The sequence below is a fragment of the Pseudomonas sp. R37(2017) genome (assembly GCF_002113375.1).
In the GTDB taxonomy this organism is placed as follows: domain Bacteria; phylum Pseudomonadota; class Gammaproteobacteria; order Pseudomonadales; family Pseudomonadaceae; genus Aquipseudomonas.
Genome location: NZ_NEHO01000008.1, coordinates 99,805 through 299,733, shown reverse-complemented (window position 1 = coordinate 299,733; position 199,929 = coordinate 99,805). Strand labels below are relative to the sequence as shown.

At 59.7% G+C, this 199,929-nt stretch carries 190 protein-coding genes, 5 tRNA genes and 2 riboswitches (1 of these 197 only partly in view); of the genes, 85 read left to right on the top strand and 110 right to left on the bottom strand.

Annotation, left to right across the window (positions count from 1 at the left end; genetic code table 11):
• Positions 1 to 192: 192 nt before the first annotated feature.
• A complete protein-coding gene (locus CAG47_RS15990; protein ID WP_085725820.1) occupies positions 193 to 1,314 on the bottom strand; it encodes a sugar diacid recognition domain-containing protein in 1,122 nt (373 codons plus the stop codon).
• A gap of 170 nt (positions 1,315 to 1,484) precedes the next feature.
• On the opposite strand from CAG47_RS15990, the gene CAG47_RS15985 reads away from it, so the two are divergent.
• The 3 genes from CAG47_RS15985 to rarD all read left to right on the top strand — a co-directional run bounded on the left by CAG47_RS15985 (position 1,485) and on the right by rarD (position 5,087).
• Positions 1,485 to 2,795, top strand: a complete 1,311-nt coding sequence (locus CAG47_RS15985; RefSeq protein ID WP_085725819.1) for an MFS transporter — start codon at positions 1,485 to 1,487, stop codon at positions 2,793 to 2,795.
• Between the two features lie 198 nt (positions 2,796 to 2,993).
• Positions 2,994 to 4,007, top strand: a complete 1,014-nt coding sequence (locus tag CAG47_RS15980; RefSeq protein WP_085725818.1) for an aldo/keto reductase — start codon at positions 2,994 to 2,996, stop codon at positions 4,005 to 4,007.
• A gap of 198 nt (positions 4,008 to 4,205) precedes the next feature.
• Positions 4,206 to 5,087 carry an EamA family transporter RarD gene (gene rarD / locus CAG47_RS15975; RefSeq protein WP_085725817.1) on the top strand — a complete coding sequence of 294 codons (882 nt, stop codon included), beginning with the start codon at positions 4,206 to 4,208 and terminating at the stop codon, positions 5,085 to 5,087.
• A gap of 142 nt (positions 5,088 to 5,229) precedes the next feature.
• On the opposite strand, the gene hppD is transcribed toward rarD, so the two are convergent.
• Together hppD and CAG47_RS15965 are read right to left on the bottom strand one after the other, a co-directional pair.
• Positions 5,230 to 6,306, bottom strand: a complete 1,077-nt coding sequence (hppD, locus tag CAG47_RS15970; protein WP_085725816.1) for a 4-hydroxyphenylpyruvate dioxygenase — start codon at positions 6,304 to 6,306, stop codon at positions 5,230 to 5,232.
• 263 nt (positions 6,307 to 6,569) lie between these two features.
• Positions 6,570 to 7,514 (bottom strand): DMT family transporter, encoded by a 945-nt coding sequence (locus tag CAG47_RS15965; RefSeq protein WP_085725815.1) that lies wholly within the window; start codon positions 7,512 to 7,514, stop codon positions 6,570 to 6,572.
• A 77-nt stretch (positions 7,515 to 7,591) separates the two neighbouring features.
• Between CAG47_RS15965 and CAG47_RS15960 the strand changes: the two genes are divergently transcribed.
• The 3 genes from CAG47_RS15960 to CAG47_RS15950 all read left to right on the top strand — a co-directional run bounded on the left by CAG47_RS15960 (position 7,592) and on the right by CAG47_RS15950 (position 10,708).
• On the top strand, positions 7,592 to 8,464 hold the full coding sequence (locus CAG47_RS15960; RefSeq protein WP_085725814.1) for a LysR family transcriptional regulator: 873 nt from the start codon (positions 7,592 to 7,594) through the stop codon (positions 8,462 to 8,464).
• A gap of 112 nt (positions 8,465 to 8,576) precedes the next feature.
• Positions 8,577 to 10,109, top strand: a complete 1,533-nt coding sequence (locus CAG47_RS15955) for an EAL domain-containing protein (protein ID WP_085725813.1) — start codon at positions 8,577 to 8,579, stop codon at positions 10,107 to 10,109.
• 233 nt (positions 10,110 to 10,342) lie between these two features.
• The gene (locus CAG47_RS15950; RefSeq protein WP_085725812.1) at positions 10,343 to 10,708 is read left to right on the top strand and encodes a histone-like nucleoid-structuring protein, MvaT/MvaU family; all 366 of its coding nucleotides are present in this window, start codon (positions 10,343 to 10,345) and stop codon (positions 10,706 to 10,708) included.
• Between the two features lie 162 nt (positions 10,709 to 10,870).
• Here the strand turns inward: CAG47_RS15950 and CAG47_RS15945 are convergent, their stop codons facing one another.
• Complete coding sequence (locus CAG47_RS15945) at positions 10,871 to 11,389, bottom strand: DUF4946 domain-containing protein (RefSeq protein ID WP_085725811.1); 519 nt, start codon at positions 11,387 to 11,389, stop codon at positions 10,871 to 10,873.
• Positions 11,390 to 11,533: 144 nt separating this feature from the next.
• On the opposite strand from CAG47_RS15945, the gene gloA reads away from it, so the two are divergent.
• Positions 11,534 to 12,055 (top strand): lactoylglutathione lyase, encoded by a 522-nt coding sequence (gene gloA, locus CAG47_RS15940; protein WP_085725810.1) that lies wholly within the window; start codon positions 11,534 to 11,536, stop codon positions 12,053 to 12,055.
• A gap of 110 nt (positions 12,056 to 12,165) precedes the next feature.
• On the opposite strand, the gene ahpF is transcribed toward gloA, so the two are convergent.
• The 3 genes from ahpF to CAG47_RS15925 all read right to left on the bottom strand — a co-directional run bounded on the left by ahpF (position 12,166) and on the right by CAG47_RS15925 (position 15,501).
• Positions 12,166 to 13,728 carry an alkyl hydroperoxide reductase subunit F gene (ahpF, locus tag CAG47_RS15935; protein ID WP_085725809.1) on the bottom strand — a complete coding sequence of 521 codons (1,563 nt, stop codon included), beginning with the start codon at positions 13,726 to 13,728 and terminating at the stop codon, positions 12,166 to 12,168.
• A 139-nt stretch (positions 13,729 to 13,867) separates the two neighbouring features.
• Positions 13,868 to 14,431 carry an alkyl hydroperoxide reductase subunit C gene (gene ahpC, locus CAG47_RS15930; protein ID WP_085725808.1) on the bottom strand — a complete coding sequence of 188 codons (564 nt, stop codon included), beginning with the start codon at positions 14,429 to 14,431 and terminating at the stop codon, positions 13,868 to 13,870.
• Between the two features lie 134 nt (positions 14,432 to 14,565).
• Positions 14,566 to 15,501, bottom strand: coding sequence for a site-specific integrase (locus CAG47_RS15925; RefSeq protein ID WP_143515864.1), 936 nt, complete (start codon positions 15,499 to 15,501; stop codon positions 14,566 to 14,568).
• Positions 15,502 to 15,679: 178 nt separating this feature from the next.
• Between CAG47_RS15925 and CAG47_RS15920 the strand changes: the two genes are divergently transcribed.
• Positions 15,680 to 16,690 carry a DNA-binding protein gene (locus CAG47_RS15920; RefSeq protein ID WP_085725806.1) on the top strand — a complete coding sequence of 337 codons (1,011 nt, stop codon included), beginning with the start codon at positions 15,680 to 15,682 and terminating at the stop codon, positions 16,688 to 16,690.
• Here the strand turns inward: CAG47_RS15920 and gorA are convergent.
• Entirely contained in the window at positions 16,687 to 18,045 is a 1,359-nt protein-coding gene (gorA, locus tag CAG47_RS15915) for a glutathione-disulfide reductase (protein WP_085725805.1), read from the bottom strand. The two genes, CAG47_RS15920 and gorA, sit on opposite strands and share 4 nt — an antisense overlap.
• A gap of 130 nt (positions 18,046 to 18,175) precedes the next feature.
• Positions 18,176 to 19,015: a UTP--glucose-1-phosphate uridylyltransferase GalU gene (galU, locus tag CAG47_RS15910; protein WP_007975949.1), complete on the bottom strand. Its 840-nt coding sequence runs from the start codon at positions 19,013 to 19,015 to the stop codon at positions 18,176 to 18,178.
• A 289-nt stretch (positions 19,016 to 19,304) separates the two neighbouring features.
• Between galU and CAG47_RS15905 the strand changes: the two genes are divergently transcribed.
• On the top strand, positions 19,305 to 19,493 hold the full coding sequence (locus tag CAG47_RS15905) for a hypothetical protein (RefSeq protein WP_085725804.1): 189 nt from the start codon (positions 19,305 to 19,307) through the stop codon (positions 19,491 to 19,493).
• Positions 19,494 to 19,705: 212 nt separating this feature from the next.
• Here CAG47_RS15905 and CAG47_RS15900 read toward each other — a convergent pair whose 3' ends face one another.
• Complete coding sequence (locus tag CAG47_RS15900) at positions 19,706 to 19,936, bottom strand: hypothetical protein (protein ID WP_085725803.1); 231 nt, start codon at positions 19,934 to 19,936, stop codon at positions 19,706 to 19,708.
• A 73-nt stretch (positions 19,937 to 20,009) separates the two neighbouring features.
• Positions 20,010 to 20,366 carry a hypothetical protein gene (locus CAG47_RS15895; RefSeq protein ID WP_085725802.1) on the bottom strand — a complete coding sequence of 119 codons (357 nt, stop codon included), beginning with the start codon at positions 20,364 to 20,366 and terminating at the stop codon, positions 20,010 to 20,012.
• Between the two features lie 201 nt (positions 20,367 to 20,567).
• Here CAG47_RS15895 and CAG47_RS15890 point away from each other — a divergent pair, with 201 nt between their 5' ends.
• The 11 genes from CAG47_RS15890 (at position 20,568) to CAG47_RS15845 (ending at position 28,363) form a co-directional block, all read left to right on the top strand.
• A complete protein-coding gene (locus CAG47_RS15890) occupies positions 20,568 to 20,870 on the top strand; it encodes a DUF1883 domain-containing protein (protein ID WP_085725801.1) in 303 nt (100 codons plus the stop codon).
• A gap of 37 nt (positions 20,871 to 20,907) precedes the next feature.
• A complete protein-coding gene (locus tag CAG47_RS28735) occupies positions 20,908 to 21,075 on the top strand; it encodes a hypothetical protein (RefSeq protein WP_165798673.1) in 168 nt (55 codons plus the stop codon).
• 117 nt (positions 21,076 to 21,192) lie between these two features.
• The gene (locus CAG47_RS15885) at positions 21,193 to 21,897 is read left to right on the top strand and encodes a 2OG-Fe(II) oxygenase (protein WP_085725800.1); all 705 of its coding nucleotides are present in this window, start codon (positions 21,193 to 21,195) and stop codon (positions 21,895 to 21,897) included.
• Entirely contained in the window at positions 21,887 to 22,567 is a 681-nt protein-coding gene (gene alkB / locus CAG47_RS15880; protein ID WP_085725799.1) for a DNA oxidative demethylase AlkB, read from the top strand. Before CAG47_RS15885 ends, alkB begins: the two co-directional genes overlap by 11 nt.
• Before the next feature lie 87 nt (positions 22,568 to 22,654).
• Positions 22,655 to 23,719, top strand: a complete 1,065-nt coding sequence (ada, locus tag CAG47_RS15875) for a bifunctional DNA-binding transcriptional regulator/O6-methylguanine-DNA methyltransferase Ada (protein ID WP_085725798.1) — start codon at positions 22,655 to 22,657, stop codon at positions 23,717 to 23,719.
• Positions 23,720 to 23,874: 155 nt separating this feature from the next.
• Positions 23,875 to 24,942: a nitronate monooxygenase family protein gene (locus CAG47_RS15870; RefSeq protein WP_085725797.1), complete on the top strand. Its 1,068-nt coding sequence runs from the start codon at positions 23,875 to 23,877 to the stop codon at positions 24,940 to 24,942.
• Between the two features lie 125 nt (positions 24,943 to 25,067).
• A complete protein-coding gene (gene modA, locus CAG47_RS15865) occupies positions 25,068 to 25,835 on the top strand; it encodes a molybdate ABC transporter substrate-binding protein (RefSeq protein ID WP_085725796.1) in 768 nt (255 codons plus the stop codon).
• Positions 25,836 to 26,516, top strand: coding sequence for a molybdate ABC transporter permease subunit (gene modB, locus CAG47_RS15860; RefSeq protein ID WP_085725795.1), 681 nt, complete (start codon positions 25,836 to 25,838; stop codon positions 26,514 to 26,516).
• Between the two features lie 3 nt (positions 26,517 to 26,519).
• Positions 26,520 to 27,599, top strand: coding sequence for a molybdenum ABC transporter ATP-binding protein (gene modC / locus CAG47_RS15855; protein ID WP_085725794.1), 1,080 nt, complete (start codon positions 26,520 to 26,522; stop codon positions 27,597 to 27,599).
• Between the two features lie 181 nt (positions 27,600 to 27,780).
• Positions 27,781 to 28,002 (top strand): hypothetical protein, encoded by a 222-nt coding sequence (locus CAG47_RS15850; protein WP_085725793.1) that lies wholly within the window; start codon positions 27,781 to 27,783, stop codon positions 28,000 to 28,002.
• A gap of 130 nt (positions 28,003 to 28,132) precedes the next feature.
• Positions 28,133 to 28,363, top strand: coding sequence for a hypothetical protein (locus tag CAG47_RS15845; protein WP_085725792.1), 231 nt, complete (start codon positions 28,133 to 28,135; stop codon positions 28,361 to 28,363).
• Between the two features lie 246 nt (positions 28,364 to 28,609).
• Here CAG47_RS15845 and CAG47_RS15840 read toward each other — a convergent pair whose 3' ends face one another.
• Complete coding sequence (locus tag CAG47_RS15840) at positions 28,610 to 29,275, bottom strand: TetR/AcrR family transcriptional regulator (RefSeq protein WP_085725791.1); 666 nt, start codon at positions 29,273 to 29,275, stop codon at positions 28,610 to 28,612.
• A gap of 178 nt (positions 29,276 to 29,453) precedes the next feature.
• Between CAG47_RS15840 and CAG47_RS15835 the strand changes: the two genes are divergently transcribed.
• Together CAG47_RS15835 and CAG47_RS15830 are read left to right on the top strand one after the other, a co-directional pair.
• On the top strand, positions 29,454 to 30,296 hold the full coding sequence (locus CAG47_RS15835) for an NAD(P)H-binding protein (protein WP_085725790.1): 843 nt from the start codon (positions 29,454 to 29,456) through the stop codon (positions 30,294 to 30,296).
• 92 nt (positions 30,297 to 30,388) lie between these two features.
• Entirely contained in the window at positions 30,389 to 30,583 is a 195-nt protein-coding gene (locus CAG47_RS15830) for a hypothetical protein (protein WP_085725789.1), read from the top strand.
• Between the two features lie 110 nt (positions 30,584 to 30,693).
• Here the strand turns inward: CAG47_RS15830 and CAG47_RS15825 are convergent, their stop codons facing one another.
• Both CAG47_RS15825 and otnI read right to left on the bottom strand, forming a co-directional pair.
• A complete protein-coding gene (locus CAG47_RS15825; protein WP_085725788.1) occupies positions 30,694 to 31,299 on the bottom strand; it encodes a hypothetical protein in 606 nt (201 codons plus the stop codon).
• A 228-nt stretch (positions 31,300 to 31,527) separates the two neighbouring features.
• Entirely contained in the window at positions 31,528 to 32,316 is a 789-nt protein-coding gene (otnI, locus tag CAG47_RS15820) for a 2-oxo-tetronate isomerase (RefSeq protein WP_085725787.1), read from the bottom strand.
• Between the two features lie 595 nt (positions 32,317 to 32,911).
• Here otnI and CAG47_RS28590 point away from each other — a divergent pair.
• Positions 32,912 to 33,061 (top strand): hypothetical protein, encoded by a 150-nt coding sequence (locus CAG47_RS28590; RefSeq protein WP_158091319.1) that lies wholly within the window; start codon positions 32,912 to 32,914, stop codon positions 33,059 to 33,061.
• A 169-nt stretch (positions 33,062 to 33,230) separates the two neighbouring features.
• On the opposite strand, the gene CAG47_RS28585 is transcribed toward CAG47_RS28590, so the two are convergent.
• The 4 genes from CAG47_RS28585 to CAG47_RS15805 form a co-directional block, all read right to left on the bottom strand.
• Positions 33,231 to 33,308: transfer RNA gene (locus CAG47_RS28585), tRNA-OTHER, on the bottom strand.
• A gap of 164 nt (positions 33,309 to 33,472) precedes the next feature.
• Positions 33,473 to 33,700: a hypothetical protein gene (locus CAG47_RS15815; protein WP_085725786.1), complete on the bottom strand. Its 228-nt coding sequence runs from the start codon at positions 33,698 to 33,700 to the stop codon at positions 33,473 to 33,475.
• A gap of 36 nt (positions 33,701 to 33,736) precedes the next feature.
• Complete coding sequence (locus tag CAG47_RS15810) at positions 33,737 to 34,741, bottom strand: NAD(P)-dependent alcohol dehydrogenase (RefSeq protein ID WP_085725785.1); 1,005 nt, start codon at positions 34,739 to 34,741, stop codon at positions 33,737 to 33,739.
• Positions 34,742 to 35,001: 260 nt separating this feature from the next.
• Positions 35,002 to 35,991, bottom strand: a complete 990-nt coding sequence (locus tag CAG47_RS15805) for an oxidoreductase (RefSeq protein ID WP_085725784.1) — start codon at positions 35,989 to 35,991, stop codon at positions 35,002 to 35,004.
• A 492-nt stretch (positions 35,992 to 36,483) separates the two neighbouring features.
• Between CAG47_RS15805 and CAG47_RS15800 the strand changes: the two genes are divergently transcribed.
• Together CAG47_RS15800 and CAG47_RS15795 are read left to right on the top strand one after the other, a co-directional pair.
• Positions 36,484 to 37,491, top strand: a complete 1,008-nt coding sequence (locus CAG47_RS15800) for an AraC family transcriptional regulator (RefSeq protein ID WP_143515863.1) — start codon at positions 36,484 to 36,486, stop codon at positions 37,489 to 37,491.
• A 184-nt stretch (positions 37,492 to 37,675) separates the two neighbouring features.
• Positions 37,676 to 37,885 carry a hypothetical protein gene (locus CAG47_RS15795; RefSeq protein WP_085725782.1) on the top strand — a complete coding sequence of 70 codons (210 nt, stop codon included), beginning with the start codon at positions 37,676 to 37,678 and terminating at the stop codon, positions 37,883 to 37,885.
• Positions 37,886 to 37,992: 107 nt separating this feature from the next.
• Here CAG47_RS15795 and arsJ read toward each other — a convergent pair whose 3' ends face one another.
• From arsJ to CAG47_RS15780, 3 genes are read right to left on the bottom strand one after another with little or no spacing between them, the layout of a single operon-like run.
• Entirely contained in the window at positions 37,993 to 39,213 is a 1,221-nt protein-coding gene (arsJ, locus tag CAG47_RS15790) for an organoarsenical effux MFS transporter ArsJ (RefSeq protein WP_085725781.1), read from the bottom strand.
• A 19-nt stretch (positions 39,214 to 39,232) separates the two neighbouring features.
• The gene (locus tag CAG47_RS15785) at positions 39,233 to 40,237 is read right to left on the bottom strand and encodes an ArsJ-associated glyceraldehyde-3-phosphate dehydrogenase (protein WP_085725780.1); all 1,005 of its coding nucleotides are present in this window, start codon (positions 40,235 to 40,237) and stop codon (positions 39,233 to 39,235) included.
• A 52-nt stretch (positions 40,238 to 40,289) separates the two neighbouring features.
• Positions 40,290 to 40,646 (bottom strand): metalloregulator ArsR/SmtB family transcription factor, encoded by a 357-nt coding sequence (locus CAG47_RS15780; RefSeq protein WP_085725779.1) that lies wholly within the window; start codon positions 40,644 to 40,646, stop codon positions 40,290 to 40,292.
• A 563-nt stretch (positions 40,647 to 41,209) separates the two neighbouring features.
• Between CAG47_RS15780 and CAG47_RS15775 the strand changes: the two genes are divergently transcribed.
• The 5 genes from CAG47_RS15775 to CAG47_RS15750 all read left to right on the top strand — a co-directional run bounded on the left by CAG47_RS15775 (position 41,210) and on the right by CAG47_RS15750 (position 46,315).
• On the top strand, positions 41,210 to 41,419 hold the full coding sequence (locus tag CAG47_RS15775) for a hypothetical protein (protein ID WP_085725778.1): 210 nt from the start codon (positions 41,210 to 41,212) through the stop codon (positions 41,417 to 41,419).
• Positions 41,420 to 41,724: 305 nt separating this feature from the next.
• A complete protein-coding gene (locus CAG47_RS15770; protein WP_085725777.1) occupies positions 41,725 to 42,741 on the top strand; it encodes a hypothetical protein in 1,017 nt (338 codons plus the stop codon).
• A gap of 113 nt (positions 42,742 to 42,854) precedes the next feature.
• Entirely contained in the window at positions 42,855 to 43,334 is a 480-nt protein-coding gene (locus CAG47_RS15765; protein WP_143515862.1) for a hypothetical protein, read from the top strand.
• Between the two features lie 468 nt (positions 43,335 to 43,802).
• Positions 43,803 to 44,441 (top strand): hypothetical protein, encoded by a 639-nt coding sequence (locus CAG47_RS15755; protein ID WP_085725774.1) that lies wholly within the window; start codon positions 43,803 to 43,805, stop codon positions 44,439 to 44,441.
• A complete protein-coding gene (locus tag CAG47_RS15750; RefSeq protein WP_085725773.1) occupies positions 44,438 to 46,315 on the top strand; it encodes a caspase family protein in 1,878 nt (625 codons plus the stop codon). The genes CAG47_RS15755 and CAG47_RS15750 overlap by 4 nt, the downstream gene beginning before the upstream one ends.
• A gap of 125 nt (positions 46,316 to 46,440) precedes the next feature.
• Here the strand turns inward: CAG47_RS15750 and CAG47_RS15745 are convergent, their stop codons facing one another.
• The 28 genes from CAG47_RS15745 to CAG47_RS15615 all read right to left on the bottom strand — a co-directional run bounded on the left by CAG47_RS15745 (position 46,441) and on the right by CAG47_RS15615 (position 69,579).
• Positions 46,441 to 46,968, bottom strand: a complete 528-nt coding sequence (locus CAG47_RS15745; protein ID WP_085725772.1) for a hypothetical protein — start codon at positions 46,966 to 46,968, stop codon at positions 46,441 to 46,443.
• Positions 46,969 to 47,390: 422 nt separating this feature from the next.
• Positions 47,391 to 48,185: a DNA adenine methylase gene (locus tag CAG47_RS15740; RefSeq protein ID WP_085725771.1), complete on the bottom strand. Its 795-nt coding sequence runs from the start codon at positions 48,183 to 48,185 to the stop codon at positions 47,391 to 47,393.
• A 200-nt stretch (positions 48,186 to 48,385) separates the two neighbouring features.
• Complete coding sequence (locus tag CAG47_RS15735; protein ID WP_085725770.1) at positions 48,386 to 49,420, bottom strand: phage late control D family protein; 1,035 nt, start codon at positions 49,418 to 49,420, stop codon at positions 48,386 to 48,388.
• A gap of 52 nt (positions 49,421 to 49,472) precedes the next feature.
• Positions 49,473 to 49,679, bottom strand: a complete 207-nt coding sequence (locus tag CAG47_RS15730) for a tail protein X (protein WP_085725826.1) — start codon at positions 49,677 to 49,679, stop codon at positions 49,473 to 49,475.
• Positions 49,654 to 50,511 carry a phage tail protein gene (locus CAG47_RS15725; protein ID WP_085725769.1) on the bottom strand — a complete coding sequence of 286 codons (858 nt, stop codon included), beginning with the start codon at positions 50,509 to 50,511 and terminating at the stop codon, positions 49,654 to 49,656. The genes CAG47_RS15730 and CAG47_RS15725 overlap by 26 nt, the downstream gene beginning before the upstream one ends.
• Before the next feature lie 9 nt (positions 50,512 to 50,520).
• Positions 50,521 to 52,863, bottom strand: a complete 2,343-nt coding sequence (locus tag CAG47_RS15720) for a phage tail tape measure protein (RefSeq protein WP_085725768.1) — start codon at positions 52,861 to 52,863, stop codon at positions 50,521 to 50,523.
• Positions 52,864 to 52,892: 29 nt separating this feature from the next.
• Positions 52,893 to 53,018 carry a hypothetical protein gene (locus CAG47_RS29015; RefSeq protein WP_256577455.1) on the bottom strand — a complete coding sequence of 42 codons (126 nt, stop codon included), beginning with the start codon at positions 53,016 to 53,018 and terminating at the stop codon, positions 52,893 to 52,895.
• A complete protein-coding gene (locus tag CAG47_RS15715; RefSeq protein WP_085725767.1) occupies positions 53,005 to 53,313 on the bottom strand; it encodes a phage tail assembly protein in 309 nt (102 codons plus the stop codon). Before CAG47_RS15715 ends, CAG47_RS29015 begins: the two co-directional genes overlap by 14 nt.
• Positions 53,314 to 53,324: 11 nt before the next feature.
• Positions 53,325 to 53,828 (bottom strand): phage major tail tube protein, encoded by a 504-nt coding sequence (locus CAG47_RS15710; protein WP_085725766.1) that lies wholly within the window; start codon positions 53,826 to 53,828, stop codon positions 53,325 to 53,327.
• Positions 53,829 to 53,840: 12 nt separating this feature from the next.
• Positions 53,841 to 55,004, bottom strand: coding sequence for a phage tail sheath family protein (locus CAG47_RS15705; protein WP_085725765.1), 1,164 nt, complete (start codon positions 55,002 to 55,004; stop codon positions 53,841 to 53,843).
• A gap of 102 nt (positions 55,005 to 55,106) precedes the next feature.
• Positions 55,107 to 55,694, bottom strand: coding sequence for a hypothetical protein (locus tag CAG47_RS15700; protein ID WP_085725764.1), 588 nt, complete (start codon positions 55,692 to 55,694; stop codon positions 55,107 to 55,109).
• Positions 55,694 to 57,928: a phage tail protein gene (locus tag CAG47_RS28830; protein WP_085725763.1), complete on the bottom strand. Its 2,235-nt coding sequence runs from the start codon at positions 57,926 to 57,928 to the stop codon at positions 55,694 to 55,696. The genes CAG47_RS15700 and CAG47_RS28830 overlap by 1 nt, the downstream gene beginning before the upstream one ends.
• A complete protein-coding gene (locus CAG47_RS15690) occupies positions 57,921 to 58,532 on the bottom strand; it encodes a phage tail protein I (RefSeq protein WP_085725762.1) in 612 nt (203 codons plus the stop codon). Before CAG47_RS15690 ends, CAG47_RS28830 begins: the two co-directional genes overlap by 8 nt.
• 1 nt (position 58,533) lies before the next feature.
• Positions 58,534 to 59,412, bottom strand: coding sequence for a baseplate J/gp47 family protein (locus CAG47_RS15685; RefSeq protein ID WP_085725761.1), 879 nt, complete (start codon positions 59,410 to 59,412; stop codon positions 58,534 to 58,536).
• Positions 59,409 to 59,735, bottom strand: a complete 327-nt coding sequence (locus CAG47_RS15680; RefSeq protein ID WP_043302559.1) for a GPW/gp25 family protein — start codon at positions 59,733 to 59,735, stop codon at positions 59,409 to 59,411. The genes CAG47_RS15685 and CAG47_RS15680 overlap by 4 nt, the downstream gene beginning before the upstream one ends.
• A 4-nt stretch (positions 59,736 to 59,739) precedes the next feature.
• The gene (locus tag CAG47_RS15675; RefSeq protein WP_085725760.1) at positions 59,740 to 59,961 is read right to left on the bottom strand and encodes a hypothetical protein; all 222 of its coding nucleotides are present in this window, start codon (positions 59,959 to 59,961) and stop codon (positions 59,740 to 59,742) included.
• A 57-nt stretch (positions 59,962 to 60,018) separates the two neighbouring features.
• Positions 60,019 to 60,579 (bottom strand): phage baseplate assembly protein V, encoded by a 561-nt coding sequence (locus CAG47_RS15670; protein WP_085725759.1) that lies wholly within the window; start codon positions 60,577 to 60,579, stop codon positions 60,019 to 60,021.
• On the bottom strand, positions 60,546 to 61,109 hold the full coding sequence (locus CAG47_RS15665; protein WP_085725758.1) for a hypothetical protein: 564 nt from the start codon (positions 61,107 to 61,109) through the stop codon (positions 60,546 to 60,548). Before CAG47_RS15665 ends, CAG47_RS15670 begins: the two co-directional genes overlap by 34 nt.
• Positions 61,102 to 61,737, bottom strand: coding sequence for a phage tail protein (locus tag CAG47_RS15660; protein WP_085725757.1), 636 nt, complete (start codon positions 61,735 to 61,737; stop codon positions 61,102 to 61,104). Before CAG47_RS15660 ends, CAG47_RS15665 begins: the two co-directional genes overlap by 8 nt.
• Positions 61,734 to 62,048, bottom strand: a complete 315-nt coding sequence (locus CAG47_RS15655; RefSeq protein ID WP_085725756.1) for a hypothetical protein — start codon at positions 62,046 to 62,048, stop codon at positions 61,734 to 61,736. Before CAG47_RS15655 ends, CAG47_RS15660 begins: the two co-directional genes overlap by 4 nt.
• A gap of 2 nt (positions 62,049 to 62,050) precedes the next feature.
• Positions 62,051 to 63,046, bottom strand: coding sequence for a major capsid protein (locus tag CAG47_RS15650; protein ID WP_085725755.1), 996 nt, complete (start codon positions 63,044 to 63,046; stop codon positions 62,051 to 62,053).
• Positions 63,047 to 63,110: 64 nt separating this feature from the next.
• Positions 63,111 to 63,455, bottom strand: coding sequence for a head decoration protein (locus tag CAG47_RS15645; RefSeq protein WP_085725754.1), 345 nt, complete (start codon positions 63,453 to 63,455; stop codon positions 63,111 to 63,113).
• Positions 63,452 to 64,603, bottom strand: coding sequence for a head maturation protease, ClpP-related (locus CAG47_RS15640; RefSeq protein ID WP_085725753.1), 1,152 nt, complete (start codon positions 64,601 to 64,603; stop codon positions 63,452 to 63,454). Before CAG47_RS15640 ends, CAG47_RS15645 begins: the two co-directional genes overlap by 4 nt.
• Complete coding sequence (locus tag CAG47_RS15635) at positions 64,600 to 66,084, bottom strand: phage portal protein (RefSeq protein WP_085725752.1); 1,485 nt, start codon at positions 66,082 to 66,084, stop codon at positions 64,600 to 64,602. The genes CAG47_RS15640 and CAG47_RS15635 overlap by 4 nt, the downstream gene beginning before the upstream one ends.
• Positions 66,084 to 66,290 (bottom strand): phage head-tail joining protein, encoded by a 207-nt coding sequence (locus CAG47_RS15630; protein ID WP_027923826.1) that lies wholly within the window; start codon positions 66,288 to 66,290, stop codon positions 66,084 to 66,086. Before CAG47_RS15630 ends, CAG47_RS15635 begins: the two co-directional genes overlap by 1 nt.
• Positions 66,291 to 66,343: 53 nt before the next feature.
• Entirely contained in the window at positions 66,344 to 68,353 is a 2,010-nt protein-coding gene (locus CAG47_RS15625) for a phage terminase large subunit family protein (RefSeq protein ID WP_085725751.1), read from the bottom strand.
• Positions 68,354 to 68,357: 4 nt separating this feature from the next.
• Positions 68,358 to 68,915, bottom strand: a complete 558-nt coding sequence (locus CAG47_RS15620; protein ID WP_085725750.1) for a terminase small subunit — start codon at positions 68,913 to 68,915, stop codon at positions 68,358 to 68,360.
• A 325-nt stretch (positions 68,916 to 69,240) separates the two neighbouring features.
• Positions 69,241 to 69,579, bottom strand: a complete 339-nt coding sequence (locus tag CAG47_RS15615) for a hypothetical protein (RefSeq protein ID WP_085725749.1) — start codon at positions 69,577 to 69,579, stop codon at positions 69,241 to 69,243.
• 250 nt (positions 69,580 to 69,829) lie between these two features.
• Between CAG47_RS15615 and CAG47_RS15610 the strand changes: the two genes are divergently transcribed.
• The gene (locus tag CAG47_RS15610) at positions 69,830 to 70,084 is read left to right on the top strand and encodes a hypothetical protein (RefSeq protein WP_085725748.1); all 255 of its coding nucleotides are present in this window, start codon (positions 69,830 to 69,832) and stop codon (positions 70,082 to 70,084) included.
• Between the two features lie 52 nt (positions 70,085 to 70,136).
• Here the strand turns inward: CAG47_RS15610 and CAG47_RS15605 are convergent, their stop codons facing one another.
• The 12 genes from CAG47_RS15605 to CAG47_RS15555 all read right to left on the bottom strand — a co-directional run bounded on the left by CAG47_RS15605 (position 70,137) and on the right by CAG47_RS15555 (position 77,454).
• Positions 70,137 to 70,583 (bottom strand): DUF1737 domain-containing protein, encoded by a 447-nt coding sequence (locus CAG47_RS15605; protein WP_085725747.1) that lies wholly within the window; start codon positions 70,581 to 70,583, stop codon positions 70,137 to 70,139.
• Between the two features lie 128 nt (positions 70,584 to 70,711).
• On the bottom strand, positions 70,712 to 71,038 hold the full coding sequence (locus CAG47_RS15600) for a phage holin, lambda family (RefSeq protein WP_371917215.1): 327 nt from the start codon (positions 71,036 to 71,038) through the stop codon (positions 70,712 to 70,714).
• The gene (locus CAG47_RS29375; protein WP_371917214.1) at positions 70,993 to 71,097 is read right to left on the bottom strand and encodes a hypothetical protein; all 105 of its coding nucleotides are present in this window, start codon (positions 71,095 to 71,097) and stop codon (positions 70,993 to 70,995) included. The genes CAG47_RS15600 and CAG47_RS29375 overlap by 46 nt, the downstream gene beginning before the upstream one ends.
• A 999-nt stretch (positions 71,098 to 72,096) precedes the next feature.
• Positions 72,097 to 72,690 (bottom strand): hypothetical protein, encoded by a 594-nt coding sequence (locus tag CAG47_RS15595; RefSeq protein ID WP_371917213.1) that lies wholly within the window; start codon positions 72,688 to 72,690, stop codon positions 72,097 to 72,099.
• Between the two features lie 30 nt (positions 72,691 to 72,720).
• Positions 72,721 to 73,041, bottom strand: coding sequence for a hypothetical protein (locus CAG47_RS15590; RefSeq protein ID WP_085725745.1), 321 nt, complete (start codon positions 73,039 to 73,041; stop codon positions 72,721 to 72,723).
• Positions 73,013 to 74,341 (bottom strand): site-specific integrase, encoded by a 1,329-nt coding sequence (locus CAG47_RS15585; protein ID WP_085725744.1) that lies wholly within the window; start codon positions 74,339 to 74,341, stop codon positions 73,013 to 73,015. Before CAG47_RS15585 ends, CAG47_RS15590 begins: the two co-directional genes overlap by 29 nt.
• Positions 74,338 to 74,547, bottom strand: a complete 210-nt coding sequence (locus CAG47_RS15580; RefSeq protein ID WP_085725824.1) for a hypothetical protein — start codon at positions 74,545 to 74,547, stop codon at positions 74,338 to 74,340. Before CAG47_RS15580 ends, CAG47_RS15585 begins: the two co-directional genes overlap by 4 nt.
• A 29-nt stretch (positions 74,548 to 74,576) precedes the next feature.
• On the bottom strand, positions 74,577 to 75,077 hold the full coding sequence (locus CAG47_RS15575) for a hypothetical protein (RefSeq protein ID WP_085725743.1): 501 nt from the start codon (positions 75,075 to 75,077) through the stop codon (positions 74,577 to 74,579).
• Positions 75,077 to 75,859 (bottom strand): ATP-binding protein, encoded by a 783-nt coding sequence (locus CAG47_RS15570; RefSeq protein WP_085725742.1) that lies wholly within the window; start codon positions 75,857 to 75,859, stop codon positions 75,077 to 75,079. The genes CAG47_RS15575 and CAG47_RS15570 overlap by 1 nt, the downstream gene beginning before the upstream one ends.
• Complete coding sequence (locus tag CAG47_RS29010; RefSeq protein ID WP_085725741.1) at positions 75,840 to 76,694, bottom strand: hypothetical protein; 855 nt, start codon at positions 76,692 to 76,694, stop codon at positions 75,840 to 75,842. The genes CAG47_RS15570 and CAG47_RS29010 overlap by 20 nt, the downstream gene beginning before the upstream one ends.
• Before the next feature lies 1 nt (position 76,695).
• Entirely contained in the window at positions 76,696 to 77,193 is a 498-nt protein-coding gene (locus CAG47_RS15560; protein ID WP_085725740.1) for a YmfL family putative regulatory protein, read from the bottom strand.
• A 3-nt stretch (positions 77,194 to 77,196) separates the two neighbouring features.
• A complete protein-coding gene (locus tag CAG47_RS15555; protein WP_085725739.1) occupies positions 77,197 to 77,454 on the bottom strand; it encodes a Cro/CI family transcriptional regulator in 258 nt (85 codons plus the stop codon).
• Positions 77,455 to 77,526: 72 nt separating this feature from the next.
• On the opposite strand from CAG47_RS15555, the gene CAG47_RS15550 reads away from it, so the two are divergent.
• From CAG47_RS15550 to CAG47_RS15515, 8 genes are all read left to right on the top strand, one after another.
• Complete coding sequence (locus CAG47_RS15550) at positions 77,527 to 78,315, top strand: LexA family transcriptional regulator (RefSeq protein WP_085725738.1); 789 nt, start codon at positions 77,527 to 77,529, stop codon at positions 78,313 to 78,315.
• Positions 78,316 to 78,461: 146 nt separating this feature from the next.
• Complete coding sequence (locus CAG47_RS15545; RefSeq protein WP_085725737.1) at positions 78,462 to 78,710, top strand: DUF1654 domain-containing protein; 249 nt, start codon at positions 78,462 to 78,464, stop codon at positions 78,708 to 78,710.
• Between the two features lie 393 nt (positions 78,711 to 79,103).
• Complete coding sequence (gene csrA / locus CAG47_RS15540; protein WP_085725736.1) at positions 79,104 to 79,304, top strand: carbon storage regulator CsrA; 201 nt, start codon at positions 79,104 to 79,106, stop codon at positions 79,302 to 79,304.
• 149 nt (positions 79,305 to 79,453) lie between these two features.
• Positions 79,454 to 79,726 carry a hypothetical protein gene (locus CAG47_RS15535; protein ID WP_085725735.1) on the top strand — a complete coding sequence of 91 codons (273 nt, stop codon included), beginning with the start codon at positions 79,454 to 79,456 and terminating at the stop codon, positions 79,724 to 79,726.
• Positions 79,723 to 80,184 (top strand): hypothetical protein, encoded by a 462-nt coding sequence (locus CAG47_RS15530; protein WP_085725734.1) that lies wholly within the window; start codon positions 79,723 to 79,725, stop codon positions 80,182 to 80,184. Before CAG47_RS15535 ends, CAG47_RS15530 begins: the two co-directional genes overlap by 4 nt.
• 442 nt (positions 80,185 to 80,626) lie before the next feature.
• Entirely contained in the window at positions 80,627 to 80,905 is a 279-nt protein-coding gene (locus CAG47_RS15525; protein ID WP_085725733.1) for a hypothetical protein, read from the top strand.
• Between the two features lie 43 nt (positions 80,906 to 80,948).
• On the top strand, positions 80,949 to 81,155 hold the full coding sequence (locus CAG47_RS15520) for a DUF4224 domain-containing protein (RefSeq protein WP_085725732.1): 207 nt from the start codon (positions 80,949 to 80,951) through the stop codon (positions 81,153 to 81,155).
• 1 nt (position 81,156) lies between these two features.
• Positions 81,157 to 82,188, top strand: coding sequence for a tyrosine-type recombinase/integrase (locus CAG47_RS15515; protein ID WP_085725731.1), 1,032 nt, complete (start codon positions 81,157 to 81,159; stop codon positions 82,186 to 82,188).
• A gap of 82 nt (positions 82,189 to 82,270) precedes the next feature.
• Here the strand turns inward: CAG47_RS15515 and CAG47_RS15510 are convergent.
• The 6 genes from CAG47_RS15510 to uvrY all read right to left on the bottom strand — a co-directional run bounded on the left by CAG47_RS15510 (position 82,271) and on the right by uvrY (position 85,873).
• Positions 82,271 to 82,357, bottom strand: a tRNA-Leu gene (locus CAG47_RS15510).
• Positions 82,358 to 82,552: 195 nt separating this feature from the next.
• Positions 82,553 to 82,626: transfer RNA gene (locus CAG47_RS15505), tRNA-Cys, on the bottom strand.
• A 47-nt stretch (positions 82,627 to 82,673) separates the two neighbouring features.
• Positions 82,674 to 82,749, bottom strand: a tRNA-Gly gene (locus CAG47_RS15500).
• A gap of 63 nt (positions 82,750 to 82,812) precedes the next feature.
• Entirely contained in the window at positions 82,813 to 83,373 is a 561-nt protein-coding gene (pgsA, locus tag CAG47_RS15495; RefSeq protein ID WP_007992985.1) for a CDP-diacylglycerol--glycerol-3-phosphate 3-phosphatidyltransferase, read from the bottom strand.
• Between the two features lie 32 nt (positions 83,374 to 83,405).
• Complete coding sequence (uvrC, locus tag CAG47_RS15490) at positions 83,406 to 85,229, bottom strand: excinuclease ABC subunit UvrC (protein ID WP_085725730.1); 1,824 nt, start codon at positions 85,227 to 85,229, stop codon at positions 83,406 to 83,408.
• A 2-nt stretch (positions 85,230 to 85,231) separates the two neighbouring features.
• On the bottom strand, positions 85,232 to 85,873 hold the full coding sequence (gene uvrY, locus CAG47_RS15485; protein ID WP_008015884.1) for a UvrY/SirA/GacA family response regulator transcription factor: 642 nt from the start codon (positions 85,871 to 85,873) through the stop codon (positions 85,232 to 85,234).
• A gap of 732 nt (positions 85,874 to 86,605) precedes the next feature.
• Between uvrY and CAG47_RS15480 the strand changes: the two genes are divergently transcribed.
• The 13 genes from CAG47_RS15480 to CAG47_RS15420 all read left to right on the top strand — a co-directional run bounded on the left by CAG47_RS15480 (position 86,606) and on the right by CAG47_RS15420 (position 104,108).
• On the top strand, positions 86,606 to 87,685 hold the full coding sequence (locus tag CAG47_RS15480; protein ID WP_085725729.1) for a 3-deoxy-7-phosphoheptulonate synthase: 1,080 nt from the start codon (positions 86,606 to 86,608) through the stop codon (positions 87,683 to 87,685).
• Positions 87,686 to 88,063: 378 nt separating this feature from the next.
• Positions 88,064 to 88,945 carry a triacylglycerol lipase gene (locus CAG47_RS15475; RefSeq protein WP_085725823.1) on the top strand — a complete coding sequence of 294 codons (882 nt, stop codon included), beginning with the start codon at positions 88,064 to 88,066 and terminating at the stop codon, positions 88,943 to 88,945.
• Positions 88,946 to 89,051: 106 nt separating this feature from the next.
• On the top strand, positions 89,052 to 89,333 hold the full coding sequence (locus CAG47_RS15470; protein ID WP_007984657.1) for a peptidylprolyl isomerase: 282 nt from the start codon (positions 89,052 to 89,054) through the stop codon (positions 89,331 to 89,333).
• Positions 89,334 to 89,468: 135 nt separating this feature from the next.
• On the top strand, positions 89,469 to 91,337 hold the full coding sequence (locus CAG47_RS15465; RefSeq protein WP_085725728.1) for an extracellular solute-binding protein: 1,869 nt from the start codon (positions 89,469 to 89,471) through the stop codon (positions 91,335 to 91,337).
• Entirely contained in the window at positions 91,337 to 92,398 is a 1,062-nt protein-coding gene (locus tag CAG47_RS15460) for a microcin C ABC transporter permease YejB (RefSeq protein ID WP_085725727.1), read from the top strand. The genes CAG47_RS15465 and CAG47_RS15460 overlap by 1 nt, the downstream gene beginning before the upstream one ends.
• Positions 92,398 to 93,420, top strand: coding sequence for an ABC transporter permease (locus CAG47_RS15455; protein ID WP_085725726.1), 1,023 nt, complete (start codon positions 92,398 to 92,400; stop codon positions 93,418 to 93,420). Before CAG47_RS15460 ends, CAG47_RS15455 begins: the two co-directional genes overlap by 1 nt.
• A gap of 19 nt (positions 93,421 to 93,439) precedes the next feature.
• Complete coding sequence (locus CAG47_RS15450) at positions 93,440 to 95,017, top strand: ABC transporter ATP-binding protein (protein ID WP_085725725.1); 1,578 nt, start codon at positions 93,440 to 93,442, stop codon at positions 95,015 to 95,017.
• 134 nt (positions 95,018 to 95,151) lie between these two features.
• Entirely contained in the window at positions 95,152 to 96,567 is a 1,416-nt protein-coding gene (locus CAG47_RS15445; protein ID WP_085725724.1) for a sigma-54-dependent Fis family transcriptional regulator, read from the top strand.
• A 286-nt stretch (positions 96,568 to 96,853) separates the two neighbouring features.
• Complete coding sequence (locus CAG47_RS15440; RefSeq protein WP_085725723.1) at positions 96,854 to 98,245, top strand: GntP family permease; 1,392 nt, start codon at positions 96,854 to 96,856, stop codon at positions 98,243 to 98,245.
• 7 nt (positions 98,246 to 98,252) lie between these two features.
• Positions 98,253 to 99,026: a 3-hydroxybutyrate dehydrogenase gene (locus CAG47_RS15435; RefSeq protein WP_085725722.1), complete on the top strand. Its 774-nt coding sequence runs from the start codon at positions 98,253 to 98,255 to the stop codon at positions 99,024 to 99,026.
• 102 nt (positions 99,027 to 99,128) lie between these two features.
• Positions 99,129 to 101,084, top strand: coding sequence for an acetoacetate--CoA ligase (locus CAG47_RS15430; RefSeq protein WP_085725721.1), 1,956 nt, complete (start codon positions 99,129 to 99,131; stop codon positions 101,082 to 101,084).
• 134 nt (positions 101,085 to 101,218) lie between these two features.
• Positions 101,219 to 103,756: a PAS domain S-box protein gene (locus tag CAG47_RS15425; protein WP_085725720.1), complete on the top strand. Its 2,538-nt coding sequence runs from the start codon at positions 101,219 to 101,221 to the stop codon at positions 103,754 to 103,756.
• A 76-nt stretch (positions 103,757 to 103,832) separates the two neighbouring features.
• Positions 103,833 to 104,108: a peptidylprolyl isomerase gene (locus CAG47_RS15420; RefSeq protein ID WP_007898282.1), complete on the top strand. Its 276-nt coding sequence runs from the start codon at positions 103,833 to 103,835 to the stop codon at positions 104,106 to 104,108.
• 166 nt (positions 104,109 to 104,274) lie between these two features.
• Here CAG47_RS15420 and CAG47_RS15415 read toward each other — a convergent pair whose 3' ends face one another.
• The 8 genes from CAG47_RS15415 to CAG47_RS15380 all read right to left on the bottom strand — a co-directional run bounded on the left by CAG47_RS15415 (position 104,275) and on the right by CAG47_RS15380 (position 110,987).
• Positions 104,275 to 105,210, bottom strand: coding sequence for a sugar kinase (locus CAG47_RS15415; RefSeq protein WP_085725719.1), 936 nt, complete (start codon positions 105,208 to 105,210; stop codon positions 104,275 to 104,277).
• 139 nt (positions 105,211 to 105,349) lie between these two features.
• Positions 105,350 to 106,567, bottom strand: coding sequence for an amino acid deaminase (locus CAG47_RS15410; RefSeq protein WP_085725718.1), 1,218 nt, complete (start codon positions 106,565 to 106,567; stop codon positions 105,350 to 105,352).
• A 39-nt stretch (positions 106,568 to 106,606) separates the two neighbouring features.
• Complete coding sequence (locus CAG47_RS15405; protein ID WP_085725717.1) at positions 106,607 to 107,371, bottom strand: IclR family transcriptional regulator; 765 nt, start codon at positions 107,369 to 107,371, stop codon at positions 106,607 to 106,609.
• Between the two features lie 171 nt (positions 107,372 to 107,542).
• Positions 107,543 to 107,932, bottom strand: coding sequence for a RidA family protein (locus tag CAG47_RS15400; RefSeq protein WP_085725716.1), 390 nt, complete (start codon positions 107,930 to 107,932; stop codon positions 107,543 to 107,545).
• A gap of 30 nt (positions 107,933 to 107,962) precedes the next feature.
• A complete protein-coding gene (locus tag CAG47_RS15395; protein WP_085725715.1) occupies positions 107,963 to 108,757 on the bottom strand; it encodes an amino acid ABC transporter ATP-binding protein in 795 nt (264 codons plus the stop codon).
• Entirely contained in the window at positions 108,754 to 109,416 is a 663-nt protein-coding gene (locus CAG47_RS15390) for an amino acid ABC transporter permease (protein WP_085725714.1), read from the bottom strand. Before CAG47_RS15390 ends, CAG47_RS15395 begins: the two co-directional genes overlap by 4 nt.
• Positions 109,417 to 109,424: 8 nt before the next feature.
• A complete protein-coding gene (locus CAG47_RS15385; RefSeq protein ID WP_085725713.1) occupies positions 109,425 to 110,087 on the bottom strand; it encodes an amino acid ABC transporter permease in 663 nt (220 codons plus the stop codon).
• 51 nt (positions 110,088 to 110,138) lie between these two features.
• Positions 110,139 to 110,987 carry a transporter substrate-binding domain-containing protein gene (locus tag CAG47_RS15380; RefSeq protein ID WP_085725712.1) on the bottom strand — a complete coding sequence of 283 codons (849 nt, stop codon included), beginning with the start codon at positions 110,985 to 110,987 and terminating at the stop codon, positions 110,139 to 110,141.
• 501 nt (positions 110,988 to 111,488) lie between these two features.
• Here CAG47_RS15380 and wecB point away from each other — a divergent pair.
• The 5 genes from wecB to CAG47_RS15355 are packed head-to-tail and all read left to right on the top strand — an operon-like array spanning position 111,489 to position 119,919.
• Positions 111,489 to 112,643: a non-hydrolyzing UDP-N-acetylglucosamine 2-epimerase gene (gene wecB / locus CAG47_RS15375; protein WP_085725711.1), complete on the top strand. Its 1,155-nt coding sequence runs from the start codon at positions 111,489 to 111,491 to the stop codon at positions 112,641 to 112,643.
• Positions 112,640 to 114,814: a cyclic di-3',5'-guanylate-activated glycosyltransferase NrfB gene (gene nrfB / locus CAG47_RS15370; RefSeq protein ID WP_085725710.1), complete on the top strand. Its 2,175-nt coding sequence runs from the start codon at positions 112,640 to 112,642 to the stop codon at positions 114,812 to 114,814. Before wecB ends, nrfB begins: the two co-directional genes overlap by 4 nt.
• Positions 114,811 to 117,975, top strand: a complete 3,165-nt coding sequence (locus CAG47_RS15365; protein WP_085725709.1) for a hypothetical protein — start codon at positions 114,811 to 114,813, stop codon at positions 117,973 to 117,975. Before nrfB ends, CAG47_RS15365 begins: the two co-directional genes overlap by 4 nt.
• A complete protein-coding gene (locus CAG47_RS15360) occupies positions 117,975 to 118,853 on the top strand; it encodes a DUF4434 family protein (protein WP_085725708.1) in 879 nt (292 codons plus the stop codon). Before CAG47_RS15365 ends, CAG47_RS15360 begins: the two co-directional genes overlap by 1 nt.
• Positions 118,837 to 119,919 carry a diguanylate cyclase gene (locus tag CAG47_RS15355; protein ID WP_085725707.1) on the top strand — a complete coding sequence of 361 codons (1,083 nt, stop codon included), beginning with the start codon at positions 118,837 to 118,839 and terminating at the stop codon, positions 119,917 to 119,919. The genes CAG47_RS15360 and CAG47_RS15355 overlap by 17 nt, the downstream gene beginning before the upstream one ends.
• A gap of 47 nt (positions 119,920 to 119,966) precedes the next feature.
• Here CAG47_RS15355 and CAG47_RS15350 read toward each other — a convergent pair whose 3' ends face one another.
• Positions 119,967 to 120,371, bottom strand: a complete 405-nt coding sequence (locus tag CAG47_RS15350) for a MerR family transcriptional regulator (protein ID WP_085725706.1) — start codon at positions 120,369 to 120,371, stop codon at positions 119,967 to 119,969.
• A gap of 76 nt (positions 120,372 to 120,447) precedes the next feature.
• Between CAG47_RS15350 and CAG47_RS15345 the strand changes: the two genes are divergently transcribed.
• Positions 120,448 to 121,671, top strand: coding sequence for an NADH:flavin oxidoreductase/NADH oxidase family protein (locus CAG47_RS15345; protein ID WP_085725705.1), 1,224 nt, complete (start codon positions 120,448 to 120,450; stop codon positions 121,669 to 121,671).
• Between the two features lie 128 nt (positions 121,672 to 121,799).
• Here the strand turns inward: CAG47_RS15345 and CAG47_RS15340 are convergent, their stop codons facing one another.
• The 4 genes from CAG47_RS15340 to cobW form a co-directional block, all read right to left on the bottom strand.
• A complete protein-coding gene (locus CAG47_RS15340) occupies positions 121,800 to 122,345 on the bottom strand; it encodes a VWA domain-containing protein (RefSeq protein WP_177408999.1) in 546 nt (181 codons plus the stop codon).
• Positions 122,346 to 122,464: 119 nt separating this feature from the next.
• The gene (locus CAG47_RS15335) at positions 122,465 to 123,472 is read right to left on the bottom strand and encodes an ATP-binding protein (RefSeq protein ID WP_085725703.1); all 1,008 of its coding nucleotides are present in this window, start codon (positions 123,470 to 123,472) and stop codon (positions 122,465 to 122,467) included.
• A 151-nt stretch (positions 123,473 to 123,623) separates the two neighbouring features.
• Positions 123,624 to 127,466 carry a cobaltochelatase subunit CobN gene (gene cobN / locus CAG47_RS15330; protein WP_085725702.1) on the bottom strand — a complete coding sequence of 1,281 codons (3,843 nt, stop codon included), beginning with the start codon at positions 127,464 to 127,466 and terminating at the stop codon, positions 123,624 to 123,626.
• Between the two features lie 3 nt (positions 127,467 to 127,469).
• The gene (gene cobW / locus CAG47_RS15325; RefSeq protein ID WP_085725701.1) at positions 127,470 to 128,537 is read right to left on the bottom strand and encodes a cobalamin biosynthesis protein CobW; all 1,068 of its coding nucleotides are present in this window, start codon (positions 128,535 to 128,537) and stop codon (positions 127,470 to 127,472) included.
• Between the two features lie 101 nt (positions 128,538 to 128,638).
• Positions 128,639 to 128,857, bottom strand: a riboswitch (cobalamin riboswitch).
• Positions 128,858 to 129,036: 179 nt separating this feature from the next.
• Positions 129,037 to 129,263: riboswitch (cobalamin riboswitch) on the top strand.
• Between the two features lie 120 nt (positions 129,264 to 129,383).
• Here cobW and CAG47_RS15320 point away from each other — a divergent pair.
• The 4 genes from CAG47_RS15320 (at position 129,384) to cobM (ending at position 131,536) form a co-directional block, all read left to right on the top strand.
• Positions 129,384 to 129,575, top strand: a complete 192-nt coding sequence (locus CAG47_RS15320; RefSeq protein ID WP_085725700.1) for a CbtB-domain containing protein — start codon at positions 129,384 to 129,386, stop codon at positions 129,573 to 129,575.
• Between the two features lie 11 nt (positions 129,576 to 129,586).
• Positions 129,587 to 130,294, top strand: coding sequence for a CbtA family protein (locus tag CAG47_RS15315; protein ID WP_085725699.1), 708 nt, complete (start codon positions 129,587 to 129,589; stop codon positions 130,292 to 130,294).
• A complete protein-coding gene (locus CAG47_RS15310) occupies positions 130,291 to 130,704 on the top strand; it encodes a cobalamin biosynthesis protein (protein WP_085725698.1) in 414 nt (137 codons plus the stop codon). The genes CAG47_RS15315 and CAG47_RS15310 overlap by 4 nt, the downstream gene beginning before the upstream one ends.
• Positions 130,705 to 130,789: 85 nt before the next feature.
• On the top strand, positions 130,790 to 131,536 hold the full coding sequence (cobM, locus tag CAG47_RS15305; protein ID WP_085725697.1) for a precorrin-4 C(11)-methyltransferase: 747 nt from the start codon (positions 130,790 to 130,792) through the stop codon (positions 131,534 to 131,536).
• 138 nt (positions 131,537 to 131,674) lie between these two features.
• Here the strand turns inward: cobM and nfuA are convergent, their stop codons facing one another.
• The gene (gene nfuA / locus CAG47_RS15300) at positions 131,675 to 132,259 is read right to left on the bottom strand and encodes a Fe-S biogenesis protein NfuA (protein ID WP_053154301.1); all 585 of its coding nucleotides are present in this window, start codon (positions 132,257 to 132,259) and stop codon (positions 131,675 to 131,677) included.
• Positions 132,260 to 132,459: 200 nt separating this feature from the next.
• A complete protein-coding gene (locus CAG47_RS15295; RefSeq protein ID WP_085725696.1) occupies positions 132,460 to 134,769 on the bottom strand; it encodes a fatty acid cis/trans isomerase in 2,310 nt (769 codons plus the stop codon).
• 156 nt (positions 134,770 to 134,925) lie between these two features.
• Between CAG47_RS15295 and metH the strand changes: the two genes are divergently transcribed.
• Positions 134,926 to 138,636 carry a methionine synthase gene (gene metH, locus CAG47_RS15290; RefSeq protein WP_085725695.1) on the top strand — a complete coding sequence of 1,237 codons (3,711 nt, stop codon included), beginning with the start codon at positions 134,926 to 134,928 and terminating at the stop codon, positions 138,634 to 138,636.
• A gap of 58 nt (positions 138,637 to 138,694) precedes the next feature.
• Here the strand turns inward: metH and CAG47_RS15285 are convergent, their stop codons facing one another.
• Positions 138,695 to 145,273, bottom strand: coding sequence for an NEL-type E3 ubiquitin ligase domain-containing protein (locus CAG47_RS15285; RefSeq protein ID WP_085725694.1), 6,579 nt, complete (start codon positions 145,271 to 145,273; stop codon positions 138,695 to 138,697).
• A gap of 173 nt (positions 145,274 to 145,446) precedes the next feature.
• Between CAG47_RS15285 and CAG47_RS15280 the strand changes: the two genes are divergently transcribed.
• Positions 145,447 to 145,662, top strand: a complete 216-nt coding sequence (locus CAG47_RS15280) for a DUF2970 domain-containing protein (protein WP_085725693.1) — start codon at positions 145,447 to 145,449, stop codon at positions 145,660 to 145,662.
• A 122-nt stretch (positions 145,663 to 145,784) separates the two neighbouring features.
• On the opposite strand, the gene CAG47_RS15275 is transcribed toward CAG47_RS15280, so the two are convergent.
• Positions 145,785 to 146,870 carry an ABC transporter substrate-binding protein gene (locus CAG47_RS15275; protein ID WP_085725692.1) on the bottom strand — a complete coding sequence of 362 codons (1,086 nt, stop codon included), beginning with the start codon at positions 146,868 to 146,870 and terminating at the stop codon, positions 145,785 to 145,787.
• 522 nt (positions 146,871 to 147,392) lie between these two features.
• Here CAG47_RS15275 and CAG47_RS15270 point away from each other — a divergent pair.
• Together CAG47_RS15270 and CAG47_RS15265 are read left to right on the top strand one after the other, a co-directional pair.
• Positions 147,393 to 149,051, top strand: coding sequence for a nitrite/sulfite reductase (locus CAG47_RS15270; protein WP_085725691.1), 1,659 nt, complete (start codon positions 147,393 to 147,395; stop codon positions 149,049 to 149,051).
• Entirely contained in the window at positions 149,035 to 149,529 is a 495-nt protein-coding gene (locus CAG47_RS15265; protein WP_085725690.1) for a DUF934 domain-containing protein, read from the top strand. Before CAG47_RS15270 ends, CAG47_RS15265 begins: the two co-directional genes overlap by 17 nt.
• A gap of 47 nt (positions 149,530 to 149,576) precedes the next feature.
• Here CAG47_RS15265 and CAG47_RS15260 read toward each other — a convergent pair whose 3' ends face one another.
• Positions 149,577 to 153,440 (bottom strand): dermonecrotic toxin domain-containing protein, encoded by a 3,864-nt coding sequence (locus tag CAG47_RS15260; protein WP_085725689.1) that lies wholly within the window; start codon positions 153,438 to 153,440, stop codon positions 149,577 to 149,579.
• Between the two features lie 203 nt (positions 153,441 to 153,643).
• Positions 153,644 to 154,666 (bottom strand): protease SohB, encoded by a 1,023-nt coding sequence (sohB, locus tag CAG47_RS15255; protein ID WP_085725688.1) that lies wholly within the window; start codon positions 154,664 to 154,666, stop codon positions 153,644 to 153,646.
• A 201-nt stretch (positions 154,667 to 154,867) separates the two neighbouring features.
• On the opposite strand from sohB, the gene CAG47_RS15250 reads away from it, so the two are divergent.
• The 5 genes from CAG47_RS15250 (at position 154,868) to CAG47_RS15230 (ending at position 159,413) form a co-directional block, all read left to right on the top strand.
• On the top strand, positions 154,868 to 155,578 hold the full coding sequence (locus CAG47_RS15250; protein WP_085725687.1) for a histidine phosphatase family protein: 711 nt from the start codon (positions 154,868 to 154,870) through the stop codon (positions 155,576 to 155,578).
• Positions 155,579 to 155,642: 64 nt separating this feature from the next.
• Positions 155,643 to 155,957, top strand: coding sequence for an SCP2 sterol-binding domain-containing protein (locus tag CAG47_RS15245; RefSeq protein ID WP_085725686.1), 315 nt, complete (start codon positions 155,643 to 155,645; stop codon positions 155,955 to 155,957).
• A gap of 264 nt (positions 155,958 to 156,221) precedes the next feature.
• Positions 156,222 to 157,085, top strand: coding sequence for a LysR family transcriptional regulator (locus CAG47_RS15240; protein WP_085725685.1), 864 nt, complete (start codon positions 156,222 to 156,224; stop codon positions 157,083 to 157,085).
• Between the two features lie 106 nt (positions 157,086 to 157,191).
• Positions 157,192 to 158,337 carry an SRPBCC family protein gene (locus CAG47_RS15235; protein ID WP_085725684.1) on the top strand — a complete coding sequence of 382 codons (1,146 nt, stop codon included), beginning with the start codon at positions 157,192 to 157,194 and terminating at the stop codon, positions 158,335 to 158,337.
• Positions 158,334 to 159,413, top strand: coding sequence for an SMP-30/gluconolactonase/LRE family protein (locus CAG47_RS15230; protein ID WP_085725683.1), 1,080 nt, complete (start codon positions 158,334 to 158,336; stop codon positions 159,411 to 159,413). Before CAG47_RS15235 ends, CAG47_RS15230 begins: the two co-directional genes overlap by 4 nt.
• A 169-nt stretch (positions 159,414 to 159,582) precedes the next feature.
• Here the strand turns inward: CAG47_RS15230 and CAG47_RS15225 are convergent, their stop codons facing one another.
• The 3 genes from CAG47_RS15225 to CAG47_RS15210 all read right to left on the bottom strand — a co-directional run bounded on the left by CAG47_RS15225 (position 159,583) and on the right by CAG47_RS15210 (position 163,010).
• Positions 159,583 to 159,810 (bottom strand): DUF465 domain-containing protein, encoded by a 228-nt coding sequence (locus CAG47_RS15225; RefSeq protein WP_085725682.1) that lies wholly within the window; start codon positions 159,808 to 159,810, stop codon positions 159,583 to 159,585.
• Positions 159,811 to 159,983: 173 nt separating this feature from the next.
• Positions 159,984 to 162,095, bottom strand: coding sequence for a PAS domain-containing sensor histidine kinase (locus CAG47_RS15220; protein ID WP_085725681.1), 2,112 nt, complete (start codon positions 162,093 to 162,095; stop codon positions 159,984 to 159,986).
• Positions 162,096 to 162,320: 225 nt separating this feature from the next.
• Positions 162,321 to 163,010: a GntR family transcriptional regulator gene (locus CAG47_RS15210; RefSeq protein ID WP_007973313.1), complete on the bottom strand. Its 690-nt coding sequence runs from the start codon at positions 163,008 to 163,010 to the stop codon at positions 162,321 to 162,323.
• Between the two features lie 140 nt (positions 163,011 to 163,150).
• On the opposite strand from CAG47_RS15210, the gene CAG47_RS15205 reads away from it, so the two are divergent.
• The 7 genes from CAG47_RS15205 (at position 163,151) to CAG47_RS15175 (ending at position 170,503) form a co-directional block, all read left to right on the top strand.
• On the top strand, positions 163,151 to 164,236 hold the full coding sequence (locus tag CAG47_RS15205; protein WP_085725679.1) for an ABC transporter ATP-binding protein: 1,086 nt from the start codon (positions 163,151 to 163,153) through the stop codon (positions 164,234 to 164,236).
• 1 nt (position 164,237) lies between these two features.
• Positions 164,238 to 165,155: an ABC transporter permease gene (locus tag CAG47_RS15200; protein WP_085725678.1), complete on the top strand. Its 918-nt coding sequence runs from the start codon at positions 164,238 to 164,240 to the stop codon at positions 165,153 to 165,155.
• On the top strand, positions 165,152 to 165,940 hold the full coding sequence (locus tag CAG47_RS15195; protein ID WP_085725677.1) for an ABC transporter permease: 789 nt from the start codon (positions 165,152 to 165,154) through the stop codon (positions 165,938 to 165,940). Before CAG47_RS15200 ends, CAG47_RS15195 begins: the two co-directional genes overlap by 4 nt.
• Before the next feature lie 17 nt (positions 165,941 to 165,957).
• Positions 165,958 to 167,025: an extracellular solute-binding protein gene (locus CAG47_RS15190; RefSeq protein WP_085725676.1), complete on the top strand. Its 1,068-nt coding sequence runs from the start codon at positions 165,958 to 165,960 to the stop codon at positions 167,023 to 167,025.
• Positions 167,026 to 167,153: 128 nt separating this feature from the next.
• Complete coding sequence (locus tag CAG47_RS15185; protein ID WP_085725675.1) at positions 167,154 to 168,350, top strand: amidohydrolase family protein; 1,197 nt, start codon at positions 167,154 to 167,156, stop codon at positions 168,348 to 168,350.
• On the top strand, positions 168,347 to 169,834 hold the full coding sequence (locus tag CAG47_RS15180; protein WP_085725674.1) for an amidohydrolase family protein: 1,488 nt from the start codon (positions 168,347 to 168,349) through the stop codon (positions 169,832 to 169,834). Before CAG47_RS15185 ends, CAG47_RS15180 begins: the two co-directional genes overlap by 4 nt.
• A gap of 12 nt (positions 169,835 to 169,846) precedes the next feature.
• A complete protein-coding gene (locus CAG47_RS15175) occupies positions 169,847 to 170,503 on the top strand; it encodes a flavin reductase family protein (RefSeq protein WP_085725673.1) in 657 nt (218 codons plus the stop codon).
• A gap of 150 nt (positions 170,504 to 170,653) precedes the next feature.
• On the opposite strand, the gene CAG47_RS15170 is transcribed toward CAG47_RS15175, so the two are convergent.
• The 4 genes from CAG47_RS15170 to lexA are packed head-to-tail and all read right to left on the bottom strand — an operon-like array spanning position 170,654 to position 176,385.
• Entirely contained in the window at positions 170,654 to 173,752 is a 3,099-nt protein-coding gene (locus tag CAG47_RS15170; RefSeq protein WP_177408998.1) for an error-prone DNA polymerase, read from the bottom strand.
• Positions 173,728 to 175,143: a DNA polymerase Y family protein gene (locus CAG47_RS15165; protein WP_085725671.1), complete on the bottom strand. Its 1,416-nt coding sequence runs from the start codon at positions 175,141 to 175,143 to the stop codon at positions 173,728 to 173,730. The genes CAG47_RS15170 and CAG47_RS15165 overlap by 25 nt, the downstream gene beginning before the upstream one ends.
• A gap of 7 nt (positions 175,144 to 175,150) precedes the next feature.
• On the bottom strand, positions 175,151 to 175,768 hold the full coding sequence (gene imuA, locus CAG47_RS15160; RefSeq protein WP_085725670.1) for a translesion DNA synthesis-associated protein ImuA: 618 nt from the start codon (positions 175,766 to 175,768) through the stop codon (positions 175,151 to 175,153).
• Positions 175,768 to 176,385 carry a transcriptional repressor LexA gene (gene lexA, locus CAG47_RS15155; protein ID WP_085725669.1) on the bottom strand — a complete coding sequence of 206 codons (618 nt, stop codon included), beginning with the start codon at positions 176,383 to 176,385 and terminating at the stop codon, positions 175,768 to 175,770. Before lexA ends, imuA begins: the two co-directional genes overlap by 1 nt.
• 1,252 nt (positions 176,386 to 177,637) lie before the next feature.
• Here lexA and CAG47_RS15145 point away from each other — a divergent pair.
• Positions 177,638 to 178,357: an AAA family ATPase gene (locus CAG47_RS15145; RefSeq protein ID WP_085725667.1), complete on the top strand. Its 720-nt coding sequence runs from the start codon at positions 177,638 to 177,640 to the stop codon at positions 178,355 to 178,357.
• 68 nt (positions 178,358 to 178,425) lie between these two features.
• Here CAG47_RS15145 and CAG47_RS15140 read toward each other — a convergent pair whose 3' ends face one another.
• The 11 genes from CAG47_RS15140 to CAG47_RS15090 all read right to left on the bottom strand — a co-directional run bounded on the left by CAG47_RS15140 (position 178,426) and on the right by CAG47_RS15090 (position 189,163).
• Complete coding sequence (locus CAG47_RS15140) at positions 178,426 to 178,704, bottom strand: DUF971 domain-containing protein (protein WP_085725666.1); 279 nt, start codon at positions 178,702 to 178,704, stop codon at positions 178,426 to 178,428.
• On the bottom strand, positions 178,701 to 179,663 hold the full coding sequence (locus tag CAG47_RS15135) for a HEAT repeat domain-containing protein (RefSeq protein ID WP_085725665.1): 963 nt from the start codon (positions 179,661 to 179,663) through the stop codon (positions 178,701 to 178,703). The genes CAG47_RS15140 and CAG47_RS15135 overlap by 4 nt, the downstream gene beginning before the upstream one ends.
• A complete protein-coding gene (locus CAG47_RS15130; protein ID WP_085725664.1) occupies positions 179,660 to 180,508 on the bottom strand; it encodes an ABC transporter ATP-binding protein in 849 nt (282 codons plus the stop codon). Before CAG47_RS15130 ends, CAG47_RS15135 begins: the two co-directional genes overlap by 4 nt.
• Positions 180,508 to 181,290 (bottom strand): ABC transporter permease, encoded by a 783-nt coding sequence (locus CAG47_RS15125; protein ID WP_085725663.1) that lies wholly within the window; start codon positions 181,288 to 181,290, stop codon positions 180,508 to 180,510. The genes CAG47_RS15130 and CAG47_RS15125 overlap by 1 nt, the downstream gene beginning before the upstream one ends.
• 126 nt (positions 181,291 to 181,416) lie before the next feature.
• A complete protein-coding gene (locus tag CAG47_RS15120; protein ID WP_177408996.1) occupies positions 181,417 to 182,841 on the bottom strand; it encodes an ABC transporter substrate-binding protein in 1,425 nt (474 codons plus the stop codon).
• A 221-nt stretch (positions 182,842 to 183,062) separates the two neighbouring features.
• Complete coding sequence (locus tag CAG47_RS15115) at positions 183,063 to 183,308, bottom strand: ferredoxin family protein (protein ID WP_085725661.1); 246 nt, start codon at positions 183,306 to 183,308, stop codon at positions 183,063 to 183,065.
• Between the two features lie 26 nt (positions 183,309 to 183,334).
• Positions 183,335 to 185,065 carry a fumarate reductase/succinate dehydrogenase flavoprotein subunit gene (locus CAG47_RS15110; RefSeq protein ID WP_085725660.1) on the bottom strand — a complete coding sequence of 577 codons (1,731 nt, stop codon included), beginning with the start codon at positions 185,063 to 185,065 and terminating at the stop codon, positions 183,335 to 183,337.
• Positions 185,062 to 185,814: a GntR family transcriptional regulator gene (locus CAG47_RS15105; protein WP_085725659.1), complete on the bottom strand. Its 753-nt coding sequence runs from the start codon at positions 185,812 to 185,814 to the stop codon at positions 185,062 to 185,064. Before CAG47_RS15105 ends, CAG47_RS15110 begins: the two co-directional genes overlap by 4 nt.
• Positions 185,815 to 186,016: 202 nt before the next feature.
• The gene (locus tag CAG47_RS15100) at positions 186,017 to 186,985 is read right to left on the bottom strand and encodes a Gfo/Idh/MocA family protein (RefSeq protein ID WP_085725658.1); all 969 of its coding nucleotides are present in this window, start codon (positions 186,983 to 186,985) and stop codon (positions 186,017 to 186,019) included.
• A gap of 16 nt (positions 186,986 to 187,001) precedes the next feature.
• Positions 187,002 to 187,889 carry a Dyp-type peroxidase gene (locus CAG47_RS15095; protein WP_085725657.1) on the bottom strand — a complete coding sequence of 296 codons (888 nt, stop codon included), beginning with the start codon at positions 187,887 to 187,889 and terminating at the stop codon, positions 187,002 to 187,004.
• A 233-nt stretch (positions 187,890 to 188,122) separates the two neighbouring features.
• Entirely contained in the window at positions 188,123 to 189,163 is a 1,041-nt protein-coding gene (locus CAG47_RS15090) for an AraC family transcriptional regulator (RefSeq protein ID WP_085725656.1), read from the bottom strand.
• Between the two features lie 208 nt (positions 189,164 to 189,371).
• Here CAG47_RS15090 and CAG47_RS15085 point away from each other — a divergent pair, with 208 nt between their 5' ends.
• Positions 189,372 to 190,319, top strand: a complete 948-nt coding sequence (locus tag CAG47_RS15085) for a transporter (protein ID WP_085725655.1) — start codon at positions 189,372 to 189,374, stop codon at positions 190,317 to 190,319.
• A gap of 97 nt (positions 190,320 to 190,416) precedes the next feature.
• Here the strand turns inward: CAG47_RS15085 and CAG47_RS15080 are convergent, their stop codons facing one another.
• The 3 genes from CAG47_RS15080 to CAG47_RS15070 form a co-directional block, all read right to left on the bottom strand.
• On the bottom strand, positions 190,417 to 191,625 hold the full coding sequence (locus tag CAG47_RS15080) for a DSD1 family PLP-dependent enzyme (RefSeq protein WP_177409002.1): 1,209 nt from the start codon (positions 191,623 to 191,625) through the stop codon (positions 190,417 to 190,419).
• A 74-nt stretch (positions 191,626 to 191,699) separates the two neighbouring features.
• Positions 191,700 to 193,094, bottom strand: a complete 1,395-nt coding sequence (locus tag CAG47_RS15075; protein WP_085725653.1) for a D-arabinono-1,4-lactone oxidase — start codon at positions 193,092 to 193,094, stop codon at positions 191,700 to 191,702.
• Between the two features lie 21 nt (positions 193,095 to 193,115).
• Positions 193,116 to 193,502: a cytochrome c5 family protein gene (locus CAG47_RS15070; RefSeq protein WP_085725652.1), complete on the bottom strand. Its 387-nt coding sequence runs from the start codon at positions 193,500 to 193,502 to the stop codon at positions 193,116 to 193,118.
• 265 nt (positions 193,503 to 193,767) lie between these two features.
• Here CAG47_RS15070 and CAG47_RS15065 point away from each other — a divergent pair, with 265 nt between their 5' ends.
• Both CAG47_RS15065 and CAG47_RS15060 read left to right on the top strand, forming a co-directional pair.
• The gene (locus tag CAG47_RS15065) at positions 193,768 to 195,393 is read left to right on the top strand and encodes an NADP-dependent glyceraldehyde-3-phosphate dehydrogenase (protein WP_085725651.1); all 1,626 of its coding nucleotides are present in this window, start codon (positions 193,768 to 193,770) and stop codon (positions 195,391 to 195,393) included.
• A gap of 44 nt (positions 195,394 to 195,437) precedes the next feature.
• Positions 195,438 to 196,478, top strand: coding sequence for an FUSC family protein (locus tag CAG47_RS15060; RefSeq protein ID WP_085725822.1), 1,041 nt, complete (start codon positions 195,438 to 195,440; stop codon positions 196,476 to 196,478).
• 15 nt (positions 196,479 to 196,493) lie between these two features.
• On the opposite strand, the gene CAG47_RS15055 is transcribed toward CAG47_RS15060, so the two are convergent.
• Positions 196,494 to 197,387 carry a DMT family transporter gene (locus CAG47_RS15055; protein ID WP_085725650.1) on the bottom strand — a complete coding sequence of 298 codons (894 nt, stop codon included), beginning with the start codon at positions 197,385 to 197,387 and terminating at the stop codon, positions 196,494 to 196,496.
• A 136-nt stretch (positions 197,388 to 197,523) separates the two neighbouring features.
• Between CAG47_RS15055 and CAG47_RS15050 the strand changes: the two genes are divergently transcribed.
• Together CAG47_RS15050 and CAG47_RS15045 are read left to right on the top strand one after the other, a co-directional pair.
• Positions 197,524 to 197,961 (top strand): Lrp/AsnC family transcriptional regulator, encoded by a 438-nt coding sequence (locus CAG47_RS15050; RefSeq protein ID WP_085725649.1) that lies wholly within the window; start codon positions 197,524 to 197,526, stop codon positions 197,959 to 197,961.
• 56 nt (positions 197,962 to 198,017) lie between these two features.
• Positions 198,018 to 198,347 (top strand): YceK/YidQ family lipoprotein, encoded by a 330-nt coding sequence (locus CAG47_RS15045; protein WP_085725648.1) that lies wholly within the window; start codon positions 198,018 to 198,020, stop codon positions 198,345 to 198,347.
• Positions 198,348 to 198,407: 60 nt separating this feature from the next.
• Here CAG47_RS15045 and CAG47_RS15040 read toward each other — a convergent pair whose 3' ends face one another.
• Positions 198,408 to 199,079 (bottom strand): Bax inhibitor-1/YccA family protein, encoded by a 672-nt coding sequence (locus CAG47_RS15040; RefSeq protein WP_085725647.1) that lies wholly within the window; start codon positions 199,077 to 199,079, stop codon positions 198,408 to 198,410.
• A gap of 124 nt (positions 199,080 to 199,203) precedes the next feature.
• Between CAG47_RS15040 and CAG47_RS15035 the strand changes: the two genes are divergently transcribed.
• Positions 199,204 to 199,291 (top strand) — tRNA-Ser (locus CAG47_RS15035).
• A gap of 103 nt (positions 199,292 to 199,394) precedes the next feature.
• Here CAG47_RS15035 and CAG47_RS15030 read toward each other — a convergent pair.
• On the bottom strand, positions 199,395 to 199,929 hold the 3' portion of the coding sequence (locus tag CAG47_RS15030; protein ID WP_085725646.1) for an FAD:protein FMN transferase. Its footprint extends 479 nt past the window's final position; the window shows 535 of its 1,014 coding nt (coding positions 480-1,014); the start codon falls outside the window, past its right edge; it ends in the stop codon at positions 199,395 to 199,397.

The following is a 199,929-nucleotide window of genomic DNA, read 5'->3' as shown; positions in this document are numbered from 1 at the left end:
CAGGCTCCACAGCTACAACAACTACCTGTCGCCAATAGCCATGGAGCAGCAGGCGGCTTGATCACCGTAATCGGTGTCCGGAAAAACTTGACCAGAACAGCCTGCTCGCGAAAGCGGTGTGTCAGTCAGTATGGATGTCGCCGACACGCCGCCATCGCGAGCAGGCTCGCTCCTACAAGGGGAGTTTGTCGCTCACGAAATTGAGTCTGACTCCGGCAGCAGTTGCACACCGAGATACAACGCGAGCATGCCGTCCAGCCGCAACGGATCAACCCCGCTGAGTTCGGCAATCCGCTCCATGCGGTAACGCAGGCTGTTGCGATGAATTCCCAGTGCATCGGCGCAAGCCTGGCTCTGGCCGTCGTGCTCGCACCAACTGCGCAGGGTCGCCAGCAACTGGCCGTTACTGTCCTTGGCGATGACCTTGCGCAGCGGCGTGAGCAATTCGTCGAGGGCGTCGTCGTTGCGGTGACGCCAGAGCATGACCGGCAGCCGGTAGCGGTTCAGCGTCAGCAATCGGGAACGCGGCAGCACCTCGCGCCCGTAGGCCAGCAAGTCACCGACCCGGCGATAGCAGCGCCGCAACCCTGCCAGCCCGTCGGCTTGCCCACCCACGGCGATGCGCAGGATGTTCCAGCCCAGGCCATCGAGCTTGTCCAGCAAGCGCTCGTTCTCCAGCGACTGGCTGGCCGGCCGACACCAGAGCAACGAGGTTTTGGCCGAGCTCACGCACCAACTGTCGGGGTGACGGCTGGTCAACCAGGCGCTGAGTGCCTCGACGGTTTGCCCCGGTGCGTGTTCCTGGCCCAGTTCGAACAGGTACGGCACCCGGGTCATTTGGGGCTTGAGGCCCAACTGGGCGGCTTCATCGACCAGTCGCGGAGAATCCCCGGCTTCGCTGAGCAGCAGCGCCAGCAGATCATCGCAGCGCTGGCGCCGCCATTGCTGTTCGGCCTGCTGGTTGCGTTGGCCCACCAGCATTTCGGCGGTCATTCGCACCAGTTCGGCATAGGTACGCAGTTGCTCGGGTTCGCCGGTGATCCCCAGTACGCCGATCAGGCGCTGGTCCAGCAGCAATGGCAGGTTGATACCCGGCTGCACACCCTTGAGATGAATCGCCGTCTGCGCATCGATCTCCACCACCCGGCCATTGGCCAGGACCAGTTGCGCGCCTTCATGTCGGGTGTTGACCCGCTCCGGTTCACCGCTGCCCAGGATCAGGCCCTGGCTGTCCATGACGTTGACGTTATACGGCAGAATGGCCATCGCCCGGTCGACGATGTCCTGGGCCAGGTCGTGATCGAGTTCGAACATGCAAGTGATCCTTGAAGACGGTAATGAAACGGGTTGTTCACCCGCACAGGCCTTGGTGACAAACCCTGTGCTCAGGCACAAAGACAGCCACCCTGAGGGTGGTCGAGACTCTCTGGGCGATCAACGTTACCCTTTGCATCGCAAAAAATCATAATAAAGAGAGAGCCGCCATGACACAGAGCGCCGTAGCGTCCGAGGCCATCGCTGACGACAAAAACGCCGTCTACAAGCGCATCACCCTGCGTTTGATCCCCTTCATTTTCATCTGCTACCTGTTCAACTACCTCGACCGGGTAAACGTCGGGTTCGCCAAACTGCAGATGCTCGACGCGCTGAAGTTCAGCGAAACCGTCTACGGCCTCGGTGCCGGCATCTTCTTCATCGGTTACGTGTTGTGCGGCGTGCCAAGCAACCTGGCGCTGACCAGGTTCGGCCCGCGGCGCTGGATCGCGCTGATGATGATCACCTGGGGCACGCTATCGACCTGCCTGCTGTTCGTCACCACCCCGACCGAGTTCTATACCCTGCGCCTGTTCACCGGCGCCGCCGAAGCCGGGTTCTTCCCGGGCGTGGTGTTGTATCTCTCGCAGTGGTTCCCGACCTTCCGCCGTGGCCGCATCATGGCGTTGTTCATGTCGGCGATCCCGGTGTCCGGCCTGCTCGGCAGCCCGTTCTCCGGCTGGATTCTCAACCACTTCGCCGCAGGCCAGGGTGGTCTCGCTGGCTGGCAGTGGATGTTCCTGCTGCAAGGCATTCCGACCGTTGCCCTCGGCGCCCTGGCTTATTTCCTGCTCAGCGACGGTTACGCCAACGCCAAGTGGCTGACGCCGTTCGAGCGTTCGGTGCTGGAAGCCGACCACGCCTTCGACCTGGCCAACAAACCGAAAACCACGACCGATTCGCTGCTGGCGGTGTTCAAGAACCCGGCGATCTGGGCCTTCGGCCTGATCTACTTCTGCATCCAGAGTGGCGTATACGCGATCAACTTCTGGTTGCCATCGATCATCAAGAACCTGGGCTTCAGCGACAATCTGGTGATCGGCTGGCTCAGTGCGATTCCGTACCTGCTGGCCGCGGTGTTCATGCTGGTCGTCGGCCGCTCGGCGGACCTGCGCAAGGAACGACGCTGGCATCTGGTGGTGCCGATGTTGATGGGGGCACTGGGGCTGCTGATCGCGGTGAACTTCGCCGCCAATCCGGCCATCGCGATTCTTGGTTTGACCATCGCCACCATGGGTGCCCTCACCGGCCTGCCGATGTTCTGGCCGGTGCCGACCGCAATGCTCAGTGCCGGCGCCGCCGCGGGCGGCCTGGCGCTGATCAACTCCATGGGGCAGATGGCCGGTTTTCTCAGCCCGTACCTGGTGGGTTGGGTCAAGGACAGCACCGGTTCGACCGATGCCGCGCTGTACCTGTTGGCGGGCGTGATTGTCTGCGGCAGCTTGCTGGCATTGCGCATGACCCGGACCCTGCGCGCCTGATCACCACCCGTTTCCCCTGTAGGAGCGAGCATGCTCGCGATAACGGAATATCAGCCAACATCCGTGTTGAATGTGAAACCGCTATCGCGAGCAGGCTCGCTCCTACAGTTGATTCGAGTGTGTTCGAGATTTGCGTTTGCTCCCGGCCGTAGTTCTGGTATCTGATTGAGCCTTTCCCACTGGTAAAAGGATTTGCTCATGAGCTATCGCACGCTGGGTCATTCGGGTCTGCAGGTGTCCACCTTGACCCTGGGCACCATGATGTTCGGCGAACAGACCAGTACCGACGATTCCCTGCGAATCATCGACAAGGCCTGGGACCAGGGCATCAATTTCATCGACACCGCCGACGTCTACACCAATGGCCGTTCCGAGGAGATCGTCGGCGAGGCCATCGCCAGCCGCCGTCATGAATGGGTGCTGGCCACCAAGGTCGGCTTCGGTCCCGTGGACGGTGTCCCCAACCGCAGCGGCCTGAACCGCAAGCACCTGTTCAACGGTCTCGACGCCAGCCTGACGCGCCTGGGCAGCGACTATATCGACATCTACTACCTGCACCGCGAAGACCACAACACGCCGCTTGAAGTCACGGTATCCGCCATCGGCGACATGATCCGCCAGGGTAAAATCCGCTATTGGGGCCTGTCGAACTACCGTGGCTGGCGTATCGCCGAAGTCATCCGCGTGGCCGACAAACTGGGCATTGACCGGCCGGTGATCAGCCAGCCGCTGTATAACATCGTCAACCGCCAGGCTGAAACCGAGCAGATCACGGCTGCGCAAAACTACGGTCTGGGCGTAGTGCCCTACAGCCCGCTGGCACGCGGGGTGCTCAGCGGCAAGTACGCGCCGGATGTGAAGCCGGACGCCAACAGCCGTGCCGGGCGCCAGGACAAACGCATCCTGGAAACCGAATGGCGCGTCGAGTCCCTGCGCATCGCCCAGCAAATCCAGCAATACACCCGGCAACGCGGCGTTGGCATCGTCGAGTTCGCGATTGCCTGGGTGCTGAACAACAGCGCCGTGACCTCGGCCATTGTCGGGCCGCGTACCGAAGTGCAATGGGACGCCTACACTAAGGCGCAGGCGGTGCAGATCACGGCCGAGGACGAGGCGTTCATCGATTCGCTGGTGACGCCGGGGCATGCGTCGACACCGGGGTTCAATGATGTGAGCCATTTCGTGTCCGGCCGTAAACCGCGCAACACCTGAAAAATACAAAACAACTGTAGGAGCGAACCTGTTCGCGATAGCGCTACTACATTCAACAGAGATGTTGACTGGAAGATCGCTATCGCGAACAGGTTCGCTCCTACAGGGTCCATGTTGATCGATTGGTCAGTGTTCATCTGAAAAACCACGTATCCTCTGCGCCCGTTTCACTCTCACTCAAATTCACGCGAGGACAGCTTGTCTAAAGGTATCGCTCTATCGGTTTCAGCCTCGGTGCTGTTTGCCGTCATGTATTACTACACGTCGCTGCTCACCCCCTTGAGCGGCGTGGAAATCTTTGGTTGGCGCATGCTGTTGACCGTGCCATGCATGACCGTGTTCATGGTGTGGTCCGGGGAATGGAAACGCGTGCTGGAGATCGTTCAGCGCGCCATTGCCAACCCGAAACTGATGGGCGCGCTGATCGCCTCCTCTTTCCTGCTCGCCGTGCAACTGTGGCTATTCATGTGGGCGCCGCTGAACGGCTACAGCCTGGATGTGTCCCTGGGTTATTTCCTGCTGCCACTGACCATGGTTCTGACCGGGCGGATCGTTTATGGCGAGCGCCTGTCCTACCTGCAAAAAATCGCCGTAGTGTTCGCCTGCCTGGGCGTGATCAACGAGATGTATCAGGTCGGTGGTTTTTCCTGGGCGACCTTGCTGGTCTGTATTGGTTATCCAGCGTACTTTGTCGTTCGCAAACGGCTGGCGACGGACAACCTCGGTGGCTTGTGGCTGGACATGGCATTGACGCTGCCGGTGGCGTTCTGGTTCGTTCAGAGCGGCGCGCAAGGTTTTGGCGTGTTTGACCAGCATCCATGGTTGTCGCTATTGATCCCGCTGCTCGGCGTGATCAGCGCGTCGGCGCTGGTGGTCTACATCATTGCCAGTCGCCTGTTGCCTTTCAGCCTGTTCGGCTTGTTGAGCTACGTCGAACCGGTGCTGCTGCTGGGGGTGGCGTTGCTGCTGGGAGAAAGCATCAAGGCCGGCGAATGGCTGACCTACATCCCGATCTGGATGGCTGTGCTGGTGCTGGTGTTTGAAGGGTTCAAGCATCTGGTTCGGCAGCGCAGGCCTTAAGACCACGCAAAAACAAATGCGGGAGCGACGGTGTGGCGATCCGATTTGCTCGCGATGGCGGTGTTTCAGTCAACATTAATGTTGAATGTACGACCGCTATCGCGAGCATGCTCGCTCCTACAGTGACTGCATCGGCAAGGATTTAGTCAGTGGAGAGAACACCACGACGCACCTGGTCACGCTCGATGGATTCGAACAGCGCCTTGAAGTTGCCTTCGCCGAAACCGTCGTCGCCCTTGCGCTGGATGAACTCGAAGAACACCGGCCCCATCAGGGTTTCCGAGAAGATCTGCAGCAACAGGCGCTTGTCGCCCGCCTCGGAAGAACCGTCCAGCAAGATACCCCGTGCCTGCAATTCGCCCACCGGCTCGCCGTGGTTCGGCAAACGGCCTTCGAGCATTTCGTAGTAGGTGTCCGGCGGCGCGGTCATGAAACGCATGCCGATGCTTTTCAGGTGATCCCAGGTCTTGAGCAGGTCATCGGACAGGAAGGCAACGTGCTGGATGCCCTCGCCGTTGAACTGCATCAGGAACTCTTCGATCTGCCCTGCACCCTTGGACGATTCTTCGTTCAACGGGATGCGGATCATGCCATCGGGTGCGGTCATGGCCTTGGAAGTCAGGCCGGTGTACTCGCCCTTGATGTCGAAGTAGCGGATTTCGCGGAAGTTGAACAACTTCTCGTAGAAGTTGGCCCAGTAGGCCATGCGACCGCGATACACGTTGTGGGTCAGGTGATCGATGATCTTCAGGCCGGCACCGACCGGGTGGCGGTCAACGCCTTCGATGAATACGAAGTCGATGTCATAGATCGAGCTGCCTTCACCGAAACGGTCGATCAGGTACAGCGGCGCACCACCGATGCCTTTGATCGCTGGCAGGTTCAGTTCCATCGGGCCGGTTTCGATGTGGATCGGCTGGGCGCCGAGTTCCAGGGCACGCTTGTAGGCTTTTTGCGAATCCTTGACGCGGAATGCCATACCGCACACCGACGAACCGTGCTCGGCGGCAAAGTACGAGGCCACGCTGTGGGGTTCGTTGTTGAGGATCAGGTTGATCGCGCCCTGGCGATACAGGTGTACGTCCTTGGAACGGTGGGTTGCCACCTTGGTGAAGCCCATGATCTCGAAGATCGGCTCCAGGGTATTCGGGGTCGGCGATGCGAACTCGATGAATTCAAAGCCCATCAGGCCCATCGGGTTTTCGTATAGATCTGCCATGGTTGGCGCCTCATCATGCTTTTGGAATTAACAGCTGAAATTGACAAATGTCAGTTGCTGGCAATGCTGAGACCGGTGGGTGGCGCACAGGATATGCCCCGCACACTGCGGGCGAGAAAGACACCGTAGATCAGTTGAAACCCGAATATCTTCATTATCGACCCAAGGCTCTTGCGGGCGAGGCTTCTGCTGCCAGAAGACGATTATTATTGTATGCGTAACCTGATTCTACACAGCGTAAATCAGTTTGTCCGCCTTCTGTATCAAATCCCCTTTTTCCCCGCTCGCGCAAGGGGTTTATTGCACAGGAAAATCCCCGCCAGAATCAGCCCGCCACCCAGGCACATGGCCAGTGTCAGCGGCTCATCCAGCAACAGCGCCCCAAAGATCACCGCCGTCAACGGGTTCAAGGCAATGAACACCCCGGATCGCGTCGCGCCAATCCTGCGGATACCTTCGTAGTAGCCAATGTACGCCAGCGCCGAACCCAGCACGCCCAGGTACAAAAGGCTCAACCATTGTTGCGCCCCCAACTGGGCGATCGCAGCAACGCTCACCTCATCGCGCACGATGCAACTCATCCAAAGCATGACGGTGCCCAGCAGGACCGAATACGTCACTGTTTGTACCGGCCCGAGGGTCTGGTTCAGCTCTCTGGAAAACAGCGAATAGACACCCCAGCCGAGAACGCAACCGAAAATCAGCAGATCTCCGAGCCAGGCGTCGGCCCCGCCAGTCAACAACTGCGGGTTGCGGCTGACGATCACCATGCTCGCACCCGCTATACAAACCGCAATGCCGCCTACTTTGGCCCGGCTCAGACGCTCCTTGAACAGCAGCCAGGAAGCGAGGCCGATCACAGCCGGATTCAGCGCGACGATTAAAGAGGCCCGCGAAGCGTTGATGTAGTGCAGGCCATAAAAGAAGCACAGGTTGTAGAAAAAGATCCCGAAAAAGCCGAGCAACAGCAATTGCCGCCATTGCCGGGGGCTGGGCCAGACCAGCGTTATCCGCGCCATGCGTAAAAACACCAGCAACGCCACGCTGGCCAGCAGAAACCGCAGGCTGGCCGCCAGCAGTGGACTGAGATTGCCGGCCAGATAGCGCCCGGCAACAAAGGTGCCGCCCCACACCATGGTGACCGCCGCCAGTTTCAGGTACACCGGCAAATCGGAGGGTTTTGACAGGCTTGGCTCACAGATCGTCATTAGATTCCGGACCGTATATCGGAGAGATGACCTATGATTCTGCTAATACTTAGTCATCGTAAAATGAGCAAACACTCATGACCCTCACTCAACTGGAGATTTTCTCCCTCGTCGCCGAGCTCCACGGTTTCACAGCCGCGGCCAATCGCCTGGGTATTTCCCAATCGGCGGTATCCCATGCCTTGAAGTCCCTGGAGCAGGAGTTGGGTGTCGAGTTGCTCCTGCGGCATCAATCCCGGATCGAGTTGAGCGACATTGGCCAGCAGTTGTTACTGCGCGCCCGTGCGATGCTGGGCCTGGCCAACACCCTGCGCCAGGAAGCGGCCGATGCGAGAGGCATGAAACGCGGCACGCTGCGTATCGGCTCCTTCGGCCCGACTTCATCGATCAAATTGTTGCCGTTGATTCTGCAGCAGTACCGCGCCGCCCATCCCGCCATCGAAGTGCATATCGACGAAGGCCCCGACCGTCAGGTACTGCAGTGGCTGGAGGAGCGACGGATCGACATCGGCTTTGTGGTGTTGCCCGAGGAGCGTTTCGACACGGTTGCGCTGATCGAAGACCAGATGGTCGCGTTGCTGCCCGCCGGACATCCGTTGGCCAGTTACGACAGGCTGAGCCTGAAAGATCTGTGCCACACCCCGTTTGTACTGACCGAAGCCGGCTCGTCGGAACTGGTTTCGCGCCTGTTCACCGCTGCCCGCCTGACGCCCAACATCCGCTATCGCTGCTCGCAGTTGATGAGCACCCTGGATGTCGTGGCTCGTGGCGATGGGGTGACGGTGGTTGCCGAAGGTTCATTGCCCACTCAAATTGACAGTCGCTGCGTGAAAAAACCGCTGTCGCCGGCGGTGTTACGCCAGGTTGGCCTGGCGGTACTCGATCGACGCCAGGCATCGCCGGCGACCCTGGCCTTTATCAAGGTGGCCGAAAGTCTCGACCTGCGTTGAGCGGCGTAACCGCCAAGGGCCGACTATCATGGCCCATAGTCGAACTCTTCATGGGAGGCGTATTGCCCTGCCAGCCTTTGAGAGCCTTACCTCTTCGTGACAGGATTCGCGAATGCCGCTCAAAGCCATAACCCGCAATCGCCGCAGAAGAAATGCGGTCACCCTGATCAGTGGGTTGCTCCCGGTGCTCCTGGGGGCCGCCATTCTTTACATGCAGGCAGGGCGTGCACTCAAACACGACACCAAACAAACCGCCGAAGAAGGTGTTCGCCAGTTCGACTTGATGCTCGACAACACCGCCCAGGCCGCTCATGAACTTTTGCCGCTGGCTGGCCAGAGTTGCAGCGACGTCAAGCTGGCACTGCGCGAGCAAGTCACACGCCGCCCATTCGTACGCTCAACCAATCTGGTGTGGGACAACAACCTTTATTGCAGCTCGTTGTTCGGCGACTATCAGGAGAAGGTCAATCCGGGTGATTACACCCAGGGTGCCTTGTGGCTCATGAATGGCAACCCGGTAACACCCAATACCGCTTTGCTGGTGTACCGGCTGAGTGAAGACAAAAAAGGCGCGCTGACGACCCTCGACGGTTATCACTTGAGCAATGTCCTGCGCCTGATCGGCCGCAAGACTTTGCTGTTGCTGCAGGTTGGCCCGGGCTGGATGTCCACCGATGGCAAGGTTCACACCGGCACTGCGCCTATACTACCCGTTGCGCAGAGCCGCTTGACCTCCGGACGCTATGCTTTTGCCGTACAAGCCGGTTTCCCGAAAGGCGAAACCTGGCGATACATGAGCAGCGAGTATCCACCACTGTTCAGCTTGCTGATTTTCTTTGGGGTGATTGCCGGGTCAATCGGTCATTTCGTGCAAAAACGCGCCTCGGCACCTACCCAGGAAATGCAACGGGCACTGGAAGCCGCAGAGTTCATTCCTTATTTCCAACCGGTCGTGCATGGCGACAGTAAAAGCTGGTCCGGTGCTGAAGTGTTGATGCGCTGGAATCATCCGAAGGAAGGCCTGGTCCGTCCGGACCTGTTCATTCCGTTTGCCGAGCACTCGGGGCTGATCGTGCCGATGACCCGCTCGCTGATGAAACAGACCGCCGCCCTGCTCGGACCGCAATCCGCCAGGTTCAGCAAACCGTTTCACATTGGCCTGAACATCACCGCCAGCCATTGCCGAGACCTGGAGTTGGTCAGGGATTGCCGCGAGTTTCTCGCTGCGTTTGAACCGGACTCGATCCATCTGGTTCTGGAACTGACCGAGCGCGAACTGATCGAGCCCACGGCCATCACCCTGCAACTGTTCGAGCAACTTCGCGAACTGGGCGTGAAAATCGCCATCGACGATTTCGGTACAGGTCATTCAAGCCTTGGTTACCTGCGGCAGTTCAATGTTGACTTCCTGAAAATAGACCAGAGTTTTGTCGCCATGATCGGTATCGACACACTCTCCAGCCACATCCTCGACAGCATCATCGAGCTGGCAGTCAAGCTCGACCTCGCACTGGTGGCCGAAGGTGTCGAAACCCACGAGCAAAGTGATTACCTGAGCGCTCATCAGGTCAACTTCCTGCAGGGCTATCTGTTCGGCAAGCCCATGCCGGCTGCGGAGTTCATTAGTGCATTAAGCGACCATTAAATCGGGGGTTTAATCGATAAAACAACGACAGCAGGCACCAATATGAATCAAAAAACTACTGCCGTTACATGAAAAAAAAGACAGGATTTACTCTTGGCCAATTAACTACTACAATTTTTCATGCCTGTGCTAAATTGGCGGGTGAGCCACTATCACCGAGTCGCTTCAAGGCTCTTGGCTTATAGCTTTGTTTGCGGTTGGTATCAACCAAACACACTATTGGAGTAAAGATATTGTCCAGACTCGCTGAATTCCGTGCCGCCGAAAAGGCCCTTCAAGAACAGCTCAAGCAGTTGGAATCCCTGAAGAACGATGCCGGGCTCAAGAAAGAAATCGAATTCGAAGAGAAGCTCCAGGGCTTGATGAAAACCTATGGCAAGAGCCTGCGCGACATCATCGCCATTCTCGATCCAAATCCGGCAAAATCCGGCCTGCTGCAGGCGACCGCACCTAAAACCCGCCGCGCCCGCGTGGTCAAGGTTTACCAGAACCCGCACACCGGCGAGCTGATTGAAACCAAAGGCGGCAATCACCGCGGCCTGAAAGCCTGGAAAGAACAGTACGGCGCAGCCACCGTTGATTCCTGGCTGCGTGGCTAACTCTCGCGGCGACAAAAAAAGCCCTGCCGATGCAGGGCTTTTTCATGGGCCATCTAAACTCGAAAGCAGACACCGGACTACTACCTTACCACCTCAACTTTGTGCTTAATCCATTTGGATATCTAAAATTTTCTTCATGCATCAAAAAAGCACTGCCGCTTACTAAAGTTTCAAGCTGTTACGGACAACCTCTATTTCCTCCTGGCTCGCCTTATAAGCCTCGGCCTGCCCTGCGTAGGAAAGAACATAGGCCTTATCGGCATCCACCGCAGCCACCAATGTTTGAGAAAGCACATGCCTGCCGTTTTGCGTGACGGTGCAGGTTGTTTCCAACGCGGACAATCGACTCAAAGTAGTCGAATGAATTCGCGTGCAGACGCTTTGATACCCACCCTGAAAGAAGTCTTTTTGTACCGACTTGCGCATTTCCAGCAATACGCCTTCGAGGTTTACCTGATGATCGCTTTGTACCGGGCTCATGGTCAGCTCCATTACCAGGAGCGGCGATCCATTTCGGTCATTTTTCACCGCCCGCTGGCGGCTGACTCCCGACGCAGAGTCAGGCAGGGCTTCGATCTGCCAGCCTTGCGGCCAGGTCAGCACCGGCGCATCGGCGCGAGCAAAGCCAACCAGCGAAAGCACGCCGAGCAGGATGAATAGCATTTTACGGAGTCGAATCATTGCAATGAGCACTCACGGATCAAGCCGTAAAGTCTGGGCCCAGGCCGGCCGTCAGGCAATAGCCGACTGTTTCGGTTTGGTGATGTCCGATCCCTTGCGTATCATTGGCGTCATTCGTTAGCCCACATTTTTCCTGGAGGGCCCATGAGCCTGCACGAATTGAACACCTTCCCCGGCGTCACCGCCCAACCGGACACCGCGACGCAGAAGTTCGTCTTCAACCACACCATGCTGCGGGTCAAGGACATTACCAAGTCCCTGGATTTCTACACACGCATCCTCGGTTTTACGCTGGTGGAAAAACGCGACTTCCCGGAAGCCGAGTTCAGCCTGTATTTCCTGGCGCTGGTCGACAAAAACCAGATCCCGGCCGACGCCGCCGCGCGCACCGAATGGATGAAGTCCATCCCCGGCATCCTCGAACTGACCCACAACCACGGCACCGAGAACGACGCGAATTTCGCCTACCACAATGGCAACACCGATCCGCGCGGTTTTGGCCACATCTGCATCTCGGTGCCGGACATCGTCGCCGCCTGCGAGCGTTTTGAAGCACTGGGCTGCGATTTCCAGAAGCGCCTGAGCGATGGTCGGATGAAGAGCCTGGCGTTCATCAAGGACCCGGATGCTTACTGGGTCGAGATCATTCAGCCAACTCCACTCTAAGCTTCACCGCAAATCCCCTGTGGGAGCGGGCTTGCTCCCACATTTGTAATGTGCAAGACACAAAAAACCCCATGATCATTCATGGGGTTTTGTGTTTTCGGCGCCTGGACTCATGCCGGAGCCGAAGTACGGATCAAGTGATCGAAGGCGCTGAGAGAGGCTTTGGCGCCCTCGCCCACTGCGATCACGATCTGCTTGTACGGCACAGTGGTCACATCGCCGGCGGCGAACACACCCGGCACCGATGTTTCACCGCGAGCATCGACGATGATCTCGCCACGGGGCGACAACTCGATGGTGCCTTTGAGCCAGTCGGTGTTGGGCAGCAAACCGATCTGCACAAAGATCCCTTCCAGCTCCACACTGCGCAACTCGTCACTCTGACGGTCCTTGTAGCGCAGGCCGTTGACCTTCTGCCCATCACCGGTGACTTCAGTGGTTTGCGCACTGGTGATCACGGTGACATTCGGCAGGCTGTGCAACTTGCGCTGCAATACCGCATCGGCGCGCAACTGTACATCGAACTCCAGCAAGGTGACGTGGGACACGATACCGGCCAGGTCGATGGCTGCTTCGACGCCGGAATTACCGCCGCCAATGACCGCCACGCGCTTGCCCTTGAACAGCGGGCCGTCGCAGTGCGGGCAGTAGGCAACACCTTTGTTGCGGTATTGCTGTTCGCCCGGGACGTTCATTTCCCGCCACCGCGCACCGGTCGCCAGAATCACGGTTTTGGCTTTGAGCGATGCGCCGCTGGCGAACTGAATCTGGTGCAGCTCGCCATTCTTGCCGGGCACCAATTTGTCGGCGCGTTGCAGGTTCATGATGTCCACGTCGTACTGCTTGACGTGTTCTTCCAGGGCCACGGCCAGTTTCGGCCCTTCGGTTTCCTGCACCGAGATAAAGTTCTCGATAGCCATGGTATCCAGCACCTGCCCACCAAAACGCTCGGCCGCGACACCGGTGCGAATGCCTTTACGGGCCGCGTAGATTGCCGCCGAAGCACCGGCCGGGCCACCACCGACCACCAGCACGTCAAAGGCATCCTTGGCGCTGATTTTCTCGGCCTGGCGCTCGATGCCGCTGGTGTCGATTTTGGCGAGGATTTCTTCCAGACCCATGCGGCCCTGGCCAAAGTTCACACCATTGAGGTAGATGCTGGGTACCGCCATGATCTGGCGCTCATCGACTTCGGCCTGGAACAGCGCACCGTCAATGGCGACGTGGCGAATGTTCGGGTTCAACACCGCCATCAGGTTCAGTGCCTGGACCACATCCGGGCAGTTCTGGCACGACAGCGAGAAGTAGGTTTCGAAGCTGAACTCGCCTTTGAGCGAGCGGATCTGTTCGATCACTTCAACGCTGGCTTTCGACGGATGACCGCCGACTTGCAGCAAGGCCAGTACCAGGGACGTGAATTCGTGCCCCATCGGGATGCCGGCAAAACGCAGGCTGATATCGGCCCCGGGTCGATTGATCGAAAACGATGGCTTGCGTGCATCATCACCGTTATCGAGCAACGTAATCTGGGTGGAAAGACCGGCAACGTCTTTCAACAGTTCGAGCATTTCCTGGGATTTCGCACCGTCGTCGAGGGAAGCAACGATCTCGATCGGCTGAGTGACCCGTTCCAGGTACGATTTCAACTGGGCTTTAAGATTGGTGTCCAACATACGGGCGATTTCCTTTTTGCTGTTTCGTATAAAGCAGGCATAAAAAAACGCCCGAGCGAATCTCGCCCGGGCGTTTTTATTGGGCGGTGCAGCTTACTGAGTAGGTGCGGTAGTCCGCCCTGAGGAGCGTGTCACTGACTTAGATCTTGCCGACTAGGTCCAGGGACGGCGCCAGAGTGGCCTCGCCTTCTTTCCACTTGGCTGGGCAAACCTGACCCGGGTGAGCGGCGACGTATTGGGCAGCCTTGATCTTGCGCAGCAGCTCGGAAGCGTCACGACCTACACCGCCATCGTTCAGTTCAACGATCTTGATCTGGCCTTCAGGGTTGATCACGAAAGTGCCACGGTCAGCCAGGCCAGCTTCTTCGATCAGCACGTCGAAGTTGCGGGAGATCACGTGGGTCGGGTCGCCGATCATGGTGTACTGGATCTTGCCGATGGCTGGCGAAGTGTTGTGCCAGGCCGCGTGGGCAAAGTGAGTGTCGGTGGAAACGCTGTAGATCTCGACGCCCAGCTTCTGGAACGCGTCGTAGTTGTCAGCCAGGTCTTCCAGTTCGGTCGGGCAGACGAAGGTGAAGTCGGCCGGGTAGAAGAACACCACCGACCACTTGCCTTTCAGGTCAGCGTCCGAGACTTTTACGAAGTCGCCATTTTTGAATGCGTCAGCTTTGAACGGTTTAACTTGGCTGTTGATGATAGGCATCGTTGACTCTCCGTCAGGGGTTAAGAAGTTGATGGAAAGAACTTTACCCACTCGACGAACGGAAGGCTCATTGGCAAACCTGATGCTGCTGATTGGCTTTTGCTATTAGTCAGCCGTATTAATAGAAGAAAACGTTATCTCACGGACTTTTCTGTGATGCGCGCCATCCCGAGAAACGGACTGGCCTCGATGTAGCGCATGGCTGACTTCATGTCCTTCCAGCCCACATAACTCATCAGGGACTTCAAATCCCAGCCGCTCTGGTGAGCCCAGGTCGCAAAGCCACGCCGCAGGGAGTGGCTGGTGTAAAGCTCGCCGGCGATACCCGCCCGCACCAACGCCTGGCGCAATAGCGGAATCACACTGTTGGCGTGCAACCCCTCCTCACCCAGATGTCCCCAGCGATCGATGCTACGGAACACCGGCCCGCGCACCAATGCCGCCTCGGTGATCCAGTCGATATATGCCTTCACCGGACACAAGCGCTGCAAGGCCGGCGTCTGATAGGTCTTGCCGAGGTTATCGCGATCACTCTTGCTGCGCGGCAGATAGAGACTGATGCCGGAACCGGCGCTGGCCTGCACGTGTTCCACCTGAAGCCGGCACAACTCATCACTGCGAAAGCCGCGCCAGAAGCCCAGCAGGATCAACGCCATGTCGCGCCTGGCCCGCAGCAAACCCGGCTGGTCGCCTTCGGCCCTGGCGGTTTGCACTTCTTGCTCCAGGTAACTGACCACCTGCTCCAGATGCTGAAGTTGCAGCGGTTCGGCCTGTTTTTCCTGGACCGGATGCAGCGCGCGGATGCCCTTGAACACCTTGCGCACCACCGGTGCCTTGGTGGGATCGGCAAAGCCCTGGCTGTTGTGCCACTGCGCCAACGCCGAAAGGCGCAACTTGAGCGTATTGATCGACAGCACCCCGGCATGCGCCACCAGATAACGCGCCACGCTGTCACTGGTGGCCGGCAGAAACCCGCCCCATGTCACCTCAAAGTGTTCGATGGCCGCGCGATAGCTGCGACGAGTGTTGTCGCGCGTTGCAGCCTGCAGGTAACGATCCAGCTCGGTCATGGGGTCAACTCTTGAATTCATACCGTTTTGCCGGGTCAAAAACCGGTATTGGGTTCATCACACGGGGTAATACCAGTATATCCCGTGCTATAAACATTCAGTATTTAACTTTCAAAGTTGGATGGTACAATGTGTATTTACGTGGTACGTACCACATCATCAGAACCCGGGAGAACTCATGGCACGCGGCGGTGTAAATAAAGCGGTGGTTCAAGCCGCCCGGTTGGCGATCCTTGCTCGCGGCGAAAACCCCAGTATCGATGCCGTACGGATCGAGATGGGCAATACCGGTTCGAAAACCACGATTCATCGCTATCTCAAAGAGCTCGATGACAGGAACGAACCGGCCGAAGCGCCGGCGGAGCCGATAGACGACGAACTGATCGCGCTGGTGGCGCGGCTCGCACAAAGACTCAAGGAGCAGGCGCAAGAACCTATCGACCAGGCGCGCTCGCAGTACGAAGAACAACGCAAGACCCTGGAAAACCAGCTCGGCGAAGCGCAGGAGGCCAATAGCGAACTGCACCAGCAATACGAATTCCAGAGCCTTGCGCTGACTCAGGAGTCCGAAGCCCTGCAGGAAACCCGCGCCAGCTTGCAATCAGAGCAAACCCGCAACGCCGGACTGAACCAGGCGCTGGCCGATTTCGAACTACGCCTGAAAGACAAGGACGAGCAGATCCGCTCCCTTGAAGAAAAACACCTGCACACCCGTGACGCGCTGGAACACTACCGCAATGCGGTCAAGGAACAACGCGAGCAGGAATTGACTCGCCATGAAAGCCAGGTGCAACAGATACAGATGGAGCTGCGCCAGGCACAACAAAGCGCGCTGGTACGCCAGGACGAAATCACCCAGCTGCATCGCGACAATGAACGTCTGCTGACCGAAAACCGCGGTACGCTGCGCGAGTTGAGCCTGCTGCAAGAACAGCTCAAGCAAAGCAATACCCGCCAGGATCAGTTGCTGGAACAGGCCAGCCGCGTCGACAGCGAGCGCACCCTCCTCCAGGAACGCCTGCGCGTCGCCCTGCTGGAAAGCCAGGCACTCAAACAGAATGCCGATGAACTGTCGCAGATCAACAAGTCCCTGGAGCTGGATTTGGCCAAAGCCCGCACGGATCTGGAAGAACGCGTACGTCTGGCCGCGACCCTTGCGGCAGCGGCAGACGCAGCGAAGAAGGATTAACCGGCGACCGGCGTACGCAGGGTGACGAACTCTTCGGCGGCCGTCGGGTGCACCCCGATGGTTTCGTCGAAGTCGCGCTTGGTGGCGCCGGCCTTCAAGGCAATCGCCAACCCCTGGACGATCTCACCGGCATCCGGCCCGACCATGTGGCAGCCCAATACTTTGTCAGTTTGGGCGTCCACCACCAGCTTCATCAGCGTGCGCTCCTGGCATTCCGTCAGGGTCAGCTTCATCGGCCGGAAGCGGCTTTCGAATATCTGCACATCGTGGCCGGCTTCGCGAGCCTGCTCTTCAGTCAAGCCGACGGTGCCAATGTTTGGCAGGCTGAACACCGCAGTCGGGATCATCCTGTAATCCACCGGACGATACTGCTCCGGCTTGAACAGGCGTCGCGCCACCGCCATGCCTTCTGCCAGGGCAACCGGTGTCAGCTGAACGCGACCGATCACATCGCCCAGCGCCAGGATCGACGGCTCGGCGGTTTGATACAGCTCATCGACCTCGACGAAGCCCTTCTTGTCAAGCTTGACCCCAGTGTTCTCCAGCCCGAGATTGTCCAGCATCGGACGACGCCCCGTGGCGTAGAACACGCAATCGGCTTCCAACTGACGACCATCCTTGAGCGTGACTTTCAAGCTGCCATCGGCCTGCTTGTCGATGCGCTCGATGTCCGCATTGAATTGCAGGTTCATCCCGCGCTTGGTCAATTCTTCCTGCAAATGCTTGCGCACAGAACCGTCAAACCCGCGCAGGAACAGTTCGCCGCGGTACAGCAGTGTGGTTTCGGCGCCCAGGCCGTGGAAGATCCCGGCGAACTCCACCGCAATGTAGCCGCCACCCACGACCAAAACCCGCTTGGGCAGCTCTTTAAGGAAGAACGCCTGATTGGAACTGATGGCATGTTCGCGCCCCGGGATTTCCGGAATCTGCGGCCAGCCACCAGTGGCGATCAGAATATTTTTGGCGCTATAGCGCTCGCCATTGATCTCGACCTGATGCGGATCGACGATCTTCGCGTGCCCTTCATGCAGGGTCACGCCGCTGTTGACCAGCAAGTTGCGATAAATGCCATTGAGGCGATTGATCTCGCGGTCCTTGTTGGCGATCAAAGTCGCCCAGTCGAACTGCGCTTCATCCAGGCTCCAGCCAAAACCGGATGCCTGCTCGAAGTCTTCGGCGAAGTGGGCACCGTAGACCAGCAATTTTTTCGGCACGCAGCCGACGTTCACACAGGTGCCGCCCAGGTAGCGGCTCTCGGCCACAGCCACTTTCGCGCCGAACCCTGCGGCAAAGCGCGCAGCCCGTACACCGCCGGAACCGGCGCCAATCACATAAAGGTCAAAATCGTAGGCCATCTTCAATCTCCTCGGCAGGCCAACAGCATACCCTCAGACATTTGTGGGGCAAGCGCTGCAGTCGATATGGGGCCTGAAAATGAAAAAGCCACCCGAAGGTGGCCTTTCAAAACAATCAGGTCGCCAGCTATCAGTAAGCCTTGCCCGTCTTGTAGAAGTTCTCGAAGCAGAAGTTGGTCGCGTCGATGTAGCCTTCGGCGCCACCGCAGTCGAAACGCTTGCCCTTGAACTTGTAGGCAATCACGCAACCATCCTGCGCCTGTTTCATCAGGGCGTCGGTGATCTGGATCTCGCCACCTTTGCCTGGCTCGGTTTGCTCGATCAGGCTGAAGATGTCCGGCGTCATGATGTAACGGCCGATGATCGCCAGGTTCGATGGGGCATCTTCCGGCTTTGGCTTCTCGACCATGTTGCGCACGCGGTACAGGTCGTCACCAATCAGGTCGCCGGCAATCACGCCGTATTTGCTGGTTTCCTGCGGGTCTACTTCCATGATCGCGACGATGGTGCAGCGATACTGTTTGTACAGCTTGACCATCTGCTTGAGTACGCCGTCACCTTCCAGGTTGACGCACAGGTCATCCGCCAACACCACGGCGAACGGCTCGTCGCCGATCAGCGGACGGCCGGTCAGGATCGCATGGCCCAAACCTTTCATTTCAGTCTGGCGAGTGTAAGAGAACGAGCACTCGTCCAGCAGGCGGCGGATGCCGACCAGGTATTTCTCCTTGTCGGTGCCCTTGATCTGGTTCTCCAGTTCGTAGCTGATGTCGAAGTGGTCTTCCAGGGCGCGCTTGCCGCGACCGGTAACGATGGAGATTTCGTTCAAGCCGGCATCCAGTGCTTCTTCGACGCCGTACTGGATCAGTGGCTTGTTCACCACCGGCAGCATTTCTTTGGGCATGGCTTTAGTCGCTGGCAGGAAGCGAGTACCGTAACCGGCTGCTGGGAACAAGCATTTCTTGATCATAAAAGTCCTTGAAAGGGCTGTGTGTACGAGTTTCGGCGCAGTCTAATCAGGCGGCGTGCACCTTACAATGCCCCGCGCTGGCTAACCGATGTCAACATAGAGAAATATTCTTGCCGATAGTTCCCTGCGCGGTTGCACGGGTCACTTCGAAACCTCTTAGGCATAGCAGAAAGCTGTGTAATTGCACGGTTTTCGCTGCCCGCGGTGCCCCCACCTTACGCCCGTCGACACCTGTCGCGTGCGTTTGCCGGTATCATGGCGCGATTGAACCAGACAACGAGGCAAATAGATGTCCCAAGCAAAAAGCGTCAATGGATTCCTGATCAACAAGGTGAAAGACGGTCAATGGTGGGTGGCCAGTGTCGCCGGTGAAAACATCGCCGGACCTTTCCCTACCGAAGCCCTGGCGACCGAGGTGGCCTCGGTGCTGGAGCTTGAGCACCCGGAGCCCAAGCGACGCGGCAAGGACAAGAACTGATCGACGTCCGATGCGAGATGCGCGTAATGCTGCTCAGTCAAGGTCTTGAGCCAGGCCTGAGATGTTACCTATTCCTGTAGGAGCGAGCATGCTCGCGATGGAGGCTCAGACACCGCTGGCATCCAGACAGCCCACGTTATCGTTGACGACCATCGCGAGCATGCCGCAAGCGGGCACTCGCTCCTACAAGAGAGCGCCGCGGTTGCAACGCCTTACATATGGATTTCGGCGAATTTGATCCCAAGCCCGCGCACGGTGTCGATGAGGTCATCGAGGCGACTGAAGGACTCGACTTCATCATTGTCATCCACCAGGAAATAGCTGCGCCCGGCGCTCTTCTTGAAGAACACGATCCATTCCCCTCGCTCCGCCGGATTCTGAATCACATGGGTGGCAGAGATCAGTCCCTCTGCATGGCGTTCCCGGACCTGCTCACGCTTCATTGTTCGACTCCAGAAATAGCGATGCCGCCAAAGCCAGGCTTTGGCGGCATCGGTGCTGATGGTCGATAGTCTATCAGCCGGAAATGCACTCGGTGGCAGCCTTCTGTATATCCTTTGGGCGCACCGGGACATTGGACATGCTCTCGTGCAGCTTGATGCTGCTGCCGCCAGAACGCTCTTCGATGTCGAAAACGGCAGACGGCCCCGAGGAGTACTTGAGCGGCACAATCACACGCAAGCCATCCTTGTGCGGCTCGATTTGCAAGGCGCCACGACTGTCAGCCAGTTTTTCGCTGAGGCATTGCGCATATTCATGGGGTTTTTTGCCAGAAATCACGTTCATGGTCGGCAGCGACTCATTGATTTCAGAGACGTTCGCACAACCACTCACCAGCATCGCCAGGGAAAGACCCCACAAACCCCACTTCATATAAAACCTCCGATAAAGAGGCTCGGACAACGCAGATGCGTTTTTTCTCCGAGGCAAACTGCTTTATCGCTCATCAAATGTGAAATTAGCGTTTTTAATTGTCAAAGTGGCCGGATAATAAGGCCTGCGGACTGATAAACTGCGCCAATCGCCCATGCTATCGTTTTGATTTTGTAGAAAAAGCCCTTCTGGAGGCGCCTCATGAAATTTATCCATCAGCGCGAGCACCTCAATGAAGACGATATTGTCGTCATTCAATGCTCCCAAATGTGCAACATCCGCTTGATGAACGACGCCAACTTCCGCAGCTTCAAGAATGGCGGACGTCACACCTATCACGGCGGTGCCTTCGACACGTTTCCAGCCCGCATCACCGCGCCCAGCACCGGTTTCTGGAACATCACGATCGACACTGTGAGTCGCCGCGCCATCAGCGTGACCCGCAAACCCAACCTGACTCACTCGATCAAAATCATTCGCCGCTCCAGCTCCAAACTCAGCTGAACAACGAATCCGAAACACAAGACAGGCAGATACAACCGTGGCCCAAACGACCAAGTACGTCATCAAATACAAACTCAACGGTGAGCGCCGCTTCGAGTTCGCCCAGCTTGAAAACGGTACCGCAGAAGAAGCCAAGGCGGCGCTGGATGCCATTCATGGAAAAGACGACGTCATCAGCGAAATCAGCGTCAGCAAAGCGCTGTAACGCGATTCGGAGCGACAATGGACGTCGGCTCCCGTTCGCAATTCGACCGCAAGCAGCGGAGTGCCTGCGTCATCCTTGCCTTCCAGACTGGCCACCTCGACATCAAGAGGCCCGGCAATGAGCGAACACTATCTGGACAGGCTGGACTGGCTCCAGCTGGAACAACAACTTGACCAGGACGGTTACGCCGTCATCCCGTCACTGCTGAGCCACAAGGCTTGTGCGCAAATCAGCGCCTTGTACCCCCGTAACGAGCCCTTTCGCTCGCACGTGGTGATGGCTCGCCACGGGTTCGGCCGGGGCGAATACAAGTATTTCAACTACCCGTTGCCGGAACTTGTGGCTCGCCTGCGCAGCGCGCTCTACCCAAGACTGGTGCCCATCGCCAATCGCTGGCATGAGCAGATGGGGTTGCCAGACCGTTTTCCCGAATCCCATCCAAGCTTCCTCGAACGCTGCCATGCCGCCGGTCAGAACCGCCCTACGCCGTTGTTGCTGCAATACGGTCCGCAGGACTACAACTGCCTGCATCAGGATCTGTATGGTGAGCACGTTTTCCCGCTGCAAGTGGCGATTCTTCTGTCGGAACCCGAAGAAGACTTCACCGGCGGCGAGTTTGTCATGACTGAACAACGCCCGCGCATGCAGTCACGCCCGATGGTCATCGGCCTGAACAAAGGTGACGGACTGATCTTTGCCGTCAACCAACGACCGGTCAAAGGGACTCGCGGTTACTACCGCGTGACCCTGCGTCACGGCGTGAGTCGCCTGCACAGTGGCAAACGGCATACCCTTGGAATCATCTTTCACGATGCATCATGACCCCATGAATCCGCTGACTCTCGATCTGTTTGCCAATGCAGAACCCGAGCAACAACCCAGGCGCGAGCAGATCGGCGAACAGTCCTGGGTACTCAGAGGCTTTGCCCTGCCCTGGCTGGATCGTTTGCTGCCCGCCCTGGAGGCGGTGCTGGTGGCCGCGCCGTTTCGGCAGATGGTCACGCCCGGCGGCTTTACCATGTCGGTCGCCCTGAGCAGTTGCGGCACATTCGGCTGGACCACCGACCGCAGCGGTTATCGATACACTCGCCACGATCCGCAGACCGGCCACCCCTGGCCCGTGATGCCCGAGGTGTTTTTCCAACTGGCGCAAGCGGCAGCGCAGGCTGCGGGCTTCAGCGACTTTGTGCCTGACTCCTGCCTGATCAACCGCTACATTCCCGGGGCGAAAATGTCATTGCACCAGGACAAGGACGAGCATTCCTACGCAGCACCCATCGTTTCGGTCTCCCTGGGCTTGCCGGCGATGTTCCTGTTCGGCGGTTTTGCACGCGGCGACAAAAGCCAGCGCGTTCCCCTGCTGCATGGCGACATCGTGGTCTGGGGTGGTGTGGATCGCCTGCGTTATCACGGCGTGTTGCCGATCAAGGACGGGCAGCACCCGAGACTGGGCGAGCAGCGCATCAACTTTACCTTCCGTACCGCCGGATAGAGGCCGCGAATTTGACCGCAAGCGCCGGAGTGTGTGGCAATGGCCCCTTGGTTAATGTGCAGGCAACCCCTTAATGGACGTGACGCCATGACAACCCAATCGACCAGGACCACCACTGAAAACGATCCGCGCTGGGCCGCCGTGGTCGCACGCGACCCAAAGGCTGACGGGCAGTTTGTGTATGCCGTGAAGACCACAGGCATCTACTGTAATCCCAGCAGTCTCGCGCGCCTGCCCAAACCACAGAATGTCGAGTTCTTCGACAGCGCCGAACAGGCCCGGGCCGCGGGCTATCGTCCAAGCAAGCGCGCGGCAAGGGACCAGAGCGAACTCGCCGCGCAACATGCCGCCACCGTGGCCGCTGCCTGCCGACAGATCGAAAGCGCCGAAACGCTGCCGTCCCTCGGCGAATTGGCCGAAACGGCGGGACTGAGCAGCTTTCACTTCCATCGCGTGTTCAAAGCCGTCACCGGCCTGACGCCCAAGGGCTACGCCGATGCACATCGCTCTCGCAAGGTGCGCGAGCGACTGGCGGACGGCGGCTCGGTGACCGATGCCCTGTATGACGCCGGTTTCAACTCCAACAGCCGATTTTATGAAGCGGCAGACCAACTGCTGGGAATGAAGCCCGGGGATTACCGCGCCGCCGGGCAAAACAATGACATTCGATTTGCCATTGGCCAGTGCTCGCTGGGTGCGATTCTGGTGGCACAGAGTGATCGTGGAGTTTGTGCGATCCTGCTGGGCGATGATCCGCACCAACTGGTCTGTGACCTGCAAGACAAGTTCCGGCGCGCGAACTTGATTGGTGCCGATCATGAATTCGAGCAATTGATTGCCAGGGTCGTCGGCTTTATCGAGGCGCCGGCCATTGGCCTGGACCTGCCACTGGACGTGCGCGGCACCGCATTTCAAGAACGGGTCTGGCAAGCGCTGCGAGAGATTCCAGTCGGCAGCACGGCGAGCTACGCCGATATCGCCCTGCGCATCGGCTCGCCCAAAGCCGTTCGCGCCGTGGCCCAGGCCTGCGGCGCGAACAGCCTGGCCGTGGCGATCCCGTGCCATCGCGTGGTACGCAGCGATGGCAATCTTTCGGGCTATCGCTGGGGTGTCGAGCGCAAACGCCAGTTGCTGGAGCGTGAGTCGTCGTAGTCAGCGATTCCCATGCCCGCGCAACAGCAGTGGAGGCTTCCAGCGACGCTGCCACCACTGGCAAGCGGAAATGACGACTGGCCTTGCGCCAGTCGTTGCGTTACAAATCCTGTTCTACCGTCCCTGCCCTGTTTCAACGTCGGAGAACACAGCACATGAACCAATGGCCAGATACCCGCATTCTTGACCTGCTCGGGATCGAACTGCCGATCATTCAGGGGCCGATGGCCGGTGCCACAAACTCGGCCATGGTGATTGCAGCCTGCAATGCAGGCGGCCTGGGTTCGATGCCGGCGGCGATGCTCAGCACCGATCAACTGCGCGAAGAACTGAAGACCATCCGCCAACACACCCAGCGCCCGATCAACGTCAATTTTTTCTGCCATCAACCTCCAGCTCCCGACGAGCAACGCGCGCAGGACTGGAAAAACCTGCTGCAACCCTACTACCAGGAACTGGGCGCCGATTTCGATGCGCCAACCCCCGTGTCCAACCGGGCGCCGTTCGATAATGCGGCCTGTGAAGTGGTCGAAGCGTTCCGCCCTGAAGTCGTGAGTTTTCACTTCGGCCTGCCGGAAAAATCCCTGCTCGACCGGGTCAAGGCCACCGGTGCGAAAGTGCTGTCCTCAGCCACCAACGTCGAAGAAGCCATGTGGCTGGAGCAGCATGGCTGTGATGCAATCATTGCCATGGGTTTTGAGGCCGGCGGCCATCGCGGGATGTTTCTCAGCGATGACCTGAGTAGCCAGGTGGGGACGTTCGCCCTGGTGCCGCAAGTCGTCGATGCAGTGAAAGTGCCGGTGATTGCCGCTGGCGGCATCGCTGACGCCCGAGGCGTCGCCGCAGCCTTCATGCTCGGTGCTTCGGCGGTACAGGTGGGTACGGCATACCTGTTCACGCCAGAAGCCAGGGTCAGCCCGTCCCATCACAAAGCGCTGCGTACCGCGAAGGAAAGCGAGACGGCGGTCACCAACGTCTTCACCGGTCGCCCGGCCCGGGGCATCCTCAATCGGGTGATGCGCGAACTGGGACCGATGAGCGCCAAGGCCCCGGCCTTCCCCCTGGCCGGAGGCGCGCTGATGCCGCTGCGGGCGAAAGGTGAAGCCGACTTCAGCAACCTTTGGGCCGGCCAGGCATTTACCCTTGGCGTCGAATTGAGCACCGAGGCGCTGACTCGACAACTGGCTGAGGAAGGGCTGGCGAGACTTCTGCGTCGCTCCTGAGCATCGCCCGCACTGAAATTGTATACAATTTCACGAGCAGACATTCCGTTCAAAGGCAATTCGCTATATATTTCCGTACATAACGATTCACCCCCAGTTGCAATTGCCTTTGACGGAGCCGTTTCATGACCATTCGTGCCTCACGTTTTGCCCCTTCCTGCCTGGCGAGCCTTCTCGCCGTATTCGCCTTCGGCTCAGCCCAGGCGGACGAAGTCCAGGTGGCGGTCGCCGCCAACTTCACCGCCCCCATCCAGGCGATCGCCGCTGATTTCGAAAAAGACACCGGGCATAAACTGGTGACCTCCTTTGGTGCCACCGGCCAGTTCTACACCCAGATCAAAAACGGCGCGCCGTTCGAAGTGTTCCTCTCGGCGGACGACAGCACCCCGAAAAAACTTGAAGCCGAAGGTGACACCGTCAAGGGGTCGCGCTTCACCTACGCGGTCGGCACCCTGGCGCTGTGGTCGGCCAAAGAGGGCTACGTCGATGCCAAGGGCGATGTGCTGAAGAAGAACGAGTACCAGCACCTGTCCATCGCCAACCCGAAAGCCGCGCCTTACGGCCTGGCGGCTACCCAGGTGCTGGCCAAAGAAGGTCTGACCGACAAGGTCAAGGACAAGATCGTGGAAGGCCAGAACATCACCCAGGCCTACCAGTTCGTCTCCACCGGCAACGCCGAGCTGGGCTTTGTCGCCCTGTCGCAGATCTACAAGGACGGCAAGATCACCAACGGTTCGGCCTGGATCGTTCCCGCCAGCCTGCACGACCCAATCAAACAGGACGCGGTAATTCTCAACAAGGGCAAGGACAACCCGGCCGCCAAGGCATTGGTTGACTACCTCAAGGGGCCGAAAGCGGCCGCAGTCATCAAGTCCTACGGTTACGAAATCTAAATGTCGCTATCGAGTGCCGATTTTTCCGCCATTTGGCTGACCCTGAAACTGGCGTCCCTGACGACCGTCATCCTGCTGATTGTCGGCACTCCGATTGCGTTGTGGCTCTCGCGCACCCGCTCCTGGTTGCGCGGGCCGGTCGGGGCGATTGTCGCCCTGCCCCTGGTGCTGCCACCGACGGTGATTGGCTTTTATCTGTTGCTCGCCCTCGGCCCCCACGGATATATCGGCCAGCTCACCCAATCGCTCGGCCTTGGCACCCTCACTTTCAGTTTTGCAGGGCTGGTCATCGGTTCGGTGCTGTATTCGATGCCGTTTGTGGTCCAGCCACTGCAAAACGCTTTTTCCGCGATTGGCACGCGTCCGCTCGAAGTGGCCGCGACGCTGCGGGCCAACCCCTGGGACACCTTTTTCAGCGTGATGCTGCCCCTCGCTCGCCCGGGTTTCATTACTGCGGCCATTCTCGGTTTCGCCCATACCGTCGGCGAGTTCGGTGTGGTACTGATGATCGGCGGCAACATTCCCGAGAAGACCCGCGTGGTATCGGTGCAGATCTACGATCACGTCGAAGCCATGGAATACGCCCAGGCCCATTGGCTGGCCGGGGCGATGCTGGTGTTCTCGTTTGTCGTCTTGCTGGCGCTGTATTCCAGCCGAAAAACCAAAGCCGGCTGGAGCTGACCGATGATTCAAATGCGCCTGAAATTGCACTACCCGGGCTTTGCCCTAGACGTCGACCTGCAACTGCCGGGCCGTGGCGTCACCGCACTTTACGGTCATTCCGGCTCGGGCAAGACCACTTGCCTGCGCTGCATCGCCGGCCTGGAGCGGGCCGATCAAGGCTTTATCCAGGTCAACGATGAAGTCTGGCTGGACAGTGAAAACAAGGTCTTCGTCGCACCGCACAAGCGCGCACTGGGCTACGTGTTCCAGGAAGCCAGCCTGTTTCCCCATCTGTCGGTACTGGCCAATCTGGAGTTCGGCCTCAAGCGCATTGCAAAGACGCAGCGTCGGGTCGACATGGCCCACGCCACCGAACTGCTGGGCATCAGTCATTTGCTGGACCGGCAACCACAACACCTTTCGGGCGGTGAGCGACAGCGCGTCGGTATTGCCCGCGCCTTGCTCACCAGCCCGAAACTGCTGTTGATGGACGAGCCGCTGGCGGCGCTGGATGCCCAACGCAAAAATGAAATCCTGCCCTACTTGCAGCGCCTGCACGACGAACTCGACATCCCGGTGCTGTACGTCAGCCACTCCCAGGATGAAGTCGCGCGGCTGGCCGACCATATCGTGTTGCTCAGCAACGGCAAGGCACTGGCCAGCGGCCCGATCGGCCAGACCCTGGCGCGCCTCGATTTGCCCTTGGCGATGGGGGATGACGCCGGCGTGGTGATCGAAGGCCACGTCAGCGCCTATGACGCCGACTACCAACTGCTCAGCCTGCAATTACCCGGCACCCACCTCGACATTCGCGTGCCTCATACACCAATGGATACAGGCCAGGCATTGCGTTGCAAGGTCCAGGCGCGGGACGTGAGCCTGAGCCTGGACAGTGTCGGACAAAGCAGCATTCTCAATCGCCTGCCGGTCACCGTGATCAGTGAAATGAGCGCGGACAATGCCGCTCACGTATTGATTCGCCTGGACGCCGCAGGCTCGCCGCTGTTGGCGCGGATCACGCGCTATTCTCGCGACCAGCTCAACGTCCACCCTGGCCAGCAGCTCTGGGCACAAATCAAAGCGGTCGCGGTGCTGGCGTAAATCCGCCGGCCCTGTGCCACAAGTGTTGTATCCACCCGGGCGGGCCGAGGAAGTCGGGCTGGCGATCTTCCTTGAACGAATGGCGGCAGCGCCTGAACCGACGAATTGACCTGCCTGTTTTTTGCACGATTACCAATGGCTTCTATAGTTGATCTGAACAGGATTCAGCTGCGGAGACGCCATGGAAGACATTTTTGTCGTGAAGCGTTGCAACAAGATCATCATCCATGGTCGCCGCGAAGGTGAGAAAGAGCACCTTCCACCCGAAGCCGCAGTCTGGTACCGCATCGCCGATACCCGTACCCAAGGCTTCATCGGTGACGGCTACGATGTTGAAGAAGACGCACAGCGTGTTTGCCGGCAGTTGAACGCCAAATCACAAGTGACAGCCCGACAAAGCTGAGGACCTGTCAGCGCTTTTCAACAGGTCTATACTGATATGGCTGAAGGATCAGCGACCCCAACGGCAGAAAGCTCGCTCCAGGCGGGCTTTTTGTTGCCACACCCAGGTTTCTTGAACGGAGGTGTCTCCCATGTCCGAAAAAGAGTCCATCACCACCCTGCTCACCTTGCTGGATTCCCGTCAGGTCCGCCTGGCTGCTGCCTGCAAGGAAATCGCCGACTGGGTCGATCATCAAGGCGGACACCCCACCGCCCTCAGAATTCGTGATCGCCTGAACGACATCGAAAAGGATACGCCGCTGATCCGGCATACGCTGTCGTCTCTGCAACCTGTCGACCGGCCTCTGCCTCGGTTCAGATGATCCGTCACGGATTTACACTGCGAGGAAAGGTCCGATTCGGGCAGCATGACCGGAGACGGTGACGTTTCCGGACGTTTGCTTGCCTGTCAGGATTTCACCCTCACTCCCAACCCGGCCTGGCGCCGGGATTTTTGTTGGGCAAAAACCAACCGAACGTCACCGCTCACACGCCACGACAGAAGCGCTCCGATGGTTACTCATTTCAAACTCAACGGGCACCTGGCCTGCGGCAGGAGTGAACATTGGTTACCGCTGGTCGGCGTCCTTGCGCACGGGCTGCATGATTTCACGCAGGGACATACGCTTGAAAGCCTCGACCAGTGCTCGCCCTTCCTGGGGGGCGCAAGTGACCGCCAGGCGCATGGTCGCCTCACCCAGGTGCCAGATCAGAAACGCCGACTCCTGAACCTGTTGTTGATCGAGGTCGGGGTATACACGAAGCATTGCCTGGGCCAGCAGTGCTCCGGCCACCCGGCTCTCCACCAGCTCCAATTGCATTAACTGCTTGTCGGCCTGCATACCGGACCAGATGTCACGCATCACCGGTGTCGCCATCACGATCTCGTAATACAGATCGAGCAATTGCAGATAGGCTGCCTGCAAGCCTTGGGCATCCTGCACAGCTTCCATCGCCTCCGTAATGCAACGACGGCTTTCCGCGTTGTAGCGTTCGGCCAGCGTGCGAATAACGGAACTCTTGTCAGGAAAATACTGATAAAGGGAGCCGATCGAGATCCCGCAGCACTCGGCAATTTCACTCATTTTCAGTTGGTCGCTGCCCTTGTCCGCAATCAATCGAGTCGCCGCGGTCAGAATCCGCTCCTGACGTTCGCGACTGCGTTGTTGCGTGGGTTTGCGTCGAACGGCCTCTACAACAGGCTGTTCAAGGGCTTCAAGGGTCTTCTTGTGCACGAGTGAATTTCCCGCTCAATAACGTGACATGTACTCACCTTAGCATCGCCACTCCTCGCCCCCAATAACAGATGCCGTACGTCGGGGAGTTCGATTGAGCAGGTTGACGACAAAACATGAGGATCTATCATCTTTCAAACATGAGCATCACTCACATTAACTGATGGAGATGAACGCGATGAAAACCGATCAACCAATCACGCTGGTCCTCGGCGCCACGGGCAAAACCGGACGCAGAATCACCCAACGACTCGAGGCTGCCGGCCTGCCCGTTCGCCGAGGCTCCCGTGACGCCAATCCGCCTTTCGACTGGGAAGATCGATCCACCTGGGACGCGGTGATAGAGGGTGTTGATGCGGTCTACATTTCGTTCCAGCCTGATCTCGCCGTGCCTGGCGCCCTGCAAACCATCCAGGCGTTCACCGACCTGGCGGTGAAAAGCGGAGTGCGCAAACTGGTGCTGCTATCCGGACGCGGTGAGATCGAAGCGCAACAGGCCGAACGTGTTGTCCAGGACAGCGGGCTTGACTGGACGATTCTGCGGGCCAGTTGGTTTTGCCAGAACTTCAGCGAGGCACACTTTCTTGAGCCCATTGTGCAGGGCGAACTCGCGCTCCCCGTCGGCAATGTCGCCGAGCCCTTTGTCGATGCGGAGGACATTGCCGAGTGTGCCGTCGCAGCCCTGACCCAACCCGGACACACCCACCAGCTCTATGAGTTGACCGGCCCCCGGGCATTGACCTTTGCCGAAGCTGTCACCGAGATCGCCCACTCCACCCAGCGCAAGATCGATTTTGTGGCGGTACCGGCGGACGCCTACCGACAGGCAATGGAACAGGAACAACTTCCCGCGGAGTTGATCGATCTGGTGATGTATCTGTTCACGACCGTGCTCGACGGTCGCAACACATCCGTGGCCAATGGCGTACAACGGGCATTGGGGCGGCCGGCGCGCGACTTCAGCGACTACGTGCAGCGCACTGTGGCTGCGGGTACCTGGGAAAATGGTCGTCCGACGTAAAGCATTGGCGACAACAGGCTTCGTCGACTAGGGTCTCTTGCGTATCGAACTGTGGCGCCTTCATTGGCTGGAGCCTGATCAAGGAGGACCCCATGTCACTCAATCGTAGTGCCGAACAAACCTACCGCCAGTGGTCGACCCCGATCCTGCTGGAACTCAAGGAAAGAGAGCATGAAATGGATCCGTCAGACCGCCAGGCGTTGCAAAACGTACTGCTGGAAAGACGACTGATCAACACCGGCAATCCAACCGGCAGCGAGCGCCGCAAGACTGACCCGGCGTCCTGAAAACATCCGGTGACCACGATCAAGATGGAAGTAATGGTGCAGAAACCAACAAGGGTTTGCCTGGCTTTCGCTGGCAAACCCTTGTTTGCGAAGATCGCTCGACTGTCGCACTAAAACCAGCCACTACGTTCGTCTTCCAGTTCCTGGCGACACTGCTTGAGTTGAGCGTTGTAAATCTCCGATTGCTTTTGTACCTTCTGGGCAACCTGCATCAACCACGGTTTGCTGCGATAGGTATTGCGGCTGAAGCCGCCACGTCCCTCGTGGTAAGCCAGATACTGATTGTAAGTGTCCCATTTGGAGATTCCGAGCTGACGCTGGGTGCCAGTGGTGTACCAACCGATGAACATGATCGCGTCGTCGAAATTGTCACGCGAACCACCGTTGCCAGTATTGCCCTTGTACTCACTCCACACCGGATCTTGGGCCTGCGCATAACCGTAAGCCGAGCTGACTCGTCCCCAAGGGATCACCCAGAGCAGGTAGTCACGGGGCGGCAGTGCATCCGCCACGAAACTGCTTTCCTGCTTCATGATCGCCATGGCCACATGCAGAGGTGTCCCATACTCACTCTGCATTTGCACCGAGTCCTCGTACCAGTCGGGATACTCACGGTAAATGTTGCAAAGATTGCCTTGGTCTTTTGGCGGCATGGTCGTGCAACCCGTTAAAAACACAAACAACAAAGCCAACAGCAAAACCTGTCCTTGTTTCATTCCTTACTCTCAAAAATAACGGCATAAGGCACCCACCGTTTACTGCAAGGAGCCTGAGTCATGCAGGTGCAGGCAAAAACGTCAGAAGACATCCAGCTTGATCGCGTCACCCTTATCGAAAGGCTTCTTTGTAAGTCACTGTTTCACGGCGCCCTGACGCAAGTCTTGATCCGGGATTGAATGCTCACACCTGAACATGCCACCCTCGCACTGCCGCGGCGGCCTCCTCTACAGCACCCGCGCCTTCCAGTCGCGCAACCACTGCAAGCCGGAAGACGTATTTCCCCGCGGCCGATACTCGCACCCTACCCAGCCGTCATAACCCAATTGGTCCATCAGCTCGAACAGATAGGGATAATTGACTTCCCCCAGGTCCGGCTCATGCCGATCCGGCACGCCAGCGATCTGGATATGGCCGATACCGTCGAAGTCACGACGCAGCTTGGTCGCCAGGTCGCCCTCGACGATTTGGCAGTGGTAGCAGTCGAACTGAACCTTCAGGTTACTGGCGCCCACCTCCTTGCAAATGGCGTGGGCCTGATCCTGGCGGTTGAGGAAAAAACCCGGCATGTCTCGCGTATTGATCGGTTCGAGCAATACGGTGACGCCTGCCTTGGCCGCCCGGGCGGCAGCGTAGGCGAGGTTCTCCAGGTACACGGCATGATGCCGCTGGCGATCGCGTTCCGACGGTAACAACCCGGCCATCACATGGATGCGTGAATTGCCCAGTACGCTGGCGTACTCCAGGGCACGATCAAAACCGCTGCGGAATTCACTCTCCCGGCCCGGCAACGACACTGTACCCCGCTCTCCCGCCGCCCAATCACCGGGCGGCGCATTGAACAGTGCCTGCACCAGGCCGTTGTCGCTCAAGCGTTGCCTGAGTTCTTCAGCGCTGTAGTCATAGGGAAACAGATACTCCACCGCTTCGAAACCGTCAGAGGCAGCGGCGGCGAAGCGATCCAGAAACTCATGTTCCGGGTAGAGCATGCTGAGGTTGGCAGCAAAACGAGGCATGGTAGCTCCTGAGACAACAGGTTGGACAAAGGGCCGGATCAGCAGGGTAATACAGAAACCCAAGGTGCCAAGCAAGGCGGCCAACAGCAGCGAATCGAGGAACGGGGCATCCCTTCAGCGAAAGACCGCTATCGATTGAAGCGGCCCTTCTCGACCCCGGAAAATCCACGCCATCCATGGGCAAGCAGTTGCTACCAAAAGCGGGTGAAACAGGGTCGCTACACCCTCCATAAATGGGGAACTACACCCACCCAACCAGGTATCTACCAGCAAATTTGAGGAATATTCCCCCGCTCAACCTTTCTCTTGCTTGAAACCCTCGGAAACAGCCAGTTAATTAATTGGACATTTTCCCTGCCCTACCGAAATGGCTCATTAGTTGCACCACCTCTTGTGCCCCCCAACAGCTGTCGCCCCGGACATCATGGAGACAGCTGGACTCGCCAGGTTCGGCATGACGCGAGAGGTGAAAAATGAAACACACTACACCACCATGCAGTTCCGTCGCCTTGCCGCCCAGATCAAGCCCGCCCTGTGCTTTGCCTGATGTACGCCTTCCGGATCTATTCGATATTCCACGCAAAAGCGAGAATTGATGATGGCTTCCTCTGAAAGAGCAATTGCGCGAGTCACCAAATGGCCGCTGGCCCACTATAAACAACTCGCTGAGTTGAGCCTGTTGTTTTTTGGGTTGCTGATTATGCTGGTGTTGTCCGCTGCAGTAGCAATGGAGTGGACCCTGTGAGCAGTGCTCTGGAGAGCCTGATTAAAGTAGATAAAGGATGTTATCGACCGGGTTACAGCCAGGAAGTCCGGACTGAAGGTCCGGTCCACTCACGTGGTCGTCCAATAATTGCGGACCAGAAACGAACAAGGGTTTGCCTAGCTTTCGCCCGCAAACCCTTGAATTTAGATGGTGCCCGAAGCCGGAATCGAACCGGCACGCCCTTACGAGCGGGGGATTTTAAGTCCCAAAGGAAAATCAATCAGGCTGCGCTCTCCAATAGTTTTTCCGGGTCGCAATCACCACTATTTGACTGCCATGCAGCCCAATGTTTTCGCATACTCTTCAGAAATTGCGGACCAGAAAAACCACCTATTTCAAATGTCAAAGTACGCACTCTGCCCGAACCGATTTACACCGCAGGTATGCCGATTACGCATACTTCACCACCCCCAGCAGGAGCAAAGCGCGATCGCGGTGGGCGCGTAATACGGAGGAGTGATCACCTCGCTGAGGCGCTTCGGCACTGGTCCGTTCCAGCCAATCGGCTATGCGGCCCACCTGCAGCAACGGCAGCGGCTCGGCCGCCGAGGCTTCGCGGCGGTAATGGAGCAGCCGCAAAGGCGGACGACCGTCGCGATCGATCCCGTGTTCGGCCATCCTCCATATCCATGGCCGGAGCTTCACTTCGCGTCGTTATGGGGCGACCTCGATCACGACCTTGCCGAACACTCCCTCTCGCTGCGCCGCATAGGCCTTGGCCGCATCCTCGAAGGCGAAACGCGCACCGACCGGCGGCCGGATGCCATGCTCCTCAATGAAAGCGCGCAGCCGCTCGTAGGCCGCCGCACTGCCGACCAAGGTGCCGCGGATCGTTAGGGTGCGCGCCATGAAGTACATCGGGTTCGGCGGCCCATCCTGGCTCATCAGGCCCATGACGGCGATCTCGCCGCCCGGGCGCAGCGCCGCCATGGCGCGGTTGATCTCTCCGATGGGATCGATCACCTTGTCCACGCCACCCAGGCGCCGGAACACGTCATCGCCCCAGTCCGGCACGGCGCGGTGGTCGATCACCTCCGCCACCCCCATCTCCCGCAGCCTCGCCCGCTTGGCCTCGCTGCTCGACGTGCCGAACACTTCCGCCCCGGCAGCGCGTGCGAGCAGCAGCGCGAACAGCGCCACGCCCCCCGTGCCCGGCGCCATGAGTCGGGTGCCAGGACCGACCGGCTTGCCGTCGAACACTGCGCTCCAAGCTGTGAGGCCCGCGCAGGGCAGTGTCGCCGCCTCGGCCCAATCGAGCCCGGCCGGTGCCCGTGCGATGCGCGTCGCAGGTAGCACAATGTATTCGGCCAGGACGCCCTGTTCGCCGCCCGCACCGAGGCCGAAGGTCAGATCGAGCGGGGGCGTACCATCAATCCAGCCGCGTGAATAGAGCGTGACGGCGGCGTCGCCAATCGCCCAGCCCTCCACGCCTTCTCCGAGCGCGTCGACCTCGCCGCTCGCATCGGCAAGCGGCACGAGATCGGCATCGGGCCGCCAGCCGGGTGCCCCGTCCAGCACGAAGAGGTCGCGATAGTTGAGCGACACCGCGCGCACCCGCAGGCGGACTTCGCCGGGGCCAGGTTCGGGAAGGGTAGCATCGGTCTCCAGTCGGAGGGCTTCAATGCCTAGTTTGGAAGCGGGTAAGAGCCAGCGATGCATGAGCTTGTTCTCCTGTTGATGGATTTGCAGTCGCACGCCATCACGGCGACTTGTTCACGGGCCAGCCAAGAATTATTCACGGGCCAGCCAAGAAGCGAATTAAAAGTGTGTCAGCGGCACATCGAACAGGATGATGCAACTGTCGCTGTGTCAAAATAATTGGCGACCGACCTGGGCGCCAATCCGGTACTGGTGTGCAAGCTGCTGGCGCCCATCTTCAGGGCTCATCTTTTTTTCCCTTTTGCAAGGCTTCCGGGGCATCAACCCAGCGAAACACCCGTTAGTTTTTCGCTCAACGACCAGAGCTTGCGCGCAGCAGCGAGGTCGGTAGCCCAACGGCGGACGCCGGACGGGAGTGAGCCCGAACCGGCGACGGTGGCCTCGTCGTCGGAAATCAGGGCCGCAAAGTCGCAGTCTTCGCAATAAATACCACCTACGTCGTTCAGTAGAGGACTCGTCGCCGCCCAGATCGAGGTAGCTGCGCCTTGCTCTGTGTTTTTCATGCCACGGTTGAGGTCGACAATAGGGCGCCCCTGATCATCCAGACCGCCGGAACGCTGCAGCTCCTCACGGCTCATGTGTCGAGTCAGGTCGGTGATGATGAGGCCCGGGTGGACGGAGTACGCGTGTACGCCATGCGACGCGCCCAGTTCGTCCAGCGCCAGCGCGAAGAGCGCATTGGCCGTCTTGGACTGGCCGTACGCCACCCAGCGATCGTACTCGCGGCGCTCGAAGTTCCAGTCGTCGAAGTCAACCTGCGCAGAGTGATGACCCACCGAAGACAGCGAGACGACACGGGCACCCTGGGCACGCTTGAGTGCCTGCCAGAGGCGGGCTGCAAGCTGGAAATGCCCCAAGTGATTAGTCGCAAACTGCATCTCGTAGCCACGGGCGTCGCGCGCGAGCGGGCAGGCCATGATACCCGCGCTGTTGATCAGCAGATGGAGAGGAGCACCCGAGGTAAGGAAGGTTGATGCAAACCCGTCGATGGAAGCCGGGTCAGCGAGATCCATGACGACGAGCTCGACTTTCAAGCCGTCCAGGTTGGCCTTGGCCTTCGACATGTCACGCGTGGGGACAATGACTCGTGCTCCTGCACTGAGCAGCGCGCGGGTCGTTTCCACTCCGATGCCGGAATAGCCGCCCGTCACGATGGCGGTCTTGCCGGACAAATCGATACCGGCAATGACGTCATGGGCCGTTGAGGCGGCGCCAAAGCCGGAGTGGAGCGGGGACTGAGGATGAGGCATTTGTGGCACTCCTGGGGTGGATCCGTCGATCTTAGGTAGTCAGGCCTGGATGACGCCTGTCAACGCAACACGCAATAGATGCTCAAACATCTTGTGTCGCATGCTATGTGCTCGGCGGCTTTCGAGCTTGGCGCTTTCGGCCTAGCGGATTTCGTCTTTGTCTGTTGCTTCATTATGGTCAGCTCTCGAAGGAATGTTACGTAACGCGCTCTAACGGACACGACGAGACCGAATGTTTCATCGCATGCTCCTGACGGACTGCGGTGGTGCTCACTATAAGAAATATGCCACGACAACGATCTAGCAATTCGCGCCAGTCTCAATACGAAATGCGCCAGTCGAACCCGGGCGACTCGAATGACCAGGAGTGACGCCGTTTGCAGCCCTTGTGGCGCACTTTGAATTATTCAAAGTCCCCAAGCTCTCTATACTCGGTGTGTAGTTTGAATGGGGAGGTATGGCGCCCCGTTGAATGACGATGGAGTAGTAACCGTGCAAAACAATACCTTTCCAGTAGATATCGGCTGGCAGGCTATATTGAAGGACTTAGGCCTCCAGCCCGGTCATGTGTTGCGAAGGGCCGGGCTTCCTGACGATTTGCTTTCCCGTGGAGGACATGGGCTCTTTACCGAAGACTATTTCCGTTTCTGGCGCGCTTTGGAGGCCGAGGCAGGTGATGTCATGTTTCCCTTGCGCATCGTCGAAGCCCTCTCCGCCGAGTCTTTCGATCCCCCCCTATTCGCAGCGCTGTGCAGCGCCAATCTAATGCAGGCGGTACAGCGCATCGCTAAGTACAAGCAACTCGTTGCTCCCATGAGCCTGGAGGTGGACGTGAGTAAGGCGGGCGAACTGACGGTGGCACCTCGTTGGCTGTCGGCCCAAGCTGATGTGCCGTATTCGCTACAAGTGGCCGAGATCGCATTTTTCTTGCGACTGGCCCGACTCGCGACCCGCGAGCCCGTCAAGGCGCATCGGGTGGAGCTTCCGCAACTCCCGCCCAGCGCTTACGCCCGACGTTACGAGACCTTCTTCGGCGCACCCGTGCAACTCGGAGCAAGCCCAAGTATCACGTTCGCCGCTGTGGATGCCTTACTTCCATTTCTGACTGTCAACGAAGGCATGTGGCGTGTGTTCGAGCCTGATCTTGTCCGCCGACTCAGCGAGCTCGATGCGACGGCGACGACAGCGGAGCGCGTGCGTGCCGTTCTGCTGGAACTGCTGCCCAGCAACGCCGCCACCATCGAGAAGACCGCTGAACGCTTGGGCTTGAGCAAGCGCACGTTGCAGCGTCGCCTTGAAGACGAGGGGGAAAGTTTTCGTGCTGTGGTCAATGCTACGCGGGAGAGTCTAGCCCGCCATTACCTGGGGCACACCACAATGTCCAGCGGGGAGATCGCCTTTCTCCTCGGCTTCGAAGATCCCAATTCTTTCTATCGTGCATTCCAGGACTGGACTGGGCAGACCCCAGACAGAGCCCGTCATGCCATGTGCCGGAATTGAGGAGAAGCACACCTTGTCCACGTTTGTCGATCAATGAAAAGTGCTGCTGGCCGGTTGAATCCACAGCCACTACCGGCTCTTCTTTTGTGATCTGGGGAAGTCGACCTTTTCTAACAAAAGGGAGTTAACAAGTCTCCCTCTCACCCTTCGACTGATATGCTGAATGCTTCACGGAGGATTCGCGATGCCTAACTCAGACCTGCTCCCTTTCCTGCTGTTCAAGATCAACGAAAATCAACTTGCGCTGGAGGCCGCCATCATGGAGCTGACGCTTTGGGTTGAGCAAAGAGGATCAGCGGAGGTGGGCGGCAATGTTCGCAGTGCCCTGCAAACGATCGGCAATAATGAAGATTTTCTCAAAAAAAGCCTCGCAGTGCTCATGGCGCCGGAATGAGTACACAGGGCACCAATCTGCCAATAACTGCCTGAAAGGACTAGCAATGAACGACCAGAAATGGACATTGGACAGTGTTGGTAAAAGCACTGCGTATGTCATGCAACTCACATGACCTGCGAATGCCCAGGCAACGCTACGGAAATCGATGCAGCCAAGAGGACGAAGACGGTAGAAATCCACAGGCAGGCCTCCAGTCCATATGCCTGGAATACCCAGCCGGACAGCAGCGTTCCAATCAACCGGCCCAGGGCGTTGGACATGTAGTAGAACCCCACATCCAGCGACACGCCGTCTTCCTTGGCATAGCTGACGATCAGGTAGCTGTGCAGCGAGGAATTCACCGCGAACAGCACGCCGAAGAGCATCAGTCCGCCGAGCAACACGATCTGGGCTGACCAGCCTGTCGCGAGGCCGATGGCAATGGCGGCGGGTAACATCGCCAACAGACTGGCCCAGACAAACGCCGCACGCCCATCCGGGACATGGCCACGCTGCTTGCCGGTGATGGCCGGCGCGAGTGACTGGACTATGCCGTAGCCGATGATCCAGGCGGCAAGGAAACCACCCACCAGCCAGAAGTCCCAGCCGAACACCGTACTCAGGTACACCGGCAGCGCCACCACGAACCAGACGTCCCTCGCGCCGAAGAGGAACAACCGCGCGGCGGAGAGGATGTTGATCGCTTGGCTCTTGGACAGGATGTCTCGGAACTTCGGCTTGGCCTTGGCCTTGCCCAGATCTTTTTTCAGCATGACGAGACTGCCGATCCAGATCAGCGCGAGTACCGCCGCCATCGCAGCGACCGCCCCCTTGAATCCCAGAAGAGCCAGCAGAGCACCACCGAGGAAGAAGCCGACGCCCTTCAAGGCGTTCTTCGAGCCGGTGAGGATGGCCACCCATTGGTACAAGGTGCCCTGCTGGCTGTTCGGCACCAGGAGCTTGATCGAACTCTTGGCGCTCATCTTGTTGAGATCCTTGGCGATGCCCGACAGTGCTTGCGCACCCATCACCCACGGGATGGTCAGCCAGGGCGCCGGCACAGCCAGCATCAGCAAGGCTATGACCTGCATGCCCAGACCGAGATTCATGGTGCGGTTCAACCCCAGGTGCGCGCCCAGGTAACCACCCACCAGGTTGGTGATGACACCGAAGATTTCGTAGAACAGGAACAACGCGGCGATCTGCAACGGCGTGTAGCCCAACGTGTGGAAATGCAGCACCACCAGCATGCGCAAGGCGCCATCGGTGAGGGTGAAGGCCCAGTAGTTGCCGGTGACCAACAGGTACTGGCGGATTTCCGGGGAAAGGGCTGACAACGCACGCATGATCGCTACTCGCTCCCGTTCAGCCGGCCAGGCCGACCAGGCGGGCCAGTTCGACGGTGCGGTTGGCGTAGCCCCACTCGTTGTCGTACCAGGCGTAGAGCTTCACCTGGGTGCCATTGACCACCAGCGTCGACAGCGCATCAATGATCGCGGAGCGCGGATCGGTGCGGTAATCGATGGACACCAGCGGGCGCTCCTCAAAACCAAGGATGCCTTTCAGCTCGTTCTCGGCAGCCGACTTGAGCCACTGATTGACCTCCTCGATGCTGGTCGCGCGTTCCACTTCGAACACACAATCAGTCAGCGAGGCGTTGGCCAGTGGCACGCGCACAGCGTGACCATTCAGGCGACCGCGCAACTCGGGGAAGATTTCCGCGATGGCCGTGGCTGAGCCGGTCGTGGTTGGGATCAGGCTCATACCCGAGGCACGGGCACGGCGCAAATCCTTGTGTGGCTGGTCGAGGATGCTCTGGGTATTGGTCAGGTCGTGGATGGTGGTGATGGAGCCGTGGCGGATACCGAGCTTCTCGTGGATCACCTTGACCACCGGTGCCAGGCAGTTGGTGGTGCAGGACGCAGCGGTGACGATGCGATGCTCCGTCGCATTGAATAGGTGCTGATTGACACCCATGACCACGTTCAGTGCGCCCTTTTCCTTCACCGGAGCACTGACCACTACCCGCTTCACGCCGTGGTCGAGGTAGGCCTGGAGCACGGCCACGGTCTTCATTTTGCCGCTGGCCTCGATCACCAGATCGCAGTCCGACCAGTCGGTGTCGGCGATGGTCTGGCTGGCGGTGACACGAATACGCTTGCCGCCTATCACTACGCAGTCACTTTCGGCACCGGCTTCGTGGTGCCAGCGTCCATGCACCGAGTCGAAGTTCAACAGGTGGGCGTGGGTCGAGGCGTCACCTGCCGGGTCATTGATCCGGACGAACTCGAACTCCGGCCAGTCCCAGGCAGCGCGCAGCGCCAAGCGACCGATACGACCGAAGCCATTGATACCAATTTTGATACTCATGTTCGTGTTCTCAGATAGCTGTTGAGAGAAAGGAGAAGTTCCTGGCAGATGCTCAGCAGCAGGCGGCTACCCGCTCCGGGCGATCACCCATGGCGTTCAGGCGTCTGGTTTCGGGGGCCAACCACTGCTGGTTGGCGTCCAGCGCAGTACTCAGTACGCGGCGTACCCAGTCCGGGAGATCAGGGTGCAAGCGGTAATACACCCATTGGCCCTGGCGTCGATCCGCCAGCAACCCGCTCGTGCGCAACTGCGCGAGGTGGCGTGAAATCTTTGGCTGGCTTTCATCCAGGGCACAGGTCAGCTCGCAAACGCATAGTTCCTCTTCGCGGGTGATCAAGAGCATCAGGCGCAAACGGGTGTCGTCTGCCAGGCATTTGAATACGATGGTGGGGTTCATTTGGTCAGCCATTGCGGCCTCTGCGTTGGCATTTACTCTGCTGCGCCGCAGGTGGTCAGCAGTCATAACTACAGGAGGCGTGTTCGAAGCCCTGCCTCCTCAGTACATATGGAATACTGTATATGCGAATTTTCATATGTAAAGCAAGCATTGGAAGGTGAGGCAAGCAGCAATGGGCTGAGATAATGGCTTGATCGAAGCCCTACCTCAGGGCATCAGCTCCAATGTTCGAGGAGGAAATATTCGTTGCCCCAACGGCCACGTCTGGCCGATTTCTGTCTTTGGCCAACGACAGCTATGGGCCGACTCAGCGCTTCGCGAGGGCAACAAACGACCAATAGCGCCACGTTTGCCGCTAGCACCCCATATTGGGGACCTGATTTACCTAACATATTGTTTTAAAAGGATTAATACCTCTATTTAGGGTGGCAAAAAATCCACTTTTTTGTGATTTCGCAAACGATAATCCGCGGCTTCCAGCGGAGGTTTTGCGCACAACCATCCTCTCGCCCTGCTCCCTTGCCCGCCCTGATCAAGACCCGCTGCTACGCTGAAATCTCTACGGAGGATTCGCGATGCAAAATTCAGATCTACTCCCTTCCCTGCTCTTCAAGATCAACGAAAACCAGCTCGCCTTGGAAGCCGCCATCATGGAGCTGTCGAATTGGGTCGAGCAGCGCGGATCGGCTGACGTCGCCGACAACGTGCGCGGAGCCCTGGAAGCACTCGATAAGAATGAAGAGTTCATCAAAATGACGCTCGCGGTGATGATGGCGCCGGAATGACTGCAACCAATAGCGGCCGTTGGCGAGTGCCTGTTTCCGCCCCAAAGCCGACGCTTGACACCGCTCCAAATCCCCCCATCCTACCAGTCGCGACACCAGAAAGCGTTCGCCCCCTATCTGCCTTCGACGCCGAAGGCACCTTCGAATCCAGTCAAAGGCGATATGCGCCAACGTCGCCGTCGCCGTCGCCGTCGCCGAAGAGTCCTTGATGACTTAAGGCCCCGTCAGGGGCATTTTTTTGATTGTGGTAAATGTACTGAAAGCCAGCGATGATGGCGTGTCGCCAACATCACAAGAACACTGCAATGTCGGACCGTTTCCTGCTGTATATCGATATCCTCGGCTTTACCGAAATGGTGGCCAAAGACCCGCGCAAGGTGGCTCGTGTCTACTCGATCCTTGACACGTTGAACGTCCACAAGCACAACAGTTTCACAACGATTGTCTTTTCCGACACCATCCTGGTCTATAACAACGACGCACCCACCAACGATTACGACCGGAAGTATCTGGTCATGTATCTGACGGAGTTCGCGGAGGACCTTCATGACCGCTTGATCGGACAAGACATCTATTTCCGGGCAACGTTGGTCGCGGGGGAGTTCTTCCACTACGAACTGGACCATGTCGACTGCTTTTACGGAAGCGCGTTGATCAAGGCTCACAAGGCAGAGAAGGACATCCCCTCGCTTGGTCTATTCATGGACAACGAGTGTGTCAAGTTCAATCAGACCTTCCACCTGACCCGGTTCAACGATGAGTTTTCCTTTGTCTATCTGAATCAGCATCTGGAATACCTCAACAAACACGCTTTCGGCGTATTTCCAACAGTGTTTAACCCTCCCGTTGGCGATGTGGCTCCGGACGTATTCGGCCAGATCAAGTTTCTCCAGCACATCCATGACCAGATGCGCTCGCACCCCCTGCCCCACGTCAGAAGTAAGTTTCTGACGGCTTGGGACTTTCATAAGAAACGCTACCCGCAAATGCTGCGAGTCCTTGAGGACAATCAGTTCAAGGCTGACTCCCTTGGCGCCAGCAGCGACTGGTTGGATCTGGAAAGAGTGCACAACCAAAATGTTGCCTACTTTAAGCGAATCGGCAGTGGTACTCAGCTTTCCATGACCATTACTGGCACTGCCAAGAAAGCCGCCAAGCGATTGGCCAAGATTGTCGTATCGAAGCCTACTACTGCAGCTAAGCCACGAGTAGCCAGATCCTCAGTGGTCAAAAGCCAGCAAAAAAAATTAGCTCCAGTGACAGTAACGTCAAAGCCAAAACCGAAATCCGTAGCAAAGAAACCTTCACCATCCAAGCCCTAATGACTGCGGTGGTTTGATTTCCCGCCAGCATCCATTGGTCTGCACCGGATCTCGTGGAGGAGTCCATTGCCGGACGCTGGGAGGACGGAGGAGTTATGTGCGGAAGTGAAACCATGAGCGCGCTGAACCAGATGCGTAATTTTAGTAGGCAAAAAAAGATCTTTCCCCTATTTTGCACAGGAAGAAATATGAAGTTCATTGGTAAGTTTGGCGAGTACCTTGTTCTAACGCGCCTGCTTGAGAACGAAATTGAAGCATACCCCGCGATTAAAGTTAATCAAGATAGCTACGATATAACCGCGATCTCGGCGTCGGGACGAATCGTAAGAATTCAGGTCAAAGCTACCGAATTGCACAACAAGAGCACGAATAACACCATCGGATCGCTCGCGCGTGAGTTCGATTTTTTGGTTGTTGTTGTAGTCCACGGTGAACGAACAGCCGATTGCTACATCCTCACGCATGCCGAGGCCCAAGCGCTTCGCGGCACATCCAAGCAACTTGGAATCAGTCGCCTGGAGAAGCAGGCTTCGGTTGTAAAAAGCGAAATGGCTCAACACAAAGAGCAATGGAATCGAATCCGAGACGCTTGAATAGGCCCTATGCCCAATAGCCGCTTCTGGCCGATTCTGTTGAAAAAGTCGCTTTGCCGAAACGGTCTCATCGTTGATCGGTGAAAACGCTTTTTTTGCACGTTCCTGCGTGAAATCGGAGTGAGGAAGCCTCTGCTCAAAGTTAAGATTTCAATCTCACGCACGTACTTTTCTGCCGAGGAAACCGTGGCCGACTTTTTCAACAGAATCGGCCGTATGCATACCCTGGCGAGGGTCTATATTGGGTCGATTGCAGCCCTTCGTGATGGGCAGCAATGGCCAAAAGTGGACGTTCGACTATCTTGACAGCCTGCACATGTGCACAGCAAACAGAGCTGATCCTAAATTTGCTCTGCACTCAAAAATGTCAACGGAGGCGGAGTCTTGACCACCCACATGGCAGTCATGTGTGGACACGGCGGACTTTGCCACCTATCTTCACTAGACTGAATAGAACGGTGACGGAGTATGGAAGATCGTAACTCGTTTGTTGATTATTTTGTAGATCCTGAGTTCGTAGACAAATTCAATGAGTCTCTGCGAAAACTTCTCCATACACTTCAGCAACATGCAATGGCAAAATATGTTTCCCCTGAAAGCGCGCAACGTATTAAGCATGGAGCTACATTCAGCAACCCTGCTGCTCCTCAGGTATACAATGGTGGAATTGAAACCCACTCCACTCTATTTGAGATTGCGCTTGAGAGCATAATTTCCCATGACATAACAGTTCTAGAGAAGTGTTTCAACAGATTCCAAGAGGACATGGATGCACAGTTTGCTCGCATGATCTATGCCTCAATATCGAAAGTTTGTGATCAAACTGGTAACGTCGTAGATGCGACAAAATCTGGCTCCCTCCAGCAAGCCTTCTTGGAAATGCTTGAAAAAATCGAGTTCAGTGCTGATAAGACAGGAGAAGTGAAACTCCCAGAGATCCACCTTGGAACCGATGCGTTTAATGAGTTCGCAAGGACAATGCAAGAAAGCACTCCAGAGTATAACGAACTGGTCGAAGATATTAAGGAAAGAAAAATAACCGAAGCTTTGGAGAGAGAGATTGAGCGAAAAGCAAAGTTCGTGCGTTACGGAGAAAGTGAGCAATGAGGATCCTGCTTGCAATAGGATGTAACGAATACGAGCATTTAACGCCCCTAGACTCAGCAGAGGATGATGCAAAAAGAATATTTGATGCACTTGTGAAACCTGAAGTTGGTCAATTCGACTGCGACCACTCGCTATTTCTGCCGTCTCCGACTATTGAGGAAGTAAGATCGGCATTAAAAAAAACGCTTTTTGACAATCCACAAATAGAGAATTTCACATTTTTTTTTGCAGGGCATGGAGGCGTGAGTTCTGGAAGCTTCCATATGTGGCTCCGAGATACAAGTCCAAAAGTACAATCCATGACAGCCCTGTCTTTGAGTGAATTATTTAGATTCCTCAATGAAACTTCGCCAAAGCAAAGTAATATAATTATAGATGCTTGCCAGAGTGGCGGGCTCATATCAGACCTCGGAGTCCTATTAAAACCTGAACTCATTGGCGATGCTGGCACACCTGCTTTAACCCTGGTTGCCACCTCGGCAAAAAATCAAACTTCAGGCGAGACGCGCGCTGGGGGAATTGGTACGAATGCAATTCTCGATTGTATTGAAGGCAGAGACTTTGTTCAAGATAGCGCGAGCGTTTTGGATCTAGTCGAAATAGGTAGACGTATATCAAAAAAACTAGAAGCTTATGGGCAAAATGCAATCGTCTGGGGTCTGAACCTGTATGGACCTCCAAGCTTCTGCCGTAACCCGAGGTTTGAAACTGACCCGAATACATCCCTACGCAGCTTAATACACCACTGGCCCGCTGATCTCGATAATGCAATACGGGATAACTACAACAATATATGGAATGTATATGGCGTACTTGACAGGCAGTGGAATGCGCCGCAATTCATTTCCCTTGTCAATTCTGTATTAAATCCATGCCGCCAAAACGATTGGGTATTAGTTGGCTGCGCTGAACGGTTAGCTGTGACTTTTTCTGCAAAAGCTGTGCAAGCTAAAGATGTTTATCGGTCGCCATTAGTTACTGCAGGAATAGCGACTTGTTTGCTTCCCAGTCTAGGAACACCTGCAGTTGATGCAGGCGCCACACTCCTAATTAATAAGCTTGTTGATGATTTGCTAGCCGTCCACGAGTCCTTAATTAATTCATTAAAAGCAAACAAATACTGTTTACTACCAAGCGAGGGTGGAGGTTTTGTTGAGCTGTACCAATTACCTCTTCGTATCTCAAAGATTTTAGGATGGGCTGGAGCGACGTATCTTTGTGCGCCAGAATCACTCCAGGAAAAGGCAGGACTTCAATTTTCTGAGCTTCTAAAGCTTATACTTGAAAACTATTCTGGCTCCGTGGTTGCTTTGAGTGACGCTCAAGCATCTCACTGGGAGGTGTCTCTGGCCGTGGCCAAAGCGCTTAATCTCAATGATGAAGCCGAACAGGTTATAGGATTGCTATTTAATTCAGTTGTTAGCTGTAAAGGTAAGCTCTCAAGATACGACATGCCACCTGAAAAAGCTCTAAGCTACTTACTTTCCAGGGAGTATGAAAATTTTAAGAATAACTATGACCTAGTTGAGAGGCCAATTGAAACACTGGCCGTCCTATTGCGCGCAGCGAAGATTTTCAAACTTGAGGATGTTCTCGATGAAGATCTGTGGCAACTCGATGGTTTGAATTTCTCCTGTTATCAGCCAGCCACCTATGTTAATTACTCCTTGATGGTAATGGAGGGTGGTTCTAATGAAGGATGGCAAATAGGTTTTGACGTTTTTCGTATTGAAGACTTCATAAAGTCTTGGACGATATCGTGGCAAACTGGCGAGAAATTGGTTTACCAGCTTTCAATTATTGGATCATTACTGCTTGAAGATCGGGTTCCTTGGTTCTGTCTCGACTCTTTTCTTGCTAAGAATGCAAACTAAATCTTAACTAGTGCACGAGCATATGTGATACCCCCTATTGACAGAGCGTCATTCGTATTCGAATAGGTCAATGGGGGCATTCGGCTTGGCCGTAACCGCAGGAGCAAAACTCTAGTCTATCGCTATCAATGAATAGCATCACCGCGAAAATCGACGAAGTGAGCAAGTAGGCGCTGTGCTAATCCAATCTTTACCAATTCCTCTTTTTTATATCCCATCGAGCGCATCAGCTCGTTGTGACAAATGCTATTGAGTACGTGCAACACGGGCGGCTCACCTGCCTCAATGCTGAGGCGGTCTGTCATTATCGCCAAGAGACAATCTTCAGTAGGTGGCACAAGCATGCGTTTCTCTAATTCGACATACTGGCGTACGAAATCCGAATGAGCACGAGCCCGTTGTGCACTGCCGACCACCAAGTTAATGGAGGCCAGAACAGTAACGACCGCAGAAGACGCCAATGCAAGCACCTTCGCATTAGTATCCAGTATTCCGTAGACGGCAGTTGACCCGAATATCACAGAGAACATATTAGACAATTGGTCAAGGCGCTCGAAGAATGCCCTGCGGCGAAGATGGTAACGAATGGATCGACGAATGCCGAACAGCTGGTTATGCCACCGTAGTGAAAGCTCTTCAGCTGTTTGGGTCATCGCCTTTACCCCTTGCCAGGTCGTGGCTTTGGTGGCTCAAGTGTATCAAAGACGGCAGTACGATCCCGTTTCTCGAACGACTCGTTACTATCTCTATATACCTTCCCAGAATCTGGACGTGGGCCTCTGTTGCTGCTTTCGCTTTTCTCTCGACCTTTGTCCTTCGGTTTTTCTGCCATATCTCCCCCGTAATAGAGCATTTCTGAAATTCTTTCATTATGGCGACGAAAATACCACCCGCCTTCGTTCGGATCATGAACTATGTTTTCGGCAAACGACAACCACATTTTTTAATTCTGACTCATATTTGCCGGTAAGCATTGCATGTGATGCAAATCGCCCCCGTTTTTGTCATTACGAAGTGTCCGCTTTGGCCGATTTCTGCCAGTCACGACGGGTAGCAGACGACTCAGGCTGTCACGTCAAAATAGTCCTCCCAACGCTACCGGCTCCCAGTTCATGATCACCAGTTCGCCACTGACCTCGGCCTTGCCCTGCCGCTGGTTGGTCGTGGTGTAACGAATATCCAGCGTCTCAAAGTGAAAGCCTTCGAACACCCTGCGGATATCGGGGTGGTCGTTGATACTGACCATCACCCTGCCCTTGCAGCGGCGCATGAAGTCGGCCATGCGTTCGTAGTTTTCGAACGGAAAATCCACACCATAGCCCGCGGTCTGCCAGTACGGCGGATCCATGTAGTGGAAGGTATGGGCACGGTCGTAGCGTTCGGCACACTCCAGCCAGGGGAGGTTTTCGACATAGGTGCCAGACAGGCGTTGCCAGGCGGCCGAAAGGTTTTCTTCGATGCGCAACAGGTTGATGGCCGGGGCGGTGGTCGCGGTACCGAAGGTCTGCCCGGAGACCTTGCCGGCGAAGGCATGGTGCTGCAGGTAGAAAAATCGGGCGGCGCGCTGGATATCGGTGAGGGTTTCCGGTCGGGTCATTTTCTGCCACTCGAACACCTGCCGCGAACTGAGCGCCCATTTGAACTGGCGCACAAACTCTTCGAGGTGGTTCTGCACCACGCGGTACAGGGTCACCAGGTCACCGTTGATATCATTGAGCACTTCCACCGGTGCGGCTTGGGGCCGCATAAAATACAGCGCGGCGCCGCCAGCAAACACTTCGACGTAGCATTCATGCGGTGGAAACAGCGGAATAAGGCGATTGGCCAGACGGCGTTTGCCGCCCATCCAAGGGATGATGGGTGAAGACATGGATAGCAAGACCTTTACTGTATAAATAAACAGGTGCTAGGCTCGCTCCGCTTTGTGCACAGAGCAGGAGCCTTGGCGGGACTTGCAGGGACAATCTGCGGGGACGGTGGCCAGGCTGGATGTTGACGCATCCAGTCTGGCCGCTCCTTTTACTTTGATTTTTGAAACTCTGGCACGGGACGACTCACGCGCCCGGGCAATCAATTCGGCACTTCAAGTACAACGTTCTGCGGCTTACCCGAGGCCTTGGCCTTGCCTTCCTTTCCGCCATTGCACTCCACCGACACCGTCCACCCGGATGGGGTGAAGGTGTGATCGACCGACTCCACCAGGTATTCACCATCGAGCCCGCGCTTGAAGCCTTGCGCCTGGATCATGATTTCGGCAAACAGGTCGGTCCGGCCCGGTAGATCGAGACGCACCGAGGCAGTCGAACGATTAAACGCGGCCAAACGTGCCTTCGCGGCCTCGTCGGCCGCCGTCCGGTCCGGGTAGAGATGGCGGTCGGTGTGCACCGGCGGCAGGCCTTCCGGCACGTTGGGGTTGTCCAGGTGCGAGACCAATAGTTCGCCGCTGGCCGGGTCCTGGTACTGGGTGCTGACGCCCTGATGGGTGCTGCGATCGCTCAAGCGAAACTGCCAGCGGGTCACGTCACTACGCTGCAGGGTGATGACCGCCAAGGCCTTGCCACTCGCGCTCTGCCCACCCTGTCGCGGCAGGACCAGCAGTTTGCCGTCGGCCACCTTGGCGGTGCAGTCGTGCTTTTTGGCCAGCCGGGTGATGAAATTGAAGTCTGATTCATTCAATTGGTCCATGCGTGGTACCCGGGTGTCGACCGGGCACGATGGCTGCCAGCCATTGCGCGCTGCCACGTCACCGACAATCTGCGCCAGGCTGACGTCCTCCCAACTGCCGCTACGCGTGGTCTTGCCGCTGCCACGCATGTCGCTGGCCTTGCCGCTGATCACCAGCGTGTCCGGCGGGCCGGAAACCGTCACCTCGTCGACGGTGTAACGACCCATGCGCGTCAGGTCGGCGCCGGAATAGCCCAAGTAGATCTCGATACTGGCACCACGGGCAGGCAGCGACACCGCGCCGTCACGGTCATCAATGCGCAACTCGAACGAATCGGAGGCCATGCCGGGCCGATCGGATAGCTGCAGCGACACCAGTCGATCATTGATCAAGGTGGTGATGTCGGCACCGTCGGCGACGATACGGAAAAGTGGTTGCATGTCGACACCTCAGACAAGAAAAAGCCCGCACGCGGCGGGCTTGGTACGGGGATCAGTCCCACAGCGAAATCACACTGTCGGTCTCCACCACCAGCTCCGGCAGCGTGATCAGCAGGCCGGCCCGGAACGGCTGTGGTTCATCGGCCAGACCCTGATTGGCCGCTAGCACCGCCTCGACGCTGCGGTTCAGATGGCCGTAATAGTGGTGGCACAGGCTGTCGAGCAGATCCCCGTCAGCCGTTCTGCAGGTCATCGCCATACCGGACAAACTCCAATGAAAAGCCCTGCTTGCGCGGGATCGCCCCGGGCAGCAACGCGCTTTGTTCCTCGTCGATAGTGGTCAGGCACCAGTTGCCCAGCACCTCGCCATAACCCGTGGTGAGGTTCAGCGGCAGCAACTTGGCACCGATGCTGCGCAGCCTATCCAGCTGCTTCAGCCCACCTTTGAAGCTCGGGTAGATCGCGCCCTTGATGGTGATTTTCTCCTCACCCAGCCCCACCGCCTGTTGTGCCGGACGCCGGGTCAGGCGTTCCTGCGCGGCCCAGCGAAACGCCGTCTGCCGGCGCAGTTCGTCGAAGGCTGCGGTGTCCAGGTTGAAGTAGTACGGCCGCTCATTGGTCTTCAGCGGGTAGAGGATCAGCAGGTGCGGGAACGGCTTCACCGCATCGGGAATCGGTGTCATGTCGCTGGCAAACCATTCGGTGGGGAAGATGTTGCCTAATGTGGCATTGGCCTTGCCGGCGACCTTGTTGAACGCCGCGCCAAAGCGGCCGATCTGCTCAGTCAGGGCGGAAAAGTGCTCATCAAACTGGGCCAGGGCGCGCTGGGTCTGGTTGTAGTAGCTGGCCACCTTGCCGATCTTGGCCTGCGCCGAGTTGATCGCATCCTGCAGACGCCGGGTCTTGTCGCTCAGGTCCTCGCTGAGAAAGGGCAGACCTTCCAGTGCATCGGCCGCCCCGCTGATTTCATTGAGCGCGCCATTCATGGGCCCAGTCATTGACTCCAGGTCAGTGCGCCCGGCTTCACCGGCGTCGACCATGTACTTCAGCCCGCCCTGCAGGTGCTGCAGGTAGGTCTTTTCATCCGCCATCACACTTCCTCAGCCTACATGGGGCGCATCAAACAACTGACGGTCACGCGCCTCCCGGGCGAAGTCGTCAAACTGGCGCCGCAGGTACGGCATCATTTCCTGGACGAACTGGGCCGGGTCTTTCACATCGCCCTGCACCTGAAAAACCGGTGCCGGCGCGAAGGTAAATTGCTGATCAACCTTCGGCCATTCCGGTGTTTTGGCCGCCGTGGTCGTCATCAATGCCGCCGCCGTGACCGGTACGGTGGGAGCGCTGTCCATCGAGCGCACAACCGCGCCAACACCTTGGCCGGCGGCCATGGGTAAGATGCCGAGCGGTGCTTTAGGTACGACTGGTGTATCCGGCCCGCCAAACAAGGCCTTGCCCATGGTCGCGCCCACGTCACCACCGCCCCACGCGCCGAGCGCGCCACCGATCATTCCGCCAATTGCGGTTCCGAGCAGTGGGATGATCGAACCGATGGCCGCACCGGCCGCTGCACCTGCCAAGCCACCGGCCAGGCTACCCGCCGCCTCGCCGTAGCCTTCGGCCTTCTCATCGCGCGTGGTGGCGTTCTGGTAGGTGTCCAGCACTTGGATGCCGGCACCGACCACCGCAAGCGCCCCGCCCACTTTCATGCCACCGGACGGTCGATTGGCAGGGCCTTTTCTCCTTCGACCTGAATCGTAATCCAGCCCGTCGTCATCGCCGTCATTCGCGTTAGTCACGAACACCCGCTGCACGATGTTGGACCGGTCGCCGGCCGAACCGCGGGCGATGTTCACCAGCCCCCGGCCGATCTTCAGCGCAGCCCAAGCCTTGCCCAACACCAACGCACCGGCAGTCAGTGCCGCCAGGCCCAGCACCACCTTGGGCGTTTCCTCGGACAACGCGGTCAAGCCCCGTGCTGCCGTACCGATACCGGTGGCCAGCGCATCCGTTGCCGGCCGCAGGGCATCGCCGATCGCGCGCAGCGCATCGTTGAACGCCTGACCGGTTTCAGCCCAGCGTTGTGCTGACGACTCACGGCGCTCGCGCAGGTTTTTGTCGAGAATGTCCTTGCGCTGGCCGTTGGGGTCCGCGGCGTCTTTTTTCAGGTCCGCGTAGAGTTTCTTGTTCTGGGTGTACGCCATCAGCGCGGTTTTGACCTGCATGTCGGCAAACAGATCGCCGGTGCGCAGAGTGGCGGCCAGGGCATCGGCCATCGCTTGCGCCTTGGCTGGATCCGTCTCTTGGCTGATCTGGGTCAGGCCCTGCTCCAGCTGCTTGGCCTTTTTCGGGTCGGTCTTTTCCACATAGCGGCGGGCCAGTTCGAAACTGGCTTCGAAGGTCGACAAGCCCTTGGCAATGGCGGCGTTCATCGAGCCCTGATAATCGATCCCGGCATCGGCATAACCTTTGACGGTCTCCCCCGAACCGATTTTCGCAACCCAGTTTTTCAGGTTGTTGGCCGCCTCATCGGCGCTGCCGGCGCTCTTGATCTGCACTTGCAGCATGGCGCCCAGCTGGGTCACCGCTTCCTGGCCGGTGATGCCGCTGCTGGCCATCTGCGCCAACAGTTCCGGAAACCACTTGGCCATGTCGGCCGCCTCGAAGCTGCCTTGCTGGCCCAGCAGCGCGACCGATGCCAGGGCCTGTTCCATGCTCTTGGGGTCAGTGAGCTTGGCGTTGTTTTGCATCGCCAAAATCATTTTCGCGGTGTCGGTGCCCGACGCGCCCTGCCCGACCGCAAACTTGGCAGCCACCGGGGCATACTTCAGTGCCTGGGCCAACTCCATGCCGCCGCCGACCAACTGGTTCACCAAGTCGGCCACCTGGGTATTGGCCATGCCGGTGTCTTTGGAGGTCTGCACGATGTCGCGGGCGGTGTTCACTTCCTGCTGGGTATTCGCGGTACCGGACTTGATCGCGATGTCGCGAATGATCGCCTGAAAATCCGCGCTGACCTTGGTCGGTACAGCGGCCAGGGTGGTACCGGCCACCGCCGTGCCGAATCCGCTGCGCAGGCTCTCTTGTCCTTCCTGCACCTGTTCTATACCACGGGCCTTGAACTCGGCACTGCGCACCACCTTGCCCAGCGCCAGGTACTCCTGACGCAGGCGCCCGACTTCAATCCCCTGCTTGCGCAGACTGTTGGTGTTAGTCTCCAGTTTGCGCAGCAAGGCATCGGCATTGGCCGCCCCGCTGTCGTGGGCTTTCTTCCATTCATCGCGCAGGCGTATGGTCTCGCCGATAACTTTCTGCAGCCCCTTGGCACGGGTGGTTTGCACCTCGAGCTTTTTCATTTCGCCGCTGACGTTCTTGAAGGCGGCGCCGAGCGAAGAATCGACGGCACCGCCAATCACCAGCCCGAGCGAGAGTTTGTTCGCCATGCTTATCACCTACATGCGACGGCGTGGGCTCAATCCGTGAGCCACCAGACCATCTCGGAAAACGACAGCCCCTGAATCTCGGCCGCCGAAAAATTCAGCTCGACGGCCAGACGTTTGGCCAGGGCTTTTTGCAACTTGGGGTTAAACCCCGTCATCTGCTCCCAGACGAAAATAGGCGGTCTGCAGACGACGGTAATCACGCATCAGCAGCCCCTCCAGATCCGCGCGGCCGATGCTCGCCAGGCTGCAGAACAAGACCATCTCCTGCTCTTCTTCGTTGCTGCCGCCCTGCAGGGTGGCGGCGCGCATCTCGCGCACCGTCGGCTCGCGCAGGGTCAGTTTGTCGACCTTGATGCCGTTGGCCTCGCTCGGTTTGGACAAAATGACGGTGGCGATGCCATCGCCCAGTTGCAGCCACTTGGGCAGGGCGTTGTCTTTTGCGTTACTCATGGTGGTATTCCTTACATGCCCAGGGCAGACCGCACGGCGGCCAGTTGATCGGTGCCATCGATGACGCGGATCGAGTTGAGGGGATCGATTTCAAACATCACGCTGCCGTCGATTTCCAGCTTGTAATAGGTCACGGCGACGGCGTACTTGAACTCGCCTTTTTCACCCGGTTTCCAGTCCCCCGGGTCGACTTCCTTGAGGCTGCCGCGCAGGGTGGCGACCACCGACTTGACCACACCTTTCTGACCCTTGAAGGCACCGCGGAACGAGGCGTTGAACCCGGTCAGGTCGGACTGGCCAAAGAACTTCAGCACCTCGCGGCGCACGCCGTTGGTGAGGAAGCTGGCTTCCAGCTTCTCCATACCCATGTCGAGTTCGACCGCCGCGTCCATGCCGCCGGCACGGTATTCGTCGGTCTTGAGCGTCAGTTTGGGCAGGGTCAGGCTCGGCACATCGCCTTGCAGGCTGATGCCGTCAACGAACAGGTTGGTGTTGTAGAGCACTTCCGGAATCATGAAACAGCCTCCTTAGGCAGCGGTGTCCAGCACTTCAGTGATCCACTGATCGGTCACCTCCACGCGAAAGTTCGGGTTTTCGGCCGGCGGCACATCGGTGAACCGGATGTTCCAGTACACCTTGCCGTCGCTGAGTTCGCTGGAGGTGTTCAGCTCTTCGTCGGCGTAGACCTCGAAGTTGATGATCGCGCCCTGGTTCTTCAGGTCGCGCATGAACGCCTGCAGGCCTTCGGTCACGTCCTTGACGTAGGTCGCGGTGATCGAGCGGTCGACGGCCCACTTGTGCGCGTAGAGGATGGCGTCCATGACGATGTCCAACGTGCGCACGCGGGTGACGAACTTCCATTTCGGGTCGCTGGACAGCGTGCGGTTGCCCCACAGCCGGTAGCCGTCGTCGCGAATAATCGTGGTGATGTTGGCATTGTTCAGCACGTTGGCCCGGCAGGACGCATCGCCGTCGAGAAATTCGATCGGCCGCGTGGTGCCGGTGACGCCGACAAACTCCTTGTTCGACGGCGAGGCCCAGAAACCGTAGGTGGCATCGGTCCAGGCAAACAGGCCGGCGGTCCAGGCCGACGCCGGTGCGTTGACCGTGGCACTGGCCCCGGTGTCCCAGAACTGCACGCCGGGGTCGACCATGTAGGCGTGTTTGCTGCCGAAATTGCCGGCATAGGCGATCGCGGCTTCGTCGGTGGTGTTGGGCCCGTCGATGATGGCCATGGCCCGCATTTTGTCGCCCAAGGCGACCAACTCAGTGGCCACCGCCAGCGTCGCCGAATACCCCGGCGTCACCAACAACCGCGGCTGGGCGTTGAACTTGCTTTTGCCGTTGAGCAACGCCTGCATGCCAGTCCGGCTGCCGTCGGCCCAGACGCCGCCGATGATCGCCGACAGTTGTTCTGCTTCATCCTCAAGCACCGGCACACCGACGGCGACAATCACCGCTTTGGACCGCTTGAAAATGGCCTTGCAGTCCTGGGTAATCGCCGCGTCCGGGCCCCAGGCGGCGACCGCTTCGCTTTCGCGGGTGATCAGCAATAGTTCGTTGGCGGCGGCTGTGGCCGGCGGACCCACGGTGAAGGTGTTGCACAGGCCGATGATCGACGCGGACGGGGTGGCGATGTGGCGTGCCCCGGTATCCACCAAGGTCACGGTGACGCCGTGAAAGAAACTCATAGAGTGATGCTCCAGAAACGAAAATGCCTCGCATAAGCGAGGCCGTGGGGATGTGCGGTGACGTGCAGCATGGAAAAGAAAACGCCCCGGCAATGCGGGGCGTCAGGATGCGGTGCGGGTCTGCCCGTCCGGCTTTAGTGGCCGTTTATCACTGTCTGGAAAGTCTGGCGAAGTGGGCCAGTCCCGCAGTTCATTGCGGTAGGTGCGCCAGGCGGATTCCGTGCTGATCGCGCCCAGGTAAGCATCCTGATGCTTGTCGACCTCTCGGCCCGCCAACCGCAGTTCGCTTTCGATCCACGTCTGTTCTTGCTGGCTTTGAAGCTCGAGGTCCAGAGCAGCATCCAGCACCCAATCGAGACCACCCCAGACATAGGCCGCGCTCGGGCGCGGCAAGGTGGTCAGCTCGGGGGGCAACTCACCCGGCATCGAGTGTTCAACTTCGACGCCATCGGCCGTCTGATACGCCGGCCCACGATAGTCGGGCACCACCACCCACGCGCCATCTGTCCAGACGACCACCTCGCCGTCACCGGCTTCGGGCGGTTCCTCTAACGTGGAGCCCGCCGGCAGACCGCAGCCGGCAGTGACATAGGTTGCGTGTCGGCCGAGGTATTCCGCCGTAGTTTCACTGAAGGTGTAGACGTCGATCCACCCGCTTTCATCAAAAAAACCATCCACCAAAATTGGCATCAATACATCCTGCAAATGTAGTTAAACGCAACGTTTCTAGGCCGAGTTTCAGCACCACCAGCCGCAGCGGTTGCTGATGTTCCGTAGGTGGGGGCAGCAACACCGCCGCCATCCAAGACGTTACTTCCGGCGCCGACGGTCGTTAAAGAGTGAGCGTGCGATTCAAGCATTGCTTCTTGCCAGGAGAGCAACGTTCGACCCGGATCGGTACCGCGCCACGCATCCCAACCGCGAATCCATTCGCCGCGCAAATCTGGCAGGACGCCGGTGGGATACACGGCCAGCAAGGCTGGGTACCACTCGACATTGAATGGCTGACCCGTCATCGCCACGCAGTTTTCGGGAGGCGTTTGGGTTGGCCATGGAAACGGCACGCCGACAGGAACGGCAAAGATGGAAGCAGGATCAAAATTGCTTTCGGTCCAGATCTTCCCGAAGTCGGACGCATCAACCTGTAAACCCACGTCGCTCGAGGCGGGTCGATAACCAATGTAAACCTTGTTCGACTCCTGACCCGCCCCCCCGCCTTGCTGCACGGGGGTGAAGCCCAACGCAGGTTGATACGCAGCGGGGTTAAAGTTGTTACTGTCCCAACCGGTTCCCCACTCACTGAATACGTATCCCTCTGGGGTCTGAACACCGCCACGGGCATAGGTTGTACCGTTGTTGTAGCTGGTGATTTGTTGCCAGAGGGTGTCTTGACTGACCGCCACCAGCATGGGGGAGAATTGACCGCCAGGTGGAACGTTCGGTCCGCTGTTCACCCGGTAAATACCCACGGTGGTGATTGTGTTTAGATCGGTGCCGTCGGGAAGGACAATCCCCCCGTGACCGATACCATAAGCCCCCGTGAGCAATACACGGCCTGGCGTGTCATCTTGGGGGGAGGTTTGTTTAACCAGATTGGTTGAGTCCCAGATGCTTTCCCATTCGCCCCAAACACCGGCAGTCAAAGCCCGACGGTGTAGGGTGTGGTCGGCATTCCCATAAATCTCCTGGAAGGCGTATTGACCGGGTGTGATCGCCGAGACGCGCACCCAACCCTCATAGACTCCGCCTCCCGGCCCACCCGTGCCATTGCTGATGAAATAGAGGGCCGTCTCCGCGTTCAAGCCACCGATGTCCACATCACTGACCGCATAGGCGGGCCCGCCCCAGCCGAACGCTCCGACCTTCATCAGCGCATCAGGCGTTGCATCGTGCAGATCGACCTGCACAGCAGCGGTCGCGGCGGTGCCCAGCCCGAGGTTATTCCGAGCCTCGACCACATCCGCCACATCACCCAGGTTTTCACTCACCGCCAGGGCATCGGTGATGCCGTATCCGGCCAGGGTGGTCGGGTTGGTGCCAGCGATCACACGCCCAAGGGCATCGACGGTGACACTGCGAAACGTACCAATACCGACTCCACTGCCGCCCGCGATCATCTCGAACTGCAAACCGGTGGTGCCCAAGGTGATCGGCGCGTCGGTGATCAACTGCCAAAGGCTGTCGCCGTTGGTGGTGCCCTCTTCCACATGGATAAACAGCCCCGGGGTCACTTCCAGGCTGTTGTCGGCATCGACCGCCCGCGTCCAGCCGTCGGCGCTGACGACATAGAGACCGTTGTCCTGGGTTTCTGTCTGGGCGGTCACCAGCACCCGATCACCAACGACGACAGTCACGTCATCGATGGTCTGCACATTGCTCAGGGCGATGGCGGCGGTCGCCGCCACCCGCGCTGACTGTTTGTGATCGAGCTTGGCCAGCGCATCACTGATCGCCAGGTCGACGTATTCACGCGTAGCCAGCACCACGGCCGGGTCGATCTTCAACACGATGTTCGCCGAGCTGCTGACGATGAAGTTCATCCGCACCACTTGGGTCTTGCCACTGCCCTGGTCCAGCAACGGTTTATAGCTCGGCGCGCAGTTGGCCACCGCTACCAGATCGCCGTCGACATCGTACAGGCCGATCTCGCGAATCCATTCGCCGCCGACTTCAGGCGGAATGATCTGCTCGGTGATGACGGTGTTGGGGTTGGCCGGATCGACGCGGATCTGGTTGATCGGCGCCCGGCGCCATTCGTTGATCAACTGGGTCTGCAGGCGATCGGGAATCGGGTCAGTGCCGTTGGCATCACCCAGGCCCATCTCGGTGAACATCCAGTCCAGGCCCATGGCGATGGCATTGGCGTGCTTGGCTTCACCGACCGCCGTGAGGATGGCAAAAAACTGACTGGTCTTATCAATCATAGGGATAAACGTCCAAAGTATCGGTTTCATCGACGCAAAGCGCCGGGCCAAAAGAGCCGGTCACGTCGATGTCTTGTGGGGCCGGCGGGTACACGTCGATCTCTTCGCCCTCTTGCACGCACACGGCAATGCCCAGCACGCCCTCAGTCTGCAGGCTGAGCGCCAGGTTGGACATGTGCCGACTGACCGGGCGGGCGTCGTCAATCAACCACGCCAGTTCCTCATACAGTTCCTCGGTGATGCCGGCGTCGTTCAGCCCCACCTCGAGGGCGAAGGTACCGGGCACGCCTTCCGGCACGGTGTCGAACCACTCGACCACGTCGATCAGGTAGCCCAAAGGCTCGACCACCCGCCGCAACGACCCGATGGTGCCTTTGCGCGCATGCACGTCGTACGCCGAACGGATTGCCGTGCGCTTGGCCTCCTGCGTCCAGTTGTTGTTCCAGCGGTCCACCGACCAGGCCGACGCCAGATACGGCAACAGGTGTTCCGGGCAGGTGTCGGCGTTGTACAAACTGCGCAGCGGAATCAGCGTGTTTTCGTAGTTGGCCGCTTCCACGGCCAGCTCCAGCGGTGTGCTGTTGAGCGGTAGCTGACTGCTCATGTCAGGCCCCCAGCGTCACGCTGTAGCCGGTGCAGTACGCCGCCTCGGCCTTGCTTGGTCTGATGTCGGTCCAGCCCAGCAGCTCGACCCGGGCGATGCCGGGGACGTGCAACTGCGCATCGACGCCTGAACGCGCCACTTCCAGCCCCAAGCGGCGGCGCGGGTTGATCCACTCGCTCAGGCGTTTCTCACTTTCGGCCAGATAGGCTTCGTTTTCTGGGCCCGGTGCCTGCGGATACAGCACCGCTTCAATGCGGTAATCGATGACCACGGCGCTCTGCACCGTGAGCCGGTCGGCCACGGGCCGCACGTCCTCGTCATTCAGGTGCAGGCGGACCTGTTCGAGCAATTCCGGTGAAGCGGCGCCACTGCCTTCAAGGCTGAGCACGGTGACCACCACCACGGCCGGCGACGGACTTTCCGCTGTGGCATCGGCCACCAACCCGGAAGCGTTGCGCGCATGCAGGATGTAGCTGTTGCGCGGTCCCGCCGTGGTCAGCCCCTCATACGACAGCTGCACCCGCTCACGCAGGGCATCGTCCTCTTCGAGCACCTGCGGCGTCGGTGGCACCGTGCTCGGGTCTCCGGCCTGAATCACCAGGCGTTGCAGGTTGACGTTGGCGGCCAAGTGATCGAGGTCGGCGCGTTCGGCGTGGGCCAACAGCAAGGCCTTGCCCGCGTCGTTGACCCGCGCCCGGTTCTGCAAGGCGCCATACGCGGCCTGCTCGATCAGCTTGAGCACCGGGTCGCTTTCCAGCTCTGCGCTCCAGTTTTCGCCCATGCTCAGGCGGAAGGCTTCCAGCTTCTCCTGGTAAACCTCCTCAAAGTCGAGGTCCTCCAGCACTTGCGGCGGCGGCAGGGCCGCCAGTTCCATGGTCATGCGGACACCTCCAAAGTCACGTCGCTGCCCAGGTACTGCCCGGTCAGTTCAAAGGTGATACGCCCGTCGAGGATGGCCACGGCGCGCACCCGGCCCAGTTTCAGGCGCGGCTCCCAACGTCCGAGCGTGCTTGCCACTTCCGCCTGCACGGCACTTTTCCAGCCGTCATTCACCGGCAAGTCGACAAAGCGCCGCAGCTTGCTGCCGTACTCTGGGCGCATGCGCCGGCTGCCCAGCGGCGTCGACAAAATGTCTTCGATGGACTGGCGCAGGTGATCGAGGCCGGAAATGAGTTGGCCGGTGCGGCGGTCCAGTCCGATCATGGGATCAGCCCTCGACCGCGACAAAATCCTTGCGGCCGTGCAAATACTCGAGCGCGACCGTGTCATCCGAAGCCACCGCGACCTGGCCCTTTTCCACTTTCAAGGTGCGCTCGGCCTCCAGCAGGATCAGCACCCGCGAGGTGTACAGGGTGTCGCGAAAGATGCTCAGCGTGGCCGGAGCGGGTGCATCCGTGGCGGCGGGAGCGGCCTTGGTATTACTCGTCATGCTTTTTCTCCAGACATGAAAAAGCCCGCGCGCGGCGGGCTGAAGGTGAATGTTCACTCAATGCGAGTGGTTGCTGCTGTTCCCCCCGGTGTCCATGATCGTGCCGGCGCCGCTGATGTCGCCGGATACGCTCAGCGCACCGTCGATAGCCACCTCACCCGTCAGGGTGATCTGGCTGGCGATCACCTGGACCTGATCCGGTGTCACTTCGAACGACGCCCCGCCGACACGGATCGTCGCCTGGGTGCCGTTGGGCAGGTCAATGCTGTAGCTGCCGGCTTGCCAGTCGTAAACCAGTGAGCCGCCATCGTCGAAGTACCACGCCTCGACGTGATCGCGGTTGTCCGGTGGTGCCCCGGCGTTGCCATACAGCCCCGGGATAAAGGTGCCCATGGCCGGGTCCCCACTGGGGCTGAACAACACACCCTGCTCCCCCGTGCTCGGCGCCCGCCAATGGCGGGCCTTGCCGGCCGCGAGGCTGTGCCAACGCACCCAGGCACTGACCCAGGTGCCAGCCTTGACCCGCACCCGGCCGGCCAACAGATCGATTCCGACCACCACGCAGGGCAGCAGCATCGCGGCAATCATCCGGTCGTGTTCGGCGCTGGCGTATCCCATGCCAGATCCTCCGGCTGAAAGTAGTGATCTTCATTGCCGGTACCGGTGCAGCCATCGACGTTCAGGTACAGGGAACCGGGCGGCTCGACAGGCCATAACCATTCAACCTCACCGAGGTAAATCTGTTGGGTCCACTCCACCATCCACACGGTGTAGCCATCCAGCTCCGGCTTGGTCCAGTCCTGACGCGACGCCACAAACTGCGCCTGCTCGACGTTGTCCAGCCCCCAGGTTTGTGCTCTCAATAGAATGGCAAGTTGCGCTGCCAACTGCGCACCCAGTTGCTGGTGACGGGCCAACTCGGGCGCCACAATGACCCGCGCTTCAAAGCGAAGGACCAGCACCGTTTCACCGGTACCGATGTCTTGCCCGGGTTCAAACTCCACCGGTTCCAGAAAGACCGCCGGCAGTGCCACCCGGTCCTGAATGTCCGGACAGGTCGCGACAAAGCGCACCGTCGGCAGCGCTTGACGGATGTGCTCCTCGATGGCCGCATACAACGCATCCAGGGAAAAGGCAGGATCAGACACGGGCGTTCCCCTTCAGGTATTTATGCAGCTCAAAGTTCATCTCTTGCCTGAACACGACCAACAGACGTTCGTCGGCCTTGTTGGCCCAGGTGTAAAACGGACCCTCAACGTCTTCGAGTGAGACCTTGGCCTTGGCCAGTGGAAAACGGTTGTCGTGTTCCGCGATCCAGCCCGAGCTCGTGCCACCGCCCGCGGACACGCTGCTGCCGGGATAATCGTCCGAGTTGAAATGTTTGCTGGAGGTGCGGATCCAGATGTCCGCCTTGTTACCATACACACGCTTGTAAAAGGCACCCTGGTAACGCCGACCCGCCACCGAGACACCGGCCTTGCCCTGCCGGGGATTGCCAATCCGGCTGGCCTCCATCGGGTTGGTGCCGAACCAGAGTTTGCCCAACTGCCCCTGGCTTTTAATGGGATAGCTGCGCAGGCGCTGGCGCACTGCCCGCACAGCAATCCGCTCCTGCTTGCTGACATCGCGCGCCATGTGCGTGGCCAGCCAGCCCAACGTCTTGTTGATCGCCCGCCGTTGCGCTGCGGCAGCGGCCTTGGGCATCACCTTGGCCAGCTGATTAAAAGCCTGCAGATCGTCTGCGGAGAACTGCAGAGAAACCGGCACGGCACTCATGCTTTCAATCTCAAGGCCAACGCCACCAGACCATCTCCCGCCGGTTCCAGGTGAATCAGGGTGTACTCGCCACCACCGTCCAGGGCTGGCAAATCGATGAGCACCGTCTGCGTTTTTTCCACGCCCGCGGCGTCGGCCACGCGAATGTGAAAGCACGGCTCGCGCAGACCGGTGTTCAAGCGCCCAACCTTGGGTTGCAACCAAGGCGCCGAGAACATGCCCAGCACGCGACGGCCTTCGATGAAGCCGACATCGGCCAGGGTGTCGAACACCACGCTGTCGATCACCTCGACCAGGTCTCGAAAGGCCATGATCAGAGCGTCAGCAGGATCTGCGCCCGGGGACGCGTGCACAGATGCAACGGGTTGGACTGCGCTTCACCGGCCATGCCCTTGTTGAACGGCAATGGCTCCATCTTGCTGTAATACGGCAGGCCTTGGGTGTTTGCCGTTTCCATGTAGTCCGCCGGAGCAAAGCAGGAGATGTACAGATCCGGCACGCCTTCGGGAATCAACAGTGCTGTATCGTCATGAATAAACGACACGCCAGCGATGCGCCCGCGGTAGCGCTCCCAGACGATGCCGCCCAGCTCGAAGCTGTCCCGCGCATCACCACGCAATTCCGCGGCCTGGATCGTATTGAGGTAGGTTTCCTCAACCGATTTGTGCGTGATCAGCTTGTTCCAGAAGTTCTTGCCACAGAAAGCCCGCGCGCCCGAGCTGGTGACGCTACCCAGTTCATCGTCCTGCATGTCCAGCGCTTCGGCGCACTTGACCCGGATTTTGGTGGCCGAGTCGTTCAGGCCCATGGACAGCCTTTGTTGTTGCACACCAAACGCCTGATAAATGTTCAGCAGGACCGTCGAGCCGTCCGCATCCAGCACCAGGCCGTTCAGCGCGCCCATGCGTTGAAATTCATGGGTGGCGTCGAGTTGGCGCTTGGCTTTGCTCAGGCGCGTGTTGACCACGCCCTGCACGGCCTGCAGTTCGGTCGTCGTACCAAAGGCACGAATGCCCTGAATCTCGTCGGCCTTGATGGTGAAACGCTGCGGCAGGTGCACGGTGTTGAACGGGATCATTTGCCGCTTGCTGGCACCCACGACCAGACCTGAGGTACCGCGCTCACCTGCCGGCACCAGGGCCAGGGTGTTGCCGTCCTTTTCGATCTGCACGGTCAGGGTGCTGATGCCTTCCTCGCGAAACAAGCCCAGGCTGCTGATGCGACCCGGCAGGTACTCCTGCTCGTTGATCGCCGCGGTCAGCGAAGACACGGAAAAAACATCGTCGTTAAAAATGCCAATGTCGGCCATGAAGGGACTCTCCAGAAAAGCAAAACCCCGCACAAGGCGGGGTTGGGATAAAGGGGGGCTGGACTTAGCGGGCAATCACAAATTGAGCCGCCAAGGCGGCTTCCGCGTCAGCGTCGAAACCCGTCAAATGCACCTCGCTGACCTCGGCCAGCCGCACCACGGCACTGGCACGACGCTCTTCGGTCGATTCGCCCAGCGGCCCGTAGAGGATGCAGGCCGCCACTTCGGTACCGTCGGTGGCGGCGGGATCGTAGGGCGCAAACTCATTGGTCGCCGTGACCAGCCCCAGCACCTGGCCGGCATTCAGTGCGGCACCGGCGGCCACCAGAATGGATTCACGAGAGATATTCCCGGCCCCTTCGGAGAGCAGAAACTCGCCAGCGTGTAGCGTTTCGTACTTTACGGTCATGCGCGTGCTCCTTTGGCACTGTTGGATTGCCCCGCATGGGCGGCCTGACGGGCTGCCCAGATCGAAGATGGATTTGGTTGTTTCGCCTGCACCTTCGGTGCTGGGTCATCGTTGAGGGGCACGCTGTTGTCGATTTCAAAACCGTTGCCGCTGCTGACGATCTTGTCGAACAACCGTGCGCGCACCGAGGATTCATCAAGCCCGGCCGCCACAAACTCGGCGCAGAGCTCAGGCAGGCGTGCCGCCACACAAAGATCATTCACCGCCTTGACGCGAGTGAGTGCCGCCTGGACGGTGGCGGCATCCTTGAGCGCGGTGGACTGAATCAGCGGCTCGATCAGGTTACTGATTCCCGCCTGGGTACAACCCTGAGTGATCTGGAGTGCCAACTGGGCGGCATCCACCACAGGCGGAATAGGCGCATCGTCAAGCTTCGGTTCTGGCTCCGGTTCGGCGGGCTCATCCAGCTGCGCCAGCAATTCAGCTGGGGTGTGCTGGTAACGCTGCATCACCCCGCCCTGGCCCAGACAGGCTTTGACCTGAACGCCGTCACCCACTTCATCGGCCAGCCCCAGAGCCACCGCTTCACTGGCGGTCAGCCAGGTTTCCGCGGCCACCATATCGCGCAACTCTGCCTCATCGATGGTGGGTGCCTTGGCCTTATAGGCCGCGATGATCGCCTCCATGGTTTGGTCGAGGACATCGGCCACCTTGCGAAAGCTGTCGGCATCGCCGGCCGCATAGGTCCACGGGTTGTGGATCATCAACATCGCATTGGAGGCGATCACCACCTTGTGGGCACCGCACACGGCAACACTGGCCGCGCTCGCCGCCAAGGCATCGACACGTGCCGTGCACCGTTCGCCCAGCCGCGACAAGGTGTTGTGCATGGCCAATCCGTCGAACAGGTCACCACCGATGCTGTTGAATGCCGCGATCACCGGCGACACGCCGTCATCGACGGCGCGCAGATCCTGCATGAACTGACTGGCGGTAATGCCCCAGGTGCCGATCTCGCCATACACAAAGACTTCGATCACCCGCTCGGCGGCTTCGCCGCTGGCGTGTACGGCGTACCAGCTTTTGTCCTGCACCGGCACCTGCTGGCCGGCCTTGTTGTAAATGCGCGGAGGCGTGTTCTTGCTCATGCTTGCTCCTTGTCGTCGAGCGCCTGAAGCAGTTCGACGAGCGTGCTGTAATTAAGACCTTTGCCCCGAGCCCGCTCGGCATCGGCGGCGTTTTCTTCGTCCACCGTTTCCGCGTCATAGCCAGTACGCAGGACCATTTCGCTACGCGAGGCAAAGCCGGCGTTAACTTCCATCGTGCGTGACTGAACATCCTGAACCGGATGGATATAGGCCCAGCCTTGTGGCACCCAGCGCGTACGCAGGTACTCGCGGCGCCGCTGGGCATAGTCCGGCAACAGCACGGAGCCACTGAGCACCGCCATGTCCATCCACGCGGCCCGTACCGGGCGGCACAACTGGTGCACATACACACCGAATTGCAGCTGCTCCAATCGACGCCGGAACTCGGTGAGCACCACCCGCAACGCGCGGTCATTCACTTCGCGCATGTCGCCGGTGAGGATCTCGTACGGCATCCCGGCGCCGGCCGCCGCGGCCATCAATTGCTGACGCATAAAGTCGGGATAGTTGTTGCCGGCATCCGGCGGCGTGGAAAACTCGACCTCCTCGCCCGGCAACAACTCCTGCATGGTCCCGGGTTCCAACGCGACCATGGGCGTGAAACCATCCGAGGCGAGGTTCAGCGGCGCACCGGTCACCGGATCCACCGGGGTCTGGATGTCATCCGGAGACGGCTTCTTGATGAAGCCGGCGAACAGGTTGGCCACCTCCTGGCGGAACAACACCGCATCGTCGTAGTTGTCCAGGCTGCGCAGGCGCTTGAGCACCGGCGACAATCGCGGCAGACCGCGCAACTGCCCCGGCTCGACCGGTTCAAAAATGTGCAGCACCTGACTGGCCGGGACGCGTACCAGCTGGTTGTAGCCACTGTTCAAGGAGGAGGCATCGCCGGGGTGCGAGCGGTACATCCAGTAGGCGACCCGACGGCTGTCCGGACTGAACTCGATGCCGGCGCGGATGATGTTGCCGTTACGGGCCGTTTCGAACTTGTCGTGCGGCACGAACTCCGGCGCCAGTACCTGGAGTTGCAGCGGCACCACCAACCCCTCATCGAGGCTGCGCGGGCGCAGGCGGACAAAACATTCGCCGGCCGTTTCTACCGTTCGGGCGATCAGGGCCTGCTGCCCATAAAAGTCGGTCAGACCATCGGCGTCGGATTCTTCGACCCAATCGGACCAAAGCTCCTGAAGCAGATGCCGGAGCTCGTCGTCCTGGGTTTTCGGCCGCGGCGTGATGCCGGTACCGATCAGGTTGCTGACCCGTTTGTCGATGATGTTGAAGGCGTACGGGTCGTTACGCACCGCCGCCCGGGAGCGCGAACGCAGGTTGCGCAATGCCGGGATGGCAATGCTGTTGAAACCGGCGTCGGGCGCATCCCAGCTGGCAGAGCGGCGCCCTTCGGCAGCCCCTTCATAACTGGCCTTGATGTTCGACGGAATCAAGAAGCCGCCGCGACCCAGGGTAGGAAATGGATGCGCCATTACAATCCCTTGCCTCCATGGTAAAGCCGCACGATGCGCGACCGCGGACCGGCTGCCGCGATCAGCGAGCTACGAATTTCGTCGCGTGCCCTGAGCAATTCGTCGATGTCGCGGTACTCGACGTTGCGATCGGCGTAGCGCACGATCTTTTCGCCGCGCGCGATTGCCTTCTCGACCGCATCGAGTTGCTGTTGGGTAAAGGCCATGGGGATCGCTCTAAAGTAAAAAGACAACGTGGATAGCAGCTGCGCGTTTTCACTCAGCGTCGTTTTTTGAGGTAGCCGCTGCTGGAACTTCGACGCTGCGGGGGCCGTGCAATTGGCAGCGGTGCTGCTGCCGGCTTGGCCGGTGGTGGTACGGGATCAGCCACTTGCTGCTGGGGTGTCGCGGGGTTGCTGATACGCTCGGCCGACACGGCTTTTTCGCCCGAAGGCGTTGCCTGAAACAGGGCATTTCTCACCCGCTCCCAGTCGTGCTCCTTGTAGCGGTTCAACCCCAGGTAATGCGCCATCGCCAGGCTGTACACCATCAAGTCGAGGGCTTCGTTGCGCTCAGCCTTGCCCTTGACCCACTCGATTTTTTTGTAGCCTTTGACGTAGCGAGTCACCTTGCGCTCGGCGACGCACTGAGCGAAAAAATCATCTGGCAGGTCGTTGGCAAAGTGCAGCGCACCCGGACCGTCCTCCACCGGATAACGGTTATAGATCCAGTCCTTGGCGGTGTCGGTACCGACGAACCAGAGCTCGACGCCCTTGCGTTCAGTCAGGCCTTTCCAGGTGACATCCATCATCGATGGTCGCTGGGCGATCACCGGACGACCCGGCTTGCTCGCGCCCTTGACCGCAAAGATGTTGCGCCAGCGCCGCAGCCGGCAGAACTGGTACACCTCGTCGGTGTGGTTGCCGCCGGAGTCGATGCCGGCCGCCCGGATCGTCAGTTCCGCGCCACACGGATGCGGGTAACGCGCCTTGAGTTTGTCATCGAGCACCGACCAGGTGCGGTCGTCGGAGGGGTCGCCCCAGATCACCTGATAGTCGATGATCCAGCGCTCCATGCCGGCGCCCCACCCGACCACCATAAACTCCAGCCGGTTGGCTTGTACGTCGACCGAGGCCGTGAGCATCAACACGGCGGACGGCATGGAACCCAGCCCATAAGTTTCCAAACGGGCCCGCGCCATCAGGACATCGGCTTTGGTTTGCTCCTGGGCACTGTCCCAGACCTTGGCCAGACGGGTGTTGTAGAACACCTGCATGGGTTCCAAGTCACCGCGCGACATGGCCAGTTTGGCCTTCTCGAACTGCTTGGCCAATGCGGCCCAACCGGTCCAGCCCGGTGGCGAATACAGGGCATTGAGGTTGAAACCCACGGTTTCGCCGTCGCCCTGGGCATGGGCACGCCACTCGCCCTTGGCCAACATCTCGCCCTTGTGGTGTTCCTCGATCAGCACGTCACAGTCAGGCCCGGCACACTCGTAGTGCACCCGCTGATAATCCGTCGAGTAAAGCAGGCGCTCCCATTCCAGGACTTGCATGTGCCCGCAATTCGGACATGGCACGTAGTAAAAGCGCTGGTCGCTGGTCTCGAACAGATCGGCAATGCGCGAAGCGCCCCGGATCGTTGGCGAGCTGGAAAAGTAGAACTTGGCGTTACGGCCAAAGGTGCTGCCCCGGGTTTCAGCCAGCTCAATCGGGTCGCCCTCCTCGCCAACGTCCACCACCCAGCGATCGACTTCATCGCCATAGATGTATCGGGCCGATAACTCCGACAGGTTCGCTGCCGAACCGGCGGTGGTGACATACAGCGAACCACCTTCGAACTCTTTGGTGTCCATGGTGTTGCGCGCATCGCGCGAACGGGTGGCTGCCACTCGCTCGCGTAATTCCGGCGTCGCCTTGATGGTCTTGCCGATGCGCGACGACACCCGCTTGGCCAGACCGAGGCTGGGCAGCAAGGTCAAGATGTTCGACGGCGCCATATGGATCAGGCCGCCGATCCAGTTCAAGGCAATCTGGGTCTTCATCAACTGCGAGGCGACCATGGTCACCACACGTTTGCACGGGTGAGCCGGTGACAGGCAACGCATCGGTTCGCGGGCATACGGGGTACGTGCCGTGCGGTACTGGCCGGGTTCGGCGGCGCCGGCATCGCGTGGGATACGCATGTACTCGTCGGCCCACTGATCGATCCAGAGATCCGGGTCCGGTTGAAGCCCACGGAAATGCGCCTCGCGGTACACCACCGCACCGTTCGGGATCTCTGAGGGCATAGGTTTAGCTCGGGGTGATGGCGTGCTCTAGATCCGCCATAGACACTCGTTCCGCGTCTTCCAGTGCTTGCCGAATGGCCGCCGTCAGGAGCCTCTCGATTTGCCAGGGGTCGGTCATTCCTGCCATTTCCGGGGCCAGGCGCGGCGGTAATCCCAGCAACTGATCCCGCACCAGGCGGCCAGCACTGTAGGCCGCATTTTCGACCGCCTTTCGCTCGACGAGTGCACCCTGCTGGGTATGAAAGTTGGTCTGCTCTTGCAAAGCCAAATAGTGTTCCCGCATCGCGCGGGCCTTCTGAAAATCCGGGGCCAGTTCGACCTGTAGCGCCGCACTCTCTTCGCCTGCGTTGGGGGCGTCGCGCTGAAGTCGCAGCTGCTGGTGTCGAGCAACGACGCCGGCTTTACTCGGATCGCTCGTCATCGCCAGGAGCTGATCGCTGGCGTCCACGTCAATCAACCCGGTGTCGTTCAAAACCAGCCGTTCATTTTGGACCAATTTACTGATGTGCTGCCTCGACCAGCCCTTCAGTTCGCCGTATTCCTTGCGAGTTAACAAAGTCATACACCCTCACCTGTTTAATTCCAGTCAGCGCGTCAACCCTGTCAACTTAGTTGACAGGCTTTCCGAGCGTTTATCCGGGAGCTTTATTGGGACGGTCTGAACAGAGCCGATCAGGCGCCGCGACCAGGCGTAGCGGGCCTGTGATGAAAAATGATGGGGGGGATAACCCCAAATGTTGACTGCTCGAAATCAAGCATTCGTTGTCAACCTGTCAACCTGTGTCAACTAACTTTCAAACCCTGCCGCTAGCGCTTTTGCGCGAGTCTTATGCCCCGTGTTCCTTGGAAGTTTCCAGGGTCCCCGGCCACTGCCAAATGGCGTCGCTTCACAGCCGCGCCAGCAAAGCGACCGCAGTTCCAATGCCCAGCAGGAGCCCAAGCGCCAGTCCGGCTGCAAAGGGCCAGACAGCTGAACTGAGTTTGAGGTTTGCAGCTTCAGCGGGAGCGAACAACTCTGCTGGCTGACCCGGCATCAGACCATCGCTCAGGGTGTGTTCTCGCACCAGATCAGAACGAACCAAAAAGCCACGGTCAGAACTACGGCCGACCATTTGCTCGTCTTTGTGCAAGACCAACTCCCCCCCGTAATACACAAAGCTGTCAGCTTCAATGCAAACTGGGGCATAACGATCAGGAAGGTATACAGCGAACGTGGATTTGCTCATTGACTCACCTCATTGAGACAAAAAAGGCCCACCGTATAGGTGAGCCCAGAGAATATTGGCAAAGGCAGCGGCTGAGGTTTGGCACCTCATTGGCTGGAGTTTTGGCGTATTGAACCCGCGTCCCCTGTCTACCGGCATGCATAAATTGCCCGTCCTAGACGCATAAACTGGATATAAAAATCGAATCCCCCGTGATACCAAGACCTATTAGAAGGTTTCGCCCAGATACCTTCACGACGAGGGCAAGGAAATGCTAGTAGACATCTACCGTGATCAATCGCATGAAAAATATCTGATCGTTAAACACGATAAAGACATTACGAAGATCACGGCCGCAGATGCTGAGTTTCTGAATGATCTGAATCATTGGCGTCGCATTGATACCGACGTCGAAAACTTACCTACAGGCCTCCACACATACGAGGTGCTCATAGCAATGGAAGCTCGTGGTTATTACGCAGCCAGACGCAATGTGACCGTTCACGAAATAGAGATTTCTGACTAACTCGCAACATGCATTTCCCGAAGGAAAGATCGGGAGATGCCACAACCAAATCTTATGCAGATATCGCAGCAATCTGGCGGGCAATCTCGTCATGAATCAGTTTGGCTGACCAGGTATGCGCGATAACGTCGGTGCCGGCTTCCAGCATCGCGGCATCACCTTCGACGGGAATGGCAGGCAGATCAGTCAGATCGTTGTAGCTACCGGAGAAGTCCGAAGTTCCACTGCCTGTAGCTGCACGGGCAGCGGCAGCATCGACACTCACCAGCACGGCCTTACCGACATCCGAGGCGTCCGTAATGCTGTCCGAGGTGATATCGCCTGGAGTACCACCGACATTGCTCGATCCCTTCACCACAGCCTGAAGCACTTGAAAGCCTTCAGTGATGGAGACAGGACTTCCGTAAGGCTGCCAGCCATCGGCAATGGCTTGTGTCAGCTTGGCCGTCAACTCATCGGGAGTATTGGCGACGACGGTTTCGTATTGGGTGTAAGCCATTCTCTAAGTCTCACGATCGAATGATTGAGCGGCAAGCGGCTGGCATGCACGCGATTCACCACAATGGATAAAGCCCGTGGTGGCATAGGCCAGCAGGAGCACAAGAGGCAGCATCCAGGAGCGGCGCTTCATGGCGCCGAATCCGATTTAGGAAATTTGAAGTCGGCGAACCGATCAGCCAGATCGGCAATCTTCTTCACGCCAAGAAAACCGATGAACACCCCGGCCGCCGTGGCGAAGTTCTGCGGTAAACCGAAGTACTCCAGCAGCGGAATCAAACCAATGGTTATCAGGGTGCAGAGCGACGCCTCAAGCAAAGCCTGACGCCGAGTACCGCCGCCGTAGATGATGCGCAACGCACCGACGATGGCCGACAACGCACCGGCATAGATCGTTGGGGAATGCTGACTCAGCCAAGCGAGCACAAGTAGCCAAGTATCTGGTTTATCGGGCATGTTCCGCATCTCGGTTTCCTCCCTCGCGGGGAGCGGTATAGGTCCGGCTCCCGCAGCACTCCCAGCTCGGAGCGATGGGTGTGGCGGAGCCGAAAACGAAAAAGCCCCGCACGTTGGCGAGGCTCTGAATAGGTGCGCAGTTAACATGCGCAATGTATAAATCCAGTTTTCAACTTTATCGAAAGAGCCAAACAGCAATGCATGGACGACTTTTATCAGCAGTTATGCTGACCGTTCTTACCAATCTTTCGGGCGCGAGCGAAGATTTCCCCCCAGACAAAACTGGCTTCATGTGGGGGTTGATTTATGGAATGGCCAAAGTAGAGTGCGGCACTCTCCCTGACGACCTTGAAGCAGACTATTCAAAGTCTATCCGATTGCTTTCAGAGGCCAGTTCTACATTTGCCCCAACCTACCAAGAAGGCTTAATCAGCGGACAACGGAAACCCGATCCGAAAGTACGGCCACCGGTTTCAGCGGAAACACTGGAAGCTAGGTGCAATCAAGATCAGCACAACCTAAGGATGGCAGTGATGGTAGCCAGGGGCTGGTTTAGAGACGTTTGGTGAAATGGCTTGTCGCCCCTCATTGCGCCGCCTGTAGCTTTTCACTGCATCGTTGATCCTGCTTTGCGCCACCCTGCAAGCAATAATGGTGCAAGGTGCGTAGCCCGCCATCTTCACTCTTGAATAGGGGGATCAGCTCGTAGCTCCTGCATCGTGAGCAAACCCAACTTTCTGGGATTGCCACACATCCAGCAGGAACAGACCTTCCCATGGTTGGCAAAAAGCCCGGCGTTTTTCTCGCTGGTTGACCAGCATTCAAAAGCACGCTGCTTTGCATAAAAGCGAGACTTAATGCGCCGTGTATCGTGTCGGCGTTGTGCTCTGGACATAACTTTCTCCGTAGCCAAAGCCGACAAAGCCCCGGCAGATTTCTCTGGCGGGGCTTCTAAAATTTCGGTCAAGTTCGCCAAAGGCGAAACTCTAAATGTGGTGAAACAATACCTTCAGCCGAACATTTGGTCAATACGTATTTGGCGCACCCAGGCTTAACATTCACGCCGCCTCTTTCATCACGGTGATGCATCGAGAAACCGGCACCAACGCCTGCTTGTCCAAATCGTTGCACGCATCGAAACACTGTGCGACGAACCCCTCCCATTCCCGACCCCAGTTCTCAGACGGAAGCTTCACGCCGTGCTCAGCGAAAATCCAACCACGGAAAGCCTCCGAGGTTGGCAGCGGGTCGATGCCTTCGCTCTGTCCACCCTGGTGTATGCGGCGGTACCGGAACAACACCGTCGAAGCGACGTAGCGCGCCTTGATGAACTTCTTCGTCATCATCTTCGGCCCCATGACGTACGCAGCCATAAATAGGGCCTCTTCAGCCTCTTCCTTGTCATCGTCCGTGGCGAGAGGGCTGTACATATGGTTGCCGAAAGCCTTGAGGCCGGCCGGCAATGTGCAGATCGCGTGCTGGATGTGAGCCGACAGCGCCTGGTGCATAGCGTGCCGGCTATTCACGGACTTCTCGGTTTTCTGCACCGAGCAACCCAGCAGGCCGATCTGCTCTACGTGTGCGCCTTGACTATCCCATGGGGTGTACAAGGCATCGTGCCACGCCAAGCGTGCGCTATTCAGTTTCATCATTACGCGATCCCCCAATCAAAACGACAGCAATCAGTCGCCGGTGAAATTCGATCCGCCGGCACCGCGACGGTTGTTCTGTTGGTAGTACTCGGCCGGGCCAGGTATCGACACCCCCTGCTGGAGCACTTCAATTTCGTGCTGAGCCTGCTGCAATTTGAAGCTCAATTGGGTCACCAACTCGTCCGAAGAAAGCACCAACCTGCTACCCCGAATAACCCAACCTGAACCGTTGCAAGCAGTACAAATCAATTCATAAAACAGCCCCTTCACTACCGCTTTGCCCTTACAGGTCGGGCAAGGCTCTAGCTCGATCCGCTGTCTCTTAAAGCCAAGCCCCTGCCCTTTCTGCATGTTTTAAATCCTCTCCTATGGTTGTTTCTTGAAAGGCATCGCAGGCCTTGTTCTGTAAGGCCTCCAGAGCTTTACCGGAATCTCCGGATCTAACACCGGTCAACATATGAATCTGGTCAAATCCCTTCGTATCTAGATGCGCATGCCACTGCTCTAGGGCATCGCGCTTGCGGCCCATCACATCTGATTGGATGTACACCTTCACGTTGTGGCCCATCGCGTGGTTGATCAGCAACTCACCGATCAGGTGGTCAACGCCGAGGTCTGCCCAACCGGTACGGGCCAACTTGCGCAGGTCGTGACTGGTCCACTCACCCTGCCCCAACCGGGTGAACACCGCACTGGCCTGCCCTTCACTGAGTGTTTTGCCATTGCGCGCTGGGAACAGAAACTGACCGTCGTACCCTTTGATCAGTTGACTTTCGCGGTAGCGGATCAGAATCCCGCGCATCTGGTCCGTCAGCGGCAGATGATGCTCGACGCCAGTCTTGGTGTTCTCGGCAGGGATGAACCACTCGCGCTCAGCCAAACTGATATGTGACCAGCGTGTCTGCCGGGTCTCGCCAATGCGCGTGCCGTGACAAAGCATCATCAGCGCCAACATGGCGTCGGCCGGAGCGGTCAACAGGACGTGGCACAATTGCTCCAGCAGCTGCTGCAACTGAACGCCCCTCAACCGGGACGGCTTAGCTCCGACCTTAGCCTTGCTGAAGTCGCTGAACTTGATCCCGGCCATTGGGTTACTGCTGATAAAACCGAGCTTGAACGCTTGGCGCATCGCCTGGACCAGAAGCTTGAACACCAACTGTACATATCCAGTGGAGTAGCTTTCCTGCAACGGCCAGACCAGCTCGCCGTCGAGTGTGACTTTGTTGAGGTCGCTGAGAGGTAGATCTCCCAGACGCGGCAGCAAATGACGCTTGATGGCCGAGGCAGAGGTACTCTTCCGTTTGCTGGACAGGCTGCGATCACGGGCCATACGTTCGGCATACCATTCCAACAACTCGCCGGTGGTGACCCACTTGGACAGCGTCGAACCTTCATTGGCAGCCACCCGCAGACGCAGCGCCGGCAGTGCCGTGACCACTTGTTTGGTGCTCAAATCAGGGAAGCCGCCGATACGGTGCCAGGTGCGCTTGTTAAGTAGGTACCAGGAACCGCGGGAGCGATTTTTCGCAAAGCGAAAGTGCAATGCTGGGTGACTGGCATCGCGCAGATCGCGGACGTGCAATTTCTTGGCGTTGCGCTCGATCTCGGCGTCCGACAGCTTCACCGTAAGGGTTTTGATCAGGGCCGTCATTGTCGGGCACCGGTAGGATTTTCCAAGTCAACGACTTGAAAAGTGGAAGGCCACATCCAGGCGCCGTAGCGTTTGGCCATTGCCTGGTCAACGAACAGCGCCAATGCGTGATCGGGAGTGCTGCCCAGGTCCATCTTGAACGAGCAACAGAACACGGCAAACCGATAGTTTGCCGGATCTGGTATAGCCAAGCGGCGATCGAGCATCTCCAGCCTGATCCCCATGCGCTTGCCCATTAGCCCCCCTTCAGCAGAGATTGCAGCAGCTTGAATTTGTCGAGTGCTTCAGCGTTGACCTCGCGCTCGGCCTCAACCGAAAGCGCCACTTCCTCAATACGCGCGGCGAGCTTTTTCAAGCGCTGGCCGAACTCCTCTGCGAAGCTGATTACCTCGCCAGAGAGCACCGCCAATGTATCCAGAGCGCTACCCTCAGGTTTCACGGTGGTAGCCACGGCCGGCTTGGTATCTTTCGACATGATCTGTTCTCTTGAGGGCGTTATGGTGATGGCGGTGCGTTGGAAGTGGCCGTTAACGGGTTCGCGAATCAGACCTGCGTCCTTCAACTCGCCCAAGCCGCGACGGACCGCCGGGAACTGGGCACCCGTGGTTTCGGCAACCATCAACGTATTGAAAATATCGTGGGCACTCCAACGCTCCTGGATTGGCACGACTTGGAACACTTTGCGGGCGAGCGACGATTGCCCAGCGAGCATGTTTTGTTGCTTGGCGGCGTTCATCAGAAGCCCTCCTTACCGCGTTGAGATTCCCACTCGAATGCCACACCAATGCAGCCGTTTTCTCGGATGCGGTCGACACAGCGTGCCCCAAGGGCGTCGTTCAGTTCGGTGGGAGACAGGTTGCTGACGATGATCGTCGGACGGCATTGCTCGTAACGACCGTTGATGATGCTGAATAGGGTGGCCATCTCGAACTCGCTCTGCTTGGTCGTGCCGACTTCATCGAGCACCAGCAGGTCCGCGCCAATCACCTCACGCAAGATGTGCGCCTCGGACTCGCCTGAGCGCTCATTGAACGTCGCTCGGATCTCGCTGATGAGCGTGCCCACCGTGCGGTAAACCGCCTTGACCATGCATTCGTTGATCAGGTGATTGGCCGCGGCAATGGCCAGGTGGGTTTTGCCCGTGCCGACCTTCCCCAACAGCAGCATGCAGCGACCTTCACGGCGATGCTTTGAAAAGTTGTCGACGTAGTCGGTGCACGCATCGAGGGCAATCTGCTGGGCCGGATTCGACACGACGAAATCGGCAAAGGTCTTTTGTGCGAAACGCTTCGGAATCCGGGCGGTTGATTGCTGAACTATCCGAAACTGACTGCGCTTGCGCTCGAGCTCTTGCATGTCACGTTTGTTGCTGGCGCAGAGGGGGCAGCCAGACAGACCGCCGGCCTTGAGGATGACCGCCTCATACTCGCCATGATCCAAGCAGTTCGCTGGTTGACGGCCGATGACGCCGAATTTGCGGTCCATGTAAGCGCCGAAGTTAGAGACGGAAAGTGCCATTGGCGTTCTCCTTGGTGCCGGCCTTGTAATCGCGAGTGTCGAAGCCGGAGTGGCGATTGGCTGGAAGTGGATGTGCGGGGTGGGCCGTTTTGTCGGGGAAGATCCCCGTCCATCCGTTGCTGATCGAAAGGGCCAGCACCGAATCGGGGGCCGGATGGTTCGCCAAGGCCTTGGCTTGTTGTTCGCAGCTCTTGGCGGTGAGGGGTTTGTGGATTTCCTTGCGGTGCTGACACCAGTCAGCCCAAACCTCGACGCTGACGTTTTCCGGCTTGGCGGTCAGCGGGTCGAACTTTGGCGATTTGCCTGGCGCGTTAGCGCCCTGCTTCTCCTGATGACTGGTTACCTGATTGGTACCCTGATTACTGGTACCCTGATTTGTCGGAAATTTTTCCGATCCTCCTCGGATTTTTTTCCGACCCTGTTCGGATATTTTTCCGACCTTGCTCGGAGATTTTTCCGAGGTAGATCGGATTTTTTTCCGACCCTCAACCACATCAGAGGTCGGATATTTTTCCGACCCGTCCAGTTTGCGATTCCACTCTTTGGCCTTCTCGGTCAAACGAAACAAACTGATGTTTGCCGTGTGGGAGAGTTCGATCAGCCCAGCAGTCTCGAGCCCCTTGAGAAGTCGATACGCGGTATCTGGCTTGTCGGTGAGCAGGGGCAATTCCTCCACGATCTTTGCTTTGCTCAAGGCAAAGAAAATTCCGTTATCGGTCTTGATGGGTTTGGCCCAGCTAGGACACTCGTAGACAAACGAAAACAGCAGCGCCTGCTGGGAGTTCAACCCCCACTCCAGCGCTTTCACTTGGTTGATAGCGATCGTGAATTGCATATCAACGCTTCCCGCTTGACTGTCGGGTTGGGCGCTTCGATTTGTGCAACTCGATCAGTGCGGTCACCTCTTCGTGCCGGGCAGCCAAGTGCTTTGCGTGCAAGGCCAGAATCTCTGTGGCTTCCGCTGCAGTGATTTCACCGTCCTCCAACGCCAGGGCAAGAAACTGGTCAACCCGGCCGCGTTTCACGGAAGTACGCAAAGAGCGCTGGTGCATGTCTACGTTGTCCAGATCACCAACGTCAGGCAGGCGAACAAATACGCCCCCGTACATCGCGCAGATGTAGTCCGGTAGGAATGTGGTTTTGGCTTCAGTCTCAAGCGTGCAGACCTCATCGTCGGTGAGGGGCTTGACGCCTGCCGATTCGTAAATCCGGTTTTTGAAGCGCTTGAGATTCTCTTCGCCAAGAAAGTCAGAGGCGTATGCAAGCCCGCCAGGGAATGCATTGGCAGAGGCAATGACTGCTTTGCGACGGGTGTCTAGCACAGGCGATTTCATCGTCTAGTTTTCTCTCGGCGCCGCTGCGCTCAAAGTAGGCTCATAAGATGGGCGGCACCCGCGACGCGACCTTTTCGCGCTTTGAACCGGGAACGGCCTAAGCTCCTCAGCGGTAAAAGAACCATCTGCGTGTTCCGTAACTAAAACGTTCCTCCCTGCCTGCAGCGCTTTATTTATTGAACTTTGGGTCATGCCTAAAAAAATTCCGGCCTTGGTCTGCCCCTTCTCGGTAGCAAACTGGCTGAGGGTGAATTGACGCACTGTCCGGTCTCCGGTGGTGTATCTGAAGCAACAATATCTCCCATGGAGCTATTTTAATCAACTCCAAAGGAGATGGATAAGTATCTCCACCGGGAATACTCTTCGAAAATGAAAAACGACAGACGACCATTACTTGAGTGGGAAAAGACGGAGTGCGCCGCATTAAAAGCGGAGCTAGCTTCCTATAACGCGCGCGCGCCTAAAGGCGAGAAGCTGACTCAGGAAGAGATCGCACTCTCCGTAGGCATGAGCCAAGGCACGCTTAGCAGTCACTTGAACGGTAACCGTGCCCTCAATAAGGAAATGGCAGCTGAGATAGCTAAAATGCTCGGCATTCCCGTAGAGAGATTCAGCCCACGGATCGCAAGAGAAATCTCCGATTTGGCGATTGCAGCCAATGCTGTGCCACCAGTCGAATCATTGCAGTCAAACGTCGAGCCAGGCCCGCCGATCACCAGCGCTCCTCGTCGAATCGATATTGTTGGAACGGCGCAACTCGGTCACGAAGGCTACTGGACAAGCCTTGATCAGGCTGCTGGCTGGGTTGAGACCTATTCCAGGGATGAGGACGCCTATGCACTTCGGCTTAAGGGTGACTCAATGGCTCCGGCAATTCGTAGTGGCTGGATCGCAGTCTGCGAGCCCAATCATCGCCTGGTACCAGGTGAGTATGTAATGATCACTACGACTGATGGCCAAAGCATGGTCAAAGAACTTCTCTTTGAGACCGATGAAGAGGTCAGCCTCATGTCGATAAATACGGCATACGGTGAACGTCTTACGATCGCTCGGCCTGATATCGAGAATATTCATTACGTAGGAGCGATCCTTGCCCCCAGTAAAGTCCTGGGCAGGATCTAAATCTGATCCGATCAATTTGACGCCCCCCTTCCCCCCTAAGCCCGCAAATGTGGGCTTTTTATTAAATGATTGTTTTTAATCATTAATATTTAGCGTTAGCAAGGCAAACCGATCACTGTTTATCCATACACGAATGGAGCAGTGCTATGCCAAGACCACAAAACAAACCGACGTTGCCGGACTCATTTGAGCTTCTCTGTCTCCGCATCCACAAAATCATCCGCACCCCATCCGCCCAGAAACGAAAGACAGCTGTCATTCGTAAAAACGCAGATGAATGCCCACAAGATTGGAAGCGGCTCCTTGAGGACATAGCCGATACCGAAGACGTGACGTTGAGCCCAGAAGAAGGAGACGCCGTTCGAGTCTCCTGGAGGCTGCTAGCCAATATCTGATCACCATAAAAACTCGCGGAATGCGGGTTTTTTTATAGCCATCGGAATAATTATCTCCAACGGAGTTGACTTAATTAGCTCCTAGGGAGATATTTGAGTCGTCGCCACGAAACAAACCGCGACGCGGGTCTCCCGCCGCTCTTTAACAGTCAGCACAACAAACAACAGAACGCATTGCCTCTACCGGCGACCGGCGAGCAGACAGACCCGAAAGCGTGCCCACGACAGGAACAATCTGTGCGACTGCTCGATGGTGAAACGCCGAAACAGTGTGAATGACCCGGCAAGCAATGCGCGCCGCCCCTCCGACGGCAATAGAACGGACAGCATCACTGCTGCACCTTGGCGATAGGGTGCATCGGGATGTAACCCACACACACAAGGAAATGGACAATGCTGATTTTGACTCGCAAAGAAGGCGAAAGCATCAACATAGGCAACAACATCACGATCACAGTGCTGGGTGTTAGCGGCAAACAGGTACGTATCGGAACTAGCGCACCAAAGGATGTCCAGGTACATCGAGAAGAAATCACGCAGCGCATTCAGGCGGGTTCGTCGAAGCCCGCGATGGCGGCACCTGCGATCACTTAAGCAGGTCTTTGCGCGGCAAATAATGGCCCGGTTCCGATCGGGCTTTTTTACGCCTGCCTGTTATCAATCAGCACCCTCCCCTGACCAATTGCCAGCAGCAAGTGGTCGGAGTGCTGATGAATTCACCTAACCGACTCCGAGGGATAACCATGCATCCATCATTTCAAGAGCGCGCCGAAGAAGTCGGTGAATTGCTGCAACGAACAAAGGCCGCCCGCTCCGGGTTCTACAGTCGTATTGATCGACGAGCCCCAGCCAAACCGGTGCGCTACCAAATCGCTGGCGGAAGCTTCGGCATGTATCAGATTAAAGACCTCACCACCGGTAAGACTCATGCTTTCCGTAACGATTACAAGGCCGCTCACGACCTTGCCATGCAGTTTGAAGCCAAGGCCAATCGCCAGATTACGGTGGCGCTATGAAAAAGCGAAAGTCCAACAACATGCACAGGCGGATAGAGCGGACGAGCCGAGCACTGCTTAACGCCAATCACGTCGCGGTGGTCCACATCGACCCCAGCGGGCGTCAAGGGATGATCAACAGGAAGACCTGCAAGAGCATCCCGCCAGGACAGCGCATGGCCGAAGCAGTCTGCGACATTGCTCACCGCTGGACGATCTATGTCAGCGTCCAGTGTCGTGACCAGCGCGGCCACCGATACACCAAATCGATAGAAGTCGCACCTCAAGGCAACTATCTGGCTGCGCACCTCGAAGACGTGATCGAGGACACCTACAAAGCCCTGTCCGCCGAGAGCAATCCGAATCATCGAGTCGCGTCGGGCTGGATCGCCATTCCCGCCGAAATATCGCTGACTGAAGAACAGGCTGCACGAATGTTCGACGCCGTGGGTGTCTGGAATCAGCAGAGCGCAGCATGAGAAGCATCAGCAACCAGGTACGCCAGCGCCGACGACAGACATGGCTTGATCTACCGGCCCACAGAATTGAGGAGGCTGACCATGGCAGTAGATCAGAAAACCCGCTCAGCGAAGACTGCGGCGAAGAGAAAGAGCCCACCCCGCCGGTTGCCCGAGGGAAGGGAGCAGCATGCGAACGTCGCTCCCCCCAGCGGGGTGAACTACTAGACATTAACTCACGCACCAAAATATTGCATCCCAGCCTCAAACTCTCGCCGGTGCGGAGCCACGGCATTGAAGTGAAGGTCCACCCCGCCAGTCGCTTCAGGGGAGAGTGCGTGTAACGCAACTGGCGAGGTGAACCAATAAACCGTAGCTCACCCGTTCAGCTCGCCTGACGCCTCTCATCTGATTTCACAATCCACCTACCAGCCTGCCGGTAAACGTCGGGCGAGGAATCCTTATGACCAAAGAAAACCTGTACGACGAACAAATCAGCCCGCTGGTCCAAAAGATCATCGCGATCTGCCAAGAGCATGAGATCGCTCTACTGCTTTCCGCTCAGCTTGAGGACGAGGATAAGCGAGAGCTGTTCTGCACCACCATCCTCCCTGGCACTGATGAGGTGTCGTGCGAGAAGTTTGTCCAAGCGTTGAACATCATCCGGCCGCCAAGTGGACCTGTCATGTATCTCACCACCACTCATACCAATAGTAGCCAAACGCTAACCGCCATCATCTGACCCACCCCCACCCACTGCCACCACACACGGCATGGAGCAGCCCATGAACATCCAGTTTCTTTCCCACGAGGAGGTTTGCGAGCTCACGGGCGCGCGGACCAAGGCAGGACAAATCCTCAACCTGAAGAAAAACGGCGTCAGGCACACCATCAAGGTGAATGGCTGGCCAAGCGTCACCGCCATAGCCGTAACAGCGGTCGGAATATTTGAAGCGGAAAAACCAGAATGGAAACCACGCAAGGCTAGCTGACATGGGACGACGACCAAGTAAACCAGGCTCAATTGCCCGTCTGCGAGAGCGGAAAAAAGCCAGCGGCCGGATTTTCTATTACTACGAGATAGGCGGAAAGGACCGGAAAGAGATCGCACTGGGTAGCGATTACGGCCTTGCGATCATGGAATACGCCAAACTTGAGCGTGAACGCACAGCGACTGCCTTAGTCGCCAAAGTGATCACGTTCAGGTATGTGGCCGAAAAATACATGATCGACGTTGTGCCAACGAAAAAGCCGGCCACACAGAAGGACAATATCAGGGAGCTTAAGAACTTGATGTCGTTTTTCGATGATCCGCCAGCCCCCCTCGAAACAATCCAGCCACTGCACGTCCGCCAGTACCTGACATGGCGCAAGGCCGCACCGGTTCGCGCTAACCGCGAAAAGGCCCTGCTCAGCGCGATCTGGAACTTCGCCAGGGACGTTGGATATACGGCTCTGGCCAACCCATGTGCCGGGATTAAGGGCAACAAGGAAACAGGTAGAGACATCTACATCGAGGACGCGCTGTACAAACGAGTGTATGAGAAGGCAGATAGCGGCCTTCAGGATGCAATGGATCTTGCCTACCTCACCGGTCAGCGGGTCACAGACACACGCTTAATGGACGAACGAGATGTTCGCGATGGGCAAATCTGGGTGCTGCAGGGGAAAACAAACGCCAAACGGCGGATTGAGATCACAGGAGAACTTAAGGTTTTGATTGATCGAATCATGTCCCGAAAGTCAGAACATAAGGTCCGCTCAACGCGGCTGATCGTTACAGAGGATGGCACACCAATGTCGGTGGCAATGCTGCGAGGGAGATTTGACTTGGCCAGGGAAGCGGCTGGTGTTGCGAAGTCCGAGTTTCAAATGCGTGATTTACGCGCCAAAGCCGGTACGGACAAGGCGGAATCAAGCGGCGACATCTTGCAGGCCAGAGATCAACTTGGGCATACGACCGTAGTTATGACCGAGCAGTACATCCGCAACCGAATTGGCAAAAAAGTCTCGCCAACTAAGTGAATTGCGAACCAAATCTAAAATTGCGAACCGAAAACAAACAAGGGTTTGCATCAGCTTTCGCCCGCAAACCCTTGATTTTAAATGGTGCCCGAAGCCGGAATCGAACCGGCACGCCCTTACGAGCGGGGGATTTTAAGTCCCATGCGTCTACCAGTTTCGCCATTCGGGCGGTAGCGCGGTGAAGCGTCCAGTTTTTGCCAAACAACGGTCTGGCAGTTCTGACGCTTGTGCAGCAGAGGTGGAAATATATACATCCCGCCCCGGTGAAGCAAGTTCGCAAATAGCCTTTTCAAGGCTGAATTTTGCAGGCTGCTGAAAATAAAAAAGCTCCGTAAATCATGGATCTACGGAGCTTGTTTATTAGTGGAGGCCGAGGTCGGAATCGAACCGGCGTAGGCGGATTTGCAATCCGCTGCATAACCATTTTGCTACTCGGCCTCAAAACATTTGACATCTAGTAGCGCGACATCAAATGCGTACAAACTTGGAGCGGGAAACGAGACTCGAACTCGCGACCCCGACCTTGGCAAGGTCGTGCTCTACCAACTGAGCTATTCCCGCGTCTTGGTGTGGCGCATTCTATAGAATCCAGAAGCCCCGTCAACCCTTTGATTCAAAAAAGTTTTATTTCTTTTCAACGTCAGTCTTCAGATGTGGCCAGGCGGCCCGCAGGTACTGGACCATCGACCACAAAGTCAGGCCAGCCGACACCATCAGCAACGTATAACCCAGCAAGACCCAGAAGCTGAAGTCCTTGGGGTTGGCCAGCAGGATCACCAGCGCCAGCATTTGCGCGGCGGTTTTCCATTTGCCCAGGTTCGAAACGGCAACGTGGGCACGAGCGCCCAGTTCGGCCATCCACTCGCGCAGTGCCGAGACGACAATCTCACGACCGATGATCACGGCAGCAGGCAGCGTGAGCCAGAGGTTGCCGTGTTCTTGCACCAACAGTACCAATGCAACCGCAACCATCAGCTTGTCGGCAACCGGATCGAGGAATGCCCCGAACGGTGTGCTCTGCTCCAGACGGCGGGCCAGGTACCCGTCCAGCCAGTCAGTAGCGGCTGCGAACGCGAAGACCGAGGCGGAGGCCAGGTAACTCCATTGGTAAGGCAGGTAGAACAGCAAAATGAAGATCGGTATGAGCAGAACGCGTAGAACGGTAATCAGATTAGGGATATTCATCGGCACAACTGGCTACGAGGTGAGGGGGCATTCTACTCGCTGTGCAGATTTGCATAAATCAACTCTGCGAGCTTTTTACTGATCCCGGGGGCTTTGGCAATTTCTTCGATGCTTGCACGAGACAGCTCCTGCAATCCACCAAAATGTTTCAACAAATCCCGCCGACGTGTCGGGCCGACGCCAGCGACGCCTTCCAGTGTAGACGTCCGACGGGTTTTTCCACGCCGGGCGCGGTGCCCGGTGATGGCAAATCGGTGGGCCTCGTCGCGAATCTGCTGGATCAGGTGCAGCGCGGGGGAATCGCCGCGCAACGTGAATTCATGTGCAGCGTCGTTCAGGTACAGGGTTTCGAAACCGGCCTTGCGCGTCGCGCCTTTTGCCACGCCCAACAGAATCAGGTCAGGCACAGCCAGTTCATCGAGCACGTCGCGAGCCATGGACAACTGGCCTTTACCGCCGTCCACCAGCAGGATATCCGGCAGCTTGCCCTCCCCGTCCTTCAGTTTGCTGAAGCGTCGGGTCAACGCCTGATGCATCGCCGCGTAATCATCGCCGGCCGTAACGCCTTCGATGTTGTACCGGCGGTAATCGGACTTGATCGGACCTTCCGGGCCGAACACCACACAGGACGCCACCGTCGCCTCCCCACTGGAATGACTGATGTCGTAGCACTCAAGTCGTTGAGGGGGCTCGTCCAGTTTCAGCACTTCGGCCAATGCATCGAAGCGTGCCGTAATGTGCTGACGATTCGCCAGGCGCGCACTCAGTGCCTGCTCGGCATTGGTCACCGCCAATTGCTGCCATCGCGCCCGTGTACCACGCACGCGATAGCTGATGGTCAACTCACGGCCGCGCAACTCGTCGATGGCGGCGATCAGTGTTGGAAAGTCATCGTGGACCACATTGACGATCAGCTCGCTCGGCAGGTCGCGCTCGGGACTGCTGATGAAGTACTGGCCGAGAAATGCGGCCATGACTTCAGAAACGTCTTCTTCAATACCAACCTGAGGGAAGAAATTCTTGCTTCCCAATACCCGCCCGCCCCGCACGCTGATCAGGTGAACACAGGCACCACCCGGGTTGACGAAGGCGGCAATGACATCGACGTCCCCGGTCCCGCCTTCCATGCTCTGTTGATCCTGAACCCGACGCAACAGCGCAATCTGGTCCCGCAACTCGGCTGCTCGTTCGAACTCGAGATTGATCGCCGCCTCTTCCATCCCGGCGGACAACTCGTCAGTCAGCGCGTTGCTGCGCCCCTCGAGAAACATCACCGAATGGCGCACATCCTCGGCATACACCTGGGGCTCCACCAGCCCGACACAGGGCGCCTTGCAGCGTTTGATCTGGTATTGCAGGCAGGGACGGGTGCGGTTCTTGTAATAACTGTCTTCGCATTGCCGAACGAAAAAGGTCTTTTGCAACAGGCTCAGGCTTTCGCGAATCGCACCGGCGCTCGGGTAAGGCCCGAAATACTTGCCCTTGGCCTTTTTCGCTCCGCGATGAATGCTCAGGCGCGGAAACTCTCCGTCGGAGAGAAAGACGTAGGGGTAGGATTTATCGTCGCGCAGCAGGATGTTGTAGGGCGGGCGCCATTCCTTGATCAGCGTCTGCTCAAGCAGCAAGGCTTCGGTTTCGTTGGCCGTGATCGTCGTTTCGACCTGGGCGATACGCGCTACCAGCGCGGCGGTCTTGGGTGCCAGCCCGGTCTTGCGAAAGTAACTCGACAGGCGATTCTTGAGATTTTTCGCCTTGCCGACGTAAAGCAGACGCGCTTCGCTGTCGAACATGCGGTACACGCCGGGGCGCCCGCTAACGGTCGACAGAAAGGCGCTCGGATCAAAGGTTTCGGTCATTTTCAGAGACTGGCGTCGACCATGCCATGACGAACCGCCAACAGAGTCAACTCGACATCACTGCTGATCGAAAGTTTTTCGAAGATGCGGTAACGGTAGGTGTTCACGGTTTTCGGGGACAGGCACAATTTATCGGAAATGATCTGTACTTTCTGGCAGCCAACAATCATCAGCGCGATCTGGATTTCCCGCTCCGACAAGGCATCGAAAGGTGAGTCGTTGGTGGGCTGGAAGGACTTGATCGCCAGCTGCTGGGCAATTTGCGGACTGATATAGCGCTGCCCGGCGAACACCAGGCGAATGGCCTGGACCATTTCCGGCAAACCCGCTCCCTTGGTCAGGTAGCCTGCAGCCCCAGCCTGCAACAGCCGTGTAGGAAACGGATCTTCTTCACACACGGTCACCGCGACGACCTTGATATCCGGATGACTGCGCAATAACTTGCGAGTGGCCTCAAGACCACCGATACCTGGCATCTTGACGTCCATCAACACCACATCGGGTTTCAGCTCACGCGCCTTGAGCAGGGATTCCTCACCCGACTCTGCCTGGCCGACTACTTGCAGGCCATCGATGTCAGCCAGCATTCGTGTAATGCCTGTACGAACGAGATCATGGTCATCGACTACTAGCACCCTAATCAAGCAGACACCTCGCGATATGGTCTTATTGGGTTGCCAGACACCTTAGCAAAAAGCATCTGGCAGACCTAGCGGAAAGCGTCAGATTAAAAGTTTCAATTCATCTTGAAAGGCTTGTTTCAAGCGTGTTTCAGCAATCCCGGCCGGGGAGTGTCACAACGTTCAGGGCACTCAAGCGATAGTAAGCAGCATCGTTGGCCGATAGCATTTTCTGATTGAATCTGCGTGCCGCCCTCTAGTAAGCTCGGCTCATCCATCGGAGACAGACCATGTTGAACGCCCTCTTGCAGCTTCATACCGCCAGCGCCCTGCGCTCGGTTGCGGCTGTCCGGGCTAATGACGGTTGTGCTCCGGTCAGCTTTTATTTTGGGTATTGGTTTAGCCACTGGCGCGCCTGATACCCACACGGCGCCCACTTTGAACGGGTCGCCACCAGAGATTTCTCAACCCCCGGTCGGCCTCCCGACCGGGGGTTTTGTTTTTTCAGCGCCTGCAATTTTAGCGACACGCCAGACATCAAGAGGATTCAGAACATGAACTACGCCACTTATTACCGTTACGACAGTTTTACCGCCTGGCGATTTACCAGCCTCCGCTCGGGACAGCCTGCCGCCTCCGATCGGTCACCCACAGGTGGCAAGCACACACACGCAGCCAATTTGGCCAATTGTCGAACACCCCAGTAGGGCCGAGCGCGCGGGCATGAACCCGCCACCCGCCCAGGAAACCTTGAATATGAACTCGTCCGTCTCTGCACTGCCGCTGTCCAGCTTGAGCCCTGCCAATGAAGCGCTGACCCTGCGTCTGCCCAGCTCATTGCAACTCAAACAGCAATTGCCCCTCAGCAACGCCCTGACCCAGCAAGTCGCCGCCCACCGCCAGGCGGTCCGCGCGATCCTCAACGGTGAAGACTCCCGTCTGCTGGTCATCGTCGGTCCATGCTCGATACACGATCCGAAATCAGCCCTCGAATACGCCGGCAACCTTGCCCGCCTCGCCGCTGACGTCAGCGATGAAATGTTGCTGGTGATGCGCGCCTATGTCGAAAAACCCCGCACTACAGTTGGCTGGAAAGGCCTGGCCTACGACCCGCATCTGGATGGCAGCGATGACATGGCCGCCGGCCTGACATTGTCCCGCGAGCTGATGCGCGAAATGCTCCGCATGGGCTTGCCGGTTGCCACTGAACTGCTGCAACCGATGGCGGCCGGCTACTTCGATGATCTGTTGAGCTGGGTGGCCATTGGCGCTCGGACCACGGAGTCGCAAATCCATCGGGAAATGGCCAGCGGCCTGGGCATGCCTGTAGGGTTCAAGAACGGGACTGACGGCGGTGTCGCTGTCGCCAGTGATGCCATGCGTTCCGCGGCCCACCCCCATCGTCATTTCGGCGTCGATAGCCAGGGACATCCTGCGATCATTCAAACCCCAGGTAATGCGGACACTCACCTGGTATTGCGCGGCGGCCATCGCGGGCCGAACTACGACAGCGCCAGCGTCGCCCAAGTGAACAGCGACCTGACCAGGCTCAGGATTCCAGGTCGCATCATGGTCGATTGCAGTCACGCCAACAGCGGCAAAGACCCGTTGCGCCAGCCAGCCGTATTCAACGATGTACTTGAACAGCGTCTGCAAGGTGATCGCTCGCTGATCGGCATGATGATCGAGAGCCATTTGTTCGAGGGTTGCCAACCGTTGAGTTCGTCATTGCAATACGGTGTATCAGTGACCGATGGCTGCCTCGGATGGGTCGGAACAGAACAACTGTTGCTTGAAGCGGCAGATCGGCTGCGAGCGCAAGGCAACGCCCAATAGCCGGCATTATCCGGCCACCCTCCAGCCTTCCCGGGAAGTCTGGAGGGTAAAAGGAAATCGGAACCCCTACACTCAGCTGAAAATGACGCAATGGCATAGGCCAGGCACAGCGGATGCTACAGCCGTGATGTCGGCCTTTCACTCCGGCTTACTGGGAAAATCGATATATACGAAGTAGGTCCTTGCTCTGCAGCAATCGGATCGCCGTGAATTCCTCAAACTATTCCGACTAAAGCCTCTTCCACTTTTTAGCATTCACACTCGTTCTATTTCGCTTTCCGCAAGCTCCGACGGACTTTTCATACATCACGCCAACCTCGAGTGTTTTAGAGTGAAGCGCCATGCAGTCCCAACGAACTTCGGTGCAAAGGTATGAACATGCAAAGGAATGCAAGCACTCGTTTCCCGATATTGCTGGTCCACGGCCTTTTCGGCTTCAAGAGAATCGGCAAGTTCGAGCTCTTTCACGACATCAGGCAGGCGCTGAGGAACGCCGGAGCAAGGGTATTCGTTCCCTACTTGTCCGCCACCCATGACAACGAGGTTCGCGGTGACGAATTACTCACGCAGATCGAACGGGTACTGGAAGGAACCGGTGCACGCAAAGTCAACCTCATAGGCCATAGCCAAGGCGCACTGACCGCACGCTATGCTGCAGCGATTGCGCCAAAAAACGTGGCGTCGGTGACTTCCGTCAGCGGACCGAACCATGGCTCGGAACTGGCCGATTTCCTGCGCAAGGCATTGACACCGGGCAGCCTGCCGGAACAGGTTGGCGAGACAGTGATAACCCTCTTCGCCGACCTCCTCGCGACTTTAAGCGACAATCAATTCCAGCCACAGAACGCCATAGCGACCCTCAATGCACTGACCACCGACAGCGTAGGCACATTCAATGACAAATACCCGCAAGGATTGCCCAGCACCTGGGGTGGCAAGGGGCGTGAACGGGTCAACGGTGTTCGCTACTACTCGTGGAGCGGCGTGCTGCAGTCGAATGTTCTCGAAAAAGGGTGCAATACACTCGATCCGCTCCACGCCTTCTGTCAGGCGCTTTCTGGCTATTTCGTCACGGAAAGCGAGCAGAACGACGGGTTGGTCGGCCGCTTCAGTTCCCATCTGGGCACGGTAATACATTCCGACTACAAGCTGGATCATCTGGACACCATTGGCCAACCGACCGGCCAGTTGCGCACAGGTGTCGACCCGATTGAACTCTATGTCCAGCATGCCGAGCGCTTGAGAATCGCCGGCCTTTGAGGTGCCACTTGCCGGAGGCTCGCGTGGAACGGAACTTTGAGGAGAAATAGCGCACTGAATCCGGTAGGCTCTGCACTTTATCGAATATTGGAAGGAGTATTTTCCCATGGCTAAAGCCACTGCCCGTCACATCCTTGTTGCCTCGGAAGCCAAGTGCAACGAACTCAAGGCCCAAATCGAGGCTGGCGCCGATTTCGCCGAAGTTGCCAAGGCAAACTCCACCTGCCCTTCGAGCCGCCAGGGCGGTGATCTGGGTTCGTTCGGTCCGGGCCAGATGGTCAAGGAATTCGACACCGTGGTCTTCAGCGCGCCGATCAACGTGGTCCAGGGTCCGGTAAAGACCCAGTTCGGCTACCACCTGCTGGAAGTGACCAGCCGCCAGGACTGATCGACCCTTGCGCTACTCTCACAACGGCCCGCCTTTTGGTGGGCCGTTGTGTTTGCGATGCGTAATTCGGCTGGCGAGGGACGCGCCGCTAGCGTACAAATTGTCGTTAACGACCACCCGGCTCTAAGGCTGACAATGCGACTGGCTTTCCCTACCTTGTTGTTCACGGCCGTGGCCCTGCTGATGGGCACCACCGGCGCGAATGCTGAACCGCGGCATGCATTGACCGTTTACGGCGAACCGGCCAAGTACCCTGCCGGCTTCAGTCATTTTGCCTACACCAACCCGCTGGCGCCCAAGGGCGGTACGATGCGGCGCTCGGCGATCGAAATTGGTCAGTTCGACCATGTTTTGCCTTACATCGACAAAGGCATCGGCGTCACACAGATCGACGGCCTGCTCTATTCGCCGCTGGCCCAGCGTTCACTGGACGAGCCGTACACCGTCTACGGTCTGGTGGCAGAGAAGATGGAGCGTCCCGAGGACGGCCTGTCCCTGCGCTTTTACCTCAACCCAAAGGCGCGTTTTGCCGATGGCACACCCATAACGGCCGAAGACGTACGCTACACCTTCGACCTGCTGATGACCCAGGGCAGCCTGCGCTACCGCACCCAGTTCGCCGACGTCAAAGGCGTCGAAGTGGAATCGCCACTGACCGTGCGCTTTGATTTCAGGAACAACGAAAACCGCACCCTGCCCCTGGATATCGCGACCCTGCCGGTGTTTCCCGAGCACTGGTGGAAGAGCCGCGATTTCGCTGGCGGCGGCGGCTATGAAGCGCCCTTGGGCAGCGGTCCCTATAAAGTCGGCAAGATCGATTCCGGGCGCAGCATCACCTTCGAGCGCAACCCCGACTGGTGGGGCAAGGATCTGCCGGTCAGCCGTGGCCTGTACAACTTCGATCATTTCAGCATCGAGTACTTCGGCGATACCGACGTGGCGCGCCAGGTCCTGCGCGGTGGCGCCTATGACTACAATCGTGAATTTTCCGCCACGGCCTATTCCATCGGTTACGACAGTCCGGCCCTGAGCGATGGTCGCCTGCAAAAGGCCCACCTCGCCACCGAGGCACCGCAATCCGCCCAGGGTTTTGTGTTCAATCTGCAAAAACCCATGTTCCAGGACCGCCGCGTGCGCCAGGCGCTGGCGATGCTGTGGGACTTCGAGTGGAGCAACCGGCAGATGATGCGTGACATGTACATCCGCCAGCAGAGCTTTTTTTCCAATACCGATCTCGCGGCCCGGCAATTGCCGGACAGGGATGAACTGGCAATTCTCGAACCGTTGCGCGGGCAGATTCCCGACGAAGTCTTCACCACAGTGTTCGAAGCGCCGAAGACCGATGGCAGCGGCGTGATCCGCGACAAGCAACTGCAAGCCCTGGAACTGCTCGAGCAGGCCGGCTGGAAACCCGATGGCGACCAACTGGTCAATGCCGAAGGTGAGCCGTTGAGCTTCACTTTCCTGGTCAGTCAAAACGGCATGGACCGCTTGCTGCTGCCCTATAAACGCACGTTGAAACAGATCGGCATCGACCTCAACATCCGCCGCATCGACTCGTCCCAGTACGTCAATCGCCTGATGAGCCGTGACTACGACATGATCGTCACCGGCTACCCGGTCACCACTTCTCCAGGGAACGAACTGCTCAATTACTTCGGTTCGGCGGCGGCCACCGATCCAGGCTCCAACAACTACATGGTGTTGAAAAACCCGGCAGTGGACACCCTGATCACCGGATTGATCCGCGCCAATACCCAGGCCGACATGCTGCATTACGCCCATGCCCTGGACCGGGTCCTGCAATGGAACTACTACTGGATTCCCAACTATTACCCGCCGGGCACCTCGACGGTGTGGTGGAACCGCTTCGGCATCCCGAACGTGCAGGCGAGCAATGACGAAGCCATCGAGAGCTGGTGGGAGATGAGCACCACGCCATTGACCAACCAACAGATGACGGCCGAGCGTATCAGCCGTAGCAAACCCGGAGGGCCGCACTGATGTGGGCTTACATACTGCGGCGACTGCTGCTGATCATTCCGACGCTGGTGATCATTCTTCTGGTCAACTTCGTCATCGTCCAGGCTGCACCGGGCGGGCCGGTCGAACAGGCCATCGCGCACTTGCAGGGCATTAGCGGCGCCACGGTTGGCGGCGGCACCAGCGAAGCCGTGAGTGGCAAGTCCAGGGCCAGTCGCGGGCTCGATCCGCAACTGATCAAGGACATTGAAAAACAGTACGGTTTCGACAAGCCGGCACACGAGCGCCTCTGGCTGATGCTCACCAGCTACGCCCGCCTGGACTTCGGCAAGAGTTTTTTCCGCGGCGCCACCGTCACCGACCTGATCCTGGAAAAAATGCCGGTGACCATTTCCCTCGGGCTCTGGGCGACGCTGATCACCTATCTGGTGTCGATTCCCCTGGGCATCCGCAAGGCGGTGCACCATGGCAGCCATTTCGACATCTGGAGCAGCACCGCGATCATCATCGGTTATGCCATGCCCGCGTTCCTGTTTGCGATGTTCCTGATCGTGATCTTTGCCGGTGGCACTTCGCTGAACTGGTTCCCGGTTCGCGGACTGGTCTCGGACAACTTCGACTCGCTGTCGACCCTCGGCAAGGTTGCCGACTACTTCTGGCATCTGGTGTTACCGGTGACCGCGCTGGTAATCGGCGGATTCGCCACGCTGACCATCCTGACCAAGAACTCATTCCTCAATGAAATCACCCGCCAGTACGTGGTCACTGCCCGGGCCAAGGGTTTGAGTGAACGAAGGGTGCTCTATGGGCACGTGTTCCGCAATGCCATGCTGCTGGTGGTGTCGGGCATTCCCCAGGCGTTCATCAGCGTGTTTTTTGCCGGCTCGCTGCTGATCGAAGTGATCTTCTCCCTCGACGGCCTGGGCCGCATGAGCTACGAAGCGGCGGTATCCCGGGACTATCCGGTGGTGTTCGGCTCGTTGTTCATTTTCACCCTGTTTGGCCTTTTGATAAAACTGGTCGGCGACCTCTGCTACACCCTGGTCGACCCGCGTATCGACTTCGCCGCGAGGAACGCCTGATGTTCAAGCTTTCGCCGTTGGCGCGTCGCCGCTTTGCGCGCTTCAAGAAAAACCGCCGGGGCTGGTGGTCGCTCTGGCTGTTTATCGGCCTGTTCCTGATGACCCTGGGCGGTGAGTTGATCGCCAACGACAAACCGCTGATGGTGAGCTATCAGGGTCAGTGGTACTTCCCGGTTTTCAAGCGTCATACCGAACAGGAGTTCGGCGGGCAACTGCCGTTCCAGGCCGACTACCGCAGCGACTATGTGCAGAAGCTGATCAAGCAGGACGGTGGCTGGCTGCTGTTTCCGCCGATCCCGTTCAGTGACGACACGCCCAACTACGACCTGAACAAACCCGCCCCCAGTCCGCCCTCCAGTGTCAATTGGCTGGGCACTGACGACCAGGCACGGGACGTTCTGGCCCGGGTGATCTTCGGCGCCCGGGTGTCGATCCTGTTTGCCTTGATGCTGACGTTTGTCAGTGCCCTCATCGGTATCGCCGCCGGAGCCCTGCAAGGCTATTACGGCGGCTGGGTGGACTTGCTCGGCCAGCGCCTGCTGGAGGTGTGGTCCGGATTGCCGGTGCTGTACCTGCTGATCATCCTGTCGGGCTTCGTCGAGCCGAATTTCTGGTGGCTGCTGGGGATCATGGCGCTGTTTTCATGGCTGGCCCTGGTGGATGTGGTGCGTGCCGAGTTCCTGCGCGGGCGTAACCTGGAATACGTCAAGGCCGCGCGCGCGCTGGGCCTGACCGACCGCAAAGTCATCGTGCGGCACATCCTGCCCAACGCCATGAACGCGACCTTGAGCTATTTGCCCTTCATTCTCACCGGGGCGATTTCCACCCTGACGGCGCTGGATTTCCTCGGTTTCGGCATGCCCGCGGGCAGCGCTTCTCTGGGCGAACTGATCGACCAGGGCAAGCAGAACCTGCAAGCGCCGTGGCTGGGCCTGACAGCGTTTTTCACCCTGGCGCTGATTCTTTCTTTATTGGTATTCATTGGCGAAGCGTTGCGCGACGCTTTTGATCCCCGATCTTGATCCTGAGGCGGATGTTGATATGACCAACCTGATCGAAATCCGTGACCTCAGCGTGGCCTTCAATGGCCAGACAGCGGTGCGCAATCTGTGCCTGGACATCCACCCCGGCGAATGCCTGGCGCTGGTGGGCGAGTCGGGCTCGGGAAAGTCGGTGACGGCGCACTCGATCCTGCAATTGCTGCCGCCAACCGATACCGAGACAACGGGCAGCATTCGCTATCGAGGCCAGGAACTGGTGGGGGCGGATATCGGCAAGTTGCGCCAATTGCGCGGTAATCGCATCGCGATGATCTTCCAGGAGCCGATGACCTCCCTGAACCCGCTGCACTCCATCGAAAAACAGATCGGTGAAACCTTGCTGGTGCACAAGGGCCTGGCGGGCAAGGCGGCGCAAGCGCGCATCCTCGAATTGCTGCACCTGGTGGGCATCCAGAAACCCGAGGAGCGGCTCAAGGCCTACCCCCACCAGTTGTCCGGCGGCCAACGCCAGAGGGTGATGATCGCCATGGCCCTGGCCTGCGAGCCGGAGTTGCTGATCGCCGACGAACCGACCACCGCGCTGGATGTGACGGTGCAGCGCAAGATCCTGCTATTGCTCAAATCCCTGCAACAGCGGCTGGGCATGTCGCTGCTGCTGATCAGCCACGACCTCAATCTGGTGCGCAGCATCGCCCAGCGCGTGTGCGTGATGAAGGCCGGGGAAATCGTCGAGCAGGCGCCTTGCGAAATCCTTTTTACCGAACCCAGGCACCCCTACAGCTGTGTATTGCTGCACGCCGAACCCGAGGGCGAAGCCTTGCCCCGGGACGAGCGCGAAAACGTACTGGAGGTGGACAACCTGCAGGTACGGTTTCCCGTCAGTGGCGGCCTGTTTCAGCGCAAGACCTGGCTGCACGCCGTCAATGGCATCAGCCTGAACATTCAGCGCGGCAAGACCCTGGGCATTGTTGGCGAATCGGGTTCGGGCAAGTCCACCCTTGGCCAGGCCATCCTGCGCTTGCTCGACTCCGAAGGCAGCATCCGCTTTCAAGGCCAGTCGCTGGACGGCCTGACGCAGAAACAGCTTCAGCCTTGGCGCAAGAAAATGCAGGTCGTGTTCCAGGACCCCTTCGGCAGCCTCAGCCCGCGGATGTCGGTGGCGCAGATCATCAGCGAAGGGCTGGAGGTGCACAGCCAGTTGAGCACTGAAGAGTGCAACGCCGAAGTGATACGGGCACTGAGCGAAGTGGGCCTCGACCCGCAAAGTCGTGATCGCTATCCCCACGAGTTCTCCGGTGGCCAGCGCCAGCGCATTGCCATTGCCCGGGCGCTGGTGTTGAAGCCGGCACTGATCCTGCTCGACGAACCGACTTCGGCGCTGGACCGCACGGTACAAAAACAGGTAGTCGCCCTGCTCCGCCAGCTTCAGGAAAAACACGGCTTGACCTACCTTTTCATCAGCCATGACCTGGCGGTGGTGCGCGCCCTGGCCCACGACATGATCGTGATCAAGGATGGCAAGGTAGTGGAACGCGGCGCCAGCCATGAGGTGTTCGATTCACCGCAGCACCCGTACACCAAGGAGCTGTTGGCGGCAGCGTTGCTTGGGCAGGCATAATCCATGACCGAGGTGCGGCCTTCGCGAGCAGGCTCGCTCCCACAGGAGGTTTGTGAACGACACAGATCAACTGTGGGAGCGAGCCTGCTCGCGAAGGGGCCTGCACAGGCAAAACACAATCAGGATCAACCCCCATGAACACCACCGAAAGCCTCAAGGACTACCAGCGCGTTCGTTTGCTGGCGATCCGCTCTTTGTTCGAGATCATCGAGCAATCGAGCGAGGGCACGGTGATCGTCGACCGCGATGCCAACATCGTCTGGATGAACGAGCGATATGCCCGGCGCTTCGGCCTGCCATCGGCTGAAGTCGCAATTGGCAAGCCCTGCGAAAGCGTGATCCCCGGCAGCCTGCTGCGTGAAGTGGTGCGCACCGGCCGGCCGATTCTGCTGGATATGCAAGACACCTCCAAAGAGCCGCTGGTGGTCATGCGCCTGCCGATTCACGATGACGCCGGCGTGGTGATCGGTGCCATCGGTTTCGCCCTGTTCGACGAATTGCGCAGCCTGTCACCGATGCTCAAGCGCTACATGAGCATGCAGGAAGAACTGGCCTCCACCCGCTCGCTGTTGCGGGCACGACAGACCAAATACAACTTCGCCCATTTCATCGGCACCAGCGCCGCCAGCCTGGAAGTCAAACGCCGCGCCCGGCGCAGTGCGAGTACCGAATCACCGGTGCTGTTGCTTGGCGAAACCGGCACCGGCAAGGAATTGCTGGCCCAGGCGATCCACAATGCCTCGCCCCGTGCGCACAAGGCGTTTGTCAGCATCAACAGCGCGGCGATTCCCGAATCGCTGCTGGAGGCCGAATTTTTCGGCACCGTCCCTGGCGCGTTTACCGGAGCCGACCGCAAGGGCCGCGCCGGTAAACTGCAGATCGCCCAGGGCGGCACGCTGTTCCTCGATGAAATCGGCGACATGCCGCTGCCCCTGCAAAGCAAATTGTTGCGGGTGTTGCAGGAAAAAGAATTCGAGCCAGTGGGCTCCAACGACGTGATCCAGAGCGATGTGCGGGTAATCGCCGCGACCTCTACGGACCTCGAAGCCGCGATCAAACGCGGCGAATTCCGCGCCGACCTTTACTACCGGCTCAACGTTTTGCCGATTCAGGTACCGCCGCTGCGCGAGCGCCTGGATGACGTGCCGGCACTCACTGAAGCCATTCTCGAAGAGCTGCGCAGCCAGCATGAACTGCACCACGAAGCCCTGGAGTTATTGGGGCAACATGCCTGGCCGGGAAACATCCGCGAACTGCGCAATGTGCTGGAACGGGCGGCACTGCTCAGTGACGACTTGCGCCTGACGGTGGCGGACATCCGCGCAGCGATTGGTACGTTCACCCCGGTGGAGCGCGTGACACCCTTGACCATCGAACCGATTGCCCACGAGACCTTCAGCGCGGCGCGGGAGCGCTTTGACCGGCAACTGATCGAAACCACCCTCGCGCAATGCGGGGGCAAGGTGATCGATGCCGCGGCGCGGTTGGGGCTTGGTCGATCGACGTTGTACAAGAAGATGGTGGCGCTGGGGATAGCGGAGTCTCAATAAAGAGACATGCATCTCCATTGCTGGACAGACAATCGCGAGCGTGCTCGCTCCTACAGTAAATGCAGTTCTACTGACCAACTCGGTCAACTGTGGGAGCGGGCTTGCCCGCGAAGAGGCCAGCACTCCACACACAAGTCTCAATTCGAAGACAAAAACATCCGAAAATCTCCCCTACATTGAAATATATCCTTATATTTCAACAACTTAACAAGATGGCACAAAACTCGCTAAACGCCTCTCCTGCAACGTTTCACCCTACAAAAATAACAACTCCAGGAGACACACCATGAGTGTGATCATTGCCTTGGCAGCCCTCGCGCTGCTGATGCTGGCGGCCTACCGTGGCTACAGCGTTATCCTTTTTGCCCCGATCGCCGCCCTCGGTGCGGTCCTGTTGACCGACCCGTCTGCTGTCGCCCCTGCTTTCACCGGGGTGTTCATGGAAAAAATGGTCGGCTTCATCAAGCTGTATTTCCCGGTGTTCCTGCTTGGCGCGGTGTTCGGCAAGTTGATCGAACTGTCCGGCTTCTCGCGCTCCATCGTCGCAGCGGCGATTCGCCTGCTCGGCACCCGCCAGGCGATGCTGGTGATCGTGCTGGTCTGCGCCCTGCTGACCTACGGTGGTGTCTCGCTGTTCGTGGTGGTGTTCGCGGTCTATCCGTTTGCCGCCGAGATGTTCCGCCAGAGCAACATCCCCAAGCGCCTGATCCCGGCGACCATTGCCCTGGGCGCGTTCTCGTTCACCATGGACGCCCTGCCCGGTACGCCACAAATCCAGAACATCATTCCCAGCACCTTCTTCAACACCACCGCTTGGGCGGCGCCGTGGCTGGGGGTGATCGGCACGATCTTCGTGTTCTGCGCCGGCATGCTGTTTCTCCAGCGTCAGCGCAACAAGGCACTGCGCGCCGGTGAAGGTTACGGCTCCGACCTGCGCAACGAACCGGAAACCGCCGCAGATCTCAAGCTGCCGAACCCTTGGCTGGCGCTGTCGCCCCTGTTGGCGGTGGGCATCATGAACCTGCTGTTCACCCATTGGATTCCGCAGGTGTATGGCAAGACCCACAGCCTTGCGCTGCCGGGCATGGCCGCGCCGGTGACGACCGAAATCGCCAAGCTCACGGCGATCTGGGCGGTACAGGCGGCCCTGCTGGTCGGCATCCTCATGGTCCTGGTGTTTGGCTTCCAGGCGATTCGCAGCAAACTCGCCGAAGGCAGCAAAACCGCGGTCAGCGGTGCGCTGCTGGCAGCGATGAACACTGCCTCGGAATACGGTTTCGGCGCGGTGATCGCATCGCTGCCCGGCTTTCTGGTATTGGCCGACTGGCTCAAGAGCATTCCCAACCCACTGGTCAACGAAGCGATTACCGTGACCCTGCTGGCCGGCATCACCGGCTCCGCTTCGGGCGGCATGAGCATCGCGCTGGCAGCGATGTCCGAGCAGTTCATCAGCGCCGCCCATGCAGCAAACATTCCGCTGGAAGTGCTGCACCGGGTCGCCGCCATGGCCAGCGGCGGCATGGACACCCTGCCGCACAACGGCGCGGTGATTACCCTGCTGGCGGTGACCGGGCTGACCCACCGCGAAGCCTATAAAGACATTTTCTGTATTACGCTGATCAAGACCCTGGCCGTTTTCGTGGTGATCGGCACCTTCTACGCCACTGGCATTGTGTGAGGTATTCATGACGACTCTATCGGGCAAGACCGCACTGGTCACCGGCTCCACCAGCGGCATCGGCCTGGGGATCGCCCTCAGCCTGGCCAAGGCCGGGGCCAACCTGATCCTCAATGGCTTTGGCGATGCGTCCAGGGTCATCGCCGAGGTGCAGCAGTTCGGCGGCAAGGTCGGTCATCACCCGGCCGACGTCAGCGATCCGGCACAGATCGCCGACATGATCGCCTACGCCGAGCGCGAGTTCGGCGGCATCGACATTCTGGTCAACAACGCCGGCATTCAACATGTGGCGGCGGTGGATGAGTTCCCGGTGGAACGCTGGGATTCGATCATTGCCATCAACCTGTCGTCGGTGTTCCACAGCACCCGATTGAGCCTGCCAGGCATGCGCGCAAAGGGCTGGGGTCGGGTGATCAACATTGCCTCGGTGCATGGCCTGGTCGGTTCGGTGGGCAAGTCAGCCTATGTCGCGGCCAAGCACGGGGTGATTGGTTTGACCAAAGTGGTCGCACTGGAAACCGCGACCACCCAGATCACCTGCAATGCGATCTGCCCAGGCTGGGTATTGACGCCGCTGGTGCAAAAACAGATCGATGATCGCGCCGCCAGCGGCATTGATCCGCAGCAGGCTCAACGGGACCTGCTCGCTGAAAAGCAGCCTTCGCTGGAGTTCGTGACGCCGCCGCAACTGGGTGAGCTGGTGCTGTTCCTGTGCAGCGAAGCTGGCAGCCAGGTGCGTGGTGCGGCATGGAATGTCGATGGCGGGTGGCTGGCGCAGTAATATCGTTCATCGCGAGCAAGCTCGCTCCCACAAGGAAATGCGATCCCCTGTAGGAGCGAGCATGCTCGCGAATGGATCTAAAGACATAAGAAGAGGCAAACCATGTCCGACATCCTCTGGCAACCCGACCCCAAGCGCATTGGCAAGACCCGCATGGAGGCCTTCCGGCGCTTCATCAACCAGCGCTACCACCTCAAGATCGACGACTACCCGGCCCTGCACCAATGGTCCATCGATCAGCGCGCGGATTTCTGGCAGGCCATTGTCGATTTTTTCGACATCCGCTTCCACGAACAACCCGACGCAGTGCTGCTCGAAGGTCCGCAGATGCCCAGCGCCCAGTGGTTCCCCGGCGCAACGCTGAACTTTGCCGAACACCTGCTACAGCGCCGCGATGATGCTATCGCCGTGGTAGCCATCGGCGAAAACGGTCAGCGTGAACATTTGACCTGGGCCGAACTCGCGGAACATGTCGCCGGCTTTCAAAACAGCCTGAAAGCGGCCGGTGTCGGGGTTGGCGACCGGGTCGCCGCGTGCATGCCCAACACCTGGCAAACCCTGGTGGCCATGCTCGCCACCACCAGCCTTGGCGCTGTGTGGTCTTGTTCCTCGCCGGACTTCGGCACTCAAGGGGTGGTTGACCGTTTCGGCCAGATCGAGCCGAAAGTGCTGGTGACTTGCGCCGGTTATCACTATGCCGGCAAGGCGATCGACCAGACCGCCAAGGTCAACGAAATCCTCGAACGGCTGCCGTCGTTGCAGCAGTTGATCGTGGTCCCGTATGCGCGACCTAGGGCACACATCGTAGACTTCCACACCCAGGCCAACGTGACGCTGTGGGACGATTTCTACGAAACCGGCGGCGAACCGGATTTCGTCCCGGTACCCTTCGCCCACCCGCTGTACATCCTCTACTCCAGCGGCACCACCGGCGTGCCCAAATGCATCATCCACAGCACTGGCGGCGTACTCCTGCAACACGTCAAGGAGCACGGCCTGCATGGCGATCTGGGACCCGGTGAACGGCTGTTCTACTACACCACCTGCGGCTGGATGATGTGGAACTGGCTGGTATCGGCATTGGCGGTGGGCAGTGCGGTGGTGCTGTACGACGGCTCGCCGTTCCAGCCCGACCCGCAGCGCCTGATCGACCTGATCGACGATGAGGGCATCAGTGTCTTCGGCACCAGCCCGAAATTTCTCGCGACCCTGGAAAGCAGCGGTATCAAGCCACGCGAGAGCCATGACCTGAGCAGCCTCAAGACGCTGCTCTGCACCGGCTCGGCGCTGTCACCGCAGAGTTACGACTTTGTCTATCGCGACTTCAAGGCCGACGTGTGCCTGGCCTCGATGTCCGGTGGCACCGACATCGTCTCGTGCTTCGTCAACGGCAACCCGATGACATCGGTCAGGCGTGGCGAAATCATGGGCAAGAGCCTGGGCATGGCCGTCGAAGTGTGGAATGACGAAGGCCAACCGGTCATTGGCGAAAAGGGCGAGCTGGTTTGTACCCGGCACTTCCCGGCGATGCCTGTCGGTCTGTGGAACGACCCCGATGGCGACAAGCTGCGCAAATCCTATTTCAGCCTGTTCCCCGGCGTCTGGGCTCAGGGCGACTATGCCGAACAGTTGCCCCATGGCGGGATGATGATCCATGGCCGCTCCGATGCCGTGCTCAACCCTGGCGGCGTACGCATCGGTACGGCGGAAATCTATCGCCAGGTGGAAAAGATTCCACAGGTGCTCGACAGCGTGGCCATCGGTCAGCAATGGCAGGATGATGTACGAGTGGTGCTGTTCGTACGCTTGCGCGAGGGCCTCGAACTGGACGAGGCGCTGCAACAGCAGATCCGCCAGACCATTCGAACCAACACCACGCCGCGTCATGTACCGGCGAAGATTGTCGCGGTGACGGACATTCCCCGGACCATCAGCGGCAAGGTCGTCGAGCTGGCGGTACGCAATATGGTGCATGGGCTGAAGGTAAAGAACACCGATGCACTGGCCAATCCCGAAGCGCTGGAGCAGTACCGAGACAGGCCCGAACTGCTGGATTGAAACAAGGTCACCTGTAGGAGCGAGCACGCTCGCGATAGCGGGTTCTGAACCGCTCGCGCCTGCGAATCAACCCGGGCCTTTCACCTGTGCAAGAATAGACGCCAGCTAAAGCGAATCAGGCTCAGGACTCCCAGATGAACGCTACACCCACCGCCAGCGAAGCCCAGGCCTTGATCGCCCGGATCGACTGGGCAAACAGCCCGCTGGGCGCGGCCAGCACCTGGCCACAGAGCCTGCGAACCGCCGTGGACATCGTGATTCACTCACCGATGCCGATGTTGCTGCTGTGGGGCCCTGACCTGACGCAGATCTACAACGACGGCTTCGCCCTGCTCGCCGGAAACAAACACCCGCACGCTTTCGGCCAACCGGCACACCTGATCTGGCCAGAGTTGAAAAACTTTACCGATCCGATATACAGCGCCGTCCTGCAGGGTCAGGTACGGACCTACACCGAGCAGCGTTTTACCTTGCAACGTGAGGGTCGCGAATCCGACTTCTGGCTCGACCTGACCTACAGCCCGATTCGCAACGAAGCTGCCGAAGTGGCCGGGATCCTGGTCACCGCCATCGAAACCAACGAGCGTAGGCGCATCGCCCTCGAACTCGAACAGCGTTCGGCGGCCAGCCTCAAGGCCCATCGCGAAAGCGAGGAGCGCCTGCAACTGGCCCTTGCCGCCACCGATGCGGTCGGCACCTGGGACTGGGACATCAGCGAAGACCGTTTCATCGCCGATGCGCATTTTGCCCAACTGCACGGCATCGAGCCGGACATGGCCAGCCAGTTGCCGATCAGCGAGTACCTGCACGGCGTACACCCCGAAGACCGCGCCCTGATCGCCCGCAGCATCAAGCACTGCATCACCCATGGCAGCGAATACGCCGAGGAGTATCGCCTGCTGCAATCCGATGGCCAGATGCGCTGGGTGTTTGCCCGCGGCCGCTGCTACAAGGATCACCACGGCCGACCAATGCGCTTCCTCGGTGCCGCCCTGGACCTGACCGAGCGCAAGCGCACCGAGCAGGCCCTGCGCCAGAGCCAGACCGAGTTGCAACTGATCATCAACGCCATGCCGGTACTGATCAGCTATGTCGATCGCGAAGAGCGTTTTCGCCTGAACAATGCGGCGTACCTCGACTGGTACGGGCTGACTCCGCAAGAGCTTTACGGGCGAACCATACTTGAAGTGCTTGGCGAGGAAGCCTATGCGTTGCGCGCGCCGTACATCACTGAGGCACTGTCCGGCCGGCCTTGCTCTTTCAGCATCAGCACGCCACACCGCGACGGGAGCCTGCGCCAGGCCTTGATGAATTACCTGCCACGCCATGGCCCGGACGGTGCGGTGAACGGTTTCTACATCTTCGTGATCGACGAGACCGAACGCAAAGAGACCGAAGAAGCTCTGCGCAACCTCAATGAAACCCTTGAGGAACGGGTTGCCGCGCGCACCCGGCAATTGGCCGAGGCCAACGAACGTTTGCAAAACGAGATGTTCGAGCGTGAGCGTGCCGAGGACGCCTTGCGCCACGCCCAGAAAATGGAGGCCGTCGGTCAGCTTACCGGCGGCATCGCCCATGACTTCAACAACATGCTCACCGGCATCATCGGCAGCCTCGACCTGATGCAACGCTACATCGCCGACGGACGCGTCAACGAGATCGGCCGATTCACCGAGGCGGCGGTGTCCTCGGCCAATCGCGCCGCCGCCCTTACCCATCGCTTGCTGGCGTTCTCCCGACGCCAATCGCTCAACCGCAAGCCGCTGAACCCCAACGAGTTGATTCATTCGCTCGAAGACCTGTTCAGTCGTACCAAGGGCGACCACATCACACTCAAACTGCAACTGGCCGAGAACGTCTGGCGAGTCAGCACTGATGTCAGCCAGCTGGAAAACGCCCTGCTCAACCTGGTGATCAACGCCCGTGACGCCATGCCCAATGGCGGCGAGTTACAGATCGAAACCGCCAACGTGTACCTCGACGGCAGCGACATCACGATCCTGGAGCCGATCAAGGCCGGCGACTATGTGATGATTGCGGTGAGTGACAACGGCACCGGCATGACGCCCCTGGTGCTGGCCAAGGCCTTCGACCCATTCTTCACCACCAAGCCCATCGGCCAGGGCACCGGCTTGGGCCTATCGATGATTTACGGGTTCGCCCAGCAAACGGGGGGGCACGTCAGCCTGTTCAGCCTGCCCGGACGGGGCACCAGCGTACGCTTGTACCTGCCGCGCCTGCATTCGACCGAGCTGGACAACGTCCTGTCACCTGTCGTCGGCGACGCACCGGCGGCGATTGCCGGCGAAACCGTGATGCTGGTCGAAGACGATGCCGCGGTGCGCATGCTGGTACTGGACCTGCTCAAGGAGCTCGGTTATCGCGCCCATGAAGCCGAAGATGCCAAGGGCGCCCTGCCGGTGCTGGAATCAGACCTGCGGGTGGACCTGCTGGTAACCGACGTGGGGTTGCCGGGCATGAATGGGCGGCAACTGGCGGAAATCGCCCGCCAGCACCGTCCCGAACTGAAAGTGCTGTTCATGACCGGTTACGCGCAAATCGCCGCCGAGCGCCAGGGTTTCCTCGAAGAAGGCATGGACATGGTGGCCAAACCGTTTTCAATCGACCTGCTGGCCAACAAGATTCGCACGATGATCGGCCAACCGAACTGAGTTGAGGCATAATCGCGCCCCCGCCGACACCCACATGGCCCCTCACATAGCCACCCCCGTTGCAAGGTACCGCCACATGAAAGCTCAAGCCCGCCATATTCTGGTGAAAACCTCGGAAGAAGCCGAGCAGCTCAAACAACGCATCGCCAAGGGCGAAGCGTTCGATGTGCTGGCCAAGAAGTATTCGACCTGCCCCTCGGGCAAGCGCGGCGGCGACCTCGGCGAAGTGCGCCCGGGGCAGATGGTCGGCGTGATCGATGCGGTGATCTTCAAGAAACCGCTGCGGGTCGTGCATGGACCGATCAAGAGCAAGTTCGGCTATCACCTGGTGCAGGTGTTTTACCGGGATTGAGTGGCTGACCAGGCCACTGTGGCGAGGGGGCTTGCCCCCGTTCGAGTGCGCAGCACTCGTGAGATAGCTGCACTTGGCATCTGGTCGACAGGGTCTGTGGCTGCTTCGCAGCCCAACGGGGGCGAGCCCCCTCGCCACAAAAGCTCCCTCGCCACAGTGAGTGCATTCAATTTCTGGGAATCAACGCTCCCGGCACCTGAATCACCCTGCTCGCCAACCGATGCCCGGCCTCGGCGGCTTGCGCAGGGTCGCCGCCCTTGAGTCGCGCAGCCAGATATGCCGCACTGAACGAATCCCCCGCCGCCGTGGTGTCCACCACCCGCTCGACCTTCTGCGCCGGCACCTCGAATGACTCGCCATCACAACGAATCAGGCACGCTTGCGCGCCGCGCTTGAGCACCACTTCCGGCGTACCGATCTGCTCATACGCGGCAAACACCGCCTCACAGTCGGAGTAACCGAACAACGCCTGTTCGTCATCCACCGTCAGCAGTGCCATGTCGACATGCGGCAGTACCCTGCGATACGCCGCTTGTGCGTCCTCGACTGACGCCCACAGCCGTGGTCGGTAGTTGTTGTCGAACACGATTCGGGCATCGCGCTGGCGGGCTTCGATCAGGGTCTCCAGCAGTTTTTCCCGGCCTTGCGCACCGAGCACCGCCAGGGTGATGCCGCTGAAATACAGCACGTCGTAATCCGGCAACGCCGCGAGGATCGGCGCCGCGGCTGGCGTAGTGAAGCAATCGCGTACCGCCGCTTCATTGCGCCAGTACAGAAAACGCCGCTCGCCGGCCGCGTCAGTCTGGATGCAATACAAACCCGGCAGACGCCCGGGCAGGCGCTGAACCATGCCCAGCCCGATGTTTTCCGCCGCCCAGCTCTGGCACATGGCGTCACTGAAACTGTCATCGCCCAGGGCGGTGACGTAGTCCACGGAACCCTCCTTGCCCAGTTCACGGGACAGATACACGGCCGTATTGAGGGTGTCGCCACCGAAGTTTTGTTGCAGGCTGCCGTCCGCGCGATGCTGCAACTCGATCATGCATTCGCCGATCAGGGCGATGCGCGGGGCGTTGGGGCCGAGGGTGTTGATGGTGTTCATTGTTGTGGGGTCTCTGGCGATTCTTTGTTGTCCGGGCGGCCGCCTTCGCGAGCAGGCTCGCTCCCACAATGGATCTTCGGTGTACACAAAACCCTGTGGGAGCGAGCCTGCTCGCGAAGGCAGCGCTGCGGTTCCGGACCTAGAAACAGGTTTCCATGGTCTCGATGACGTTCAGGTGCTCATCCACCAGACAGCCGACACGCCACTTGTCGAACGTCAGGCACGGGTGCGACGTGCCGAACGAAATGATGTCGCCCACCCGCAGATCAACCCCCGGCGCCACGTTCATGAACGCATGCTGGTCCATCACGGCGGTCACCTTGCATGCACTGACATCATCGCCACTGGCCGGCACCACGCCAGCCTTGTAACGCCGCAACGGCACGGGCAGACCGGCGTCGTAGGCCACGTCGCGCTTGCCCAGGGCGATCACCGCGAACCCGGGCTCCGGCAACGACTGCACGTGCGCCCATACTTCAAGCGCCGGACGCAGGCCTTCGTGCAGGTCGCTGCGGCGGTCGAGTACACAGCACTGTGCTTCCTTGTAGATGCCATGGTCATGGGCCACGTAACTGCCGGGACGCAACACGCTGAGGAAACGCCCGGAGGCGTTCTGCGCCTCGAAGGATTCGGCGATCAGGTCATACCAGGCCGACCCCGACGCGGTGATGATCGGTTTGGCAATGGTGAACGCGCCGGCGTCCTGCAACTGCACCGCCAGGCGTACCAGCGATGCGGCGAAATCGCGGATGCCGGTCACGGCGTGATCGCCATGGATCACGCCCTCGTAGCCTTCGATCCCGGTCAGGGCCAGCGCCGGTTGCGCGGCGATGGCCTTGGCCAGGTCGAGTACTTCCTGTTCGCTGCGGCAACCGCATCGACCACCGACCACGCCATATTCGATCATCACGTTCAGGCGCACGCCACGGGAGGCAAAATAGGCGCCGAGGTCGGCAACGTTGTCCGGGTGATCGACCATGCAATAGAAGTCGAACGTCGGATCGGCCAACAGGTCGGCGATCAGCGCCATGTTCGGCGTGCCGACCAACTGGTTGGCCATCAGCACCCTGCGCACGCCATGGGCGTAGGCCGCACGGGTTTGTGTGGCGCTGGCCAGGGTGATGCCCCAGGCACCGGCGTCCAGTTGGCGACGGAACAACGCCGGGGTCATGCTGGTCTTGCCATGGGGCGCCAGTTCCGCGCCGCTGTCGCTGACGAAGGCCTGCATCCAGCGGATATTGTGCTCCAGCGCTTCACGGTGCAGTACCAGCGCCGGCAGGCTGACGTCACGCACCAGACTGGCGCCGGCCTGAGCGGCACCTTTGTCCACGTTGGCGGTAGTGGGGGCAGAAGACATGGTCGAACTCCTCATTCACGCGGCCGCGGGTAGCCGCGGTTATTCGTTGATGCGACGGGCCAGGCTGTTGGCGCTGTCGATCAGCACCCGGCGGTAGTCGTGGTAATTTTTCTTCGCATCCGCCCGTGGGGCGACGATGCACAGTGTCGCGATGGCCACGCCGTTGGGGTCTTTGACCGGCGCGGCGAAGCAATGGGTAAAGGTGTCGGCGACGCTATCGAATGAGAAGAATCCATCGATACCGGCCTGGCGGATTTCCTTGAGAAACTGTTCCAGCGGCAAATGTTCACCGTCTGGCAGGATGAAGTCGTCAGGGTCGATCAGATCGACGATTTGCTGGTCGCTCAGATGCGCCAGCAACAGGCGGCCCGAAGCGGTCCAGGGGATGGGCGCGTTTTCGCCGATGTCCGAGGAAATACGAAAATGCCGCTCCCCCTCCTTCATCAGCGCGACGGTGTACTTGCGCCCGTTGAGCAGGCACATCTGCGCGGTTTCGTGGGTCTGGCTGACGATGTCCTGCAGGGCGTGGTCGGCCTCGCGGGTAAGGTCGAAATGGCGCAAGTGGGCCTGGCCGAGAAAGTACAACTGACGACCGAGGTAGACGTGACCGTCCTTGCCCACCGGCTCCAGGATCCGCCGTTCCAGCAGCGAGGCCACCAGTTCGTAGACCGTGGATTTGGGACTGCCGATGCCGTTGGCGATGTCGTTAGGGCGCAGGGGCTGGCCGATCTCCTTGAGGAAATCGAGGATATCGAACGCCCGGTCCAGACCGCGTGCCCGGCGCTTGATGGTGTCTTCGGTCATTTCAGTGGTTCCCATTCCAGATGTCGGGAGTTTACCGAGCATGGCGGCTTGACCGACAGGCCGCCATCGCGAGCAAGCTCGCTCCCACAGGTTCTGTGTGCTGCAACAGATTGCCGACACACCATCAATACCTGTGGGAGCGTGGCTTGCCCGCGATGGGCGCGACTCGGTTCAAGCCTTTTTCTTGTACGCAATGCAGTCGATCTCGACCTTGCAGTCGACCATCATGTTCGCCTGCACGCAAGCACGGGCCGGGGCGTGTTCTGGCTTGAAGTACTCGGAGAAGACCTTGTTGAAACTCGTGAAATCCCGCGGATCCTCCAGCCACACGCCTGCACGCACCACATCTTCCAGGCCATAACCGGCCTCCTCGAGAATCGCGATCAGGTTCTTCATGGTCTGGTGGGTCTGTTCGACGATGCCACCCGTAATGATCTCGCCATCCACCGCCGGCACCTGCCCGGAAACATGCAGCCAGCCGTCGGCTTCAACGGCCCGGGCGAAAGGGCGAGGCTGGCCGCCAGCGGCGGTGCTGCCGGTGCCGTAACGAGTAATGCTCATGAGTGTTTCTCCTGATTGAAAATTGAAGGCTCAAAAACGCGTGCTCTTGAGAAATTCCGCCAGACGCGGCGATTGCGGGCGCTCGAACAATTCCTTGGGGGGCCCCTGCTCTTCGATACGTCCCTGATTCATGAATACGATCTTGTCGGAAACCTCGAAGGCAAAGCGCATTTCGTGGGTCACCAGCAGCATGGTCATGCCGTCTTCGGCCAGGCCCTTGATCACGTTCAACACTTCACCCACCAGTTCCGGGTCCAGCGCCGAGGTCACTTCGTCGAACAGCATCAGGCTCGGGTTCATCGCAATCGCGCGGGCAATCGCCACGCGCTGCTGCTGACCGCCGGACAACTGACCGGGAAAGTGATCGCGCCGTGCCAGCAGGCCGACGCGTTCCAGCCATTTCTCGGCCAGGGCCACGGCCTCGTCCTTGTGCAGCTTCTTGACCTTGAGCAGACCCAGGGTGACGTTCTGCAACGCGGTCAGGTGCGGGAACAGGTTGAACTGCTGGAACGCCATGCCCGTCATGGCGCGATGGCGTGCGATGACCTTTTCCGGGTGGCGAATGCGTTTGCCGTTGACCTCGTCATAACCGATGGATTCGCCGTCAAGCAGGATTTGCCCGCCCTGGAACTCTTCGAGCATGTTCACGCAGCGCAGCAGCGTGGTCTTGCCCGAGCCGCTGGAACCGATCAGCGTGACCACATTGCCACGCTGCATGCTCAGGTCGACCCCCTTGAGCACTTCGAGCTGGTCGTAACGCTTGTGCAGGCCGCGAATGTCCAGCAGGGGTTGGCCGTTTTGTGCATTGGTTTGAGTCTGAGTCATGGCAAAGCCACCCGCTTTTCAATGTGCCGGCCGAATATTTCGATGCCGTAGTTGATGACGAAAAACAGAAATCCGGCGAACAGGTAAAACTCCAGGGTCATGAAAGTCCGGGCGATGATCTGCTGGGTGCTGAGCAGCAACTCCGCCACGCCGATCACCGACAACAGGGTCGAAGCCTTGACGATCTCGGTGGACGAGTTGACCCAGGTCGGCAGGATCTGCCGCAATGCCTGGGGCAACAGCACATAACCCAGCGCCTGATAGAACGTCAGGCCGATGGCCTTGCTCGCTTCCATCTGCCCACGCGGCAATGCCTGTAAGGCACCGCGCACGATCTCGGCGACGTGGGAGCCGCAGAACAGTGTCAGCCCCAACGCACCGGCCTGGAACGCGCTGATCTGCCAGCCGAGCGCCGGCGCCATGTAAAAGCACGCCAGCACCAGCACGAACACCGGCGTACCACGGATCACATCGACATAAAAACGAAACGGCGCGCGCATCCAGAATGTGCCGTAGGTCAGCACCAGTCCGGTGACGACGCCAACCAGCGTGCCGAGCAAAATTGCCAGCACCGACACCTGGACACTGGTCAGAAAGCCTTGCCACAGCACTTCCCGCACCACCCACAACTCGTGCAACCAACTGGGGGATTCGTACATGGGGCCTCCTATCGGCGAATCGCCAGACGCTGTTCGAGGTAACGCAGCATCATGGCAATGAGGTAACAGGCCGCGACATACAACGCGGTGGTCACCAGCCAGGTTTCAATCACCCGGTAGCTCTCGACATTGATCTTGCGCGCGTAATACGTCAGCTCCGGTACGGCAATCGCGGCCGCCAGCGAGGTGTCCTTGAACAACGAAATGAAGTTGTTCGACAGGGCCGGCAACACATTGCGCAGCATCACCGGCACGGTGACGTAGGCCTTGACCTGCCACTCGCCCAGGCCAATGGCCAGGCCGGCTTCACGCTGGCCCTTGGGAATGCTCAGCAGACCGCCACGGAACACTTCGGTCAGGTAAGCCCCGGCGTACAGCGACAGGGTGATGATGAACGAGGGGATCTTGTCCAGACGGATCCCCAGGCTCGGCAACGCAAAGTAGATCAACAGAATCAACACCAGGATCGGCGTGTTACGAATCACCGTGACATACACCGACGCCAGTACCCGCAATGCGCGGTGCCTGGACAGCAAGGCAAATGCCATCATCAGGCCGATCACGCAGCCGAAGGCGATCGACACCAGGGCCAGTTCAAGACCCAGGCCGAGCCCCGCCAGCAAGGTGTCGAAATCGCGCCACACGGCGGCAAAGTTCAACTGATAGTTCATGGTCAGCAGTACCTTGAGCGGGGCGCATTCGAGCGCCCCGCTCTCACGGGATCATTTGAATTCGACAGGAAAACCGATGGCCGGGGTAGGCAGTTCTACGCCGAACCACTGCTTGAACGATGCCGCGTAAGTCGGGAACTCGACTCCGGTCATGGCTTCATGCAGGGTGGTGTTGACGAAGTTCAGCCAGTCCTGATCACCACGCTTGACCGCACACGCATAGGTTTGCGGGCTCCAGGCGTAGGCCGGGCTGCGATAGCGGCCAGGGTTCTGCACCATCAGGTATTTCACCGAAGACTGGTCAGTGGCCGCCGCGTCGGCACGGCCGGAATTCACGGCCTGGTACATCAGGTCCACGCTGTCGTACTGATCGACCTTGGCCTTAGGCAGCGCCTGGTGCACCAGCTCTTCGGCATAGACGTTTTGCAGCACCGCTACCGTCAGGCCATCACCGGCGGCGTTCATGTCATCGATTTCCTTGTACTTGCTGTTCGCCGGCAGCAGCAGGCCGACACCTTCGCGGTAATACGGCAGGGTAAACGCCACTTGCTGGGCGCGGCTGGCGGTCACGGTGATGAACTGGCAACTGATATCGACCTTGTCGGTCAGCAGGTTCGGAATCCGCGCATCGGACGACTGCACTACGTACTCAACCTTGCTCGGATCGTTGAACAACCCCTTGGCGATGATGTGCCCGATATCGATATCAAAGCCCTGCAACTTGCCGTCAGCGCCCTGGAAGTGCCACGGCGCATTGGTGCTGCCGGTGCCCACAATCAGTTTCCCGCGGGCCAGAACGCTGTCGAGCTTACTGTCCGCCGCCTGGGCCACGCCCATGGCAGCGGCTGAAGCTGCGAAAAGAAAAACACATGCTTTGAACAAGGATGGTCGGCGATGCATGGCAAGCACTCCAGATGATGTGTATTCCGCTATACCGGAATTTGGTATGTAACAACGGAATAGACAGCAGAAAGTGTGCCACAGGATGGAGAGCGTTCCCAGAGCATTTGAAAAATGAACACAATCAACAAGATGGCAATTCGCTGGAGCATCAGCGTTACCCATCGCCCCGACAGCAAGCGCTACCGTTGGCTACAGGAGACGGGTATTCGGGCCCCAATCATGTGCACGGTCGCGGCAGTTGCCCCGTTACCTGAACGCCTTTGCTTAAAGGTTTCACCTCCAATCCGCCAATGTGCCATCTGTCAGGGAATTTTTTTGGCAAATGGCCAACCTATCGCCTTTATCGACGGTCACCACCGCGCGGGTGATCGGCGTCCGGGCAGCCCGGAACCGGATTGGACAACCCCGGATTCGACTGCTTTCATTCAAGTTCACGATGGAATGAACGACTGCTGCCGACGCTTTGCGCCAGCCTTTCTCGATGCTCCAGGAGGGTTAATGTCTTTTAAGGTCATGATGGTATTCGGTACACGCCCGGAGGCCATCAAGATGGCTCCACTGGCGCGGGTCCTGCGCAACTGGCCCGGAATCGAACTGAACATCTGCTCCACCGGCCAGCACCGGGAAATGCTCAAACAAGTGCTCGACTCGTTCGAATTGACGGTCGACGAAGACTTGCAGGTGATGACTCAGGGCCAGACCCTCAACGGTCTCTCGGAACAACTGCTGGGCAAACTCGACAAAGTCTACGAGCGGGTGCAGCCGGATATCGTGCTGGTGCACGGCGACACCACCACCAGTTTCATTGCCGCCCTCGCCGCGTTCAATCGCCAGTTGCCCATCGGCCATGTCGAAGCCGGGTTGCGTACCGGCAACTTGCGCGCCCCCTGGCCGGAAGAAGCCAACCGGCACCTGACCGGCGTCATCGCCGACCTGCATTTCGCTCCGACCACCAAGAGCGAAGACAACCTGCTACGCGAAGGTGTGCCCAAGGCCAACATCGAGGTGACGGGCAATACCGTGATCGACGCCCTGGTATGGATGCGCGACCACCAGCAACAGACCCAATGGCATCCGGCCGCCGACTCGCCGCTGGCCGTACTCGATGAAAACCGGCGCATGGTGCTGATTACCGGGCACCGGCGGGAAAATTTCGGCGGTGGCTTCCGCAACATCTGCCTGGCGCTGGCCACCCTCGCCGAGCGCTACCCCGATGTGCAGTTCGTTTACCCGGTGCACCTCAATCCGCAGGTGCAAAACGCGGTCTACAGCGTGCTCTCGGACAAACCCAACATCTATCTGGTGGCCCCGCAGGACTACCAGCATTTCGTCTGGCTGATGGGGCGCGCGCACTTCATCCTCAGCGACTCCGGCGGCATCCAGGAGGAGGCGCCGGCCATTGGCAAGCCGCTGCTGGTACTGCGTGATGTCACCGAGCGGCCGTCGGTGCTCGAAGGCGGGACGGTGCTGCTGGTGGGCACCGATACCGACCGGATCGTCAAGCAGGCCAGCCTGTTGTTCGATGATGACGCTACGTTCCAGCGCATGAGCCGCATTCACAGCCCCTATGGCGACGGGCACGCCAGCGAGCGGATCGCCAATCGTCTCGGAGCCTGGCTCAAACATCGCGCGACATCGGGAAAAACCGTATGAGCCTGGGCTTGGTCGATTTTTTTGCCTATGTGCTGTTCGGACTCAAATACCTTGCGATTTTCCTGGCCCTGCTGATGTTCATACTCGGGCTCGATGACCTGTTCATCGACCTGGTGTACTGGACCCGCAAACTGATCCGCCGCTGGCGGATCTATGAAAAATTCGAGCGCGCCGATGAAGAGCGGCTCTACACCATCGGCGAAAAGCCCCTGGCGATCATGGTGCCGGCGTGGAATGAAGTCGGTGTGGTCGGCGAAATGGCACGCCTGGCCGCCTCGACCCTCGATTACGAGAACTACCAGATTTTCGTCGGCACCTACCCCAACGACGCCGAGACCCAGGCCGACGTCGATGCGGTGTGCCTACATTACCCCAACGTGCACAAAGTGGTGTGCGCGCGCCCTGGCCCGACCAGCAAGGCCGACTGCCTGAACAACGTGATCGACGCCATCCTGCGCTTTGAAAACGATGCAAAGATCCAGTTCGCCGGCTTCATCCTGCACGATGCCGAGGACGTGATTTCGCCCATGGAGTTGCGCCTGTTCAACTATTTGCTGCCGGCCAAGGACCTGATCCAGATTCCGGTCTACCCCTACGCACCAGAATGGAAAGGCTTCACCGCCGGGCACTATGTCGACGAGTTCGCCGAGAACCACGGCAAGGACGTCATCGTACGTGAAGCGCTGACCGGGCAGGTGCCCAGCGCCGGGGTCGGCACCTGTTTCAGCCGCAAGGCGATCAGTGCCCTGCTCGAGGACGGCGACGGTATCGCCTTCGACGTGCAGAGCCTCACCGAAGACTACGACATCGGTTTTCGCCTCAAGCAAAAAGGCATGAAGTGCATCTTTGCCCGCTATTCGGTGACCGACCCGAAACTGGCGCTCGAACAGCCTTGGGTGTTCGGCATGAACCGTGCCTTCTCCCAGGTCATCTGCGTGCGCGAGCACTTTCCCCGGGACTTGCAGCACGCGATTCGACAAAAATCACGCTGGATCGTCGGCATCGTATTCCAGGGCACCAAGAACCTTGGTTGGAGCCGCAAGGGCCTGCTCAACTACTTCCTGTGGCGCGACCGGCGCGGTTTGATTGCGTACATGTTGAGCTTCCTGGTCAACCTGCTGTTCGTGGTGCTGTTGACGATGTGGCTGGTGACGGTGATATCGCCTGACGCCTGGCGTTATCCGTCGATCCTTGCCGGCAGTTCACTGCTGACCACCTTGCTCTGGCTCAATGGTTTCATGCTGCTCAATCGGCTGTTCCAGCGCGGTTGGTTCGTCACGCGTTATTACGGTCTGGTCGAAGGGCTGCTGTCGGCCCCCCGAATGATGTGGAGCAATTTCGTCAATTTTTTCGCCAACCTGCGAGCGCTGCGCCAGGTCATGGAAATGGGTGACTCACGCCGCGTGGCCTGGGACAAGACCACCCACGAGTTCCCCGCCTTGACCCAGGCCCAGCGCACCCCTCTGGGGCATCGACTGGTGGAAAAAGGATTGCTGACCGAGGAACAACTGGAAGCCGCGGTGACCAACCCGGTGCGTCGACGCCTGGGCCGGGAACTGCTGCTGCGCGGGCACATCGATACCACGCAACTGGTGCAAGTCCTCGCCGAACAGTTGGACCTGGAATGGGCGCCGCTCAACCCGTTCAAACTCGACAAGCGACTGATCGATGCAGTGCCACGCAAGATTGCCACGCACTATGGCGTGCTGCCGGTCGCCGAGGAAGGCGACACCCTGGTGCTGGCGTCCGAAGGGCCGGTCAGCCAAGTGTCTCTGGGAGCCATCAGCCGTCAACTGAAACGCCCGGTGCGCTGCCGCCTTGCACCACAAGGCCGGGTTACGCTGGGGATCCGCTACTGGTACGCCAGCCCTCTGCAAAAAGAGGAAGTACGCCAGATGCTTCGGGTGCTTGAGCAACATCAGGACGACGAACACCTGATTGAACGCGTCAGCCATCACCAGGTGCTGCTGGGCAATCTGCTGCAGGTACGCGGCATGGTGCCGCCAACCCTGTTCAATCAGGCGCTGATCGATTTCGATACGGAAAAAATGTCTTTGGGCGAACACTTGATTGAGCGCGGCATGATCACCCGGCAAATCCTCGAACAGGCCCTGGTAGATCAGGCCAGCGAGCAGCAAGCGGCTTACCGCATTGCCCGGGAGGTCGCATGAGTGTAGGCCACCGTCACACCCTGTTGCTTGGCAGCCTGCTGCTGAGCCTGAGCGCGGCCACCTGGGTAAAGGCCGAGCCGCTCACCGACTTCGAACAGTTCCGCAGTTTCCCGTACATGGACCGCAGCTACCGCGAAGCGAAAAAAGGCAATTGGCGCGAAGTCGAACGACTGATGCGCCACCTGCTGGGCAAAGTGCCGAAAAACGATGAAGCGCGGGCGCTGCTGGTGCAATCACTGGCCAAGCAACGGCGCTACAAGGAAGCGGTGCAGGCATTGCCGGACAATCCGGCCAACAGCGACGCTCTGCTCAACCTGCGCCTGACCTGGATCGAACAGGACCCGCCCGGCAGCGACCAGGTTGAACAGTGGATCGCCACCAGCAACCTCAATCAGCGCATCCGTCTGTGGCAGGCCTACAGCCTGAGCCTGGCCAAGTTCGGCGGCGCGGCGCGTGCCCATGACTGGCTGGCGCAACTGGCGCCCAAAGGCGATGAGCGCATCCTGCGCCTGGCCCGGGCCAACTGGTCCGAACAATTGCGCGACTGGCACGGCACCATTGAAGAATTGGCCCCGCTCGCCGCGAAGAATCAGCTGGATGCACAGGGTTGGGAACGCCTGGCCAACGCCTACGTGCAACGCCTCGACGAGCAACCCTTGCAGCAATTACTGCAAACAGCACCCAGCCCCCAAGCCGCGCGCAAGGCGCGACTGGCCATGGTCGACCGGGCGATTGCCATGGGCCACATCGAGCAGGCGCAGCGCTGGATGCAGTCACTGCCGCCCGCCGACCTAACCGATCCAACGCAGCGCCAGCGTCTGTGGGAACTGGCGCGGCAAACCGGCGACAGCACCACGGTACAACGCTTGAGCGCCGAGTTGCAGCGACCCTGCCTGGAGACCGCCGACTGGCTGTCTCGCCATGATCCGCAAGCTGCGCTGACCCAACTGGAAAGTTGCCATCCGGAAGAAAACCCGCAGGCCTGGCTGATCCTCGCCCAGCGCCTGCAAGCTACCGAACTGCTGCAGACAACACGCCTGCCGGAACCCTGGGACACGCGACGCCGCGAACGCCTGCTGGACGTCTGGCAGGATGAGGGCCGCAGTGACAAAGTCATGGTCTACCTCGCCAGCCAGCCGCAAACCGCAGACGTAGTCAAACGCCGCGCCGAACTGCTCCAGGCATCGGGTCGCAACAGCGAAGCGGCGACCTTCTGGGAGCGGCATTACCAGCTGACCGGCAACCTCGATTCGTTGAACCAGGCCACCTATCTGGCGCTGAATGCCGGCCAACGGGAGCATGCGCAACAGCTGCTCGAGAACGCCTACGACCGCCACCGCGGCAAGCTGCCGGCGCCCCTGCTGCAACGCCTGGCGGGGTTGTATGCCGCGTCGACACCGACCGCGGCGCAGCAGCAACGCATCGCATCGCTGCTCAACCGCGTCGCCCCTGCCACTCGTGGACAACTGCTGGCGCAACTGGCGGAAAACGGTCAGTGCGGGGCGGTGCAACAGGCGATTGGCGATCACCCGCAAGCGGCGGGTGATTACCGCGCCCTCGGCCGTTGTGCGATGCCCGAGCGCCCCGGCGAAGCGGTGGTGTATTACCAGACCGCCGAAAAACTGGGTGACCGGAACAGCCGCCTGCCACTCGCCTACGCCCTGGAAGCCGCCGGCGACTCGGCGGGTGCCCTGGCCATCTGGCGCAGCATTGCCGACGCCGAACTCAGTGACAATGCCCGCCTGACCGCCAGTCGTAGCGCCCTGAACATCGGCGACACGCAAACAGCCGAACGTTACTGGCAACTCAGTCGCAACCGTGGCGCCAATGAGTGGGCGCTGGGCGCGGCGATCGCCGATGCCCGGGGCGATCACACCCTCGCGCTACAGCGCCAGCGTTCTGCCTTGCAACTGGCACCCGACGCCGAGCATTACTATGCAGCCTCGGTCACCGCGCAAAAGGCCGGCGAGCTGCAACAAAGCACCGAATGGCTGGCCGAGGCTGTGCGTCGCGATCCGGACAACCCCCGTTATCGCGCCGACTACGGCATGCGTCTGGCCGGCGCCGAGACCAAGGCAGAACGTGCCCAAGCCATTCCATACCTGCAACGCGCGACCCAGGACTTCCCGGAAGACTATCGCCTCGGCGAAACCCTGGCCTGGCGTTATGACGAGGTCGAGGACAGCGCCTCGGCGCGCAAGGAACTGGAGCGCGTGATCGACCTGGAACAAAACCCGGTAGCGGCCGACGACGAGGACGGCAGCATGCAAGCGCGACGCTATCGCCAGCGTCGCGCCCATGAAGCCCTGTCCCGGCGCGATACCCTGACCTTCGCCAGTACCTGGTCGCCTGCCGGCGTTTCGACCAACGACTTCGTGCGGTCTGATGACAGCGTCGGCTCTCGTCGGCGTTCGAACTCGCAGAACGTGCAACTGGCCATGTGGGACCATGCCCTCGGCGAAGAACCCAGCCGCGCTGGCAGTACGCTGTCGGCCTACGGACGGGTGCTGCTGGGAGGCCAGAGTCGATCGAGTTATGCCGAGTCCGTCGCCACCGGCGTGGGCCTGCGCTACAAACCCTGGGGTACGGCAAACATCAATTTCTACGGGGAGATCTACAAACAAAGCCAGTTCGATGACCAGGACAACCATGGCTTGAGCCTCGGCCAGATGCTGATCCCCGACAAGGTGAACGATCAGGCTGACGATCATCGTCAGGATGGCCACACCACCACCGATTACCTCCTGCGCGCTACTGCATCCTTCCTCGATCAGGGGCGATATCGCAACGACTGGCGCGTCGACGAAAGCGATTGGGAGGAACGTTTCCTCTATCTCGACGCGGCGTGGTGGACCAAGGCCGGAGATCATCAATGGTTGTCGCGCTTCCAGCAAGGGCACGCCTGGAAGCTGCCATTCAACAGCGCGCAAACAATCATGCCGTACGGTTTCCTCGAGTTCTCCAGCCAGGACCCGAGCAACGACTGGCGCCAGGATCTGCGCACCGGCCTTGGCCTGCGCTGGCAATGGTGGTTCAACGACAATATCTACAACGCCTACCGCGCCCACCTGTCGGTGCGCACCGAATATCAGCAATCCCTGGGCGGCAATCTGTATGAGGGCGGCAACGGTGTGCTGCTGGGCGTGGAGTTGAATTTCTGATGAGGCGACTACTTCTGGTTTTGTGCCTGCTACTGGGCGGCGGAGCGACCCTGGCCGACGAGCGGATTTTCTACCAACCGCTCAACGCCGACGCCAGCCTGAGCCAGGCGCAATGGCAGCGAATCTGGCAAGACACCGCCCACCAGGGCGTGCACACAGTGATCGTGCAATGGACGGCCTACGGCGACTCAGACTTCGGCGGCGCCAACGGCTGGCTCGCCGCCAGCCTGAAACTGGCCCGGGCCCAGGGTCTGAATCTGGTGCTGGGCCTGCGCATGGACCCGGCCTATTACCAACGCATCGACGAACTGGACAGCGCCGGGCTGGCAACCTACTGGCAGGCGCAACTGGGGCAGTCGCTGGCCCGGCAGCAGGCCCTGCGCAAGGACTGGAAACTGCCGGTCAGCGGCTGGTACTTGCCCCTGGAACTGGATGACCTGCACTTTCTGCCGCTCGATCGCCGGCAAACCCTGCAACGCCAGCTCAAGGATTTTGCCGGTAAGCTCGACGCGCCGTTGCACATCAGCGTATTCAGTGCGGGCAAGCTTTCGCCACAGGTGAATGGCCAGTGGCTGGGGGATTTGGCCAACACAGGGATCCAGGTGTGGTGGCAGGACGGTGCCGGCACAGGGCGCTTGCCTCCCTTGATTCGCAACGGCTATGCCAGTGCCCTGCCCTGCTCCGTTGGCATCGTCAGGGAAGCCTTCCGGCAAGTCAGCGCTGCCGGGCAACCCTTTGGTGCCGAACCGATGCCTCCCCAATCCACATCGCCGGGCTGCCATCCGACATCGGTTTTCTCCCTGCGCTACCGGCCGTGGGGCAAGGTGATTCTCGACAACCAGCACAATAACAAGGTCGGCGATGTACAAAACCATTGAAGACGAAGTACTGAAGAAATCGGCGCCGGCCAGGCTCAAAACCGAGTTTCTCCAGCATGAATTCGATCGGCTGCGCACCTTTTGCGCATTGATCTACATCGCCAGCATTGTGGTCTGGATTGCTTATGACCTGATCCTCAGTTTCATCGGCGGACAGCCATTCACCTGGCGTTCCCTGGTGTTCATCGGTGCTTTCTCGACGCTCGTCATTGCCCTTCGGTTGATCCGCGATGCCCGGCATTTCCAGACGCTGAACCTGCTGTTCGTATTCGCCATGGCCTTCGGCACGCGGCTGCTGACCGAAGGCCTGCCCGGCGATCACCAGCCCGCCTGGCTGTTGCTGGCGGCTTCGACCACCCTGTTTACCGCCTCGGTATTGCCGCTGAGCCGCTGGTCGTTCTTTGGCGCGCAAATCGTGACCTGGGCGTTTCTCAACCCTTTCTACAACACCGGTATCGAATACATGGGGCTGAGCGGGGTGATGGCCATCAGTTACTCTGCGTTCATCTGCGGCCTGACCATCTACAGTTTCCTGATACTGCGCAAAGCCAAGCTCTACAACTTCATCATGTCCAAGCTGCTGCTGGACCAGGCCTACATCGACACCCTCACCGAAATCCCCAATCGCCGTTCGTTCATGACCCGCGCCAACCAGCAATTGAACAATGCCCCGCGGGAAAACGACCACTACCTGGCAATGATCGATATCGACAATTTCAAGAAGGTCAACGACGTCCATGGCCATGACGTTGGCGACGAGGTGCTCAAGCGCGTCGCCCAGGACATCAAGTCGGTGATGGCCCACTACGAATATGCGCGGTTGGGGGGCGAGGAATTCGCGATTTACCTGGCCGGGGTTCGCCGCGAAGACGTCGAGGGGCTGGCAGGCGAATTGTGTCGGGTGGTGCGCGAGCAACCCACAAGGCACCCGGTAACCATCAGCATCGGCCTGGCCCGGGTGCAGGACGGCGACACGCTGAACCAGGTGCTGGTCAAGGCCGATGAAGCCTTGTATGAGTCAAAGCACACGGGCAAGGATCGCTATACGTTTCATTGCCCGGCTTGATTCGCCGGCATTGAATACGCCGCCTTCGCGAGCAGGCTCGCGCCCGCTCAATGCTTGAATGACGTCATCACCCGTTCGGCGTTTTCATCACAGCTCATGCCTTCCGGCCTGGCCTGGATGGTGTCGATCCATCCCAACAACTGAGCCTTGCTATGGGCCAGGCGCCGTTGCATCGCTTCGATCTGCTCCACCTTGCGATGCAAGCCGGCCATCAACTCATCGTGCTTGAACGTACCCGTCACATTATCCGGCAGCAACTGCTTGAGTTCCTCCAGAGTGAAACCGGCTTGTTGCGCGCACTGGATCAGTTGCAGGGTTTGCAGCGCCTGTTGCGAGTAACGCCGATAACCGTTGGCGGATCGCTCGACCTGACGAATCAAGCCCTGAGATTCGTAAAAACGAATGCGCGATGCGGCCAAACCGCTCAACTGTGCCAATTCACCAATCTTCATGGGGGTCTCATTTGCCTGCTTGACATTAAAGTTAACTTTAAGCTTAGCCTCTGCTCATCACTACGAGGAGTCAAGCATGTCGCCCTTTCAAGCATTGAATTTGCCTAACGGTCAGACCATCGCCAATCGCATTGCCAAAGCCGCGATGGAAGAAAACCTGGCCGATACCGATCAATTGCCTGACCACGGCCTGTTTCGCTTGTATCAGGCCTGGGCCGAAGGCGAAGCCGGCCTGTTGCTGAGCGGCAACGTGATGATCGACCGCCGCGCCATGACCGGTCCCGGTGGTGTAGCGCTGGAGGACGAACGCCACCTGGAACGCTTCCGGCAGTGGGCCCATGCCGGTCGGACCGGCGGTGCGCACTTCTGGGTGCAGCTCAACCACCCTGGTCGCCAGACCATGGCCAACCTCGGCCAGCAAGCGCTGGCGCCTTCGGCGGTTGCACTGGATCTCGGCCAGTTCTCGAAGATGTTCGCCGAGCCCAAACCCATGAGCGAGGACGACATCCAGGAAGTGATCCGTCGCTTCGCCACCAGCGCCGCGTTGGCAGAAAAAGCCGGTTTCACCGGTGTACAGATCCATGCCACCCACGGCTACCTGATCAGTCAGTTCCTTTCGCCGCTGACCAATCGGCGCACCGATCAATGGGGCGGATCCCTGGAAAATCGCGCACGCCTGCTGCTGTCCGTCGTCGACGCGGTTCGCCAGGTGGTGTCGCCGCAATTTTGTCTGTCGGTAAAGCTCAACTCAGCGGATTTCCAGCGCGGTGGTTTCGATGCCGACGATGCGCGGCAGGTGATCCAGTGGCTCAACGAACGAGCGATCGACCTGCTGGAATTGTCCGGCGGCAGTTACGAAGCACCGGCCATGCAAGGCGAAGCACGCGACGGCCGGACCCTGGCACGGGAGGCGTACTTTCTGGACATGGCCGGCGAACTGGCCCGCGTGGCGCGTATGCCGGTGATGGTGACGGGTGGGATCCGTCGCCTGGCAATCGTCGAACAGGTCCTCGACAGCGGCATCGCCATGGCCGGCATCGGCACCGCGCTGGCCGTGGAGCCGCACTTGGTCAAACATTGGCGCGAAGGCCGGAACAGCCATCCGCAATTGCCGCCAATCCACTGGAAGCGCAAGCCACTGGCGGCACTGGCAAACATGGCAGTGGTGAAATTCCAGCTGCATCGCTTGAGCCGCGGGCGCAAACCCCGACCTGAAGTCTCGGCGCTGTGGGCGTTGATTCTCGACCGCTTGTACATTGGCAAGCGTACCCGGCAGTACCGGCAGGCGATGGGCAAGTGATCCAGAGTCGAGGTTGACTGATCCACCGCTTTCGCGAGCAGGCTCGCTCCCACAAAACCTGTGCTCGACACATATCAATTGTGGGAGCGAGCCTGCTCGCGAAGAGGCCATTGCTGGCACGACTGATCTCAGCGAGGTATCAGCTCATCGATATGCCGATACTGCGTCTGCAACTGTGCCGCCAACACCTTGCTGCGCCCGAGCCGAATCGGTCCGCGCTCGATGTCGATCAACAGCCCCGGACACTCCAGCGTCGGCAGCAGCGGACAGTCCTTCAACCGGCCATCGGTCACCACCAACAACCGCTGCTGCTCAGCCGGAAAACGCTTCTGCCGTGCTGCAAGCCATTGCCCCGCTTCATTCAACGCCGCCAGCAGCGGCGTGCCGCCACCGGCGCCGAGGCCATCGAGCCACTGGCGCAACCCCGTCGAAGCCTTCAAGCCCTGCACCTGCCACCTGGGGGCAGCACCGCTGGCCGTGAGCAAGGCCAGTCGCGCACGCTGGCGATAGGCATCGTCGAACAACTGCGCCAGCAAGCCCTTGGCATCGCTCAATGCCTGATGGCGGCGGGTTGAAGCGGAGGCGTCAACGATCACCAGCCACAGTTCATGGGGCGAACGAGTACGCAGCTCAAACAGCAGGTCGTCACGCTGACGCGGCCGGCCCTTGAGCAAGGTGCCGGGCCAGTTGATCGAACCGCTGCGGGCTGCGTGACGCTTGCCCTGTTTACCGTGGTCCAGCCGCCCGGCGCGGGGTCTGGCATTCGCCCCCGCAACGGAGCGAGGGCGAATGCCTAGGGCTTTTTTGGCCAGCTCGGCACTTCACGTCGTGCACCGACCGCCAGCGCCTGGGCAGGCAATTCGCCCCACTGGCCCTGCCCTTCACTCGGGTTGGTGTGTTGCGGCGCTTGGGGTTGCGGCGTGCGGGATGGCTCAGGCGCCGGTGCCGAATGCTCGCGACGTCGATGACGCAAGGCGAACTCGGCGACTGCGTCGATATCTTCCTCGGCGATGGCGTTCGCCCCGCGCCAGGCAGCGTGAGCCCGGGCGGCCCGCAGCCAGACCAGATCGGCGCGCAAGCCATCGACGCCAGCGGCAAAGCAGCGTTCGGTGATGTGTGCCAACGCCTGATCGTCGAGTGGAATGCTGGCCAGTGCGTTGCGTGCATTCTGGCAACGTTCGCGCAGAGACGCCTGGGCAGATTCCCATTCGAGGCAGAAGCCTTGCGGATCGCTGTCGAAGTCCAGGCGACGGCGGATGATCTGCCCACGCTCGGCCGGCGCGGTGTGGCCACCAAGGGCGACGTTCAAACCGAAACGGTCGAGCAACTGCGGACGCAATTCACCCTCTTCCGGGTTCATGGTGCCAATCAGCACGAACTTCGCCGAGTGTCGATGGGAAATGCCGTCGCGCTCCACCAGATTGGTGCCGCTGGCGGCCACATCGAGCAGCAGGTCAACGAGGTGATCGGGCAACAGGTTGACCTCGTCGACGTAGAGCACGCCACCATCGGCCTTGGCCAGGACACCGGGGGAAAACTGTGCGCGACCTTCGCCCAATGCCGCGTCGAGGTCGAGGGTGCCGACCAGGCGTTCTTCGGTGGCACCCAGCGGCAACGTAACGAACTGACCGCTGGCCAGCAGGTCCGCCAGACCACGGGCCAGGGTCGACTTGGCCATGCCCCGCGGGCCTTCGATCAGCACGCCACCGATTTTCGGGTCGATGGCAGTCAGGTACAGGGCCAGCTTCAAATCGTCGGCGCCGACCACGGCGGAGAGCGGGAAATGCGGGGTGTCGGTCATATCGGGTTTCTCATCATGGTCGGGGATCTTCACAGGCATCTCAAACCCTGTAGGAGCGAGCATGCTCGCGATGGCAATTTTTCAGTCGAAAAAAATGTTGCCTGATAGACCGCTATCGCGAGCATGCTCGCTCCTACAGGATTGGCGGTGATTAGCCATCTTCTTCTATGTCCAGCAACAGATTCTCCAGTGCCTCGCGGTATTCACCCGGTTCCTTCCACAGCCCGCGCTGTTGCGCTTCGAGCATGCGCTCGGTCATGTCGCGCAGGGCATGGGGATTGTGTTCGCGAACAAAATCCCGGGTGTCCGGGTCGAGCAGATAGGCGTCGGCGAGCAAAGCGTACTGGTGATCGTCGATCAACTGCGTGGTGGCGTCGAAGGCGAACAGGTTATCGACTGTCGCGGCCATTTCGAACGCACCTTTGTAGCCGTGACGTTTAACGCCTTCGAGCCACTTGGGATTGGCCGCCCTGGAGCGGATCACCCGATTCAGTTCTTCCTTCAAGGTACGGATCTTCGGCAGGTCCGGCTGGCTGTGGTCGCCATGATAACTGGCCGCCGCCTCGCCTTTGAGGCTTTCCACCGCTGCGAGCATACCGCCCTGGAACTGGTAGTAATCGTTGGAGTCGAGCAAATCGTGCTCGCGGTTATCCTGGTTTTGCAGCACGGCCTGGACCTGGCTCAGTCGCTGGCTGAACTGTTCACGGGCGGCGGTGCCTTCATCGGCACCACCGTAAGCGTAGCCACCCCAGTTGAGGTAAACCTCGGCCAAGTCCTCGCGGCTTTGCCACAGGCGAGCGTCGATGGCGCCCTGCACGCCCGCGCCGTAGGCACCGGGTTTGGCACCGAAAATCCGCCAGCCGGCCTGACGTCGCGCAGCGTCTTCATCGAGCCCCGTTTGCAGCAAGGCTTCCCGCTCGGCACGTACCTTGGCAGCCAGCGGATTAAGATCGTCCGGCTCATCGAGGTCGGCCACCGCTTGCACCGCCGCGTCGAACAGGCGAATCAGGTTGGCAAAGGCATCGCGGAAGAAACCGGACACACGCAAGGTCACGTCCACCCGCGGACGGTCCAGCACACTCAATGGAAGAATTTCGAAATCGTCGACCCGTTGGCTGCCGGTGGCCCAGACCGGGCGCACGCCCATCAGCGCCATGGCCTGGGCGATGTCGTCGCCGCCGGTACGCATGGTCGCGGTGCCCCACACTGACAGGCCGAGCTGGCGCAAGTGATCGCCGTGGTCTTGCAGGTGCCGCTCGAGAATCAGGTTGGCCGACTGAAAACCGATGCGCCACGCCGTGGTGGTCGGCAGGTTGCGCACGTCCACCGAGTAAAAGTTGCGCCCGGTGGGCAGCACGTCCAGACGACCACGACTCGGTGCACCGCTGGGGCCGGCCGGGACGAAGCGACCGCTCAGGGCATCGAGCAATCCGCGCATTTCCGCCGGACCGCAGGCGTCCAGGCGCGGAGCGACCACCTCGCGCAGGTTGTCGATGATGGCGCTCACCTCTGCCCAGCCTGCCTCCTGTAGGAGCGAGCATGCTCGCGATGGAGTGTCAGTTGACATCAATGTGACTGACACTCCATCGCGAGCATGCTCGCTCCTACAGGGGTGATTCAAGGCGTCCGAAATCAACTGCGCGGCAAACAGCTCCAGACGCTCACGGGTATCGCCCGCCGTGCGCCAAGTCTCGTCGCTGATAAACAAAAGTGGTTCGGGACGCGGCCCGGTCCAGGGTTCGGCCAGCGTGCAATCCAGTGGGTCGAACCCCAGCGTGAAAGCCTTGGCCAACGCCCGCAGCAGGCTCGATTGCGCACCACGGCCATCGCCCCTTGGAATGCGCAGCAGAGCCAGCAAGGTGTCGATACGCAACCGCCCGACAGGCGATTCGCCGAACACATGCAGGCCATCGCGGATCTGTGACTCCTTGAGGTCGCACAGATAGGTGTCGAGTCGCGGCAACCAGATCGCTGCGTCAGTCTCGCTGTCGAGTTGATCGTCCAGTTGCAGTTCACGGTCGATGTGCGTGTCGCGCACCAGTTGCAGGATGTCGCGCTGCAACTCGCGAGCGCGGCGCGGATCGAGCAACTGCGCTTCGTAGTATTCGTCGGCCAACAGTTCGAGGTTGCGCAGCGGGCCGTAGGTTTCGGCCCGAGTCAGTGGCGGCATCAGGTGATCGATGATCACCGCCTGGGTACGCCGCTTGGCCTGGGCGCCCTCCCCCGGATCGTTGACGATGAACGGATAGATGTTCGGCAACGGACCGAGCAGTGCATCCGGCCAGCAGTTTTCCGACAACCCCACGCCCTTGCCCGGCAGCCATTCGAGGTTGCCGTGTTTGCCGACATGGATCACGCCGTGGGCGCCGTAGGTGTGGCGCAGCCAGAAGTAAAACGCCAGGTAGCCATGGGGCGGGACCAGGTCCGGGTCGTGATACACCGCGCTCGGGTCGACCTGATAACCCCGGGCCGGCTGGATACCGACGAAGGACAGGCCCAGGCGCAGGCCGGCGATCATCATCCGTCCGCCGCGGTACATCGGGTCGTCTTCCGCTGCGCCCCAACGCTCAAGCACCGCCGCGCGATTGGCTTCGGGCAGTGCGTTGAACATTGCCAGATAATCATCCATCGCCAGGCTTTGCTGACACGGGCGCAGGTCGAGGGTGTCGAGATCGTTGCTGACGCCGCCCAGCAACTGCTGGATCAGCGCGGTGCCGCTGTCCGGCAGGCCGGCCGGCAACGGGTATCCCTCGGCATGCAGCGCTCGCAGGATATTCAGCGCCGCGGCCGGAGTATCGAGGCCGACGCCATTGCCGATGCGCCCGTCGCGGGTCGGGTAATTGGCGAGAATCAAGGCAATGCGTTTTTCGGCGTTTGGAAGCCGCGCCAGATCGACCCAACGTCGCGCCAGTTCGGCCACGAAATCCATGCGTTCCGGCTGGGCCCGGTAGCAGACCACATCCGACTGACTGCGCTCACTGCGCCACGCCAGGTCCTTGAAACTGATCGGGCGGCTGATGATGCGTCCGTCCAGTTCCGGCAAGGCAATGTGCATCGCCAGGTCACGCGGGCCAAGGCCCTGTTCACTGGCGCGCCAACCGGGTTCGTTGTCCTGGGCGCAGATCGCCTGGATCACCGGGATATTGCGGCGAAACGGGCGCAGATGCGGTGCTTCGGGGCTCGATTGAGCAAAGCCCGTGGTGTTCAGAATCACCGCGGCGCTGGCCTCGTCGAGCCAGTCCTCGACCACGCCAAGGCAACCGGGCTCTTTCAGGCTCGCCAGTGCAATCGGCAACGGATTCAAGCCCGCCGCCTGCAAACGCTGGCAAAAAACATCAACGAAAGCGGTGTTCGCCGCCTGCAAATGCGAGCGGTAAAACAACACCGCCGCCACCGGTTGACCGGCGTGCCAGTCGGCTCGCCAGTCGCTCAGTGCGGCAGAACGTTTTTGCGGGTGGTAAATCGCCGTGCGTGGCAGGGTGTGCGGCTCCTCCCAGGTGTAGTCACGTCCCAGCCAGCGGTTGGCCAGGCAGCGGAAGAAATCCAGGGCATTGCCCATGCCGCCCTGGCGCAGAAACTGCCAGAGCCGGTCGCGATCCTCGGCCCCGACGGTGCTCAGGTCACTGAGTTCCGGGTCCGGGCGATCATCACCCGGCACCAGTATCACCTGCACGCCGCGCTGTGACAGTTCGACCAGGCGCTCGATGCCGTAACGCCAATAGGCGATGCCACCGTGCAGCGAAATCAGGATCACCTTCGCATGCCGAAGCACTTCATCGACGTACAAGTCGACCGAGGCATGGTTCTGTACCTGCATCGGGTTGGCCAGGCGCACGCTCGGGTAATCGTCGGGCAACTGCTGCGCCGCTTCGGCGAGCAGCGCCAGGCTGGAATCGCCACTGCACAGGACCACCAGCTCGGCGGGGGTTTGTCCAAGGTCGGCAATGTTGTCATCCGACACGAAACCGCCGGGCTGGGTCCTGAGCAGGTGCATGGCTTACACGCTGAGCGCGGCGCGCAGTTGCGCTTCTAGAACCGTGGCGTCCAGTTCCTGGCCGATCAGCACGAGTCGGGTGATGCGCGCTTCTTCGGCGCCCCACTGGCGGTCGAAATGCTTGTCGAAACGCGTACCCACGCCCTGGATCAGCAAGCGCATCGGTTTGTTCGGGATCGCAGCGAAGCCTTTGACGCGCAGGATGCCGTGCTGGACCACCAGTTGGGTCAGCGCATCCATCAGCAGGCTTTCGTCGGCTTGTGGCAGTTCGATGGAGATCGAATCGAAGGCATCGTGATCGTGGTCGTCATGGTCATCACCGTCGTGGTGGTGATCGTGATGGCTATGACGGCTGTCGATGTGTTCCTCGGAGCCGGCACCCAGGCCGATCAGCACGTCCAGCGGCAGGCGACCGCTGCTGGCTTCGATGATTTTCACCGCTGGCGGCAATTCTTCGGCGACTTCCAGGCGCACGCGAGCCAGGTCGGCCGGGCTGATCAGGTCGGATTTGTTGAGGATTACCAGGTCGGCGCTGGCCAGTTGGTCGGCGAACAATTCGTGCAGCGGCGATTCGTGGTCCAGGTTCGGATCGAGCTTGCGCTGGGCATCGACCTGGTCCGGGAACGCGGCGAAGGTGCCGGCGGCCACGGCCGGGCTGTCGACCACGGTGATCACCGCATCGACCGTGCAGGCGCTGCGGATTTCCGGCCACTGGAAGGCTTGCACCAGCGGCTTGGGCAGGGCCAGGCCGGAAGTTTCGATGAGGATGTGATCGAGATCGCCGCGACGGGCCACCAGTTCGCGCATCACCGGGAAGAACTCTTCCTGGACCGTGCAGCACAGGCAGCCATTGGCCAGCTCATAGACACGGCCGTTGGCTTCTTCTTCGGTGCAACCGATGGAGCACTGCTTGAGGATCTCGCCATCGATGCCCAATTCGCCGAATTCGTTGACGATCACCGCGATGCGACGACCCTGGGCGTTATCGAGCATGTGCCGCAGCAGCGTGGTTTTACCCGAGCCGAGAAAGCCTGTGACGATGGTGACGGGGAGTTTGGCCAGTGTTTTCATCGGATGCCCTATGGCTGGGTGGCGGGCATACGGGACGACAACCGGCAACGCGGGCGCGCGTGCCTGAAGAGTTCGCCACCGGATCACCCCGCCCGGTTGAAAGTGAGAATCTGTGACGAGGCAGGTCTCCTGGCTGACGGCGTGCCGGCCTCGGGCCTGGCATTCGCTGCGCCTTCCCGCCGGTCTCATGGTTTGAGTCAGCAGTGGCGTGGCAACGAACATCACCGTTCACAGTTGCGGGGGCAGCCGCGGCATTGACCGCGTTCCCTTCTTAGCTTCGACAAACCAATCGTCGAAGAACCTCGAAAGCGCAAGGCTACGCATGCTAGTGGGGCGGGTCAATGTTCGCTTGAAAGCGGCGGTGATCCCTTCGCGAGCAGGCTCGCTCCCACATTGGAATGTAATCCCCCTGTGGGAGCGAGCCTGCTCGCGAAAGAAGTCACCTCGGTCTTCAGTTGAGAACCCTTGCCAATTGACGCCCAACCCCCGCCCATGCTCTCCTACGCATCTTGTTACGGGTGCCCTTCACAGGGTGAAACGGGAAACCGGTGAATCATGTGCTTTACTCTAAAGCCATGTCAGTCCGGTGCTGCCCCCGCAACGGTAAGCGAGCGAAGCATCAGATCCACTGTGCCATTGCGGCATGGGAAGGTGATGCTTTCAGGATCAGGTATACACCTGTGCCCCTCGTGAGCCCGGAGACCGGCCCGCAACGCAAAGTGACCCATACGATCACTGAAACAACAAACCCGCGGTGGGCGGGCGCTGTTCGAAACGCTGCGCGCCTGCTCGTGCAGGTTTTTACATGCGCTCTTATTCCCCGCTGACTGACCAGAGGGAAATGCCATGTCGATCATCAGCAGCACCGGCCACACCACAACCAGCACCTCCTCTACCCTGGCCCAACGCCTGACCGCCGCCGTCTGCGCGTCGATTCTGGGCGCCTGCCTTGTGTATTTCGCCGGTTTCTCGCACATCGAAGCGGTACACAATGCCGCCCACGATACCCGTCACAGCGCCGCATTCCCGTGCCATTGAGACCTGCCCAGATGATCAAGCGTATCGCGCAAACCGCAGGCTTCACCGGCCTGCTGTCCGCCCTGCTGCTGACCCTGCTGCAAAGTTTCTGGGTTTCCCCCCTGATTCTGCAGGCCGAAACCTACGAAAAAGCCGAACCGGCCGCTGTTGAAATGCATGAGCACGCCGACGGCGCCATGGCTGCCCACACTCACGACGCCGAGGCCTGGGAACCGGAGGACGGCTGGCAGCGCGTGCTGTCGACCACCGGCGGCAACCTGGTGGTGGCCGTCGGTTTCGCCCTGATGCTGGCCGGCCTGTACACCTTGCGTGCACCGACCAAAACCTCTCAAGGCCTGCTCTGGGGCCTGGCCGGCTATGCGACGTTCGTGCTCGCCCCGACCCTCGGCCTGCCACCTGAATTGCCAGGGACTGCCGCAGCCGATCTGGCACAACGGCAACTGTGGTGGATCGGTACCGCCGCCTCCACCGCCGTCGGTATCGCCCTGATCGCGTTCAGTCGTCACTGGCTGATGAAAGTCCTCGGCGCGGCGATCATCGCCGTTCCCCATGTGATTGGCGCACCGCAACCGGAAGTGCATTCGATGCTCGCTCCGGAGGCGCTGGAGGCCCGGTTCAAAATCGCTTCGCAGCTGACCAACGTGGCGTTCTGGCTGGCCCTGGGCCTGATCAGCGCCTGGTTGTTCCGTCGCAAAAGCGATGGTCAATACCACGCATGACTGACGTCAGCACAGCGCCGACCCTGGTGGTCGGCCTGGGCTGCCAGCGGGGCTGCCCCGTCAGCACGTTGCTGGCGCTGCTCGACCAGGCGCTGGAGGCACACCGGATTGCCCGTCATGAAATCAAGGCGCTGGCCAGCATCGATTCGAAGCGCGACGAACCTGCGTTGATCGAACTGGCACAGCAACTTGGCCTTGAACTGAAGTATTTCAGTAGTGAGCAACTGGCCATCTATGAGCCTCGGCTCAGTCATCAATCGCAAATAGCGTTTGAACGCACCGGTTGCTACGGCGTGGCGGAAAGCGCCGCACTGGCCCTGGCCGAACAACTGGCCCAAGCCCCGGCAAAACTGCTGATCCCACGACAAAAATATGCCCAGGCAACACTGGCATTGGCCGGCGCGGCATAAAAACCCCGATAATCCCCGCTCTCGATCATGAACATTCTTCATCTGAAGCCTTGTTCAGCCCCTTTTTCCCCCACAGGAACCGACGATGACCGTCTACTTCATTGGTGCAGGTCCCGGCGACCCCGAGTTGATTACCGTCAAGGGCCAGCGCCTGATTCGCAGCTGTCCGGTGATCATTTACGCCGGTTCTCTGGTACCAGCCGCTGTACTGGAAGGTCATTGCGCCGAACAGGTGGTCAACAGCGCTGAACTGCATCTGGAGCAGATCATCGAGCTGATCAAGACCGCCCACGCCAAAGGCCAGGATGTTGCCCGGGTACACTCCGGCGATCCGAGCCTGTATGGCGCCATTGGCGAGCAGATTCGCTGTCTGCGTGAGCTGGGCATTGCCTTCGAAATCGTACCTGGCGTGACGGCCACAGCCGCTTGCGCAGCGCTTTTGGGCGCGGAACTGACGCTGCCGGACGTTTCACAGAGCGTGATCCTGACGCGCTACGCCGACAAGACCGCCATGCCTCCCGGAGAGGAATTCGCCAGCCTGGCACAGCATGGCGCGACCATGGCGATTCATCTGGGGGTCAATCACCTGCCGAAGATCGTTGAGGAACTGCTGCCGCATTACGGTGCCGATTGCCCGATTGCGGTGGTTCACCGCGCAAGCTGGCCGGATCAGGATTGGGTGGTGGGAACGCTTGAGGACATTGCCGGAAAGGTTCAAGCCAAGGGCTTTCGTCGTACGGCATTGATTCTGGTCGGTCGGGTACTGGGCAGTGACCACTTCAGCGAGTCATCGCTGTATCGCGCGGGGCATGCGCATCTCTATCGCCCATAAGGCCCTTCGCGAGCAGGCTCGCTCCCACATTGGAATACGGTCGTCTGTGGGCGAGCCTGCTCGCGAAGGCGTCAACGAATTCAGCCCATAAAAAAACGGCGCTCACGGGGCGCCGTTTTTTATGCCGCAGCGAACGCCTTAGTAGTAGGCGTTTTCTTTCTGCGTGTGGTCGGTCACGTCGCGAACGCCCTTGAGCTCGGGAATACGCTCGAGCAAGGTGCGCTCGATGCCTTCCTTCAGCGTCACGTCGGCCTGGCCGCAGCCCTGGCAACCACCGCCGAACTGCAGAACGGCGATGCCGTCATCGACTACGTCGATCAGGCTGACCTGACCGCCGTGGCTGGCCAGCCCCGGGTTGATCTCGGTTTGCAGGTAATAGTTGATGCGCTCGTTGATCGGGCTGTCGGCGTTGACCATCGGTACCTTGGCGTTTGGCGCCTTGATGGTCAGTTGGCCGCCCATGCGATCGGTGGCGTAGTCGACGACCGCGTCATCCAGGAAAGCTTCGCTGAACGAATCGATGTAAGCAGTGAAGCTTTTCAGCCCCAGCGCGGTGTCCTCGGGTTTTTCTTCACCAGGCTTGCAGTAGGCAATGCAGGTTTCGGCGTACTGGGTGCCAGGCTGGGTGATGAAGATGCGGATGCCGATGCCCGGGGTGTTCTGCTTGGAGAGCAGATCAGCCAGATAATCGTGGGCGGCGTCAGTGATGGTAATAGCGGTCATGGAAACTCCTCGCAGGCTTGGGCGCAGTTTACGCCAATCGACGCGCGGGACAAAGTCCTAGTATTTTTGTCGGGAAAGATTCCGATATCCGCCTTGTGGGAGCGGGCTTGCTCGCGAAAGCGGTGGGTCAGTCGCCATCAAGGCTGCCTGACACGACGTCTTCGCGAGCATGCTCGCTCCTACAGGGAATCGGCGATTATTCAGAGGTTCTCGAAGCGGTTCATGTCCAGCACGCCCTCTTCCACCGGATCGGTTTCGTGGATGTAGCGGCTCAGGTCATGGAAATACGCCCAGAATTGCGGATGACTGCGGCGTATACCCCAACGTTCGACGATCTTCTCGAAGCTGTCGGTATCCTTGGCGCTTTCCATTGCATCGACAAACGCCGGCACTTGTCCGGCCGGGATGTTGAACATGAAGTTCGGATAGCTGCTGAGCACGCCCGGAAAAATCGTCAGGGTGTCGAGCCCCGGCTGGTAACGCAGCGATTCACCGAGCAGGAATGCGACGTTGCTGTGGGCACGGTTGCGCAGCAGGCTGTAGATCTCACGCTTGCCGCTGCCGGTTTCGATACGCAGCATGGTGGCTTCCGGCAGTTGATCGATGACTTTAAGCCCCGCCGCCGGACGCGAAGTCAGGCGGCTCAACACCTGCTCGGCATTTTGCAGGTCCGGATCGATGTTCGGCCGTGAGCAGTAGGCGCCGTCGCAGCGGTTGATCGGGTCGGGCCTGGCATTGAGATCGCCATAACGGGCCAGCAATTGCGTGGCGAAGTCGCGCTTGGGATCCCGCGGATCAAGCTTCAGCGCAGTCGGTTTGTCATCGTCGATGGTCTCGTAGTCCAGCCACATCTTGAATTTGCCACTGTTCTGATACCAGTCGTCGAGATAGTCATCCCGGGAGTCGGCGGGCATCAGACGCAGGAAGTTCTGCTCGGCACCGTTGCGGATCAGGTCGAAATACAGGCGCGTCTGGGCTTGGTGGGACACGTTGCCGAACACATCGAAGTTCACTGCCAGTTGGTAGTAGGTGCGTTCCAGCAGCGGATAGTCAAACAACCACATCGTTTGCGGAACTTCGCCGATCAGCCCCTTGGTCACCGAAGCGCTGTCGAAATGGCGGAAGACACTCAGCAGCGCATTGTCATTGCCGGCCCACAGGGTCGACCAGCTCGGCGCCGGCTGGTCGGCGTAACTGTCGCGGCGCAAGGCTTCGTACTCGTTGCGTTTGTCGCGGTAGTCGTGCCACAGGCTGAGGACGCTGCCGACATCATCGTTCTGTCCCGGCATCGCCAGCAATGGCGTGGCCTGCCCGCGATAGTTCGGGTCGGTGATGTAGAGGTCGTGCTCAGGTGCCTGGAACAGCGCCCAGAAGTTGTCGCGAATGACATCCGTGGCGATCTGCCCGCGGCACACCGGGCCGCGGATAAACGTGCGCACAAAGTACTCGGCGTTATCGAGCATGAACTGATAACGCGCCTGGGCCGGAATCGCTTCGAAGGTGGCAAACGGGTTGGCCCGGCTTTGCGGCCCGTAGCCGGGCAACGCATTGGCTTGCCAGTTGCCGCTGTAGAACAGCGACTTGACCCGAGCCAGCTTCGCCGCGCTCAGCGCATAAGTGATGTGGGTCTTGTGTACGATCACGCCCTGCACCGGCCACAGGCGATAGTAGAACTGCGTGCCCGGATCATCGTTCGGTCGACGAGTGTTGATCAGGTCAATCGGCTGGCCCGTCGGCGTGCGTGAACGCACCCACTGGAAGAAATGCCCTGGCTGGCCATCCTTGAAGTACAGATGGGCAAGGAACCAGTGCTCGTACAGCCAGCGCCCCACCAGGCTTTCCCGGGCGCCCGGCGAATTGAGCAGGTTTTCCCACAGGACCACCTGACGGGATTCGTCTGCACTGGGGGCCAGGACCTGTTGATCGATAGGCGCCCCCGCCGCCAGCCAGCGTTGCAGCGTCTGGTATTGCTGGTCGGTCAGGCCGGTCACCGCCAGCGGCATGCCCTCCTTCGGATGCGCAGCGGCATAGCCACCAAACTCCGTGGGCATGGCGCACATGTTTTCCCGGTTCAACCCCAGGACAATGTCTTCGGGCAATTTGGCATTGGGCTGCAACGGGGTGTTATGGCCCAGTTCCAGCATCCGCGCCATCAATGCAGCCTGGCTACCCTGGGCATCGAGTACCGAATAGAAACCCTTCTGCTGCCAGGCGGTTTTGCCGGAGGCGTCCAGAAACAGCCGCGTCGGCGCCACTGCTTTGGTGCGGTCACCGTCATAGACCGGGACTTTCGTCGCGCCACGCGCCGCGCCCTCGCCACTGCCCAGATTGAGCTGACAGGCGGCGTCGTTGCAGGCATGGCAGGCCACGCACTTCTCAGTGAAGATCGGCTGGATGTCGCGGCTGTAGGAAATAGCGGGTGAAATGGTAGAGGACATCACCGGACTTTGCGCCACTGCGCCCCAGCTTGAAACCAACAGCAATGTGCCAATGACGAAGCGATACGACATGTCCCTGGTCCTGATTCCTGAAAAAACGCCGCGATTCTACCGGTCTGGCACCTCTGCCAACATGAACGATATTCATGCAAATTCGAGTCATGCTCTAAAAGCGCACAAGTTTGCTATCATCCGGGCCCTTCGTCATGGTCTTACCGAGTAGTCCAAATGTCCGATCGCAGCGTACGCCTTCAAGCTCTCAAGCACGCCCTCAAAGAGCGCATCCTGATTCTCGATGGTGGCATGGGCACGATGATCCAGAGCTACAAGCTCGAAGAGCAGGATTACCGTGGCAAACGCTTTGCTGACTGGCCGAGCGATGTCAAAGGCAACAACGATTTGCTGGTACTGACTCGCCCGGACGTGATTGGCGGCATTGAAAAAGCCTACCTCGACGCCGGCGCCGACATTCTGGAAACCAACACCTTCAACGCTACCCGGATCTCCCTGGCCGACTATGGCATGCAAGGCCTGGCGTATGAGTTAAACGTAGAAGGCGCACGCCTGGCGCGCAAGGTTGCCGACGCCAAGACCCTGGAAACCCCGGACAAGCCACGCTTCGTCGCCGGCGTGCTCGGCCCTACGAGCCGCACCTGCTCGTTGTCCCCGGATGTGAACAATCCCGGCTACCGCAACGTGACCTTCGATGAGCTGGTGGAAAACTACACCGAATCCACCAAAGGCCTGATCGAAGGCGGCGCCGACCTGATCCTGATCGAAACCATTTTCGACACCCTCAACGCCAAGGCCGCGATCTTCGCCGTACAAGGCGTGTTCGAAGAGCTGGGCATCGAACTGCCGATCATGATTTCCGGCACCATCACCGACGCTTCGGGCCGTACCCTGTCGGGCCAGACCACCGAAGCCTTCTGGAACTCCGTGGCCCACGCCAAGCCGATTTCCGTCGGCCTGAACTGCGCCCTCGGCGCCCGTGAATTGCGCCCTTACCTCGAAGAACTGTCGAACAAGGCCAGCACCCACGTTTCCGCGCACCCGAATGCCGGCCTGCCGAACGAATTCGGCGAGTACGACGAACTGCCCGCGCAAACCGCCAAGGTCATCGAAGAGTTCGCCCAGAGCGGCTTCCTCAACATCGTCGGCGGCTGCTGCGGCACCACGCCGGGCCACATCGAAGCCATCGCCAAGGCCGTGGCCGGTTATGCGCCGCGCGAGATTCCGGACATCCCCAAGGCTTGCCGCCTCTCGGGTCTGGAACCCTTCACCATCGATCGCAGTTCGCTGTTCGTCAACGTCGGCGAGCGCACCAACATCACCGGTTCCGCCAAGTTCGCCCGGCTGATCCGCGAGGACAACTACACCGAAGCCCTGGAAGTCGCCCTGCAGCAGGTCGAGGCCGGCGCCCAGGTGATCGACATCAACATGGACGAAGGGATGCTCGATTCGAAGAAGGCCATGGTGACCTTCCTCAATCTGATCGCCGGCGAACCGGACATCTCCCGCGTACCGATCATGATCGACTCCTCGAAATGGGATGTGATCGAAGCGGGCCTCAAATGCATCCAGGGCAAGGGCATCGTCAACTCGATCAGCATGAAGGAAGGCGTCGAGCAGTTCATTCACCATGCCAAACTGTGCAAGCGCTACGGCGCCGCGGTGGTGGTGATGGCCTTCGACGAAGCAGGCCAGGCCGACACCGAAGCGCGCAAGAAAGAAATCTGCAAACGCTCCTACGACATTCTGGTCAACGAAGTGGACTTCCCGCCGGAAGACATCATCTTCGACCCGAACATCTTCGCCGTGGCCACCGGTATCGAAGAGCACAACAACTACGCCGTCGACTTCATCAATGCCTGTGCCTACATCCGCGACGAGCTGCCGTATGCGTTGTCGTCGGGCGGCGTGTCCAACGTGTCGTTCTCGTTCCGTGGCAACAACCCGGTGCGTGAAGCGATCCACTCGGTGTTCCTGCTGTACGCGATCCGCGCCGGGCTGACCATGGGTATCGTCAACGCCGGCCAGTTGGAGATCTACGACCAGATCCCGCAAGAGCTGCGCGACGCCGTGGAGGACGTGATCCTCAACCGCACCCCGGAAGGCACCGACGCCCTCCTCGCCATCGCCGACAAATACAAAGGCGACGGCAGCGTCAAGGAAGCCGAGACCGAAGAGTGGCGCAACTGGGACGTCAACAAGCGTCTGGAGCACGCGCTGGTCAAGGGCATCACTACCCACATCGTCGAAGACACCGAAGAATCGCGCCTGTCGTTCGCCCGTCCGATCGAAGTGATCGAAGGCCCGTTGATGGCCGGGATGAACATCGTCGGCGACCTGTTCGGCGCCGGCAAAATGTTCCTGCCGCAGGTGGTGAAATCCGCCCGTGTGATGAAACAGGCCGTGGCGCACCTGATCCCGTTCATCGAACTGGAAAAAGGCGACAAGCCGGAAGCCAAGGGCAAGATCCTGATGGCCACGGTCAAAGGCGACGTGCACGACATCGGCAAGAACATCGTCGGCGTGGTGCTGGGCTGTAACGGCTACGACATCGTCGACCTCGGCGTGATGGTGCCGGCGGAAAAAATCCTCCAGGTGGCCAGGGACGAGAAGTGCGACATCATCGGCCTGTCCGGCCTGATCACCCCGTCGCTGGATGAAATGGTACACGTCGCCCGTGAAATGCAGCGCCAGGACTTCCACCTGCCGTTGATGATCGGTGGCGCTACCACCTCCAAGGCGCACACGGCGGTGAAGATCGAGCCGAAGTACAGCAACGATGCAGTGATCTACGTCACCGACGCCTCCCGCGCCGTGGGCGTGGCGACGCAGTTGCTGTCCAAGGATCTCAAGGCCGGTTTCGTCGAGAAAACCCGTCAGGACTACATCGACGTTCGCGAGCGCACCTCCAACCGCAGTGCCCGCACCGAACGCCTGAGCTACGGCGCGGCCATCGCCAAGAAACCGCAATTCGACTGGGCGACCTACACGCCGGTCAAACCGACGTTCACCGGGACGCGGGTGCTGGACAACATCGACCTCGACGTACTGGCCGAATACATCGACTGGACGCCGTTCTTCATCTCCTGGGACCTGGCCGGCAAGTTCCCGCGCATCCTCCAGGACGAAGTGGTCGGCGAAGCCGCCACCTCGCTGTACAACGATGCAAGGGACATGCTGCGCAAGTTGATCGACGAAAAGCTGATCAGCGCTCGCGCGGTGTTCGGCTTCTGGCCGGCCAACCAGGTGCATGACGACGACATCGAACTCTATGGCGATGACGGCAAGCCAATGGCCAGGCTGCATCACTTGCGCCAGCAGATCATCAAGACCGATGGCAAGCCGAACTTCTCCCTGGCCGACTTCGTCGCGCCGAAAGACAGTGAAGTGACCGACTACGTGGGTGGCTTCATTACCACAGCCGGCATCGGTGCCGAAGAAGTGGCCAAGGCTTACCAGGACGCTGGCGACGACTACAACTCGATCATGGTCAAGGCACTGGCCGACCGCCTGGCCGAGGCCTGCGCCGAGTGGCTGCACCAGCAGGTGCGTAAAGAACACTGGGGTTATGCCAAGGACGAGGCCCTCGACAACGAGGCGCTGATCAAGGAGCAGTACAGCGGCATCCGTCCGGCACCGGGTTACCCGGCCTGCCCGGACCACACCGAGAAGGCCCAGCTGTTCGCCCTGCTCGATCCGGAGGCCCAGGAAATGCGCGCAGGCCGCAGTGGCGTGTTCCTCACCGAGCACTACGCGATGTTCCCGGCGGCGGCGGTCAGCGGCTGGTACTTCGCCCACCCGCAGGCGCAATACTTTGCCGTGGGCAAGATCGACAAGGACCAGGTGCAGAGCTACACCTCGCGTAAAGGTCAGGAACTGAGCGTGACCGAACGCTGGTTGGCGCCGAACCTCGGCTACGACAACTGATTCAACACTCCAAAGCCCTCGACGTCGGGCAATCCGACGTCGAGGGCTGTGTCAGGGTTCAATCAACTGTTCTACGCGCCTCTTCACGCGACTCGACTCCAGCCAGTTCCGTGATTTCTTTGCGCGATAGTTCAATCATCTTCGCGTTGCGCGCCGCCGCATGATCGAAAAGCCGACTCAAGAACTCCGGGTCATCTGCGCTCACCGCGCCATCATCTCCCTCATCAAACGCCAGCTCATCCAGTGCGTTGAATTCTTCGGGGTAGTTCTCCTTGAGGTAGCTCACCCAATAGTCCCGCTGGATCAAGTCTTCAACAAAAGCATCGGACTGTTCTGCATTGACGATCTCGATACGCGCCTGCGCCAGTTGCTCGGGCGTGACTCCCGAGGCATAGGTCATGTGTCGTGGCTGCCCTGGCAGACTCAGGCCATCGCTCCATCCATCGGTAAGGCCAATTCGATAACCCAGGCGCACCTCGGCCTCATCCCTGCCGCTACGGGCGGCAGCTTTGGTTGCCAGATCGTCCACCTTGTCCAGCCGGAACAACTGCCTGGACAATTTCAAAAGTGCTTCGCCCTTTAACCCAGGACGCCCGGCGGGGATTTCCAGCAAGGCATTGTGGGTAAAGACTTTGCTTTCCAGCCCGCTGAACGTCAGGATTCGGCCGTCGACACAGGTTCCGTGGGTCGCGGAACTGGCGAATACAACTTCCCGAAGCTCAGTGTTGCTGGCTGCGGCTTCCATCACGGTCCACACTCGCCGAGTGAGATCGGCATTGGCCACCCTGAACTCCCTCGTATCCTGCAGACGAGCGATCAAATGAAAAAACGCCTCATTGCCCGGCTCTGCCAGCAGTTGGTTCCAGATTTCGCTTTTCCCGGCCACTTCCTCGGGCGGTGCGTTGGCTAGCCAGGGCTCTCTTTGTGCAGAATCAGGCTCGGTTTCAGGAAGCTCCTCATCGGACTCGTTGCTCTCGCTGCCTGGCTCTTCGCCCTGTGCTTCATCGATCAACTCATCCAGATCAGCGCGCGATAAACCCAGCACGGCATCGAGCAGCCCTGCTTCTCGGTAGGTTCTCAAGCGCTCGAGACTCTCAAGCGCAAGATTGTCGTTATCACTCAGGTCTGTACCGCTGAGCAGAAAATCATGGTCGCCGTTGAGTGCCTGAGCAGGAATCGAGGTTATGTCGTTACCAGAAAGATTCAGCGTCCTCAGGCGCAGGGCATCGAGCGCGGCGTCTGGCCATTCGGTCAGATTGTTGTTGCGCAGATCGAGGGTTTGCAAAGCCTCGAAAACACCGACATCAAAGCTATCCAGTTCGTTGTAACCCAGGTCCAGCCATTGCAAGCGCTCCAGATTGCTTAACGAGGAATACAACTGCTCGGCATCGCTCACCCGGTTCGAAGACATTTCCAGGCGCTCGAGCTCAACCATGCGTTCAACTGGCCCAGGTACTGCCTGCAGCCCGTTTCCGTTGAGTATCAGCGTCTTGAGTCGTGTAAATGCCTTGAGGAACCCATCGGAACCTTGAGCGGTCAGCTTTACACTCGTCAGGTTCAAGGTTTCCACATGACTGAACATGTCGGGCAACTCTGGCAGATCACCCAGTTGCAGACCGTTCAGATTCAACTCGGTGCCTGCGACACTTTGCGTACCGCTCAGGCCTTCGCGCCAACATTCAAGTATTCGTTCAGCGCCCAGCCTGCGAGTACTGGAGGAAACCATCCATCCAGCACCGCGAGAGCCACGTGTATAGAGCCAGCCATTCAATCGACGGGTGAGCGCTTCAAAGGTTTGTTCCCAATGGGCAAGCCGTTCGCTGATCAGCGCATCCGTCGCTGAACCTGCGCGCATCTGCTCAATCCATTGCAAAGCATCCCCCTCAGTGAGTGCAGGCTTTAGCCTTTGCAATCGTTTTGCCAGCAGCGTCGGTGTGTCCCCTGTCACAACTTCCGGCAGGGGCAGTAAATGACGAGCCATCGAGAAGTCGCTCTCGGACGGAGGAAACACGGAAGGTATTTCTTCCAGGTCGTACCGCTCCAGAGTCCCTTCCGGCAGGCCTTTGGCGAACTCCAGTCGCTGCCGGACCACCTTGATCGTTGCAACGGTCTGCTCGGTTAATGGCGCCCCCGTCAGGTTGGTCTTGAGCAACATTTCATCCGGCATCTGCACGGGCCATGAGGATATTTTGCTGTCACGCACATCCAGCCAGAACAACGACGGCAGATCTTGCACCCCAATTGGCCATTCCCGCAGACCTGTCGCCCGCGCATCAAGGGCTTGGAGGCGAGTCAATCCACTGACATCCAACGAGTGCAACGGGTTGTTTTGCAGGTTCAGGTATTCAAGGGACTGCAGCCCCTCGAAACTTTGCGTAGCCTCGACACCTATGAGGTTGTCGGAGAGGTCCAGATGGGTCAATTGCCCAAGCTGGCCGGGCACAAGCGGTACCTCTTTCAAAGCATTACCGCTCAAATCCAGAGCTTGAAGTTCGGTAAAACGACTGACAAAGCCGCGTATCTGCTCTAGAGGCGCACTGCAGCCTCTCAAGTTCAACCTTTGCACATGGGTGAATGCGCCGGCCGGCAGGTCAGGAAAGTCCGCCAATTGCAGATTCGACAACTCCAGCACCGAGGCATCGGCAGTAGCGCCATAGCGTTTGAATACACCGTTACGCCAGCAGGCTCTCAGGGAATGACTTGCTCTGACACGCGTTATCATCTCATTGACCGCGAGTGGCGCCTTTGCCCCCATGGACCAATCGTTGAGTTTCCCGTTGAGCTCGCGCTCCTGCTCACTCAAGGCTTCAACAGCCTCGAATCTGGCTTCGAATCCCGGCCATTGTTCGGCAAACCGATTGAACATCTCTTCGAATGAATCATTGATACCTTTGCCGAGACGTCGCAACTCTCCAAAGCTGTAGTCTCTGACCATTTCCTCGAGATCAACAAGGTGTTCAGGCTGACTCTTGACGTACTCATACGCTGGCTTGAAGTCCTGACGCAGGATATTCGACCAGTCCAGCGACAGTCCGGACCAGAGCATTTCATGCCCTTGGTAAATACCGGCGGGTAGCGTTCTGATGGCTGTGCCCTTGAGGTTCAGACGCTCAAGGCGCGGTAACTCAAGAACCCCCTCAGGCCAATCAAACATAGAAGGTGCGAAAACCTCAAGGCGGCGCAAATTGCGCAAACTCGATACATCCAGAGAAAGCGGCTCATGAGCGAATGTACAAACACTGAGTTCCTCAAGAGTCGTCAACGTGTTCAACCTCGACGAAAGGTCCGCCGCATAGGGAGCGACTGAAAAGAGGCTCAGGTCAGTGAGTTCCCGCATGTCCTTCAATACTTGAGGCACCTGGGTGAATTCATCTCCTGTGCCAGTGATACGCAGTCTTTTCAACCTGGGGAAGTTCGCCAAAAACGCATCGGCATTGGCCTCATTGATAACCCGCCCGCCAACTTTCAGATCACGCACATGGGAGAAATCCGCCGACAAGGGGGGTAGCGGGTCATCACAGACCAAATCAAGCTGACTGAATGCCGAGTTTTGCCCAGCCAACGGTGAGTTGCGCCAGCATTGCTTGAGGTTCTGCGCAATCAAGGCCCTGCCCCCTGCAAAGGATGTCGGCATCGGGTCGGCAACCCATTGATCGAGAGTCGATTCCAGTGATTGCCACTCGCGCATGCGCGTCTGCAAATGGCTATAAATCTGTGCATCGGTTTTGCCTGCCCGCAACTGTGCCAGGATAAAACCGTTGGCTTGCTGATCAGTGAGTGTCGGATAAACATCCCGCACCCGTGTCACCAGTGACGGATTCAAACCCTGCCCGCGCCCGCTCGCGTAGTAGCCCACCTGGCGCTCGGAGATACGTACCGGTGGCTTGAACGACTGACGAGTGCCGGCTCGCTCCGTCAGCAGTTGTGACAAATGCGCTCGATGGTCGTTGGCCGAGTCAATGACAGCCTTCCTCAGCTCCGCGCTTTGACTGACATGGGGGACACCCAGAGCCTGGCGAGATTCATCGGGCAAGGCGTGCATGATCGAGGCAAAAAAGTTGTCACCGACAGCGGGCACGCTATTGAGCGCTTCGCCACGCTCGTCAAACGCTCGATATGAAGGCCCCTGCTTGACGACATACTTGCGACTGGCGGCGTTTTCATTGCCGACTCCATCGATGAGCGGGCCATTGATGTGGCCGTCTCGAACCTCCAGTCGCACTTCGCCGGACCAGCCTGGCAATTTTTCCAGTGCATGCAGGGCAAGCCACCTGCTGTCAGGTGATGACATGCTCTCCCGGTGCAGGCCGGCGAAGGCTTCGGCCTGGCGCCCCTGCTGCGCATACCAGCGAGCCTCTTCGAGCATCTTCAATGGAATCCGGCGCGTCTTTTTCAGCCGTGTGAGTTCTTCTGCATTGGCATCGAGCAGAACCCTTCGTGCGGCGGACGCGCCAAGCCCTGGGCAGGCTCGTTGCAATCTGGAAACCAGCGGACTGCTGCCGCCACCATCGGTTTTGACCCGCTGCAATGCATCCGCCAGCTCCGGTGGCGGCGGCAGATGGTCCATGTGCATTTTGCGCAAGGCGTTGTCGTCGACACCACAGTCCTGGGCGATATCAAGCAATTGGTCATCGGAAAACGCATCGGTGACATGGCCCATTCGCCGCAACAGTGTCAGACGATCCCACGTAAGCGGACGCTCCAGCGAATGGCGCCAGGCGCCCTGCCCGTTGTGTTCGAGTATCGGCTGCCAGACCCGCGTATCAGTCGGATGGCGGATACGCCATTTGTTCAGCGTCGCATCAAACGTAGTCTCATAAACCTTGCCATCCTGACGCAGGTAGGTCTTGCGATTGACCCTGTACAGTCCCATCGCATCCGGGACCGGGTTGCGACCCAGCGAGTCGGCACTTTCATAGGTCGCCAAATCCGGTTTCCACAGTCGGGTCTTGCCATCGGCACGCTTGACTGGCTCCAGTCTCTCGATTCCCGGCTCGGATTTCGCTGCTGCCAGCTTACCCAACCCTTTGCCTGCTCCTGCCATTACACCCATCAGCGCCAGGTTTTCGGCGACGTCGATCAAATGCTCCTTGGCTGCATGGCGATCGCCCTCGCTCCACTCGATCGCGCCCTCGAAGGACTCGTAGAGCAGTTGGCCGGCCATCACCGTCATCATGATCTCGCCCAGCACCGGTACGAACATTGACACCAGGTTCAAACCCAACATGCCAATTTCCAGCAGATGATTGAGCTTTTCCGTGCGCACCTTTGCATCGACCTCTGCCGTGGGGACTGCGTGGCTGCGTGCATCACTGATGACTTTCTCGCGGTGCTGTTCGTAGAGATAACCCCACAGATCGGTATTGGGAGACCAGATACCGTCAGCGTCCTTTCGATTGATGTCGGACGGGTTCAGGTAAGGGTCGTCGACGACCTCCCTTCGGGCCTGAGGCTCAGGTGGTAATTCCTTGATACTGAAGACGGAAGAATATGGCGGAATCAACTGTACAGCCCTTACCCAGATCGAACGCAATGGGTCGGAAGGCGCATCCGCGGCTTTAGTGGTGAACTGACTGAAGTAATACGGTCGATCCCCATAAGCCACGAATTGGCTGAAAAACTGCTGATGGGGCGTTGGTACGGCACCGTCGGACGACGATTCATCCCGAGCCGTGAACTGCCGTTTGAACTCCTCACGCATCTGCTCGGGGGTGTAGCGTTTGAGCGGGTGCTGCGGATCATGGGGGATGTAGACGATGAATTCGTTGGTGTAGCGGTACTTTTCACAGATGCCGAACACTACGCAGCCGGTCATCCTGCGCTTCATCAAAGACAGGTCGCGAAACCAGACTGGCTTGCCGCCCAGCCTGGGGTGGACTTCGCCGTTAACGATCGAGAGGATCATTGCGTAGTCCCGGGCTTGAATATCCTTTTTCAGCAGTGCCAATTCGGCAGCGGCTTTGAGCATCGCCTTCTGATTGTTAATGAATTGGCGACGAAGTGTGATTCCAGCACTGTCATCAGCCGACTGGAAAAATGCTTTCACATAGGTCTGATACTGCGACCCGATATCCAGGGTGCGGCAGAGTGACAAGAATTGAGTGACCGTCATGTCGACACTGACCGCCTGAAACTCACCCGGTGTCGATGTTTGCGTGACAAACCCGGATTGAGCATGAAAGGCGCCGTTCCTGCATTCGGACTCTTCGAAATTATGCAGCGCTGCCTGTAGCAAGGAGAGTTTCATGACTTCGAACGTCGATATTTCGATTTCAACAGCGCCCACTTCCAGAGGCCGTCGCAGGCACACCAGGGTTTTATCAACGTCGACCTCGACACTGAACCGGTCCTTCAGGGCCTTGATGAGCAATGGCTTGGCGAAGATATCGATGTCCTGCAGCGCCGACATCGTTTTGTCCAGAAGCGTCTGGGTGGTGAAACTGGCGAGGGCACTTTCTCTCACAATCCGCTGATGCTCTTTGGATGCACTTTCATACCAGTCTGGCGGGCTTGTGCTGGCTGCTTTCAGGGCCGCCCGTCTGGCGGGTGTGGCATCGATCAGCCAATCGGGTGTGAGTTGCTCAAGAAGCTCGCCGTGAATGCTGCTTGTTGCTGGAGTCGAATCTTTACTGGACATGTTGTCTCTCCTGACATGGGGAGCGACAGGACATCACGGCAGTGGGCTCGATCTGCGGTAGATAGTTATGGTGATGATGAATTACCCATTGCATCAGTCGCGACCAGGTCGGCCAAGGCACGAACCCCTGGATTTGGCTATGCTCAGAAGACTCATTTTGTGACGAGGGGTTTATGGACGATCCAGTCGACAACAAGCCCCCGACCTTCTGGCAGATGCTGCACAGTGTCATGGCAGCCGCATTCGGGGTGCAGAGCGGGAAGAATCGCGCACGGGACTTCACCCATGGCAAACCCAGTCACTTCATCGTGCTGGGGATTCTGTTCACGGTGGTGTTTGCCCTGTCGTTGTTCGGCATCGTCAAGCTGGTGTTGATGCTGGCCCTGTAGGAGCGAGTGCCCGCTTGCGGCATGCTCGCGATGGACGTCAACGATAATGCTGGCAACCTGATTCCCCGCGGTGGCCGGGCCTCCATCGCGAGCATGCTCGCTCCTACAGGTGAGATGCCGATCTAATGCATCAGGGTTTGCAGGCTGAACGGATAACGATAAGACGTCGGCTGCCCCTTGGCCGAGAGCTTGCGAAATTCCACACCGAAGTTTTGCGCGTTGCCCATCGCCAGCAGCCGCCTGGCCTGAGCCCGATCGATCACCTGCAATAACGGAACCTGCCGGTCGCGCCCCCCATATTGGCTGACATCGACGCCCTGGTTGAAGTCATGCAGCTGCACCAACGCCCAGCCGCCCAGGGTGAAATGCCCGCCCAGCAACACACTCAAGCGATTGTCCAGCAATGCGCGCAATGCCGTTGGCGAATTGTTGATGGTGCCGAACAGCGCATCCTTGCCAGGCCTGCCGCCCGCTTCTTCGAAGGCCTGCATGACGCCCGAAGCCATTTCGTCGTTGGCCGACCAGACCAGCGATGTCTGCGGGTAGCGCTTGAACAGCACCTTGGCCTGCTCGTAGGCGCGTTCCCGGCTCCAACCACCGTAAACCCGCTGACGCAGACGCACTTCCGGGTGTTCGGCCAATGCCCGTCGCATGCCTTTCTCGCGCAACTGCGCAGCCGGCGTGACTTTCAATCCCGAGAAGGCCAACAGGTCAATCGTCTGGCCGGGGGCGACCTTGGGGTGCAGCCGAATCAGCTCCTTGAGCATCAGGTAGCCGCCCTCCTCGTCGTTGGGCACCAGGCTGCCCACCCAATCGGGATACTTGTCAGGGCGCGCGCCGAGCAAGTGCATCTGGTCCGGACTCAGCGCGTTGTTGACCAGGAACAGCTTCACACCGCTGCCTTTCGCCAGGCGCAAGATTTCCGGGGCGATATTTTGCTCGTTGACGAATACCAGGTAATCCGGGCGATTTGGCCCAAGCAGGGCTTCGCGCGCCTGCCTGATGTTGATTTCGGGCGTTCTGTCGGAGTACTCGATGCGCAAATCCATGTGCAGGTCACTGGCCGCAGCCTGCATGAATTGCGAGTAACTGGTCCAGAAAACTTCCCTGGGCGTTCCCGGATTCAGGAACAGCACCGACTCCGCCTGGACGCAAGGCCCCACGACCATGCCCAGCGTCAGTAATACGCCACACAGAAACTTCAACATTGGTCGTCCGAGCCCCCGGAAATTCGCCGCGCATTATAGCCAGCGAACTTCCGTAAAACGGCGACTTTTCCAGTTTTTGTCAGACAATCGTCGGAACCGGGCCCGGACGGGTCGTTTACTGATGGCTGACCCAGAAAACCGCCGTCCCCACGACCAGAATGATCAGGAACAAGATTGCCCAGGCATCAACGGTGCTATCGCTTTTCCGTGCTTTGGTTGGGTTGCTCATTGCATCGCCTCTTGTCGGTTTTATCGGTGATTGCATAAAGACTCGAGCAGAGTAAAGACGACGTTTGCCCGCACCACAAACAGGGGCTTTGCAACAACGATTCTCATTAGGCGATTTGGTTCTTTACATATGCTCAAACATCACTTTTACGCATAACTGCAAACTGTTATCGTGCCCCCCGGCTCCGAAGGGAGTGCGCGGCCGTGCGCGCAGAATTGCAGAGGCTCCTGGACTGCGGCAAGCACAAAAACGCAGCTGTATCCGAGCGACCCAAGCCTGAGAACAGGACTTATATGTACGTATACGACGAATACGATCAGCGAATCATCGAGGACCGCGTCAAGCAGTTCCGTGATCAGACCCGACGCTATCTGGCAGGCGAGCTGAGCGAAGAAGAATTCCGCCCCCTGCGCCTGCAAAATGGCCTGTATATCCAGCGCTTCGCGCCGATGTTGCGGGTTGCGGTGCCTTACGGCCAGCTGACTTCGCGCCAGATTCGAATGATGGCCAAAATTGCCCGTGACTACGATAAGGGCTACGCCCACATCAGTACCCGGCAGAACGTGCAGTTCAACTGGCCGGCGGTGGAAGACATTCCGGACATCCTGGCTGAACTGGCCACCGTGCAGATGCACGCGATCCAGACCAGCGGCAACTGCCTGCGCAACGTCACCACCGACCAGTTCGCCGGCGTCGCCGCCGACGAATTGATCGACCCGCGCCCGTGGTGCGAAATCGTTCGCCAGTGGACCACGTTCCACCCGGAATTCGCCTACCTGCCGCGTAAATTCAAGATTGCCATCAACGGTTCGACGTCCGACCGTGCCGCCATCGAAGTCCATGACATCGGCCTTGAGCCGGTGCACAACGCCGCTGGCGAACTGGGCTTCCGCGTGCTGGTCGGTGGTGGTCTGGGCCGTACGCCGGTCGTGGGCGCATTCATCAATGAGTTCCTGCCGTGGCAAGACCTGTTGAGCTACCTCGACGCCATCCTGCGGGTCTACAACCGTTATGGCCGTCGCGACAACAAGTACAAGGCGCGGATCAAGATCCTGGTCAAGGCGCTGACGCCTGAAGTCTTCGCACAGAAAGTCGATGCGGAAATGGAGCACCTGCGCGGTGGCCAGACCACGCTGACCGAAGCCGAAGTGCATCGCGTTGCCAAGCATTTCGTCGACCCGGACTACAAGGCCCTGGACGACCAGAGCGCGGCGCTGGCCGAGCTCGACAAGGAACACCCCGGTTTCGCCCGCTGGCGCACCCGTAACACCGTGGCGCACAAGAAGCCGGGTTATGTCGCCGTGACCCTGTCCCTGAAGCCGACCGGCGTTGCGCCGGGCGACATCACCGACAAGCAGCTCGACGCCGTGGCCGATCTGGCCGAGCGTTACAGCTTCGGTCAACTGCGCACCTCCCACGAACAGAACATCATCCTGGCCGACGTTGAACAGAGCCAGCTGTTCGCCATGTGGGGCGAGTTGCGCGAGCAAGGTTTCGCCACGCCGAACATCGGCCTGCTGACCGACATCATCTGCTGCCCGGGTGGTGACTTCTGCTCCCTGGCCAACGCCAAGTCGATCCCGATCGCCGAATCGATCCAGCGCCGTTTCGACGACCTGGACTACCTGTTCGACATCGGTGAACTGGACCTGAACATCTCCGGCTGCATGAACGCCTGTGGTCACCACCACGTCGGCCACATCGGCATCCTCGGGGTGGACAAGAAAGGCGAAGAGTTCTACCAGGTATCCCTCGGCGGCAGTGCCAGTCGCGACGCCAGCCTGGGCAAGATCCTCGGCCCGTCCTTCGCCCAGGAAGCCATGCCTGACGTGATCTCGAAGCTGATCGATGTGTACGTGGAACAACGTACCGAAGACGAACGCTTCATCGACACCTACCAGCGTATTGGCATCGACCTCTTCAAGGAACGCGTCTATGCAGAGAATAATTAAGAACAACGAGGTCGTTGACGAAACCTGGCACCTGCTGCCCAAGGACTTCAACATCGACGAAATCACCAACTGCGACGACTACATCGTCCCGTTGCAGCTGTGGCGCGAACACAGTCGCATGCTCCTGGCCCGCGATGGCGGCCTGGGCGTGTGGCTGGACGCCGGTGAAGAAGCCGAGGAAATCGGTGAAGACGTGGCGAATTTTCAAGTCATTGCCTTGAATTTCCCGGCCTTCACCGATGGCCGCAACTATTCCAACGCTCGCCTGCTGCGTGACCGTTATGGTTTCAAGGGCGAATTGCGGGCGATTGGCGATGTGCTGCGCGACCAGTTGTTCTACCTGCGTCGCTGCGGTTTCGATGCCTTTGCATTGCGCGCCGACAAGGACCCGTATGAAGCGCTGGAAAGCCTCCAGGACTTCTCGGTGACCTATCAGGCCGCCACCGACGAACCGCTGCCGCTGTTCCGTCGCCGCTGATCGTGGTGCCTTGAACCCCTGGCGGGGTTCAAGGCTGGCGATTGTCATCACTGCCCCTGCAATTCCTCAATTTCAAATGGCCTGCCCATGCGCAGCCAGTCCTTGTACAACCGAACCCTGTGCTCCAGCCGTGTGAAGCTGGCGAACGGGTTCTCCGCATCCAGTGCCGATAGCGCCACGTCGCTGCTCAACACCCCCCACAACTCATTCGACGCATCCGCCTCACCCAACACGTGCCAGAGCCGCGCCTGAATCAGGGGGTAGCTCACCCGGTAATCGGCGGTGCGAGTCAGGGGTTCGAACAGGCGCAAAAAGCGCGCGCCCCGAGGTTTTGCCAACAGCCGCTGCCAGATCATTTGCTTGAGCTCGCTGTCCGCTTGCGGCAGCCGTTGCAGCCAGGCCGCCGGTTGCGTAACGCTGGCGTCGGCCGTACTCAGCCAGAGGTTCAGGCCGGTCTGTTCGCGATGGCTGACGATGCGCCGCAAGCTGTCCTCATCAGTGAGCGGATTACCCCACAGCTGTACCCGATCCCTGGCCACCGCCTGAGCCAGCACCGCAGGCGGGAAGCGTCCGATGCGGTTGTCGCTGAGGTCGAGCAGCTCCATGGAGGGCTGTTCGGAAATGCCGACGGGACAATGACTGATGCCGGTGTTATGCAAATTCAGCCGTCGCAACTCATTCATCCCTGACACCAGTGGTGGCACAGCCAGCGGGTTGTCACTCAAATCCAGCGTGCGCAGATGCACCAGCCCTGATAGCCGGCCAGCGGTTTGCTCACTCAGCACCAGGCCGGTCGACTTGAGATTCAGCTCGGTCAGGTTCGGCATTTGCCAGATCGCACGTGGCAAACTGCCTTCAAGTACGCCCCGGGCATTGACCCCGCGCAGGTCGACACCTTCAAGGTTCAGGGTTCGCAGATTGGGAAAGCACTCCAGGAAATCCCACAGCGTTTCGGGCCGGGTAATTTGAAAACCCTTCATGGACAGTTCCAGGACATTGTCGAACCTGCCGCTCAATGCCGGTAGAGACACAAAGTGTTCGAAGTCCATGTCGAGTTTGTAACCCAGCAATTGCTCACCGGCCATGATGCGACTGCGGGCCTGTCCGATGTGTTGCCAGAAACCCATGAGCTCAATGACCAACCCCTTCCTTGCCTCGCGCTCGTAATGCAACGCCTCCTCGACACGTTCCAGATTCTCGTCGTCGATCTGAGCGACATCCATGCCTTGCGCGTCCTCATCGCCCACGCGCAACAACGGCACATCAAAGTCTTCCAGTTCCAGCACTGTACCGGTGACCCATTGATTGAAATCGGCATCCAGTTGGTTGAGCCGGGCTTCCAGACGCTCCAGCTCGGCCATCGCCCCGCCGCCCAGGGCCTCGAGGAAGTCGGCTGCCTGCTGGAAGCTCAAGCCGGGATAAATCCACCTGACCCGAAACAGCTCGACATCCCGCGACAGCCCCGCCCCACTTGCCGTCGCCGGGTAACCGCCGCCTCGCAGCCCCATGGCCTCGAACGTGAGCCCACTGTCCATACGCTGCAGGCCACTGATGAGTTGGGCACGCGGCAGCCTGTGCTCGCGAATTTTCAGTTGCAAGTCCTCGACCGCCCTCAACGGGTCGAGTTCGAGGGCCGCTCGCTCCGGCGCTGTCAGGAGGTCGTGAACCGCCTGATAGAAATTGTTGGCAGCCTGGCCGGCGCCCGGACCGAGGAAACCATCGCCAACCTTGATCAGCCGCCGGCAATCCGTTGACTCCACCGCCCCGACTCGATCCAGGACACGGCCACTGGCCGATCCGTCGAGAACTTCAATACTCAGCGCCCTGGGCCAACCCGGCAATCGGGTCAGGGAATGCAAGGCCAGTGTTTGCGTCTGCGGATTATCCAGCGATTGCAGGTAAAGCCCCTCATACGCACGTTGCAGCCGCACGTGTTGTTGATACTCGCTGAGCTTGCCATCCAGCTGGCGCATCAAACGTCGGCTTTCCAGCATCGACGGTGGCGCGTGGAGATCCACGCCAGAGCGCTCGAGTACCTGTTCGATGGCGTTTTTCGGCAAACCCGGGTACTGCTTCTGGAACAACTTCACCCACCGCGAGTCGCTGTGCTGGAGTGCAGCGTAACGTGCGTTGAAGGCCTGGCTACGGGCAAGGCCCACGTCCATCCCCGCCAGCTCCCGATCGATTCTGAAGCGCTCGAGGGTGTCGGCCAGTTGCGGCGTCGGCGGGCGGCGTCCGGCTTGCATCAGACGCAGCATGTCATCGTCCACCGTGCTGATATGGGCGATTTGCTGCAGCGCTTCATCGTCCAGTGACGCCACGGGTGCGCCAATGCCGCGTAACAGCTCCAGGCGTGTGGCTACTGAAGGGGCGGTGGTCGGCTGCACTTCGGGGGTTTCTGGATGGATCTCGGGGGCTTTCGAAGCCTGTACCGGCTCAACCGAGCGTTCCGAAACCACTTCGGCCACGCCCTCGCCGCGCAGTGCCGCCGTTGCGCCCAGCACTGGCAGCGCATTGAGCAGGCCGAACACAGTACGGGTCAATCCAGCCGAGCGATCATCCGGGTCATGGCCGTTGACGGCCTGGTCCAGGCCATAACCGGCATCGATGATGCCGGCCAGCGCCAGCAGCCCTTCCCCGCCCGGGACAAACAGGGCCAGCGGGGCGTAACGGTTGATCCATTGCACAACGGGCTCGACCACCGCACTCAGATCATCTCGATTGACCTGCGCGTCGTCGCGAATGGTTTGAACGCTGGCGATGGCCGCCTGTTTCATGCTCAAGACCAGTTGTGCGAACGGATCGGTGGACGCCGGTACCGTCTCGAGATGAATGTAATCGGCCGGATCCCAGTAACCGTCGTCATTGAAAAAACCATGACCCTTTTGCAGGTGGTGTTGCCGCGGATACAGGCGCATGCCATCCAGGGCGGTCAGCACCCCGGCGTGGAAAGTCCCATCTACACGATCGTCCTCGGCAAAGTGCGCCGCCAGGGCCTGCTTGCAGCTCGCGTCCGCGGCCTGCTGGACGATCCAGTGTCGCAACGCCTGGGTATCGGCGAACTCGTGCAAGGGCGAGGCATTGCCAGGAACGTAGAGCAGGACCCTCGATTGCGACGAATGACGAAAAACCCAGAGGTCATCGCTGGTGTAGCGATAAATCACCAGGCGCGACACTTCAAGCTCATGCAACCTACGGGTGGGCGCCTGCAACTGGTCGAGCGTCAACCGAGCCCAGCCCTGATCCACGGGCAACCCGGCCGCTTGCAGTGCCAGTTCAAGCCCGTCCTGCGTGAGGCTGTTCTCCTGCCGTTGCAAGTAGGCTGCCATGACGAACGCGGTCTTGACCGAGGTTCGCAGCGGACAAGATTGCGCAGCAGTGATGGAGGCGTCGTTGGGCCAGGCTTTATCCACGTAGGCGCTGTACTTGTCCTTGAGCTCGAGTCGCCACACCCAGTCTTTGAATTCGGCGGGCGTTATCTGCAGTTGCGTCTGCGGACCGTAGGTTTGCGGGAGCGTTTGCCGGTAGATACCTTCGTAGTTTGTGTGGTTGCCATTGCCGACATAGGCGAACTCATCGACATTGTCGACGATCCGCACGCAGGGGCCGATAACAGGCGGCGTGTACAGGCCGAACGCCGTCTCGCCGAAACGCCCGTCGCCGACGGTTTGATAATTGCTCAGCACCACCTGGGTCAGGCTCTGTGTGCTCTGCACCCGCCCCTGCTCCATGCCGTCAATCGCCGGATGGCCGTGATAGTCATAGTTGAGGTTGACCAGCAGGGTGCTCTGGGGATCGATGTCCTTGCCCCATCGCTCTTGAATGAGTTGGTTGGCGAACTGCGCGGGTGACAGTGGCAGTGTGTTATCGATTAACGCCTTGAGATCTTCGCGTTGTCGAGACTTGATCATGGTGCAATTCCTTTGCAGTGAGTCGGAAAGCGCGAGCCTAAGCCAATCGCCTCCTCGACCAATGCCGGAAAAACCACCTGCCCAGTCTTGAAATGTCCACGCTGACTGTCAGAAGTCCGAACCAATGAAAAAGCCCTGAAACAAGAGCGGAAGCTTTGTTTCAGGGCTTGAAGAAGGTGGGGATGTAGCCGACAAGCTTGACTTCACCAGAAGCGTTGTTGAGTCAAACGACTCCACCAGGTCAACAACAGGCGATCCACCGAACCGCTGGCCGCCAGCCCCACGCGCTCCTGCAGACTCTTGCGCTCGGAATAATGCAGGTGGAACAACTCGGCGCCCTTGGCGCGTTCGGCCAGATACTCATCGCTGGTCTTGAGCTCGTCCACCAACTGCCTGTCCAGTGCTGCGACACCGAGCCAGATTTCACCGGTGGCCACTTCGTCGATAGCCAATTGCGGCCGGTAGCGCGAGACAAAATTCTTGAACAGCTGATGGGTGATATCCAGGTCTTCCTGGAATTTTTCCCGACCTTTCTCGGTGTTTTCGCCAAACACGGTCAGGGTGCGCTTGTATTCACCGGCGGTCAGCACTTCGAAGTCGATGTCGTGCTTTTTCAGCAGGCGATTGACGTTAGGCAGCTGCGCCACCACGCCGATCGAACCGAGGATGGCGAAGGGTGCGCTGATGATCTTCTGGCCGATGCACGCCATCATGTAGCCACCACTGGCCGCGACCTTATCGATACACACGGTCAGGGGCACACCGGCTTCGCGGATACGTGCCAGTTGCGAGGAGGCCAGGCCGTAGCTATGGACCATGCCGCCACCGCTTTCCAGGCGCAGCACCACTTCGTCCTTCGGTGTGGCGAGGGTCAGCAAGGCGGTGATTTCGTGGCGCAGGCTTTCGGTGGCCGAAGCCTTGATATCGCCATTGAAATCCAACACGAACACCCGCGGTTTGGCTTCGGTTTTTTTCTTCTGTTTCTTGTCGGTTTTAGCCTGGGTCTTGCGCAGGGCCTTGAGTTGGTCCTTGTCGAGCAAGGTTTGCTCCAGGCGCTCGCGCAGTCCTTTGTAGAAATCATTGAGCTTGCTGACCTGCAACTGGCCGGACGACTTGCGCCGTCCCTTGCTGCGCAAGGCCGCAAAACTGGCCAGGACCACCAGGATGGCGATCACCAGGGTTACGGTCTTGGCCAGAAAAATGGCGTACTCGGAAAAAAACTCCACGGGGACTCCTCAAACGATGCGCGGCTTGAACGCGCGCGGGATACCTCCAGCATACCCATGCGTCGACCTTGCGACCAGCCGTTAAACCTGTGGCGACAGGCCTGTAACGGGCATTTCAAACAAGCGTATGTTTTTTCATTGACAGCACACCGCCATCCTCATAACCTCGCCAAACCTTCAACGTACCGGGAAGACGCGGACGTGGGCAGTATCTATCTGATTCGACATGGCCAGGCCTCCTTCGGTGCAGACGACTATGACGTCCTGTCGCCGACCGGCATTCTTCAGGCGGAAATCCTTGGCCGTCACCTGGCCGAACTGGGGATCAGCTTCGACCGTTGCCTGGCGGGCGACCTGCGCCGCCAGCAGCACACGGCCCGCAGCGCGCTGGACCAATTCGCCGCGGTGGGCCTGCCGGTGCCGATCCTGGAGACCGACTGCGCCTTCAACGAATTCGACGCCGATGCGGTGATCCGCGCTCTGTTGCCGGCCCTGCTGCCGGACGAACCCGAAGCGCTGGACATCTTGCGCAACGCCACGCAAAACCGTGGTGAGTTCCAGCGTATCTTCGCCCTGATCATCGAGCGCTGGCTTGCCGGCACCTATGACACACCGGGCCTGGAAAGCTGGCTGGGCTTTGTCGAGCGGGTGCGCGGCGGCTTGCATCGCATTCTCGACCAGGCCGACAACACCCAGAAAATCGCCGTGTTCACCTCCGGCGGTACCATCACTGCCCTGCTCCACCTGATTACGCAAATGCCTGCCCGGCAGGCCTTTGAATTGAACTGGCAAATCGTCAACACCTCGCTCAACCAGCTCAAGTTTCGCGGTCGCGAGGTGGCCCTGGCATCCTTCAATAGTCATGCGCACCTGCAACTGTTGAAGGCCCCGGAACTCATCACGTTTCGCTGAGTCCGGACTATTGTGACCCTGGCTGTAATCACCCAGCTCTTATTACCCAAAAAAGGATCGAACCATGACCTCCGTAGCAGACGCCGTACAAGCCATGAAAGCCAAGTTCAACCCAGCCGCTGCTGCCGGTCTGGACCTGGTCTTCGGTTTCCGCATCGACGACACCAAGAACTTCTCGTTGATCGTCAAGGACCAGACCTGCGAGCTGCAGGAAGGCGAGAACCCGGACGCCCAGGTGACCCTGGTGATGGACGGCGAAACCCTGCAAGGCATCGTCAGTGGCGAAACCGACGGCATGCAAGCGTTCATGGGCGGCAAACTGCGCGCTGAAGGCGACATGATGCTGGCGATGAAACTGTCCGAGCTGTTCCCGTCGTAAGCACCGGGCTCCCGATTGTCGGGAGCGTGCCTGCTGCAAACGAATCCCGCCCTTGGTGGCGGGATTCGTCGTTTTTGCCTGCCAGCCGCTGATCTGTGGCGAGGGGGCTTGCCCCCGTTGGGGCGCGAAGCGGCCCTTGGCGTCCTTCCGATAAGTCGAAATCACTGGTTGTGCGACTGCTTCGCAGTCGAACGGGGGCAAGCCCCCTCGCCACAGGTTCGGTGGTGCTCATACAATATCCGCACTCCCCACACCGGCCACCCCATGGATATCGACCTCGCCCGTACCTTCCTCGAAATCGTTCGCCATGGCAGCCTCGCCGCGGCGGCCGAGAAGCTCCATGTCACCCAGACCGCGATCACCGCGCGGGTGCAGAAACTCGAGAACCAACTGGGCAGCACACTGTTCGTGCGCAATCGTGCCGGCGCCCGCCTGACACCCAACGGCGAAGCATTCGTGGTGTACGCCAATCAACTGGTGCAAACCTGGGAAGCCGCGCAGCGTGACCTGCCATTGCCCGAGGGCTATCGCGATGTGCTGCACATCGGTGGCGAGGTGAGTCTGTGCAACCCGTTGATGCTCGGCTGGGCCAGCGAAATCCGCAAGCACATCCCCAGCCACGCCTTGCGCATGGAAATTCGTGACGGCGAACACCTGCTGCAACAACTGGAGTTGGGCGTTCTGGATGCCGCGCTGGTGTATCAGCCCGAGTATTGGCCGCGTTTGCAGGTGGAGCAGATTCTCGAAGAAAAACTGATTCTGGTGCGCCTGGCTGGCAAGCCCGAGCCTTATGTGTACATCGATTGGGGGGCTGATTTCCGACGCCAGCACGATGCCGCCCTGCCGGAAAAAGCCAGGGCTGCCCTGAGCTTCAACCTCGGCCCGCTGGGCTTGCAATACCTTCTCGAAAACGGCGGTAGCGGCTACTTCCGCACCCGTGTCGTGCAGAGTTATCTCGACAGCGGCGCCCTTGAACGGGTGCCCAAGGCTCCTGAATTCAACTACCCGACCTATCTGGTCTATTCGCGCGATCGTGACTCGCCGACGCTGCAACGCGCCTTCGACCTGCTGCGTGAAGTCATCGATTCCGACGAAGACTGGTCGCAACGCTGGGACCCGCTGACCTGAGACCGGTTTGCACCGGATCATGGCCGTTGCGTCCTTGAGGTTCACCCCGTCACATCACCGGGATCGGCTAATCTCAAGGAGATAACAACAACGACAGGTGATTGCAGTGAGGCAGACCACCGAAGGATTCCGCAGCCGCTACCGCGCCGACATTCATCCTCTCTACAACCCTTGGCTGCATGGCGCTTTTGTCCTGGTGTTCGGGGTGCTGGCGATCAGTGCTTTCTGGAGCGGTGTGTATCAGGTGCGGCCAACGGAATGGCTGGCGGTGCCCGTCACGCTGCTGTCGTTCAACCTCGGCGTGTACATGGTCCATCGCCATCTGGGGCATCATAAAAAGCGCTTCGCCCGGCTGTTTTATGCCCGTCACGCCGTCGACCACCACAGTTTTTTCACCCCCGGCCACATGACCTATGACAGCGCTCGCGACTGGCGGGTAATCCTGTTTCCGGCGTGGCTGATCGTGCTGCACACCCTCGTCGTCGCTCTGCCCGTCTGGGTGCTGCTCAAGCCATTGAATGCCAATGTCGCCGGATTGGCCGGCGGCTTTCTTGTCCTCGGCTACCTCGCTTATGAAGTGTTTCATGCCTGCGAGCACCTGCCGCCGCGCTACCCGGTCACGCGGTTGCCATGGATCCGCCAGATGCGCCGGCTGCACGAGTTGCACCACCGTCGTGAACTGATGCAGGAGCGTAACTTCAACATCGTTTTCCCGCTGATGGACTACCTGTTCGGCACCCTTTATTGGGAGCCGGAACCTGTGCCGCTCAACCCGACGAGACCGCCGATGACCCGCATGCAGCATCAGATTGTCATTGCCGGACACCCGATCAATGTACTTGCCTACGCCAGCACCGTGACCCTTTGGCCGCAATGGCATCCGTCATCGCTGCGTATCGATGGGCCGCAAGGCCCGTTGCACGCCGGCGCACGTTTCGAGGAAGACATCCGCGCCGGCGGCCGCTACGGGCACTTGAGCTGGGCGGTGATGGAGTACCTGCCCGGACGGCGCTGGAGCGCCCGGGCCCAGGGCGATCATGGTCTGTCGCTGGTGGTGACCTATGAATGCGATGCCACAGGCGACAACACCCGTTTCGTTCGCACGCTGGAGTATCAGTTCAGCGGTCTGGCGATGCAGATCGCCAACCGGTTGCTGCTCAAGCGGCGCATCGACCGGGAATCGGCGGCGTCGATGCAGGCGTTGCGCGACATGGCGCAGCAATACCTGCTGACAACAGGGGCCAGCGCGTGAGCAGAACCCTCAAATGCCTGTTGCTGGTCATCGTCGTCATCGGCGCCTTCTTGCTGCTGATGCCGACCAAGGTGCGACCGGTGGCCTGGGCGCCACAGCCTGCCCCCTCCCTCACCAGCGGGATCTACGCCGAAAATCAGCGGCTCAAAGACTTGGAACGCGTCGGTGCCGCCGGCATCGACGGGCCGGAAGCCTTGTTGCTGGAAAACGACATGCTCCTCACCGGACTGCACGACGGTCGCCTGATCCGCACCAGCCTGGATGGCAAGACCACCAAAGTCCTGGCCGATACCGGAGGCCGGCCATTGGGCCTGGCCCGGCATCCCAATGGTCTGTTGGTGATCGCCGATGCGATCAAAGGTTTGCTGTCGCTCGATGCCCAGGGGCGTCTGGTGGCCCTGGCTACAGAGGCCGGCGGCGTTCCCTTCGGGTTTACCGACGATGTGGTCATCGACAAACCGGGGCATTACGCCTATTTCAGCGATGCCTCGAGCCGCTTCGGCTACGGCCACGACGGTGAGGCCGTGATTGAACACGGCGGTGACGGTCGCCTGCTGCGTTACGATTTTCAGACCGGCAAGACATCGGTTGTGCTGGACAAGCTGGAGTTTGCCAACGGCGTGACCCTGGGACCGGACGATGCCTATGTCCTGGTCAATGAAACCGGCGCCTATCGCATCAGTCGTTATTGGCTCAGCGGTCCCAAGGCCGGTACCCGCGACCTGTTCATCGATAACTTGCCGGGACTCCCGGACAACCTGTCGTTCAATGACCACGACCGGTTCTGGGTCGCGTTGTACGCCCCCCGAAACGCCTTGCTCGACGGTACGGCGGCACATCCGTTCGTGCGCAAGATGATCGTGCGGGCCATGACGGTCTTGCCCAAACCCGTGGAAAAGCGCGGGTTTGCCCTGGGCCTGGACCTTGAAGGCAAGGTGATCGCCAACCTGCAGGATGACAGCAGTGACAACTACTCACCGATCACCACGGTGCGCGAGTATGGGGACTGGTTGTATTTCGGTTCGCTGAAAGCGCAGAACATGGCACGGTTGCCACTGAGCAAGGCGTTGCAATGAATCACCGCTGAGCCCTGTAGGAGCGAGCATGCTCGCGATGGTCGCCTGGACGACGCGGGTAACCTGATGCCCCGCGTTATCGTTAACGACCATCGCGAGCATGCCGCAAGCGGGCACCCGCTCCTACAGGAGGCAGTGTTCGCTTGGTGTCCGGCCCGGTGGGGCGGGGCTACGAGCCCAGTTGCCTGACGATCTTGTCCTTGACCTCCAAGCGCTTCGCCTTGAGCTTCGTCACTTGTTCATCGCTGGATTTGGCTTCCTCCGCCTTCACCACTTCGGCATCCGCCTGGGAATACTTGTTGAGCAGTGAATCCAGTAACGGATCCTTGGTGCGTTTCTGCTGGATTTCTTCCTTTGAACGTTTCAGATCCTGATAAAGGTCATGGGGCACCGGCATGGAACACCTCCGTTTGTTGATCGGCAGCGAAACGCGATCGATTGCGTTCGCCAACTATCAGAATGGCCTCGGTTAGGCGATTCTGTCGACCACCTGTCAGACCAGCGGTGCCCGTTCGTCGCCCTGTCGCACAGGCGCTGAAACCTTTGCCTGCGCCAGCATCTCCGGCGGTTTCAGCCGTTAAGCACCGTGCGCACCATCTGCCTGAGTGCTTCGGGATTGTAGGGTTTGCTCAGCAAGTAGGTGTCGGGGCTGAGCTGGTGATTGCGCGAGATGATGTCGCGGGTATGCCCCGAGGTGAACAGCACGGCCACCAGTGGTTCCTGCACCTTCGCCCAGGCCGCCAGGTCCGAGCTCTTGATCAGGCCTGGCATGACCACGTCGGTGAATATCAGGTCCACCTCCAGCCCTTCGAGCAACATTTGCATGGCGACGTCACCGTTGCTGGCCGTGAGGATCTGATAGCCCTCTTCACGCAACAGCTCCACCACCGACACCCGCACGGCCTCGTTGTCTTCGACGACCAGAATGCGTTCGTGCCCACCCCGCTGTGACACATCCGGGCCCGGCGTTTCACTGGGAGCCGTGCGCAGGGTGCGCGGGAAGTACAACTGCACCCGAGTCCCCTGCCCAACGTCGCTGGCGATTTCGATATGACCGCCACTCTGTTTGACGAAGCCAAAGACCATGCTCAAACCCAAGCCGGTGCCCTGCCCGTCGGCCTTGGTGGTGAAGAACGGCTCGAACGCCTGGGCCAGCACCTGCGGCGGCATGCCGACGCCGGTATCCGTCACGGACACCCGCACATAGTCCCCCGCAGCAATGTCCTTGCCGGTGCAGAATCCGTGATCGAGGACGATGTTTTCCGCGCAAAGGTCAATCCTGCCTTCGCCTTGAAGAGCGTCACGGGCATTGATCGCCAGATTGAGAATGGCGTTTTCCAGTTGGTTGCGATCGACAAACACATTCCACGCGTCTTCGAACGCCGTCATGTGAACTTGAAGCGTTTCACCCAGGGCACGCAGCAACAGCTCCGCCAGGCCATCGAAAATCTGCCGTAGTGTGAAGACCGCCGGCGACAACGGTTGGCGACGGGCGAAGGCAAGCAATTGCGAGGACAGTTTGGCACCGCGCTCGACCGCGGCAATTGACGCCGATACCCGGCGCTGCACATTGGCGTTATCGGGTTCATGGCGCGCGAGCAGATGCAGGTTGCCGGCGATCACTTGCAACAGGTTGTTGAAGTCGTGGGCCACACCGCCGGTGAGGCCGCCGATGGCTTCGAGTTTCTGAGACTGGCGCAGCTGCTCTTCCGCCGCCAGCCGCGCCTCGACCTCATCGGCCACCCGCTGTTCCAGATTGCGAGTGAACTTGAGCAGGGATTCTTCGGCGGTCTTGCGCTCGTGAATATCGATCAGCACGCCGGGAAAACGAAACGCCTCGCCTCGCTCATCGAACTCGCAACAACCGCTGGCCAGCACCCAGAGGTAACTGCCGTCGGGACGCCGGACCCGGTACTCGACGTTGTAGGGTTCACCCGTCTCGACCGACAGCGTGACCCGCTCCCGAACCCAGCCACGGTCGTCCGGATGGATCCGGCTTTCAGCGAGTTCCTGGGACAGGTTTTGCAAGTCTTGCCCGGGCGGATAGGAAAATGTGCGGACGAAACGCTCATCGCCCGACAGCACGTTGGTCTTGATGTCCCAGACAAAGGAACCGAGCAAGGCACCGGCGTTCAGCGCCAGGCGTACCCGTTCGCTGTCGGCGCGGCAGGCGTCCTCGGCCGCCTGTCGTCGGCGTTCGGATATCACCCGCTCGGTCGTTTCGACCACCATGGCCATGACTCCGGCCGGGCGCCCGTCGTCGTCGGCCACAGGGCTGTAATAGAGGTCGAGCCAGACATCCTCGGGAACGCCGTCGCGCAGCAACACCAGGACTTTATTGCGATAGGACAAGGTGCCGCCCGCCAGGCAGGTATCCACCACGTGACGGTTGAATTCGGCGACTTCGGGCCAGCCCAGTTCCACGGCAGAACCGAGCAGATAGGGATGACGCCCACCGGCAAACTTCGAGTAGGCGTCGTTGTAGATCATGTACCCGGACCGCCCCCAGAGCATCACCATCGGCAACGGTGAGGCGAGCATCAACTGCACAGCGCTGCCCAGGCTTTTCGACCATGAGTCGAGCGGGCCAAGTTCGGTCAGGCTCCAGTCGAACGCACGAATGCGCCCGGCCATTTCGCCGTTCCACCCGGCACACCCGTGGGTATCCGCTAGAAACTGCATCGGCTGGCTCTATCCCGGTAAATTGCACCCGTTTTTTTCGAGCATCCTGCGCGCTATTCGTTTCATAGAGGTATAGCTGATTCTCGGGGGCACTGGAGATCCCTTGTGGGAGCGAGCCTGCTCGCGAAGGCGGTGTGTCAGAGCACATCGATGTTGACTGTGACACCGCTTTCGCGAGCAGGCTCGCTCCCACAATTTGCTCCTCGGTAACCGACAGACCGCGCGCTACACCTCAATCAAGTGCTTGAGCGGGTTGTAACTGCTTTTCAGTGTGGCCGCGACATCCAGAATGGCCTTCTCGATACCGTTCAAGTGCATGCAGGTCAGCTCGATGGCCGCGCTCTGGTTGCCCGCCTCGATGTATTCGATCAGCCGCAGGTGTTCATCGTCGCGACAGGCTTCATGGCTGTCGTCATCCAGCGCGGCGGCATACAGCGACGCCCGGGAAATCAGTTTCTGGAACCAGTCGAGCAGCACCGGGTTGTTCAGGCTGCGGGCCAGTTTGATGTGGAACTCGCCAAGCAGGTGAATCAGCCGTTCGTGATCCCCGCTCTGATGCGCCTCGTCCTCGAGCAGCAAATGATCGCGCAGGTCCTGGGTCACCGCCGTATCGCGACGACGACACAGCTCGCTGACGATACCGATCTCCACCAGACGCCGGGTTTCGAACAGCGAGCGGATCTCCTCGTCACTGGGCAACGACACCGAAGCACCTTTATTGGGCTCGGTGGTGACCAGTCCGTCGGCCTCCAATTGCTTGAGCGCAGCCCGAACTGACGTGCGGCTGACATTGAACAGTTCGGCCAACGAGGCTTCACCGAGCTTCATGCCAGGACGCAACGAACGCTTGCTGATCGCCTCGTAAACCCCTTGGTAGACACGGTCGACCGTGGTTTCGAGTTTCTTTTCCGTCATTCATCAACTCCTCGCGCCCAGTGCAAACAGCCCTGGCGAGTCAATAGCCAGTGAAAAAGGGGCTTGCATGGGCAGATTAATCCGGGTATTTCTAAATTGCATCCAGATTTTGCATACAATAATTAGAGGAATGCACCATTATGGGTCATCCAGTTGCAATTGAAGTGCGAAACGTCTCCAAACGATACTCCGACGATCCAGGCTTGGCGCCTGCGCTGGACAATGTCTCGGTCGACATTGCCGACAACGAGTTCTTCACCCTGCTCGGCCCTTCCGGCTGTGGCAAGACCACCCTGCTGCGCACCATCGCCGGCTTCGAGCACGTCAGCGACGGTGAGATCCGCCTGGCGGGCGAGCCGGTCAACGATTTGCCGCCGTTCAAGCGTCGGGTCAACACGGTGTTCCAGAGTTACGCGCTGTTTCCGCACATGAGTGTTGCGCAGAATATCGCCTTCGGCCTCGAGATGCAGGGCCTTGATCGCAAACTGATCCCCCAGCGCGTCAATGAAATGCTCGCATTGGTGCAAATGCAGCACCTGGCCAAGCGCAAGCCGGCCGAACTGTCCGGCGGCCAACAGCAACGGGTGGCTCTGGCCCGGGCCCTGGCGCCGAAACCCAAAGTGTTGTTGCTGGACGAGCCGCTGTCGGCCCTGGATCTCAAGCTGCGCAAGGAAATGCAGGTCGAACTCAAGCGCGTGCAGAAAGAAGCGGGGATCACCTTCATTTTCGTCACCCACGACCAGGAAGAAGCCCTGACCCTGTCTGATCGCATCGCCGTGATGTCCGCCGGCAAGATCCTGCAAATCGGCACGCCCAACGAGATCTACGAGCGGCCGCAACACCAGTTCGTCGCGCAATTCATCGGCGACATCAATTTCCTTCCCGGCCACCTCAAGCGTGGCCAGCAGAACGAAAAGGTTTTCGTGCCCAACGGCATGCCCGTGGAAATCCCCTGCCCGGCCCAGGGCTTTGACGGCAGCAAGGTACAACTGGCTTTCCGTCCGGAGCGTTCGCAACTGGTCGAACCGACGCAGCCACATCATTTACGCGGTGTGATCGAAGCCGTGCTGTATGTCGGCACGGCCACGCTCTACCAATGCCGCCTGAACAACGACATCAAGGTCATGTTGCGCGAGAACAACGAAGGCCTGAACCACGGCCGAGTGGTCGGTGATCGCGTTGCGGTCCACCTGCCGCCCCACGCCTGCCTGCTGATGGAGGCCTGAGATGAGCGTCAGCAGCACTTCCCCGGCCCTCAACCGCGCGCTGTTGCTCAGCCCGGTGGTTCTGACCCTGCTGGCCCTGATCGCCATTCCGCTGGGCATCATGGGCTACATCAGCCTGCTGCCACGCAACGTGTATGGCGGCGTCGACTGGCAGGCCAACTGGCAATTGCAAAGCTATGTGCAACTGTTTTTCCAGGAAGGCTTCGACGGCGAACTGGAACTGAACTGGGTCTACGCCCAAGCGTTGCTGCGCTCGGTGTTCCAGGCCGGTGGCACCACGGTGCTGTGCTTCCTGTTCGGTTTCCCGGTGGCGTTGTGGATGTCGAGCCTGACACCGCGCCGGCGCAACCTGATGGTGTTGCTGATCACCATCCCGTTCTGGACCAACCTGCTGATCCGCAACTACGCGTGGCTGATCATCCTGCGCGAGCACGGCTGGGTCGCCCAGGGCCTCAATGCGCTGTTCCCCCAGGCCGGTGGCATCACCCTGCTCTACAACGACTTCGCGGTCAGCGTCGGGCTGGTCTACAGCTTTCTGCCGTTCATGATCCTGCCGATCTACTCGACCCTGGAGAAACTCGACTGGCGACTGGTCGAGGCGGCCTACGACCTGGGCGCCAACCGCTGGCACGCGTTGCGCCGGATCATCCTGCCGCTGTCGATGCCAGGGGTTATCGCCGGTGCGTTGCTGGTGTTCGTACCGAGCCTGGGTGCCTTCATTACCCCGGCCATCCTCGGCGGCGGCAAGACGCTGATGATCGGCAACCTGATCCAGCAGCAGTTCGGTACTGCGCGCAATTGGCCGCTGGGCAGTTCGCTGTCGTTCCTGTTGCTGGGAATCATGTTGCTGTCCCTGGTGCTGTACGCCCTCTATAGCCGCAGTGCCGCCAAGACCCAACGCCCGGGAGCCCAAGCATGATCGCCCTGCACCTGAAGAAACTGCCCCTGACCCGCGAAGTCAGCCTGTTGATGCTGGCCTATCTGTACCTGCCGATCTTCGTATTGATCGCCTACAGCTTCAACGCCAACCGCTCGGCAACGGTGTGGACCGAGTTTTCGTTCGACTGGTACGGACGCGTCCTTGCCAACCCGTCGATCCAGACCGCCGCACTGAACTCGATCATCGTCGCCGGCATCGCCACGGTCTGCGCCACGGCGATTGCCCTGCTCGCGGCGCTGGCGACCTACCGGCCGTTCTACGGGCAGAAAATGGTCGAGGGCGGGATCAACCTGCCGCTGATCCTGCCGGAGATCGTCACCGCCGTGGCCACCCTGCTGCTGTTCATGGCACTGGGGATCAAGCTCGGTTTGCTGACGGTGATCATCGCCCACATCGGCTTCTGCATTCCCTTTGCCTATCTGCCGATCCGTGCGCGGCTCAATGACCTGGACAAGAGCCTGCTGGAAGCGGCGAACGACCTGTACGCCAACCCGTGGCAGGTGTTTCGCCGGGTGACCTTGCCGTTGCTGTGGCCGGCGGTGCTGTCCGGTTCGGTGCTGGCGTTCGTGGTCAGCCTCGACGATTTCATCATGACCTTCTTCGTCGCCGGTCCTGGTTCGACCACCCTGCCGGTGTACATCTTCTCGGCGATCAAGGCCGGCGTGACGCCGGAGATCAACGCGATTTCAACGCTGATGCTGGTGATATCCATCGTGCTGGTAGTGCTGGCCTTCTGGCTGGGACAGCGCGGCAAACAACAATAAGCCCGGAGACTTCATTAATGAGCAAGAAAGTGAAAAGCCTGCGTTTTGCCGCTGCCAGTCTGGCCCTGAGTTGCTTCACCGCGCTCACTGCGTTCAGTGCCCAGGCCGCCGAGCCCAAGGAACTGTTCTTCTACAACTGGACCGACTACTACCCGGTCGACCTGCTGGCCAAGTTCGAAAAGGAGACCGGGATCAAGGTCACCATGGACGGCTACGACAGCAACGAAACCCTGCTGGCCAAGCTGCAGGCCGGCGGTGCCGCGTATGACGTGATCGTGCCGTCGCAATCGATCATGCGCACCCTGATCAACCAGGACCTGCTGCTGCAAATCGATGCCTCGACCCTGCCCAACTTCCAGTACGTCAAACCGGCGTTCCGCGACCCGGCCTTCGACCCGGGCCGCAAGTTCTCCGCACCGTACCTGTGGGGCAGCACCGGGTTCTCCTATGACAGCGCGCGGGTGCCCGGCGGCAAGCTCGAAGACTCGTGGAAAGAGTTCTTCGAGCCACGCAAGGAACTGCAAGGCCAGCTCGCCGCCCTCGACACCTCCAGCAGCGTGATCAACGCCGCCAGTCACTACCTGAATGTCGACGAATGCAGCGAAGACCCACAGGATGCCAAGCGCATTCTCGAACTGCTGCAAAAACAGAAACCCTTCCTGAAGATGTACAGCTCGGACAACACCGTCGACCGCATGGCCTCCGGTGAAGTGATCATGATGCAGAACTGGAACGGCTCGACAGCGCGGGCCACATTGCAGAAGAGCACCATCAAGTACGTGTATCCGAAGGAAGGCCTGGCAATGTTCCAGGACAACTTCGCCGTACCGAAAAGTGCGCCGCACCCCGGCAACGCGAAGATCTTCATCGACTGGATGATGAAACCGGAAAACGCCGCCGCCGTGTCCAACGCCATCGCCTACGCCAACGGCATCCAGAGCGACAAGCTGATCGACGCCAAATGGCGGGTAATGGACGCCATCAACATGCCCGAAGAATTCGCCTCGCGCCTGCGCCCCGAGAAGGAGTGCAGCAACAAGGCGCGGGAACTCCAGGATCGAATCTGGGCCAAGCTCAAGGGCTGATTGCCTTTAGACCGAGTCGCGCCCATCGCGAGCATGCTCGCTCCTACAGGGGGGCACCGAAGATCCTCTGTAGGAGCGAGCCTGCTCGCGAAGAGGCCCTCTCACACAACACTGAACTTGAGGTTTGTATGACCCACCCCCACTGGCTACGCAACGTGCGCCCCTACGGCGCCTCCGCCGAAGACCTGTTGATCGAAAACGGCCGTTTCAGTCAACGCCGTCCGGCCTCGGCCACCGAACTGCTCGCCACCGATATCGACGGCCAGAACCAACTGCTCACCCCGGCGCTGGTGGAAAGCCACGTGCATCTGGACAAAACCCTCTGGGGCCAGCCCTGGCGCCCCAACAGCGCCGGTCCGACCCTCAAGGACTACATTGCCAACGAACGGCGCGTCCTGCGGGAAGTCGAAACGCCCATTGCGCAACGCGCTGGCGCCCTGCTGGAAAACTGCATCGCCCGTGGCTCGCTGACCATGCGCTGCCACGTCGACATCGACCCGGAGTTCGGCCTGCGCCATGTCGAGGCCATGCAGCAACTGCGTGAGCACTACCGCGACCTGATCGACCTGCAACTGGTGGTGTTCCCGCAAACCGGCCTGATCAGTCGCCCCGGCACCGCCGAACTGATGCGCGAAGCCATGGCCCTGGGGGTGGAGAACGTCGGCGGACTGGACCCGTGCGGCATCGACAACGACCCGATTGCGCAACTGGATTTCGTCTTCAAACTGGCCAGCGAATTCGACCGTGGCGTCGACATTCACCTGCACGACAAGGGTGAACTGGGCCTGTGGCAGATCGCGCTGATCGCCGACTACACCGAACGCTTTGGCCGCCAGGGCCGGGTGATGATCAGCCACGCGTACTGCCTGGGCATGTTGCCGTGGAGCCAGGTCAAACCGGTGGCCGAACGCCTGGCGACGCTGGGTATTTCGCTGATGAGTTCGGCGCCGGCCGATACCGCGGTGCCGCCGTTCCTGGCCCTGCGCGAAGCCGGCGTGAATCTGTGCCTGGGTTCGGACGGTATTCGTGATGCCTGGTCGCCCATGGGCAACGGCGACATGCTGGAACGGGCAATGCTGCTGGCGTTCCGCTTCGATTTGAGCAAGGACGAAGAACTGGCGGCGGCATTCGAGGCGGCGAGCGGCAACGGCGCCCAGGCGCTGGGTAGCCAAGCCAATCGCCTGGACATCGGCCAGCCGGCGGACTTCCTGCTGATGCCCGTGCAAACCCTGGGTGAAGCGGTAGTGTCGCGACCGCAGCGTCAGGTCTATCGCGCGGGCCGATTGATCGCCGCGGGTGGTCGTCTGCTGGACAGCCGCCTGTGAAGCGCATTGGTTTGCGAGCCAGTTGCGTGGTCGGCTTCGACGGCACGCAGCATGTGCTGTGGCGCGACGGCGAAGTGGTGTTCGCAGGCTCGCGCATCGAGTTTGTCGGGCGTGGTTATCCAGGCCCGGTCGATCAGTGGATCGATTATGGCAATGCACTGATCGGTCCCGGCTTCATCGATCTGGATGCCCTCGGCGATCTCGACTCCACGGTGCTGACCCTGGACAACGGCGACGAGCGCGACATGGGCCGGATGTGGTCGGCGCAGTATCTGGCGCGTGGATCGCGGGAAAGCTACAACCCCGAAGAAGAAGTCTTCAAATACCGCTACGCCTTCACGCAACTGATCCGCAACGGCATCACCACGGCCATGCCGATCACCTCGATGTACTACCGCGAGTGGGCCGAGACCTACGACGAGTTTGCGGCAGTAGCCGGTGTGGCGACCGAGTTGGGACTGCGCACGTACCTCGGCCCCTGCTACATGAGCGGCATGAGTTACTGGCGCGCCGACGGCAGCCTGGCGCACCACTGGGACGAATCCCGGGGCATGGCCGGGCTCGATGCCAGCGCACGATTTTTTCGGGATTTCGATGGCGCCAACAACGGCCTGATTCGTGGTGCGCTGCTGCCCGATCGCATCCAGACCTGCACCCCGGCACTGCTGCAACGCACCGCCGCGCTGAGCCGGGAACTGAACGCGCCGATGCGTTTGCACTGTTGTCAGGGCCTGGGTGAGGTGGCGATGGTCGAGCAACTGCGTGGCGCCTCGCCACTGGGCTGGTTGCAACAGCTTGGCCTTTTGAACCCACGCAGTCTGTTGCCCCATGGCATTTACACCCGAGGCGATGACGACCTGCAACGCGTAGTCGATGGCGGCGCCAGCCTGGTGCATTGCCCGGTGGTGTTTGCCAGGGACGGCGAGGCGCTGAACTCGTTCGGGCGCTATCGGGCCAAGGGCATCAACTTCGCCCTGGGCACCGACACCTGGCCGGCGGACTTGCTGGACAACATGCGCCAGGGCTTGAACATCGCTCGACTGATGGAGGGCGGTAACGATCTGACCAGCACGCTGGACCTGTACAACGCCGCGACCCTCGGCGGTGCCAAGGCACTGGGCCGCGACGATCTCGGCCGGCTGGCACCGGGGTGCAAGGCCGACATCACCGTGTTCAACCTGCGGGGGATGCACCTGGGGCCGCTATTCGATCCGCTGAAGAACCTCGTGCTGGCCGGTCGCGGTGACGACTGCATCGCCAGCTACATCGACGGCCGCTGCGTGATGCGGGACGGCCAGGTGGCAGGCGTCGACTACCCCGCCCTGCAACGCCGGGCCCAACGCCAATTCGAAAAACTGATGCGCAGCCACAGCGATCGGGCTTCTGGCCAGCCGGACTGGAAAAGCCTGTTCCGGCCGGCCATCCCGTTTGCCGACGGCTACAGCGCGGACGCACCACTGAGTGTGATTGACCCTCTTCCTTAGGGAACCCTGCCTATGCAAAGCTTCGACTTCAGCGCACTGAGCCCACGAGACAAATACAAGATTCTGATCGGCAGCGTCGTGCCACGACCGATTGCCCTGGTCACCACCGTCGACCGCGAAGGCCGGGTCAACGCGGCACCCTTCAGCTTTTTCAATGCACTGTCGGCCGACCCGCCCATCCTCGCCCTGGGCGTGGAAAACTACGACGACCAAAGCCCCAAGGACACCACCCGCAACATTCAACTCAACCAGGAATTCACCGTGAACATCGTCAGTGATGCGCTGGTGGAAGCCATGAACGTCTGCGCCGTGCCCTTCGCCCCCGGCTTCGACGAGTTGACCGCCGCCGGCCTCACCGCCATCCCCGGCACCACGGTCAAATGCCCGCGCATCGGCGAAGCTCCGGTGGCGCTGGAGTGCCGGCGGATGATGGCACTGTCCATCGGCCAATCCCGGGAGATTATCTTGGGTGAAGTATTGATGGCTCATGTGCGGGACGAGTTGATCGATCCGCAAACCCTGTACATCGATCAATTGGGCCTGGATGCGATAGGACGCATGGGCGGCCATGGTTATGCGCGCACGCGGGATTACTTCGATTTGCCGACCCGTTCGCTGCAGGCCTGGACCGATGCGCCTGGAGGTGGCGAGCGGTTTTGGCCAAAGTGACTGCCCCCGTCCGTCCCTGTAGGAGCGAGCAAGCTCGCGATGGTCGCCAACGATAACGCGGGAAACCTGACACCCCGTGTTGTTCTCGGGCTCATCGCGAGCATGCTCGCTCCTACAGGGATCTGCGTCCGTGCCCAGGCTGGGTGTGGGTTAGTGAAAATCCCGGCTCCGTACGGTGATCCCATCCAGCAACTCACTCAGGTCACTCAAGCGCCCGGCAATCAGGTGCCGGACCTCCCCCTCCTTCTCCCAGCGCCCATCGACCTTGAGCAACTGCGAGCCGACCAGCACCTTGCGCTGTCGCTCGGCCAGGTCACGCCACACCACCACGTTGACGTTGCCGAACTCGTCCTCAAGGGTGACGAACGTCACACCGCTGGCAGTGGCCGGACGTTGTCGGCCGGTGACCAGCCCGGCGACGCTGACCGGCCGACCGTGCTCGACGTCCGGCAACTCCTTCGAACTGCGGCAGCGCCGCGCCTTCAACTCATTGCGTAACAGGGCCAACGGATGCGGCCCGAGGGTGGTGCCGACGCTGGCGTAATCGGCTTGCAGGTCCTCGCCCACGGTGGGCTTGGGCAACGCCACCGCATCCTCTTCCTGGCTCGGCAGGCCGGCAAACAGACCCAACTGCTTTTGTACCCCCGCCACTTCCCAGCGTGCCCGGTGCCGATCGCCGGCCAGGCCACGCAACGCACCGGCATCGGCCAGTTGTTCCTGGGCGCGGGCATCGAGTCGCGCCCGTTCGCCAAGGTCGGCGATGTCGGCAAACGCGCCGTTGGAACGGGCCACCTCGATGCGTCGGGCATCGTCCTCGCGAAAACCCTTGATCATGCGTAGCCCCAGGCGAATCGCCGGTTGCCCACCGCTGATCGGTTCCAGGCTGCAATCCCAGTCACTGGCGCGCACGTCCACCGGGCGAACCTGCAAATGATGACGCCGGACGTCCTGCAGAATCTGGTCCGGGCTGTAGAACCCCATTGGCCAACTGTTGATCAGCGCACAGGCGAAGGCCGCCGGCTCATGGCATTTCAACCAGCAACTGGCGTAGGTCAGCAAGGCGAAACTGGCCGCGTGGGACTCGGGGAAGCCGTAGCTGCCAAAGCCCTTGATCTGCTCGAAGATCTGCGCGGCGAACTCGGCGGTGTAGCCGTTTTTCTTCATCCCGGCAGCCAACCGCTCCTTGTGCGGTTCGAGCCCGCCGTGGCGTTTCCAGGCGGCCATGGAGCGGCGTAGCTGGTCGGCCTCGCCGGGGCTGTAGTCGGCGGCGACGATGGCGATCTGCATCACCTGCTCCTGAAACAGCGGCACGCCAAGGGTGCGCTTGAGCACCACCTCCAGCTCCGGCGACGGATACACCTCCGGCTCTTCCTTGTTCCGTCGCCGCAGGTACGGGTGCACCATGCCGCCCTGGATCGGCCCCGGTCGAACGATGGCGACCTCGATCACCAGATCGTAAAACGTCTTCGGCCTGAGCCTCGGCAGCATCGACATCTGTGCCCGGGACTCGATCTGGAACACGCCGATGGTGTCGGCCCGGCCGATCATTTCGTAGGTGGCCGCATCTTCGGACGGGATGGTCGCCAGGCTCAGGTCCTGGCCCCGGTGCCGGCGCAGCAGATCGAAACATCGACGAATCGCGCTGAGCATGCCCAGGGCCAGGATATCGACCTTGAGCAGGCCCACGGCGTCGAGGTCATCCTTGTCCCACTGAATGATGGTGCGCTCGGCCATGGCGGCATTTTCCACCGGCACCAGACTGTCCAGCGGCTGCTCGGAAATCACGAAACCGCCGGGGTGCTGCGACAAATGCCGGGGGAAGCCGATCAACTGCCCCGTCAGGCTCAGCACCCGCTGCAGCACCGGGCTCTGCGGGTCGAAACCACCTTCACGCAGGCGTTCAACGGGGGGTGTTTCATCGCTCCAGTGACCGCAACAATCGGCCAGGGCGTTGATCTGGTCCGGCGGCAAGCCCAGTGCCTTGGCCACATCCCGTACCGCACCGGCGGCGTGGTAAGTGCTGACCACCGCCGTCAACGCGGCCCGGGCCCGACCATAACGCTGGAACACGTACTGCAAGACTTCCTCGCGGCGCTCGTGTTCGAAATCGACGTCGATGTCCGGCGGTTCGTTACGCTCTTTGGACAGAAAGCGCTCGAACAGCAACGTGGTGCGATCCGGATCGATTTCGGTGATCCCCAGGGCGAAGCACACGGCCGAGTTGGCGGCAGAACCACGCCCCTGACAAAGAATCCGTTGCTGGCGGGCAAAGCGGACGATGTCGTGGACCGTCAGGAAATAACTTTCATAGCCCAGCTCCGCGATCAGTTGCAGCTCCTTGTCGATCTGCACCAGCACTTCGCTTTTCAGCCCTTTTGGCCAGCGCCACTCGATGCCTTCCTCGGTCAAATGACGCAGCCACGAGGTGGCCGAGTGCCCTTGCGGCACCAGTTCGCGGGGATATTGATAACGCAACTGGCCAAGGTCAAAGGTGCAACGCCGGGCGATGTTCAGCGTTTCCGCCAGCAAGGCTGGCGGATAAAGCGCCTGCAGCACCTCGAGGCTGCGCAGGTGGCGTTCGCCGTTGGGGTGCAGGCGCAACCCGGCATCGGCCACCGGCAGGTGATGACGGATCGCGGTCATGGTGTCCTGCAAGGCGCGCCGGCCGCGGGCGTGCATGTGCACATCGCCACTGGCCACGGCCGCAATGCGCAGTTCCCTGGCCAGTGTCAGCAGATCGTCCAGGCGCCGGGCATCGTCCTGACCGCGATGCAGCTGCACCGCCAGCCACAGGCGCTCGGCGAAGACCTGCTTGAGCCAGCGGCCTTGTTCAAAGGCATCGAGCGCATCCGGCACCCACAACGCCAGCAGCCCCGGCAAGGGTTCGCTGAAGTCTTCGCGCAACACCTGATACTGGCCTTTCTGCGTGCGGCGCCGGGCGCGGGTGATCAATCGGCACAGCGCCTGATAGCCCTCGAGGCTCTCCACCAGCAGCACCAGCTTCGGACCGTTCTCGACGCGCACTTCGCTGCCGATGATCAGCGGCAGCGCCACGGACTTCGCCGCTTGCCAGGCCCGCACGATGCCCGCCAGGGTGCATTCGTCGGTGATCGCCAGGGCTTGATAACCCTGCTTTTTCGCGCGCTGGAACAGCTCGAGGGCACTGGAGGCACCGCGCTGGAAGCTGAAGTTCGACAGACAGTGCAATTCGGCGTAGTCGATGCTCATGCGAACCAGCCCTGCAACCACAACGGGCCGCCCTCACCGACCGCCCGGTAGGCCCAGCCCTGTTGCCCGGACCGGGTTTCGATCAGGTAATAGTCACGGCGTACGTCGTCACCGTCCCACCAGCCGGACTCGATGCGCTCCGGCCCCATGAGGATGCGCGCCGAGCCCTGATGCACGGCCAGCGGCTCGGTCAGCAGCCAGCCCGGCCGCTTCACCGTGGCCGGCACCGCGCAAGGCTGGCTGTCGGCACTGGCCTGCCACGCGCACTCGGGGCGGTGATCGGCCTGGAAACGCAAGCCATGCACCGCGTCATCCCCCAGCCGTGCACGCAGGCGTTCGCGCAGTTGCTCCCAGGGCAAGGACTGCTGCGGGCGATCGTCGAACAGTTCCTGATGCTGGGGCACGAAGGTCGGCAGGTCTTCGGCACACAGGCGAAAGCCGCGCACCGGCGCCTCGACCCGGACTTGCTCCAGCCGCCCCCGGGCCAGCTCGAAGAGCATCGCCGGATCGCGCTCGGCGCTGAGCAGGCCAACCTTGATCAGCGTATCCGGCAACCCGGCGTGTTCCAGATGCAGATCGAAACGCTGAACGCCGCTGTCACGACCGCAGAGGAACGCCGACAGGTCGCCGGTCAATCGACGCAACGGAAACAGCAAGGCCTGATGGGACTGCACATCGAAGTTGAGCTCGATGCGCACATCGAAGCGGTCCGGCGGCAGGTAGAACGCCAGCGCCAGCCGTCGCACACCGGACAGGGCATCCAGATGCTTGAGCACCTGGGCCTCGAAACGCCGGGCCAGGCTCTGCCGGGGCAACGCCTGCACCTGGCTCAAGGTGCGCAAGCCCATGCGCGACAAGGCCGTGGCGACCGATGCCTCGAGGCCGATCCGGTCGACGGGCATTTGCCCCAGGTGATGCTGCAAGGCTCGATCGTCCGGCACCACCAGACCGTCATGGGCGTTGGCCAGCACCCGCGCCGCCACCGGGTTGGGCGCCGCCACGATGCGGTGCCGAAACCCCAGTTCGCCGAGCTCACGGCGCAAAAGCGCTTCGAATTGCGGCCACGCGCCGAACAGGCCGAGGCTGGATTCGATCTCGAACACCACGGCCCGGGGGTAATGCACACTGACCTGGGAACTGAAGCGATAGGCCCAGGCGGCGAGAAACTGCTGCCAGTGCTCGATGTCGGCGGTGTCGTATTCAGCCGTGGCAAAGCCTTTGCTCAAGGCCTGTGCCGCACTCATGGACTGACCGGGACGCAACCCCAGCGCCCGGGCCGTGTCGTTGACCGCCTGCAGCACCCGGCGCTGGGCCGGGCCGGTCAACAACGCCAGGGGTTCATCGGGATCGACGCGCTGACGCAATACTGCGTCCAGCGCCAATTGCGGGAAAACAATGCAGACCCAGCGCATGGCAACCTCAATGCCCCACGGCGAAGGCAATCGGCGCCGAACGGATCAGGCCGCCGCGACACTTGAGGACGCGCAATTGCGCGGGTCGGGCATCGATGGCGATGCGCAAGGCCGCCGGCGAAGGGTTGATGGCTTCACTGAGAGGACGGTAGGCGAAGGCCAGGGTCTGGCCGGTTTCCGCCGCCACCTGCAAGCGACGCAAGGCGCGGTCATCGGCCTTGTGCGGCCAGCACAGCACCGCGCCGCAACTGCCCGAGCGCAGGCATTGTTCGGCGGCCCACAGTGCATCGCGCTCGCCGGCCCGGATGATCGACAACTGACGCAGATCGACCCCGGCGCCCTGCCACGCCTGGGGATACGGCACATAAGGCGGCGCCACCAGCACGATGCGCTCGCCCGCCGCCGACAGCCGTGCCAGCGTCGGCCACACCAGTTGCAACTCGCCCACGCCCTGCCCGGCCAACAGGATTTCCGTCAGCGCCGCCTCCGGCCAGCCACCGCTGGGCAATGCGGCATCCAGCGCGGCATGCCCGGTGGGTTGCGGGCTGGCAGTCGGTGGCGCAGGCCGGCCCTTCCAGACCTGGCCGCCATTGAACAGCGTATCCAGCGCAACGACGGCACCCATCAACCTTGCCTCACCAGGCCGCAGAACACGCCTTCGATGGCCAGGTCCTGATCGGCGTTCACAATGATCGGCTGGTAGGCCGGGTTGCGTGGCAGCAGGCGAACCACATCGCCGACCCGCTCGAAGCGCTTGATGGTGACTTCACCGTCGAGCCGCGCCACGACGATCTGACCGTTAACGGCCTCGGGGCTGCGGTGCACGCCCACCAGATCACCGTCGAGAATGCCGTCCCCGATCATCGAATCACCCCGGACCCGCAACATGTAGTCCGGCACCCGCGAGAAGATCGACGGATCGAGCAGCAAGCGGCTGTGCACCTCGGCATCGGCACCGATGGGCGCACCGGCCGCCACCCGGCCAAGCACCGGGATGTCCAGCCACTCGGGACGCGGCGGCTGCCCGAGCAGGCGAATGCCCCGGGCCTGATGCGGGTTGACCTCGATGAAACCGGCTTCGGTCAGCGCCAGCACATGCTTGCGCGCCACACTGCGAGAGGCAAAACCAAACGCCTCGCTGATCTCAGCGAGGCTCGGAGACTGACCGTGCTCGGCGATGCGATCGCGGATGAAGGTCAGGATGGCGGTACGGCGGGGAGTCAGAGTCGTCATGGAGTACATTTGTACTCTTTTGGCTTTTTTCTGGCAAGGACCCTGTAGGAGCGGGTGCCCGCTCCTACAGGATTGAGTTGTGCCAGACGCAACGCCCTGCGCTCCTTGCTCGAACAAAACGGACGATCAAAACAAGAAAAGGCCTACCGTTCGTCGCCTTTCTAAAAGAATTAGCATCTGAAGAAAATAAAAACCCATAAAAAAGTAAAAACCGCACATTTACTCCTACAGAAACACCTTACTCAACACAGCAAGATTACTTCTGCTTACCGAAAACTAAAATATAGTTTTGAAAAGGAATTCCACAGATCTACGTCAAAAACCAGCCACACTAGAGAAAAACAAAACCATCAAGACTCCCAATATCATGTAGGGCGCATCTTAAAAGCTCATAGGAATCTCCCTACAACACAAAATCCACTCATTTGCATCCAACGCTAAAATAAACTAATTCTTGCACCACCACTTAACACCAAGCGCCCTACAAAAAAACAACAAACACGGAAAACCACCACTTGATGACTAAAAATATTATCCCCAGGACCTCAAGCCTAACCACAACACTCATAAAAGAACAACTAAAAGAACCCATCGCCTTTTTCTGGATCATGATTTCACCCTGCGCGATGTTCTATTTCCTTGCAACAACCAGGCAAGACCCCAACTACCTTTCGATTAATTACACTATTATTTCAGCATGGTTTTATGCCTACATCTCTTCCAGCGTCGCATTATTCGGATTCGCCTTTTATATAATCGGAAGAAGGGAAAGCGGATTCACCAGATCATTTATCTACTCCAAAGAGTCAAGACTGATTTTTCTTTTCTCGAATTTCACAGCCTACTCATTAATATCGATAGCTTATTGCGCAGCCTTTTACTTAACGACGAAATTCCCTTTCGGAAATTACAACCTCACCGAACTACTGAATATCGCCCTGCGCTTTTACATCTGCTTTATCATGTTTTGCTCAATCGGGGCTGTATTCTCTTTGCTACCGATCAATTTTCAGAACTCGAACACTCTGCTTTCCATTTTTTCGTTCTGCATGTTGATCCTCGGCGTAATGAGTGCCAGCAGATCGAACCCCATTACCGACGCTTTGAACCTCGCAAACCCATTGACACTTGCAAGCCAGATAATGGAGCAAGGCCTGGAGTCCAACAAACTCGCCATAACGGGAATAATTATTTTATTTATTTCAGTACTGCACAAAACCTTCAAGCACCTGAGAATCAATCCCGTATGGAGCCGATACTGATGAAAAAATTCACGGCGCAGAGCATTGACTTCTCTTACTCGGACAAGCCTCTTTTAACCCAGGCATCTCTTGAGGTTGCTCAAGGCGACATTGTCGGTATTCTGGGACCGAATGGATCTGGAAAAACAACTTTTTTCGATATTGTCTGTGACCTGAAAAAAGCAAAATCCGGCTGTATAAAAAACGACTTCAGTCGCTTTTTATACCTTTCTCAAATCATCACCACTCCCCCACCGCTGCGAATGCGCGACATTTTTAAAATGGTGACTGCGCTGTCATCAAGCGAGCCCATGACACAAGACAAGACCTTAGAAAAAATAAGTGCATGGAGCCCTGCGATAGTTGACCGATACCAAGACATATGGAACAAAAAATCATCGCTCTGCAGCTACGGAGAGACACGCTGGTTCTTTACCCTCTCTCTTCTTTCAATTTCTGCAGACTTCGTGATTCTCGACGAACCCACTGCCGGTGTAGATCCAGAATTTCGTCGGTATATTTGGCAATGCCTTCAGGGCGCCGCCAGGGAGGGCACGGCGATTCTGGTTTCCTCGCACAATGTCGATGAGGTCATTAACCACTGTGATTATTTTTACATGATCAGCCAGCGACGCTTCAATCGCTTTGCCAATGGTAGTGAGTTCATGAATCGGTACGGAGTAAAGACAGTGGACGATGCCTTTATCCGAGCCGTTACCGAACCTGTATTCGCAACATAAGCAACGCAAGCGCACACGGGGGAGCTGCCGCAGAGTGCGACAACTCCCGATGAGGAAAGGAATTCGATTCAGTCGGCAAGTCCAGCCAGATACGCCCACGGATAAATCCCCCGCTCATGCCCATCGCTGAACACCAGTTGCAGGCCATACCCCTGCGAGTGCATTTCGATCACCCGAACCCGCGCATCGACCATCGGCGCCGTCCCCCGCAAACGAAACGCCCGGCACTGCGAGCACGGGCACTGCCGGCGCAGTTCGGCATGATCCAGCAGTTGCTCGCGGCCATCCGGCCAGTTCAGTCGCAATTGCTGTTTGCTTCGAGAATTACCCACCGCCAGGGGATTCATTGCAGTTGACTCAAGGCAATGCGCACGGCCTTGCGCACTTCCGGGTCGCCGTCGTCCTGCGCGGCCTGCAGTGCGGTTATGGCCCGTGGCTCGTTCAATTCGCCGAGGGCCAGCGCGGCTTCCTTGCGCAGGTTGCTGATGCGGTGGCCGAGGGTGTCGATCAGCGCTTCGAGCGCAGGCACAAAACGCAAGCGACCGAGGCTGCGGGTGGCGCGCAGGCGCACTTGCCAGTAATCGTCGCCCAAGGCGTCGATCAGGGACGGGCCGGCGTCGAGGTGGCCGATCTTGCCCAGGGTGGTGGCGGCTTCTTCGCGGACTTGCCAGGCATCATCCTGCAAGGCCTGGTACAGGGCCGGCAGCACCTGCGCGTCAAACGCTAGGCCCAAGGCCCCGGTGGCGGCACGTCGCACGTCGATGTCCGGGTCAGCGCTGGCCAACCGTGCCAGGGCGGGCAAGGCATCGCGCTGCTTGAGCCAGCCGAGCACGCCCACCGCCTCGCGGCGCACACTGGCGCTCTCATCGTCCAGTGCCCGGGCAGCTGCCGTGGCAGCATCGGGGCAACGCAATTCGCGCAATGCCCTGAACGCGGCAATGCGCACGTCGATATCGGCGTGCCCGGTCCACGGCAGAATGACCCGGCCCGCCGCCTCGCTCTTGAGCAGGCTGAGGCTTTGCGCAGAGGCCGCCTGTACCGCCGGAGATGGATCGGTCAGCGCCTGGCACAAGGCTTCGACCACGAATTCGTCTTCCCAGGCTTCCAGCAACCGCGCGGCTTCGGCGCGAACCTCTGCAATCGGGTCTTCGGCCAGTCGATCGATCAACCACAGCAGGCCGTCCGGCTCCTCGAGATCGGCCAGTTCGATCAACGCGATCCGGCGTACGCCAGGGTCGTCGTCGGTCAGGCGCGGTTGCAGGGCAAGAATGTCGTCGTTATCGGTTACATCGAATAGTGAGGTCATAGGGCAAATCGCGGCAGTTTGTTTTCAGGGGGAAGTCCCAGCGGGTTCAGGCGCGGCAATTGCCGACCGTCTTCATGCCGCAGGAGTTCGAGGCAATGGCGCTTGAGGTACGAAAAGTCAGGGCGGGTCGTCAATTCCGCGCTGCGCGGCCTTGGAAAGTCCAGGCGCAGGTCTTCGATGATTCGCCCGGGGCGCGAGCTCATGACCAACAGACGATCGGCGAGGAACAACGCTTCGTCGATGTCATGGGTGACAAACACCACGGTGGTGCGGATGCGCGTCCAGATGTCCAGCAGCAGCTCCTGCATGTTCAACCGGGTCAGGGCATCGAGGGCGCCAAAGGGTTCGTCCATCAACAACAACCGTGGTCGGTTGACCAGCACCCGGGCAATTTCCACCCGTTGCTGCATGCCGCCGGAGAGCTGGTCTGGCCAACGCCCGGCAAAACCTTCGAGCCCCACCAGGGCGAGGATTTCATCTGCCGCCTTGTGCCGTTCGGCCTTCGCGATGCCACGCATCTTCAAGCCGAACGCCACGTTGTCACGCACCGTGCGCCACGGAAACAGGGTGTGCTGCTGGAACACCATGCCGCGTTGCGGCGATGGCCCCGAAACCGGCGCGCCATCCACCTTCAAGGTGCCGGTGCGCGGTTGCAGGTGGCCGGCCAGGGCGCCGAGCAAGGTGGACTTACCGCAACCGGACGGCCCGAGAATGCACACGAACTGGCCCGGCTCGATCTGACAATCGAGGCCCTGCACCGCTTCGAAAGCCGCGTGGCCCTCACCCAGGCTGATCGACAGCCCGCGAATATCGATGCGTCCTTCCAGGTGTTGATAAACGCTCATCAGGCTTTTCCTCGTGGTCGATGCCAAGGCGTGAACAGCCCGCCCAGACGCTTGATCAACAGGCTGCTGCCCATGCCGAGCACGCCGATCAGCAACATGCCGACGACAATGTCGGCGTAGTTCTGCAGGGTGTAGGACTCCCAGGTGTAATAGCCGATGCCGAATTGCCCGGAGATCATTTCCGCCGTCACCAGACAGAACCACGAGGTGCCCATGCCGATGGCCAAGCCGGTGATGATGCTCGGCGCGGCACCCGGAAGAATGACCTCCAGCAGGATGGCCCGGCGCCCTGCCCCGAGACTTTTCGCCGAGGCGATCAACCGTGGGTCGACACCTTCGACACCGTGCACGGTGTTGAGCAGGATCGGGAACAGTGCGCCGGTGAAGGTGATGAACACCATCGACAGTTCCGACGAGGGAAACATCAGGATCGCCAGGGGAATCCATGCCACCGCCGGGATCGGGCGCAGCACTTCCAGGGGCGGCAGCAACAGGTCCTCGGCCCATTTCGAGCGGCCGATGGCCAGGCCCAGCGCCACGCCTATGGTCAGTGCCGCGAGGTAGCCGGCGAACACCCGACCGAGACTGCTGCCCAGGTGCTGTGCGAGCTTGCCGGAGTCGCCGAGGCCGAGGGCGGCTTCAATGACCGCCAGGGGCGTCGGGACATTGGCGAAGGTCACGAGGCCAAGGTTCCAGTGGTGGCTGGCGGCGAGTTGCCAGAACAGCAGGCACAGCAGCAATGAAGCGGCTCGGGGAAGCCAGCGGTTAAATGATCCTTTCACGATTCTTCCTCTCAACCGGAATCCCTGTAGGAGCGAGCATGCTCGCGATGGCGGTGGGTCAGTCGACTTCACGTGAATGTGAAACCGCTATCGCGAGCGTGCTCGCTCCTACAGGGGGGGCGATGGTTAACGAACAGCCACGGCCTGGGCAGTGGCCTCGGTAAAGTCAAAGACCTTGCCGCCCTGGGCCGTGGCGAACTGCTGGGCCTGGCCTTTGAGCAGGAAGGCACTCAGTTGCCCTTTGCCATCGGTGGCGAACCACGCCTGGTCCGCCAGCAACTTGATCCCGCTGTCGCTGGCCTGGGCGTACACCGCGCGGATGTTTTTGCCTTCCTGCCTGAGGCCGGCCAGCGCGGCAAACGCCCCTTGCGCCGAGGCGTATTGGCGGACTTTCGGCTCGCCGCGCACCCAGATTTCCGCGACGCGACTGAAGTCGGTAATGGCTTTGCCGCTGGCGGCATCCACAGCCTTGAGTGGCGTCTGCCTGTAATCCGCAAGCTGTGCGCTGTAGTCCAGGTTCGAGGCCTTGAAGGCGGCGCGGATGTACTGGTCGTCGATGAACCGGTTGAGGTCGAGACCGCGATCGGCCTTCTTCAACAGTTTGAGGGTATCGATTGCAGTGCCCACGGCCTGGCGGTATTCCGGCTTCCAGCTCAGGTCGCGGGTCTGCACACCGAGAGGGCCATGGAACAGGTAATTGACCTCGGCATCGACCCCGGTGACCTTGGCGATCAATTCGCTGTATTTCTCCGGCTCGGCCGCCAGCAGCTGGTTAGCCTCGATGCTCGCCCGCAGGTAAGCGACGACGATTTCCGGGTACTTCTGCGCATAGACCTGATCGACCAGCGCACCGTGGAAGGTCGGCGCGCTGGCCTGGGAACCGTCATAAATCTTGCGCGCGAAGCCTCGGCTGGGGAACAGTTCGGCGAAGGGGACAAAGTCGGCGTGAGCATCGATCTTGCCGGCCTGCAATGCGGAGCCGGCGACTTCCGGCGGCTGGGCGATGATGTTCACGTCCTTGAGCGGGTCCCAGCCCTGGGCCGCGACGGCGCGCAGCAGCATGCCATGGGCGGTGGAAGCGAACGGTACGGAAATGGTCTTGCCCTTGAGCTCTGCCAGCGACTGCACGCCCGACGCACTCGGCACCACGATACCGTTGCCACTGCCCTTGGTGCTGCCCGACAGCACGCTGATGAACAGACTGTGCTTGCCCGCGGTTTCGAACGCCACGCCGTTGAACGCACCAGGGAAATCGGCCATGGCGCCGAAATCGAGTTTGCCGGCGACCATCTCGTTGGTCAGCGGTGCGCCGCTGGTGAAGTTTTTCCACTGCACGTCGTATTGGGCGTCCTTGTAGGGACCGTCGTGGGGCAGGTATTTGTCCAGCAACCCGAGTTCACGAATCAACAATCCGCCAGCGGCGCAGTTGATGGTGGTGTCCTGGGTGCCGATGGCAATGCGGATGGTTTCGGCCGAGGCCGACAGAGTGAATGAAGCCAGTACCAGACCGGCCAACGTTGCACGCAACATGAGTGTTTCCCCTCGAATCATTTACAGGATGTTCGTCTCCGCCACGATCAGGGCGTGGTGGGAAACGAGGGGTGTCTTGAATCAGGCGTCCGGTGGTGGCCGGATGGCTTTTGAAATTATTTGAACAGCCCACTATCCACTGTGGGAGCGAGCCTGCTCGCGAAGGCGTCCGGTCAGTCAATGGGGATGTCGCCGGTACGGGCCTCTTCGCGAGCAGGCTCGCTCCCACATTGATTTGTGTTTCAGCGCAGCAGGTATGGGATATCCACTTTCACCGCCCCCGTCGGGCAGTCCTTTTCACAGGGCATGCAGTACCAGCATTCATCGAAGGCCATGTAGGCCTTTTGCGTGGCCGGGTTGATCGCCAACAGGTCCATCGGGCAAACGTCGACGCACACGGTGCAGCCTTTGTGGGCGATGCATTTGTCCTCATCGACCGTAACGGGTGCGTTGGAGCGGAAGAAGATTTCCTGGGGTTGGTAAGCCATGTTCAGTCCCTCTTTCGTTGTCGGCATCAAGCCGCATCGGTACCGACCCGCAGCCGGTCGTAGGCCTGCATCTCGTCGGCATCCAGCGCGATGATGTAAGGCTCGACGGCTTTCCTGAAACTGCTCATCAAACCGTTTTCGTCCTTCTTCAGGTGGCAATGGCAAAACCAGTCGCGATCGTTGCGTTGTGGGTGATCGACGCGATGGTGGTACAGCCCCCAGCGGCTTTCGGTGCGGAACAGTGAAGCGCGGGCAGCCATTTCGGCGCAGTCGCGGATCATGCTGACTTCCATGGCGCGCATCAGTTCGTGGGCGTTGTGGGCCTTGATCTGGTCGAGATCGCGCTGGATGTCGCTGAAGCGTTGCAGGCCGATCTGCATCTTTTTGGTCACTTTCGGCGGTTGCAGGTAGTCGTTGACCAAGCGCCGCAGCTTGTACTCGACCTGGGCCGGTGGCAGGCCATGCTCGCGGTCCAGCGGCGCGTAGACCCGTTGCTTTTCGGCTTCGATCTGCCGGGCATCCAGTGCGGAAAACTCACGCCCGGCGACAAAGTCCGCCGCGTTGTTGCCGGCGAACCAGCCGTAGGTGAATGCGCCGAGCATGTAGTTGTGCGGCACTGCGGCCATGTCCCCCGCCGAGTACAGGCCCTTGACCGAGGTCTCGGCCTTTTCGTTGACCCACACCCCCGACGCCGAATGCCCGCTGCAAAAGCCGATTTCCGAGATGTGCATCTCGACCATCTGCGTGCGGTAGTCGGTGCCGCGATTGGCGTGGAACTGGCCGCGGCTCGGGCGCTCGTTGCTGTGCAGGATCTCTTCGATGTTCTGGATGGTTTCCTCGGCCAGGTGATCGAGCTTGAGGAACACCGGGCCGTTGCCGCTTTCCAGTTCCTGATGGAATTCCCACATCATCTGCCCGCTCCAGTAATCGCACTCGATGAAGCGTTCACCCTTGTTGTTGGCGGTGTAGCCACCCAAGGGACCCGTGACGTAGGCGCAGGCCGGGCCGTTGTAATCCTTGATCAGCGGGTTGATCTGGAAGCACTCCAGGTTCGCCAGTTCGGCACCGGCGTGATAGGCCATCGAGTAGCCGTCGCCGGCATTGGTCGGGTTTTCGTAGGTGCCCATCAGGTAGCCCGAGGACGGCAGTCCCAGACGTCCGGCGGCGCCGCAGGCGAGGATCACCGCCTTGGCCTTGATCACATGGAAGTCCGCCGTACGGCAATCGAAGCCCATCACGCCGTTGACCGCGCCCTCTTGATCCGTCAGCAATCGGGTGCAGACCAACCGATTGGTGATGCTCACTCGCGCACGCTTCAACTGGCGGTACAGGACTTTTTTGATGTCGTGCCCTTCCGGCATCGGCAACACATAAGCGCCCATGTGGTGAACCTTTTTCACCGCGTAGTCGCCGGTTTCGTCCTTCTCGAACTTCACCCCCCAGCGGTCCAGTTGCTCGATCGTCTCGAAGCTGTGGGTGGCATAGGCGTACACCGCGGCCTGATTGACGATGCCGTCGTTGGCGATGGTGATTTCCCTGGTGTACTGCTCCGGCGTCGAGTGGCCGGGAACGATCGCGTTGTTCAGGCCGTCCATGCCCATGCTGATCGCGCCGCTGCGCTTGACGTTGGCCTTGTCGATCAACAATACCCGCAGGTCGCGGTTGCGCTCCTTGGCCTTGATCGCCGCCATGGGACCGGCGGTGCCGCCGCCAATGACAACGATGTCGTATTCCTGCTCCAACGTGCTGCGCGTCATGCCTGCTCCCCTTTTTGCCGGTCGATCCGCAGGCGGTACTGGAAGGCATCGCCACGGTAGTAAAGGTGTTCGAAGTCCAGCGGTCGACCGTCGGCATCGTGGGTCAGGCGTTCGATGCGCATGATCGGCGAGCCAGGTTCAACGTTCAGCGCCCGAGTCAGGTCACTGTCGGCCAGTACCGCATCGATGGCCAGGTCGGCGTGCCCCAGGACCAGGCCGCAGTCGTTTTCCATGATCTGGAAAATGTCACGGGTGACCAGGTCGGCCTTTTCCAGGCGCTCGCCAACGGCCTTGGGCAGGTAAGTGATTTCCAGGGAAATCGGCTCGCGATTGATCAGGCGCACCCGTTTGACCTGCGCCACGATCTCGCCTTCGGCCACCTGCAAACGTTCGGCGACCTGCTTGTCGGCGACAATGAATTTGAAGCTGTGCAGGCGGTTGATCACCTCGTAGCCGCGACCGGTCATGGACTCGGCCAGGCCTTGCAGGGTGCTGACGTTCTGGAAGGTTTTCGGCTTGGCGACGAACGTGCCCTTGCCGTGGATCTTGAAGATCAGCCCTTCCTTTTGCAGATCGCCCAGGGCCTGGCGCACGGTGATGCGGCTGACCTTGAACAACGCGCCAAGCTCGCTTTCGGAAGGCATCTGGCTGTCTTGCGGGTATTCGCCGTCGAGGATGCGAGCGCGCAGCACGTCTCGCAACTGTGTGTGCAACGGGACGCTGCTCAGGGATAGAACGTTATCGGTCATGGCGGATCACTTGTTATAACGAGTTATGACGTGATCTTAGAGAGGTCATGACACGCTTGAGAAATACCGAATGCGCATAAGGTTAGATTTGTAGGAGCGAGCATGCTCGCGATGACATTGTGTCAGTCAACGTTTTTTGGGCTGACACTCCGCCATCGCGAGCATGCTCGCTCCTACAGGGGATTGTGTGTGGTCTGAGGGATCAGTGGCGCTTGAGGATCTGGTCCATCACCCAGTCGGTCTTCAGCGCTTCGCCGGCCACGGCGGGATGCTGCGCCTCGCCACGAATATGCGCATTCATGCCCAATACGTGGTGCCACTGAATGTGGGAGTGATGTTCGATGGTCAGGCTCAGGTGCTCATCGGCGTGCAACTCGACCGGATGCTCATCGAACACTGAAAAGCTGATCCGGCCTTTGCTGCCGATCACTTCGACCCGGTCTTCGCGACGGTCCGCGACGAAGTTCCAGCAACCCATGCCCATTGCTCCCGAAGCGAACCGCCAACAGGCGCTGACAGCATCTTCGGCCGCGTACAAACCGGCTTGCCGTGCGCTGAACCCGGCGACTTCGACGATATCGCCGAGCAGGTACTGAAACAGGTCCAGGCCATGGCTGGCCAGATCGGCAAAGTAGCCACCACCGGCAATCGCCGGATCGGTGCGCCAGTTATCGGCGCCGCTCTGATCCACTGCCGACGGGGCTTTGGTGAGGGTCCAGCTCAGGTGCCGGACCTCGCCGATCCGCCCCTCCTCCAGCCATTGCCGCACTTGCCGGAAGCGTGGAAGCGAACGCCGGTAATAGGACACGAACAGGTGCAGCCCGGCAGCGGCGAACACCTGCTGCATCTCACGGCTTTGCCCGGCGTTCAGCGCCATCGGTTTTTCGACGCAGCAATGCTTGCCCGCGGCGGCCACCTGCAAGGCATACGCGTGGTGGCTGTCAGGCGGCGTGGCGATGTACACCGCGTCGACCTCGGGATCGTTGATCAACGCTTGCGCATCGGTGTAGACCCGCGCGATACCGTGACGCGCGGCGTAGTCGGTGACGGCTTCCAGGCGCCGGCCCATCACCGCCACCAACGCCGATCCGGGGGCCTTGTAGAAGGCCGGCGCGCTTTTGCGCTCAGCGACACTGCCACAACCGATCATGCCCCAGCGCACCAGGTTCATAGGCTCTCCTTGATGTTCAACCGATGCGCAATGCGCGCAGGTCCAGTCGACCGTCCTTGAGCGGTGGGCACCAGTAGTAGCCGCCGGTGATCGGACGGCTGATGCGATACAGACCGTCGGTGATGCCGTCTTCCAGGCCACTCATGCGGCGCAGCTGGGCTTCGAAGGCGTCGAGGGAAAAACCAAAAGCCAGGAACATCAAGCCGGCACGCTCGCCTTCGATCCACGGCATCGAGCGGCGCACCACAAAGGCTTCAGGCGCGAAGCTTTCCTGGGCGGTACGTTTGACGTGGGCGGAAACCGGTGCGTCATCGATCTCTTCGTTATCGCTCAAGCGGCGCCCCATGATGTTGTCCTTCTCATGGGGCGGCATCGCGTGGAAGCCCTTGAGGTCATGCTGCCACTGCTGGATCGCGGCGAAACTGCCTCCGATCGTGCCGTCGGCGCCCTCGGCCACCAGCGCGGCGGCAACAGCGGCTTCGTCGTGAGGGTTCTCGGTGCCGTCTTCGTAGCCGGTCAGGTCATGGCCGGTCATGTGGCGGAAGGTTTCGTTGATCTGCACCAGGCGCAGCGCCGGGGCCAATGCCGTCGTAATGGCGTTGCTGCGGTTGAGCAATTCACCACGGTCTTCACCGTGCAGCCAGCACCAGAGCGCGTGCTGGGTCGACGGGTTTTCGACGCCCACACCGGTCAACGCCGGAAAGGTTCGCAGGCCATCGATCCGAGCGTGCAGTGCATTGACCAGCGATTCGCCAAAACCGGCGACTGCCGATTTCCCGTCCACCAGTTGCATCAAGTTCTCGAGCGCGACTGGCAATGCCTCGACCGATTCGAGCGCGAAGAACATATGGCGAGCTTGAGGCGGAACGGGGGTGGCGAGAATGCCCGGCTGGTAATGACTCATATGAACTCCTCGGAAAAAGAGCACGGAGTTTAACCGGAGTACGAAGGTTTGTGTGCCACCCGGGCCCAGGAACCCATGGCGAAGAGGGTTTCCGTGGCGAGGGGGCTTGCCCCCGTTGGAGCGCGTAGCGCTCCCCTGCATTTCAAGTCATACCGAGTCGACAGGTTTTGGGGCTGCTACGCAACCCAACGGGGGCAAGCCCCCTCGCCACAGAAGCCGTTTGCCTCGATAAATCAAACCACGCCGGGGCTTTCGTGGCGAAAGGCGCTCGGGCTCTTGCCGGTCCAGCGCTTGAAAGCCCGACGGAAGCTGCGCACGTCGCTGTAGCCGACTTCCTCGGTGATCCGCTCGATGGACATGTCCGGGTTGGCCAGCAGACTCATGGTGCGGGCCTGGCGCACTTGCTCCAGCAACGTTTCGAACGTCAGCGCGTGTTCGGTGAGGCGGCGGCGCAGGGTGCGGCTGCTCATGTTCAGGTCGCCAGCGATTTTCTCGATGTGGCTGCCCTCGGTCAGGTCCCGGGCAATCGCCCGCTCCACCGCCTGGATCAGATCCATTTTCTGGTGCACCTGCGCCGCTTCCAGTTCGAGCAGTTTCACCGCCTGGCGCAGGGCCAGGGAATGATGATTGGGCAACTGAACGTCCAGCCAGTGCGCATCGATCACCATGCGGTTTTGCAGGCAACCGAAACGCACGTCCGGTCCCAGTAGCCGCGAATACTCATTGAGATAGTCCGGCGCGGCATGCATGAACTCCACGGCCATCGGTTTGAAATCCGCCCCGGCCAGTGCCCGGCCGTACACCAGCAGGCTGGCGAAAAACTCCTCGACCGCGAACAACTGCACGTCGGCGAACGGCAAGCGGCATTCAACGTCGACAAACACCCGATCACCCGCCTCTTCCACGCTGGACACGACAATGCCCCCCGAGGTGTGCTGATGGCGAATGCCCAGTTCAAAGGCATCGCGCAAGGTCTTGCACAGCGACAACACATGCCCCAGCAACCCCAGCGTACCGAGCACATTCTGCGCCCCGACCCACAGGCCCAGGCCCTGATTGGGCAAGGCCTTGAGCGCGCGCTGAATCATGGCCACGGCCTGGCGATAGGAAATGCGCTGCGCCGGGTCCTGAAGATCCTCGAAGGTAAAACCCAGCCCTCGACACAGGCTCTGGGGATCGATGCCTTTTTGCTCGGCGACTTCGGCCAGGGTTTGCAGGAGAAACGGCGACACCAGCGCCAGTTCAAAGGTGGGATCAGTCACTTTCATTTGCATGGGGCTGTACATTCCGGGTCGAGCTGCATTCTTATTTTTGTAACCGGTTATGTCGAAGGAAGTTAGCACAGGGTTCAGAGGCTGTCCGCAGAAGCCCCCCTAAATGGCCGCCAATACCCTGCCTTGCAGGGCGCAGACCGCTTATTTCTATGGGGCGGCCCTCGTATGGATGCCGAAAAGCCCGCTAACAATAATAACGAGTACAGCCATGACCCCGACCCGCACGACACTTCCCCTACTGGTCATCAGCCTGGCCGGCGTCTGCGCCCTGCAACCGGCGCTGGCCACCGAGGCTGGCGTGGACAACATCGGCCCCGGCACCGACGGCTTTTTCGTGTTGCCGCTGTCCCCCGACAGCCTTCCGGACAACATGGTTGCCTTCAACCTCTACTACAACCACTACAAAGCCACGAAGCTGAACATCAGCTCGCTGGGCGGCAAGGTGCCGAACGTCGAGATCGAATCCACGGCGGTCATTCCGCGCCTGGACTACCTCAGCCCGGTGCGCGTGTTTGGCGGCCGGTTGGCCGGATACATCGCGCAGCCCTGGCTCAAGCAGGAAGTCTCGGTGTTCGGCCTGCCGCAGGACACCCGCGAAGGCATGGGCGACACCACGATCGCGCCGATCATTCTCTGGGACATGGGCCCGAACCTGACCCTCGGCGCCGCCATTGAAGTCACCGTGCCGACCGGCGAATACAGCGTCGATCGCCTGGCCAACACCAGCAACAACTTCTACACCTACAAACCCCTGTTCTCCTTCACCTGGCTGCCGACGGACAGAACCGAGGTGTCGATGAAGACCACCTACAGTTTCAACGAGAAAAACAAGGACACCGACTACAAGTCGGGGCAGATTTTCCACTTCGACTATTCGGCCAGTTTCAAGATCACCGACGACCTGATGCTCGGGTTGAACGGCTACTACCTCAAGCAAACCACCGACGACAAACAGTTCGGCCACACCGTGCAGTTCAATGGCGAGGATGTGAACGACGGGGTGCGCGGCCAGGTGTTCGCGATCGGCCCGGCGCTGCACTGGACCTTCCTCAAATACGCCAGCGCGGAGATTCGCTGGGCCAAGGAATTCGACGTGGAAAACCGGCCTGAAGGGGAAATGCTTTGGGCGAAGGTCAGTATTCCCTATGCGTTTTGATTGACCCTCTTCGCGAGCAGGCTCCCACAGGTATAAATGCGGTCCTTGTGGGAGCGAGCCTGCTCGCGAAGGCGGCGGAACTGACACTGAAAATCCTTCAGGAATACACCGACCAGGTATCCACAATCTTCCCACCCCGAACCGCCAGCAAATCCCCGAACTGCAACAACACCGATTCCGTCTGGGTCGGCCGCAGGAACACCTGATCCTCGACCGCCAGCCCCACCGCCGCCGAACCATTGACCATTTCCTGGTTCGAACTGCGACCATACACACCATTGCTCTGCAACCCCGCTGGCGATTCGAACTCGGCCATCCAGTTACCGCCATAGATGAAGAAGGTCTCGCGCTGATTGGCGTCCCACCAGGAAAACAGCCTGGACTTGTCATCCAGCGCCGGAATGTTCACCGCCCCGGTGCTTTTCAACACCGGTGTGGCGATGTAAGCGGCTGGCACATGCTCCACCAGCGATGGCAAGTCGTAGTGAGTGGGTTTGAGCATTGCCGTTCCCACCGACACTTCGCTGCTGAGCTGTTCGTGCTCGTGCATGCGATAGCTCGGACTGCCGGCCGTGTTGAGGGTCAACCCTTCTCGCCATAAAGCGGGGTATTGCCGGCGGGTGAAATCGACGCAGCGGTTGTAGATCAGCATCACTTTGGCGAACAGCGCTTCGGGCGAACCCAGAATCCCAGGCACCCCCATGCCCACGAACGGGTCGTAGCCCATGAACCCGGCGAACTCCAAATGCTGCGGATGCTGGCTGATCAGCGTCAGCATCTGCCCCAGCACGTCAGTATCGCCGACGCCACCGCGATGCAGCCCGACATCCAGTTCGATGTTCACCCGCATTCGCGTGCCCAGCCCCTGGGCCAGGGCGAGGTATTGCTGCAGGCGCTGCGGTGTGTCGAGCAACCATTGCAATTGCTTCGCAGGGTCGAAAGGTCCCTTGTGCGACTGATAGAACAACTCGGCCGAACGCACCGGCAGCGGCTTGCCCAACAGGATGTCGGCCTGGGGAAACTGCACGGCGTCATGATTGAGAAATGGCTGGTGAAACGACATCAGGCGTTGTGTGCCGGCGCGCTGGGCGATGTAGCTCAAGAGCCCCGGCGCCGGCAGCGATTTCTCCACCAGTCGCAGGTGTTTGCCACCGCGCTTGACCGATTGCATCACCACATCGATGTTGTGATCCAGCCGGTCAAGGTCGATAAGCATCACCGGTCGCATCGGGCCGTGGTCCTTGAGTTCGCGGTTCAGCGCTCGGAAGTAATCGCTATAGGGCGCACCTCTGTCACCCGGCCGCAGCCACGCCCCGAGCCCCACCACCAAGGCGCCGACACCCGCGGTGCCGAGCAAGAATTTGCGACGATTGACGGCCATCAGCTCACCCCCAGAATCGATGACAAATGCGCATTGAGGAATTTGCCGCTGGGGTCGAGTTCCTGCCGCACCTGGATGAATTCCTGCCAGCGCGGGTACAACGACTGCAGGTTTTTCGCGTTCAGGGTATGCAACTTGCCCCAGTGCGGCCGGCCGTTGTACTTCCAGAAAATCGGCTCGATGGCGGCGAAGAAGTTGTGATGATCCATCTGGTAGTGCTGGTGGACCGAGATCGAGCAGCTGTCGCGGCCTTCGAACATGCTCAGGGGAATGTCGTCGGCCTTGACGTAGCGGTATTCGATTGGAAACCAGGTGCGCAGGTCTTTGTCCTGAATCAGCTTGAGGATCTCGCGCAAACACGCCGGGCCGTATTCGGCCGGCACGGAATACTCCATTTCGTTGAAACGCACCGTGCGCACGTTGGCGTAGATGTCGAACGAGTCGCCCACCCGATCATCGAAACTGGCCAGGTGGCGCAGGCTATTGAGCATTGTGCGGCGCAGGTCCGGGAAGTCGCTGGCGTACTTGTCGATTTTCTCGATCAGCGTGACAAACTCGTTGCCACCCTCCTCATCCGCCGGGACCGGCGGTGTGGCCGGGTCGGTGGTTTCGTTCAGGGCGATCGACAGGGCGTAATCGGAATGGGTGACCACGAGCATTTCCCAGTGCTGGTTTTCCCGGGTGTTCTTGTCCAGGTCTTCGAGCAACTCTTCGGTCCTGGCGATCCACTGGCGCTCCCTCAAGCGATAGGCCGGGCGGTTTTGCAGACGAATTTTCGTGGCCACCCCGAGTGCGCCGAGCGACACACGCGCGGCGTTGAACACCTGCGGATGACGCGTACTGTCGCAGTCCAACACCTCGCCGCTGGCGGTCACCAACTGCAAGCCACAGACATGGGCCGAATAGGATTGAAAATGCTTGCCGGTCCCGTGGGTCGAGGTCGAGATCGCACCGGCAAGGGTCTGGTAATCGATGTCGGCCATGTTTTGCAGGGCCTGGCCAATGTCCTTGAGTGGCGCGCCCATGCGTGACATGGGCGTGCCGGCGGCAAACTCGGCCTGCAGCGTTTTCTCATCGTGATCGAGCAATCCGGTGAAGTAGCTCAGCGACAGCAAAGTACCGTCGGTGGGCACCAGTGCGCTGAAGGAATGCGCCGATCCCACTGGACGAATCCTGCCAGGAGCCTGGCGCACCACTTGCGTCAACTCATCCAGGTTCCTCGGTGCCAGCCGCGCCGCGGGCAGGCAACTCTGGGCGCCCGACCAGTTGCGCCAGGGAATCAGCCGCGGTGCGCGCAACAACTCGGCCAGTGCCGGTGTCGAGCCGAGCGCGGTAAAGGCGCCAATGACGCTCGCCCGTTGCAACAATTGACGCCGTGTCAGGTCCATCGTCATGAATCGCACCTTGCTTTCTTGTTATTGGATGGGCTGGCCGGACATAAAGGCGATCAGCGCCAGGAACTGCTCCTGCGAACACTGCATGCACATGCCCATCGGCGGCATGCCGTTGTAACCGTTGATCGCGTGATCGAGCAGCGTGTCGGCGCCCTGCAATACCCGTGGCTCCCAGGCCTTGATGTCGCCGGTCAGCGGTGCCCCGGCCGACGGGTTGGCGTGACAAAGCTTGCAACTGTTGTCGTAGACCTGCGCCAACTCGGCGTCGGCGGGCCTGGCGGCGCCCGCTTCGCTGCGGGTTGACGGGGTTTTCGGCTCGTCCCCGCACCCTGTCAGCAACACCGCAAAGACGCATCCCGCCAAAGCCAAACAAAGGCTAGGCTTTTCAGTTAATCGGCTTGCCCGCATGGCTGTCCTCTCATTGGCTGCCCGGCCAGCCGGGTGCAGCTTTTTTGTTGTGATCAAGGAGCGTCAACATTAAGGCACCCCGCGTGGGCGGGTTGAGGGCATTGGGGGCCAACAAGGGGAGCTTCTGAGGCCATGACGGAAAGCGTCGGTAAACACGCGATCGATCACCCTGTGCGACAAAACCCTGAGATGAGTCATGACAAGCGTTGCTGAGGTCTGCTAAAACGATTCATCAGTGCATCACCCAATCCTGAGGGGTAGCGACATGACCACAGCCAACATTCTCCAGAACCTGTTCCCGAGCCCCGCCGACATCCCGGAAAAGTACCGTCTTGACGGCCAGACCGAGCAGCGTGAGTACCTGGTCGATGGCGAACTCAGAACCTGGAACGGGCCACTGGCCCAGGTCCGCAGTCCGGTCTACCTGACCGGCGCCAACGGCGACGAGCAAGTGATCCTCGGCAGCACACCGCTGCTGGATGCCGACACCGCGTTGACCGCCCTCGACGCTGCAGTCCGCGCCTACGATCGCGGTCAGGGCCTGTGGCCGACCATGCGCGTGGCCGAACGCATCCAGCACGTCGAAACCTTCCTGGGGCGCATGCGCGAGCAGCGCGACGCCGTGGTCAAGTTGCTGATGTGGGAGATCGGCAAGAACCTCAAGGACTCGGAAAAGGAGTTCGACCGCACCTGCGACTACATCGTCGACACCATCAACGCGCTCAAGGAGCTCGACCGCCGCTCCAGCCGATTCGAACTGGAACAGGACACCCTCGGCCAGATCCGTCGTGTGCCGATGGGCGTCGCCCTGTGCATGGGGCCCTACAACTATCCGTTGAACGAAACCTTTACCACGCTGATCCCGGCACTGATCATGGGCAACACCGTGGTGTTCAAGCCGGCCAAACTCGGTGTGCTGTTGATTCGCCCGCTGCTGGAAGCCTTCCGTGACAGCTTCCCCAACGGGGTGATCAACGTCATCTACGGCAGTGGCCGCGAAACGGTCAGCGCGCTGATGGCCAGCGGCAAGATCGACATCTTTGCCTTCATCGGCACCAACAAGGCCGCCAGCGACCTGAAAAAGCTCCACCCCAGACCTCACCGCTTGCGCGCGGCGCTGGGCCTGGATGCGAAAAACCCTGGCATCGTCCTGCCGGAAGTGGATCTGGACAATGCAGTCAGTGAGGCGCTGACCGGCTCGCTGTCGTTCAATGGCCAGCGCTGCACGGCCCTGAAGATCCTGTTTGTTCATGAAGACGTGGTCGAGTCCTTCATCGACAAATTCAACGCCCGGCTCGCCCAGCTCAAACCCGGCATGCCCTGGGAAAGTGGCGTGGCCCTGACACCACTGCCGGAGTCGGGCAAGGTGGACTATCTGCATGCATTGGTGGCGGATGCCCAGAGCAAAGGCGCCAAGGTGGTCAACCCCAACGGCGGCGAGGCCCGTGCCTCGTTCTTCTACCCGGCGGTGCTGTACCCGGTCACACCACAGATGCGTGTTTATCAGGAAGAACAGTTCGGCCCGGTCATCCCCATCGTGCCGTATCGTCACCTGGATACCGTGATCGATTACGTGCTGGAGTCGGACTTCGGCCAGCAGTTGAGCATCTTCGGCACCAACCCGGTGGCGGTCGGCCGGCTGGTGGACACGTTCGCCAACCAGGTCGGGCGCATCAACCTCAACGCCCAGTGCCAGCGCGGCCCGGACACCTATCCGTTCAATGGTCGCAAGAACTCCGCGGAGGGCACCTTGTCGGTCCATGACGCGCTGCGGGTGTTTTCGATCCGCACACTGGTGGCCACCAAGTTCCAGGAAACCAACAAGGACCTGATCAGCGAAATCATCAGCGGCCGCAGTTCGAGCTTCCTGACCACCGACTACATCTTCTGAGGAGCGCCAGCCTGAGTACATCCAGAGCCCTGCGATTGCCACCGCTGCTGCGCCGATTGCTGCGTCCGTTGCTGGACCCGTACCGGCGCTATCGCCATGCCAGGGTGATCCATGCGGTGCGGGTGTCGCTCGGCTTGCTGGCGACAATCCTGCTGACCACCGGCATCCATCTGCCCCATGGTGAATGGGCGTCGGTGACGATGCTGGTGGTGATTGGCGGCTTGCAGCACCACGGCAACATCGGCAAGAAAGCCGCCGAGCGTGCCATCGGCACCCTGATCGGCGCCGGGGTCGGTCTGGTGTTGGTGGTACAACAGGCCTGGCTCGGGATGCCGTGGCTGACCTATTTTGCGATGTCGGTGGTCTGCGGTTTTTTCTCGTATCACGCCATCGGCAAGGGCGGCTACACCGCGCTGCTGTCGGCGATTACCGTGTTTATCGTCGCGGGGCACGGCGACAACCCGGTCACCGATGGTTTGTGGCGCGGCGTGGACATTCTGATCGGCATTGCCCTGGCCCTGGCGTTTTCCTTTGCCTTGCCGCTGTATGCCGTTTATTCCTGGCGCTACAACCTGGCCGATGCGCTGCGTGATTGCGCGAAAATCTACGGACGCATCATTGACGGCCAGGCCATCACCGCCGACGAACACCTCAAGCTCATGACTCGTCTGAACGCAGTGATGGTGCAACTTCGCTCGTTGATGCCGTCGGTGTCCAAGGAAGTGAAGATCTCCATGACCGATCTGGATGCTATCCAGCGCAACCTGCGCATGTGTGTCAGCACCCTGGAAATCCTCGGCAACACCCGACCGGACGCCAGCGACCCCGAGGCGATGAGGCTGCTGCAAACGGTACTCAAAGCCGAGCATCGACAGATTCGCGTGCAATTGATCGGCATGGCCCGGGCGCTGAAATCAGGTGCTGCCCAGCGGCTCAACCGGCCCGTGGATCTGCCGCTGATCAGCCTTGATGCACCGGTCTACAACACGCTGGACGGCTATCGCCTGCTGACTCAACAAATGGCCAGCAACATCGGCGAGATGCGCCAGCGACTGGCCAGGAGCGCGCAGCACTGGAACATCTGACGCCGATCTGGCGGGTTACGGCGTCACCGTGCGCCGAAATTTCAGCGACCAGCCTTGTTGCATGCCGGCGGCGGCCAGCAGAATCGCCGCGACCCCGATCCACTGCAGTGGCTCCAGGCGATGGCCGAAGGCAAACCAGTCAACGAAAATCGCCGCAATCGGGTAGATGAAGGACAGCGCCCCCGTCAGCGCAGTCGGCAGTTTTTGAATGGCGCCATACAGCAACACGTACATCACACCGGTGTGCACCATGCCCAGCGTCACCAGGCTGGCCCACGCGCTCGGTGCCTGGGGCAATACGGAAAGATTGGCGAAGGGCGCGAGCAACAACACGCCCGTGCTGACCTGGATCAGCGCAATCAAATGCGGCGGGGTTCCGGTCAGGCGCTTGATGATCAGCGCGGCAATCGCATAGAGAAACGCCGCCCCCAACGCCAGGGCAATGCCCGTCAGGTAATCGCCGCCGCTCTCACCCTGGCTGCCATGGGCGCTGACGATCGCCAGCATCCCGAGAAACGACACACCCAGCCAGGCCAGCTTCTGTGTCGTGATCTTCTCGTTGAGAAACAGCGCCGCCAGCCCGACCAGCATGAACGGCTGGACGTTATAGACAGCGGTGCCAATGGCAATTGACGCCCGGGAATAGGACGCGAACAACAGTACCCAGTTGCCGACAATCGCCACACCGCTGAGCACAGCGAGCAAAAACGTGGTGCGGGTCAGAATGCCGGGGCGCAGAAAGCCGAAAGCCGCGCAAATCAGCAGCAAGGTGCCGGCACCGAACAGGCAGCGCCAGAACACCACATCCAGCACCGGTTGCCCGGACACCAGCACGAACCAGCCGATGGTGCCGGAGATCAGCATGGCGGCCGTCATTTCGAACGAACCGCGGCGTAGGGTTTTGTCCATCATCAGACTCCTGTGTTTGTGGACAAAGTATGCCAAGGCCTCCCGGCGTCTCTCCATAGCTAAAAGCAGGCTAAACTCTGAATCGACCTTTTTTATAAAGGCCGTTTTTAAGAATTGCCTAATAGAGAATTTCGCCATGACCGACGACATCGACCAGGTGCTGATCACCGCCCTGATGGAAGACTCACGACGTTCGCTCAAGGCTCTGGCACAGATCAGCGGCCTGTCCTCCCCCAGTGTTGCCGAGCGTCTGCGCCGCCTGGAAGAACGAGGCGTGCTCAAGGGCTACACCGTTGAAATCGACCCGAAATGCTTTGGCTATCAACTCCAGGCCATCGTGCGCATTCGTCCGTTGCCGGGGCAATTGCAGGAGGTGGAACGGCAAATCGTGGCCATTCCCGAATTCACCGAGTGCGACAAGGTCACCGGCGACGATTGCTTCATCGCGCGCCTGCATGTGCGCTCGATGGAACAACTGGACACCCTGCTCGACCGCCTCAACACCCACGCCGAAACCAATACGGCAATCGTCAAGAAAACCCCGGTCAAACGCCGGCTGCCGCCCATGCCATGAGTGATATTTGTTTCCAGCTGGAGTAGTTTGGCGGTTTCCGGCGAAGGATTGACGGCATGAAAACTCAGGCAATGCTACTGGCGGCGATACTGCTTGCCGGTTGCGGCACGATTCAGACGGTTGTGCGCGGTGACGAAGTGGCCGCAAAAAGCCTCAAGGACCACAAGAGTTATTGCGGCGCGGTACCACGAATCTACAGCGGCGTGACCTACGACTTTTGCACGCTGAACGCGCCCCTGGAAAAAGGCCGCGATGCGCAGGTACATGATAGCGCCCCTGCCGTTGTGCTGATTGACGTGGTCCTCTCCGGTGCTCTCGATACCTTGCTGCTGCCCTATACCATTTACCGCCAGCAAGCCGATGGCAGCATTGTCATTGTCGAGTAGCCCTGAATTTCAGGTAATAAAAAACCCGCCTTGGCGGGTTTTTTACTTCAGGGCCGTTGATCAGTCATCGCGACCCATGATGCCAAACAGCTGCAACAGGCTGATGAACAGGTTGTAGATCGATACATACAGGCTGATGGTAGCCATGATGTAGTTACGCTCGCCGCCATGAATGATGGCGCTGGTCTGGAACAGGATGCAGACCGAGGAGAACAGCACGAAACCTGCGCTGATCGCCAGTTGCAGGCCGCTGATCTGGAAGAAGAAGCTCGCCAGCGTCGCACCCAGCAGCACGAAGAAGCCTGCCGTGATGAAACCGCCGAGGAAGCTCATGTCCTTGCGGGTGATCAGCACATACGCCGACAGGCCGCCGAACACCAGCGCCGTCATCGCAAACGCCGAGCTGACCACTTCAGCGCCGCCCTGCATACCCAGGTAGCGGTTGAGGATCGGGCCAAGCAGGAAACCCATGAATCCGGTCAGGGCAAATGCCGACACCAGGCCCCAGGCCGAATCACGGAGTTTGTTGGTGAGGAAGAAAAGACCGTAGAAGCCGATCAGCACCACGAAAATGTTCGGGTAGCCAACACGCATCTGCTGGGCAACGTAGGCCGTCACACCGCTGAAAGCCAGGGTCAGGGCGAGCAAGCCGTATGTGTTGCGCAGGACGCGGCTAACCTCTAGCTGCTCAGCCTGCACGCTGTTATTAACTGCGTAATCCTGTTCGCGCATGGCGACACTCCTGTTGGTTTGAAACGTTCAGTCGCAAAGATCATATCAGACGCCCTGTAACAAGCTATGCAGAGAGTTTGACAGTGTGTTTCATTCGGGTATTATGGCGCCCGCAAAGCAGTTTGGAAGCGTGGCCGAGTGGTTTAAGGCAACGGTCTTGAAAACCGTCGATGGGCAACTATCCTAGAGTTCGAATCTCTACGCTTCCGCCAAATTCGTATCGAAAGGCCCCATTTCATGGGGCCTTTTTGCTTTCTGTGATTTCTGTTCCCCCACTTGTTCCTCCGCCTTGCCTTTTACGTGATCAGGCAACAACTACTGCTTCGTCTTGCCCTGCCCCGGAAACAATGACTCGAATCGCGGTGTCGCCCGGGTAACGAAACTCTGTCCCTGTCGCATGATGAAAAAGGCAGCGATGTCATGCCGCTCGGCGAAGGCATAGCCTTCCTCCGGGCCGAGCACCATCAACAGGGTAGACAAGCCATCGGCATGCAGCGCCGAAGGGTCGACCACTGTCACTGCCGCCAGCGCGTGCTTTACCGGCCTGCCGACACGTGGATCGAAGGTGTGCGAGTAGCGTTGGCCACCTTCTTCGAAATAGTTGCGATAGTCGCCGGAAGTGGAAACGCCGTAGCCATCCAGTGCAACGGCGCGCTCCACTTGCTGTTCGCTTCCACCGCTCGGCACCTCCAGGGCGATGCGCCAGGGCGAGCCGTCCGGCTTGTGGCCGACTGCCTTGAGTTCGCCGGTGATCTCGACCAGATAGGCCTGGACGCCCAGGGCCGAAAGCCTGTCGCTGACCTGATCCACCGCATAGCCGGCGACTATGCTGTCGAAATCCAGTTGTACC

Bases quoted from the DNA above. Each gene is read 5' to 3' on its own strand.
- CAG47_RS15580 (WP_085725824.1), bottom strand. From the start codon at position 74,547: ATGCTCGATCGCCGCTTGGCTATACCAGATCCGGCAAACTATCGGTTT.
- CAG47_RS15670 (WP_085725759.1), bottom strand. From the start codon at position 60,579: ATGGGATACGCCAGCGCCGAACACGACCGGATGATTGCCGCGATGCTG.
- nrfB (WP_085725710.1), top strand. From the start codon at position 112,640: ATGAGCCTGGGCTTGGTCGATTTTTTTGCCTATGTGCTGTTCGGACTC.
- CAG47_RS15630 (WP_027923826.1), bottom strand. From the start codon at position 66,290: ATGGCCTTTACCCAACAGCAACTCGATGCGGTCGAGAAGGCAATCGCG.
- CAG47_RS15575 (WP_085725743.1), bottom strand. From the start codon at position 75,077: ATGAACGCCGCCAAGCAACAAAACATGCTCGCTGGGCAATCGTCGCTC.
- CAG47_RS28830 (WP_085725763.1), bottom strand. From the start codon at position 57,928: ATGATTGATAAGACCAGTCAGTTTTTTGCCATCCTCACGGCGGTCGGT.
- alkB (WP_085725799.1), top strand. From the start codon at position 21,887: ATGCATCATGACCCCATGAATCCGCTGACTCTCGATCTGTTTGCCAAT.
- CAG47_RS15680 (WP_043302559.1), bottom strand. From the start codon at position 59,735: ATGATCGGACTGGACCGCCGCACCGGCCAACTCATTTCCGGCCTCGAT.
- CAG47_RS15810 (WP_085725785.1), bottom strand. From the start codon at position 34,741: ATGCATCGCTGGCTCTTACCCGCTTCCAAACTAGGCATTGAAGCCCTC.
- CAG47_RS15335 (WP_085725703.1), bottom strand. From the start codon at position 123,472: ATGACCGACACCCCGCATTTCCCGCTCTCCGCCGTGGTCGGCGCCGAC.
- CAG47_RS15845 (WP_085725792.1), top strand. From the start codon at position 28,133: ATGTCCGAAAAAGAGTCCATCACCACCCTGCTCACCTTGCTGGATTCC.
- CAG47_RS15110 (WP_085725660.1), bottom strand. From the start codon at position 185,065: ATGACGCGCAGCACGTTGGAGCAGGAATACGACATCGTTGTCATTGGC.
- CAG47_RS15730 (WP_085725826.1), bottom strand. From the start codon at position 49,679: ATGGCGATGACCTGCAGAACGGCTGACGGGGATCTGCTCGACAGCCTG.
- CAG47_RS15685 (WP_085725761.1), bottom strand. From the start codon at position 59,412: ATGACCATGGAACTGGCGGCCCTGCCGCCGCCGCAAGTGCTGGAGGAC.
- CAG47_RS15900 (WP_085725803.1), bottom strand. From the start codon at position 19,936: ATGAAGCGTGAGCAGGTCCGGGAACGCCATGCAGAGGGACTGATCTCT.
- CAG47_RS15410 (WP_085725718.1), bottom strand. From the start codon at position 106,567: ATGTCTTCTGCCCCCACTACCGCCAACGTGGACAAAGGTGCCGCTCAG.
- CAG47_RS15210 (WP_007973313.1), bottom strand. From the start codon at position 163,010: ATGACGGAAAAGAAACTCGAAACCACGGTCGACCGTGTCTACCAAGGG.
- cobN (WP_085725702.1), bottom strand. From the start codon at position 127,466: ATGCACCTGCTCAGGACCCAGCCCGGCGGTTTCGTGTCGGATGACAAC.
- CAG47_RS15590 (WP_085725745.1), bottom strand. From the start codon at position 73,041: ATGCAGAAAGGGCAGGGGCTTGGCTTTAAGAGACAGCGGATCGAGCTA.
- lexA (WP_085725669.1), bottom strand. From the start codon at position 176,385: ATGTACTCCATGACGACTCTGACTCCCCGCCGTACCGCCATCCTGACC.
- modA (WP_085725796.1), top strand. From the start codon at position 25,068: ATGACCATTCGTGCCTCACGTTTTGCCCCTTCCTGCCTGGCGAGCCTT.
- CAG47_RS15615 (WP_085725749.1), bottom strand. From the start codon at position 69,579: ATGAGCAAATCCACGTTCGCTGTATACCTTCCTGATCGTTATGCCCCA.
- CAG47_RS15605 (WP_085725747.1), bottom strand. From the start codon at position 70,583: ATGGCTTACACCCAATACGAAACCGTCGTCGCCAATACTCCCGATGAG.
- CAG47_RS15265 (WP_085725690.1), top strand. From the start codon at position 149,035: ATGCAGAGAATAATTAAGAACAACGAGGTCGTTGACGAAACCTGGCAC.
- metH (WP_085725695.1), top strand. From the start codon at position 134,926: ATGTCCGATCGCAGCGTACGCCTTCAAGCTCTCAAGCACGCCCTCAAA.
- CAG47_RS15745 (WP_085725772.1), bottom strand. From the start codon at position 46,968: ATGACCCAAACAGCTGAAGAGCTTTCACTACGGTGGCATAACCAGCTG.
- ahpC (WP_085725808.1), bottom strand. From the start codon at position 14,431: ATGCCTATCATCAACAGCCAAGTTAAACCGTTCAAAGCTGACGCATTC.
- CAG47_RS15465 (WP_085725728.1), top strand. From the start codon at position 89,469: ATGCGACTGGCTTTCCCTACCTTGTTGTTCACGGCCGTGGCCCTGCTG.
- csrA (WP_085725736.1), top strand. From the start codon at position 79,104: ATGCTGATTTTGACTCGCAAAGAAGGCGAAAGCATCAACATAGGCAAC.
- CAG47_RS15725 (WP_085725769.1), bottom strand. From the start codon at position 50,511: ATGGCGGATGAAAAGACCTACCTGCAGCACCTGCAGGGCGGGCTGAAG.
- CAG47_RS15765 (WP_143515862.1), top strand. From the start codon at position 42,855: ATGAGCGCGCTGAACCAGATGCGTAATTTTAGTAGGCAAAAAAAGATC.
- CAG47_RS15560 (WP_085725740.1), bottom strand. From the start codon at position 77,193: ATGAAATCGCCTGTGCTAGACACCCGTCGCAAAGCAGTCATTGCCTCT.
- CAG47_RS15620 (WP_085725750.1), bottom strand. From the start codon at position 68,915: ATGACTTTGTTAACTCGCAAGGAATACGGCGAACTGAAGGGCTGGTCG.
- CAG47_RS15400 (WP_085725716.1), bottom strand. From the start codon at position 107,932: ATGAGCATTACTCGTTACGGCACCGGCAGCACCGCCGCTGGCGGCCAG.
- CAG47_RS15755 (WP_085725774.1), top strand. From the start codon at position 43,803: ATGGAAGATCGTAACTCGTTTGTTGATTATTTTGTAGATCCTGAGTTC.
- CAG47_RS15515 (WP_085725731.1), top strand. From the start codon at position 81,157: ATGGGACGACGACCAAGTAAACCAGGCTCAATTGCCCGTCTGCGAGAG.
- CAG47_RS15115 (WP_085725661.1), bottom strand. From the start codon at position 183,308: ATGGCTTACCAACCCCAGGAAATCTTCTTCCGCTCCAACGCACCCGTT.
- CAG47_RS15070 (WP_085725652.1), bottom strand. From the start codon at position 193,502: ATGCGGGCAAGCCGATTAACTGAAAAGCCTAGCCTTTGTTTGGCTTTG.
- CAG47_RS15640 (WP_085725753.1), bottom strand. From the start codon at position 64,603: ATGAGCAAGAACACGCCTCCGCGCATTTACAACAAGGCCGGCCAGCAG.
- CAG47_RS15735 (WP_085725770.1), bottom strand. From the start codon at position 49,420: ATGCAACCACTTTTCCGTATCGTCGCCGACGGTGCCGACATCACCACC.
- CAG47_RS15780 (WP_085725779.1), bottom strand. From the start codon at position 40,646: ATGGCTGACCAAATGAACCCCACCATCGTATTCAAATGCCTGGCAGAC.
- CAG47_RS15625 (WP_085725751.1), bottom strand. From the start codon at position 68,353: ATGCCCTCAGAGATCCCGAACGGTGCGGTGGTGTACCGCGAGGCGCAT.
- CAG47_RS15895 (WP_085725802.1), bottom strand. From the start codon at position 20,366: ATGAAGTGGGGTTTGTGGGGTCTTTCCCTGGCGATGCTGGTGAGTGGT.
- CAG47_RS15955 (WP_085725813.1), top strand. From the start codon at position 8,577: ATGCCGCTCAAAGCCATAACCCGCAATCGCCGCAGAAGAAATGCGGTC.
- CAG47_RS15655 (WP_085725756.1), bottom strand. From the start codon at position 62,048: ATGGCCTTTCGAGACCTGGTCGAGGTGATCGACAGCGTGGTGTTCGAC.
- CAG47_RS15440 (WP_085725723.1), top strand. From the start codon at position 96,854: ATGAGTGTGATCATTGCCTTGGCAGCCCTCGCGCTGCTGATGCTGGCG.
- CAG47_RS15220 (WP_085725681.1), bottom strand. From the start codon at position 162,095: ATGCAGTTTCTAGCGGATACCCACGGGTGTGCCGGGTGGAACGGCGAA.
- CAG47_RS15085 (WP_085725655.1), top strand. From the start codon at position 189,372: ATGACCCCGACCCGCACGACACTTCCCCTACTGGTCATCAGCCTGGCC.
- CAG47_RS15815 (WP_085725786.1), bottom strand. From the start codon at position 33,700: ATGGCCGAACACGGGATCGATCGCGACGGTCGTCCGCCTTTGCGGCTG.
- CAG47_RS15105 (WP_085725659.1), bottom strand. From the start codon at position 185,814: ATGACCGATAACGTTCTATCCCTGAGCAGCGTCCCGTTGCACACACAG.
- CAG47_RS15990 (WP_085725820.1), bottom strand. From the start codon at position 1,314: ATGTTCGAACTCGATCACGACCTGGCCCAGGACATCGTCGACCGGGCG.
- CAG47_RS15850 (WP_085725793.1), top strand. From the start codon at position 27,781: ATGGAAGACATTTTTGTCGTGAAGCGTTGCAACAAGATCATCATCCAT.
- CAG47_RS15715 (WP_085725767.1), bottom strand. From the start codon at position 53,313: ATGAGTAACGCAAAAGACAACGCCCTGCCCAAGTGGCTGCAACTGGGC.
- CAG47_RS15275 (WP_085725692.1), bottom strand. From the start codon at position 146,870: ATGTTGAAGTTTCTGTGTGGCGTATTACTGACGCTGGGCATGGTCGTG.
- uvrC (WP_085725730.1), bottom strand. From the start codon at position 85,229: ATGACCGAAACCTTTGATCCGAGCGCCTTTCTGTCGACCGTTAGCGGG.
- CAG47_RS28590 (WP_158091319.1), top strand. From the start codon at position 32,912: ATGATGGCTTCCTCTGAAAGAGCAATTGCGCGAGTCACCAAATGGCCG.
- CAG47_RS15420 (WP_007898282.1), top strand. From the start codon at position 103,833: ATGAAAGCTCAAGCCCGCCATATTCTGGTGAAAACCTCGGAAGAAGCC.
- CAG47_RS15945 (WP_085725811.1), bottom strand. From the start codon at position 11,389: ATGATTCGACTCCGTAAAATGCTATTCATCCTGCTCGGCGTGCTTTCG.
- CAG47_RS15175 (WP_085725673.1), top strand. From the start codon at position 169,847: ATGCAAAGCTTCGACTTCAGCGCACTGAGCCCACGAGACAAATACAAG.
- CAG47_RS15385 (WP_085725713.1), bottom strand. From the start codon at position 110,087: ATGAACTATCAGTTGAACTTTGCCGCCGTGTGGCGCGATTTCGACACC.
- CAG47_RS15405 (WP_085725717.1), bottom strand. From the start codon at position 107,371: ATGACCGAAGACACCATCAAGCGCCGGGCACGCGGTCTGGACCGGGCG.
- galU (WP_007975949.1), bottom strand. From the start codon at position 19,015: ATGATCAAGAAATGCTTGTTCCCAGCAGCCGGTTACGGTACTCGCTTC.
- CAG47_RS15270 (WP_085725691.1), top strand. From the start codon at position 147,393: ATGTACGTATACGACGAATACGATCAGCGAATCATCGAGGACCGCGTC.
- CAG47_RS15720 (WP_085725768.1), bottom strand. From the start codon at position 52,863: ATGGCGAACAAACTCTCGCTCGGGCTGGTGATTGGCGGTGCCGTCGAT.
- CAG47_RS15785 (WP_085725780.1), bottom strand. From the start codon at position 40,237: ATGAGTATCAAAATTGGTATCAATGGCTTCGGTCGTATCGGTCGCTTG.
- CAG47_RS15395 (WP_085725715.1), bottom strand. From the start codon at position 108,757: ATGACTCAGACTCAAACCAATGCACAAAACGGCCAACCCCTGCTGGAC.
- CAG47_RS15245 (WP_085725686.1), top strand. From the start codon at position 155,643: ATGACCTCCGTAGCAGACGCCGTACAAGCCATGAAAGCCAAGTTCAAC.
- CAG47_RS15075 (WP_085725653.1), bottom strand. From the start codon at position 193,094: ATGACGATGGACCTGACACGGCGTCAATTGTTGCAACGGGCGAGCGTC.
- CAG47_RS15750 (WP_085725773.1), top strand. From the start codon at position 44,438: ATGAGGATCCTGCTTGCAATAGGATGTAACGAATACGAGCATTTAACG.
- CAG47_RS15045 (WP_085725648.1), top strand. From the start codon at position 198,018: ATGAAAACTCAGGCAATGCTACTGGCGGCGATACTGCTTGCCGGTTGC.
- CAG47_RS15595 (WP_371917213.1), bottom strand. From the start codon at position 72,690: ATGATGAAACTGAATAGCGCACGCTTGGCGTGGCACGATGCCTTGTAC.
- CAG47_RS15065 (WP_085725651.1), top strand. From the start codon at position 193,768: ATGACCACAGCCAACATTCTCCAGAACCTGTTCCCGAGCCCCGCCGAC.
- CAG47_RS15805 (WP_085725784.1), bottom strand. From the start codon at position 35,991: ATGCCTCATCCTCAGTCCCCGCTCCACTCCGGCTTTGGCGCCGCCTCA.
- CAG47_RS15635 (WP_085725752.1), bottom strand. From the start codon at position 66,084: ATGGCGCATCCATTTCCTACCCTGGGTCGCGGCGGCTTCTTGATTCCG.
- CAG47_RS15645 (WP_085725754.1), bottom strand. From the start codon at position 63,455: ATGACCGTAAAGTACGAAACGCTACACGCTGGCGAGTTTCTGCTCTCC.
- CAG47_RS15050 (WP_085725649.1), top strand. From the start codon at position 197,524: ATGACCGACGACATCGACCAGGTGCTGATCACCGCCCTGATGGAAGAC.
- CAG47_RS15545 (WP_085725737.1), top strand. From the start codon at position 78,462: ATGCCAAGACCACAAAACAAACCGACGTTGCCGGACTCATTTGAGCTT.
- CAG47_RS15535 (WP_085725735.1), top strand. From the start codon at position 79,454: ATGCATCCATCATTTCAAGAGCGCGCCGAAGAAGTCGGTGAATTGCTG.
- CAG47_RS15380 (WP_085725712.1), bottom strand. From the start codon at position 110,987: ATGCATCGCCGACCATCCTTGTTCAAAGCATGTGTTTTTCTTTTCGCA.
- ada (WP_085725798.1), top strand. From the start codon at position 22,655: ATGACAACCCAATCGACCAGGACCACCACTGAAAACGATCCGCGCTGG.
- CAG47_RS15690 (WP_085725762.1), bottom strand. From the start codon at position 58,532: ATGAGCAGTCAGCTACCGCTCAACAGCACACCGCTGGAGCTGGCCGTG.
- CAG47_RS15870 (WP_085725797.1), top strand. From the start codon at position 23,875: ATGAACCAATGGCCAGATACCCGCATTCTTGACCTGCTCGGGATCGAA.
- CAG47_RS15460 (WP_085725727.1), top strand. From the start codon at position 91,337: ATGTGGGCTTACATACTGCGGCGACTGCTGCTGATCATTCCGACGCTG.
- pgsA (WP_007992985.1), bottom strand. From the start codon at position 83,373: ATGAATATCCCTAATCTGATTACCGTTCTACGCGTTCTGCTCATACCG.
- CAG47_RS15090 (WP_085725656.1), bottom strand. From the start codon at position 189,163: ATGCAAATGAAAGTGACTGATCCCACCTTTGAACTGGCGCTGGTGTCG.
- CAG47_RS29010 (WP_085725741.1), bottom strand. From the start codon at position 76,694: ATGCAATTCACGATCGCTATCAACCAAGTGAAAGCGCTGGAGTGGGGG.
- otnI (WP_085725787.1), bottom strand. From the start codon at position 32,316: ATGCCTCGTTTTGCTGCCAACCTCAGCATGCTCTACCCGGAACATGAG.
- CAG47_RS15675 (WP_085725760.1), bottom strand. From the start codon at position 59,961: ATGACGAGTAATACCAAGGCCGCTCCCGCCGCCACGGATGCACCCGCT.
- nfuA (WP_053154301.1), bottom strand. From the start codon at position 132,259: ATGACCGCTATTACCATCACTGACGCCGCCCACGATTATCTGGCTGAT.
- arsJ (WP_085725781.1), bottom strand. From the start codon at position 39,213: ATGCGTGCGTTGTCAGCCCTTTCCCCGGAAATCCGCCAGTACCTGTTG.
- CAG47_RS15425 (WP_085725720.1), top strand. From the start codon at position 101,219: ATGAACGCTACACCCACCGCCAGCGAAGCCCAGGCCTTGATCGCCCGG.
- CAG47_RS15520 (WP_085725732.1), top strand. From the start codon at position 80,949: ATGAACATCCAGTTTCTTTCCCACGAGGAGGTTTGCGAGCTCACGGGC.
- CAG47_RS15550 (WP_085725738.1), top strand. From the start codon at position 77,527: ATGGATAAGTATCTCCACCGGGAATACTCTTCGAAAATGAAAAACGAC.
- hppD (WP_085725816.1), bottom strand. From the start codon at position 6,306: ATGGCAGATCTATACGAAAACCCGATGGGCCTGATGGGCTTTGAATTC.
- CAG47_RS15055 (WP_085725650.1), bottom strand. From the start codon at position 197,387: ATGGACAAAACCCTACGCCGCGGTTCGTTCGAAATGACGGCCGCCATG.
- CAG47_RS15600 (WP_371917215.1), bottom strand. From the start codon at position 71,038: ATGCCCGATAAACCAGATACTTGGCTACTTGTGCTCGCTTGGCTGAGT.
- imuA (WP_085725670.1), bottom strand. From the start codon at position 175,768: ATGGGTGCCGTCGTTGCGCTGGATACGCTGTTCAATGGCGGCCAGGTC.
- CAG47_RS15120 (WP_177408996.1), bottom strand. From the start codon at position 182,841: ATGATTCGAGGGGAAACACTCATGTTGCGTGCAACGTTGGCCGGTCTG.
- CAG47_RS15470 (WP_007984657.1), top strand. From the start codon at position 89,052: ATGGCTAAAGCCACTGCCCGTCACATCCTTGTTGCCTCGGAAGCCAAG.
- CAG47_RS15280 (WP_085725693.1), top strand. From the start codon at position 145,447: ATGGACGATCCAGTCGACAACAAGCCCCCGACCTTCTGGCAGATGCTG.
- ahpF (WP_085725809.1), bottom strand. From the start codon at position 13,728: ATGTTGGACACCAATCTTAAAGCCCAGTTGAAATCGTACCTGGAACGG.
- CAG47_RS15710 (WP_085725766.1), bottom strand. From the start codon at position 53,828: ATGATTCCGGAAGTGCTCTACAACACCAACCTGTTCGTTGACGGCATC.
- CAG47_RS15430 (WP_085725721.1), top strand. From the start codon at position 99,129: ATGTCCGACATCCTCTGGCAACCCGACCCCAAGCGCATTGGCAAGACC.
- CAG47_RS15525 (WP_085725733.1), top strand. From the start codon at position 80,627: ATGACCAAAGAAAACCTGTACGACGAACAAATCAGCCCGCTGGTCCAA.
- CAG47_RS15985 (WP_085725819.1), top strand. From the start codon at position 1,485: ATGACACAGAGCGCCGTAGCGTCCGAGGCCATCGCTGACGACAAAAAC.
- CAG47_RS15650 (WP_085725755.1), bottom strand. From the start codon at position 63,046: ATGGCCGACATTGGCATTTTTAACGACGATGTTTTTTCCGTGTCTTCG.
- cobW (WP_085725701.1), bottom strand. From the start codon at position 128,537: ATGAAAACACTGGCCAAACTCCCCGTCACCATCGTCACAGGCTTTCTC.
- CAG47_RS15530 (WP_085725734.1), top strand. From the start codon at position 79,723: ATGAAAAAGCGAAAGTCCAACAACATGCACAGGCGGATAGAGCGGACG.
- CAG47_RS15585 (WP_085725744.1), bottom strand. From the start codon at position 74,341: ATGACGGCCCTGATCAAAACCCTTACGGTGAAGCTGTCGGACGCCGAG.
- CAG47_RS15345 (WP_085725705.1), top strand. From the start codon at position 120,448: ATGTCGCCCTTTCAAGCATTGAATTTGCCTAACGGTCAGACCATCGCC.
- CAG47_RS15100 (WP_085725658.1), bottom strand. From the start codon at position 186,985: ATGAACCTGGTGCGCTGGGGCATGATCGGTTGTGGCAGTGTCGCTGAG.
- CAG47_RS15365 (WP_085725709.1), top strand. From the start codon at position 114,811: ATGAGTGTAGGCCACCGTCACACCCTGTTGCTTGGCAGCCTGCTGCTG.
- CAG47_RS15610 (WP_085725748.1), top strand. From the start codon at position 69,830: ATGCTAGTAGACATCTACCGTGATCAATCGCATGAAAAATATCTGATC.
- CAG47_RS15835 (WP_085725790.1), top strand. From the start codon at position 29,454: ATGAAAACCGATCAACCAATCACGCTGGTCCTCGGCGCCACGGGCAAA.
- CAG47_RS15475 (WP_085725823.1), top strand. From the start codon at position 88,064: ATGCAAAGGAATGCAAGCACTCGTTTCCCGATATTGCTGGTCCACGGC.
- CAG47_RS15225 (WP_085725682.1), bottom strand. From the start codon at position 159,810: ATGCCGGTGCCCCATGACCTTTATCAGGATCTGAAACGTTCAAAGGAA.
- gloA (WP_085725810.1), top strand. From the start codon at position 11,534: ATGAGCCTGCACGAATTGAACACCTTCCCCGGCGTCACCGCCCAACCG.
- CAG47_RS15700 (WP_085725764.1), bottom strand. From the start codon at position 55,694: ATGCCAATTTTGGTGGATGGTTTTTTTGATGAAAGCGGGTGGATCGAC.
- CAG47_RS15925 (WP_143515864.1), bottom strand. From the start codon at position 15,501: ATGACCGAGCTGGATCGTTACCTGCAGGCTGCAACGCGCGACAACACT.
- cobM (WP_085725697.1), top strand. From the start codon at position 130,790: ATGACCGTCTACTTCATTGGTGCAGGTCCCGGCGACCCCGAGTTGATT.
- modB (WP_085725795.1), top strand. From the start codon at position 25,836: ATGTCGCTATCGAGTGCCGATTTTTCCGCCATTTGGCTGACCCTGAAA.
- CAG47_RS15205 (WP_085725679.1), top strand. From the start codon at position 163,151: ATGGGTCATCCAGTTGCAATTGAAGTGCGAAACGTCTCCAAACGATAC.
- CAG47_RS15200 (WP_085725678.1), top strand. From the start codon at position 164,238: ATGAGCGTCAGCAGCACTTCCCCGGCCCTCAACCGCGCGCTGTTGCTC.
- CAG47_RS15140 (WP_085725666.1), bottom strand. From the start codon at position 178,704: ATGAATCCCCTGGCGGTGGGTAATTCTCGAAGCAAACAGCAATTGCGA.
- CAG47_RS15130 (WP_085725664.1), bottom strand. From the start codon at position 180,508: ATGAGCGTTTATCAACACCTGGAAGGACGCATCGATATTCGCGGGCTG.
- CAG47_RS15825 (WP_085725788.1), bottom strand. From the start codon at position 31,299: ATGAAACAAGGACAGGTTTTGCTGTTGGCTTTGTTGTTTGTGTTTTTA.
- CAG47_RS15285 (WP_085725694.1), bottom strand. From the start codon at position 145,273: ATGTCCAGTAAAGATTCGACTCCAGCAACAAGCAGCATTCACGGCGAG.
- CAG47_RS15740 (WP_085725771.1), bottom strand. From the start codon at position 48,185: ATGTCTTCACCCATCATCCCTTGGATGGGCGGCAAACGCCGTCTGGCC.
- CAG47_RS15310 (WP_085725698.1), top strand. From the start codon at position 130,291: ATGACTGACGTCAGCACAGCGCCGACCCTGGTGGTCGGCCTGGGCTGC.
- CAG47_RS15355 (WP_085725707.1), top strand. From the start codon at position 118,837: ATGTACAAAACCATTGAAGACGAAGTACTGAAGAAATCGGCGCCGGCC.
- CAG47_RS15165 (WP_085725671.1), bottom strand. From the start codon at position 175,143: ATGCGCTGGGTCTGCATTGTTTTCCCGCAATTGGCGCTGGACGCAGTA.
- CAG47_RS15095 (WP_085725657.1), bottom strand. From the start codon at position 187,889: ATGAGTCATTACCAGCCGGGCATTCTCGCCACCCCCGTTCCGCCTCAA.
- CAG47_RS15390 (WP_085725714.1), bottom strand. From the start codon at position 109,416: ATGTACGAATCCCCCAGTTGGTTGCACGAGTTGTGGGTGGTGCGGGAA.
- CAG47_RS15960 (WP_085725814.1), top strand. From the start codon at position 7,592: ATGACCCTCACTCAACTGGAGATTTTCTCCCTCGTCGCCGAGCTCCAC.
- CAG47_RS15190 (WP_085725676.1), top strand. From the start codon at position 165,958: ATGAGCAAGAAAGTGAAAAGCCTGCGTTTTGCCGCTGCCAGTCTGGCC.
- CAG47_RS15450 (WP_085725725.1), top strand. From the start codon at position 93,440: ATGACCAACCTGATCGAAATCCGTGACCTCAGCGTGGCCTTCAATGGC.
- CAG47_RS15195 (WP_085725677.1), top strand. From the start codon at position 165,152: ATGATCGCCCTGCACCTGAAGAAACTGCCCCTGACCCGCGAAGTCAGC.
- CAG47_RS15905 (WP_085725804.1), top strand. From the start codon at position 19,305: ATGTCCCAAGCAAAAAGCGTCAATGGATTCCTGATCAACAAGGTGAAA.
- CAG47_RS15570 (WP_085725742.1), bottom strand. From the start codon at position 75,859: ATGGCACTTTCCGTCTCTAACTTCGGCGCTTACATGGACCGCAAATTC.
- CAG47_RS15890 (WP_085725801.1), top strand. From the start codon at position 20,568: ATGAAATTTATCCATCAGCGCGAGCACCTCAATGAAGACGATATTGTC.
- CAG47_RS15240 (WP_085725685.1), top strand. From the start codon at position 156,222: ATGGATATCGACCTCGCCCGTACCTTCCTCGAAATCGTTCGCCATGGC.
- CAG47_RS15320 (WP_085725700.1), top strand. From the start codon at position 129,384: ATGTCGATCATCAGCAGCACCGGCCACACCACAACCAGCACCTCCTCT.
- CAG47_RS15480 (WP_085725729.1), top strand. From the start codon at position 86,606: ATGAACTCGTCCGTCTCTGCACTGCCGCTGTCCAGCTTGAGCCCTGCC.
- CAG47_RS15660 (WP_085725757.1), bottom strand. From the start codon at position 61,737: ATGAGTGCCGTGCCGGTTTCTCTGCAGTTCTCCGCAGACGATCTGCAG.
- CAG47_RS15435 (WP_085725722.1), top strand. From the start codon at position 98,253: ATGACGACTCTATCGGGCAAGACCGCACTGGTCACCGGCTCCACCAGC.
- CAG47_RS15920 (WP_085725806.1), top strand. From the start codon at position 15,680: ATGGCACGCGGCGGTGTAAATAAAGCGGTGGTTCAAGCCGCCCGGTTG.
- CAG47_RS15350 (WP_085725706.1), bottom strand. From the start codon at position 120,371: ATGAAGATTGGTGAATTGGCACAGTTGAGCGGTTTGGCCGCATCGCGC.
- CAG47_RS15770 (WP_085725777.1), top strand. From the start codon at position 41,725: ATGTCGGACCGTTTCCTGCTGTATATCGATATCCTCGGCTTTACCGAA.
- CAG47_RS15980 (WP_085725818.1), top strand. From the start codon at position 2,994: ATGAGCTATCGCACGCTGGGTCATTCGGGTCTGCAGGTGTCCACCTTG.
- CAG47_RS15145 (WP_085725667.1), top strand. From the start codon at position 177,638: ATGAAAAAATTCACGGCGCAGAGCATTGACTTCTCTTACTCGGACAAG.
- gorA (WP_085725805.1), bottom strand. From the start codon at position 18,045: ATGGCCTACGATTTTGACCTTTATGTGATTGGCGCCGGTTCCGGCGGT.
- CAG47_RS15295 (WP_085725696.1), bottom strand. From the start codon at position 134,769: ATGTCGTATCGCTTCGTCATTGGCACATTGCTGTTGGTTTCAAGCTGG.
- CAG47_RS15360 (WP_085725708.1), top strand. From the start codon at position 117,975: ATGAGGCGACTACTTCTGGTTTTGTGCCTGCTACTGGGCGGCGGAGCG.
- modC (WP_085725794.1), top strand. From the start codon at position 26,520: ATGATTCAAATGCGCCTGAAATTGCACTACCCGGGCTTTGCCCTAGAC.
- CAG47_RS15260 (WP_085725689.1), bottom strand. From the start codon at position 153,440: ATGATCAAGTCTCGACAACGCGAAGATCTCAAGGCGTTAATCGATAAC.
- CAG47_RS15830 (WP_085725789.1), top strand. From the start codon at position 30,389: ATGTCACTCAATCGTAGTGCCGAACAAACCTACCGCCAGTGGTCGACC.
- CAG47_RS15705 (WP_085725765.1), bottom strand. From the start codon at position 55,004: ATGAGTTTCTTTCACGGCGTCACCGTGACCTTGGTGGATACCGGGGCA.
- wecB (WP_085725711.1), top strand. From the start codon at position 111,489: ATGTCTTTTAAGGTCATGATGGTATTCGGTACACGCCCGGAGGCCATC.
- CAG47_RS15775 (WP_085725778.1), top strand. From the start codon at position 41,210: ATGCAAAATTCAGATCTACTCCCTTCCCTGCTCTTCAAGATCAACGAA.
- CAG47_RS15965 (WP_085725815.1), bottom strand. From the start codon at position 7,514: ATGACGATCTGTGAGCCAAGCCTGTCAAAACCCTCCGATTTGCCGGTG.
- CAG47_RS15455 (WP_085725726.1), top strand. From the start codon at position 92,398: ATGTTCAAGCTTTCGCCGTTGGCGCGTCGCCGCTTTGCGCGCTTCAAG.
- CAG47_RS15795 (WP_085725782.1), top strand. From the start codon at position 37,676: ATGCCTAACTCAGACCTGCTCCCTTTCCTGCTGTTCAAGATCAACGAA.
- CAG47_RS15185 (WP_085725675.1), top strand. From the start codon at position 167,154: ATGACCCACCCCCACTGGCTACGCAACGTGCGCCCCTACGGCGCCTCC.
- CAG47_RS15040 (WP_085725647.1), bottom strand. From the start codon at position 199,079: ATGCGCGAACAGGATTACGCAGTTAATAACAGCGTGCAGGCTGAGCAG.
- CAG47_RS15315 (WP_085725699.1), top strand. From the start codon at position 129,587: ATGATCAAGCGTATCGCGCAAACCGCAGGCTTCACCGGCCTGCTGTCC.
- CAG47_RS15135 (WP_085725665.1), bottom strand. From the start codon at position 179,663: ATGACCTCACTATTCGATGTAACCGATAACGACGACATTCTTGCCCTG.
- CAG47_RS15445 (WP_085725724.1), top strand. From the start codon at position 95,152: ATGAACACCACCGAAAGCCTCAAGGACTACCAGCGCGTTCGTTTGCTG.
- CAG47_RS15415 (WP_085725719.1), bottom strand. From the start codon at position 105,210: ATGAACACCATCAACACCCTCGGCCCCAACGCCCCGCGCATCGCCCTG.
- CAG47_RS29015 (WP_256577455.1), bottom strand. From the start codon at position 53,018: ATGACGGGGTTTAACCCCAAGTTGCAAAAAGCCCTGGCCAAACGTCTG.
- CAG47_RS15885 (WP_085725800.1), top strand. From the start codon at position 21,193: ATGAGCGAACACTATCTGGACAGGCTGGACTGGCTCCAGCTGGAACAA.